Below are 172,961 nucleotides of genomic sequence, written 5' to 3'. Positions count from 1 at the left end.
GAAACCACTTCGCTGCGCCCCTGCCGTCTCTCCAGGCGTCCAAAGCCTAATAACGCAACAGGCCCACAGGGGGAGAAGGGAAGGCAGTCCCGGGGCTTTGACTGTACAATCACCACTGTACGAAGTACGAACGGCCAAGATTGTCAGGCTGGCACAGCGCCGACCTGAGCCAGTGCTCGCTGATGAGCGCAAACCAGAATTCCGAAAGAGTAACATGTCCAATTTCGAAGGTATCCTTCCTGCGCTGGCAGAGGCGCTGGAAAAACGCGGCTATTCCGAGCTGACGCCGGTGCAGAAGGCCGTGCTGGAACTTGGCGACGCCGATGCGCTGGTGTCGGCGCAGACCGGCTCCGGCAAGACCGTCGCCTTCGGCCTCGCTCTGGCGCCCACGCTGCTGGAAGGCGCCGAGCGCTTTGGCCAGGCTGGCATACCTTTGGCATTGGCCGTGGCGCCGACGCGCGAACTCGCCTTGCAGGTGATGCGCGAGCTGCAATGGCTGTACGCGCCAACCGGGGCGACGGTCGCCTCCTGTGTCGGCGGCATGGATATGCGCTCCGAGCGGCGCGTGCTGGAGCGCGGCGCGCATATCGTCGTCGGCACGCCCGGCCGCCTGCGCGACCACATCACCCGAAATTCGCTCAACATGTCGGCGCTTAGGGCCGTGGTGCTGGACGAGGCCGATGAGATGCTCGATCTCGGCTTTCGCGAGGACCTCGAATTCATCCTTGACGCCGCACCCGCCCAGCGCCGCACGCTGATGTTTTCGGCCACCGTGCCGCGCTCGATCGCCACGCTTGCGCAGGGCTACCAGCGCGACGCCGTGCGCATTTCGGCCGGCGGCGAGGAAAAGCAGCATCTCGACATCGAATACCGGGCGCTGAACGTTGCCTTCCCCGACCGCGAGAACGCCATCATCAATGTGCTGCGCTTCTACGAGGCGAAGAACGCGCTGGTATTCTGCAACACCCGCGCCGCCGTCAACCATCTCACGGCACGCTTCAACAACCGCAATTTTTCGGTCGTGGCGCTGTCAGGCGAACTCAGCCAGAACGAGCGCAGCCATGCGCTGCAGGCGATGCGCGACGGCCGCGCCAAGGTCTGCATCGCAACCGACGTTGCCGCGCGCGGCATCGACCTGCCCAATCTCGAACTGGTGATCCATGCCGATCTGCCGACCAATCCCGAAACGCTGCTGCACCGCAGTGGCCGGACGGGACGCGCCGGGCGCAAGGGCGTCAGCGCGCTGATCGTGCCGAACAGCGCCCGCCGGCGCACCGAGCGCCTGCTTCAAAGTGCCAAGCTGACGGCGACATGGGCGAGCCCGCCTTCGGCCGACGACGTCATCCGGCGCGACGACGAGCGCATCCTGGCCGATCCGACCTTCGACGAGCCGGTGGCCGATGACGAGCGCGGCTTCATCGATGCGCTTCTGGCCAAACACGGCGCCGAACAGGTGGCGGCCGCCTTCGTGCGCCAGTGCCGCGCCAGCCGCTCGGCGCCCGAAGATCTCATGGAGGTCGCCGCGTCCACGCCTTCGCGTGAAAAGGGCGAAAAGTTCGCCTCCCGCGATGAGGCGCCCAGCCGTCGCGACGATTTCGGCGCCAGCGTCTGGTTCTCGCTGTCGGTGGGGCGGCGGCAAAATGCCGAGCCGCGCTGGCTGATCCCGATGCTGTGCCGCACAGGCAATATCTCCAAGCGCGAGATCGGCTCCATCAAGATGCAGCCGGAGGAAACCTACGTGCAGATCGCGGCCGACTGGGCCGACCGTTTCCTCGCCGCCATTGGCCCCGACAAGAAATTGCAGGGCAACATTGCGGTGAAGCGCCTGGAGGGCACGCCCGATTTGTCGCGCGCCGGCTACCAGCCGCCGAAGCCGGACAAGAAGCCACATCGCGGCAAGCGGCCGTTCGAGGCACCGCAAGGGGCGCACAAGCCGAAATTCGAGAAGCGCCCCGCCGGCGATGCAAAGCCGTGGGCCGGCAAGCCAAAATTCGACAAGGCTGGACCGGGCAAGAACAAGAAGCAGAAGAAACGGCCGGCTTGAGGCGCTTATCGGCCAATTGCAGACGCGGGCGCCGCCCCTCATTGCCCTGCCGGGCATTTCTCCCCGTATAGCGACGGGGAGAAAGGGCTAGCCGCAGCCTTGGCGCCTTTCTTGCAAAGCTGGCGATTGGCGAAGTCGGCGATGACAGCGCCCTTCTCCCCGTCACTATACGGGGAGAAGATGGCGGCAGCCAGATGAGGGGCAGCGCCAAGGTGGTGCTAATGAGCAGGTGTCGAACGCTCCATTCACCATTTCGCTCCCACCTCTTGCGGTCCTCTCCAACTTTGAACAGTCTGTGCCAACACGGGGGTGAGGCGGATGCAGGGCGAAGTTCTTCATTATGACGAGGCCCAGGGCTTCGGTTTCATCACCGGGGCGGACGGCAACCGCTACACGTTCGCGCGCGAGGATCTGCGCCGCGGTGTGGTGATCGCCAAGGGCGCCGTGGTCGAGTTCCTGCCGGCAAGCGGCCAGGCGCGCGATGTTTTTTCGATCCGCGCCCAGGCCGCCGGTCCGGCGACCGCAGCTGCCGCTGCAAGCGCCGCGCCGCCCAAACCCGCCGCTTCGGCCGCGCCGCAGCCGCAGCATTTCGGTCGACTGGCCGAGGACGGCGCGGTTCACGACAGTGGACTGCCGGGTTATTTCTGGCGGGGCGTGACGCGCAATTACATCAACTTCGCCGAGCGCGCCCGCCGAAAGGAATTCTGGGCCTACTGCCTGTTCTGGACCGTCAGCTTCATCCTGGTCGGCCTTGTCGGCGCCCTCGCCGACCAGACGATCGGCAATTTCAATGACGGCAACGGGCCGATCGTGACCGTCGGCGTCTGGGGCCTGTTTGTGCTGGCGACGTTCCTGCCCTGGCTGGGACTGATTGTCCGCCGGCTGCACGATATCGGCCTCACCGGCTGGCTGGTCCTGCTGATTTTCGTGCCGACCTTCGGCACGCTGGCCATCATCGTGTTCGGGCTGATCCCGACCCAGGGCCACGAAAACCAGTGGGGTCCCGTGCCGCAGGGTGTCAGGGTTTAGCGAATTCTTCTCAGCGCTTCGCCCGAAAGCCTGAGAAACACCTTCTGGCCGTGCCGTTCGGCGCCGAGCCGATCGTAGAAACGCAACGCGTCCTCGTTCCAGCCCTCGGTGGTGAGATCGATGCGGCCGATGCCTTCCCTGAGGCAGTGGCCGGCGAGAAAGCCGAGCAGTGCCCGGCCGGTGGCGGCGTTGCGGGCATTCTCACGCACGAACAGGTCTTTCAGGAACATCAGCCGTTCGAGGTCGATGCCGGGATGCGCGATCGCCACCGAGGCCAGCCCCGCAACCTTGCCGCCGGCGAAGGCGAGCGCAAAATGCGGATAGGCCGGGCTTTCGTCGCCGAGCCATTTTCGTGCCGTGGCCGCAGCCCGGCCGTGATCGAGCGACGCCTGCCGATAGTGCGCCGCCATCTCGCAAAGCACAGTGGCAAGCGCTTCGGCGTCGTCGGTCGTCGCCCAGCGGACGTCGACCGCCTCCGGATCAGCCAAGGAACTTGGCGATGATGGCATCGCCCATCGCGACCGTGCCGACCTCGATCATGCCCTCGGAGAAAATGTCCTTGGTGCGCAGGCCGTCATCGAGCACTGCGGCGATTGCCGCTTCGAGTTTGTCGGCCTCATCGACCATGCCGAAGGAATAGCGCAGGCACATGGCGAAGGAGGCGATCATGGCGATCGGGTTGGCGATGCCCTGTCCCGCAATGTCGGGCGCCGAGCCATGCACCGGCTCATAGAGCGCCTTGCGCTTCTTGGTCTTCACATCGGGCGCGCCGAGCGAGGCCGACGGCAGCATGCCGATCGAGCCCGTCAGCATGGCGGCGATATCGGACAGCATGTCGCCGAACAAATTGTCGGTGACGATGACGTCGAACTGCTTTGGCCAGCGCACCAGCTGCATGCCGCCGGCATCGGCCAGCATGTGGTCGAGCTTGACGTCGGCATATCTGGCCTTCTGGGTCTGGGTGACAACCTCGTTCCACAGCACGCCCGACTTCATGACGTTGCGCTTTTCCATCGACGTGACGTGGTTCTTGCGGGTGCGTGCCAGCTCGAAGGCGACGCCCGAAATGCGCTCGATCTCGAACGTGTCGTAGACCTGGGTGTCGATGCCGCGCTTCTGGCCGTTGCCGAGATCGATGATCTGCTTCGGCTCGCCGAAATAGACGCCGCCGGTGAGCTCACGCACGATGAGGATGTCCAGCCCTTCGACCACCTCCTGCTTGAGCGAGGAGGAGGCGGCGAGCGCCGGGTAGCAGATGGCGGGCCTGAGATTGGCGAACAGCTCCATGTCCTTGCGCAGCCGCAAGAGACCCGCCTCGGGGCGCACCTCGTAAGGCACCTTGTCCCATTTCGGGCCGCCGACGGCGCCGAACAGCACGGCATCCGCCGCCATCGCCTTTTCCATGTCGGCATCCGAAATCGCCGCGCCATGCGCATCGTAGGCGCAGCCGCCGACCAGGCCCTCATCGGTGGCAAAGCCGCTGCCGAGTTTGGCGTTCATGGCCGCAATCAGCTTCTTCACCTCGGCCATCGACTCCGGGCCGATGCCGTCGCCGGCGAGCAGGAGAAGATTTTTCGAAGCCATCAGAACCGTCCCGATACTGTTTGGAGAAACCGCGGCCTTGCTAAACGCCAAGCGGGCGGCGCGCAAGCCTGGAAGCGCGGTCACCGATGCGAGAGAATATTCACCAATCTGCCGAACGGATCGCGCACATAGAAGCGCCTCACGCCCCAGGGCTCGTCGGCCGGACCGTATTCGATCGCGAAACCGGCGGCCTTCATGGCGTCGAGCAAGGCATCGACATCGTCGACTTCGATCGACAGATCCGGCACCGGCGTGCCGGAGCCGCCCTGGGCCATGAAGCTGACCTGCACCTGCATCCGCTCGTCGGATCCGTAGGTGACGATCCAGCCCTGATCCATCAGTATGTCTAGGCCGAGCACATCCTGGTAGAAGCGCTTCGCCGCTGCCGCGTCTGGTGTCCCGATATTGGCTACGATGCGCCGGACCGTCATGCCTTTGACCTCAGGCGGTGCGCCGCAGCGCCGTGACTTCGATCTCGATCTTCATTTCCGGCTTGTTGAGCTGGCAGACGATCATCGTCGCCGCCGGGCGTATCTCGCTGAAGGCTTCGCCGAGGATCGGGAAGACGACATCCACGAAAGCCTGGTCGGTGATGTAGTAATGCGCCCGTACCACATCGGCAATGTCGAAGCCGCCGTCCTGAAGCGCCTTGGCGATGGTGGCCAGGCAATTGCGCGTCTGCGCCTCGACCGTCTCCGGCATGGTCATGGTCGCATAGTCGTAGCCGGTAGTTCCCGAAACGAAACACCAATCGCCCTGCACCACCGCGCGCGAATAGCCGGCGGTTTTTTCGAAGGGCGAACCGGTGGAGATGAGTTTGCGCATGGGGCCTCGCTGATGGTTGCGGACACTTTGCAGGGAAAGGGCCGAGTAGGCCATGGGCCAACTCAGGTGCAAATCTTGGACGGCGGCGGGACAGCCCCCCTCTGGCCTGCCGGCCATCTCCCCCGCAAGGAGGGAGATTGGCAGCTTCTGCGCCGCAGCTATTCTTTGCGTGTTGATTGGCGAAGGCAGTCGTGACGGCTGATCTCCCCCCTTGCGGGGGAGATGCCCGGCAGGGCAGAGGGGGGGTGGGAAGGATCGTGGCGTAGCGGTCCTTCCGCTGCCAGTCGCGAAACCCTAGTTCCCCTGCGCCTTGTCCATCGCTTCCTTCACATCCGCCGGCCAGGTCTTCACGTCAGGCCAGGCCTGCGGCTCGTCATCGTCGCCGCGGCGGGCGAAATAGAGCGTGTGCTTGACCGGGTCGACCGCCATGAAGCCGTCATTGCTGCCGCAAGCGTGCGGTACGCAGCCGGTGGCGTAGAAGGCGCCGGACGCCGTCTTTTCGGTGCCGCCGCCGACCAGCAGGCTGGTCGCCATATCGGGCATGCTGTCGCCAAGCAGCGCCTTTGCCGCCTTGTAGACGGCCTCATTGTGGAAGGCGTCGATGATGTTCTGGTACTTGGACGGGTCGATGTCCTTCCAGTCGGTACCCGGCTCCGGCGCGTAGGTCAGATCGCCGGAAATCGTCAGCCCTTCGGTGGGAGACCATTGCAGCGCCTGCTTCGTATCGCCCGGCAAGAGATAGGGCACGAAATAGATGGCGTTGTCGGCGACCGCCGCCGGCGGCGCGCCGCACTCGTCCTGCTCGACCGTAAGGCTCTGGATCTCGCCCCCTTCCGGCTTCCAGACGATGACCGTGGCCGGGCCGCACTGGTTGCCGCCATCGCCGACATCGACCAGGGCCACGTTGACGCCACCGACCTTGACCACCTTGTCGAAAAACACGTCGTAATTGCTGGCCAGCTGCTTGCCGTCATAGGCTAGCACCTTCTCGCCATACTCTTCCTGCTGGGTGATGGTCAGCTGCCCACCTTCGAACGGAATAGGCGCCTGGCTGTCATCGTCGGGGGCCGCCGCATCATCGCTGCCGTGCGCGCCCTGGTCGGTCGCCCCCTGATCGGCCGCCGGCTGGTCTGTCGCCGGCTTCTGGGCGGTGGCGGCCGGCGTCTGCGTTTGCGCAAAGCCCGCCACCGGCATCAGCATCCACGCCAGCGCGCAGGCGCCGGCAAGAAGCGAACGTGTCATGACTGCCCCTCCGTTCAGCCGCCACGAGCCCGGCCTGCGAAAGCCGGGCTATCGTCTTAGATCGTACTTGTCAGGCCCAGGGGCGCTCAGCGGCGTTCTTCTTCTCGAACGAGTCGATGGCGCTGGCCTTTTCCATGGTCAGGCCGATGTCGTCGAGGCCGTTCAAGAGGCAGTGGCGCTTGAAGTCGTCGAGGTCGAACGTGACCACGCCGCCGTCCGGACCGCGGATTTCCTTGGCTTCGAGGTCGACCGACAGCGTCGCGTTCGAACCGCGCGAGGCGTCGTCCATCAGCTTGTCCAGATCGTCTGGGCTGACGGTGATCGGCAAGATGCCGTTCTTGAAGCAGTTGTTGTAGAAAATGTCGGCGAACGAGGTCGAGATTACGCAGCGAATGCCGAAGTCGAGCAGCGCCCATGGCGCGTGCTCGCGGCTCGAGCCGCAGCCGAAATTGTCGCCGGCGACCAGGATCTGCGCCTTGCGGTAGGCCGGCTTGTTGAGCACGAAGTCGGGGTTTTCCGAACCGTCATCCAAGTAGCGCATTTCGGCGAACAGGCCGCTGCCGAGCCCGGTGCGCTTGATCGTCTTGAGATAATCCTTCGGGATGATCATGTCGGTGTCGACATTGACGATCGGCATGGGAGCGGCGACGCCGGTGAGCTTGGTGAACTTGTCCATGGCTTTGCCCTGTGTCTTCGATGCAGAATATCTATTTCGTTGCGGGAGATTGCTGACGCACCGTTTACACAAAGCCGGCGGCAAATAAAAGGCAACTGTTCGCGCGCGACCTAGATCGTAAAAGATCGGCGCGGCAGCGTCTTTAAAACCGGCGACGGCTGGTGCACCCTTGTGCCCATGACCACACCCTCGAAAATCCTCTATGCCAGCGAGCCAAAGCTCGACGTCGCCGAATTCCGCCGCGTGCTGGTCGAATCCACGCTTGGCGAGACACGCCCCGTCGATGACGACGACCGGCTGCAGGCGATGCTTTCGGGCGCAAATCTTGTGCTGACCGCGCGGCTGGATCTTGAAGACAGGCCGCTGATCGGCGTTCTCAGAGCCATCACGGATTTTTCCTGGGTGTGCTACATCTCCGAGCTCGCCGTGTCGCAATCGGCGCAAGGCCTTGGCATCGGCAAGGGCCTGATGGATGAGGTGCGCCGGCAGCTCGGGCCATCGGTCGCCATCAGCCTGATCTCGATGCCCGACGCCGTCGGCTTCTACGAGCGTATCGGCATGACGCGCATGCCCGACGCATTCTGGTTCGGCCGCAAGGGGTGACGCCAGCCGAACCAAGCGCAACGGCAAGTCCACGACCGGCGGGCAGGGTCAGTGCCGCCGGTCGTGCCTTAGATAGGCCGGCTGCCATCGGATGCACTTTGAACTTCCGTCGACTGGCTGCAATCAATACCGGCAAAGGCGCTCGGTGTTCTTGGGCGATGCGGAACGGTGTTTAGGTCCCAGCGGAACAACCGAAGGGCGCCGCAGGATGTCATTGTCCTTTCCTGAATACGGTCTTGACCCGCGCCTCATCCTGCCCACATCTCCGGCATGGAGAACCGCCGATCTTTCATAGGCACGGCCGGCTGGGGAATTCCGACACGCTACAAGGATGCTTTTGCGCAATCCGGTTCGCATCTCGAGCGTTACGCAAAACGCTTTCCCGTCGTCGAGATCGACACCGCTTTCTACAAGCCGCACCGTCGTGAGACCTATGAGCGCTGGGCACGCTCGGTGCCGGAGCAGTTCCGCTTCGCCGTCAAGACGCCGAAAGCTATGACTCATGAGCACCGCCTCGCCGACTGCGAGACGCTGGCAGAGGACTTTCTCGAACAGGCAGGAGGTCTCGGCGCAAAACTGAGTGTGCTTTTGGTGCAGCTGCCGCCGAGCCTGCCTTTCGAGCCGGATGTCGTCGACAGTTTCTTCGACATGCTGGGCAAGCGCACCCGTGCGAGGCTGGTATGCGAGCCGCGCCATCCCAGCTGGTTCGGCGCCGAGGCGGACGCACTCTTGGCCGAAAGGCGGATTGCGCGTGTCGCCGCCGACCCGGCTCCCGTTCCGGAGGCGGCGGCGCCGGCCGGCTGGTCAGGGCTTGCCTATTTCCGCTGGCATGGCGCGCCGCGCATCTATTATTCGGACTACGATGCCGAAAGCCTCGCCCGGTTTGGCCGGCAGGTGGACGCAGCGGCCGCCTCCGGGGCGGAGGTCTGGGGCATTTTCGACAACACGGCAGCCGGGCATGCGCTGGGCAATGCGCACTCAGTAAGTGCCATGGTTGCGTAGACGCTTCTTCCTTCCCTCCCTGTGGGGGAAGGTGGATCGGCGCGAAGCGCCGAGACGGATGAGGGGTGTTCCAGCGGAGTGAGACGCTGGCATTCCCTGGAACACCCCTCATCCGTCGCCTTCGGCGACACCTTCTCCCACAGGGGGGAGAAGGAAAAAGAGGCGCTCAAATCACATTCAATTCCCGGAACGGCCGCCCCTCGGCCACGCGGCTGTAACCGAACGCCGAGCAGTCCACCGTCCGGTAACCGCCATGCACCAGCAACTCGGCCAGCGCCTTGCCGACCGCCGGCGCCTGCTGCAGGCCATGACCTGAAAACCCGTTGGCGAAGACGAAATTGCCGACCTCGGGATGCGGGCCGATGACGGCGTTCTGGTCGAGCGTGTTGTAGTCATAGTGGCCGGCCCAGGCGCGTGTCGACTTGATCGCCTCGAAGGCTGGGATGCGCGTTGCCAGTATCGGCCAGATCACCTCTTCGAACAGCGGCCAGTCGACATCGAAATCCCGGGGGTCGGCGGGGCCATCACCCTCTTCCGGCTCGGCGCCGCCGGTGAGATAGACCGAGCCTTCCGGCCGGACATAGATGCCGGAGGGATCGACCAGCAGCGGCATGTCGGCATATTTTTCCCGCGCCTCGAAGACGAAGACATTGCGCTTGCGCGGTTCGACCGGCAGCGCCAGCCCGGCAAGGGCGGCGACCTTGCCGGCGTTTGGGCCGGCGGCATTGACGACGATGCCGGCTTCGAGCCTTTCGCCATTGTCGAGGCTCACGCCGGTGACGCGGTTGCCCTGCCGCTCGATACCGGTGACATCGCCGGCGATGAAATCGATTTGTCTGTCGCGCAGCGCCTTGCGGAACAGCGTCAGCATCGCATGCGCGTCGAACCAGCCCTCGCCGGTGCGACCGAAGGCGCCGGCGCTGATGCCTTCCGTCGACAGCCAGGAAAAGCGCTTCGCCAACTGGTCGGCGTCCTCGAGCAGAATGTCGGCGCCCTCGGCGACCTGCGCTTCGTGGTTGGCTTTCAGGATCGGCAGCCCGGTGTCGCCGGCGAGGATCAGATAGCCGCCCTCGCGAAAACCGATATCGGCATCGGTGCCGAATTCCTCCTTCAGTCGTCGAAATAGCCCCAGGGTGAATTGCGACAGGCGGATGTTTTCCGGGATCGAGAATTGCTGACGGATCGAGGCCATCGACAGCGTCGTGGCCGCATGGGCGAATTGCGGATCGCGCTCGATCAGCGCGATCGATCCGGTGAATCCCTCCTCGCGCAGATAGTAGGCGACCGAGGAACCGACGATGGCTCCGCCGATGATGACGATGTCGTAGCGCACTCTGTTCTCCAATCCAGCGGCCTTTACGCGGCCGGCAAGGAAATCTCGAAGCGCGTGCCGCGTCCGGAGTCAACCAGCGCGATCGTGCCATCATGCGCTTTCAGGAGGGCCAGCACGATGCCGAGGCCCATGCCGGTGCCGCCGGATTCGCGCCGCGTGGTGAAGAATGGCTCGAAAATGCGAGCCCTGTTGCTCGGTGAAATGCCGGCGCCGTCGTCGCTGACCGCAATGGTTGCCTTGCCGTCGGCGCCGGCCGCCGTCAGCAAGACCTGCGTCGCGCCGTGCCTGGCCGAATTGTCGATCAAATTGGCAAGCACGATGGCCGCATTCTCGGCCGAGATGCGCAAGCCTAGGGCGCCGCCGGCCTCGACTTTGACCGCCAGCCGGCCGTCCACCGGCAGCAGCGCGAGCGCCCCATCGAGCGAGGTGCTTTCGCCGCTGGGTGCCAGGTTTTCGGCACGCGCAAGATCGAGCAGGCGCCGCACCAGCAGATTGAGGCGCCCGGCATCGTTGACGATGTTGCCGGAGAACCGCTTGCGCTCGGCGGCGTCCATCGCCTCGCCGGAATCGCGCAACAGCTCGGCTGCACCCTGGATCGCCGTCAGCGGCGATTTTAGCTCATGCGAGACATGGGTAGCAAAGGTCTGGATGCTGTCGGAGCGCGCCTGCAGCTTTTCGGCCATGTCGAGGAAGGCGGCGGACAGTTCGGCCATTTCGCGCGTGCCGTGATGGTCGAGCGGCCGGATCGCGTCGCGATCGCCGGCGGCGATGCGCCTGGTGCGCTCCATCAGCGCGTAGATCGGCCGGCTGACGGTGCGCAGGAAAACCAGCGCGATCAGCAGCGTGCCGCAAAGCATGGCGATGGCCGCGAGCGTCACCTTGCCGCGTTCGCCGTAGAGATGCTTGATGATGTTGTTCGGCGTTCGCGACAGATAGATCACCCCGGCGACGTGACCGTCGACCGCAATCGGCATGGCGACAAAGACGCGGACTTTTGTGCCGCGGCTGACCGAGTAGAGAGGCGGTGGCGGCTGGTCGGGGATCCTTTGCCTGAGCGCGCTGGCATAGCGGCCGGCAAGGGCCTCGCGCACCTCCTCGACGCCGCCGAGCGACATGCCGACCTCATCGCGCCCGGCAATGACGACGCCCTTGGGGTCGAGCAGCCGGAAGCCGGCCAGCGTGGTTTTCTGCGTTGCGTCGAGAATTCCAGACAGCCGCGCGCCGATCGCCGCAAAGGCTGGATCGGCGGCGGCAGCCACGCCGGCGGGCCGGGTCGGCAGCAGATAGTCGGAGGCGAGGTCGAGGCTAGGCTCGATCGGCTGGTAGGGTGAGTCGTCGCTGCGGCTGGCATCGTCGCTCTCTGCTTCAACCGGCGCACCGAGCTTGTCCGGGGAAATGCCGGCGTCGCGGACATCCTGTGCATAGATGGCAGCGATGACGGCGCCTTGAGCGATCAGCTCGCCCTCGGTCTGGCGGATCAGCTGGTTTTCATAAAGCCGGAAGAAGAACAGCCCGACCAGCGGCAGCGCCAGCACCATGATGAGGATGGCGAGAACCACCGTGGCCAGCCTTGGCCGCCATTTGGTGCCGATCCATTTGGCGTCGCTCAGGCGCCGCATCGGCCGAGCCGAAAACCGACACCATGCACGGTTTCGATGGCGTCGAGGCAGCCTGCCGCCGCGAGCTTGGCGCGGATGTTGCGGATATGGCTGTCGACGGTGCGGTCGGCGACGTGGATGTTGGCGGCATAGGCGCTGGCCACCACGAGGTCACGGCCCAGCACATGCGCCGGACGCGCCAGAAATCCCTTCAGGATCGAGAATTCGATCGCCGTCAGCGCCAGTGCCTTGCCGTCGAAACTGGCGCCGTGACTGGCCGGCACCAGGCTGAGCTTGCCATGCGCGAAGTTTCGGGCATCGGCCGGTTCCGGTACGGCGCGGGCGCGGCGCAGGATGACATTGACGCGCGCCACCAGTTCGCGCGGGCTGAACGGCTTGGTCACGTAGTCGTCGCCGCCCATTTCGAGCCCGAGGATGCGGTCGATCTCCTCGTCACGCGCCGACAGGAACAGCACCGGCACGTCGGACCGCTGCCTGAGCCGCCGGCAGACCTCCAGCCCATCCATCTCCGGCATGCCGATGTCGAGCACGACGAGGTCGGGCTCGCGGCGCTCGATCGCCTGCAGGGCGGCGGCGCCATCCGCGACTGCTTGCGTCTTCATGCCGGCCTTTTCCAGCGCAAAGCAGATGATTTCGCGAATGTGCGGATCGTCGTCGGCGACCAGGATTTGATGCGGCATGGGTCTAGCGGTCCGGCATGGAAGGTTGGGACGGTCGCGAAGGTTGCTGTGCCAGAGGAAGCACGAGCGGGCCTCTCTTGTCGAGAACCTGCACGAGCCGCCAGCCGCGAAAGCTCCAGGCGCGCCACTTCTTCTGCTCGGCGATATAGTCGTCGATCATCAGCTGGTCGGCCAGATAGGTGGTTTGGTTCCCGAATTTGTGCATGTAGTAGCGGTCCAGCGCCGGCATGGCGACAGCGCCGAACGAGCGTAGATATTCGGCATCGAGCGGCGTGCCGGAACCGGACATTTCCAGGGAGTGGTCGACATTGAAGTTTGCGATCACAGCTGCGAAGTTGATGAAGCAGCAGGCATAAAGCGTCGCCGATAGCGTCAGAAGATTGGCGGAGAGCAGCCATTCGTTGGATTTTCCGAGCGCGATGCGGGCTATGATCAGCGCAAGCCCTGATGCCACCAGCCCCATCCAGACGAAAGCCGCGATGCGCCAGTAGGTCAGCGCATAGACGCCGATATAGAGATCGAGCCGCAGGATCGACGAGATGACCAGCACTATGTTCTGCGCCACCCAGGCATAGACCAGCCGGCGGATCAGCGGATCGCCCGAGGTTTCGCTGCCCGGCCGCAGCGCCGCCAGCACGAAGCCGGCGGCAAGCAGCGCAGTGGCGATCAGCGGATAGGCGCCGCGATGCGCATAGGTAGCGTAGCTCATGCCGTCGGGAAGGGCGATCCCACCCCAGAGATAGGCCGCGTCGAGCCCGGTCTGCAGCGCAAACAGCGCGTTGAAGACGAGCAGCGCGCGCAGGATGGCGCCCTTGCCGAAGACGATGTCCTCGACGACATGCCGCTGCGCTTTGGTCGCTGGTCGGGTACCGGCAAGACCGTGGCCTGGCCGTCGGATACGAGGCAGGAAGCGTGGCACGCGCGGGCGCAGCAAAGCCCACACGCCGGCGAGCACGACCAGCCAGAAGACAATCCGCGCCAGTTGGATGAGATCGATGAGTTTCATCAGGTCGATCAGCGACAGCCAGTAATCGATGACCGGATTGGCGGCGCCGAACAGCGCCAGGAAGACCGCGCCCAGCGTCAGCGGCATGACCCAGACTGCGATGGAAGCAACCCGGATCCGGCGCCGGCCGAACCGCCGCGCCGTTTTGCGCCAGCGGATGAAATCGCTGATGAACCGCAGCGGCACAGCCAGGAGAAACAAGGTGATCTGGCGGGCAACGCCGGCGATGCGGCGCCGCAGCCGCCCGGCCAGCGACAGCGCAAACACCACCATGGCAACGAGCGCGATCGAGACCGACAGCGGGCTGACATTCTCGGCCAGCGGCAGCAGAGCGGCGAGCAGGCAGACCGGCTTGAGCCAGGGCCTGGGGGAATTCAGGGCGGAAGGATGCACGGCCACCACCGCGGTGGCAGTCGCGATGGCGAACACAAGGACGGTGATGCCAACTGGCTGGTCGTAAAAGAAAAAATCCGCCAGCGCGACGAGCAGGACGGCAATGCCGAAGCGGCTGCAAAAGCTGACGAACGATGTCATGCGCGGATCTTCCTGATGGGCTGGACGCGACCGACCGGCGGATGCCTGCGGATAAAAGGGAGCAGGCTTGCCTCAGGGCGATGGCTTGCCTCTGGCCGGGGCGGGTCGACCAACCACCAGCTTTCGCTGCGCAGCCTGTAGGGCAGACGGAGGGTGTTTTGCTTTTGCATGCCGCCCTTGTCGCTGGTCGCCAGGGAGACGACAGGGCGGAGCGGAGGAGGTTTTCCCCAGAGATGTGCAGTTTTTGTGCAGGCTCCTTTCCTCTCCCTCCGGAGGGGGGGAGAGGTGGCTCGGCGAAGCCGAGACGGAGTGGGGGAACCACCTTCGCCGCGAACGGACATAAGGGCGCTAGGCGCAAGCATCGCCTGACTTTGCACCCAAGGGTCGACCCCCACTCCGTCGAGCTTCGCTCGACACCTCTCCCCCGATCGACGGGGGAGAGGAAGGGCTCCCTTCCGCAACTGCTGAGGAGGACAGACAAGGTGAGGGCAGCGCCGACTTCGCCAATCACCAGCCGCACCCTTGCCTCACCCGTCCACAGCCGCCATAGATCACGCCATGACAAGCGAACCCTACCGCCCGCGCCGCTCGGTACTCTACGTCCCCGCCTCCAACGACAAGGCGCTGGCCAAGATCGCGGCGCTTACCTGCGATGCCGTGATCATCGACCTCGAAGACGCCGTCGCTCCCATCGACAAGGTCGCGGCGCGGGAAAAGCTGGCCGGCATTTTCGCCAACCGGCCGAAGCGGCGATGCGAGATGATCGTGCGTGTCAACGCGCTGTCCAGCGATTGGGGCAACGACGACCTGCTGGCCGCGGCAAGATTCGAGCCGGACGGCATCCTGTTGTCCAAGGTCGCCACGCCGCGCGACATCCTCGAAGTCGGCGACGTGCTCGACGACAATTTTGCCCCTGACGGTGTCAAACTCTGGGCGATGATCGAGACGCCCAAGGCCATGCTCAACATCGGCGCCATCGCCGAACTCGGCCGCGATCCGGCCTCGCGCCTTAATTGTTTCGTTGCCGGAACGAACGATTTGGTCAAGGAGACCGGCATTCTGGCGACGCCCGACCGGCGCTACCTCGTGCCGTGGCTGATGCAGATGGTGCTGGCCGCGCGGGCCGGCGGCATCGACATTCTCGACGGCGTATCCAATGATTTTCGCGACCTCGACGCGTTCGCGCGCGAATGCATGGAGGCCGCCGCCATGGGGTTCGACGGCAAGACGTTGATCCACCCGGCCCAGATCGACGCCGCCAACCGCGCCTTCGCACCCGCGCCCGAAGCCCTGGCCGAGGCGCGGGCGGTGAAGGAAGCCTTCGCCTTGCCGGAAAATACCGGCAAGGGCGTGATTGCGCTGGACGGCAGGATGGTCGAGCGGCTGCATTTGGCGCAGGCCGAAAAATTGCTGGCGAAGGCCGCCGCCATCGGCGCATGATTGCCTAAGCCGGCTTCAGAAGATCACACCGCAACAAGTACAGAATTCACGACAGGACCTGACCCATGAAACTCTATCGCTTTCTGTCCGCCCCGGACGATTCCAGCTTCTGCCACAAGGTGACGGCGGCGCTGAACAAGGGCTGGCACCTGTTCGGCTCACCTACCTACGCCTACGACAAGAAGACCAAGTCGATGCGCTGCGGCCAGGCGGTGGTGAAGGATGTCGACGGCCAGGAATACGGGCCGGATACGAAGCTCAGCGACTGGTAGGCTTTGCCAAAGCGCCGACGCAGGATGTGTCGAGATTCAGGTCAGGCAGAGTCGAAAATGGTGGCTCCGAGAACCGGAGCGGAGCGTACTTTAAGTACGTGAGCACCGGAAGCGCAGGAAGCTACCATTTGCAGGCCGGCCTCACCTGAAAATCGGCACGTCCTACTCCACCGCCTCTTCGATCTTCTCCATATCATCGTCCGACAGGCCGAAATGGTGGCCGATCTCGTGGATCAGCACGTGGGTGACGATGTCGCCCAGCGTTTCTTCGTTCTCGGCCCAGTAGTCGAGGATGGCGCGGCGGTACAGCGTGATGCGGTTCGGGCCTTCGCCGGTCTGCGGGTTCCAGCGCTCGGCGATGCCGCGGCCCTCGAACAGGCCGAGCAGGTCGAACGGCGTCTCCAGCGACAGATCGTCCATGATCTCGTCGGTCGGGAACTCGGCGATCACGATGACGATCTCGCCGGTCAGCTTGCGAAAATCGTCCGGCAGATGCGCATAGGCCTCCAGCGCCAGAAACTCCATCTCCTCGATCGAGGGCGAGAGTTCGTCGTGCCAGGTGCGGGTCTTGTAGATGCGGGCCATGCGTTAGTCCTTTGATCCCGGCATATAGGCTTTCCCTCCGGAATCGGCAAATGAACGCGGCGGCCGCCTATCCTCCCGGCTCGGAGACAGGAATAAATTCCCCATGACTCCGCTTGACTCTTCCGTCACCCTCTGGAATCTATAGGAACATAACAGGAACAATTGTGCGAGAAACTGACCGTCATGGCGACATCAGCCGTGGCGCGGGAGACTGTTTTTGCCCTGCGCCGCCAGATCGCGAAGATCGAGGGAACGCTGCCCGAGCGCCTGGCCGCGCCGGCTGGCGAGCGGCCTCGTGCGCGCGCTGACAGCGCTATCGGCGGTGCGCCCGAACCTAATGCCGATGTCACCATCATCCGGCGCGGCCTTGCCGTGGCTTCGCCGGATGCCTTCCTGCCCACCGGCGTCGAGCGCCTCGATGCAGCGCTGAGCGGCGGCCTGCCGAAAGCCGCCCTGACCGAAATCCACGGCCTCGAGACCCGCAATGCCGGGGCCGTCGCCGGCTTTGTGCTGTCGCTGGTCAGCCTGATCCTCAGGGGGCAGAACCTGCCCGCGCTGTGGATCGGCACGTCGGAGATTTTTCGCGAGGCCGGCTTTCCCTATGCCAGGGGATTGCAGGGCATGTTCGGCATCGCGCCGGAGCAATTGCTGTTTTCCGAGGCGCCGAAACTCACCGATGCGCTGTGGGTGGCCGAGGAGGCCGCGAAGATGACCGCGCTCGCCGCAATCATCCTCGAAATCCGCGGCAGCCCGCAGCGTCTCGACCTCACCGCGACGCGCCGGCTGCACGCCCGCGCCCAGAGCGCCGGCCGGCCGGTGTTCCTATTGCGCCAGGCCGGCGAGGCCGAACCAACCGCCGCCCCGGTGCGCCTCATCGTGTCGTCCGCAGCGGCTGCAAGCCGCCGGACCATCGCCGGGCCGCTCGCCGGCTCGATCGGCCGCCCCGCCTTCACCGTCAGCATCGGCAAGAGCCGCACCGCCCTGCCTGGACAATTCACACTAGAGTGGAACCCCGATGAACACCGTTTCGAAGAAAGACGGCCACGCAAGGAACAACCAGAGAATTCTGTCGCTGTGGTTCCCGCATCTCGGGGCGGAACGGATCCTGCGCCAGCGCCTGGGACGGTCGTGGCGTTCCCGGCCGTCGGATCATCTGCCACTGGTGATCAGCCATCGCGACCGCAACGCCCAGCGCATTTCGGCCCTCGACGAGCGGGCTGAGGCGCTGCACCTGAAGCGCGGCATGGGCATTGCCGACGCGCGCGCCATGCATCCCTCGATCGACATCGTCGAGGCCGACCCGGAGGCCGACCGCCGGCTGCTCGAAGGCCTCGCCGACTGGTGCGACCGTTACACGCCGCTGGTGGCGCTGGACGGCGCCGACGGGCTTTATCTCGACGTCACCGGCTGCACGCATCTGTTCGGCGGCGAACGCGCCATGCTGGACGACATCCTTGCGCGCTTTTTCCAGCAGGGTTTTGACGTCCGCGCCGGGCTTGCCGCAACGCCGGGCGCGGCCTGGGCGGCGGCGCGCTTCTGCGGCGACCGCATCGTTCCCTCAGGCGAGGAGGAAGCCCTGCTTGCCCCTTTGCCGCTGGCCGCTTTGCGCATCGAGCCTGATATCCGCGCCAGCCTGGAAAGTGTCGGCCTGCGCACCGCCGGCGCCGTCATGGCCGCACCGCGCGCGCCGCTTGCCCGCCGCTTCGGCGCGACCTTGCTGTTGCGTATCGACCAGGCGCTCGGCCGCCTCGACGAGGCGGTGTCGCCGCGCCTGCCGGTGGCGCCGCTTTCGGTCGAACGCCACCTCGCCGAGCCGATCGTGCTGACCGCCGAGATCGAACGGCTGGTGGAAATGCTGGCGGTGACGCTGAAGGTCGATCTCGAGCGCCGCGGCGAGGGCGCCCGGATGCTCGCGCTGCTTTTGTTTCGCGTCGACGGCGCTGTCAGCCGGCTCAGTGTCGGTACGTCACGGCCCTTGCGCGAACCGAAGCTGATCCAGCGCCTGTTCCACGAGCGGCTGACAGCGCTCGAGCAGGACATCGATGCCGGCTACGGTTTCGACCTGGTGCGGCTTTCGGTGCTGGCGGCGGCCGCCTTCGACATGCAGCAGGCCGATTTGACCGGAGAGACCGAGGATGACAGCGCCGACATCGCGATGTTTGCCGACCGCATCCGCGCCCGGCTCGGCGACACTGCTGTGCTGAAAGCGGTCGCTGTCGAGAGCCATCTGCCGGAACGCGCCGTCGCCACCATACCCTTTTCCGAGGCGCCGCAGCGGACCACGCCGCCGAAAAGGTCGGACCGGAAAGACGCGCCGCCCGCAACAATCTTCCCGCCGGAGCGGCCGATCCGGCTGTTCCGGTCGCCCGAGCCAATCGAGGTACCGGCGACGGAAATGCCGGAAGGCCCGCCGATGAACTTTCGCTGGCGGCGTGCGCTCTACCGGGTCGCCCGCGCCGAAGGGCCCGAACGCATCGCGCCGGAATGGTGGCAGAAGGGTGAGGAGGACGCACCGACCCGCGATTATTTCCGCATCGAGGATGCAGAGGGCCGACGCTATTGGCTCTACCGCCAGGGGCTCTACGGCGCCGGCCAGCCTTCGCCGCGCTGGTTCATGCACGGGGTGTTCGCATGAACGCGCTGACCGTCATCCCCTATGCCGAGTTCGGCATCCAGTCGAATTTCTCCTTCCTTCGCGGCGCCTCCAAGCCGGAGGAGTTGGTGGTCGCCGCCAAATTCCTCGGCTTTTCCTCGATCGGGCTTGCCGACCGCAACACCGTGGCCGGCGTCGTGCGCGCCTGGCAGCAGGCCAAGGTCGAGAAGCTCGCCTATCACCCCGGTTGCCGGCTGGTGTTCGGCGACGGCACGCCGGATATTCTCGCCTACCCGCAGAACCGCAAGGGCTGGGGCCATCTCTGCCGCATGCTGACGCAGGCCAATCTGCGCGACGAAAACGAGAAGGGCGCGACCCTTCTCCAGCGCAGCGACCTGCTCGAATGGGGCGCCCTGCTGTCGCTGGCGGTGCTGCCGGATCTCTCGGCGAATGCGGATGATCCCCTGGCATTGATCCGTCAGCTGAAGGACCGGTTCGGCGCAAACCTGCGGCTTGGCGTGGCACCGGATTATCGCGGCCATGACCGTTTCCGCATCGAACAGGCGGCCGCCATGGCCGACGCCGCCGGCGTGCCGCTGATGGCGACCAACGATGTGCTCTATCACAGCGCCGAACGACGCTCCTTGCAGGACGTGCTCACCGCCATCCGCCTCAATGTGCCGGTCGCCGAGGTCGGGCTGGAGCTGACGGCCAATGCCGAGCGCCATCTGAAGCCGCCGCTGGAAATGGCCCGTCTCTTCCGCCGTCATCCGCAGGCGCTGGCCGAGACGCTGCGCTTCGCCGGAGAGCTGACCTTCTCGCTTGGCGATCTCCAGTACAATTATCCCGACGAGCCGACGCAATCGGGCCTCGGGCCGCAGGCCGAGCTCGAGCGTCTGGCCAGGGAGGGGGCCGCCACGCGCTATCCGGCGGGCGTCCCCGCTTCCGTCTCGCAGCGCATCGATGAAGAGCTCGCTCTGATCGAGCGCCTAAACTATGCGCGCTATTTCCTGACCGTTTACGACATCGTCCAGTTCGCCCGCAACGAGGGCATTCTGTGCCAGGGCAGAGGCTCGGCCGCCAATTCGATCGTCTGCTTCTGCATCGGCATCACCGAGGTCGGCCCGGAGCGCATCGACACGCTGTTCGAGCGGTTCATTTCCGAGGAGCGCAACGAGCCGCCCGACATCGACGTCGACTTCGAGCATGAGCGGCGCGAAGAGGTGATCCAGTACATCTATTCGAAATACAGCGCCAAGCGCACAGCGCTGGCCGCCGCCGTCATCAGCTATCGCGGCCGCTCGGCGCTGCGCGAGGTGGCGAAGGCCATGAGCCTGTCAGACGATGTCCGCAGCGCGCTGTCCAGCTCGATCTGGGGCTGGTCGACCTCGGAGCTCGGCGAGAAGGAGGCGCATGCCGGCGGCCTCGACCGCAGCGAAACCTCGACCCGGCATGTGCTCGCCCACGCCAACGAGATCATGGGCTTTCCCCGGCATTTGTCGCAGCATGTCGGCGGCTTCGTCATCACCAGGGACCGGCTCGACGAGATCGTGCCCATCGTCAAGACGGCGATGGAGGCTCGCAAGATGGTCGAATGGGACAAGGACGATCTCGACGCGGTCAAGATTTTGAAGGTCGACGTGCTGGCGCTCGGCATGCTGACCTGCCTGAAACGCGCCTTCACCTTGCTCACAGAGCATTATCCGGATGCGCGCGATGAGTATGGCAGGCCCTACGTGCTGGGCAGCCTCCCGCCTGAGGACAGGCATGTCTACGACATGATCTGCCGAGCCGACACGCTCGGCGTCTTCCAGATCGAATCGCGCGCTCAGATGTCGATGCTGCCAAGGCTCAAGCCAAAGGACTTCTACGACCTTGTCATCGAGGTGGCGATCGTGCGGCCGGGCCCGATCCAGGGCGACATGGTTCATCCCTATCTGCGGCGCCGGCAAGGCAAGGAAAAGGCCGAGTATCAAAAGCCGGAGTTGGAGGCGATCCTCAAGAAGACGCTGGGCGTGCCGCTGTTTCAGGAACAGGCGATGAAGATCGCCATCGTCGCCGGCGGTTTCAAGCCGGGCGAAGCCGACGAATTGCGCCGCGCCATGGCCACCTTCAAGCGCACCGGCACCATCGGCAATTACCGCCAGCGCATGATCGACGGCATGGTCGGCAAGGGATACACCAAGGACTTCGCCGAGCGCTGCTTCAAGCAGATCGAAGGCTTCGGCGAATACGGCTTTCCCGAAAGCCATGCCGCCTCCTTCGCGCTGCTCGTCTATGCCTCCTGCTGGTTCAAGACCTTCTATCCCGACGTGTTCTGCGCCGCGATCCTGAACTCACAGCCTATGGGGTTCTACCAGCCGGCCCAGCTGGTTCGCGACGCGCGCGACCATGGCGTCGATATCCGCGACGCCGACGTCAATTTCTCAGGCTGGGACTGCACGCTGGAGGAAGACGACTTCGATCCCGGCCGGATCCTGCCACGCCATGCCGAGATGCGCGGTGTGATCGAGACAAGGCACGCCGTTCGGCTCGGCTTCAGGCAGATCAAGGGGCTTTCCAAGGAGCGCATGGAGGCTTTTGTGGCGCGACGCGGTGCCGGCTACTCAAGCGTGCGCGATGTCTGGCTGCGCTCGGGCCTCGATGTCGACGACATCGAAAGGCTGGCACAGGCCGACGCCTTCCGCTCGCTCGGCCTTGATCGTCGCGAAGCCTTGTGGGCGGTGCGCGCGCTGGACGGCAAGAGTGCGGCCGAAAGGCTGCCGCTGTTCGACCAGCCGGCGATCCGCCTGCGCGAGCTCGAGCCCGCGACGAAACTGCCGACAATGCCGCTCGGCGAACATGTCATCCACGATTACCGCGCGCTCGGCCTGTCCTTGAAGGCGCATCCGGTCGCCTTCCTGCGCGAGCGGCTCGACCGCGCCGGCGTCATCCCCAACGCCAACCTTGGCTTGGTTCGCGACGGCCGGCGGGTTTCCGTCGCCGGCCTGGTGCTGGTGCGCCAGCGGCCCGGCAAGGGCAATGCGATCTTCCTGACCCTGGAGGACGACAAGGCGGTCGCCAACGTCATTTTCTGGGAAAGGACGTTTACCCGCTTCCGCCCCATCGTCATGGGCGCCCGCTTCGTCAAGGTCACCGGCAAGCTGCAGTCGGAATCCGACGTCATCCACATCGTCGCCGAAAAGATCGAGGATTTGACCCCTTGGCTGACTGTGCTTCTGGAAGAGATGACGCCGGCTGTGCCCGCCCGTCCGGACATTGCGGCACTCTCCGACAAAGCAGAGAGCGTCATGCCAAAGGGCCGCAATTTCCAGTAGGGCTTTGCGGAGACGCCCATCGAAGGGAGGGGCGCTTTGCCCCGATCAGCGTCCAGCCTGCGCCGGCCCACTCAGCCGCGGCGGCGACAGCACGTCTTCGGCCGAAATGCTCCGCGCCTCCGAGGGCAGCATGATCGGGATGCCGTCGCGAACCGGATAGGCGAGCTTGGCCACTCGCGAGATCAGCTCGCCACGCTCGGGGTCCCAGGCCAGCGGCCCCTTGGTCAGCGGGCAAGCCAGCAGCTCCAGCAGCTTTGGATCGACATTGGCCGCCTTGCCCTCACGCCCGTCCGCAGCCATCAGATCCCCTTTCAGCCAAACCCGGCCAGCCCCTATTGGAGACTGGAGCCAAAATCCTCATTCTCGCGCGCCAGCGCCATTTCGGTGATGGCGATCAGCGTCTCGGCCCGCGCCCTTAGATCCGGCGCTTCCAACAGCGCCTGTTTCTCGGCCGGCCCGTAGGGCGCCATCATCGACAGCGCGTTGACCAGCATGGCGTTTTCGGCGCGGCTGACGCTTTCCCAGTCGGCTTCGAGATCGTTGGCCTGCAGATAGGCGCGAAACGCTTTGAGCAGCGCCGGCCGGTCGATCTCGTTTGCCGCCTGGTCTTCGCTAAGATCGGTGAGGAACGGTGCCAGCTTGCATTGCCGAAACGGCGTCTTCACCGGCAGCTCATGAGCGATGCGGAACCGGCATACGCCTTGCAGCGAAATCAGATAACGGCCGTCGCCGCTCTCGGCCATCGAGATGATGCGCCCGGCGCAGCCGACATTGCACAGTTCCGGCTCGCCATCGGCGCGCAGCGCACCATCGAGGCTGGGCTGGATGATGCCGATCAGCCGCGCGCCGGCGATCGCCTCATCCACCATCTCGAGATAGCGCGGCTCGAAAATATTGAGCGGCATGCGGCCGCCCGGCAGAAGCAGCGCGCCGGCAAGCGGAAACACCGGGATGGTTGACGGCAAATCCTTGCCGACCCGGTAATATGCGTTTCCGACCTGCACTTAAGTCCTCCGATCGCTTCGGCGGCATGCAGCCTGCGCAGCCCCGCATCGTCAGCATCGCCTTAATCTGGCGCAGCCGCCGCAGGCCGCAAGGCCCCCGAGCCGCTCCACGAACAATTTCGCCGGCGAATGGCTATTTGTTGGTGCATGATCTTTTCCGAAAACCGGTTCCCACTTTTCGGGATCATGCACTAGGAAAACAGCAGCGACGACAATTTGCGCCGCGCCGCCAGCGTCGCCTCGTCGGTCATGCCCCAGGCCTCGAACAGCTTCAACAGCTGCGCCCTGGCGCCGTCCTCGTTCCAGGTGCGGTCCGCCTTGATGATGGCCAGCAGATTGTCGGCCGCCGCGTGGCGATCGCCTCGCGCATTCTGGACCATGGCAAGATCGAAACGCGCCTGGTGGTCGCCGGGATTGGCGGCCAGGCGCTGCTCGAACTCGGCCGGATTGCCGAGCGCGGCCGCTTCCGCGGCCAGCGTCATCTTGGCGCGCAGCGCGGCAAGCGCGGGCGCATCCTTCTTGGCCTCCGGCGCCGTTGCCAGCAGCGCCTCGGCGCCCTCTCTGTCGCCGGCCTCGAACAGAAGCTCGCCCAGCCCGGCGATCGCCTCGATCGTCTCCGGCGCCTGCGCCAGTATGGCGTCATAGATGTCGGCAGCGGTCTGCGTATCGCCCGCCGCATGAGCCTCGGCTGCCGCGGCCAGCGCTTCGGCGACCGGCGGCGCGCCATCGCCCTTGCCGCCGACCTTGGTGATGAAGTCGCCGATCTGGCTCTCCGTGATGGCGCCCATGAAACCGTCGACCGGCTGGCCGTCCTTGAAGGCGATGACCGCCGGGATCGACTGGATGCCGAGCTGGCCGGCGATCGAGGGGTGGTCGTCAATGTTCATCTTGACCAGCTTGACCTTGCCGCCGGCGGCCTTGACCGCCTTTTCCAGCTGCGGCGTGAGCTGCTTGCAGGGCCCGCACCACGGAGCCCAGAAATCGACCAGAACCGGTTGTTTGCGCGATTCCTGGATGACGTCGGCGGCGAAGGTGGCCGTCGTGGTGTCCTTGATCAGGTCGCCACCGGCCGGAACGGTGCCGGCTGCCGCCTTGGCCGGCTCGGCGCCGCCATACTGCACCGAAGTGGTGTACTGGCCGGAATTGCCGCCGAATTGGCCGCCAAACGGATTGTTGTTGTCGCTCATGTCGTCGCCCTTCCGATCGCGCCCCTCGCCAGCGGAGCAGGCGCGACGTCCTCGCTAGAGCAATTCCAGGAAAAGTGTGAGACGGTTTTCCGCCCGGAATTGCGTTGAAACAAAAAGTCGGTTTTCGCCATCCATGTGGCGATCAAGCCGAGACTTTCAAGATAGCAGCATCATGTCCGGTTGCCTCGACGAATCTGATGAGGTCGGCCGAAGCGATCGACGTCGTCGCCTCATTGGTCAGCGGATGCGCATTGATGACGTCATGCGCCATCAAATCCTGGTCGAGCACCACCTTGACCCGTCTCTGGGTGTCGTTGATCAGCCCGAACAGGGTGACCGCGCCCGGAATGACGCCAAGCAGTTCCATCAACATCTCCGGCTTGCCGAACGACACCCGGCTGGCGGCGCCGATGACCGTGTGGATCTGCTTCAGGTCGACCACCGCATCCTCGCCGACGCTGACCAGGAAGAAATTGTCCTTCTTGTCCTTGAGGAACAGGTTTTTGGTGTGCCCCCCCGGAATCTCCCCGCGCAGCGACTGCGAATCGGCCACCGTATAGAGGGGCGGATGGCGCACGGTCGACACGTCTATGCCGAGATCGGCAAGAAAGGCGAAAAGCTCGGCTTCGGTCTTCGGCATTGATGATCTTCCCTTGTCTCGATGCGGGGCAAAGCCGTTTACGGCCAATGATGCCGCGGAGACAAGACCGTCGCGCGCAAAGTCGATGAACCGCCAGCCCGGTCGAGACGCTTGTGCCGCGCAATTTGCCGCGGCCAAAAAGCCCGTCATTTCCCTGTTGCAATCGCCGCGCTCTTCAGCCATATAGGCCCGGCTTGCGGCCAAGGGCCGTGTGAGCGGGTGTAGCTCAGGGGTAGAGCACAACCTTGCCAAGGTTGGGGTCGAGCGTTCGAATCGCTTCACCCGCTCCAATTTCCTCAAGGGGAATCAAGCATCGAAAAGCCGCGGTTCGCCGCGGCTTTTTCGCGTTCTGGGCAGTTTTAGATCGGGGCTATCGGAATACTGGAAAAGCTCGCGGTTACACGCGGGTTACCCAATTATCGGATTCGACTGACGGCCGCTTATCCGATGCTTAACGTGATCATGTTATCAAAAATAAATGATCGTTATTTCTGACGAAACAACACCGCCACAATCGGTCAACTGGGATACGATTTTCGCCGAGGTCAATTCCTGGCGCGGTGCCTGTATGCACCATCTCTCAATGGTCGAAACCGCCGTGACGGAGACATTGCTTGCGTTGAGCGCCATGGACCAAGGTGAGGTCGCAGTGCGTCTGCGCCATCTCATCGGCCAAAGATTCGAAGACTTGGCAGTGGCGATTGGCCCCGGGGGCCCATTCGAGGAAACAGGCCGGCGCGCCCTTGCTGAACTCTCAAAGTACCGCGAAAAGCATGAGGCGTTCCGTACGCTGCTATGTCATGGAATGATCAAGGTGACAGTAGACCATAACGGCCAATGGATGTTGCTCATTCGAACGCTGTCGATCCGCTCACGCCAACCGGATCGCACGATGGTGGTACTAGAGCAGTCCGAAACCGAAGCCAGACTGGCGGCCCTAAAACATGATGGGCAGAAACTCGCGTCGACCCTTGGCCAGCTTCGTAAGGTGGTGTCCACGATTTGAGCCCATCCGGCCGGAAGTGGGCGACAAGCCACACAAGCCCCTAATTTGCGGAGTCGACCCAGCCTGAAATCGCGGCTTCGCTCAGCTGAGCGACGTTCAAATCAACGAGCCTGTACCCGTTCCTCTGCTACGGGCATCACGTTCGCGGTCTTCACAAACTTCACGCCACATATCGTAGGTGGACGAGACCATGTTCTCCAGTTCGCCGAGGTCATACAGGTCGACGCCTTTATCAGTAAACAAGCGAACGACACGCTTGTCGCCTTCCGGGTCTCCGAAACGTAAGATGGCTAACTTTAATCCGGCGAAATCCTCATCTGCAGCTCTAATTCGCTCATGCATCATGGAGAAAGCGAACCGCCGGCCCTCGGCCGTTAACCCCCGCGTACGACGAGGCTCGACGAAAACAGCATGGGCTTGGTCTTCAATAGCGACCACCATCGGTAGCCAAAACGTGACTTTTCGTCCAATGCTCATTGCCAGCGGAAAGAATTCCTGCCTCCGACTCATAACGCGCATTTCGGAAGCGAACTCATATAAGCCTCGCGCTACTCGCTTGTTATGTTCCAGCTCGTCGTCGGACTTGCATTGCCGGATGAGTTCCTTTTTGGATTTTCGACCATTCCGTCCGGGCCGTTCCTCCAAACATCTCAGGCTGGAGGTTGAAGATATCTCCAAAGCAACTGCGGACAGGCTTGTAGGAGAACGGAGGTCGTCCCACCTTCATCGCCTCCAAGCTCTTACGCTTCATGTCGTCCGATTGCGGTGCTATCCGCGCTAGATCGATATCAGGCAAAGGGCGTATCATCACCAGGTTCTCCTGAGCGAGGTTCCGCACCTACGGATATTTTGTGGTGCCGGAATCGGTCCAAGATCACAGCATCTGAGATTCTAAACCCAAAAGCAACTTCCGTTCTCGCTTTGTCCGCGATATACGCCCAGGGAGAATCCTTGGCGTGAGAGAGGTCAACGAGACGCCCGGGCGACATACGGCCGTAGGAATTAAGCACCTGCTGTAACAGTGCGGTCAGACTGAGGTCGTCTAGTTTCTGGATGTCCTTCGGTTTTCCAGTTAAGGCGTCTTGGCCCGCGGCGCGAGAAGTGATTGGTGCAGAACCACAATCCTTGAAAGCCCGATACGCTGCTGGATGAACAGGCCCGTATTGCCAAGCCTCGAAATAACCTGAGACCAGCGGCTTCTTAGTCCGCATCAGGTGAATTGCGTGTGCGAAGTAAAGCAGCTTCTGAAGGGCAAGGTTTGTGATTTTGATCCCAAGCCGGTCCGCTTCGTCGAGCATGAGATTTGCAACCGCTCTCGGATCGTACTTATCGCTCATCGCCGCATGCCCAGCACCTCTATGTTCCTGCTTTGTTCGCACTATGCGCCGAGACAAATCATTTGACAAGGAATGCCCTAATTGCGTGCTGTTGCCAACGCCTCAATCATAGGCGTTTTTCCCGACATGCTACGTCGCCAACCCACTTACCTTACCCTACCCTACCAGGTGCAGTCCGCTCAGCTTGGCGACAGGGATCTCGATCATTTCGTGTTCGGCTGGCGGAAGCGGCTGAACAGAAACCGGCATACCGACGGAGTTTCTGGTCCGGTGGCCAGAGCCGGGGATACGGGACATTGTGCTTATTGCAGAGGGTGGAAGAGAGCAGTCAGCGGGGGGGCACTGCGCGGTTACCGCTACCGGATTTCGCAGCGGTTCCGCTTAATTCACAACGGAATACGCCAGTTCGTGAACGCCGAGCCCTTTGTATGGCCAGAAGCTTGTATTCTGGCGAATTTGCGTGTTATGCGGGATGCGCCACGATACTCCTCAGACGGCGCAATTTGTCGCTTGCCAAGGTTGGGGTCGAGCGTTCGAATCGCTTCACCCGCTCCAATTTCCTCAAGGGGGATCAAGCGATGAAGAGGCGCCTTTCGGGGCGCCTTTTGCTTATATGGCTTTCTAAACCGGCAATGTACGCTCATTGTAAGCGCGTTGCGGGACTCTCGTTCCACCTTGTAACCAGGCGCGGGTAAGACGGCGTGGCGCACAACCCCTTGGTTTCAAGTTCGGCGAACGGCGGCACGGCTTCCGAAGCGTCCGCTTGGCTGGCGTTGCGGAACGCCGCGTCGGAGTGCGGCTCCGGCTCGCGCTCGATCGACCCACAGGCCCTGCGCGCGCTCCCGGCGGGACGCAAGTGGGCGCGTGAGATCGCCAGGGTGATCGTCGATGGCCTTATGGCGGGAAGCCTGTCGGTGCCGGGGCAACTGGCTGCCCGGTGGGACAGGTTCGGCGGCGCCATCACCGAGTTGATAGTCGGACTCGGCAAGCTCTGGGACAATCCCGGCGCGGCTCGCCGAATCCAGTATCAGCTTGAGCAAATGCTTCTCGACGCCGACGATCTTGCCGCGCCGCGCAGGCTGGCGCGGACACTTGGAATTCGCGTCGACGCCCGGTATCCAACCGCGACCGAACTGCCGGAAGGCATCGATCAGATTTATGCCCATCTGATGATGGATGGCCGGATCGAGGCTGTCGTGCAGTTCGGCGTACTCGGGACGGTGACAAGGGATCATTGGATCGAATTGATCCTGGATGTCGTGCCCGCCGAGCGGCTTGCGAGAGGATCGCCTGTGCCGCGAAAGGGCGTCGCGGCCGACACGTCAAACATGATTGCAGCCGAGGCGTCATTGATCATGGCGGGAGGCCGGTCCGATCCGGACAGCCACTTTGGCAAACTCGCGCAATTGGCCGCGCAAGCGCAGGAGCTGGTCCGCTCGAGCGCCGAACCGACGGAGCCTGTTGGGCCGCCGCGTCGCGCTCGGGTCGCGGACAAGCACGACAAGGATCGCACGGCGTTCTGGAATCGCCATTTCGCGACCGAGGATCCGTGGAACTACGGTTCGTCCTATGAGCAGGAAAAATATGAGCGGCAGCTCGAAATTCTGCCCACCGGTCCCATTGGACGGGCGCTTGAGCTGGCCTGCGCGGAGGGCCATTTCACACGGCAGCTGGCACCGCGCGTGGGCCATCTAACTGCAACCGACATCTCCGCCATAGCCGTCGAACGCGCCCGTGCGCGATGCAGCGATCAGCCGAACATTGAGTTCGGCGTCCTCGATTTCGCTGCCGACACGCTGCCGGGTGGGATGGATCTGATCTTCTGTTCGGAAGTGCTCTACTACCTCGATGACCTCGCCGAGTTGCGGCGCATCGCCAAGAAATTCGCCGAGGCGTTGGCGCCCGGCGGCAGTTTCATCAGTGCACACGCATTCGTTCTGCGTGACAATGTCGAAAAGACGGGCTTCGACTGGAACACATTCGGCGCACAAGCGATCTCGGAGACGCTGGCGGCGACCGAAGGCCTCGTGCTGGAACAATCGATCCAGACCGAGCTCTATCGCATAGACCGCTTCCGCCGCCTGTCACCGGACGATGTGGCGACGGAACCTAGGATCGATCATGTGCCGATCCGCGCGCCCCTCGAAATCGGGGTCGCGCGAAATATTGTCCGGGGCGGCGCGCGGGCCCTGCGCCGCGACGTCGCGCGCAGCGAGCGGCGCCGGCGTATCCCTGTCCTCATGTATCACGGCGTTGCCGATGAAGGTCCGGCCGCGCTCGCCCGTTTTCGGCTCGCGCCCGCCGCCTTCGCCAGCCAGATGGCATGGCTGCGCGCCAATGGCTTTCACGCCATTGGGTCCGGGCAGCTGGAAGCGTCGATCGCCAACCGGCAGCCTTTCATAGGCCGCCCGGTTGTCATCACCTTCGATGACGGCTTCCAGAACTTTGCCGACCATGCCTGGCCGATCTTGCGCGCCAACGACCTGACCGCGGAAGTGTTCCTGGTGACGGATCTGGTGGGTGAAACTGCACAATGGGACGCTTACAGCGGTCCGCCGGCGCCGCTCATGGGCGCCGGGACGGTGCGACGCCTCGCGGCCGAAGGTGCATTCTTCGGCAGCCATATGGCGACGCATCGCGCGATCGATGCTCTGTCGACCTCTGAGCTGGCCGCCGAGCTCCTGCGCTCTCGCATGTTCATAGAACGCTGGACTGGTCGGCCAACCACGGCGTTCGCGGCACCCTTCTCTGTCACCGACCGGCGGCTTGGCCGGCTGGCCAGGGAGTGCGGCTATCGAGTAGGCTTCGGCCGCAAACACGGGCCGGCGGACCTCGATGGCGATCCCATCGACCTGCCGCGCATCGAGATACGCGGGGACCGCTCGCTCGACGACTTCGTTGCCACCGTCGAGGCCGTGCTCGATGAACGTTGAGCGTGTCAGCTCATTATTGGGCGACTTGGGACACGGCTGACATCAGCTCCTTCGGGTTTGGCGCCCCAAACATGTATCGCCCGCCCCCTGGAACCTCGGTGAAGCTCCAGCGGACGATCCCCTGCCGGTCCAACAGGAACTGACCGACCAATTGCCCGTGTCCCGTTGCCATCATCTGCTGGTCGGCGTCGGTCATTTCGTAATGGTCCTTCTTGTCGAGGATTTCGCCGGCCGCCATAGGATTCATAGGACCGGGCAACTCGCCCGGTATGTCGACCCGCATATCCATTACCGATGCGATCGAGACTTTGTACGGCCAGTTCGTCTCGTCTTGGGTGAATTCGAGATTGGGCAGTCCAAAGGCACGATGTGAAGCGCGCTCAGGGTCGGAGGCTGCAAGCAGGTTCGGCATCGGATGGTAGCGGAAATAGAGACGCGCCCGTTCGATCGGCGTGTTGACCACCGTCAGGCTCTCCACGCCCTTTTCACGCAGCTCCGGATCGAGACGCGCCTGGGCGGCGATATGGCGCCGGCAAAACGCACAATGCAGACCTCTAAACAGGCCGACCAGCACGGGTTTTTGTCCGCGAAAGTCGTCAAGCGCGATCTTGCCTTCCTGGGTAATGGCATCGAGGATCAGGTTCGGCGCAACGTCGCCTGGTTGAAGCGGTAACAAGTCACTACGCGCGGACATTTCCAACCTCCCGCCCGGCTAGTCGAGAAAAGGCAGCACCACAAGCGCTTCCGGGTCGAGCCCGTGCTGGGCGCATATACCCTGCGCCAGGGAAAAATAGCGTTCGGCCTCGGCCAGATTGTCGAGGTCGAGATTAAGCGTTGCAAGACCATCATAGCACGGAAACAGCAATTGGGGCTCGCCCGTTTCGCGGGCTACGTCCAGTGCTTCGTGGAACAAGCCGACCGCCAGTTCCGGATGGCCGTTGCACTGGTGGATCTGCCCAAGCACGATCAACGGCACCGGCAGGTGCTCGCGCTGGTCGAGCGCCCGGTCGATCTCGATGGCCTTCTCGGCAGCAGGCACGCCCTCCGTTGGACAGCGATCCGTGAAAGTACAGCAAGCCACCGCCAGATTGGCGAGGAGGCGCGCCTGGAAGCCCAGATCACCAATACGCTGTGCCACTTCAAGACCGCGCCGACAGACTTCCATCGCCCGGGCCGGATCGATGGTCGTGTAAAGCACGCCGAGATTGGTGTAACCGCGGCAGGCCGCACCCAGCAGACCGGCGGCTTCGGCCAGTTCAATGCTGCGCTCAACCTCACGCACGGCGTCATTGTTTCGCCCAAGGCGAGCCAGCGCAACAGCCTTGGTATTGAGGGCCTCGGCGGTCACAAGAGTGGCATCCTCGCAGACCTGCCCGGTCGGCAGAGTGCGTACGCAATCCAGCGCCGCGTCCGCCCATTTTGCCGCGAGCGCATGATCTCCGCTACGGAACGCCTGTCGGCCACGTTCTTGCCAGAGATGCGCCTGCTCGATCGGGGCATCCGCTCCATCGAGGAGCGCTGCCGCTTCGGCATAGCGGGATTCGGCGTTGTCCCGCTTGCCCACGTCCCAGAGCAGCCGACCGATCTTGCGCAAAACGCGCGCCGACGCGACACGATCGGCCGACTCCCGGTAGGCCTGCAACACCGCCTCGTAGTGGCGGTGCGCGATCTCGCGGCGGCCTGCCGCGCCGCTCAAATCGGCAATGCGCTCTGCTATTGCCAGTTTGAGCGGTGTTTGCTTGCTCGCGCCCAACGCGGCCAGTGCTCGCTCGTAGAAACGAAGGGCGTCGTCATTGGCGTAGATCGTGCGAGCGCGATCCCCCGCCGCCTGCAGGTAATGCGCGCCCCTCTCCCGCTCGGCGCTCTGTGCGAAATGATGACCGAGCGCGGCCAGATCCTCGAACCGTTCCGGCTTGTCGCCGCACAGTTGCTCCAGGGCAGCACCGACCCGGCCGTGGATGTCGGTCCGGCGTTGCAGGAGCAGGTTCTGGTAGATCACGTCCTGCAGCAATGTTTGCGTAAAGCGGTAGCCTTGCGACGAGACAGAGCCTGATCCCGCAACTTCCTCGATGATTTCCGCATCGCAAAGCAGCTCGCAGCCGGCTTCCAGCCGGCGGGGGTCGGCTGTCACGGCTTTCAGAAGCGTGGCATCGAAGCGCGGCCCGATGACCGCGGCTTCCTGGGCCAGCCGGCGCACCTCCTGCGGCAGCCGGTCGACGCGGGCAAGCAACATTGCCTGGATAGTAGCAGGGATGCCGGTTGCGACTTCGCCTGCCGCGGTCCGCCATTGCTGGCCTTCGCGCGTCAACACACCGCGATCGATAAGGCCGCGAACGATCTCCTCGATAAAAAGCGGGTTGCCGCCCGCGCGCTCGAGGATCTGGTCGAGAAGGCCTCCCGCGGAGTTTACCCAGCTCTCGCCGAAAAGCGCCGCCACCAGGCTGCGTCCGTCATCCCTGTTGAGCGGTGAAAGCCTGAGCGCGGTGTGACTGACCCGACTTGAATCGAGCTGGTCGTTGTCCGGCGCCGGACGATGCGTGACCAGCAACATCAGCCGCGTGCGTTCCAGCCTGTCCATCACGAAACGCAGTGCTTCGAGCGAAACGGCGTCGGCCCAGTGCAGATCTTCGACGACAATCAACAGCGGCGACAACGCAAGCCGCCGTTCGATGATGGTGCGAACCGCATAGAGGATTTGCCGCCGCAGCTGCTCTGGCTCGACATGCTGCAAGGTGGCATCGGGGTCGCCAAGGCCGAGCACATGGTAGAGCAAAGGCATCAGCCGCTTCGCCTCCTCGCCCTGCAGGCCGAGATCGCCAAGCAAGGCTGCGAGCTTGCCCCGCATTTCGTCACCACTGTCGTTTTGCATCATCCCGGCGGCGCTGCGCACCACTGCGCCCAGGGCGCCAAACGATTGTTCGCCCAGCGGTGAGCACGTGGCCTGCCGCACGGCGACATTGCGAAATCGATCCTCGTCGCCCACGCGGGCAACGAACTCCTTCACCAGTCGCGATTTCCCGATACCGGCTTCTCCGACGAGGCGGACAAGCTGGGCCGAGCCGCCGCACGCCTGGTCAAGGCTCGCCAGCATTCTGTTGAACTCAGCATCACGGCCTATTAGCGGCGCACTGAGGCCGAGCACCTCAAGCCCACGCGCTGCACGCGGCGCCGCAAGCGGCGCATCCAGTCGATGGACGAGCACACTGCCGGCCTTGCCGCGGAAGACGACATCGCCCAGCGACTCGTAAGAGAAGGCATGCCGGGTCAGCCTGTGCGTGAGCTCGCCTACCAGCACCTCACCCGGCGCGGCCAGCGATTGCAGGCGTTGCGCCGTGTTCACTGTGTCGCCGGTCACTGAATAGGATTTGGCGGTGCCGATGCCCAATCCGCCGGTAACGACCGGACCCGTGTTTATGCCGATGTGGAGCAACAGAGGCGTGCCGGAGTGGGGGGTGCTTTCACCGAGCCGCGCCGTCCGGGCGATCATGTCGAGAGCGGCGCGAAGCGCACGTTCCGGATCGTCCTCATGCGCGACCGGCGCACCGAACAAGGCAAGCAGGGCATCGCCGATGAATTTGTCGACGAAACCACCAAAGTTCTGCACGGCCGCCGTCAATTCCTTGAACAGTTCGTTCTGCAGCGCTTGCATTACCTCGGGGTCGAGCTGCTCGCTGAGTGTCGTGAAGCCGCAGAGATCGGCGAACAGGACCGTTACCGTCCGTCGATCGGCGTCGGAGACGGGATGCGGCCCTTCTTCGCTTTCGATGTTCCGCGACGGAGTTCGAGAGGGCTGCGCAGTGGTCCGGCTTGGTGTCGGAGCAGGCCGCTCCGCGGCTTTTGCGGTCGCGCCGACGCTTGCTCCGCATTTCGGGCAGAACTCGAAATCAGGTGCGCAGACATAGCCGCAACTGGCGCATGGCACGGGCTGGCGCCGGCCACACTTCGGACAGAAGGCGTAGCCGCCCTCAATCTCGAAACCGCAGCCCGAGCAGTCCATGGACACCTCTCTTGGGCCATAACGCGTGATCTGCCACGCTCGTTATCGCCAGGGTATTCACAAGGATGAACCGATGGCCGTCATCCGGCAAGCGGTAGTGCAAATTGGCAACCGTATGGGCTCGGCGGCAAAGCGCTGCCGATACGGGCGGCTGCGCGGCCGTCATTTGCGAAAATTTCCTCCTCCCCCGTCTTCCTGCTATCGTGGAGATGAGGAGGCGGACGCATGAATGAGAACCGCAAGCTGGCCGCAATCCTGGCTGCAGATGTGGTCGGATACAGCCGGCTCGCGAGCGCGGACGAAGATCGTACTTTGGCGAGGTTGCGAGCACTGCGCAGCGACCTGATCGATCCCACCATCACAGTGCACAACGGGCGAGTGATCAAGCGCACCGGGGATGGGGCGCTGGTTGAGTTCCGCAGCGTGGTGGATGCCGTGCGCTGTGCCGTTGAGATTCAGAACGGCATGCTCGAGCGCAATGCCGGCGTGCCGCAGGACCGCCGCATCGAGTTCAGGATCGGCATCCATCTGGGGGATGTGGTCGAGGAGAGCGACGGCGACCTGATGGGCGACGGCGTCAACATCGCCTCGCGCCTGGAGGGCGTCGCGTCACCCGGCGCGATCTGCCTGTCCGAGGATGCCTATCGCCAGGTCAAGGCCAGGCTCGACCTCTCGGTCAGCGATCTCGGCAGCACGCAGCTCAAGAACATCGCCGAGCCGATCCGGGTCTATTCGCTGCAAGTTGGCGCCGGGACCAAGGCGGCCGCGACCCCGGAACCAGCGGCGAGCCTGCCGGCCGCGGCAGCGCCGCCGAAGCTGTCGATCGCCGTCCTGCCGTTCGCCAACATGAGCGGTGACGCCGAGCAGGACTATTTCGCCGACGGCATCTCCGAGGACATCATCACGGCGCTGTCCAAGCTGTCGCAGCTCTTCGTCATCGCACGCAATTCGTCGTTCACCTTCAAGGGTCAGAACGTCCATGTGCAGGAGGTCGGCGCGAAGCTCGGCGTGCGGCATGTGCTTGAGGGCAGCGTCCGCAAGTCGGGGAACAGGGTGCGCATCACCGCGCAGCTCATCGATGCAATTTCGGGCGGCCATCTTTGGGCGGAGCGGTTCGACCGCGAACTGACCGACATATTCGCCGTGCAGGACGACGTGACGCAGCAGATCGTCGGTGCGCTTGCGCTCAATCTGACCGAGGGTGACCGTCAGCGGCTGGCGCCCGAGCATCCGCGCAACGCGGAGGCGTATGACTGTTTCCTGCGGGGCCGGGAGCTGTGGCACCGGCTGACGAAGGAGACCAACGTCGCAGCCCGCGACGTCTTGCAACGTGCCATCGACCTGGACCCGAACTTTGCCTCTGCCCACGCTTTCCTCGCCCTCACGCACGGGCTCGATTACCTCAACAGGTGGAGTGCCTCTCCGCCGGAATCGATGGCGCAAGCGGAAGAGGTCGCAACGCGAGCGGTAACGCTGGATGGCAGCGATCCCTGGGCGCACTGGGCGCTGGCTATAGCCAAGCTGTACACACGACGGCACGATGGGGCCGTCGACGAGGCCGAGCGCGCGATCGTCCTCAATCCGAACTTCGCGGAAGGGCACGTCAGCCTCGGCGAGGCGCTGTACTATTCGGGCAGACCCGAGGAGGCCCTCGAGAGTTTCGCCCGGGCGAAGACCTTGAATCCATACTTTCCAGATGTGCTTCTGCATTTCCAGGCTTTGGCAGCGTTCCAACTGGGAAGGTACGAAGAAGCCGTTGACCTCTTGCTCCAACGGCTGGCTCGCAACGCTGTCACCGACGTCTCGCGCGCGCTCCTGGCCGCCTGCTACGGCCATCTGGGCCGTTTGGAGGAGGCCCACGCGGCATGGCAGGAGCTGCTTCGCGTCAATCCCGACTATTCGCTGGAATATCGTCGCAAAGTCTTGCCTTACAAGAATCCTGCCGATTTCGACCTCATGGTCGACGGGCTCCGCAAGGCCGGTGTGGTGCAATGACGGGGTGACGGCCGGATCAGGCGCCGAAGGCCCGGCCGATCTTGCGCCATCGGGCGTTTTCGCGAACCAGTTTCAGGTCCTCGGTCGTCTCGGCAAATGTCCGCGATCGATACTCCCGGAGCAGGTCCGGGAAGAGGGCCCCCTCCGGCAGGCCGGCAAGCTGCTCGCGGACCGAGATCTTTTCATCGATGACCCGCATGCCCCAAGCATTTTCCCGAACCTGCAGCTCCGCAGCCAGATCGCGCTCGTCCGGCGCGTTTTCATCCAGCGCAGCCAGCAGGATCGAGTGGAAAAGCGCGACATAGCCAATCTGTCTCAGGCCGCCCACAACCCGCACGCGCGGCAATATGGCAAGGACGAGGAACATCAGGAACAGGTTCGGCAGCAGCACGCCGTCCAGCAGCGCCTGCCTGAGTTGCGGCCGCTCGAACGGGATCGAAAGACCATGCGGCCTGTCAGGCTCGATCAGGTTCCCGCCCTCAAGGACGAGCTTGCGCACGCGCTGCTCGCGGATGCCCCAGAAATAGGCTGTGGCATTGGGCAGGAATCTGCCAAATGGACCCGATTCGGCCTCTTGCAAGGCACATTCGAGACGCTGGCGCCTTGCGGGCTCCATGAGCAGCCTGGAAAGAAGACTGCCGTCATGGTCCAGATGCCGCGCCACGGCAGACGCGGCGAGCCGATCGTCGATGAAAACCGGCCGGGCCATGCCGGAACGATCCCAACTAGCGACCAGATCCTCGTTGAGTTCTGTCAGCGCATCGGCGGCGGTTGCAAACACCTTGTCCTGGCTGGCGAGCAGTGTGCCTAGCCAGCTTCTGGCGTCCGTTTCGTCGCCCACCGCTTCGAGTGCGCGTTTGTTGAGGGTGACGGGACCGGCCGCGCAGGCGCTTTTGCGGCACAGTTTGTGGCGTCCCATGCCAAACAAATTGACCTTGTCGTCGCCGACATCGAGCCATCCCGGCCCCTCCCGGCCAATCGTTTCCATGGTCATCGTCGCCCCCATGAAGCCGAAGAAGGCCGACAGCCCGTTTTCGACCGCGCCGAGCCAGGCAAGCAGGAGAGCATCGAAGGTGATCCGGTCCATCAGAAGCAGGCAGTGCAGGCCGGACTGGATCACCGGTCTGTGCTCGAATTCGTCGAGCGCCTTGCCGACCTCTTCGGGCTGCATCATCACACCAAGCCGCTGATGCAGAACGTCTCGCAGGATCGCGCGGGCAGCGATCGCCGGCCCCGATGCAGGCCTTGCCACCGGCCGCCACAGATGGCGCGCGTATTCGGAAACCGGTGCATTCCACTTCTGTTCGATGTCACGCACGACTTCCGGGCAGAGCAGCGATACCACGGCCAGAATTTCCACCGGAGGCGTGGGCGCTGGATCAAAGGTGGCGGTCATCAGAACCGCAGCCGGGCCATGGTCAGGAGGTCGTGGTACTGCCCGTCGGTAAAACCGGCCTTCACATGCCGGCCTTCGACCTCGAAGCCGTGACTGGTGTAGAGGCGGATGGCCGGTTCGTTGTCGGCATAGACGCTCAATTCGACCCGCTTCAGGGCGCGCCAGTTGTCGGCCACGTCAAGCAGCGCGCCAAGTATGGCAGAGCCGATGCCTTTGCCGACAAAGCCATCGTCAAGGCCGATATTGATCTCGCCTATGTGCGAACGGCGCGGCGAACTTTGCACGACCAGGCTGCCATGTCCGACGACCTTGCCGTCCATCTCGGCAACGATCCAGGTGGTTTCCTGGCCGGACTTGGCGATGCGCCGCTCCACCTGCTCCACCATCTCGAAAGGCATCCTGAGCGTGCCCCAGCGGAAGCCCGGCATGTTGAAGATAGCGCAGAGCGCCTCCGCATCGCTTGGCCGGACGGCGCGGAGCTGCGGCTGGATTTTCTCGGTAGAGGTCGTGCTGGTCATGGCGTCCCTGGCTAGAGCAATTCCAGGAAAAGTGTGAGCGGTTTTCCGCCCGGAATTGCGACAGAACAAAGAGATAGAGCAGTTCGCCGTTTTCTTGAAACGGTGAAACGCTCTAACGCAATCGGCCGGCACGATGCACCGGACGTCGCCTGAAAATCCAGTTATCTCTGCAACCTATGCCGATTGCACGCCGAAATACCGGGAGGCGGTGTAGAGTTTGAAGGCGCCGCTGATGCCGATCCAGCCGAAAAGAGCGAGCCAGCACAATGTCCTGGTCGCCGTCCAGCCGATCTTGTGCACCGCGGCGTCGCTAATGATGAGGCCAAGGATGGCAAGCAGGCCAACCAGGAACTGCGCCAGGCCGAGCACCAGCAGTTCCTCGCGCGGCGCGCCTTTCCAGACGAGATATGCGCCGCCTGCGCCGGCGAGGAAGATGGCGCTGTAGACCTGGGCGTGAAAGGGATCGACCGGCCATGGCCAGGTGCTGCTGACCATCAGAGGAAACAGCAACATGCCGATGCCATAGAGCCCAAGGATCGCCGTTTCCGCCACCATGTAGCTGCGCCATGCGGGGCTCAGGGTCAGGCCTTTTGCTGACGGACGGGTCCTTGCCCGCCACAGGAACAGCCCGGATACCGCGGCCGACGCAAGATAGACCAGGAACCAGAGCCAGGCCGCTTTGCGCCCGAAGTTGAAATAGCCGAGATTGATCAACGAAACCGCCGACACGATAACGGTGAAGATGAAGGCCATGACCAGCACGAGCCTGCCGGGCGACCAGCGATTCCAGAACAAGAGCGCCGCCATCACTGCCATTTCGGCGGTGTAGAAGCCGCCGAGGAAACGGGCACTGAATGGCGTCACGGGCCAGGGCCAGCGCGGCTTGACCAGCTCAGGCGCGAAAAACAGGCCGGCGCCGACGATCAGGACGATGATGACCCCAGCGGAGAAAAGGCGCAGGGCCGCGGGAAATGGCGGGTTGTCGGGTGTCGGCACGGGAGAAAGCCCCAAAGATGAATGCCCCAAGCACCCATCATAGTGCCGCTTGCGGCCGGTGAAAATCCGCCGAATGGAAATTGACCTGTCACCAGGCTTGTCCATTCGCATGGCCGTACGGCCCGTTTCGGCGTAAAGTGGCGAAGTCGGACCAAGGAGCGGTCCGGCCAACCCGCCTCGGGCGGGGCATTTTCGGAGCCTGCACGATGAACGAAGCTCAGGACCTGTTCTCGCTTCTGCGGCAATCGACCGATGTCGATCCGCAGGCAATCGACGCGATCCGGCGAACCGTCGCGGAGGGCAAGGACCGTGAGCTTTGCCGCATCAACGCGCTCGCCTTCGCCAGCAAGAATGGCCTCGACGAGGAACGTGCTATCAGTGCCTTTCTCCATGCGGCGCGGGTGGGCATCTTCGACATTTCCTGGAATGTCCTGTGCCCCGGCTGTGGCGGCGTGCTCGACACCAACGGCACGCTGAAAACGATGCAGAAGGACGAATACACCTGCGCGCTGTGCTCCCAGGGCTATTCGCCGACCCTCGATGAGATGGTGGAGGTGACATTCACAGTCAGTCCCCGCGTGCGCAGGATTGCCGCCCACAATCCACACGAACTGCCGTTGGTGGAATATTACCGCCAGATCTACTGGGCGTCCGGCGCCGATCTGCCGGATGAGGATTTGGCGAAACAGATGGAAGCGTTCTCGCTGGAGGATATCGAGCTTGCGCCCGGTGAAAAGGCGGTTCTGCACATACAGCTTCCGTCCCAATTCATCATCGTCTTCGAGCCGGTCACCCATTCGGCGCAATTCATCGACGTAAAGGGCGAACCGGCAACAGAGCGCCGAAGCCTCTCTCTGGTCTTCGACCGCGACCATGTCCAGAGCCAGACGCTGGAGATGCAACCCGGCCCGTTGCGCATTTCGCTGGAAAACAGGACCGACACCCGCGTGCTGCCTGCGGTCTTCATCGCCGGCCCGGCATTGCATGATTTCATCGGCAAGCGCCGGCCCTTCGTGACCGCCAAACGCCTGCTCACCAACCAGACGTTCCGCGATCTCTATCGCACGGATACGCTCGACATCGACCAGCGCCTGAAGATCACCAGCCTGACCTTCCTGTTCACCGACCTGCGCGGATCGACCGAGCTTTACGAGCGGGTGGGCGATCTTTCAGCCTTCGATCTCGTACGCGAGCATTTCCAGGTTCTGCACGAGATCGTCGCGGCGGAGGCTGGCGCGGTGGTGAAGACGATCGGTGATGCGGTCATGGCGACCTTCGCCACGCCTGATCGAGCGATTGCCGCGGCCCTCAGGATGCGCGATGCCATGCGTGACCTCAATGAGAAAAGCGGCCGCGAGGATCTCCTGCTCAAGATCGGTGTTCACGCCGGCCCCTGCATCGCCGTGTCCATGAATGAGCGGCAGGACTATTTCGGCCAGACGGTCAACATTGCTTCGCGGGTCCAGAACCTTGCCGACGCTCAGGCGATCTTCGCTACGCGTGCGGTGGTCGACGACAATCTCACCGCCGATCTGTTGCACAGGAATGCGCTGACGCCCGTGCCTCATGAGGTCTCGCTGCGCGGCATCGAGCGGGAGATAGCAGTCTATACGATCCCCTGAAGGGAAGGCTTAATGCATGTCGCGCAAAAGTGACCTCGGTTTGCGATAACGACATGCATCAAACAATGACCTAAAGCGCGTCGTGTGAATCTGTTTTCACGCGACGCGCTTTGGGCCCCTGAAGATTTGGCCGTCTCCGCCTTCACACGCGCCTGCAGAGGAAATAACGATCGGCGGGCTCCGAAGTCGGCGGCGGGAGGCGCAGCAGCAGCGGGTGATCGAGCGGCGTGCCACTGACCGCGAAGCCGCCGACGCGAAGCATGCGCGCAATCAGATCGGGAAGCCAGGTAGAAGTCACTGCATCGCGATCGTCATAGCCGGTGCCGATGTCGGCATGAACAAGAGCGGCGTCGATGCCAATGAACTTGCGGGCCGTCTCGCGTATTTCGCCGAGCACGAGGTTTTCAGCTTCGGGAATTGAGCTGGTGTGTGCGCCAACTTCGCGGTCGAACACCACGATGCGGCGCCCGGGCAGAAGCTCTCGCAGATGGTGGAACGTCCGGCCATTGCCGAGCCCGAGCTCGAGTACAAGCCCCTCCATCTTCGCCACCTCGGGGCAGATTTGATTGAGAATGTCGCGCTGTGCGGTCATCCTGCTGATGAAATTGTCGAGGCGACTCATATGCGATTGTATGTCCTGAACCAGCAGCCCCGATCGAGGCTTGCCGCATATAGAGGCGAACGACGAACCTTGCAATAATGCAACCGGCCGCTGACAAGCGTCATACCGGGTGGGGTCGTCGGCAGGCCGCGCTGCGGAATAGCGATCTCACTTGTAGGGGTCCGCGGCGTCCCGCAAGCCGTCGCCGAGGAAGTTGAACGCCATGATGACGAGGATGACGGGCAGCATCGGCAAAAGCAGCCATGGATAGAACGCGATCACGCTGACGCTGCGCGCCTCGGTGAGCAGGATGCCCCAGCTGGTTATCGGCGCCCTCAGGCCGAGCCCGAGGAAGCTCAGCGCCGTCTCGCCCAGGATCATGCCGGGTATGGAGAGTGTCGCCGTCGCGATCAGGTGCGACATGAAGCCGGGAATGAGATGCCGCCTGATGATGCGGCTGCTCCCGGCGCCCATCAACTGCGCGGCCAGAACGTAATCCTCCTCGCGCAAGGCCAGAAGCTTTGAGCGCACCGCCCGCGCCAGCCCGGTCCAGTCGAGCAGCCCGAGGATGACGGTGATGCCGAAATAGATCAGGATCGGACTCCAGGTTATCGGCATGATCGCCGCCAGGGCCAGCCACAGCGGAATGCTGGGAATCGATTGCAGAACTTCAATTATTCGTTGAACGATCAGGTCGAAGACACCGCCGTGATAGCCGGCCAGTCCACCGATGACGATGCCGAGCAGGAAGCTGAAACTGATGCCGACGAGGCCGATTGTCAGTGAAATGCGTGCGCCATAGATCATGCGCGAGAGCACGTCGCGCCCCAGCCTGTCCGTGCCGGCCAGAAAGAGCTGGCCGTGTTCGGCAGGGCAGACAAAATGCCTGTCACCTTCGATCAGGCCCCAGAACTGGTAACTGTCGCCCTTGCAGAAGAAATGGAGTCGCTGAACATCGTCGTGGTTCTCGATGTAGTTCCGCTTGAGCGTGTCCATATCCAGCGTCATGTGGCGGCCATAGACGAACGGCCCGACGAACTCGCCATTGTGGAACAGGTGCACCTGCTGCGGCGGCGAATAGATGTAGTCCATGTTGCGTGTGTGCAGATTGTAGGGCGCGAGGAACTCGGAGATCAGTATCCCGAAATACAGCACTGCCAGGAATATGCCGGATATAAGCGCAAGCCGGTGCTTGCGGAATTTCCACCACATCAGCCGCAACTGCGACGCCTGAAAAACCTTCGACTGCTCCGGCGTCATCGCCTCGACCGACTGCAGGTCAAAGGGCGCGCTGGAAATGTAGTGTTGCAGTGGAGCACCCGGAGCGGGCAGCGGCGAATCCTGCTTCATTTGGTGCTGCCGCCCTGCAAACGAATTCGTGGATCAAGCAGCGCCAGCGCCAGGTCTGAAATCAGCACGCCGATGACAGTCAGGAAGGCGAGGAACATAAGGAACGACCCAGCCAGATACATGTCCTGACTTTGCAGTGCCTTGATCAGCATCGGCCCGGTCGTTTCCAAAGACAGCACGATCGCCGTGATTTCGGCGCCGGAGATGATGGCCGGCAGGATGGAGCCGATGTCGGAAATGAAGAAATTGAGCGCCATGCGCATCGGATATTTGACCAGCGCCTTGAACGGATGAAGGCCTTTGGCACGCGCCGTCACGACATATTGCTTGTGCAGCTCATCGAGCAGATTGGCGCGCAGCCGCCGGATCATGCTTGCCGTGCCCCCGGTGCCGATGATCAAGACCGGGATCCAGAGATGGGCGAGGATCGACTTCGCCTTGGCCCAGCTCATTGGCTCGCCGAGATATTGCTGGTCCATGAGATGGCCGATGGACGTGCCGAACCAGATGTTGGCGAAGTACATCAGGATCAGCGCCAGCATGAAATTCGGAATCGCAAGGCCGAGAAGGCCCATGAAAGTCAGGCCATAGTCGCCCCAGCTGTATTGATGCGTGGCGGAGTACATGCCGATCGGAAAGGCGATAAGCCAGGTGAACATGATCGTGACGAAGGAAACCAGCACGGTCAGCCACATTCGGTCACCAACGACGTCGCGAACCGGCAACTCATACTCGAAGGAATAGCCGAAATCGCCGTGCAGCATCCCGCCGACCCAGTAGAAGTAGCGAATGACCGGCGGCTGGTCGAAACCATATTCCTTGCGCATCATCTCGATGCGATCGGAATCCACCGCTTCGCCCTGGGCCCGAAGCTCGGCGACATAGCTGTCGAAATAGTCGCCCGGCGGGAGTTCGATGATGGTGAACACCAGCGCCGATATGACCAGCAGCGTTGGAACCATGACGGCGATGCGCCACACAAGATATCGAAGCACGCTCAGGAGCCTCCAAGCCAGAATGTATCCGGCATGTAGACACCGAAATAGGAGGTCGGGTCGTAGCCGTAGAGTGCCTTGTCAGGCAGATTACGCAGCCGCGAGGACACCAGAACCGGCTGATGCGTTGCGTTCACGGTGCCGATCGAAAACACCTGATCGGTGTAGATCGACAGCATCGAATTCCAGATTTCGGCACGCTCCTTGGTTGCGGTCGATGCGTTCCAGCGCTTGAGCAACGCCATCAACTCGACCACTTCAGGCAGATCGGGCGCCTCACCCATCTTGCCATGAGACAGATAGTGAGCCCCCCAGAGCGGCCATTGCAGCTGGTCGTCGATGGTGGGGGCCAGCTGGTAGGGGTTCATGTCGGCGGTCGCCACGCCATTGTCGATGCCTGACCACATCGACATCATGATCTGGCCGCCAAGCGCGCGGCTGCGGAAGATATCGCGCTGCGAAGTCCGGATGAACAAAGCGATGCCGATCTTGCGCCAGTGATCGGTGATGAGTTCGAGCGCATCGGTTTCCAGCGTGCTTTCACCGGCCGTTTCCACGATGACCTGCGCGGAGCGTCCGTCGGGAAGCATTCGCAGGCCGTCATCGTCACGTGCCTGAAGACCAGCCTCGTCGAGCAGGGCATTGGCCTGGTCGGGATCATGGGCGACCCAGGCTTTCGCGAATTCCGGCCGGTAGAGCGGGCTCTCCGGCAAGACCGTATCGGCACTTTCCTTCGCCAATCCGTAGAACACGGCCAAATTGATCTCGCGCCTGTCCACGGCGAGCGAAAAGGCGCGGCGCACGCGCACGTCACGAAGAAGGCCACGCCACACCTGGTCGGCACAATTCAGATTGGGCAGCAGCGCCAGCCGCGAACCCTGTGTGCGTTTCCACAGATGCATCTTCACCGGGTAGCGCTTCTCTGCGTCTTTCAGGAAGGCGTAGTCGCTGAAATCAATTCCCATGCCTTGCAGGTCGCTCTCGCCCGCACCGGTCTTGGCGGAAATGATCGCCGACGAGCTAACATTCAGGACAAACTGGTCAACATAGGGCAGTTGCCGGCCATTCTCGTCTATTCGATGGAAGAACGGGTTGCGTTCGAAGATGAACTGCTCGGCCGGCGGTTTGGTCCGGTTCTGCCAGGGATCGAGCGTCGGCAGATCAGGGTTCTCCGGGCGATACTGCCGCGACATTCGGATATGCAGGAGCGTCCATTTCTTGGCCCGGTTCTCCTTCATCAGGCCGGCCAGCCGGAATGGATCCTGGTATTTCTTGTGGAACTGCTTGAGATAGGCGGCCGGCAGAACAAGCGATAGCGGCGCAGCGGCAGCGAGCTTGGGCAGGAAGTCGGGATTGGGCGCATCCCAACTGTAGCGCACCGTCAACGGATCGACGATCTCGAAGCGTGGCGGTTTGTCATCCGCCATCAGGGCCGGGGCGAGCCCACCCTGCGTAAGCTCATCGTTCAGCCAGACATCTTCCCAGCAATAGCGGAAATCCTCCGGCGTAAGCAGGCTGCCGTCCGACCATTTGTGTCCTTCGCGTATCTTGAAGGTGAAGACGCGATCGTCCGCGACGTCGAAACTTTCGAGAATGTCGGCTTGCAGGTTAAGTTTTTCGTCATAGCCGACCAGCCGGGAATATCCGTAGATCGTCATCATCCGGATATCTTTCTGGCTGCCGATGATCGTCCGCAGCGTGCCGCCATACTGGCCGGGCTGCCGGCCCATCGCAGCGAGATTCACCGCGCGCGGGCTCTTGGGCAAGCGCTCGGCGAGTGCCGGCAGCGCCTTGGCCGCCAGCTGCGGCTGAAGAAAATCCGGCTCCAGATCGCCAGCGCGCGACGTGCCCGGCACGAGTGCCGAAGCCATGAGGCCAAGGAGGGTGCGACGGCTGATCAATGGCGCAACTCGCTGACATCGGCGGAACGTCGGGCCAGCACGAGATGGCCGCCGCCAAGATCGAGCGGCGACAGTGTATTCTCTTCGCCCTCGTCGCGGAATTGCGGTCCCCATGCGCTGGTGTCGGAAGCGCCGCCGAGCTTCAGCGTCTTGAAATCCATCGGCCGGTCGAGATCGGGGAAAGGGACTGCGGCGAGCAGTGAGCGCGTGTAGGGGTGGATCGGTTTCCTGAGCAGAATTTCGCGCGGCGCAAGCTCGACGATACGCCCGCCGCACATCACCGCGATACGATCCGCCATGTAGTCCACCACCGCCAGATTGTGGGATATGAACAGGTAGGTCAGACCCAGTTCCTTCTGCAGGTCCTTCAGAAGGTTCAGGATTTGCGCCTGGACAGAGACATCGAGCGCCGAAACCGGCTCGTCGCAGATCAGGAGTTCGGGCCCCAGCGCCAACGCGCGCGCGATGCCGATACGCTGACGCTGCCCGCCCGAGAAACTGTGGGGATAACGCTGGATGAAGCGCGGATCGAGCCCGATTGCCTGCATCAGGCTCTTCACCGTGGCGAGCCGGGACGCGGAATTGCCCCGCTGATGGATTTCCAGCGGCTCGCTCAAGATGTTCTCCACCGTCATGCGCGGCGAGAGCGACGAAACCGGATCCTGGAAGACCATCTGGATTTTCGCGCGCAGCAAACGCAGGGCGTCTCCCTCGGCGTCCAGGACGTCGATCGGTCCTTCGCGGCCGTTGAAGACCACCGAGCCGCCACTAGGGGTGACAGCCCGCATCAGGATCTTGCTGACGGTGGTTTTGCCGCAGCCGCTTTCGCCGACCAGGCCCAGGCACTCACCCCGCCTGATGTCGAAGCTCACGCCGTCCACGGCGCGAACAGAGGTTTGATGGCTCCCGCCGAACCATGCGGACTTGCGGGTGGTGTAGACCTTTTTCAGATCCCTGACCGACAGCAGGATGTCGTCCGGCCCCTTCGAGGCCGCCGCCGTCTGCTTGCCCAGCAGGTTCTCGACATTCACCGGCACCTCGCGGAGCGCCTTCAGCCTTTCGCCAGGCTTCAGGTCGAAATGCGGAACGGCTGCCATCAGGCCCTTCAGGTAAGGGTGACCCGGCCGGCGGAATATCGCCTCCACAGGTCCCGCTTCCATGATCTCGCCATGGTACATGACCACGACCTCGTCGGCGACATTGGCGACCACGCCGAGGTCGTGTGTGATCAGCAGCATCGCCATGTTCAGCTTGGTCTGCAGCCCGCGCAGCAATTGCAGGATTTGCGCCTGGATGGTGACGTCCAACGCAGTTGTCGGCTCGTCGGCGATCAACAGAGCGGGCCGGCAGATAAGAGCCATGGCGATCATGGCGCGTTGCCGCAATCCGCCCGAAAGTTCAAACGGATACATGTCATAGGCGCGCTTGGGATTGGGAAAGCCGACAAGGCCGAGCATTTCCTCGGTCCGCGCCTTGCGCTCCGCTCGAGCCATGGGCGTATGAATCTGCAGGGATTCGCTGACCTGATTGCCGATCGTGTGCAGCGGCGACAGTGATGTCATCGGCTCCTGAAAGATCTTGCCGATGCGGCTGCCTCTCAACGCCCGGATTTCGGGGCCATCACGCGGCATCGTCAGGATGTCCTGCGTCGTGCCGGGCCTTTCAGGATCGGAAAACAGGATACGGCCGCGAACATGGGCAGTGTTCGGCAAAATGCCCATCACCGCCTGGCTGAGGACCGATTTTCCGGAACCGGACTCACCCACAAGCGCGGTGACCTTGCCCGGCAGGACGCGAAGATTTGCGCGCCTGACGGCATGCAACGGTCCCCCGACAATGGCAAAAGAGATGCCAACGTCCTCGATCCGCAGCAGATCCACGTCTGAATTCATTCTCACCCCAGCCCCACCCTGGCGGCCCTGCCGGCCGGCAGGCCCTGAGCAAGACTAGCGCATTGCCAGCCTAGAGCAACTTGGATTCTAAACGAATTCTCCGGCGGAGCCGCCGACCGTACTTACCAAAGGCGTTCGGACCATCGTGGTGGTTACTGGAGCTTCCTCCGGTCGCCCGCCAACAGCCGCGCGGCATCGCGATGAAGCAGCATGACCTGCTCGGCGTCCGATATCCGGTCGTGAAACGGCTCCAGCGCAGCGTCTTCATCGAATGCGAGAGCACCCGACAGGTCGGGTGAAAGCACCGTCAGCTTCTGCTTGATGCCCGCCAGTTCCTCCTTTCCGAGCGTCAGCCAGCTGCTGTCGCCGCAGTAGCCGGCGAACTCCTTGCTGGCGAGAACGCTGTGCGGATATTTCTTGGTCAGGGTCTGGAGGCGCTGGACCTCGTTTACAGCCGAGCCGAAGACGGAGAATGTGAGCCGGTCAGTAAGCCCGACATTACCGAACATCACATTGCCGACATGCAGGCCGATGCCAAATTTTATGTCGTCCAACCCCTTCTCTTTCCTGCGCAGATTGAGCTCCATCATGCGCGCGCTGGCCTTGTGCGCAGCCGCAAGAGCAGCCTGGCATGCGATCTCGGACTGGGCGCGATGCCTTTCGCAGGGGTAGACGGCAATGAAGCCATCCCCCAGGAAACTCATGATCTGCCCGCCTTTGCGATTGAAAGGTGCAGCAATGGCATCGAAAAACTGGTTCAGCGTATCGATATAGATTTCGCGGCCGGAGGTTTCGGCTAGCCTCGTCGACCCGCGCATATCGCCCATGACCAGTGCGGCCCGGATTGTGTCGCCTTCGCCGCGCTTGATCTGGCCGTCCAGCACGCGTCTGCCGGCGTCGCCGCCGAGATAAGTGGTCATCATGTTGTCGGCGAGCTTGGTGAGCACCGCCATCTTGGTTGCGATGGCGAGATGGTTCTGGAGCCGCAGCAGCGCCGAAATCATGCTGTCGCTGAAGCCTGAAGCACTATCGGTCGACCAGGACCCCATCATGCCCTGACTGGTATCGCCGTTGAAGGGATGGACGAAAGCCATGTAATCGGTGACGCCCATGAGCCTGAGGTCGTCGAAAACGGGAAATTCCGACGGCACCGACGGGTCGAGCCGACGCCGCAAATGGTCAAGCTTGTGGTTGAGCAGATGATAGTATGGGCTGGTCAGGAATCTGTCGGAGTGAACGCCGTTCTCACTGCGAAAGCCTTCCACTTCCATGCCCTGGCCGCGAAGCCAGGTGAAGCCAAGCGCGTCATAAAGCGGATGAAGCATGGAAAAGCTCAGATGCACCCGCTTCAGCGGCAGGCCGGCAGCAGCCAGCCGTTCACAAAAGCCCTTCACCAATGCTTCCAGGTCGTCGCCCGCCAGCGCCGACTGGGTCAGCCAATCGGCAACCTTATCCGTGAGAATGGTGGAAATTTCTGCTTGCGCTGTGCTCATGCTATCTCGAAACCCGTCGAAGACGAGCATCTCCTTTGATCTGCCAAATCCTTGAAGTCAATGAAGCCGGCTTCGGGGGCAAAAGCCGGTAAAGAATTTCCCTGATGGCTGTCCTCGCAGGAACGAAGCAGGCATAACCTGCATCTATCACCTCAACATTATGTGGCGAGGCTGCCGGCAGAGTGCAATCCCCATCCTGACATCGGGCCAAAAATTCGCCGGCTCAGACGCCGTCAGGCCTTCACCACGGTCTCCCGGGCGAGCCCGAGGCGGCCAAAAACATTGCGTGTGTCGACAATCAAGAGTGCGTGATGGGCGATCGCCTGATAGTCGATCGCGTCGTGGTCGGTTGCAACGACGACCGCATCGAACGCCTTCAAGGCCGCCTCGGTCAGTTCGACCGAGCGGCGCCCCTTGATCGCCATATGCTCGCGTGTGGTCGGGATCTCGGTGACATGCGGATCGTGGAATTCCGCCTTGCCGCCCCATTCCTCGATGAGCTCGATAAGCCGCAATGAGGGGCTTTCGCGGATGTCGGGCACGTTCTTCTTATAGGCGAGCCCGATGATGAGAATGCGCGAGCGGCTGAGCGCCTTGCCGCAGCGCCGGTCCAGCGCCTTCGCCAGTTCATCGACCACATGACGCGGCATGGCCGTGTTGATTTCCGCCGCCAGCTCGATGAAGCGGGTCGGCAGTTCGTATTCGCGCGCCTTCCACGTCAGGTAGAAGGGATCGATCGGGACGCAGTGCCCGCCAAGTCCTGGGCCAGGATAGAAAGGCATGTAACCGAAGGGCTTGCTCTTTGCCGCCTCGATCACCTCCCAGATATCGATGCCCATCGCACCGAGCACCATCTTCAACTCGTTGACGAGGGCTATGTTGACCGAGCGGAAGATGTTTTCCGTCAGCTTGACCGCCTCGGCGGTCGCCGTACTGGAAACCGGAACGACGGTCTCGACCACGCTTTGGTAGAATGCCTGCACCAGCGTCGCTGCTTCGACGCCGTCGCCTGCCACCACCTTGGGGATCGTCGCGACTTCAAAACTGCGATTGCCGGGATCCTCGCGTTCGGGCGAGAAGCCGAGGAAGAAGTCCGTCATCGACTGCAAGCCGGTTTCTTCCAGTATGGGCTTGATCACATCGTCGGTGGTGCCGGGATAGGTGGTCGATTCCAGCACGATCAACTGGCCGAGACGAAGATGCCTGGCGATGGTGACTGCCGTGTTCCTGACAAAGGAGAGGTCAGGCTCACGGTGCTTCGTCAGCGGTGTCGGAACGCAGATGATGATGACATCGCAGACGGCCAGTTCGGCAAAATCCGCGGTGGCGCGGAACCGTCCGCTCGCCACATGGCCGGCAAGGGCTGTCGACGTCACTGCCTCGATGTAGGATTGGCCGTTGTTCAGGCTCTCGACCTTCCCGGCTTCGATGTCGAAACCGGAAACCGGGAAGCCGGCGCGTGCGATCGCAATCGACAGCGGCAACCCGACATAGCCCAGTCCGATCACACCGACTTGCGCGGCGCGCGTCGAAATCCGGTTGAGAAGACCGTCATATGTCGATCGTGAGGCGTCCAAAAATCTGCTTTCCCGTCAATTCGGACAGACTACCCGCGCCCATGGCGAGGCTCACCGGGTCCCGAGAACCATGGCCGAGGCATATTGCCGAAAATCTATTTCCGCAAGCCGTCATCAGACCGGCGCCTTCGCCTTCAGGCTTGCGGCAGCCATCGCATAGCCGCCGTCGGCGCCATCGATGAAATGAACGTGATCGGGTTGCAGCGGCGAGATGACGAGGCATGTCATCAAGGCCGACTGCTGGCGATGCAGGCCATAGCTGCAGATACCCGCCTCTTCCGCCTGTTTCAGCCGGCTCTCGATCCGTTGCAACACATCCGCGTCAACGTCGATGGTCATCTTCAAGCCATCATCGAATTTCCGGAAATCCGAGTTGCTGGCCACCTCGCGTTTGTAGACCTTCGGATCGAAACGGCCGATCGTCCAGCCAAATCTGTCGGTGACGGCCGTAAGCGTCATCAGGAAGATCACCCACAGCTTCTTCAGCCACCGCCGCCCAGGCTGTGCGGTGGCCCGTGCCTCGACATCGAGGCCGGCGGGCAGAAGGCTGTAGGCGGGCCCGTCTACCGGCACCGGGTGGCCATCGCGTTCCTGCCTGCTGGCAAGGGCGATGATGTCGGAAGCCAGGAACTGAAACCCGCGCAAGTCCCGCGATGCCCCCGGTATGGCTATGATCGAGACGATTTCGCCGTGCCGAGCTTCGATCGGGTTCCAGCGGCAGGAGAGGCCGGTCAGATCCGGCCGCGCGCCGGCCGGCGCGGGGTCGATGCGGTAGCGCCCCGCTTTCATCTCGGCTTCCGCCCAACTGCCGCCACCGCCGGCGAACATGGCATAGAAGGCCGCTTCGGAGGCCTGGAACCTCGCCACGCGAACGTCGAGGCCGTGCGCCCTTATGTCCTTTATCGGCACGATTGCCGCACGCAAGGTCAGATCCAGTTCGTCCGCCACCCATCTCTGGACAGCAGCCAGCGCGTTACGGGCGATCTCCAGCGCCGGGCCGGGAAACGCCACCAGTGCGCCGTCGCCGCCGAAGACAAAGGGAAGATCTTGCCGACCCAACGCATTGAGCAGCGCCGAAATGACGCTGGCGCCGGCCATATTCACGGTTTTATAGCGCCCGGCCTCGATCGCCTTGGTCGAGCCGACGATGTCGGCGGTGGCCAGCGCCCAACCATCGGGGAGAGGCCGATAGTTGTCGATATCGGCAACGCTTTCGAACTTTGCGAAGACCGGTAAAGAAGCGACAAACGGGTCGGACGCGACAGTTGTTTCCATGAGCATCAGATAGCACATTCCAGCGCTTGAAGGTGAAGTCGATCATGCGTCGAAATTGACTTGGCACAGCTTTGCGATGATAGGATCGCGCAATGCGAATTGCCTTCTACGCGCCGCTGAAGTCGCCCAATCATCCCGTTGTCTCCGGCGACCGCCAGATGGCACGGATGCTGGTCCAGGCGCTGCAGCATGGCGGGCATAGCGTCGAACTGGCATCGGAGTTGCGCTTCTATCTACGCCAGCCGGAGCCGAAAAGTTTCGATGCGCTCAAGATCGAGGCCCGGGACGAAGCCGCGCGGCTGACAAGGCTTTGGGACCGTGACGGCAAGCCCGATCTCTGGTTCTCCTATCATCCCTATTACAAAGCGCCCGACCTGATCGGGCCTGAGCTGGCGTCGGCCTTTGCTGTCCCCTATGTGACGGCGGAAGCCTCCTATTCCAGGCGCCGCAACGCCGGTCTGTGGGCCGATAGCCAGGCGTTGGTGGCGCGAGCCATCGAGCAGGCAGCGCTGAACATCTGCTTCACGCAAAGGGATCGGCAGGGACTGTCGGATGCAATTCCCGACGCCGCCCTCGGCATGCTTTCGCCCTTCATTGACACATCGGCTTTCCGGGAAATGCCGGCACGGGGTTGTCCGACGCGCCTCGTCACCGTTGCCATGATGCGCCCGGGCGACAAAGTCGAAAGCTATCGCATGCTGGCGCAGGCGCTCGGTTCGATCGGCCACCTGCCCTGGACCATGTCGGTCGTCGGCGACGGACCTGCCCGCGACGAGGTCAAAGCGCAATTCGCCGGCTTGCCCGCCGACCGTATCGAATGGCTTGGCGCCATCGAGCCGGCCGCCGTGCCGGATATCCTCTACACCGGGGGAATTTACGCCTGGCCGGGTTACGGCGAGGCCTATGGCGTTGCCTATCTTGAAGCGCAGGCCGCCGGCCTTGCGGTGGTGGCTCAGGACATTGCCGGTGTGCCGGAGGTCGTGCGGGATGGCCAGACCGGGTTTCTCACCCCGCCTGGCGATGTGGCGGCGTTCGCTTCCGCCATTGAAAGGCTTCTGATCCGTAACGACGAAAGAACCAGCATGGCCGCAGAAGCCAGGCGTTTCGTCCTCGAAGAACGCTCCCTCGGTGGTGCAGCGACGCGTCTGGCAGAACTTCTCAGGAAGATTCCGGTGTCATGACATCCGATCCGATCTGGCAGCCCCTGGTGGAAGAGCTGGCGCGCCTGCAACGCGCGGGCCGCAAGGCGGAGTTCTGGCTGCGCGACGACGATGCCGTGGATCCGACGCCTGCGCTTGATCGGCTGCTCGACCTCACCGGTGAATTCGCGGTTCCGGTCACTCTGGCCGTCATTCCGGCCCAGACCGACGGGAAGCTTGTCGTCCGGCTTGACGAGGCGCCGAACGCCACGGTCGCCGTCCATGGCTGGGCGCACCGAAATCATGCGCCAGAGGACCAGAAAAAGCAGGAGCTCGGCGCGCATCGGCCACGCAGGGCGGTGCTCGATGACCTGGCTCACGGGCTGTCGCACGTAACCGGCCTGCATGGCGCACGTGCCGTTCCCATGCTGGTGCCGCCCTGGAACAGGATCGACCCCGGCCTGATATCCGACCTTGGATCGATAGGATTTACGGCATTGTCGGTCTTCGGGCCGCCGAAGCCGGCTCCCCTGGCGGTCATCAACAGCAATGTCGACATCATGGATTGGCATGGCACCCGCGGCTGCCGCGATCATGGCCTGTTGGTTCAGGCCATCATCGCGCAATTGCAGCATGCATCCGACCACGGCGAACCGGTCGGCCTGCTCACCCACCATCTCGCCCACGATGGATCGGCCTGGCTTTTCCTCGGACGGCTGTTCGCAGTTACTGCCAGGACCGAAGCCTGCGCATGGCTCCCGATCAGGACATTGATCGAGCGCAGCGCCGGAAAATAGCTCAGCGCTTTTTGTGCGATAAGACCGGGAATTGGAGCGTCTGGCCATCGCGCGCGGCAAAAGCGCCGGCAAACCTGTCCTTGGCCAGTTTCTCCATCTCGTCCAGTTGCTCGTCGGTGCGTGTCGGATCGTGGTGAAACAGCGCGAGTCCCCGCGCACCGGCCGCCTCGCACAGCTTGACGCCCTGTTGCCAGGTCGAGTGCCCGTTGCCGCGGTAGCGCTCCATTTCCTCCTCGGTGTAGGTGCAATCGTAGATGACAAGGTCGGCACCCTCGATCAGCTGAAGCACCGCCTGATCGAGTTTGCCCGGCTCGTGCTCGGTGTCCGTGATCACCGCCACGACGCGGCCGCCCCATTCGACGCGGTAGCCGATGCAGCCGCCCGGATGGGTAAGACTGCCGGTTCGCAGCACAACACCTTCGCGCGGCCGAAGCACGTCTCCGGATACGAAATCGCGGTAGTCTAGGCTTGCCTTGCAGATATCCAGTTTTACCGGAAACCACGGCGGCCGAATGAACTCGTCGATCATCTGGCGGGTCGTCATGTGTCCAGCGAGATGCCCGGACCAAAGCGTGAGCTTGATGCCCCGTTCATACATCGGCTTGAAAGCTGGCAGCCCGATGATGTGATCGTAGTGGCAATGGGTGAAAAACAGGTCGAAATCGGTGACGCCCGACGCCCGAAGCGCCTTGCCGGCAGGCCTCAGGCCGGAGCCCGCATCGAACAGAATCGTATGCTTGCCGCATCGCATTTCAATGCAGATCGTGTTGCCGCCATAGCGAGCGAATTCTGGCCCGGATACCGCAATGCTGCCGCGCACGCCCCAAAACCTGACCAGGAAAAAATCGTCGTCCATGCTACCTTTTGCCTATCGTAGCTTCAGGCGTTTCGTGCATCGATCAGATCCGCGGTCGTATGGCTTAGCCGATCGGCAAGAACCCGCACCATCTCGATGGTCATTTCCGGAAACTCCCTCATAAGCCTCAGGAAATGATCCTTGCGTATTCTCAAGACTTCCAGCGAAGTTGCCGCCCTGACGGTGGCGGTGCGGGAGCTGTTGCACAATATGGCGATCTCGCCAACGATCGAATTTGGCAGCAGTTCGGCAACTTTTATCGGCCCGCTGTCGGAATCGACCAGAATATCCGCCTTGCCTGAAAGGATGACATAGGCGGCGTCTCCCTCGTCGCCCTGCCGGAAAAGAATCTCGCCGGCGCTGTAGTTCACGCGGTCGGATGTGAACGCTAGCAGCTTGAGCTTTGCCGGCTCAATGCCAGAGAACAACGGAACGCGTTGCAGCATTCCAACTTCATCCTTGAGCAGCATTGTCGCAAACCTTCCTAAATTCGCGTCTGCCAGATTATGACAGAAGTTCCTTGAAGATACCGTTCCCTGCCAAAAGTGTCTCGTGCGTACCGTCTTCCACCAATTGGCCTGAGTCAAAGACGATAACGCGGTCGAACATCATCGCCATTGCCGGACTCGTCACGACCCACACGACTGCCGGCGAATGGCCGTCGCGTCTGGCTTCCTCGAGCACGTTTCGCAGCACCTTGTCCTGAATGCGCTGGTCGAGCGCCGATAGCGGCCGGTTGAGAATGAGAAAATCGGGACGCTTGAGCAGGGCGCGGGCGACATCGAGCTTCTGGCGCTGTCCACCAGTCAGCCGCCTGCCGCCGGCGCCGACGTTGAAGTCCAGGCCGACATCCAGAAGCTCGGCATAAAGCCCCAGCTCGTCAAGAATGTCATAGACGATGGAGCGTATGCGGTCCGGCGCGTCGGGATGGTTGGTGCCCACACGCCCGAACAGGACATTGTCCATGACGGTAGCCGCGGCAATGTATTTGTCAGGATCATACCGTTCGATCGCGTTTTGCAACTCGGGCGGCAGATTTTCGTAGAACTGGTTGCGCGCGGCGACGATCTTGCCCATCAGCTCGTCGGTCAGCAGGCCGAAGCGGTGCCGGGGCTCGATATAGGCAAAGCTCAAGGTGATGATCATGGCGCGGTCGGCCTCCGAAACCGCCTCGTAGGGACGGTTCTTGAGCCGCTGCAGCAAGGTCTCGTAGGCGGGTATCTCCTCGGCGCTCATGAAGGCGAGCTGCTGGAAGAACTGGTGATCGGGCGGCAGGTCGGCAAACAGCTCGATCGCCTGTTCGGCGATCTCCATGCCCATTTCGTAGAGCGTGCGGTCGAGGCCGGCCTGCTTCAACACGGAAGCAAAATAGGGATTGGCCGCCAAAGCCTTGTCGGCCAGCTCGGGGCCGGCGGCGGCGCCGAAAAGCAGGTTCTGGCCGATCGTCGCTTCCGTGTTGTACGCGCCCGGCTCGAAAGCAACGACCAGTTCGCGCAGCCCTTCCTGTTCCAGCCGGGTTCGCAGCGCTGCACGCAGTTCGACGATCCTCCCGGCAAGCTTTGTGTGACGCGTGAGGTCAGCCGAAGAGCGCAAGCCAAGATCCAGAATGTCGCGCGACAGAAGAACCGCGTCGAGTACCCGGCGCACGGCTTCAAAGAGGTCATGCGGGCCGGTAGCACCGGCGGAAACATAGTCGATCCAGTCGCTGTGGATATCGAAATCCGGATTGCCCGACCGGCGTGCCTCGTCGATGTTCCAGCGCTGCTTGTCTGCCGCGGCGCCATCATAAGTCACCGGTGTCAGCGGCGCATGCTTCAAACCGTAGAGCAGGTTATCGCGCAGGCTTGCCTGGAACAGGAAAACATCCGACGAGGCGTAGGACATGCGCCGGCCGGTCACCGCTTCGGGGAGTTCAAGCAGGTCGTCGGCGCCCGAAGCGACCTTTCCACTTTCCGGCCAGTTCAGCCGTGCGAAGGCTTCTGCCAGCGCCTCCGCTCCACCCGTCGAGGTGCTGACCAGCGCCACCGTCTCGCCCGGCTTGACCTGCATGGAGATACGGTTGAGGAGCATTGCGCCGCCATCGTCTGCTATGGACAGACCGACCGCCGACAGCGGGTTTGTCATCCGACCGGGATCGTCGATCGTCAATGCCCCGATATCAGGCGCAATGATATCCTCAACGCTGAACTGTTCGACGACCTGCTGATATTTGACCTGGACGTCCTGCCGATCCTGATCCCAGTCGATCAGTTCCTTCATCGGTCCGGGCAGGTCCTTGTAGGCGCCGATCACGGCCACCAGCTGGCCGACGTCGAGCCGGCCCGCGATGACCAGATAGCCGCCGATCATGTAGAACAGAAACGGCGTGAGCTGCGCGAGAAAATTGTTGATGAACTTTACCATGAATTTCCATTGGTAAAGATCGAAGCGGATCTTGAAAATGAGCCCTAGCCGGGCAGCTATGTCGGCGCGCTCGTAGTTCGACGTGTCGTGGACGTGAACCGCGCCGATGCCGTCGACGATTTCGCCAACCCGGCCCGAAAGCGCGCGCGCCGTCAATTGCCGTTGGCGCCCGAGCACGAGCAGCCGCCGCCGCATTCGCGGGATGAGCACGATCTGGATCACCACGATCACGACCGCGATCATGCCGAGCCAGACGTTCTGGACCATGATGAACAGCATGGCCGTGAGCGCCTGGCCACCGAGCAGCACCGGCTGCAGGAAGGCGTCGCCGATGAAGCCGCCCAGCGGCTCCACCTCGTCCTTCACCATGGTCGCCACTTCGGCGGATTTCACCCGCTTGAAGTAAATCGGCGGAAAACGCAGCACACGATCGATCAGATCGAAGCGGATACGCCGCAGCATGCGTTCGCCGAGGCGGCCCTTGTAGGTGTTGATGTAGAGTTTGAACAGGCCGTTGATCACGACCAGCAAGAGGAACACAAGGCTCAGGGCAAGCAGCGTCGCCTCGCGGTCGAGCTGAAAACCGGAGAAGAACTGGACCTCGCCAATGAACGGCAGGTTATAGTGCAGCCTCATGAAGGGCAGGGTCGCGCCGGGTTGCTCGAAGCCCTTGCCCTGGATCGGGCCGTTGACGATCAGCTTCGGCAGGTCGAAGGACATGAAATACGGGATCATCGAAAGCAGGACGATCATCAATATCCAGATCTGCTGCTTCCTGGTGTGCTTCCAGATATAGCGGGCTAGGCTGGGTTCCATATGCGACTGTCAGTCCTTCAATTGGCAGGATGCAGGATGCAAAAGCATCTGCCGGCGAAGGGCGTATCGGCAATGTCTTCATCGCCAACGACAAACTCGAAGCCGCAATGCATGCAGGACACCAACGGTCCGGACAGATGCAACCGGCACTCTCCTGCACCGGGCAATGGCGAAACCGCCTGCGGCATGGATACGTCCGCAAGTCGAATAGGCTTGCGTGAGGCAAGATTGCGTTGTGTCGCCCGAAATCCCAACATAGAAGACGAATATGATGGATGTCACGCAACCACGCAATGCCGGCATGGACGGGCACGAGCAAGCCCTGGACCTCACGCGGGGAATTGCTACCTATGTCGACCACCCTCTCGTGGCCGGGCTGGCGCGCGTCCTCGCCAAGCATCCGCAGGCCGATATCGCCAACGCCTTCAATCACAAGCAGGTCGCCTGCAAGATGTGGGCGCTCGACAAGCTGTTCGAAAGCTTTGGCGGCCGGTTCGGGCGCATATGGGTTCTGGGTGGGTGGTACGGCGTATTGCCGGCAATGCTTTTCAACGACGCCCGTTTCGACATCGCGGCGATCGACAGCATCGACATCGATCCCGAAGTCGGCGCGGTCGCCCGGACACTCAACCGGGAAGCCGGCGACCGGTTTCAAGCGCTGACGGCAGACATGTACGCACTCGACTATGCGGCCGGGCGGCCCGACCTGGTTGTCAATACGAGCTGCGAACACATAGCCGACCTGGGCGCCTGGCTTGCCCTGCTTCCGCGGGGCACCAATGTGCTGCTGCAATCGAACGATTATTTCAGCGAGCCGACGCATATCAACTGCGTCGCTTCGCTTGCAGCCTTCGAGGAAATGGCGGCGTTGCGGGAGGTCAGGTTCTCCGGCGAACTGCCGACAAAAAAATATACGCGCTTCATGCTGATCGGAACTGTTTGAAGCGCGTTTGCGCGAATCTATCCAGACGCGAACCGTTCTAGGATTTCGGGGACCAGTTTAAATACCGCTCGCGCAGGATTTGCGCCGAGCGGTGCGCGCCTTCCAGATCGAGGCGATGCGCGGCTGGCGTCGGTCCCGCAAGCGCCTGCTCGATCGCTTGCGCCAGACCTTCAGGCGTAAGGTCGTTTTCCGTCAGCACCGTTGCCAGACCGAGTTCTTCGAGCATCAGGGCGCGAACCGTCTGTTCGGTTTCCCCGCCGGCTGCAAAGGGAACGAGCAGGGAGCGGCAACCCGCGCGCAAGACATCGCAGACCGTGTTGTAACCCGCCTGCGAGACCGACAGCCGGGCGCCGGTCAGCAGGCTGGCGAAATCCTCGCGGAACCGGAAGATGGACAGACCCGGCGTGGCATCGCGTGAAATCGCGTCAAACTCGTCATTCGGCAGGTTTGGGCCGGTGATCAAACACCATGTCCAACCCTTGTCGGCATTGCGCGCCGCTGCGATTGTGGACCTGACAAGGCTCTTTCCCGCGGCCCCGCCGCCAACCGATACCACAACGTCGAAGCGCTCGGAGGCCGCGGGCGCCGGCGGCGCGGCAACGAGCCCTGTGTAGGCGACTTTGGCCCCTATCGCCCCGGCCAGTGGAAATGTCTTGTCGATGGTTGCGAAAGCCGGATCGCCGTGGACCATGACAAGGTCGAAATGGCTGTTGACGAGATCGACCGTTTCCTCGTTTCGGCTCGGCTTGACGCGTTCCTGCAGGATATCGCGCACGGACGTCGCCAGCAGCGGTCTGGGCGACGTCGCGTCGATGGCCTCGATCAGCGGCAAGAGTTCGAAACGCATCTGCCGGCGTCCAAAGGGAAACGCCTCGACAATGACGATGTCCGGCCGGCAATCCCTAAACGCCTGCAGCAGCATCTCGCAACGCGATTTCTTGAAATCATCGTCGATGGGTTTGCCCTGCAGGTCGACAAGTCCGGAAAATCCTTCGTCGCCGGAGGTGACGGGTGGCAGGGTAACGGATTTTACGCCCGGTCCCGGAAAGCCCGCGACCGGCGTTCCACCGGTCACGACGGTTACGTCGAACCCGTCATCGGCCAGGGCCGCTGCGATGCGGCTGGCGCGCGCGAGATGACCGATGCCGAGCAGGTGCTGGACATAGAAGAATGCGCGCAGCCGCTTCATTCGGCGGCCCGCCACTCCCGCTCGAACAGGTCCTTGAGCTGCACGATGCTTGCCACATGATCGAAATTGCCGCGCACGCGCCGCTCTGCGGCGTCGCCGAGGCGGGCACGCAGCGCGGGATCACGGATCAGGCGTTCCAGCGCCTGTGCCAGGGCGGTTGGGTTTTCCGAGGGAACCAGCAGCCCGGTTTCATCCGACGATAAAAGCTCCGGCACGCCGGAAATATCGGTCGACACGCAGGCAAGCCGCTGGCTGGCCGCCTCCACCAGAACATTCGGCAGACCGTCCCGGTCGCCATCCGCGGTGATCCTGCAGGCGAGCGCGAAGATGTCGGCGCTGCGATAGTGCTCAAGCACTTCCTTCTGCGCCAGCGCGCCTTTCCAGGAGACGCGATCCTCCAGTCCGAGCTTTCGCGCCAGCGCCTTGAGCCGTTCCAGTTCCTCGCCGCCGCCGATATGCTCGAAATGCCAGGCCAGATCGCCAGGCAGGAGGGCAAGAGCCTCCAGCAAGGTGTCGTAACCTTTCTTTGCAACGGCGCGCCCGACACTCAGGATGAGGACCGGTTCGTCCGGCGCCGAGCCGTCATGCTGCTTTCGCGCCTCGCCGAAACTGCCGAAGCGATCGAGGTCGAGCCCATGATAGCTCAGATGCACGGACGAGCTTCCGTTGGCGAGTTTCTTCAGGCGGTCGAAGCCGGTTTGCGTGCAGGTGACCGTCCAGCGCGCCGAGGAAAGCTTGCCGGCCAGATCCCAGTCCGCCGACGTCCAGATGTCCTTCGCATGGGCCGAGCAGCTCCAGGGTTGGCCACGAAGCTGGCTGGCATAGCGCGTCACCGATGCCGGTGTGTGCACGAAATGGGCGTGCAGCCAGCCCGCATCTTGCGGCCACTCGGCTGCCAGCACCAGCGCCTGCCCGAAGCGCCGCACGCGGTTGCGCGTAAAGTCGCGGCGGATGTCGGCAGCCAGCGATTTGAGCGCGCGCCAGAAGCCCGGCCGCGGCAGAGACGCAAACAGCGAGCGAAGCACGCGCAGCGGCTCCTGATGCAGATATTCCGGCAGATAATGGACTGGCGCCTTGATCTCGTCATGCACGGGATGGCGCTTTGTGTCGGTCGGCCGCCGGAGCGCAAAGAGTATCAGCTCGAACCCCGCACGCTCCAGGCCAAGCAATTCCTGCGCGATGAAGGTTTCCGACAGCCGCGGATAGCCTTTCAGAACCACAACGATCTTGCGGTTTTGCAACTCAGTTCATGCCTTCGATGACCGAAAGGTGATGGCCAGCCCGCCGCTCGAGCAGTTCCGCGACGATTTCGGAGATATGAGGCAGCCCCTCCAGCGTCAGATGCGGATTGCTTTGCGACGGGCGGGGCCGATTCGGCAACATTTCCAATGCATCGGCAAACCGCCGGGAATCCTCGGCTTCCTCCGGCAAAAGCATCTCGATGAGGCCGAGTTCGGCTGCGCGCCGTGCGCGGATAAGTTGTTCCTCGCGGGGCGTGACGCGCGGCACGATCAGCGCCGGCTTGTCGAACGACAATATCTCGCAATAGGTGTTGTAACCGCCCATCGCCACCACCGCCTTGGCGCCGGCAATCAGCTCTTCCATGCGGTTGTCGAACTCGATGATCTTCACATAGGGGATCTTGGCCCCCTTCCTGACCAGCTTGTTGCGCTTGCGCGCCGGCATGTAGGGTCCAAGCACGATCAGCGCCCTGTGCTGCAATTGCGGGTCCTGCTGATAGGCATCGATGACGTTGTGGATCAGGTCGCCGCCGTCACCGCCGCCACCGGTGGTAACCAGTATATAGTCGCCCTCGGGCCGGTGGCCTGGCAACTCGTTCTGCTGCAGGCTCCGTTGCAGGAAACCGACGAACTTCATCTTTGCCCTGACCGCCGGCGGCACGTCCAGGCCGATCAACGGGTCGTAGAAATCCGGCGGGCCATAGACCCAGACCTTGTCGTAGAACAGGCCTATCTTGCGCATCACATCCCTTCGCGCCCACTCTGCTTCGAGCAGATGCGGCGCATCCATCACCTCGCGCAGACCAAGCACGAGCGTGGTGCCCCGCGTCTTGAGATAGGACAGCGTGTCCTCGATCTCACCGCGCAGGCCGAGCGGTTCCTTGTCGACGATGAAGATATCCGGCCGGAAGCTCTCCGCTGTGTGGCGGATGATCGCCTGACGCATCCTGAGCGTCTCATGCAGGTCGATATCCTTTTCCAGCGAGGTGTATTCGCCGTTGCGCAGCTTGATGACGCTGGGGATCTTCACGAAGTCGACACGGGCGCGGTAATCGAAGGCGCCGGCGATGGTTGCGCCGGAAATGATAAGCACCTGCAGTCCGCGGAAATCCCCGACCAGCGAATGCGCGATCGTTCGGCACCGCTGCAGGTGGCCGAGCCCGAACGTGTCGTGGCTGTACATGAGAATTCGAGCGTCTTTTACGTGCTGTGTCATTTTTGAACGTCTTCTAGAATTCTCGCCGGGCCGTCGGCAACCCCGCAGGCTTTCATCTTCGCGGCCCTATCGACCTGTTTTGAAACATGGGGGCGTAAGGTGCGCAACGGCATTCTTCACCTGGCCACGAACGCCAAGGGGCACGCGGCGCCCTGTCTCCGCAGACGATATACGACCCGAGCACAAATCTCTGTCATGAGGCTTGACCCCGTGGAATTACAGGCCTGTGGCCTGAGGCAGGCAGAGCGCATACAGCGAAAAGTTACGGGCGACCAGAGGAAACGAGGTTGCCGCACATTGTGAGGAGAACCCCGCACCTTGGGAAAATGCTTCAAAATCCATAGGAACGCAACGACCGCCAGAGGCCGCTCGTTGCGGCCTTTTATCCTGCCATCACCCTCGGCCGGTAGCAAGCCTCCCTGACGTGGAGGATTCCCGATAGCGCCCGCCGCACCTGGGCCCAAGCCCAACAGTTGGGCGCGGATGATCCGCCCGGTCGGTCAACGCAGATTTCGGTGACGCGGATTGCCGCAGGTTGCAACCTGTCACAGCCCAAGATTTTCGTACCTTTGACGCCTGCGCAGAACAAGTCGTAGTTCTGAGACAAAAGCATCAGGTCGCCGTTGAAAGAAAACCGGGATGCGGTAGTATCGCATCAGATGTTTGCGACTGCTTGACCGGGGGGTGCAGTGGATTCGTCTTCTTTCAAGCGCTGGCCGGCAAAATGGGAGGCGCGCGATACTGCGGCCTTTCAGATCGCGTTGCGCCATATCCTGAGGGATTTGCCATGACAGCCAATGCCTATGGCGATCAGCTTAACAGGGATGGCGTGGAGGCGATCGTCGCGGCTGTCACGGCGCGGGTCACGGACCGCGAGGCGCTGATCTGGCTGTGGCCGCAGCTCGAAAAGCAGCTGACGTCCTATGACGGCCATCTGCAGACGACATTGTTTCCCGGGTTCGAGGCGCCGGCCGTGACGGCGTTGCCGCAGGCGCTCGACCGGCGCGAACTGGCCGCCACGCTACGGCTGGCGCTGCTGACGGCGCTGGACCGGATCAGCCCTCTCGAGGCCGCCTCGTCCGCAAGTGCCGCCGACATACTGGCGGAATGGAACAAGCTCTCGGCCTTCGTCAGAAGAAACATCAGCGATGGCTTTTCCGGATTTCAGAATATTCGCACCCGGCTCTATGCGAAGTTCGGCGCGCCCGGCGATCCGGCCAAGGCGATCGACCAGGTCAACGCCTATTACAACCAGATGCTGGGCGGCGGTTTTCCCAAAGCGAGTTTCAAGTCGCCGGTGCATCCCGTCCTAAAGGAGAGGCTCGCCAACACCGTCGCGCTGCTTGCCGCCAGGAAGGCGCTGGCAGCACTGGACCCGATCAAGAGTGGCGGCGGCTTCAACATAAGGCCCAATGTCAACTCGCCGACGCAGCTCAGCAATCATTCCTTCGGCTGGGCGGTGGACATCGATCCGGCGATCAATCCAAACGTCAAGAAGACCGTCTTGCCGCTGACCATCATCGCCGCCTTCACCGGTGTCGACCTCTACGGCGCCGAGAGCGCCACGCTGCGCGCCGGCGGCCCCTATGACACGCTGCTGCCGGCGGCTGTTGTGCTGTCGAAGGCCAACGCCGCTGTTGTTGCCGCATTCGCCAATGCCGATGGCCTCAAGGCCGCCATGGGCAACGCCATAAAACGGCTGGCCGGGGTGACACTGCCGGCGGCGAAACTGGCCACGGCCCATGCATTGGCAACCGCCGTGCCGGCCAAGCAGACCGATCTCGCCGCGCTGCTGCAAGGCGCCGGCGCCACGCCGGCCAAGGCCAAGTCGACCGCGAAGCTGCTGGCCGATGCCGCCGACCTCTCCCGCCGCGCCGCCAAGGTCGGCTCACCCAAGATCATCGGCACCGACGCTTCGGTTGCCCGTTTCGGCTTCTTCAATCTGGCGCCGCAAGCTGCGGCCGGATTGGCCGCCAGCGACGGCGGCGGCCTGCGCTGGCTGGGCGGCGCCACCGGCACCAAGGATTACATGCATTTCGAGCTTGCGGCAGCCGATCAGCCAAAGCTGTTCTGACCAACGCCGCATTCCGGCTCGATAATTTGCATGCGCTGACAAGAGGAGCGCCAATGAGATTCGCGGCCATGCAGGATCCATGTGACCAATGGATAGTCTACGATTTGATTTCAGCTCTGCCGGCAGAGATAGAAGGCAGACTGCTGACGGGGCTGACGCGTAGCGAAGCCGAGCAGATTGCTGAACGGGAAAATACAATCTTCATCAGGCAGCCGACCCGTCCGCCGGTTCCGCGCCCAAGGTTCGCGTGAGCAGGCCGGCCTGACTAAGCCAACCGCGCCCTTGTCGTCCGCGGCGTCGCCAGCAGCAGGCTGGTCTCGCTGCCCGTTATACCCGGGATCAGCCTGATGCGGCGCAGCACCGCATCGAAATCGGTGAGCGAGGCGGTGCCGAGTTCGACCACCAGGTCCCAGCGGCCATTGGTGGTGTGGATGGTCGAAACCTCGGCCAGACCGCCGAGCGCCCGGACCACGCGGTCCGCGGCGTGACCTTCGATCTCGATCATCATCACGCCGCGTATCCTCTGGTCGACGGCGTCGGCGCGCAGCACCACGGTGTAGCCGATGATCTCACCCGATTTTTCCAGCCGCTCCATGCGCGCCCTGACCGTGGCGCGCGAGACGCCGAGATCGACGGCGAGATCGGAGATGCTGCGCCGCGCATCGTGCCTGAGCAGCGTGACCAGCCTTTCGTCGAGCGCGTCCATGAATGCTGTCCACTTTGATCAATCTTACTGCCCGGAATGATAAATCAATCTTTCCGAAATGCCAATTTCACCTGTTCAAACCGCCGGGCCAGGATGGTTCATTCCACGCATCAATCGCGAGGACAAAAGAATCATGCGCTGCAGGATCGTTGGCGCGCCGGTGCAGGACGGCGCGGGCAGGATGGGATGCGAGATGGGGCCGAGCGCGCTGCGCACGGCAGGTCTTGTCTCGGTCCTCTCCGAACTCGGCCATGAGGTCGAGGACTGGGGCGCGGTGCAACCGGCTCCGGCACGCACTATCGTCCACGGCAATCTTGCGCTGAAGGCGTTGCCGGAGATTTCCGCCTGGACGACGGCGATCGCCGAAACCGCCTACACAGCTTCGAAAGACGCCATGCCGATCTTCCTTGGCGGCGACCACGCTATATCCGCCGGCACGGTGTCGGGCATAGCCCGCCGGGCGGCCGAGCGCGGCCGGCCGCTCTTCGTGCTGTGGCTCGACGCGCATCCCGATTTCCACACGCTCGACACCACCGTCAGCGGCAACCTGCACGGCGTGCCGCTTGCCTATGCCAGCGGCCGGCCGGGCTTCAACGGCTATTTCCCGGATCTGCCCGTCGCCGTAGATCCCGCCCGCATCTGCGTCATGGGCCTGCGCAGCGTCGATCCGGCCGAGCGCCGGGCGCTGAACGAAGCGGGCGTGACCGTGCACGACATGCGCACCATCGACGAGCACGGCATCGCGCCTTTGCTGCGCGCTTTCCTGGCCCTGGTCGAAGAGGCCGACGGCCTGCTGCATGTCAGCCTCGACGTCGACTTCCTCGACCCTTCGATCGCGCCGGCCGTCGGCACCACCGTGCCCGGCGGCGCCACCTTCCGCGAGGCGCACCTGTTGATGGAGATGCTGTCCGACAGCGGCCTGGTCTCCAGCCTCGACCTGGTCGAGCTGAATCCGTTCCTCGACGAGCGCGGCCGCACCGCGACCCTCATGGTCGACCTCGCCGCCAGCCTTATGGGCCGCCGCATCATGGACCGCCCGACCCGCAGCCATTCCGGAAGCATTGCATGACCCAGCCTTCCCGCCTTGCCATCGTTCCCTTCGTCAGCGTCGACCGCATGATGAAGCTGGTGCTGACCATCGGCGTCGAGCGGTTCCTGACCGAACTCGCCGCCTATATCGAGGAGGATTTCCGCCGCTGGGAGCTGTTCGACAAGACGCCGCGCATCGCCTCGCACAGCCATGACGGCGTCATCGAGCTGATGCCGACCAGCGACGGCCGGCTCTACGGCTTCAAATATGTCAACGGCCACCCGAAGAACATGCGCGAGGGCCGCCAGACCGTCACCGCCTTCGGTGTGCTCGCCGATGTCGGATCCGGCTATCCGATGCTGCTCACCGAAATGACGATCCTGACGGCGCTGCGCACGGCGGCCACCTCCGCTGTCGCAGCCAAATACCTGGCGCCCAGGGGCGCGCGCTCGATGGCCATCATCGGTAACGGCGCCCAGTCCGAATTCCAGGCCGTGGCCTTCAAGGCACTGCTCGGCGTCGACCGGCTGCGGCTCTACGACATCGACCGCTCCGCTTCGGAAAAATGCGCCCGCAACCTGGCCGGCCAGGGCTTCGACATCACCATCTGCACGACCGGGCAGGATGCGGTGGAAGGGGTCGATATCATCACCACGGTGACCGCCGACAAGCAGTACGCCACCATTCTGACCGACAACATGGTCGGCTCCGGCGTTCACATCAACGCCGTCGGCGGCGACTGCCCCGGCAAGACCGAGCTGCACCGCGACATCCTGCTGCGGTCCGACATCTTCGTCGAGTTTCCGCCGCAGACGCGTATCGAGGGCGAGATCCAGCAGCTCGACGCCGACCATCCGGTGACCGAGCTGTGGCAGGTGATGACCGGCCAGGCAGAAGGCCGCAAGTCGGCGAAACAGATCACGCTGTTCGATTCCGTTGGCTTCGCCACCGAGGATTTCTCCGCACTCCGCTATGTCCGCGACCAGCTCCAGGCCACCGGCCTCTATGAAGAGCTCGACCTGCTCGCCGATCCCGACGAGCCGCGCGACCTGTTCGGCATGCTGCTGCGGGCAGCGCTGCAGCCGGCCGCCTGAGGTTTTAGGCATCGCGGCCTGATGCGATGCGCAACCAAGCCGCGAAATCCACGCATCCGGACGAGAGCTATCCGCGCAACGGCGCGCAGCTCTCCCTTTCGACGAGCACCGGCGTGAGCACTTCGCGGCGCGAATGCGCCGCCGGCTCGGCAACCCGCGCAAGCAGCAGGCTGACGGCGCGCGTGCCGATCTTCTCTACCGGTTGTGCGATCGTCGTCAGCGGCGGCCAGGTGGTGACGGCATAGGGAATGTCGTCGAAGCCGATCATCGACATGTCGTCGGGAACGCGCAGCCCGCGCCCGCGCAGCACCGTCAGCGCGCCCATGGCCATCAGATCGTTGCAGGCAAAAAGCGCCGTGATGCCAGGCGCCTGCGCCATCAGCCGTTCCATCGCCGCGCGGCCGCCGGCGAAGTGATAGTCGGAATCGACTACGGCATTCGCCAGCAGGTCGAGGCCGGCTTCCTGCAGCGCCCTGGCGAAACCGCGCAGGCGGGCCGGGCTGGAGCTGGAATCGCGCGGGCCGCCAATGACGCCGATCTTCTCGTGGCCGAGCCCGACCAGATGGCGGCCGGCGAGATAGCCGCCATGATCATGATCGACCAGTACGGAATCGACATTGACCGAATGGATTTCGCGATCGAGCAGCACCGCCGGCACGCCGGGCAGAACGCTGGCGAACACCCGCGCATGGTCGGACGAGCCGGCGAAGATCAGCCCGTCGATCTGCTTGGCCATCAGCACCTGGAGATAGCGCTCCTCCTTCTCGGCGCTGCCGTCGGAGTTGCACAGGATCACTGTATAGCCGGCAAGGAAGCCGGCATCCTCGATCTGGCGCGCCACGCTGGCGAAGAACGGGTTGGAATTGTCCGGCAGGAGCAGGCCAATGGTCTTGGTCTCGCCGCGCCTGAGGCTGCGCGCCAGCGTGTTCGGACGGTAGCGCAGAGCGGCGATGGCCGAATGCACGCGCTCGGCCGTCTCGGGCTCGACATGACGCGTGCGGTTCATCACATGCGAGACGGTTGCGACCGACACTCCGGCATGGCGCGCGACATCGGCAATCGTCGTCATCGTCCCTTGTCCCCTCAGCGGATGACCCGCAACAGCCGCTCCCGATATGCGTCTAGGATGACGGCAAGCACAATGACAAGACCTATCACGATCGGCTTGAAATTGTCGCCGACGCCAAGCAGCTGTAGCCCGGTCGACAGCACCTGCAGGATGCAGGCGCCGACCAGCGTGCCGATGATCGAGCCCTTGCCGCCGCTGAGGCTGGTGCCGCCGATGATGACGGCGGCAATCGCGTTGAGCTCGTAGCCGACGCCGGCGATCGGGCTGCCGATGTTGAGGCGCAGCAGATAGACCATGGCGGCGATGCCGGCGGTCAGGCCGCTGATGGTGAAGGCCGCGATCTTGTAGAAATCCGGATTATGGCCGGACAGCCGGACCGCCTCGTCATTGGTGCCGACGGCAAAGATCATGCGGCCGAACACGGTGAAGCGCAGCACGAACCAGCCGGCCGCGATCACCAGCACGGCGATCAGGAAGATCGACGGCAGGAAGCCGCCGATGATGAGATTGCCGAAATCGACAAAACCCTGCGGCAGGCCGGTAATGGTGGAATTGTCGCTGACCACGCGGGCCGCACCCGCCGCCATATTGAGCATGCCGAGCGTGACGATGAAGGACGGGATCTTCCAGCGCGTCGAGATCCAGCCATTGAGGAAGCCACAGACCGCACCCGTGGCCATGCAGGCCAGCAGCGCCAGCAGGATCGCCACCCCCGGCGACAGGCTCTCGTCGATCATGACGGTGGCGCCCACCACCGTGCACAGCGCCAGCACCGATCCGACCGAAAGGTCGATGCCACCGGTGAGAATGACGAAGGTCATGCCGGCGGCCAGCACCGTGTTGATGGCGATCTGTACGAAGATCTTCAACGCATTGCCGGATGTGGCGAAGTAGGGCGCCGTCGCCGAGAAGAACACGGTGATCAGCACCAGCGCCAACAGCACGCCGGCGTCGCGAACCAGAAAGCGCAGGAATTTCGCCCGGCCCGGGGAAACGGGCGCCGACACGGTTGTTTCGGACGTCTCGCTCATGGTCGCACATACTCCTGATAGGCGAGCGACAGGATGTGCTCCTGGTCGAACGCGGCGCGCGGCACGTCGCCGACGATCTTGTTTTTGGAAAAGACGATAATGCGGTGGCACATGCCCATCAGCTCGGGCAGGTCGGACGACACCATGATGATGCCCTTTTTCGCCGCAGCGAGCATCCAGAGCAGCTGGTAGATCTCGCGCCGCGCACCGATATCGACGCCGCGCGTCGGCTCGTCGAGGATCAGCGTCGAGGTGCCCCTGAACAGCCATTTGGCCAGCACCACCTTCTGCTGGTTGCCGCCCGAGAGATTGCGCACCGCCTGCTCGATCGAGCTCGCCTTGACCCTGAGCTGGCCGACGAGATCATTTGCTGCCGCACTCTCCGCCCGGCGGTTGATGAGGCCGTTGCGCGAGACTTTGCTCAGATCGGTGATGGTGATGTTCTTGTCTACGGCCAAGTCGAGCATCAGTCCCTGGCCCTTGCGGTCTTCGGTGAGCAGGCTCAAGCCGTGCCGCACCGCATCCTTGGGCGCGGTGATCGCGACCGGCCTGCCGTCGATCTCGACGACACCGTCAAGTTTCGGGTCGGCCCCAAACAGCGCTCGCATGGCTTCGGTGCGGCCGCTGCCGACCAGCCCGGCGACGCCCAGGATCTCGCCATGGTGGACGGCAAAGGAAATGGCGGGCGTCTCGGCGCTGCGCTTGAGGTTGGCAACGCTCAGCGCGACCGTGCCCGGCACGATCGAAGCGTCGAAGCCATACTCGTCGGCAATGTCGCGGCCGATCATCATGCGCACCAGGTCCGGCACGGTGAGGCCCTTGAGGTCGCGGGTCGCGACCAGCTTGCCGTTGCGCAACACCGTCACCCTGTCGCCGATCTCGAACACCTCGTGCAGCCGGTGCGAAATATAGATGATGGTGACGCCCTTGGCCTTCAGCCGCTTGATGATGGCAAACAGCCGCTCGATCTCCGGCGGCGTCAGCGTCGCCGTCGGTTCATCGAGGACCAGCAGCTTTGAGTCATTGCTCAGCGCCTTGGCGATCTCGACCAGCTGCATCTGTGCGACGCCAAGCGCCTGGACGCGGGTGCGCGGGTCTATGTCGAGGCCGACCTCCTTCAACAGCGCCACGGCGCGGCTGTTGAGCGCCTTGCCGTCGACGATGCCGAAAGCGCGGCGCGGCAGGTTCTCCAGCATCAGATTCTCGGCGATGCTGAGATAGGGCAAAAGGTTGAGTTCCTGATGCACGATGCGGATCCCCGAGAGCTGCGCATCGTGCGGCGTCTTCGGGCGGTAGGGCGCACCGTTGAAGGCGATCGAGCCTGAGTCAGGCTGGTAGATGCCGGCCAGGAGCTTGATCAGCGTCGACTTGCCGGCGCCGTTCTCGCCCAGGATGATGTGGGTTTCGCCGCGCGCGATCGACAGCGACACGTCGCCGAGCGCAACGGCGCCGGGAAAGATCTTCCCGACCCCTTCAAGGGAGAGAATCGCATCGTCCATGCAGCGGAATCCTGAATTGCGCTCTCGACAAAGCATTTACGAGCGCGTCGCCACCGCCGCCGACAGTCTGCCGGCGGCGGTGATGAGACAAGCGGAAAGGCCGGAGGGAGTACCGGCGCTATCGCTCGGCTCAGCCGGTGATCAGCTTGATGTCGGTCTTGACCCAGCCAGAGAATTTTTCACCGGCCATTTCGCGCAGGCCGTAATCGATGCCCATGGCGGCCATCTGCGCGCCATACTGCTCGACGGTGGCGAGCATCTTGCCCGCCTTGAGCAGCGGCCCGACGGCCGGAATGTTGTCGAAGCCGACGACCTTGATCTGGCCCGACTTGCCGGCCGCGTCGAGCGCCTTGACGACACCGAGCGCCATCGAATCATTGGCCGCCATCACGCCCTGTATGTCCTGATACTGGGTGAGGAAGTTGGTCATCAGCGTGTTGGCTTCCTCGGTCTCCCAATGCGCCGTCTTGGAGTCGAGCAGTTCGAGCCCGTTCTCCTTGATCGCGTCGTCGAAGCCGAGCTTGCGCTCCTTGGCGTTGTCGGCTTCCGGATTGCCTTCGAGGATGACGACCTTGCCGCCCTTGCCCAGCGCCTTGCCCAGCGCATCGCCGGCCAGCTTGGCGCCGCCGCGATTGTCCGGGCCGAAGAAGGCGAGGTCGATGCCGGCCTTCTTCTTGGCTTCGGTGTCGAGCGCGACGTCGATGTTGATGACCTTGATGCCGGCCTGCAGCGCCTTGGCGATCGGCGTCACCATGGCCTTCGAATCGGCCGGCGCGACGACGATGATGTTGTAGTTCTGGGTGATGAAATTCTCGATCGCGTCGACCTGCGCGGCGAAGTCGCGTTCGTCCTTCATGCCGACGGCGGCGAAATCGAACTTGTCCTTGTTCTTGGCGGCATACTCCTCGGCGCCGGCCTGCATCTGCTTGAAGAACTCGTTGGCGAGCGACTTCATGACCAGCCCGACCTTCGGCTTGTCGGCGGCGAAGACCGGTCCCAGCGGTAGCGCCAGCGCGCCGGCGGCCAGCGCGCCGGTCTTCAGGAACTGCCGGCGCGAGAACGGGCCGAGCCCATCCATGATTGTGTTCTTGCTCATGATTTCCTCCTCAGTGATCCACCCGTAATCGGTTACGTAACCGATTACGCCACAGGATAATGCGCGGCTTTGCCAAGTGTCAATATCGGTATCGGGTAGCGAAACTTCGCCCTGCACAGCGAATTGCGCAGAACATCGACGGCATGACCCGGACTTAGACACGCTTACGAGACTGAGAGAGAAATAGCGGCTGCCATCGCGGCCTCTCTGCCATCCGAAAAAAAGTCCAATTCAAGCAACAAGACAGGCCGGCTGGGCGGCATTCTAGAACGGACCAATGGCGGCGAAATCCGACAAGGGTCTGGCCAATGGACCGTTCAATGCGCCTTCTTCTCGTCGAGGATGACCCCAGGACCGCGGACTATGTCGTCAACGGCCTGACCCAGGCAGGCCATATCTGCGACCTCAAGCGCGACGGCCGCGACGGGCTGTTTGCCGCGACCCGCGACGCCTATGACGTCATCGTCGCCGACCGCATGCTGCCCGGCCTCGACGGCCTGTCGATGATCAGGGCGGTGCGGGCGGCGGGCGTGCGCACGCCGGCGATTTTTCTGACCTCGGTCGGCGGCGTCGACGACCGTGTCGAGGGGCTCGAGGCCGGTGGCGACGACTATCTCGTAAAACCTTTCGCTTTTTCCGAACTGCTTGCCCGCATCAACGCGCTTGGCCGCCGCCCGGCGGCGCAGGAACAGAAGACCACCCTGCGCATCGCCGATCTCGAAATGGACCTGATCCAGCGCCGCGTCACCAGGCAGGGCCAGGCGATCGACCTGCAGCCCCGTGAATTCAGCCTGCTCGAAGTGCTGATGCGCGGCGAGGGCCGCGTCATCACCCGCACAATGCTGCTGGAACGCGTCTGGGACTTTCATTTCGACCCCAAGACCAGTGTCGTCGAAACTCATATCAGCCGGCTGCGAGCCAAGATCGACCGGCCGTTCGAAACCGCGTTGATCCACACCGTGCGCAACACCGGCTACAGTGTGCATGATTGAAGCTCGCAGTGACTGAAACAAGCGCCAGCCTGCTGCGCAGCACGCCGTTCCGGCTGGCTCTGACCTTTGCCTTGCTGTTCGTGCTCGCCTTCATCCTGTCCGGCGCCGTCGTCTACCAGTTGATGAGCGCCGACCTTGCCGAACGGCTGGACGAGGGGATCAAGGAGACCTATTCGGTGGTCGCGGTCACCTATGCGCAAAGCGACAAGGAGGATCTGGTCCTGTCGGTCGACAGCCATGCCGCGCTCAGCCCCGAAAAGGAGCAACTGTTTTCACTGACCGACAGCAACGGCAATCGCCTGGCCGGCAATTTCATCGCCGCCGACCTTCCCGATGGCTTTTCGGATTTCGCCGCTTCCCTGCCGGGCGTGGCGCCCGGCACCATGTACCGCGCCTGGTCCGGTTCGGTCGGCCCCGACAGCCTGACGGTCGCCTTCTCACTGTCGGAAACCGAGGAACTGGAAAGCATCGTGCTGATGAGTTTTGGCTGGGCGACGCTGATTATAGTGGGCCTCGCGGTGGCCGGCGGCGCGCTTCTCGCCTCGCGCGTGCAGCGCCGGCTCGACGGAATCGCTGCCACCATGGACGACGTCTCCAATGGCCGGCTCGACGCCCGCATTCCGCTGCTTGGCAATGGCGACGACATCGATGGCGTTTCCGAGCAGGTCAACGCGGCGCTTGAGCGGCTGGCATCGCTTGTCGACGGCATGCGCCAGGTCAGCGCCGACATCGCGCATGATCTGAAGACGCCGCTCAACCGCCTGCAGATGATTCTGGAGGCGGTCGTCGAGAAGACGATGCGGGGCGAAGCCATTGCCGAAGATCTGGCGGAGGCACGCGGAGAAAGCCTGCAGATCAACGAGACTTTCGATGCGCTGTTGCGCATTGCCCAGATCGAGGCCGGCGCGCGCAAGGCGCGCTTTGTCGATCTCGATCTCAACGGCGTCGTCGAAAGCATCGCCGAAATCTATGCCGGCGTCGCCGAGGATGACGGCAAATCGCTGTCGGTGAACATGTCCCAAGACAGCCGATATCTGGTCCACGGCGATCGCGATTTGTTGACTCAGCTCTTCGCCAATCTGGTCGAAAACGCACTGCGCCATTGTCCGAGCGGTACAATCATCAAGCTGTCGGTAACCCGGCAAGGCGACCGCGTGGTCGCCGAGATCGGCGACAACGGCCCCGGCATCCCGGCGCAGGAGCGCGAGAAAGTATTCCAGCGGCTTTATCGGCTGGAGACCAGCCGCACCACGCCCGGCAGCGGGCTGGGCCTCAGCCTGGTGCGCGCGGTTGCCGATCTGCATGGCGCATCCATCGCGCTCGAGGACCGCCGCCCCGGCCTGGCGGTGATTGTCGAGTTTCCCGAGGCGAAGCCGGCGGCATGATCGCCGCTAATCCGAGGGCCGAGCGTACTACAAGGTGAGTATCTGGCGCCCGGGCAAACCCCGGCGAAAGTCCGACGGCGACATCCCGGCCAGTTTACGGAACGATTTGTTGAAGGCGCTGAGCGAGCCGAAGCCTGAATCCATGGCGACGCGCAGCACATTGGCGTCTTCATGCATCAGCAGCGCCTGCGCGTAGCTCAGCCGCAACAGGTTCATATACTCGTTGAGCGTCATGCCGGTCGACTTCTTGAAAATGCTCATGGCGTATTTCGGATGGATGTCAGCGGCCGCCGCGATGTCGACGCAGTCTATGTCGTAGAGAAAATTCTCAGCGATGAAGTCGCACATGCGCCCGACATTGCGCAGCGACTGCTGGTCGAACGGGCCGCCGGCTTCCTGGCTGGCGGTTTCCGGCACCAGCCGGTAGGGCTCGAACCGCACCCGCTCCAGCCGCAACAACAGCTCATTCACCGCGTGCTCGGTTATCGCCGGGTCGCCGGAGCGGAAATAGCGGTTCCAGCGCTCGAAATTGTGATGGTCCGCCGGGTCGGTGGCCGATGTCACCAGCGTGGCGCCCGTCATCAGCCGGTGGCGGATGTCCGTCGGCAGATGCAGGCGGAAGAAATGCACCAGCGGCAGATGCGCGCCCGCATAGATGGCGTCGTCGGAAAGATCGTCCATCTGGTGCGGCAGGCCGCCCCAGAACAGGCACATCTCGCCCGCCGAGAGTGCGATTTCGTGTTCGGCCATGCGGTAGTGCACGCTGCCGCGGACGATGAAATTGACCTCGACCTGGGCATGCCAATGCGGTTTCAGCATCACCAGCGGATGGTTGTGAAACATCTGCAAGGCCATCGGCAGGCCTTCGACGCTGCTGGCGCCAGGCTGGTAAAACGGCCGTTCAGGCATCTTACTTTCCGCCCATCTTATATTCCCGTTGTCGGGGACAAGCCTTCCGCGCCGCCTAGTCTAGCCATGCTCGCGAACAGAGAGCAAATGAAATGGGAGGATTTCAATGCGCACGACACTCACCTGTGCCGCGCTGGCGCTTGCCCTGGGCTCAGCCCCGGCCTTTGCGCAGTCCGGCGAAATCACGATCTGGAGCTGGAACATCGCCGCTTCGTCGCTGAAGGCCACGATAGCCGGTTTCAACAAGCAATACCCCGACGTCAAGGTCACCGTTCAGGATCTCGGCAACCAGCCGACCTATGACAAGTCGATCGCCGGCTGTGCGGCCGGCGGCGTCGGCCTGCCGGATATCGTCTCCGTCGAGAACGGCGAGGCCGAGAACTACTGGAGCCAGTTCCCCGACTGTTTCGTCGATTTGCATACGCTGGGCTACAGCGCCGACGACCAGAAGAAATTCCCCGATTTCAAGCGCACCGAACTGGAAGTGGGCGACAAGGCCTATGCCATGCCATGGGATTCCGGCCCGGTCGCCGCCTTCTACCGCCGCGACTTCTACGAGAAGGCGGGCGTCGATCCGGCCTCGATCAAGACCTGGGACGATTTCATTGCCGCCGGCAAGAAGATCCAGGCCGCCAATCCCGGCGTCACCATGACCAACGCCGATTTCAACGGCGACACCGAATTCTTCCGCATGATCGCCAACGAGCAGGGCTGCGGTTATTTCGCCGAGGACGGGCAGTCGATCACCGTCAACCAGCCGAAATGCGTCGATACGCTGACCAAGATCAAGGAGATGAAGGACGCCGGCATCATGTCGTCGGCCGACTGGGGCACCAAGATCACCAACAACACCGCCGGCACCGTCGCCACCCAGGTCTATGGCGGTTGGTATGAGGGCACCATCCGCACCGAATCGGCCGGCGAAAACGGCAAATGGGGCGTCTATCTGATGCCGAGCCTGACCGCCGACGGCCCACGCGCCGCCAATCTCGGTGGCTCGTCGCTGGCCATCACTTCGGCCTCGAAGAACAAGGAAGCCGCCTACGCCTATCTGAAATACACGCTGGAGACCAACGAAGGCCAGATCACCATGCTGAAGGAGTTCGGCCTGGTGCCGTCGCTGATCTCGGCGCTCGACGATCCCTACGTTTCGCAAGGCCTTCCCTATTGGGGCGGCCAGGCGGTGTGGAAGGACATTCTCGCCACCCTGCCCAAAGTGGTGCCGAGCCGCGGCACGCCGTTCCAGAGCGATGCCGAAATCATCATGCGCGCGGTGCAGACCAAATATCTCGGCGGCGGTTACCCCGACGCCAAGGCCGCCCTCGACGACGCCGCCAGCCAGATCGCCTCGGCGACCGGCCTTCCGATCAAGTAAGCGCATCTTACCTTCTCCCCTTGTGGGGTGAGCGGCTGGTTCGCCGAAGGCGAATTCATCGTGCCAGTGGCACGATGAAAGGCCGGCGAACGCTGGGACGCTGCGAAGCAGCGGGGACCCGGCAGGGTGGATCGCTACCACACGCCCGGCCCTTCGCAGGCTCAGGGCGTTCGAAACTCGAAAAGCCAAGCAATTGGCTTTTCGTTCGCTGCGCGAACCTCTTCTCACCCCACAAGGGGAGAAGGGAAGAAAGAAAGGGAGGAGGAACCATGCGCACCCAGAACGCCACGGCCTATCGCTTCCTCACGCCCTATCTCCTGATCTTCGCCATCTTCTGGATGTGGCCGATCATCTCCTCGTTCATGATCTCGTTCCAGGCGACCCGCACCGTGCCGTGGCGCTTTGCGCCGACCTTCAACTGGGGCCGGCTGATCGGCGACCCCGCTTTCTTCAATGCGCTGAAGAACACGCTGCTCATCCTGATCATCCAGGTGCCGGTGATGATCTCGCTGGCCATCGTCATGGCGGTGCTGCTGAACTCGCCGCTGCTTAAAGCCCGCGGCCTCTACCGCTTTGCCTTCTTCGCCCCGGTCGTCGTCGGCGAAGTCGCCTATTCCGCGGTGTTCCGGCTGATGTTCAACCTCGATTTCGGCATCATCAACAAGCTGCTGGCCAGCGTCGGCCTGGCCAAGATCGACTGGTTCTCCAACGTCACCCCGGCCATGGCGCTGATCATGATCGCGGTGACCTGGCGCTGGGCCGGCTACAACGCCATCATCCTGCTCGCCGGCCTCCAGTCGATCCCAGAGGATGTCTATGAGGCGGCGACGCTCGACCGCGTCAGCAAGGTCAAACAGTTCTTCTACATCACGCTGCCGCTGCTCAAGCCGGTCATCGTCTTTTGCGCCGTGCTGTCGATCATCGGCACCATGCAATTGTTCACCGAGCCGTTCCTGATCACCGAACGCGGCGGGCCTGGCGGCGGAACCGAGACGCTCGGCCTGCTGCTTTACCGCCAGGGGTTCCGCTCGCTCAATTTCGGCTACGCCTCGGCCGTCGCCTACACCATGGCGGCGCTCGCCATTTCCATCACGCTGGTGCAGCTGTGGCTGACAAGAGAGCCGAAATGACAGGGGAGCCGAAAATGAGTTCGCTCTCGCAACGCCGGCTCGGCCGCAGCCTGCTGCTGCATTTGTTCCTGACGCCGCTGGCGGTGATCTGGCTGTTTCCGCTGTGGATGATGATCGTTTTCTCGACCATGCCCGACAACGGCATCTTCAGCCCCGGCATCGAGCTCTTGCCGCACGACAATTTCCTCGCAAACTTCCACAATCTGCAGCGCGACACCGACTTTGTCGGCGCCATCGGCATCTCGGTCTCGGTGGCAGTGACCTACACCGTGCTGTCGGTGCTGCTGACCTCGATGGCCGGCTGGGCGCTGGCACGCTACCATTTCGTCGGCAAAGGTTTTGTCGTCGCCATCATCCTCGGCACCATCACACTGCCTTACGCGGTGGTGCTGATCCCGCAATTCATCATGGTGGCGCGCGACTTCCAGCTCGCCAACACCTGGGTGGCGCTGATCGTGCCGCCGCTGTTCAATTCGCTCGGCGTCCTGTTCATGCGCCAGGCCTTCACGATGATGCCGCACGATCTGTTCGACGCCGCCAGGGTCGAAGGCGTCAAGGAATGGCGCATCTTCCTGTTCGTCGCGTTGCCTTTGGCACGGCCGATGCTGGCGGCACTGGCCATCATCCTGTTCCTCGCCTCGTGGAACAATTATCTCTGGCCGCTGCTGATCAACAGCCAGCCCGGCGCGATGACGGCACCGGTGGCGCTCGGCACGCTGATCGGCCTGACCAAGGTCTCCTGGGGCGGCCTGATGGTCGGCGCCGTCATGCTGACCGTGCCGATGCTCGTCGTCTTCGTGCTGCTGCAGCGCCATTTCATCGCCGGCATCGCCGCCGGCGCTGTCAAATAGGGACAACAACAACATGGCGGCAGTCACCCTCACCAACGTCATCAAGCGCTTCGGCGTCTATGAGATCATCCATGGCGCCAACATCGATATCGCCGACGGTGAGTTCGTCGTCTTTGTCGGGCCGTCCGGCTGCGGAAAATCGACGCTGCTGCGCATGATCGCCGGGCTGGAGGACATCAGCGGCGGCGAGATCGCCATTGGCGGCAAGGTGATGAACGATGTCGAGCCGGCCGATCGCGGCATCGCCATGGTGTTCCAGTCCTACGCGCTCTACCCGCACATGACGGTGGGGCAGAATCTGAGCTTTGGCCTCAGAATGACAGGCAATCCCAAGGAGGACACCGATCGGCGGGTGAAGCGGGCTTCCGAAATCCTGCGCATCAGCGAGCTGATGGCACGTCGGCCCAAGCAACTCTCCGGCGGCCAGCGCCAGCGTGTCGCCATCGGCCGCGCCATCGTGCGCGAACCGCAAGTGTTCCTGTTCGACGAGCCGCTGAGCAATCTCGACGCTGAGCTCAGGGTCCAGATGCGGGTCGAGATCTCGCGCCTGCACAAGGAACTCGGCACGACGATGATCTATGTCACTCACGACCAGACCGAAGCGATGACCTTGGCCGACAGGATCGTCGTGCTGCGCGGCGGCCATGTCGAACAGATCGGCCGGCCGCTCGATCTCTACGACAATCCCGACAACCAGTTCGTCGCCGGCTTCGTCGGTTCGCCGAAGATGAACTTCATCAAGGGTCGCGTCGTCGGTCGCGATACGGGAAGCGTCACCGTCGAGCTGGTGGGCGAGGAAAAGGCCCGCATCGTGCAGCCGCTGGCCGGCGCTGTGCCGGAAACTGGAGCCAAGGTCATCGTCGGCGTGCGGCCGGAGCATTTCGGCAGTGCCGGCGAGGGCGATGCCGACCTCACCGTCGGCATCGACGTGGTCGAGCATCTCGGCGGCACCAGCTTCATCTATGCCAGGACCGCCCATGGCGAAGACCTGGTTATCCAGCGCGACGCGGCAAAGGTCCCCGACACTTCTGAGATCACCGTGTCCATCCGCAAATCCTATCTGTTCGACGAAAACGGCCAGCGGCTGCGCTGACCCCTTCCAGCCTTTCCAAGGAGAATGACATGAGTTCAACCGCGCCCATCCGCTGGGGAATCCTCGGGCCGGGCGACATCGCCAAGGCCTTTGCCGGCGGCGTCGCAGGATCGCGTACCGGCACGATCGTTGCACTCGGTGCCCGCAATCCCGGCAAGGAGGGTTTAGCCCAGACATTTCCAGGCGCCCGCATCCTCGACGGCTATGACGCGCTGCTCGCCGATCCGGACGTCGACGCCGTCTATATCGCGATCCCGCATCCCGGCCACGCCGAATGGGCGATCAAGGCGGCCGAGGCCGGCAAGCATGTGCTGTGCGAAAAGCCGCTGGCGCTCACCGCCTTCGAGGCCGACGCCATGATCCATGCCGCGCGCAAGGCCGGCACCTTTCTCGGTGAAGCCTTCATGTACCGGTTGCACCCGCAGACGCTGAAGTTGGTGGAACTGATCCAGTCCGGCACCATCGGCGATGTCAGGATGATCAAGTCGAGCTTCGGCTTCGCCATGCCTCGATTCATGCCGGAGCACCGTCTCTACGCCAACGACCTCGCCGGCGGCGGCATTCTCGATGTCGGCGGCTATCCCGTCTCGATGGCGCGGCTGCTTGCCGGCGCCGCAACCGGAAAACCCTTCGCCGAACCCGACAAGGTCGTCGGTACTGCTCATCTCGGACAGTCCGGCGTCGACGAATGGGCCTCGGCGCTGCTGCATTTTGCCGGTGGCGTCGTCGCCCAGGTGTCCTGCAGCATTTCGCTGAACCAGGAGAATGTGCTGAGCATCCTCGGCACCAAGGGCCGCATCGAAGTGCCGGATTTCTGGTTCGCCGGCGGAAACCGTGATGTCGGCCCCGGCAAGATCGATGTGATCAGCTCGGACGGCAAGCGCGAGACCGTCAGCGTCAACGAGACCCGCCATCTCTATTCCTTCGAGGTCGACGCTGCCGGCGACGCGATCCTGGCCGGCAAGCAGGAGTTCGCCTGGCCGGGTATGTCCTGGGCCGATAGTCTCGGCACGCTGCGCGTGCTCGACAGATGGCGCGCGGCCGTCGGCCTTGAATACGACATCGAGAAGCCGGCTAAGCGCATCAACACCATCTCCGGCCGGCCGCTGCGCACCGATTGCACCGCCATCGGCAAGCGCACCATTCCGGGCCTGTCGAAGCCGGCTTCCGTGGTGGCGCTCGGCTTTGAGGATTTCCGCACCTTCTCCTCTGGCTCGATCCTGCTCGACGGCTTCTTCGAGGCCGGCGGCAATCTGTTCGACACCGGCTATGTCTATGGCGGCGGCTATACCGAGACGCTGCTCGGCCAGTGGCTGAGAAACCGCGGCGTGCGCGAGCAGTCGGCCATCATCGCCAAGGGCGCGCACTCGCCGCTCTGCTACCCCGATGTCATCGGCAAGCAGCTCGCCCAGTCGCTCGACCGGCTGCAGACCGACCATGTCGACATCTATTTCATGCATCGCGACAATCCGGATGTACCGGTCGGCGAGTTCGTCGATGCTATGGACGCCGAGGCCAAGGCCGGCCGCATCAGAGGTCCGTTCGGCGGCTCGAACTGGACCATGGCGCGCATGGACGAGGCGATTGCCTATGCCGAAAAGAACGGCAAACAGAAGCCCGGCGCGCTCTCCAACAATTTCTCGCTGGCCGAGATGCTGGAGCCGATCTGGGCTGGATGCATCACCTCGTCCACCGACGAGTGGAAAGCCTGGCTGACATCCAGGCAGATGCCGAACTTCGCCTGGTCGAGCCAGGGCCGCGGCTTCTTCACCGACCGCGCCGGCCGCGACAAGCAGGACAACGAGGAGCTGGTGCGTGTCTGGTACTCCGAGAAAAATTTTGGCCGCCGCGATCGCGCCATCGAGCTGGCGCAACGACTGGGCAAAAGCCCGATCCACGTCGCGCTTGCCTATGTCCTGGCGCAGCCCTTCCCGTCCGTGCCTTTGATCGGCCCGCGCACGCTGGACGAGCTGGAGGACAGTTTGCGGGCGCTGGATATCAAACTGTCGGCTGAGGATCTGGCGTGGCTGGATGGTGGGGCGGAAAGGCGGCGGGCGTGAAGCTGCCAATCTCCCCCCTTGCGGGGGAGATGCCTGGCAAGGCAGAGGGGGGTGCTGTCCCGCCAACCTGTCCATCTTCGCAGCATCTAAAACCTAACGAGAGGCTGGCGTTCCTTCACACCCCCCTCTGGCCTGCCGGCCATCTCCCCCGCAAGGGGGGAGATCACTCCTCACCGTCGGCCCCTACCGATCGATTCGCGTCGACAAAATAATCGACGACGACGTCCGCTCGACCCCGTCCATCGCCCCGATCTCGTCCAGCAGCGCGTCGAGATCCCTGATCGACGGCGCGTCGACGATGACGATCATGTCGAAATTGCCGCTCACCGAATGCAGCGTCCTCACTGGCGGCAGCGCCTGCAGCGCGCGCACCACCTTGTCGGCGAGTTTCGGCGTGACGGTGAGCAGCACGTGCGCCCGCACCAGCCCCTGCTCATAGTCGGGCGCCAGCCGCACGCCATAACCGGTGATGATGCCGCGCTGTTCCAGCCGTTCGATCCGGCTCTGCACGGTGGTGCGCGACACGCCGAGCTGGCGTGCCAGTTCGGCGGTTGATGCCCGGGCATTGGCGCGCAGCAGGGAAAGCAGTTTTTGTTCGGCATCGCTGAGCATTTCGACGAACCTTATCGGCATATCGTTCAGTCGGTGGGTTCGTTTCGAACAATTCCACGCTTCCTTTCGACAGGCAAGCTGCGATTCTTGGCATCATGGTGCTCCGACCGCGCAGCGGTTCGGGCCAAAGGCTTTTATGAGGGACAGGTCATGAAGAAAATCATCGTCGTCGGCGCCGGCAAGATCGGCTCCACCATCGCAGGCATGCTCGCCGACACCGGCGACTACCATGTCACCGTCGTCGACCGTGCCGCCGCACAGCTGGCGGCCGCCGAACTTCCCGCCGGCGTTGAGGCGCTGGAGCTCGACATCACCGCTCCCGGCGCGCTCGAAGCCGCGCTTGCCGGCGCCTTCGCCGTGCTCAGCGCCGCTCCCTTCCATTTGACCACGCGCATCGCCGAAGCGGCCGCTGCCACCGGCGTCCACTATCTCGACCTGACCGAAGACGTCGTTTCGACCCGCCGCGTCAAGGAACTGGCCAGGTCGGGCAAAAGCGCCTTCATTCCGCAATGCGGCCTGGCGCCGGGCTTCATCTCCATCGTCGCCAACGATCTCGCCAGCCGCTTCGACACGCTGGAAAGCGTGCGCATGCGCGTCGGCGCGCTCCCGCAATACCCGTCCAATGCGCTGAACTACAATCTGACCTGGAGCACCGACGGCGTCATCAACGAGTATTGCGAGCCCTGCGAGGCCATCGTCGAGGGCGAGCTCATCGAAGTGCCGCCGCTGGAGGAGCGCGAGGAATTCTCGCTCGACGGAGTCACCTATGAAGCCTTCAACACCTCCGGCGGGCTCGGCACCCTGGCCGAGACGCTGAAGGGCAAGGTGCGCACACTGAACTACCGCACCATCCGCTATCCCGGCCACGCCGCGATCATGAAGGCGCTGCTCAACGACCTCGGCCTGCGCCATCGCCGCGACGTGCTGAAGGACATTTTCGAGAGCGCCTTGCCGGCAACGCTGCAGGACGTGGTCATCGTCTTCGTCACCGTGTCGGGCCGCCGCAACGGCCGCCTGCTGCAGGAGACCTACGCCAACAAGATCTATTCGCAGCGCGTCGGCAACCAGGTGCGCAGCGCCATCCAGATCACCACCGCGTCCGGCATCTGCGCCGTGCTCGACATGCTGGCCGACGGCACCTTGCCGGCCACCGGTTTCGTCAAGCAGGAAGACATCGCGCTCGACGCATTCCTGGCCAACCGTTTTGGCCGCGCCTATGCCCAGCACGAGATGGTAAGCCGGCTCGCGAGCTGAGAAGTCCTGGGTTCGCACCTTTCCTCTCCCCCGTCGATCGGGGGAGAGGTGTCGAGCGAAGCTCGACGGAGTGGGGGTCGACCTGGCTTCGGCTTTCTTATTTGAGGCCGAGGCGAAGCTTGGCGCTGATAGAAGCTCCGTAGTGAGTTGTCAGCGGCGGCGCATTTGAGGACCGGTTTCCCCCACTCCGTCGCTGCTTCGCAGCGCCACCTCTCCCCCCTCCGGAGGGAGAGGAAAGGAACCTGGCGGAAGAAGCGCCTCTCCCTACTTCCGCAGTAGCATCGGCCGCCCGAGCAGAAACCGGATGAAATTGTCCAAGGTTCGCGGCGCCATGCTGGCCCGCGCCGCCTGTCGCGGCACGCTTTCCCTTCGCGCAGCCGCCTTGGTTTCGGGCCCCGGCCGGCCGACGGTGAAAGACGGCTCCGCGACCGGCTTTCCCTTCAACACATTGGCGGCATTGTTGTCATGAATGACGATGCACCATTGCGCGCCCTTCGAGGCCGCCACGACGGTGTTGTGGATCGTCGCCATCTTCGCATGGTGCGCGCCGTAGATGCCGCTCATCGCCGGCGATCTCTTTTCGACCAGCGTGCCGAAAGCCGACGTCACATAGTCGTGGTCCGTATACCAATTGGTCGCCACGTGGAAATTGTGTCCGTGCGGAAAGGCAATGTACAAAGGTTGCAGATCCACCGTGCCTTTGGCGATCTCCGTGCGCGCGTAGTGGTCGGCCCGCTCCATGAAGGTCGGCGCCAGCGCGTCATCGCTGTCGAGCCGCGTGAGCGAAACATACTCGGCATCGGTATCGGCCTGGACGAACGCATTGAAGCGATCATTGTGATCCTCGCCGGCCTCGACAAGGATCGGCCTAACGTCGACGCCGGCCACACAATTGCACACCGTCCTGACGTAATTCTCGTGCGTGTCGGCATCGAACGCGACCAGGACGGTAAAATCCCTAAGCGATTGGCCTTCAAGGGATGGCGCGCAATAGGTGTCGAACAAGGCCAACCGCTCGACCAGCCACACCGGGTCGAGATTGGCGCGACCCTTTCCATCCCACTGGCTCGGCTTGAAGCGAGCGGCGATGTTGTAACGTATGGCGATGTATTTCTTCAGTCCGGTGCCCATCGACAGACACTTAATACATTCTGCTGATCTGCGACAAACCTCTAAATATGCAGCGCGTGGCCAAGCGCTTTCAGCGCCGCTTCCTGGAATCCCTCGCCCTGCGTCGGATGCGCATGGATCGTGCCGGCGATATCCTCCAGCCGCGCGCCCATTTCCAGCGCGAGGCCAAACGAAGCCGCCAGTTCCGACACGCCTTGCCCGACCGCCTGGATACCCAGCACCAGATGATTGTCCGCGCGCGCCACGACGCGCACGAACCCGTCCTCGCCGAGTTTCGTCATCGCCCGGCCGTTGGCGGCGAAGGGGAACTGGCCGATCTTGATCTCGCCCAGCCCCTTCGCCTCTTCAGGCGTCAGCCCAGCCGTGACCAGTTCCGGATCGGTGAAGCAGACGGCCGGTATCGAGCGCTTGTCCCAGCTGCGCTTGTGGCCGGCGACGATCTCGGCCACCATTTCGCCTTGTGCCATCGCCCGGTGCGCCAGCATCGGCTCGCCGGTGACGTCGCCGATGGCATAGACGCCGCGCATCGAGGTGCGGCATTGGTCGTCGATCTTGATAAATTTTCCCGCCATGTCGAGGTCGATCTGGTCGAGGCCCCAGCCCTCGGTCACCGGCTTGCGGCCGACCGTGACCAGGATCTTGTCCGCGGCGACTTTCGCGCTCTTGCCGTCCGATGTCTCGACCAGCAGCGTATCGCCCTTGACCCCTTTGGCCTTGGCGCCCGTCATGACTTCGACGCCGAGCTGGGCCAGCCGTTTCACCACGGGCCTTGTCAGTTCCGCATCATACTGCGCCAGCACGCGCGGCAAGGCTTCGACCACGGTCACCGCGGCGCCCATTTTGGCAAAAGCCATGCCGAGCTCCAGTCCGATATAGCCGCCACCGACCACGGCGAGTTTCTTTGGCACCTCGCTGAGCGCCAGCGCCTCGGTCGACGAAATCACCGGCCCGCCAAACGGCAGGAACGGCAGCTCTACCGACGCCGAACCGGTGGCGATCACCACTATTTCGGCGCGGATGATCTGCGTGCCGGTCTCGGTCTCGACCACGACCGTCTTGCCGTCGCGAAATGTCGCCCAACCATAGACGCTCTTGACCTTGGCCTTCTTGAGTAGGGCGGCGACACCGCTGGTCAGCCGGCTAACAATACCGTCCTTCCAGGCGACGGTCTTGCCGAGATCAAGTACGGGTGCTGCCACCGAAATGCCGAGCGGGCTGGTGCCGCCGGCCATGTGCGAGACCGCCTCGAACTCTTCCGCCGCATGGATCATAGCCTTGGACGGGATGCAGCCGACATTGAGGCAGGTGCCGCCCGGTTTGCCGGCTTCGACGAGGACCGTGTCGACACCGAGCTGACCGGCGCGGATGGCGCAGACATAGCCGCCAGGCCCGGCGCCGATGACCAGCAGCTTGCAGGAGATTTCTTTCATGACTGCTTCCTTTCGGCGAAGGCCGCAACGCGCTTTCTCCTTCTCCCCCTGTGGGAGAAGGTGGATCGGCGCGACAGCGCCGAGACGGATGAGGGGTGTTCCAGGGAACGCCAACGTCTCACTCCGCTGGAACACCCCTCATCCGTCGCCTTCGGCTCCCCCTTCTCCCACAAGGGGAGAAGGGGGAGCCTTAATCCCGACGCCTCGTTCTTTTCGGTCCGCCGCATCCCACTAATCCACGAAAATCAGCGCCGGCGTCTCCAACAGCGCCTTGATGCGCTGCACAAACACCGCCGCATCCCAGCCATCGACGACCCGATGGTCGAAGCTCGATGACAGGTTCATCATCTTGCGCGGGATGAACTGGGTGCCGTCCCAGACCGGCCGCACCATCATCTTGTTGACGCCGACGATCGCCACTTCCGGGTGATTGATAACCGGCGTCGTCGCCACACCGCCCATGGCGCCGAGCGAGGTGATGGTGATGGTCGATCCCGACAGTTCGTCACGGCTCGCCGTGCCTGACTTCGCCGCCTCGGCAAGGCGATTGAGTTCGATGGCGCAATCCCAGAGATCGCGCGCCTCGGCATGCTTGACCACCGGCACCACGAGTCCCGACGGCGTCTGCGCGGCGATGCCTATATGGACGCCGCCATGCTGGTGGACGATGCCGGCCTCGTCGTCGAACAGCGCGTTGATGTTGGGCTGGTCGGCGATCGCCTTGACCATCGCTCGCATCAGGAACGGCAGCAGCGTCAGCTTCGGCCGCTCGACGCCCTTGCGCGTCTCCTTGTTCAGCGCGGCGCGCAGCTCTTCCAGTGCCGTGACGTCGATCTCCTCGACATAGGTGATGTGCGGGATGCGCGACTTCGCCAGCGACATTTTTTCGGCGATCTTGCGCCTGAGCCCGATGACCTTGATGTCCTCGACGCTGTCGTTGCGGGCAAGCCCCGACGCCTTCGCGACCTGCGGACCGCGCGCCAGAAACGCCTCGATGTCCTCATGGCTGATGCGGCCGGCAGGACCGCTACCCGACACCTGGCGCAGATCGATGCCGGCCTCTTTTGCCCTGAGCCGGATGGCCGGCGACGCCAGGGGCCTTTCGCCCTCCGGGCGCGGCGCGCCGGAGGGCCGCTCCACATTTTTGGGCGCGGGCGTTGGTGCGGCTTTCGTCACAGGCTCCGCCGGCTTCGGCTTCGCCACGGGAGCTGCTTCTGCCTTGGCTTCAGCCGATTTCGCCGGCGCTTCGGCCTTCGCCGTCTGCCCGGCGGCATCGGGCTTCACATTGCCCTCACCGGCCACCTTCAGCCGCACGATCGGCGAGCCGATCGCCACCGTGTCGCCGATCTCCGCACCCAGCCACAGGATCTCGCCGTCGACCGGCGAGGGGATCTCCACCGTCGCCTTGTCGGTCATCACGGCGGCAAGCACGGAGTCCTCGCGCACGAGATCGCCGACCTTGACGTGCCATTCCACAAGTTCGGCCTCGGCGACACCTTCGCCGACATCGGGCAGCTTGATGATATGTTCACCCATCTTGAGCTCCCCCAATTCTTACGCTTGCAATGTCTCGATGAGCGCGCGGCCGACACGGGCCGGCCCCGGGAAATACTCCCATTCCTGCGCATGCGGGTATGGCGTGTCCCAACCGGTGACGCGCGCCACCGGCGCTTCGAGGTGGTAGAAACAATTCTCCTGCACCAGCGCCGAAAGCTCGGCGCCGAAGCCGGAGGTCAGCGTTGCCTCATGCACCACCACGCAGCGCCCGGTCTTCTTCACCGAGGCGACAATGGTGTCGAGGTCGAGCGGCAGCAGCGTCCTCAGATCGATGATCTCGGCATCGATGCCGGTTTCTTCGACCGCGGCCTGCGCAACATAGACCATGGTGCCGTAGGCCAGCACGGTTACGGCGGAGCCCTGCCGGCGGATCGCCGCCTTGCCGAGCGGCACGGTGTAGTGGCCATCGGCAACTTCGCCGAGTTCATGCTTCGACCATGGCGTCACCGGCCGGTCGTGATGGCCGTCAAACGGGCCGTTGTAGAGCCGCTTCGGCTCCAAAAAAATCACCGGATCCGGGTCCTCGATCGCCGCAATCAGCAAACCCTTGGCGTCATGCGGGTTGGACGGCACCACCGTCTTCAGTCCGGACACATGGGTGAACAACGCTTCCGGGCTCTGGCTGTGCGTCTGGCCGCCGAAAATGCCGCCGCCGGTCGGCATCCGCACAACGATCGGGCAGGTGAAGTCACCGTTCGAGCGGTAGCGTAGCCGCGCCGCTTCCTGGGTCAGCTGGTCGTAGGCCGGATACATGTAGTCGGCAAACTGGATTTCCACGCACGGCTTCAGCCCGTAGGCGGCCATTCCGATGGCCGAGCCGACAATGCCGGATTCGTTGATCGGCGCATCGAAACAGCGGCTCCTGCCGTATTTGGCCTGCAGGCCTTGCGTGGCGCGGAAGACGCCGCCGAAGAAGCCGACATCCTCGCCATAGACGATGACGCTTTGGTCGCGCTCCATGGACACGTCCATGGCGTCGCGGATCGCCTCGATCATGGTCTTCCTCGGCATGGTCAGACCCCCGCCTGCTGGCGCTGGCGCCTGAGATGCGGCGGCATCTCGGCATAGAGCCCTTCGAACATGTCGCGCGTCGACGGCTTGCCGCCGGCATGGAGTGTGCCGTGGCTTTCGGCCTGCTTCTGTGCCGCGATCACCGTCTCCAGGATTTCGGCTTCCGCCTGGGTATGGCGCTCCTCCGACCAAGCGCCTTTTTGGATGAGGTGGTTCTTCAGCCGGATAACCGGATCACCGAGCGGCCAGGCGTCGGATTCCGCCTTCGGCCGGTAGGCCGACGGATCGTCCGAGCTCGAATGCGCGCCGGCGCGGTAGGTGACGTATTCGACCAGCGTCGGCCCGAGATTCTTCCGCGCCCGTTCGGCCGCCCATTTGGCCACGGCATGCACCGCGAGGTAGTCGTTGCCGTCGACGCGCAGCGCCGGAATGCCGAAGCCGAGGCCGCGCGCGGCAAAGGTGCCCGAGCCGCCGCGGGCGATGCCTTGAAACGTCGAGATCGCCCACTGGTTGTTGACGACGTTCAGGATCACCGGCGCCTTGTAGGTCGAGGCGAAAACAAGCGCGGAATGGAAATCGGACTCGGCGGTCGAGCCATCGCCGATCCACGCCGCGGCAATGCGCGTGTCGTTCGAGATCGCCGAGGCCATCGCCCAGCCGACCGCCTGGATATACTGCGTCGCCAGATTGCCGGAGATCGAGAAGAAGCCGTGCTCCTTCGACGAATACATGATCGGCAATTGCCGGCCTTTCAGCGGATCGGCCTCGTTGGAATAGATCTGGTTCATCATCGTGACCATCGGATAGTCGTCGGCGATCAAAAGCCCGGCTTGCCGATAGGTCGGGAAATTCATGTCGCCCGGGGCGAGCGCTTTGCGGAAGGCGCAGCTGACCGCCTCTTCGCCGAGATGCTGCATGTAGAAGGAGGTCTTGCCCTGGCGCTGCGCCATCTGCATGCGCGCATCGAAGGTCCTGAGCGTCATCATATGGCGCAGACCTTCGAGCAGCTCCGCGTCGGTCAGCAGCCCGGCCCATGGCCCGACCGCCTCGCCGTCGCGGTTCAGCACGCGGATGATCGAGAACGCCATGTCGCGGATGGTGCGCGGATCGACATCGATCTCGGGGCGCGCCGCCGAGCCGGCCTTGGGGATGGGCACATTGGAGAAGTCGGGTGTCCCGCCCGGCCGCACCTCCGGCTCCGGCACATGAAACCGCAACATCCCAGCATCGGTCATGACCATGGTCCTCCCATTTGCCTGGCGCCGATCTTTGCACATCCGCGCCGCCGGCACAGCGCCAATTCGGTGAGCTCTGCGTGCGGCCGCTCCTCCGGATCGCCGGCCGTTGAAAGCCGACTTATGGCACCCGGCGCCAAGATGCAGATATGGCGACGAAATTTCTTGTCGATGTTTTGGGGCAGCGCGCAATTAGGGACAAGATTACGCAGGGTTTTCCGCCACATAAGGCATTGAGCGGTAGGACGGCTCGCGCGGCCTTGCCTTCTCCCCTTGAGGGAGAAGGTGGATTGCCGCGAAGCGGCAAGACGCCCGCTTCTCCGTTCACTCCGCCCTCCCCACGTGCTAACCACCCTCCATGGCGCAGAAAAAAGGATACGAAGTCGATTCGTGGCTGGCGAAGCCGGACGCGCGCTTCGCCATCGTCCTGCTTTACGGCCCCGACCGCGGCCTCGTCGCCGAGCGGGCAAAAGCCTTTGCCGAAAAGACCGGCCTGCCGCTCGACGATCCCTTCTCGGTGGTGAGGCTCGACGGCGCGGAGGTCGACCGCGACCAGGGCCGGCTGCTTGACGAAGCGCGCACCGTGCCGATGTTTTCCGACCGCCGGCTGTTGTGGGTGCGCAATGCCAGCGGCCAGAAAGCGCTGGCCGACGACGTCAAGGCGCTGACGGCGGAGCCCGCGCGCGACGCCATCATCCTCATCGAGGCCGGTGACCTCAAAAAGGGCATCGGGCTGCGCGCCATTGTCGAAGCCGCCGACAACGCCATGGCGCTGCCCTGCTATGCCGACGAGGCCCGCGACATCGACACCGTCATCGACGATGAGTTGCGCAAGGCCGGCATGTCGATGACGCTCGACGCCCGCCAGGCGCTGCGCCGTAATCTCGGCGGCGACCGGCTGGCCTCGCGCGGCGAGATCGACAAGCTGCTGCTCTACGCCCACGGCCAGAAGGAAATCGGCCTCGACGACGTCAGGGCAATGTCCGGCGATGTCTCGGGCGCCTCCTTCGACGACGCCGTCGATGCCGTGCTCGAAGGCAAGATCGGCGACTTCGACATTGCCTACACCCGGCACTGCCAGTCCGGCGGTCACCCCTTCCTGGTATTGTCATCCGCCATGCGGCAATTGCAGCAGATCCAGGTCATGCGCGGCCAGATGGACTCCGCCGGCCGCAACGCTGCCTCGGCGGTCGCCAGCGCCCGTCCCCCGGTTTTCTTCTCGCGGCGCAAGCTCGTGGAGAAGGCACTCGAACGCTGGAACGTCGACGCGCTCAGTCGCGCACTGAACCGATTGCAGACGGCCGTGCTGCAGACTCGCAAACGGCCGGACCTGTCCGAAGCGCTGGCAAGGCAGGCACTGCTTGGCATTGCGGTGGAGAGCGCGAGGCTGGCGCAGCGGTAGGCGATTGGCCAATCTCCCCACTTGTGGGGGAGATGTCCGGCAGGATTGAGGGGGGCGCCGTCCCGCCGACCTCTCAGTTCGCCATGGAGACGCTCACCGGGTTCGAGGCTCTGGGCGTAAGCAAGCCCTTCTTTCGCGCGGTGCCGACCCTTTCCGTTGTCTATCACCGATATATCAGCGGGAAACCCTAATCTTAAGCCGGAACTTCATTCGCCGGCTAAATACCCAGCAGCCTCAACTGCCTACCGCTCGTCCTTCAACCGCCGGCACAACTCATCGAGCTGTTCCAGCGAGCGATAGGCGATGCGCAGCGTGCCGCCCTTGCCCTTGTGGTCGACATTCACGATCATGCCGATCGTATCCGTCATCAGCTTTTCCAGCGCCAGAGTATCAGCATCCTTGTCCGATGCGCCTTGCGCCGGCTTGGCCTTGGGCGGCGCGCCGGCCGCCGGCATCTGCGCCAGCGCTTCGGCCTGGCGTACCGAAAGCCCCTCTTCGACGATCTGCTTGGCAAGCCCGGCCGGGTCCTGCGCCGTCACCAGCGTGCGGGCGTGACCGGCGGACAGCGCGCCGTCGACCAGCATGTCGCGGATCACGTCGGGCAGCTTGAGCAGCCTGAGCGTGTTGGCGACATGGCTGCGGCTCTTGCCAATGACATTGCCGAGATCGGCCTGGGTGTAGCCATGATCGTCGATCAGCTGCTGGTAACCCAGCGCTTCCTCGACCGGATTGAGGTCCGTGCGCTGGACGTTCTCGATGATCGCCAGTTCGAGCGCCGTGCGGTCATTGACGTCGCGCACGATAATCGGGATTTCGGTCAGACCGGCGCGCTGCGCCGCGCGCCAGCGCCGTTCGCCGGCGATGATCTCGTAGCGGCCGGCCTGGGTCGGCGATGGCCGCGCCACCACCGGCTGCACCACGCCATGCTCGCGGATCGACTGGGCGAGGTCGGTCAGGTCGGAATCGCCAAAGTGCCGTCGCGGGTTTTTCGGGTTCGGGCTCAGGAACTCGATCGGCACCTTGCCGTCGGCGTTTGCGGACGGCTTTTCCGGCGCCACGGGGCGATCGATCTCGCCGATCAGCGCCGCGAGGCCGCGGCCCAGTCTCTTTCTCGAAAGGTCTTCGCTCATTCTTGATTCCAGGGCTTTGAATCGTTTCGGTATCGAATCGGCTTGGTACTTCAGCCAAGCCTAATCAAGCGGCGCGCAATTTGCGCTCGCGGCGGATCACTTCGGATGCCAGTTGCAGATAGGCCTGGCTGCCTGAGCATTTGAGATCGTAGAGGATCGCCGGCTTGCCGTAGGACGGCGCCTCCGACACCCGAACATTGCGCGGGATGATGGTCTCGTAGACCTTGTCGCCCATATGCGCCCGCACATCCTGCACCACCTGGTTGGCGAGGTTGTTGCGGCCGTCATACATGGTCAGGACGATGCCCTGGATGATCAGCTCAGGATTGATCGTACGGCGCACCTGCTCGACCGTTTCCAGCAATTGGCTGAGACCTTCCAGGGCGAAGAACTCGCATTGCAGCGGCACAAGAACAGAATCGGCTGCCGCCATTGAATTCAAAGTCAAAAGGTTGAGCGATGGCGGGCAGTCGATCAGCACATAACCGAAGGGTGCACCGCGTTCGGTCGCGGCGCGCAGCGCATTGCGCAGTTTGAGCACCCGGTCGGGCGCCGATGCGATCTCCATCTCGATGCCGAGCAGATCGAGCGTCGACGGCACGATCGAGAGGCCAGGCACCGCCGTCGGTATCGCCGCCGCTTCCAGGCCTAGCTCGCCGGTCAGCACGTCATAGGACGATACGGTGCGGTCCTTGCGGTCGATGCCGAGACCCGTCGAGGCATTGCCTTGCGGATCGAGATCGACGATCAGCACCTTTTCGCCGATGGCGGCCAGCGCCGTGGCCAGATTGATGGCGGTGGTGGTCTTGCCGACGCCGCCCTTCTGGTTGGCGACGGTGATGATGCGGGGTCCGGTTTTCATGGGTCTATGCCAAATATTCATTCGCGGGTCGCCAAAAGGGTCGTCAAAGCGGTTGCGAAGGGAAGCTTACGCAGCCCGCAGATCGGTCACTTCGAGGATGACGCCATGGGCGTCGGTCATGCTCGGATGTTCTACCAGATCGAAGGCCCAGCGGTGAGTGCTTTCTTCCACTTCGGCACGGTAATCCCGGCCTTTGTGGAACAGCGCGCGCGAGCCCTTGGTTAGCCATGGCGCCGACAGATCGAGCAGCGCGGGTAACGCGGCGAGTGCTCTCGCGGTGACGATTTCCGGTGCGGAAACAAGCGCATAGCTGTCGTCGATGCGCCGCGCAACGACCCGAGCCGGCAAACCGAACTGGCCGATGACAGCTTGCAGGAACGACGCTTTCTTGCGGTTGCTCTCGACCAGGTCGATCGACGCCCCGTCACGCTCGGCCAGCAGGAAAGCCAGCACCAGGCCGGGGAAACCACCGCCTGAGCCGAGATCGGCCCAGCGTTTTGCCTCGGGAGCGATTCGCGCCAGCTGGGCGCTGTCCAGAATATGACGGCCCCAGACATCGTCCAGCGTCGACGGTGCGGCCAGGTTGATGCTGCGGTTCCATTTCAGGAACAGCTGTTCGAACGCCACCAGGCGCTCGAATGTTTCACGTGAAACCGGTCCCGCGGCCTCTTGCAGGCTCGTCCACGAGGCTACGCTCACGCAACGGCCCTTTGCGCCGCCGCTTCGGCATTGCGGACATGCGTGATGATGATCGCCAGCGCCGCCGGCGTCATGCCTTCCATGCGCTGGGCATCGGCAATCGAGCGCGGCTGGCGTGTCCGCATCTTCTGCTTCAGCTCATTGGAGAGGCCAGGAACATCGGCAAAATTGACCGAGGCCGGGATCAACCGACTTTCCCCATGGCGGATCTGGGCGACATCGGCCTGCTGCCGATCTAGATAAACCGAATATTTCGCTTCCGTTTCGAGCCGTTCCGCAGTCTTGGCGTCGATCGCGCCAAATGCCGGCGCGACCCGCGTCAGCCAGGCGACATCGACGCCGGGATAGGCCAGCAACTCATAGGCGGACCGGCGCACGCCATCCCTGTTGACCTCCAGCCCATGCCGCGCCGCTTCATTCGGCGTCATCGTCGTGGCAATCGCCAGCTCGCGCGCCTTATCAAGATCCTCAGTAACTTGGTTGAACCGCCGCGTCCGCTCAAGCGAGGCTATCCCCAGCCGTGCCGCCAGCGGCGTCAGCCGCTCGTCGGCATTGTCCGCTCGCAAGGACAGCCGGAACTCGGCCCGCGACGTAAACATGCGGTAAGGCTCAGTGATACCGCGGCTGGTGAGGTCATCGACCATCACGCCGATATAAGCCTCGGTCCGGCTAAGCACGATTTGCTCGCCGGCCGACGCCTTGCGCGCGGCATTCAGCCCGGCGAGCAGACCTTGCGCGCCGGCTTCTTCATAACCGGTGGTGCCGTTGATCTGCCCGGCCAGGAAAAGGCCTGCGATGCGCCTGGTTTCCAGCGTCGGCTCGAGTTCGCGCGGATCGACGTGGTCGTATTCGATGGCATAGCCCGGCTGCAGCATGGTCGCGCGCTCAAGGCCCGGGATTGTCTTCAGAATGTCGAGTTGCACATCCTCGGGCAGGGAGGTCGAAATACCATTGGGGTAGACGGTGTCGTCGTCGAGGCCTTCCGGCTCGAGAAAGATCTGATGGCCCTCGCGATCCCCGAACTTGACGATCTTGTCCTCGATCGATGGGCAATAGCGCGGCCCGACGCCTTCGATAGAGCCGGAATACATGGCCGAGCGGCCGAGATTGGCGCGGATCAGCGCGTGCGTCGCCGGCGTCGTGCGTGTGATGCCGCATTGGATCTGCGGATTCTTGATCGTGTCGGTTAGCAGCGAAAATGGAACCGGATCCTCATCCGCAGCCTGACTTTCCAGCGACGCCCAGTCGATGGTGCGGCCATCGAGCCGCGGCGGCGTCCCGGTCTTCAGTCGTCCCAATGAAAAGCCGGCGCGGCTCATCGTTGCCGAGAGACCGAGGCTCGCCTGTTCGTTCATGCGCCCGGCGACGATCTTCTTCTCGCCAATATGGATGAGCCCGCGCAAAAAGGTGCCGGTGGTCAGCACGACGGCGCCACAGGCCAGTCGGCGGCCGTCGGCCAGGAGCACGGCGGCGATCCGTCCTTCTTCGATCTCGAAGTCCAGGACCTCGCCCTCGACAACATCAAGATCGTTCTGCTGCCGAATCGCTTCCTGCATGGCCAGCCGATAAAGCTTGCGATCAGCCTGCGTGCGCGGCCCGCGCACGGCGGGACCCTTGCGGCGATTGAGCAGGCGGAACTGGATGCCTGCCCCGTCGGCGACCCGGCCCATCAGCCCGTCCATGGCGTCGATCTCGCGCACCAGATGGCCTTTGCCGAGCCCGCCGATCGCCGGATTGCAGGACATGACGCCGATCGTGTCGAAGCGCAGCGTGACCAGCGCCGTCCTGGCGCCGGCGCGCGCGGCAGCGCTCGCCGCCTCGCACCCGGCATGGCCGCCGCCCACCACAACCACATCATAGTGATCGATCATTTTGTGTTCCAGATTCAGAGATTGCCCGACACATGTCCCCGGCAGCCCGGCACTGTCAAGGATGGAAGGCGATTCGTTTCACGTGGGACTGATGGAGATTGCCCGGTAGTTTCACGTGAATCATTTGGCAGCGGCAGCGCCGCGCTGTGGCCGACCCATCCCGGTCCGTTTCACGTGAAACAAGGATCGGTCCGTGTTTCAGGTGGGTCCAGTCCACCGCTGCAGCGTTTCACGTGAGTCACTTCCCAATGCAAAACTGCGAGAAGATCACGTCGAGCAAGTCCTCAACATCGACGGCGCCGACGATGCGACCCAGTCGGTCCGCCGCAAGGCGTAGTTCCTCCGCCCGCAGTTCCTGACCGCTCCCCACCCCCGACAAGGCCGATGCCAGGTAAACCTTCGTCTCGTTCAGCAGCTCCACATGCCGCAGCCGTGACGGCAGGATGTCTCCGGCATCGCCGATCGCGGCAGCGGCGCGCCCGCCAATTTCGGCCAGCAGTTCAGCCAGCCCGGTGCCTTCCACCGTCGATATCAACGCATCATAGCTGCCCCACGGCCGTTGACCCCTCAGCAGATCAACCTTGGTGCCAATCCGCAAAGCGGGGATGTCGGCCGGAATCTCGCCGATAGCGGTCGGGCTCGCCAGGTCCTCCAGCAGCAACATCAGGTCCGCCGTATGCGCCTTGGCCCGCGCCTTCTCGATGCCAATCGCCTCGACCTTTCCCGGCGCCTCGCGCAGCCCGGCCGTGTCGGTGATCCGGACTCGCACGCCGTCAAGGTCCAGCATCACCTCGAGCAGATCGCGCGTCGTGCCGGGTTCATCGGTGACGATCGCCGCCTCGCGCCGCGCCAGCGCGTTGAACAGGCTGGACTTGCCGGCATTCGGCGCCCCGAGAATCACGACCTCGAAACCGTCACGGATGATCTCGGCGGCACGGAATCCGTCGATATGCCGACCGATCTCGCCGATCATCGCTTTGACATCCGACCAGACCGTGTCCGAAACCGAACCCGGCACGTCGTCCTCGTCGGCAAAGTCGATTTCCGCCTCGATCATCGCCCGCGCATGGATCAGTCGCCGACGCCAGCCAAGATAGAGCGTGCTCTGCACACCCTCCGCATTCTGCACCGCAAAGCGGCGCTGCGCCTCGGTTTCGGCATTGACCAAATCGGCCAGCGCCTCGGTCTCGACCAAATCCAGCTTCCCGTTGAGAAAGGCGCGCCGCGTGAATTCGCCCGGCGCGGCATGGCGCACACCATCAAAGGCGGCGATCGTCTCCAGCATCTTGCCGGCAACGGCGCGGCCGCCATGGACGTGGAATTCGGCGACATCGTCACCGGTAAAACTGTTCGGCCCCGGAAAAAACAGCACCAGGCCGTTGTCGATCAGCGATCCGTCGGCAGCCCGAAGCCTGCGCAAGGTGGCAGCACGGTTCTTAACCATGCTTCCGGCAATCGTTTCGACTACGAATCGAGTCTTCGGCCCGGAAATACGGATGACGGCGATGCCGGCGGGCAGCCGGCCACTGGACAGCGCTACAATCGAATCGCCTGAAATCATTTGCCCGCTCTTCTGAACAGCCCTAGCTTGAAAACATCACCCGCCAAACCGAGCTTGCCCACAGTGACCTTGCCTGCGCAAAACCTGCTTGCCGACGAAGCCAGCCCCTATCTGCAGCAGCACAGCGGCAATCCGGTGCATTGGCGGGCCTGGTCGCCGGCGGCATTGGCCGAAGCCAAGGCGTTGCAGCGGCCGATCCTGCTTTCGGTCGGCTATGCCGCCTGCCACTGGTGTCATGTCATGGCGCATGAAAGCTTTGAAAACGACAACGTCGCCGCCGTCATGAACCGGCTGTTCGTCAATATCAAGGTCGATCGTGAGGAGAGGCCGGACATCGACCAGATCTACATGGCGGCCTTGTCGTCGATGGGCGAGCAGGGCGGCTGGCCGCTGACCATGTTCCTCAACCCCGACGGCAAACCGTTCTGGGGCGGAACCTATTTTCCACGCGAGGCGCGTTATGGCCGCCCTGGCTTCATCCAGGTAATGGAAGCCGTCGACAAGGCATGGCGCGACAAGCGGGAAAGTCTCGACCAGAGTGCCGACGGCCTGACCAGTCATGTCGAGGCGCGGCTGGCCGGCGTCCACGCCAAGGCCGCGCTCGACAAGGAGACGCTCAGCGATCTCGCCGCCCGCATCGACGGCATGATCGACAGGGATCTCGGCGGCCTGCGCGGCGCACCGAAGTTTCCGAACGCGCCCTTCATGTCCACGCTGTGGCTGTCCTGGCTGCGCGACGGCGTCCCGTCGCATCGCGACGCCGTTCTCGTCAGCCTGGAAAAGATGCTGGGCGGCGGCATTTACGACCATGTCGGTGGCGGGCTCAGCCGCTATTCCACCGATGCCGAATGGCTGGTGCCGCATTTCGAAAAGATGCTCTATGACAATGCGCAGCTCATCCGCCTGTGCAACTGGGCCTATGCCGCTACCGGCAATGATTTGTTCCGGGTACGAATCGAAGACACGGTCGCCTGGCTGCTGCGCGAAATGCGCGTCGACGGCGATGCCTTCGCCGCCAGCCTCGATGCCGACAGCGACGGCGAGGAGGGGCTGTTCTACACCTGGAGCAAGGCAGAGATCGAAACCGTGCTCGGTGATGATTCGGCCTTGTTTTTCAAATACTTCACGCTTTCCGCGCCGCATGGCTGGGAAGGCAAGCCGATCATCCATCAGACCGACGCGCAGCAAAGCCAAAGTGTGACTGATCGGGAGGTACTGCTCCCGCTGAGGGCAAAGCTGCTGGCGGCACGAGAGCAGCGCGTCCGCCCGGGTAGGGACGGCAAGGCGCTGACCGACTGGAACGGGTTGATGATCGCGGCCCTTGCCGAGGCCGGCCGGTCACTGAACCGGCGCGACTGGATCGATGCAGCAGCAAAGGCTTTCGCCCACATCGCCGGAGCCGGTCACGACGGACGCCTGCCGCACTCCATGCTCGGCGCCAAGAAACTGTTTCCGGCACTGTCCAGCGACTATGCCGCGATGACCAATGCGGCGATTGCGCTGTTCGAAGCCAAGGGCGATTCGGGCTACATCGAGCAGGCAACTGAATTCATCGACCAGCTGGATCGCTGGCATCGGGATAGCGACGGCACCGGCTACTATCTGACGTCATCGGACAGCACCGACGTGCCGATCCGCATCCGCGGCGATGTCGACGAGGCGATTTCTTCCGCCAGCAGCCAGATCATCGAAGCGCTCGTTCGGTTGGCTTCGGTCACCGGCGATCTCGATCTGCAGGAGAGAGCATGGCGGGTCGCCGAACACGCCATGGGTCGGGCAGGGCACCAGTCCTATGGCCAAGCCGGCATCGTCAACGCCTGTGCCCTAACGCTGGAACCATTGAAGCTGGTGCTCGTCGTTTCGCTAGAGAGTCCAAGCCTCGTTCCGGTTGCGAATCGGAATCCCGACCCGCGCCGCGTCGACATTGTCGTGGCAATCGGAACGGAAGCGAATCGACCGACATTGCCGGGTGGGGTCCTGCCGCCGACCGACAGACCGGGCGCCTGGTTGTGCACCGGCCAGGCCTGTCTGCCGGTGGTGACCGATCCGCAGGAACTCGAACTGCTGCTGCGACGCCAATAGCTCAGCCAGTCTTTCAGTCCGAGGCCGAAGGCAGCGGCATCGCGTCACTAGCGGGCGACTGAGGCTTGAGCAGCAAATCCTTGGCTGCGATCACCGCTCCGACCGTGATCAGGATGCAGGCCACGGCGACTGACCAATGAAACACGCCAAAGCCTGCTAGCAGAAGCACGATCACTGAAAACAACGGCGCGGCATAGGAGAGGGCACCAAGGATCATGATGTCCCCGTGCTTGCAGCCATAATCCCAGGCATAGAAGCCGGCGCCGAGCGGTATGGCGCCCAGAATGACGATGGCGCTCCACTGCATAGACGTCTGTGGCCAGACGGTTGTCTCGAGCGTCAGGTGCAACACCAAGGCAACCGCCGCAGTGATGAAGCAGTAGCCGGCGACGACATCGGTCGGTACCTCGCCGAAACGGCGCGACAGAACCGAATAGCCGGCCCAGATGAAAGCACAGAACAGCGCGATGACATGGCCCTTCATCACGCCATTGGCCAAGCCGACGTTGCCGCCCTTGGTGATCACCACGATGGCACCAGCCAGACCAAGGACGACCCCGACAATATGATGAAGTCTGAGCTTTTCTCCCGGCAGGAAGGCGGCGAAGACGACAATCAGCAGCGGCCAGAGATAAGCGATCAGACTGACTTCAACCGGCGGCGCCGACTGAATGGCGAAGAAATAGGCGCAGTGGTAGATGCACAGCCCCGCCGTACCAAGCGCCCAGACCTGCCATGGCTGGCGCAACGACCGGATCGCTGCCGGGCGCACAAGCCAGCTCGACGCGCCGACCATCCCGCCAAGCAGGAACGTCATCGCTGCCAGTTGAAAGGGCGGAATCGGTCCCGCCGCGGTCGAAAGCAGCGCCAGGAACGACCATGTCAAAATGGCCGAAAACCCGATCAGAGTGGGGATGGTCTTCTTCACGTCGCCCGTTCCAGCCTCGAAGGGCCGAGTGTTCGCACAAAGAGTATGCTGCGCGCTGCCGCGAACGGTCATCCGATATCGGGAAAGCGACCCGTCCAGCAAAAAGCCCCATCCCGGTTTCCCGGAACGGGGCTTTAACACATGGACCGATTGGATCCGACAAACCGGTTAGGTGTTCATCGAATCGAAGAAGTCCGCATTCGTCTTGGTCTGCTTCAGCTTGTCGATGAGGAACTCGATCGCGTCGGTGGTTCCCATCGGCGCCAGGATGCGGCGCAGCACGAAGATCTTCTGCAGATCCTGCTTGGAGACCAGAAGGTCTTCCTTGCGGGTGCCGGACTTCAAGATGTCCATGGCCGGATAGATGCGCTTGTCAGCCACCTTGCGGTCGAGCTGGATTTCGCAGTTGCCGGTACCCTTGAACTCTTCGAAGATGACTTCGTCCATGCGGCTGCCGGTGTCGATCAGCGCGGTGGCGATGATGGTCAGCGAGCCGCCTTCCTCGATGTTGCGGGCGGCACCGAAGAAGCGCTTCGGCCGCTGCAGCGCATTGGCGTCGACACCGCCGGTCAGCACCTTGCCGGATGACGGCACAACGGTGTTGTAGGCGCGGCCGAGGCGGGTGATCGAATCGAGCAGGATGACGACGTCGCGGCCATGCTCGACAAGGCGCTTGGCCTTCTCGATGACCATTTCGGCGACCTGGACGTGACGCACCGCCGGCTCGTCGAAAGTCGAGGAGATAACCTCGCCCTTCACCGAGCGCTGCATGTCGGTCACTTCCTCCGGCCGTTCGTCAATCAACAGCACGATCAGATAGCATTCCGGATGATTGGCCGTGATCGAATGCGCGATGTTCTGCATCAGCACGGTTTTACCGGTGCGCGGCTGCGCGTTGATCAGCGCGCGCTGTCCCTTGCCGATGGGCGCCACCAGGTCGATCACGCGCGGCGAGATGTCCTTCGAGGTCGGATTGTCGATCTCCATCTTCAGCCGCTTGGTCGGATAGAGCGGCGTCAGATTGTCGAAGTGGATCTTGTGACGGATCTTTTCGGGATCGTCGAAATTGATGGTGTTGACCTTGAGCAGCGCGAAATAGCGCTCGCCCTCTTTCGGGCTGCGGATCGGCCCTTCGACCGTATCGCCGGTCTTCAGCGAGAAGCGGCGGATCTGCGAGGGCGATATGTAGATATCGTCGGGACCTGGCAGGTAGTTGGCATTAGCGGATCGCAGGAAACCGAAACCGTCCTGCAGCACTTCGACCACACCGTCACCGATGATCTCGATTTCCTGGGCGGCCAATTTCTTCAGGATGGCGAACATCAGCTCCTGCTTGCGCATGACGCTGGCGTTTTCCACCTCGAGCGATTCGGCATAAGCGATCAGCTCTGGCGGTTTCTTGTTCTTGAACTCTGCGAGTTTCATTTCTTGCATAGACGGACTCTGAGTAGGCTTTTTGAGGGAAATATCGGCTGGATGCGACAAATGCCGGGCGCGGCCGAAAAGCGAAATGGGCGGCGCATGACGGGAAGGAAGACCCGTCTTGTATCGTCGGTGGGTTGAAAGAGCAAGCCGCCTTTTGCGGAGGACCTTCCGGCCTCCGCATCGTGCTTTTTTAGGAAACCAGTTCTGGTTTCAGGTCGGTGCGCGAAGCCTCAAAACGGCTTGACGATGACCAGCACGACAATGACGATCATCAGCAATGTGGGGATCTCGTTGACGATCCGCCAGTGCCTTGCCGGCTTTTCGTTGCGATCCTCGGCAAATTTCCTCACCGCGCCAGCCAGATAGCCATGAACGGCCGACAGGCCAAGCACCGCCGCGATCTTGGCGTGCAGCCAGCCGCCCTGGAAACCAAAGCCTTTCCAGGCGAGCCACAGGCCGAACACCCAGGTGATGACCATGGCCGGATTGATGATGCCGCGCAGCAGCCGGCGCTCCATCACCTTGAACGTCTCCGACTGCGCCGAGCCCTTCTCGGCATCGGCGTGGTAGACCAGCAGCCGCGGCATATAGAGCATGCCCGCCATCCAGGACATGACGGCGATGACATGGACCGCCTTCGCCCAGGGGTAGAAATCCTCAGGTCCGACCAAGAACACCAGCCCGGCCAGCACCAGGAACATGGCTATCGCGATCGCCGCGCGGCGCATGGCGGCGCCGCTCTGATCTTTGCCCATCATGGTCATGACGCGCTCCGCACCTGCTTCACCATTGCTTCGACATGCGCCACCGGCGTCTCCGGTGTGATACCGTGGCCAAGATTGAAAATCAGCGGCCCGTCACCCAACGCCCTCAGGATCGCATCGACGCCATCGGACAGGGCTTTGCCGCCGGCCACCAGCCGCAAGGGATCGAGATTGCCCTGCACGGCGCCACCGGCCTGCATTACCTTCGCTGACGTCAGCGGCACGGTCCAGTCGATCCCCAGCCCCGTCACACCGGTCTTCTCGCGATAGCTCTCATAGTGGGAGCCGGCACCTTTGGGAAAACCGATGATCGGAACATCAGGGTGGACGGCACGAACCTGCCGGACGATCTCCGCCACGGGCTGCACGCAGAACAGGTCGAACGACGCATCGTCGAGCACGCCGGACCAGGAATCGAAAATCTGCACCACATCAGCGCCGGCTTCGATCTGACGGATCAAATAGGCCGCTGAATGATCAGCCAAAACTTTCAAGAGCTGTTGGAACGCGGCCGGCTCGCGATAGGCAAACAATCTGGCCGGCGCCTGATCCGGCGTGCCGTGGCCAGCGATCATGTAGGTCGCCACCGTCCACGGCGCACCGCAAAAGCCGATCAGCGTCGTCTGCTCAGGCAGTTTTGCCCGCAACCGCCGAACCGTCTCGTAGACCGGCTCGAGATTCACGTGAAACGTTTCGCTGTCGAGAGCCGAAATCTCGGTCGCCGTGATCGGCGTCAGCAGCGGTCCGCGGCCCTCCTCGAAGCGCACGTCACGGCCCAGCGCATGCGGCACGACGAGGATATCCGAAAACAGGATCGAGGCATCGAAGCCGAAGCGCTCGATCGGCTGCAGCGTCACTTCGACGGCAAGGTCCGGATTGTAGCAGAGATCGAGGAAGGAACCGGCGCGCTTCCGGGTCTCGCGGTATTCCGGCAGATAGCGCCCGGCCTGACGCATCATCCAGAGTGGCGGCGGAAACGCTGCCTTGCCCTTCAATACGTCCAGCATGATCCGTCGCATGGGGCGCTCGCCTCTCCCAGCCCTCTTTCTAAATCAAATATCTTATTTCTAAGAATCTTCTGATTCTAAGAGTCTGTTGGTTGTGGTGGTTGTCTCCTGTCCCGCTTTGCCCCGGAAAAGACCAGCCAGCATATTGTCGCGCACTTCCCATCCGGGATTGTAGGAGAGTGTGGAGGACCGGGATTCACTGACTGGAGTCAAGGGCTTGACGTCAGGATCGCAAAACGGGCTCTGTGGATGAAGCGCTGGCAAAAATGCCCGTCCCCAGATTTGTCCCCAGCCCTCCGACGAAGCCGACAGCACATCGAATTGTGGACAACCCGCCTTCTGATACAGTCGCCTTCGGCCGGTCGCGTTTCCGGTCCCTGTTTATCCACACGAGCCCACAGCCCCAGGTGCCCCCTGTGAACAAACCCCAGAGCTTCTTCCACCTGCACCTGATTTCCGACGCCACCGGCGAAACGCTGCTGGCAGCCGGCCGGGCGGCTTCGGCGCAATACAAGGATGCGCGCGCCATCGAGCACATCTACCCGCTCATCCGCACCGAAAAGCAGGTGGCGAAAGTGTTCGAGGATATCGAGGAGGAGCCGGGCATCATCCTCTACACCGTCGTCGACCAGAAGCTGGCGCGCGGTATTGACGAGCGCTGCGCCGCCATGGGTCTGCCTTGCGTCTCGGTGCTGGAGCCGGTGCTGACCGTGTTCCAGTCCTATCTCGGCACGCCGGCCGGCCGCCGCGTCGGCGCCCAGCATGTGCTCGACGCCGACTATTTCCACCGCATCGATGCGCTCAACTTCACCATGGAGCACGATGACGGCCAGCTGCCGGCCAATATGGACGATGCCGACATCGTGCTGATCGGCATTTCCAGGACATCGAAGACGCCGACCAGCATCTATCTCGCCAACCGCGGCATCAAGACCGCCAACATTCCGATCGTGCTCGGCGTACCGGTGCCTGAAAGCCTGGTCGCCGCCAGCAAGCCGCTGATCGTCGGCCTGATCGCCACCGCCGAGCGCATCTCGCATGTCCGCCAGAACCGTATCCTGGGCAACAGCAGCACCTATGAAGCGACGGATTATGTCGACCGCGCCATGATCACCGAAGAGCTCGCCTATGCCCGCCAGATCTGCACCCGCCACAACTGGCCAATGATCGACGTCAGCCGCCGCTCGATCGAGGAGACCGCGGCGGCCATCGTTGCGCTACGGGGGAAGAATCGCTAGGGCGTCGATATTCAGGTGATGCCGGCCTGCAAATGGGCGGCTTCCTGCGCTTCCGGTGCTCACGTACTTAAAGTACGCTCCGCTCCGGTTCTCGGAAGCCACCATTTTCGGCGCGGCCTGACCTGAATCTCAACACCCTAGTCGGTGCCAGAAAACCAGGCGTAAAAAACCATGACCGAAAAAATCATTCTTGCCTCCGGCAGCCCATTCCGAAAAGCCATGCTCGTCAATGCCGGGCTCGACATCGAGGCGGTCCCGGCCGAGGTCGACGAGCGTGCGCTCGAGGCGCCGTTGCAGGACAGCGGCGTGTCGCCGGAAGATGTCGCCCTCATCCTCGCCGAGGCCAAGGCCACCGAGGTCAGCGATCGCAGGCCGGGGGCACTGGTGCTCGGCTGCGACCAGACGCTGTCGCTTGGCGACGAGGTGTTCCACAAGCCGGCCGACATGGAAGGTGCCCGCCGCCATCTGTTGGCGCTGTCGGGCAAGACACATCAGCTGAACAGTGCCGCAGTACTGTGCCGTAACTGCAAGGTGCTGTGGCGTCATGTCGGCGTCGCCAGTCTCACCATGCGCAAGCTCGATCCTGCTTTCATCGGCCGTCATCTCGCCCGCATCGGCGCCAAGGCGCTGGCCAGTGTCGGCGCCTACCAGATCGAAGGCGAAGGCATCCAGCTTTTCGAAAAGATCGAAGGCGATTATTTCACCATTGTCGGCCTGCCGCTGTTGCCGGTGCTGAAGGAATTGCGGGCGCTCGGAGCCATCGATGGTTGAGAAAAGAGCTTTCGTCACCGGCCATCCGATCGCGCATTCGCGCTCGCCGAAGATCCATGGCTATTGGCTGAAGAAATACGGCATTGACGGCAGCTACCGCGCCATCGATGTCGCGCCCGCCGATTTTCCCGCATTCCTCACATCGCTGCAGGCCAATGACTACCAGGGCGGCAACGTCACCATCCCGCACAAGGAGGTGGCCTTTGCCCGGGTCGAGCGCCGCGACGAAGCGGCGGAGATGATCGGCGCGGTCAACATGCTGTGGCTGGAAGACAGCCTGCTGTGGGGCGGCAATTCGGACTGGATCGGCTTTGCCGGCAATCTCGACGAGCATGCGCCGGGCTGGGACAAGAACGGCCCGGCCGTGGTGCTCGGCGCCGGCGGCGCTTCCCGCGCGGTCATCCAAGCGCTGAAGGTCCGTGGCGTGAGGGATATCCGCATCGTCAACCGTACCCTGGCGCGGGCGCAGGAACTGGCCGACCGCTTCGGCGCCGGCGTCTCGGCGCATGGCGCGGTGGGCGATTTGCTCGGCGATGCCGGCCTGCTCGTCAACACCACGGCGCTCGGCATGCATGGCGACGCCACGCTGGCCGCCGATCCTGCCGGCCTGCCGGGCTACGCCATTGTCGCCGATATTGTCTATGTGCCGCTGGAAACACCGCTGCTCGCCGCGGCGCGGGCACGCAATTTGAAGACGGTCGACGGTCTCGGCATGCTGCTGCATCAGGCCGTGCCCGGCTTCGAACGCTGGTTCGGCAAGAAGCCGGAGGTCACTGCCGAATTGCGGCAGATGATCGTCGCCGATATCGTCGCCAAATGATGGACGTCAAATGATGATCGTGCTCGGCCTCACCGGATCGATCGGCATGGGCAAGTCGACGACGGCGAAGATGTTCAGCGCCGCCGGCGTGCCGGTGCATGATTCCGACGAGGCCGTGCATCGCCTCTATGCCGGCAAGGCGGCGCCTCTGGTCGAGGTGGCTTTTCCCGGCACGACTGTTTCAGGTGTGGTTGACCGCACAAAACTGGGCGCGCGGGTGCTGGGCGACGCGGTCGCGCTGAAAACATTGGAAACGATCATTCACCCGTTGGTGCGGGCCGATGCCGACGACTTCCTGGCCAAACACCGCGCCGCCGGCGCGCCGCTGGCCGTGCTCGACATTCCACTGCTGTTCGAGACCGGCGGGCGCAACCGCATCGACAAAGTTGTCGTCGTCACCGCGCCGGCCGACATCCAGCGCGCCCGTGTGCTGGCGCGGCCCGGCATGAGCGAGGAAAAGCTTGCGGCGATCCTGGCCAAGCAGGTGCCCGACGCCGAAAAACGCCGCCAGGCAGATTTCGTCATCGACACCGGGCAGGGGATGGATGCAGCCCGTGGCGCAGTGAATGCGATTATCGAGGCGTTGACCGGGGCCGGCAAGGCAGGCGGTTGAAAGGGCAGGGCGCGCGCGGCAGCGCCGGACGCGCCGTGGTTTTCGCGTCAGGATAGAAGTCGCGCGGTCGTTCCCTGCTCCGTCAAGAGCTCGAAGGCGTGTTTGTCGAACGAGACGAAGGTTTCTCCGCCCAACCAATTGCCCTCGTAAGCCATAATGCCGTCCGCGAAATCGCCGCCGGCTTCAAGGATTGCAAGTCCTGCCTCAACCGCAGGTCGGTTCATCACGACATTCCCAGCACCCAGGAGATCACGGATCGTTACGGCAACCTCTTCCTTTGCCAGCTTGGCGCCCCTGCGCAGTATCCACGCCAATTCGCATAAGCAGGGCAAGGAAATCGCGATCAGCGACGCTTCCCTCAGCAGTTTGCTGGCGGCATCTCCTTGCTCCGGATCGTCCTGCAGAACCGCGCGAGCCAGGACATTCGTATCGACAGAAATCTTCACTCTTCACCCGCCCATCCGGAAGCGGCTATCTCGTTCATTTCTTCGATTGTCATCGGCTTTTTGACCTTACCGGCATGCCGGCCGATGAAATTGTCAATGGTGCCGGTTGGCCGCGCGGCCCTGACCCGAAGCTCGCCGCCCGGCAGCTTGTCGAAGTCAATCCGTTCGCCAGGCTTGATGCCCAGATGTTGAAGCAGATCCCGCTTTAGTGTGACCTGCCCTTTCTTTGTGACTGCCAGCGCCGTCATCGGTGATCCTTTCTGTGGGGGCAGCTCATAGTAATTGAAATTCTAATTACCGTAAATGGGCTTCAAACGGAAGAACTTGGCAGGCCTTGGTATGCTTCTCCTCGCCGGAGAGAGCCGTACAGCGTCGATCGCCTCGCGGATGGCTTGGCTTTTCGAACGACGAACGTCCGGCGGGACAATGAAGGGGAGCGCAAACCTGTGCAGTTGGCCTGGTCTCCCCCCTTTTTCATTGCCATTTTGTTCCGGTGTATGATTCTGCTCTCTCAGGAGCATCTGATTCTATGCGTGAGATTATTTTCGATACGGAAACCACCGGCCTCGACATGCGCGACGACCGCATCATCGAGCTCGGCGGCGTCGAACTGGTCAACCGCTTCCCGACCGGCCGTACCTTCCACAAGTTCATCAATCCGCAAGGGCGCGCGGTCCACCACGAGGCGCAAGCCGTGCACGGCATCAGCGCCGCCGACCTGGTCGGCAAGCCGACCTTCGCTGAAATCGCCGAGGAATGGCTGTCCTTCACCGACGGCGCCAAGCTCGTCGCCCACAACGCCAATTTCGACATCGGCTTCCTCAACACTGAATTCGGCCGGCTCGGCCAGCCGGTCATCGACACGGGGCGTGTCGTCGATACGTTGGCTCTGGCTCGACGCAAGCACCCGATGGGTCCCAATTCGCTCGATGCGCTCTGCCGCCGCTACGGCATCGACAACGGCCACCGGACCAAGCACGGCGCGCTGCTCGATTCCGAACTGCTGGCCGAAGTCTATATCGAGCTCATCGGCGGCAAGCAGGCGGCGCTGATCCTCGAAACGGTGGCGGTGCAGGTCAATGCCAATGGTGACGTCGCCGACATCGACATCTCGATTACCGCCAGGCCGATCACCCTGCCTTCGCGGCTGACCGAGGTCGAGCGCGCCGCCCATGCCGGGCTGGTTGCGACGCTGGGCGAAAAGGCGCTGTGGCTGAAGGTGGCGGCGGGTTGAGGGTAGAGCGCCCAAGCGCAAACAGTCGAGATTAGCCAAAGGCTCCACGCCTTCGTCATCCTAGGGCGGAGCAAGGAGCGAAGCGACGCGGCGCAGACCCTAGGATCCATGCCGTGACGGTGGTCGTAGAGTGCAACGGGTCAGAATAGCGCTTGTGCGCGCACCGACCCTCGTTACCCTGAAACCATGACCGGCTATGTCTACATGACCGCAAGCCAGAAGCGCGGAACGATCTACATCGGTGTCACCAACGATCTCGGCCGCCGCATGCCGGAGCACAAATCCGGCCAGGGCACAGGGTTCACAAGCCGCTACGGTGTGCAACGGCTGGTCTGGTACGAGGAATTCTTTGATATTACCGATGCCATCCAGCGCGAGAAGTCGCTGAAGCGCTGGCCGAGACAGTGGAAGATAGATCTGATCGAAAAGGCCAATCCCGAGTGGTTCGAGCTCTTCCGTGGAACAGGCTGGTAGCCACCCGGTTTCTTGCACCGCTGGAGCACTGCATGACGGTCACGGCATGGATCCTAGGGTCTGCGCCGCGTCGCTTCGCTCCTTGCTCCGCCCTAGGATGACGAAGTCGCAAGGGCTTTGGCTACTCTTCCAAGGCGGCGCTGTCCCGCCAACGCCTCCAACAAAAAGCCCGGCACGAAGCCGGGCTCTTCAAACGCTACCGTGACAGCCTTCTCAGCTCACCTTGACCTTCGACGCCGCCTGGTCTTCAGCCAGCTTCTGCTGGAACATCTGGGCGAAATCGATCGGATCGAGCATCAGCGGCGGGAAGCCGCCATTGCGGGTGGCTTCGGCGATGATCTGGCGGGCGAACGGGAACAAGAGCCGCGGGCATTCGATGAACAGGATCGGCAGCATGTGCTCCTGCGGGAAGCCGGAGATGGCGAAGACGCCACCATAGACCAGCTCGACATTGAACAGCACTTCCTGGTCGAAGGACGCCTTGGCGTTCAACGTCAAATTGACATCGAATTGCTTGTCGGACAGCGGATTGGCGTTGACATTGACGTTGATGGCGATGCCGGGGGCCTTGTCGCGGCCACGCAGCGAGTTCGGCGCGCCGGGGCTTTCGAAGGACAGGTCCTTCACATACTGGGCCAGTACGTTGAGCGACGGCTGCGCCGTTTCGCCGTTGCCGTTGGCGGCGCCCGCCGGCGCGTCATCTTTGCTGGCCATGAGCCTTGATCCTTTTGCCTGGGCAGCAGTGCTGACCGAATTGAAATCGGGCGTTGGCTAGCATGGTCGGCATGACAAGACAAGGTTTGCCGCCTTTGCGGCGGAAGGGATCAAGACACAGTCTCAATCGTCCTCAAGGCGCGACGCCAGTCGTCCTTCCCAAGGCGACCTTAGTCGTCCTTCCCAAGGCGACCTTAGTCGTCCTTCCCAAGGCGACCTTAGTCGTCCTTCAGGCGCCGCCAGGGCGAATTGTGGTCGGGGCCGCGCTTGAAATCGTCCTCGCGCGAATAGTCGCCGTCGTCGAGATCGATGACCTTGTCGCGCGACCTGCCCCGAAAACCGCCGGCGGTGAAATCGGTGGCGACGACGATACGGCCCTTGAGCCTGCGCCAGGCAAGGTCGCGCACCGGCGGCAGGAACAGAAGCAGGCCGATGATGTCGGTGATGAAGCCGGGGATGATCAAAAGGATCGCGGCAACCACGATCATGGCGCCGTGCGCGAGCTGGCGGCTGGGGTCGCCGCCGCCGGCCATCTCGGCGCGCACCCGCGCCATGACGCCGAAGCCCTGGTGCCGGAGCAGAAGCACGCCCGCAATGCTGGAAGCCAGCACCAGGCCGACCGTCGCCAGCGCCCCGACCTCGCGCCCGACGATGACGAAACCGGCGATTTCCAGCAGCGGCAGCGCAAGCAGGAACAGAGGGAAAAAGGAAATGCGCAAGTCTTGACCGATCGTTTCCATGTTTTGCCGAGCGGCGTACAATCGCCGCTGGCACTGAGGCCGTTAGATAGGTATGCCTGCCTTTGATTTGAATGATTGCGCCATGCGTTCTATATGCTTTGCATGTTGAACGCTATGCGACCGCGGCCCGGATTGGCCGGCGGTCCCGGCCGGGTCAGGGATTGATTGGCGAAAGATATGGGTTTCTTCGACTTCGGCACCATTTTCTTTCTGATTGCCGCGGTGGTGATCTTTTTCCAGCTGCGCAACGTGCTCGGCCGCCGCACGGGCAGCGAACGCCCGCCCTTCGATCCCTATACGGCCAGCCGCAGCGATAAGGATGCGACCCAAAAACCCGAAAATGTGGTTTCGCTACCGCGCAAGCGCCTGCCGGGCGAAACGGCTGCCGAAACCTATGCGGCCATCGATGCCTTCGCCAAGCCCGATACCGATCTGAACAAAGGCCTGCGCACGATCAAGGACAATGATCCGTCCTTCGACCCCAAGGGTTTCGTCGACGGCGCCAAGATGGCCTATGAGATGATTGTCATGGCCTATGCCGATGGCGACCGCAAAACGCTGAAGAACCTTTTGTCGCGTGAGGTTTTTGATGGTTTCGTCGCCGCCATAGGCGATCGCGAGGCGAAAGCCGAAAAGATCCAGTCCTCCTTCGTCGGCATCGACAAGGCCGACATCGTCTCGGCCGAGATGAAGGGCGGCGAGGCGCACATCACGCTGCGCATCGTCAGCGAGCTGATCTCGGCGACCCGCGACAAGGCGGGTGCCGTCATCGACGGCGATCCCGAGACGGTGGCCGAGGTCAAGGATGTCTGGACCTTTGCCCGCGACACACGCTCGCGCGATCCGAACTGGAAGCTGGTCGCCACCGAGGAAGAAGACTGAATCTTTGCATGTCGCCCAAAAGTGGGCAGCGGTTTTTGGGATATCGACATGCAGGCAAACATGGCCAGTGGCGGGGCCGCGGTGTCGCTATCGTCCCTTTTCGTCGAGAAATCCTTTGATGAGCTTCCCGGCTGGGGCGCGGACGATCATCTGCCCGCATTCGAAGCCTTCCGCCGTTCGGCCTTCCATGTCCTGAAGAAGCCTTATCGCACCGGAGCGCTTGGTGTCCGGTTCGACGCCTTCGCCGGCGCCTATGACGAGGCGCGCTCCGTTTCGCCGGCGAATCGGAACGACGCTCGCGCCTTCTTCGAGCGCCATTTCGTTCCGGTCCGGATTCAGTCTGAAAACCCCGGCCTTGTTACCGGCTTCTACGAGCCGGAGGTCGAGGCCTCGCCGGTGCGCACGGATGAATTCACGGTGCCGCTGCTGGCGCGGCCGGGCGATCTCGTCGACATCGGAGATGCCAACCGTCCAGAAGGCATGGACGAGTATCTGGCCTTCGCCCGTGAGACGCCGCACGGGCCGTTAGAGTATTTCGACCGCGGCCAGATCGAGCGCGGCGCGCTCACCGGGAGAGGCCTTGAAATCGCCTGGCTTGCGGAAAAGGTCGATGCCTTCTTCGTCCATGTGCAAGGCGCCGCCAGGCTGAAGATGACCGACGGCCGGCTCTGCCGCGTCACCTATGCCGCCAAATCCGGCCAGCGTTTTACCGGTCCGGGCAAGATTCTCGCCGATCTCGGCGAGATCCCGTTGGAAAAAGTGACGATGCAGTCGATCCGCGCCTGGTTCAGGGCACATCCTGACCGCATCGACGAGATCCTCTGGCAGAACCGCTCCTACATCTTCTTTCGCGAAGCAGCGGTCGATGACGCAGCGCTCGGTCCGATCGCCGCCGCCAAGGTGCCGCTCACACCGGGGCGTTCGCTTGCCGTCGACCGGCTGCTGCACACATTCGGCACGCCCTTCTACATCGACGCGCCGACGCTGACCGCCTTCGAGCAAAAACCGTTCCGGCGGCTGATGATTGCGCAGGACACCGGCTCGGCCATCACCGGGCCCGCGCGCGGCGATCTGTTCGCCGGTTCGGGCGATGCCGCCGGCGAGATCGCCGGGGTTGTTCGCAACAAGGCAGACTTCTACGTCTTGCTTCCACGCGTCGTTTCGGGGGCGGCACGATGAGCCGGCGCCCCGATAAGCTCAGTGAAGACGACCGGGTGTTGTGGAACCTGGTGGCGCGCACGGCGCGGCCTTTGAAGGGCAGGATGGCGGTCGACATTCCCGACATCGCCGACCCCAAACCGGCACAGACGCCGGTCGCTGTCGGCCCGGTCGTTGCCGCCAAACCGAAGGTGCAACAGGTTTCGCAGGCACTGGACGAGCCGACGCTGGACAAGCTGAAGAAGGGCCGGCTGCCGATCGAAGGCCGTGTGGATCTGCATGGCATGACCCAGGACGAGGCCTATTCGCTGTTGTTCTCGTTCCTGCATCGGGCGCATGCCGGCGGCATCCGCTATGTCCTGATCATTACCGGAAAGGGCTCGTCGTCGGGCGGCGACGGCGTCTTGCGGCGCGCTGTGCCTGCCTGGCTGTCGACGCCGGCCTTCAGGCCGCTGGTCTCCAGCCACGACCACGCCGCCCGCAACCATGGCGGTTCGGGCGCGCTCTATGTCCGGCTCAGGCGGCTGCGCTGATGGGGTCGGTCCGATGACGCCATTTGGCGAAAAACTGCGGGCGCTTCGCGCCGAGCGCGGGGTCCGCCAGAAAGACATGGCGCAGGCGATCGGCGTCAGCGCCGCCTATCTGTCGGCACTGGAACATGGCCGCCGCGGCGCGCCGACCTGGACGCTGATCCAGAAGATCATCGGCTATTTCAACATCATCTGGGACGATGCCGAAGAGCTGGCGCGGCTGGCCGAGGCATCGCACCCGCGCGTAAAGCTCGACACGTCCGGGCTCAGCCCCGCCGCGACCGAACTTGCCAATCTGCTGGCCGAAAACATCGAGAAACTGGACGAAGCCGAGCTTCGCCGCATCACCGCGTCGATCCGTGCCGCACTTGGACGCACTGGATAGGATGGCATGAGGCGCTTGCCGGCGTTCGCCTCAATTGCAGACGCGATCGCCGGCGAGGCATTGCATCACTTCTTGCCGGCAGTGCTACCCCGGCCGCCATTGTCGTGGTGGTCGTGGCCATGGCCCTCGTGGCCAAGGCAATCCGCAGTGCCGGCGCTGCAGCAACGGCCAGCCCACCAGTCGTTGACCTTGGTGTCGGAGCAGGTGATGGTCTGATCGGCCAAGGCCGACCCGGCCAGGGACGACGCCGCGACGGCGGCAAGGAAAGCAGTGCGCAGGAAAGAAGTCATTGGAAGTCTCCGTGATTGGGTTCTGGTTACGGCTATGTGTCGCCGGCACAGACGGTTTGGTTCATGGAGACTGAAAAGAATTTTTGGGAGGCGGTTCGGAGGCCTGCCTTTCGTCATCCACGGGCGAAGCGGACGCGCAGACCCAAGGACCCATGCTGCGAACGACGAGCGCCCCGACGGCGCGATAATCCGGCAATGCGGGGGATCAAGATGACGGCGCTTGCTCCTGCACCGTTGCGTCTATCCCAATGTCACGGCAATGCATCCCAAGGTCTCCGCGACGGAGCTTTGCTCCTGCTCGCCCTGGGATGACGAGGCCGCCTTAGCCCGGTTCGCTACTGGACCGCGCCCACCAGCACCTGCTGGCCACCGCGGATCGAGACCCAGCGGCCGGTGTTGTCGATCGCCTGCCGCTTGAGGAAGCGGTAGCCGGTGGCGTCCCAGATCTTCACCCTGTCGGTCAGGTTGTCGAGGACGTAGTCGCCCTTGTCGGTGCGCACCGTCAGCACGGCATGGCCTTCGCCGTCCGGCTTGCGCACGACGGTGATCAGGAGATCGGCCAGCGACACGCCCGAGCGGAAGAGTTGGCGGCGCTTTTCCAGCACATAGTCCTCGCAGTCGCCGACGCCCTTGTCGGGATAGGCCCAGACTTCGTCCTTGCCGTAAATGTCGTAGTCGCTCATCGGCTTGACGGCGGCGTTGACCCTTGATGTCACGTTGATCAGCTTGCGCATGAACGCGTCGGTCATCGCGGCGGGGTTGAGATTGCTTGGCCGGATCGAGCATTCGCCTGGATGCGACTTGCAGAAATCATAGTGGCCGATCGGCTGCGAGGTCATGCCGCCGGTCGCCATGGCGCCGCCCGCCGATGCCGGCGCCGCCCAGCATCCCAAAACCGCAAGCCCTGTTGCCGCACACAAGCGCAGCGTCCGTGCCATCGCTGAGGAAGTCATTGTCCCCGTTCACCCTTGTTGTTAACGAAAGGTTAAAGGGGATTTACAGTCCGTGTCAATTATGGGGGGAGGTAGATTCTCCGGCATGGTTACCCGCGCCCGCCCGACAGCGTCTATTGTGCAACAGAACGCCTCTGGCGTGCGAAATCGCCCCGCTTCTGCAGGCAACGCACGCCACAGCCGTATCGAGCCTCAACCCTTGGCGGAGCGGACCAGCCTCGGTCTCACAGCAACGCGGTTCTGGCGGCCATAGCTGGTGATGAAATCGACGATGCGCGGCACGATTTCCGAGCGGAACCGCGAGCCGTTGAAGACGCCGTAATGGCCGACGGCCGGCTGCATGTAGTGGGCATGCCGTTCGGCCGGAATGTTGGGGCAGAGGTCATGCGCGGCCTGGGTCTGGCCGAGTCCGGAAATGTCGTCGTTCTCGCCTTCGACGGTGAACAGCGCAACGTTGCGGATCGCCTTGGTGTCGACGATTTCGCCGCGATGCATCATCTCGCCCTTGGGCAGCGCATGGCGCACGAACACCGTGTCGACGGTCTGCAGATAGAACTCCGCCGTCAGGTCCATCACCGCCAGATATTCGTCGTAGAAGTCGCGGTGCTTCTCGGCATTGTCGCCGTCATGCTTGACCAGGTGCATGAAGAAGTCTTTGTGAGCGATGATGTGGCGGTCGAGGTTCATGCTCATGAAGCCCGACAGCTGCAGGAAGCCCGGATAGACCTCGCGGCCGAAGCCCGGCACCGGCCAGGGCGCGTTCATGATGACGTTGTCGCGGAACCAGTCTATGCCCTTTTCCTTGGCCAGAAGGTTGACCGCGGTCGGGTTGCGGCGAGTGTCGATCGGCCCGCCCATCAGCGTCATCGTCGAGGGCACGAAGGGATCGCCGCGCTTTTCCATCAGCGCCACCGCCGCCAGCACCGGCACCGAAGGTTGGCACACCGCCATCACATGGGTGTCCGGCCCCAGCGCATGCAGCATGTCGATGATGTAGTCGATGTAGTCGTCAAGGTCGAAATGGCCGTCGGTCAGCGGCACCATGCGGGCATCGACCCAGTCGGTAATATGCACGTCGGCATAGGGCAGCATCGCCTCGACCGTGCCGCGCAGCAGCGTCGCATAATGGCCCGACATCGGCGCCACGATCAGAAGCTTGGGGTCGGCCTTGCGCCCGGCAGGCACCGATCGTTCGAAGCGGGTGAGGTTGCAGAAGGGCCGCGACCACACCGTCTTTTCGTTGACCTCGACGCTCTTCCAGTCGACCACGGTCTTGGTCAGGTCGAAATGCGGCTTGCTGTAGCGGCGCGTCGTGCGCTCGAACAATTCGGCGGCCGCAGCCACCGAGCGGCCCCATGGCGTGTGCGAAAACGGGTTGAGCGGGTTGGTGTAGAACAACCGCACCGCATCGGCGTAGAGCCGCGCGGGCTGCAGGGCGGCATGGTTCATTTCGTAGAGCTGGTAGAACATCAGGTACTCCGCAGCTGCCGTGACCGAAGGGACGACGAGCAGCGCCGATCCTTGAATGTCTCGCGCGGAGGTTAACAAGATATTGCTGCGACGCAATACGTCACGTGGCGTGACATATGCAATTCTTTGGTCCAAGGCCTTGAGAATCCGCTTCGAACGGGGCCAGCCGGCTCACTGTGCAGCTGCGAAAGCGCGGCCGTCGGATATAGGGAGCAGGATGCGTCCGGCCCGAATGGGCCGGACTTGGAAGATCAGACGCGCGCCATGCAGACGGAGGTATGACCGGAGCCGATGAAGCCGAGCTGGCCGGCGGCGCCCTTCGACAGGTCGAGCATCCGGCCCTTGATGAACGGGCCGCGGTCGTTGATGCGCACGACGACGCTGCGGCCATTGTTCTGGTTGGTCACCTTCAGCCTGGTGCCGAAGGGCAGGCTGCGATGCGCGGCGGTCATTGCCGACGGGTTCATGCGCTCGCCATTGGCGGTCCGGGAGTGCAGCGCGTACCAGGAAGCACGGCCGCATTGGCCGGCGGCGGAGGAGGCGGATGCGCCGACCATCAGGCCAGCCGCGATCGTTACCGCGACAAGCGCGGTCTGGTTTATTGTCTTCATGTGTGGGGTTGGCTCCGTTCTTTGGACAGACCCCAGCCGTTAAGTGTCGAATAAGGCAGGAAATGCGGCAGGTATCTGGCGGTTCCGTGGCACTGGCACACGTTTGGAGTCACTGGGAAACAGTCTGTTAGGGATATTACGTACCCGACTGCCGGTATCGCTCGTGATATTTCGAGCCTCACTGCAGATGCCTTGAGCAAGACAAGACGTTATAGTGCAAGTAAAGGCACACGCGATTGGACACCGTCCTTTCGCTCTTTCATCACGGCCGTTGCGCAGCGGACAATCGACTTGGGGGAAGGAATTCGGGCGATGAGACTGTTCAGGTATTTGCTCGCACTGATCGTCCTGGCCATGGGCCTGCTGTGGTCGCTGCAAGGCCTGGGCGTGGTCGGCGGCAGCTTCATGACCGGCCAGTCGCAATGGCTCTATATCGGCATCGTCACCATGCTGGTTGGCCTGGTCGGGATGGTGTGGGCGAGCCGGTCGCGCAGCTGAGCGGGCGTGGAACGACCGCCGACGGTCTTCAGCTTGATCGTTGGCGATTGTCGAAAACGTTCATACGAAGCTGGGAGGCTCCCGACAGCATTCGCCAAGACCTTTGCGCCGCGTGAACTAGCCGAACAGATTGTCCAGGATCCTGCCTTCGAGGCGGGCGAGCTCGACAGAGCCGCGCCGGCGCGGTCGCGCCACGGGGACGTCGACGTCGAGCGCGATCTTGCCGGCGCTGATCACCACCACCCGGTCGGCAAGCGCCACCGCTTCGGCCACGTCATGCGTGACCAGCACGGCGGTGAATTTCTGTTCGAGCCAGATGCGTTCCAGAAGCTGCTGCATTTCGATCCGGGTCAGCGCGTCGAGCGCGCCGAGCGGCTCGTCGAGCGCCAGGATCTGCGGCTGGCCGATCAGCGCGCGCGCCAGCGCCACGCGCTGTTTCTGGCCGCCCGACAGCACGGACGGCCATTCGTCGGCCCGATCGGCAAGGCCAACCGCGCCCAGTATGTCGAACGCGCGCCGCCTGGCTTCGGCGCCGGCGGCAATGCCGGTCAGTCCGACCTCGACGTTTTTCACCACGCTGGCCCAGGGCAGCAGCCGCGGTTCCTGAAACATGAAGCGCGTGCGGCTATGTCCCTGTTCTTCCGCGCCGAATGTCAGGGCACCGGCGGTTGGCCGGTCGAGCCCGGCGAGCAGCCGCAAGAGCGTGCTCTTGCCGCAGCCGCTTTTGCCGATGACGGCAACGAACTGTCCGACCGGCACGTCGAGATCGATGCCGTCGAGCACGATCTTGTCGCCGAAGCGCTTTGCCACGTTCTTGAACCCAAAGGCGCGCTGCCTTTCGAGGGGCTCCTCCGGCCGTGGCGGCGGCGCGGCGACGAAGGAGCGGACGGCGGCAAGACTGGCGGCGGGCATCAAGACCTCTCAAGCGTTCTGGAAGGCGGGATGCCAGCCGAGCGACAGCCGCTCGAGCAGGCGGGCGAGGCTGTCGGCGAGCTTGCCGAGCAGCGCGTAGATCAGGATCGACAGCACGACGACATCGATCAGAAGGAACTCGCGGGCCTGCATGGCCATGTAGCCGAGGCCGGAACTGGCCGAAATGGTTTCGGCCACGATCAGCGTCAGCCACATGATGCCGAGCGCATAGCGCAGGCCGACGAAGATCGCCGGCAGCGCGCCTGGCAGGATGACCCGAAAGAACAGCGCGCGGCGATCCATGCCGTAGACCCGGCCCATCTCGACCAATTGCGGGTCGACGCTCTGGATGCCGAGCAGCGTGTTGACGTAAATCGGGAAGAACACGCCGAGCGCCACAAGGAACAGCTTGGCTTCTTCGTCGATGCCGAACCACAGGATGACCAGCGGGATCAGCGCCAGATGCGGAATGTTGCGGATCATCTGCAGCGTCGTGTCGGTCAGCCCGCGACTAAGCGTCGAGAGACCGTTGGCAAGGCCGAGCGCGAAGCCGATCGAGCCGCCGACGGCAAAGCCGGCCAGCGCGCGTGCCGTGCTGACGCCGACGTTTTCGATCAGTTCGCCCGAAAGCGTCAGCCGCCAGAATGCCTCTGCCACCGCGCTTGGCGCCGGCAGCACGTTTGCCGGCATGATGCCGGCGCGGCTGGCGGCCTCCCAGCCGACGAGAACCAGCGCCGGCAGCAGCCAGCCGACGCCGTTTTGGCCGATGCGCTGCGCCAGGCTCATGACGAGGCCTGCAGGCGGTTGGCGCCATGGAAGCCGACCGTGAATTCGTTGGCGATGTTCTCATGCGCCCGCTGCCGCCTGGTGCCGAGCCCAAGCCGCGGGAACAGAAGCTCGGCGACCCGGTAGGCCTCTTCCAGATGCGGGTAGCCGGAGCCGATGATGGTGTCGATGCCGATCGCCTGGTATTCGCGGATGCGCTCGACGATCTGCTCCGGCGAGCCAACCAGCGCCGTGCCGGCGCCGCCGCGCACCAGGCCGACGCCGGCCCACAGATTGGGCGAAACCACGAGCCTGTCGCGGCGGCCGCCATGCAGTTCAGCCATGCGCCGCTGGCCGACGGAGTCCATCTCCTTGGTGAAGCGCGCCTGGGCGTTTTCGATCTGGACGTCGGTGACATGGCTGATCAGCCGGTCGGCCGCGCGCCAGGCCTCTTCCTCGGTCTCGCGCACGATGAAATGCAGCCTGATGCCGAAACGCAGTTTTCGGCCGCGCCGTTCGGCCTTCTTGCGCGCGGCGCTGAGCTTCTCGGCAACCTGCGCCGGCGGCTCGCCCCAGGTCAGGTACATGTCGACCAGGTCGCCAGCGAGTTCCTGCCCGGCATCCGACGATCCGCCGAAATAGAGCGGCGGCCGCTCCTGGCTCGGCAGAAGATCGAGCCGGCCATTCTCGACGCGGTAATATTTGCCGTTGAAATTGACACGCTCGCCCGACACCAGCGCCCGCCAGATGGTCAAAAATTCATGCGCCTGGGTGTAGCGCTCGTCATGCGGCAGGAAGACGCCGTCGCCGGCAAGCTCCGTCGGATTGCCTCCGACCACGACATTGAGCAGCAGCCGGCCATTGCTCAGGCGGTCGAGCGCCGCCGTCTGGCGCGCCGCGAAGGTCGGCAGCGTCACGCCGGGCCGCAGCGCGACCAGGAATTTGAGCTTTTCGGTCAGCGTCGCAAGGCCTGTCGCGGTGATCCAGGAATCCTCGCAGTTCTGCCCGGTCGGCAACAGCACACCGGGAAAACCGAGCCGGTCGACGGCCTGGGCGATCTCCTTGAAATAGGCGAACTCCGGCGGCCGTTGCTGTTGCTCGGAGCCGAGATAGGATCCATCGCCATGCGTCGGGATGAACCAGAAGAAATCGAGCGGTCTGGTAGGCGCGGTCATGGCGAGCTCCGGAAAAAACTGCGGGAACGGCGAACGGCGCCGGGCGTTTCCACCCGGCGCCGCCGCGCAAAGATCAGTTGCCCGGTGCGGTCCACACCGCGTCGGAGATGCGGACCGCTTTCGGGATGAGCCCGAGCTTAAAGAAGCGGTCGGCGGTCGACTGCTGCCCGGCGATGATCTCGTCGGTGATCGGGAAGATGCCGAATTTGGCGCGCTTGGCGGCGATCGTCTGCGCGTCGAGCGGCACGCCGGTCACCTCGTGCAGCGCCGCTGCCACCTTGTCGCGGTTCTGGTCGGCCCATTTCGCTGCTTCGCCGAGCGCCGCTATCGTCGTGGTGACGACTTCGGGATGCGCCTTGGCGAAATCCTTGTTGGCGAGGAAGTAGGTGTTCACCTTGAGCACGTCGCTGGAGCGGACGAGCACGCGCGGCTGGTAACGCGTCTCGGCGATGGCGAAGAACGGATCCCACACCGCCCAGGCATCGATCTGGTCGCTGGCGAAGGCTGCCGCCGCGTCGGCCGGGCTGAGATAGACCGGCGTGATCTGGTCGAAGCCGATGCCGGCCTTTTCGAGCGCGGCAACAAGCAGATTGTGTGCGCTGGTGCCCTTGCCGACGCCGATGCGCTTGCCCTTGAGGTCGGCGAGCGACTGGACCGGTGAGGCCGGCTTGACGAAGATCGCCTCGCCTTGGCCATTGGACGGAAGTGCCGCGGCATAGACGATATTGGCGCCGGCCGACTGACCGAAGATCGGCGGCGCGTCGCCGGTCCAGCCGACATCGATGGCTCCGACATTCAAGGCCTCGACCAGCGGCGGGCCCGCGGTGAACTCGACCCATTTCACGGCGACGCCCTTGTCGCTCAGCGCCTTCTCGATCAGCTGCTGCTGCCTGGCGATGACCGGCAGGCCGGTCTTCTGGTAGCCAATGTTGAACTGCTTGAGCTCTTGCGCCGAGGCGCCGAACGAGGCGGCAACGCCCGCCGCCAACAGGCCAATGCCGAATAAACGTCTGGTCAGGCTGAACATGATCCCTCTCCTTGCTGCGACAGGCGCCCGGAAAACCGCGGCCGGTTGGAAGATGGATCGAGGCTAGGTAGTTCTATAAATTTAGTAGAGGAATGATTTTGCGAGTTGGGTCTCCGTGGCGGAATTACTTTTCCGCGCCGGGCGCTGAACGGCTGTCAATATCGCCGGCTTCGCGCCAAACGGGTCACCATCATCACTGCGACCAATATTGCCAGGCCCAGTAAAACCCTTCGTCGCGTGGCGGCAGGCGGTCGCGCTCGGCGTCCAGCTGCACCGGCGCCGGCGACCTGGCCTCGTCCTGAACCGGCCGGCTCTCTTTGGTCCAGGCGAGCAACCAGTTGCCGAAATGGGCGAACAGCACGGCGGTGGAATGGGTCATCGTCATTCCTTCTTCTCCCGGTCAATCCTTTCCCGCCCACGGAACCAGCTGACGCTCGATCCGGCGGATGATGAATTCCAGCACGAAGGCTATTGTCGCGATCACCAATATGCCCATCACCACGACATCGGTGACCAGGAACTGGGCGGCCGACTGGATCATGAAGCCAAGGCCGCGCGTCGCCGCCACCAGCTCGGCCGCGACCAGCGTCGACCAGCCGGCGCCGAGCGCGATGCGCAGGCCGGTCAGAATCGACGGCAGCGCGCTGGGCAGGATGACGTGGCGCACGACCTGACGCTGCGTCGCGCCGAGCGACCGCGCCGCGTTGACACGCTCCTGCGAAACGCCGCGCACGCCCGAAGCCGTCGACAGCGCCACCGGCGCCAGCATTGCAATGGCTATCACCAGGATTTTCGATGGCTCGCCAATTCCGAACCATATGATGACCAGCGGCAGATAGGCGAGCGGCGGAATCGGGCGCAGGAATTCGAGCAGCGGATCGAAGATGCCGCGCCCGACCGTCGAAATGCCGATGGCCAAGCCGACCGGCACGCCAATGACGATGGCGGCGAGCAGCGCCGCGAAGACGCGGCCGAGGCTGGCAACGACGTGCTGAAGCAGCGTGGCATCGACGAAGCCGTCATTGATCACGACAATGAACTTGGTCCACACTGCGGCGGGCGATGGCAAAAACACCGGCGATACCAGCTGCAAACGGGCCGACAGCGCCCATGCGGCCAGCACGACCAGAATGGTGGCGGCGCTGACCGCGCGGGAAGAGATCCAGCTGCGTATAGGACGTGGCCGCGACCACGGCACCGAGATGGCATCGGTCTCGCCGGTCCCAGTGGTCGGCCGTTCGCCGTAGGAGGTGACGCTCATGCCGCTTCTCCTTCGAAGATCGCGTCGGTCACCTCGCCGCGGGCTGCGGCAAAGGCTGGATCAGCCTTGATGCTGCGAATGGCTTCGCCGCCCGCATAGCGCCGGCTGAAGCCGGTTTCGAATGTCCGCACCACATGTCCGGGTCCCGGCGCCAGCACAACGATGCGTGTGGCCAGCACCAGCGCCTCCTCGATGCCATGCGTGACCATCAGCACGCCCACCTTGGCCGCCGTCCACAGATCGAGCAGCGTCGTCTGCATGCGCTCGCGCGTCAGCGCATCGAGCGCGCCGAGCGGTTCGCCGAGCAGCAGGAATTCGGGTTCGGCGGCGAGCGCCCGGGCGAGGCCGACACGCTGGCGCATGCCGCCGGACAATTCCCAGATGCGCTTGTCGCCGACGCCATCGAGCTTCACCAGCGCCAGCAACTCGTCGGCGCGGCGTCCTCGCTCCGCCTGCGGCACGCCGCGCAGCCGAAGCGCAAAGGCGACGTTTTCACGCGCCGTCAGCCAGGGAAACAAAGCATCGTTCTGAAATACAACGGCCCGGTCGGAGCCTGGGCCGGTGATCGGCCTGCCACCGATCGTGGCGATGCCGCGCGCGGGTTCGACCAGGCCGGCGGCGACGTTGAGCAGCGAGGTCTTGCCGCAGCCGGAGCGACCGACCAGCACGACGAAATCGCCCTTGGCGACATCGATGGAAACGCGTTCGACGGCCGGCGCAGCCTGGCCGTCATAGTGAACCGAGACTTTGTCCAATACGAGATGCGGGTCCAGGACGAGGTGCGGCATGAAAATTGGCTCCGAAAGAAATCCGCCTGCCCCGGAAACCGCTCCTCGTTAGGCGGATCCGGGACAGGCAACACGCGGCGTCAGGGAAGAAGAAACCGCGTGTGTCACGAGAGCGCCGCGTGGCCGCCAGGGGCACACAAATGACGCCCTAAAACTCAGGTGTCAGTTCGAGGCCAGCGCCTCGGTCACATATTTCGACGACACGTATTTCGAATAGTCGGGCAGCACGGCGTCGATCTTGCCCTGCTCCTTGAGGAAGGCCGAAGCCGCCTCGATCGCCTTGACCGTGCCGCCGCCGAGGAATTTTTCCGACGCCTGCTCTTCCAGCGTCGGGAAGACGTAGCCTTTGAGCAGCTGCGGCACTTCTTCCAGCTTGGCGCCGGTGATCTTGGCGATCTTTGCAGCCTCCGGCGACGACACCGACCAGGCGTCGGGCTTGGCCAGGAACTGAGCGTAGGACTCGCCCGTCACCTTGACGAAGTCGCGCACGGCTTCGGGGTTCTTCTCGGCAAAGTCGGTGCGCACGATCCAGGCGTCGAAGGTCGGCGCGCCCCAGGCGGCAACCTGGGAAGAGTCCAACACCACCTTGCCTGTCGTCTTGATCTGGCCGAGCGCCGGATCCCAGACATAGGCTGCGTCGATGTCGCCACGCGCGAAGGCGGCGGCAATTTCCGGCGGCTTGAGATTGAGGATCTCGACCGACTTCGGATCGACGTTTTCATGCTTCAGCGCCGCGAGCAGGCTGTAGTGCGTGGTCGAGACGAACGGCACCGCCACCTTCTTGCCGGCGAGGTCGGCGATCTTTTCGATGCCGGAGCCGTTGCGGGCGACCAGCGCTTCGGATTCGCCAATCAACCCGACGACGAAGATGGTCTGGATCGGCAGGTCGCGGCTTGCGGCAGCCGCCAGCGGGCTCGAGCCGACATAGCCGATATCGACCGAGCCGGAGGCAACGGCGGCGATGACATCGGCGCCGGAATCGAATTTGCGCCAGTCGATCGTCGCCTTGGTCGCCTTTTCATAGGCGCCGTCGGCCTGCGCCACTTTCGAAGGTTCGACCACCGTCTGGTAGCCGATGGTAATCTTGAGGTCCTGCGCCTGGGCCGGGCCGAGGAAGGCCGCACCCGCCAGGGCTGCCGACGACAGGAGGACAATGCGTCGTGAAATGCTGGACATGAAAGGCTCCATGAAAGAGAGAAAACCGGATGCCTGTTCATAGTCAGCTAATTCTATCGTTCTTGTAGAGTTAAATCCTTCCAAGCAGAGCGGGCTTGTTAGAAAAAAACCACCGGCTGATGCCGGCGGGGAGAGGGGCACATGTCGAGTGCGCCGAATTTCCGCCCGCAGGCCGCCATCATTGCGCTTCGACGGATAATCATCGACGAGCGGTAGTCACTTTCACGCGATGGTGTAAGGGGATTGCCGGGACCAGGTCGCCTCGACCTGCCTCCAGGAGACAGTCTTATCATGCTGGTACGCCTGACCATGATCTGCAGCGGCGCAACGCCCGCCACGCGCAAGGGGTCGTTTCCCCTCGACGAGGCGCTGGAGCCGCGATCCCTGGCGCTGGCGGCAACGATGACCCTGCGCCGCGCTGATCGGGTCTGGACAAGTCCGGCGTTGCGCGCCCGCCAGACCGCCGAGGCGATGGCGGTCAAGCCCTCCGTCGAGCCCCTGCTGGCCGAGCAGGATTTTAGCCATTGGGCCGGCAGGAATTTCGAGGAGGTGCAGGCGCTTGAGCCGGAGGGCATCGTCGGCTGGCTCAGCGATGCCGAGGCCGCTCCGCATGGCGGCGAGTCGCTGGCCGATGTGGCGAAGCGTGTCTCCAGTTTCATGGGCCGCCTGATCCGGACCAGCGGCCACACCGTCGCGGTCACACACGCCAGTGTCATCCGCGCGGCCATCGTCCTCGTTCTCGGCGCACCGCTTTCGGCTTGCCGCAGGATCGATGTCGAGCCGTTGAGCCTCACTGATTTCCGCAGCGACGGCCACCGCTGGATGCTGCGTTCGACCGGCGTGCCGATGGCCAAGCCTGCCAAGGCCGACCGGTTGCAACGCGACGGCGCCCAATCCTGAGCGGAGGGTTGGGCATTCGTCCCCGCCATACCGATCTTGGATGCCGGCAGCGAACGAGATTGCGCACAGTGCCGTGGTCGAGCAAATCCATGCTGCAAACAGCCGCTGATTTGAAAACACGTTCCGCCGCTTCGAGGGTAAGTATAGTAATCTTATCGACATTAAGGATGGAGGAGACGATGCGCGGCCACTCTGCGTCCATGGATCGCTCGCGGCGTCCACCTGCCTTGCGGCCCAGTCTGTGACCTTAACGGCACAAAGTCCTGCTAAAGTGGCCTCTCGGGCGTGAAAACGAAGCAAAATCAAGGTTCCTCGGCTTGTACATCATGTCACTAGAATTTATGTGTCAAAGCAGCTTGCACGCGGCGGGGAGGCACGTCAGGCGTTTCGCAACCGATGGTTCTGAACCATCGCCTGACAGGGAAACGTTCGCGCTATGCTCACCAAAAAAGGCAAGTACGGCCTCAAGGCGCTGGTCCATCTGGCGCAGTTGCCGGTCGGGCAGCTCGCCTTCGTCGGCGATATCGCCAGCGGCAACAACATCCCGAAGAAGTTTCTCGACGCCATTCTGGGCGAATTGCGCAATGCCGGATTCGTCCAGAGCCGCAAGGGCAAGGAAGGCGGCTATCGCCTCGCGCGCCCGGCCGACGAGATCAAGGTCGGCCATGTCGTGCGTGTGCTCGACGGGCCGCTCGCGCCCATCCCATGCGCAAGCCGCACCCAGTATCAGCGCTGTGAAGACTGCAATGAGGCGACATGCCAAGTCCGACATCTGATGCTCGAGGTCCGGCAGGCAATCGCCGAGGTGCTCGACCAGCGCTCGCTTGCGGAAATGCGCGACATCGCCCTCGACGACCTTACGGTCGCGAAGGACATCGACGATTTGGCGCCGGCGCAAAAGGTCCTCGCCTGATCCTCAGCGTGCTCGCATGAGTGTCGCGCGCACCAACTCCATCATTATCGTCGGCGGCGGCGCCAGCGGCGTCGTTCTCGCCGCGCATCTCCTCAAATCGCCCAATCCGGATCTGCGCGTCACGTTGATCGAGAAGCGTCCGCATTTCGGCCAAGGCATCGCCTATTCGACGCTGTTGTCGGCGCATGTGCTGAATGTCAGCGCCGCCGGGATGAGCGCCTATGCCGACGATCCCGGCAATTTCTGGCGCTGGCTGCAGGCCCGCGGCCTGGTGAGCCAGGAGCAGACGCCGCAGACACCCTTCTATGCGCCGCGCAGTGTCTATGCCCGCTATCTCAAGGAACTGCTGGACGATCTAGAGGCACGGGAAAAGGAAACCGGCCGTCTCAGGCTGATCCGCGAGGAAAGCCTGTCGATCTCGCCGACCTCTTCCGGGGTTGAAGTCACGCTGGCAAACGGCACCAGCGTGGTTGCGCATTTGGCGGTGCTCGCCACCGGCCATGACGAACAGCCCGGCGCCGGCCAGGGCCATGCCATCCGCATGGGGACCGAGGCCGATACCGCGCTCGACCCTGAAGCCCGTGTGCTGGTGCTGGGCACCGGGTTGAGCATGGTCGATGCGTTCCTGTCGCTCGAGCAGCGCGGCCACAAAGGCGAGATCGTCGCTGTATCCAGGCGCGGCCTGCTGCCGTCGCCGCACCGCAAGGGCAACCCGATCAAGCTCGATGTCGCCGACATTCCGCTCGGCACTCAGCTGTCCTATTTCGTAGGCTGGTTTCGCGACCTGATCCGCGAAAACCAGAAAGCCGGCATCGACTGGCGCGATGTCGTCGATGGTCTCAGACCCTTCAACCAGAAGATCTGGCAGAACTGGCCGTCCTCGGCCAAGCGCCGTTTCGTCGAACACACCAAAGCCTGGTGGGACATCCACCGCCATCGCCTGGCGCCGGAGGTGCATGCCCGCGTCACCGAGGCGGTGCGCACCGGCCGCATCCGGCCCGTCGCCGGCCGTGTCGTCGGCATCGAGGCGGGCGATGGCTTCGCCGTCGACATCCAGTCCCGCCACACCCAGGCGCTGGAAACGCTGAAGGTCGCCCGCATCTACGATTGCACCGGCATCGCCAGGGACATCTCGACAACGTCGAACAGCGTCGTGCGCTCGCTGGTCGACCGCGGCCTGGCGCGGCCGGACCCGCTGCGGCTCGGTCTCGATGTCTCGTCCAAATGCGAGATCATCGCCGGCGACGGCACCGCTTCAGCCAAGATTCTCGCCGTCGGCCCGCTGACCCGCGGCACGTTCTTCGAGATCGACGCCATCCCGGATATTCGCGTCCAATGCGCGCGGCTGAGCAAGCAATTACTGGGCTAGGGCAATTCCGGAGCGACCATAAATTTGACAGACCCGTTGCGGCGACAATCGCGCATCCGATTTCAGGCTGGCCATGCGCCACCTGGCGGGAGGCAAAAGAATGGCCGGTGCAGGGGATGCTTGGGTTGAAAGCGCTCCGCACCGGCCATTGCGGGATTAAGCTTGGATTTGGGATCGTCGCCCCGCACTGGCCAGGTTACACAAATATTAGCCATAGCTCAATTAAGACTGAAGTCCCTCCCGCAAGGGAACGTCCGGACACCGTTCCGGAGAAAGTGTGAGCGCTTTCCCCGGGCAAAGCGCGCAGCGCCTACCCAGGAAAGTGCGTCAAAACCAAAGAGAGAGCGTTCACCCGCCCAATGCCTCACACACCAGGCGCGCGGTTTCGGCGCCGGAAAAATTCTGCTGGCCGGTGATCAGATTGCCGTCGCGCACGGCAAAGCCGCGCCACAGCCCGGCCTGGACATAGTTGGCGCCGACCGCCCTCAACTCGTCCTCGATGCGCCACGGCATCAGATGCCTGCCGCGTTCCAGCGCACCCATCGCCCAGGTCGCCTCGTCGGCAAAATCCTCCTCGGCATTGGCAAAGCCGGTCACCGTCTTGCCGGCGACAAGCAGCGTTCCGTCGGCGCGCCGGGCATAGCGCAGCAGCGCCGTGCCGTGGCACAGCGCCGCCACCACCTTGCCGGCGTCGTGGAAGGCGACGAAAATCTGTTGCAGCGTTTGCGCGCGATCATAGCTGAACATCGGCGCCTGGCCGCCGGCCACCACGATGGCGTCGAAGCGCTCGACATCGATCTCCGCTACCGGCCGTGTCGTGTCGACCAGCGCAGCCAGGTTCGGGCTCGCGATAAAGCCGAGTGAAATCAGGTCAGTCTCCGAATAGCCGGAGGGGTCGCGCGGGTCGCTCAGTGCATCGGCCTCGCATTTGCCGCCATCGGGCGAAAAGATCTCGACGGCATAGCCGCGCTCGGTGAAGGCGAACCAGGGGTGGGTGAGCTCGCTCCACCAGAAGCCCACCGGCCAGCCGGTCGTGGTCGACACAGCCGGATTGGCGATGACGATCGCCACGCGTTTCGGGCTCTTGGCATTAACCGGATTGGGGTCCCGAACGCTCATTGCTGCTCCTCCTGATAATCCTTTGCCGATAAAGCCCGACGCCACAACCCAGCCAGATGGCCGGGCAAATTCCGCTTCCGTCTCGGCGGCGCCTTGCCTAAAATCGGCGCATGACCCAACGCGGAAGACTTTATGGCTGCCCGGTCGAGTTCGCGCTCGACGCGCTCGGCGGCAAGTGGAAGACGGTGATCATCGCGCGCATCAAGCAAGGGCCGCTGCGCTATTCCGACCTGCGTCGCCTGATCCCCTCGCTGTCCGACAAGATGCTGACGCAGCGCCTGGCCGATCTTGTCGAGATCGGCTTCGTCGTGCTCGAGACATCGCCCGACGGCAAGGCGCGCTATGCCTTGACCAAGCGCGGCCACGATCTCGCCGGCGCCCTCCAGGCCCTCTACGACTGGGGCAGCGTGCATGGCCGCGCCGAAGGCGTGCGCTTCCGCACCGATATCGACGCGGCCGCCTGACATCGACCTATCTCCCGTCGGCTTTGAGCGCACCGCAAAAGCCGGCGACGTCGGTGATGACGGCCTCGCCGAGGAAGCGAAGCGTCGCCATCGAGCGATCGCGGGCTTCGCTGTTGCCGAAACCGCAGGCATCCTCGATCACTATCGCCGCGAAGCCATTGTCGGTGGCTTGGCGCACGGTCGGCTCGATGCCGATCTCCATGGCGATGCCGGCAATGGCGAAGGCACCCACGCCGCAATCGTTCAGCGCAAAGCCGAGCGCGGTGGAATCGAGGGCCGACATGGCCAGCTTGTCGAACACCGCCTCGTCGGCGCGGGGCGCAAGTTCAGGAACAATCTGCGTCGCCTCGGCGTCGCGCAGAAACCACGGCTCGACGGCGTCGGGATTATCACGTCGCTGCCAGGCCATGGCGGTGCGCAGCTGGGTGGCGCCCATCCATTTCAGTGGCAGTGACAGATGGCGGGTGAACGCCACCCGCATGCCGGCCGAGCGGGCGGCCTCGAGCACAATGCCGGTGCGCTCGACGATATCAGCCGCGCCGGCCACCTGGCGGCAGATGCCGACCTGCATGTCGTAGACCACCAGCGCCATGCGCCTGGGGTCGCACCATTCCGCCAGGCTGGTGGGGATCTCGATGCCTTCGCGCGACCGGATCATGCCGCGGTCCGGTCCCACGGGGTGGCGATGTCGACGGTCGGATCGAACAGATATTCGAGCGGCAGGGGTGCGGAATCGAAGGCCAAAAAACCCCATTCCAGCAGCCCGGCCTTGGACAGCGGAAAATCGTCGGTGTAGCGCCGGGCTTCCTCGACGCTGTCGAGCTCGAAGACGATGATGACGCCGCCGACATCGGCGCGCGCATAATTCTCCCGCACGATGCCGGCCTTCCACAGCCGCCAGACATTCGACACCTCGTCGCGCAGATAGGGTTTCAGATCGTCAAGCGTGACGCCGGGCTTGAAATTGTCATAGGCGATGATCTTCATCGAGCTTTCCCTTGCGTTTGCCCCGCGGGCCAATCGGCTAGCATGCCGGAATCGGCGGCGGCAACGAACAAGATGGTGCGTTGAAAAGCTCCCACGTCTGTTCGACCGGACGCGACCTTTGTGCGACAGATGGAGGTTAGCGCTTCACGCGCGGCGACCCCCTCTGTCGCCTTCGGCGACATCTCCACCTCGAGGGGGAGATTGGCGCTCGTGGAATTTCATTCCGCATCTGGCCGGTCGATTGGGACGATCTATCTTCTTTCCGTCTGTAAAGGGCTGGAAAAGGAGCTACGTTGCCGCTCTGCCGGCTGAATCAAAGAAGTAGAGCATGATGTCGTCCGAAAACCGCTCCGCACTTTGCTCTTGGCGGTTGCTTGATCAGGGAGCTTCGATATGAGCGAGCGCAAGATCTCGGACGGCACAACCTCGGACGGCCAATCCCGCCTGCGTCCACCCTACGCCTCCGTGCTCGACCTCATCGGCCAGACGCCTGTCGTCGAGCTGACCAAATTCGACACCGGAAAATGCCGGCTCTTCATCAAGCTGGAGAGCCAGAATCCCGGCGGCTCGATCAAGGACCGCATCGCGCTGTCGATGATCGCCACGGCCGAGAAACAGGGCAGGCTGAAACGCGGCGGCACCATCGTCGAGGCGACCGCCGGCAACACCGGCCTCGGCCTTGCCCAGGTCGGCATCCCCAAGGGCTACCGCATCATCCTTGTCGTGCCCGACAAGATGTCGCGCGAAAAGATCCAGCATCTGCGCGCGCTGGGTGCGGAAGTACGCATGACCCGCTCCGATGTCGGCAAGGGTCATCCCGAATACTATCAGGACATGGCCGAGAAGATCGCGGCGGAAACGCCCGGCGCCTTTTATGCCAACCAGTTCGCCAACCCGGCAAACCCGCTGGCGCATGAGACCACCACCGGTCCGGAAATCTTTACCCAGCTCGACGGCAATGTCGACGCCGTGGTCGTCGGCGTCGGCTCCGGCGGCACGCTGACCGGGCTTGGGCGCTACTTCGCCAAAGTGTCGCCCAAGACCGAGATGGTGCTGGCCGATCCCGTTGGATCGGTGCTGGCGCCGCTGATCAAGACCGGCAAGATGGAGGAAGCCGGCAGCTGGACCGTCGAGGGCATAGGCGAAGATTTCGTGCCGCCCAATGCCGATTTGTCGCTGGTCAGGAAAGCCTATTCCATCCCCGACAAGCAGAGCATGCTGGCCGTGCGCGACCTGCTTTCGAAGGAAGGCATCCTGGCCGGTTCTTCCTCGGGCACGCTGCTGTCGGCGGCGCTGCGCTATTGCCGTGAGCAGACTGTTGCGAAGCGCGTCGTCACCTTCGTCTGCGACAGCGGCAACAAGTATCTGTCGAAGGTCTTCGACGATATCTGGCTGGCCGAACAAGGGCTCGCCGACCATGAACAGCACGGCGATTTGCGCGATCTCGTTACCCGGTCGCCGCGCACCGGCGACATTGTCTATGTCGGCCCGGACGAAAGCCTGCTCAACGCCTATGGCCGTATGCGCCGCTCCGATGTCTCGCAACTGCCGGTGCTCGACAATGGCAAGCTCGTCGGCATCGTCGACGAGAGCGACATACTGGCCAAGGTCGACGGTCCCTATGACGGCCGCTGGGACCGTTTCAACGGTCCGGTGCGCACGGCGATGACCTCCAACCTGCACACGCTGCAGGCCAGCCAGACGCTGGACGCCCTGCTGCCGGTATTCGACCGCAACGAGGTCGCCATCATCTTCGATGGCGACGAGTTCGTCGGCCTGATAACCCGTATCGACCTGATCAATCATTTGAGGCGCCGCGCAAAATGACCAGCAATGCAGGCAAGAACCGCCTGGCCTTTTCCACCCGCACCATCCATGGCGGCCAGAGCCACGACCCGCTGACCGGCGCGGTCATGGTGCCGATCTACGCGACGTCGACCTATGGCCAGCAGTCGCCCGGCGTTCACAAGGGGTTTGAGTACGCCCGCAGCCAGAACCCGACGCGCTTTGCCTTCGAGCGCGCGGTGGCCGATCTCGAAAGCGGCTCGGCCGCCTTCGCCTTCGCCTCCGGCTTGGCGGCGATCTCGACCGTGCTGGAACTGCTCGACAGCGGCGCCCATATCGTTGCCACCGACGACATCTATGGCGGCTCGTTCCGTCTGATGGAGCGGGTGCGCAAGCGCTCGGCCAATCTGCAGGTGAGCTTTGTTGATTTCACCGATCTGGCCGCCGTCGAAGCTGCGATCCGGCCGGACACAAAACTGCTCTGGGTTGAGACGCCCACCAACCCGCTGCTGCGCATCGTCGACCTCGAAGGGGTTGCCGCGCTGGCCAAGCGCAAGGGCGTCCTTACGGTCGCCGACAACACGTTCTGCAGCCCTTACATCCAGCGCCCGCTGGAGCTCGGCGTCGACATCGTCGTCCATTCGACGACCAAATATCTCAACGGCCATTCCGACATGGTCGGCGGCGTCGCCATCGTCGGCGACAACAAGGATCTCGCCGCCCAGCTGAAATTCCTGCAGAATGCCATCGGCGCCATTTCAGGCCCGTTCGACAGTTTTCTGGCGCTGCGCGGCATCAAGACGCTGGCGCTCAGGATGGAGCGGCATTCGACGAATGGCCTTAAGATCGCGCAGTGGCTGGAAGCGCGCAGCGACGTGCGCCGTGTCGTCTATCCCGGACTCGCCAGCCATCCGCAGCACGCTATCGCCAAAAAGCAGATGCATGCCTTCGGCGGCATGATCTCGGTCGACCTCGACCGCGACCTCGCCGGCACCAAACGCTTCCTCGAACGCACGCAATTGTTCACGCTGGCCGAAAGCCTCGGTGGCGTCGAAAGCCTGATCGAGCACCCGGCGCTGATGACGCATGGCTCCATCCCGGCGGAAAAGCGCTCAGCTATCGGCATCTCGGATTCGCTGGTGCGGTTGTCGGCGGGCATCGAGGATGGCGACGATCTGATCGCCGATCTGGAGCAGGCGCTTAGGGGATAAGTGGGCAGGTTGCGCAACGATGGTCACCGCGACGCCTTACACTCAAAACACGCCGGTTAACACAATCGGAAGCCTTTGCTTAACCCTTCGCCGCTATGTCCCTCCCGGGAGGCGTGACAGAGTGAGTGTGATGGACAACAGCCCGGAAAAGCGCAGCGAATGGCGCGCTATTTTTTATGTGCAGGCCCGCGTGGCCATCCTGTTTGTCCCAATCATCGTCAGTCTGCTCATCATCGGTGCGCTCGCCGGCAATGACCGCGATCCCTCCGCCATCGACCGCACCGTCACTGGCTCGGTGAAGTAACGGCGTAGCCTTAGGCTCGGGCGACTCCCCGCGCCCCCTCAGAAAAACTTCGGGATGGGGCCGTTCTGGGGCGTCACGTCGCCGTCGAGGTCGATGAACATCTCGTCGACAAAGCACCAGGCCCAACCCTCGGGCGGGTCATAGCCTTCAATGACCGGGTGCTTGGTGGCGTGGAAATGCTTGGTGGCGTGGCGGTTGGGCGAGTCGTCGCAGCAGCCGACATGGCCGCAGGTGCGGCAGAGCCTGAGATGCACCCACATCGAGCCGCTCGTCAGGCATTCCTCGCAGCCGAGCGCGCTCGGCGTCACTTTTTTGATGCCTGTCGTGTGTTTACATTCGTCCATCATGCTCTCCTGGCCAGTTCTGATGTCGCGGCGTTGGGTCGCGCGAGATAGGCGTGCAAAGCCGCCACCACCTGGGCGCCTTCGCCGACGGCGGCGGCGACCCGCTTGACCGAGCCGGAGCGCACATCGCCGATGGCGAACACGCCGCTGCGGCTCGTCTCCATCAACCCAGCCGCCACGTCGGCGCCGGTGCGCACGAAACCCCTGGCGTCCAGCGCCACATTGCACTCAGCCAGCCAGTCGGTGTTGGGGTCGGCGCCGATGAACAGGAAGAGATGCTGGATCGACCGCGTCTCGACGTCGCCGGCCCCGTTGCGCCAGCGCAACCGGGTGAGATTGCCGCCTTCGCCTTCCAGCGCCTCGATCTCGGTCTCGGCCAGCACCTCGATGTTGGGCTGCGCCTCGATGCGCTCGACCAGATAGCGCGACATGGTTTCCCTGAGGCCGCGGCGCACCAGCATCGTCACTTTCCGCACCTGGCTGGCGAGATAGACCGCAGCCTGCCCCGCCGAATTGCCGGCGCCGACCAGCGCCACCTCCTGGCCGGCGCACAGCCGCGCCTCGATCGGCGAGGCCCAGTAATGCACCGACGTGCCTTCGAATTCGGCCAGATTGGCGATGTCGAGGCGGCGGTAGCGCGCACCGCTGGCGATCACCACCGTGCGCGCCTTGACGCTCTCGCCGTCGCCGACCGCCAGCGAGTAGCCCACGCTCGCTGCGCCGAGCAGCTTCGCTTCGTCGGGGATGACCATTTCGACGCCGAATTTCTGCGCCTGGTTGTAGGCGCGCGCCATCAGCGCCATGCCGGAGATCCCGGTGGGGAAACCCAGATAGTTTTCGATGCGCGAGGAGGCGCCCGCCTGGCCGCCGAAGGCGCGGCAATCGAGTACGATGGTCGAAAGCCCTTCCGACGCCGCATAGACCGCCGCCGCCAGCCCCGCCGGCCCGGCGCCGACAATTGCGACGTCATAAACCATGTCGCTGTCGATGGGCCGCAGCAGGCCGATGCAGCGGGCGAGCTCTGTTTCGCCGGGATTGTGCATCAGCTTGCCATTGGGACAGAGCACGATCGGCAGTTGGTGCTGGTCGACACGGAAATGCTCGATCAGTGTTTTCGCGCACGGATCGCTGTCGGAATCGAGCGCCCGGTGCGGCTGGCCGCTGCGGCGCAGAAACCCCTGTAGCCGCAGCGTATCGCCATTGGCTGCCGGGCCGATGACGATCGGCCCGCTGCTGCCGCTTTCGAGCAACCCGACGCGGCGCAGGATAAGCGCCCGCATGATCCGCTCGCCGAGACTTGCCTCCTGCACCATCAGGTCGCGCAGACGCTGCGAGGGGATGACGAAGGCCTCGACCGGCTCCTTGGCCTCGGCATTGACCAGCGACGGCCGGCTCGAAAGCTGCGCCAGCTCGCCGATAAAATTGCCGGGACCATGGGTGACGATGGTCTCGCGCCGGCCAAGCCCGACATCCTGGGTGATGTCGGCCGAACCCGACAGGATGACGACCAGCCCCGGCGCCACGGAGCCGGCGGTGACGATGTGCTCGCCGGCGGCATAGGAACTCGCCTCGCCGAAGCGGCGCATGCGCTCGATATCGGCGTCGGCCAGGATGGGAAACATCTGGTCGCGGCGGGTGACGGTGATGGGCTGGGCGGAAGGGGCCATGATTGGAGCGTAGCGTCATGGGCGCCGGGTTTGAAGGGGTTTGTTGAGTGCCTGACCAGGAGGGGAGGTTGTCCGCCCACGGATTGGCATTCGTCGTTTCTCCTGCCGCGACGAAGGACAAGGGAGCAGAAGCCGCTGCAATCGCTGATCATAGATCGTCAGACCGAAGTCCTACGCCAATACGACTGAAGACCCTGAGCAGGAACAAAGGCTTACGGCTGCCGTTGCCTTCTCAGGAAACTTCAAGGAGGACGAAATGGCTGACGGACCAACTGTCGTGAATGCAGGAGGGGGCGCGGGAACGGCGATAGCAATTGTTGTTGCAGTCGTCGCAATTCTTGCCCTGCTTTTCGTTACCGGCGTCATCGATCTCAGTGGCGGTGGTGGAAAAGACATCAACGTGAAAGTTGATGTGCCCAAGGTCGAGGCTCCGGCCTCAACGCCAAAGCCGGCAGCTCCAGCTCCAGCCCCGGCTCCCGCCAACGGCGGTTGAGCCGATCGGCTGCGGCTCCAGCGCGGGAGGAGCGCTGGAGCCAGCTTTCACCAAGGGAACAAGACAATGGATGACCCACACAACAGCGTATTGGAAGCCCGGTGGCTTCTTGCCGTGCCGGTTTCCGTGCTCTTCGCGGTCTTGTTGGCCGGCCTGATACTGACCTGAAACAATTTTCAACGCTGATTGGCGCGCCCTGCCTGTTCGGAATGCCAAGCGCTGCCTCCACTGCCAACTCGAAACAAGTCTGCGCCTTGCCCGAATCCAAAAATTGTTATGCTTTTTGCTGCACATACCCGGCAGACGCTTGGTTGCAGCGGCTCATTAAGTGCCGATGCTGCCGACAGTCATGAGATAAAGCACAACGATCGCTGCCACCCACACTGCAGCCTTGGCAAACGTCCTGGCGGTTGGCCGGAACTTTCGCTGCAGTCGAGGGGACCCTGGCATGTGTCAGCCCCGAAATTCGCGGATGCGGACCGCGACTGGAAGGATACGTCTCATCGTCGATCGCATTTATGGTGCGCGATGGTTTCGCGCCTCACCGTGTCCGGACATTTTCGTCCGGCACGAAGGCTCGTGCTGGAACCGACATGAGGGATTGTCTCGTCGCCGGCTTTTCAGTGAGGTAAAGGGCGCCGCCCAGAACGCCGAAAAGGATCCCGATAGCCGCCAAGCCAACCATCAGGACGGCAATCGCAGTTCCGGGCCCATAGCCCGTCTTGACGATGAAATGCTTGTGCATTTGCCATCCCTCCAGTCAGTGCTCTTTCAGTCCATTCGATGAACGCCCGCTCGACACCGGTGTTCCTCTCATCGGGCCTTAGAAGCGCAGGGTTGGACTTTTGATCGGCGTCTCTTCGGACTTTGGTCTGACAAGAGCCGCCCCCGCGGGCGAACCCATGGCGGCCGCTAGCTGATGCGGATGCGCCGCATCGCCCCGCGCTGCAAGGCAAACAGAGCGCCGACCAGCGCGACGTTTGTCAGGGCGAGTGCGAGCAGTACGGCCAGCAATCCGCGCTCACCCGTATGTTGCAGGAGCAGCGCACCGACGGACGGCGCCGCGGCTTGGGCGATCAGGCTCGGCATGGCGAGCCGACCCATCAGCTTCGCATAGCCGGGGGCGCCAAACAGGGCGAGCGGCAGCGTGCCGCGCGCGATCGATTCCAGGCCGATGCCGGCGCCGTAAAACATCAGAGCCACCGGCAGAACCGGCAGGCCGGTCCAGAGCGTCGCCACACCTATGACCACAAAAATCACCGAGGCGAGTTTGGTCCAGATCGGATGGTGGTAGCGGGCGATGACCATCTCGACGGCGCGGGCGCCGACCTGGAAAGGACCGACCAGGGCGCCGAGGCCGACGGCCGCGCCCAGCGCCAGGCCGGTGGATTGCAGCACGCTCAGCAGATGCACAGACAAGGTCGAGGATATGACCGCCGACAGCGTGATGCTTGCGGCCAGCGTGGCCATCAGGGGCAGGCTGCGCGGCGCCAGGCCCGTTTCCGGCGCAGCAGCCGTCTGGGCAGACGCTTCGGGAGCGCCGCGCGGCAGGACAAGCAGATAGGCGGGCAATGCCACCAGAAGCTGGATTGCCGCGTAGACCAGGCACACGCCGCGCCAGCCGAACGCGTCGAGCAGAAAGGCCGAAATCGGCCAGCAGATGGTGCTGGCGAAACCGCCAAACAGCGTCAGGCTGGTGATGGTCGAACGGGCGCTGCGCCCATACAGCCTTCCGAGCGTGCCGAAGGCGGCGTCATAAAGGCCGGCGCCCATGCCGAAACCCATGATCAGCCAGCCGGCGATGAAGATGGAAAGGGTCGGCGACGTCGCTACCACCGCCTGGCCGATGCCGAGGCAAATGGCGCTGAAGGCCAGCGTCATGCGGCCGCCATGGCGTTCGATCGCGGCCCCGACATGCGGCGATATCAGGCCCGCGACCAAAAGCCCGAGCGACAGGCTGCCGATCACCCAGGGAAACGGCCAGCCGGTCTGAGCCGACACGGCAGGGCCAATGACGGCCGGCAGATAGTAGGAGGAACCCCACGCCATGATTTGCGTCAGGCCGAGCGTTGTGACGATGACAGGTCGACTTGGGATTGAAGCCACTCAGGCATGCCCCCGGGAAGCGGGTGGAGCGGCTGTCATCGATGCCTTCACGCGCCCTTCAAAGCCCGCTATTTCTGACCCCTCAAAAGGAAAGATCCGATGCGCATCGCCGTGTTTGATGAGAATGAGGCGAGGCTTCATGTACGAGCCCTTGCCGAGATGCTGGCCCAGAGCGTCGAAGACGGCGCGCTCGTTGGCTTCGTGCTGCCTTTCGATGAGCCCCAGGCGCTGGCACATTGGGAGGATGTTTTCCGTTCGGTGAGTGAAGGCGAACGGCTCCTCATCTGCGCCGATATCGACGGCCGCGTCGTCGGCACGGTTCAACTTTATCTTTCGCCGGAGCCGAACGCGCCGCACCGGGCCGAAGTTTACAAACTCCTCGTTCATCGCGACTTCCAGCGGCAGGGCATAGGCCTCGCTCTGATGCAGGCTGTCGAGCGTGAGGCCACCAGCAGAAAACGGTCTCTGCTCCTCCTCGATACGGTCGAGGGCGGGGCCAGCGAGCGACTGTACAGGCGGCTCGACTGGCACGAAGTCGGCTCTGTCCCGCATCACTTTGTCGACCCGCATGGCCAGCCGAAAGTCTCCATCTATTTCATGAAGCATCTGTCGCTTTAGGCCGATAGGCGACCTTCTCGCCGTCTTCCTTCACGAAATCCCGAACAGGGTGGTCGAGCAAATCCAGCACCAGCTCGGATGGCCGGCAAAGCCGCGTTCCGCGCGGGGTTTCGACAATCGGCCGATTGATGAGGATGGGGTGGGCGAGCATCTGGTCAATCAGATCCTCCTCGCTCCATTTCGCGTCGGCCAGGCCAAGCTCGGTATAGGGCGTGCCCTTTTCGCGCAACAGTGCCCGCGCGGACATCCCCATGGCCTTGAGCAGGCCGACCAAGCGAGATCGCGAGGGGGGATTTTTCAGATACTCGACAACGACAGGTGTTTCGCCACTCGCCACGATGAGAGCAAGCGTGTTGCGCGACGTCCCGCAATCGGGGTTGTGATAGATGGTGACGGTCACGGCCCTGCCCTTTCGGTCTGTGGTCTGGTGTCGGCGGGAATGAGCAACCAGCCCATCACGGCGGCGGCGATAAGTGCGCCGGCAATCTCGGCAAGGATGAAGCCGGGAAGGTCGGCCGGCCGGATGCCGGAAAAGCTATTGGTCAGCGAGCGGGCGACAGCCACGGCCAGGTTGGCAAAGGAAGTCGAAGCCGTGAACCAGTACGCGGCCGTGATGTAGAGGCCGACCAGCCATGGAATGGCGCTCCGCTCGAAGCGCAAGCCGGCCAGGATGACGGCGGCCAGGCCGAAGCTGGCAATCCCTTCTGAGAGCCACTGCGCCGCGCCGGTGCGTATGTGCGTTGAGGCCTGCACGAGCGACTGGCCGAACATGGCGTGCGCCGTCATCGTACCGGCAATGCCGCCGAGGGGCTGGGCCACGATGTACAGCCCGGCCAAGCGCATCGGCAGCTGCCGCAAAACCGTGAAGACCAGCGTGACAGCCGGGTTGAAATGAGCCCCGGAAATTGGCCCAAGAATGGTGATGAGCACGACGAGAATGGCGCCTGTCGGCAGCGTGTTGCCGAGCAGCGCCACAGCTTTGTCCGCAGTCAGCGTCTCGGCCATGATGCCGGAGCCGACCACGGTGGCGACGAGGAAAGCAGTGCCGAGCGCCTCGGCCGCGACACGGCGCGGCACACTGTAGTCAGGCATCGGCACGGCTTCCCTTGTTCGGGACGCAGCAGGTCGGATTGAGCGCCGGCGAACAGATCTCCGGCCGGCCCGAGCAGCAATCCTCCATCAGGAACCGGATCAGGCCGGTCAGCGCGTCATATTCGGCGCTGTAGACAATCGACCGGGAGTCGCGCCGGGTGGAGACCAGGCCCGCCCGCTCCAGCTCCTTCAGGTGAAAGCTGACGTTGGAGGCCGAGACCTCCACCTGCTCGGCCAGCGCGCCGGCGGCGATGCCGTCGGGGCCGGCAACAACCAGCAGCCGCAGCAGCTTCAACCGCGTTTCCTGGGACAGGGCCCCGAAGGCGGAAAGGGCTTGACGCTCATCCATATTTCAATAATCCTAAAAATATCGAAATGAGGATTATCGCAAATGCTCGCCGCTGACAACACCGAATTTGACCGTGCCGCGATACCAGATCCCGCCGACATCACCATTGACAGCCTGTTGGGGTTCCTGGCGGCACACAGGGAAAAGCCTTTGGTGTTTTTCTATGACGGCCGCGCCGTTCAGCCTGGCTATCACGTCACCGAGGTAAAGGCCGGCCAGTTCGCGGCGCTGGATTGCGGCGCCAACCCGGAATCCTGGTCGGAAATCTTTGTGCAGCTATGGGACGTGACCGAAGACCGCACGCATATGCCGGCCGCCAAATTCTCGGCCATCATCCGCAAGGTCACCGAGCATGTCGGGCTCGACCATTTGGCCAAGCTGACCTTCGAGGTTAGTGACGGCGTGCGGCCGATGCAGCTCTACCGTGCAGCCCTGCCCGAGATCGTTGCGGGTGCCGTGCATGTCGAGCTGTCGCCACGCCCGGCGAGCTGCAAGCCGCGCGACCGCTGGCTCGAGGCGCAACAGAAGGCCAGCGCCTCATGCTGCGAACCGGCAAGTGAGGGCAAACCCTGCTGCAGCTGAATTTGAGCAACAAAAAAGCCCGGACGAACCGGGCTTTTTGACTGTCCTCCTTCGCCAAGGCTTCGGAGGACACCCTTCGCTCTTGGAGCTCCGGATGGCCTGCCACCCGAAGCTCGAAGAGCGAAGAGTGGTGCCCAGAAGAGGACTCGAACCTCCACTCCTTGCGGAACACGGACCTGAACCGTGCGCGTCTACCAATTCCGCCATCTGGGCTGGTGCGGGCTCATGTAAGCGGGCAAGCGACGGGTGTCAACGCGCTTTTTTGACCGGTTGCCGCTCGCCGGCTTAGTTCCGGCGTTGGCGCTGCCCCTCACCTGCCTGCCGGCATCCTCTCCCCGTATAGTCAGCCTTCCAGCACGTCCTTCGACGCCACGGTCGAATCGGCGTTGAGCTTGTAGATCACCGGCACGCCGGTGCCGAGCTCGAGCTTGACGATCTCCTCGCCGCTCTTGCCGTCCAGCGCCATGATCAGCGCGCGCAGCGAATTGCCGTGCGCGGCGACCAGCACCGTGCCGCCCCTCAGCACATGCGACTGCATGTCGTGCAGATAATAGGGCCAGACGCGGGCGCCGGTGTCCTTCAGGCTTTCGCCGCCGGGCGGCGGCACATCGTAGGAGCGGCGCCAGATATGCACCTGGTCCTCGCCCCATTTCTTGCGCGCGTCGTCCTTGTTGAGGCCGGAGAGGTCGCCATAGTCACGCTCGTTCAGCGCCTGGTCGCGGATCGTCTCCAGATCGCTCTGGCCGACGGCATCGAGAATGTGCTGGCAGGTCTTCTGCGCCCGGATCAGCGCCGAGGTAAAGGCGATGTCGAATTTCAGGCCGCGCGCCTTGAGCTTCTGGCCGGCCTCCTTGGCCTCCTGGTGACCCTGTTCGGTCAGGTCGACATCGCGCCAGCCGGTAAACAGGTTCTTCAGGTTCCATTCGCTCTGGCCGTGGCGCACGAGCACGAGAGTTCCCGACATGTTTGCTCCTTCAGGGATGGGTTGGATTTGAGCAATTCCAGGAAAAGTGTGTAGCGGTTTTAAGTCCGGAATTGCGTAAGAAAATAGACGCCTCAGCTCAGGCCGAGCACGTCCCGCATGGAATACAGTCCGGGCTTTTTACGGCGCGCCCAAAGCGCTGCCTTGACCGCGCCGCGGGCAAAGATTGCGCGGTCTTCGGCATGGTGCGCCAGCGTGATGCGCTCGCCGGTGCCGGCCAGGATCACGCTGTGGTCGCCGACCACCGAGCCGCCGCGCAAGCTGGCGAAGCCGATCGTTCCAGGCTTGCGCACGCCGGTATGGCCTTCGCGTGAGCGCACATCGTTGCCGGCAAGCGCAATGCCGCGTCCCCCCGCCGCCGCTTCGCCGAGAAGCAATGCGGTGCCCGACGGCGCGTCGACCTTGTGCTTGTGGTGCATTTCGAGGATCTCGATGTCGTAATCGTCGGCGTCGAGCGCGCGCGCCGCCTGTTCCACCAGCACCGCCAGCAGATTGACGCCGAGGCTCATATTGCCGGATTTGACGATCGTCGCATGGCGCGCCGCCGCTTCTATCCTGGCGTTGTCGTCCGCCGAGCAGCCGGTGGTACCGATGACATGGGCAATGCGCGCCTGCGCGGCATAGCCGGCGAATTCCACGGTGGCTGCCGGGGCGGTGAAATCGAGCACGCCGTCGGCCTTGGCGAAGACCGGCAGCGGATCGTCCGATATCGGCACGTTGATGATGCCGATGCCGGCCAGTTCGCCCGCATCCTTGCCGAGATAGGGCGATCCGGCACGCTCGACCGCGCCGGCAACGCGCACGCCCGGCATCGAATGGATGGCGCGGACCAGCGTCTGGCCCATGCGGCCGGCCGCCCCCACCACCACCAGGCCCATATCACCGTTTTCGCTCATGCGTTCCTCACCACCTTCTTTGCGCGCGCACGCGGCAGTGGAGTTTGAATGGGCTTGGCGTCGTCGACAAGCCCCAGTCCCCTCTTGCCCTGCACCCGATGGAAGCGGGCATAGACGCTGTGCGGATCGGCCATAAGCGAGGCGTGCGTGCCTTGCTCAACCAGCCGGCCCTGCTCCATGACGATGATGTGGTCGGCATTGACCACGGTCGACAGACGGTGCGCGATGACGATGGTGGTGCGGCCGGCCATGACGTGGGTGAGCGCTTCCTGGACGCGGGCTTCGGCCTCGTTGTCGAGCGCCGAGGTCGCTTCGTCGAGCAGCAGGATCGGCGCATTGCGCACGATGGCGCGGGCGATCGAGACGCGCTGGCGCTGGCCGCCCGACAGCGTCGAGCCGCCTTCGCCGACCGGCGTGTCGTAGCCTTCAGGCTGCTGGCGGATGAAGTCGTCGGCTGCGGCCAGGATCGCCGCCTGTTCGATCTCGGTGTCGGTGGCCGAAAGCCGGCCATACCTGATGTTGTCGCGGATGGTGCCTTCGAACAGATAGGGCGACTGCGAGACATAGGCGATCGAGCCGCGCAGCGAGTGTTTGGTAACTTTGGAAATGTCCTGGCCGTCGATTTCGATCGTCCCTGCATCGACATCGTAGAAACGCTGCAGCAGCGCCACCAGCGTCGTCTTGCCGGCGCCCGAGGCGCCGACGATGGCCGTCATCTTGCCGGCGGCGGCGTGGAAGCTCAGATCCTGCAGCACCGGCACTTCCTCGACATAGCGGAAAGATACGTTGTTGAACCGCACGGCGCCGGTGGTGAAATGGGCCTCTGCGGCGCCTGGCGCGTCGCCCTGCTTCGGCTCGCGGTCGAGCAGCTCGTAGATCATGCGCGCATTGACCAGTGCCCGCTCCATCGAGACCTGCATGCGGGCCAGACGTCGCGCCGGGTCATAGGCCAGGATCAGCGCGGTGATGAACGAAAACACCGCACCCGGCGGCTGGCCGAGGACCAGGGCCCGATAGCCGGAATAACCGATGACCGCGGTGACCGCTAGGCCAGCCAGCATGTCGGAAATCGGCGACAGCCGTTCCGAGACGCGGGCGATCTTGTTGCTGCGCTGTTCGGCGCTGGCGGCGAGGTCGCCGATGCGGCGCGACAGCTCCTCCTCCATGGTGAAGGCCTTGACGATGGCGATGCCTTGCGTGGCCTCCTGCACTGCTCCGATCAGCCGGGAATTGATCAGCACCGATTCCCGGTTGATCTTGCGTACCCGCCGCGTGATGTAGACGACGGCCCAGATCAGCGGCGGTCCGATCAGCAGCGAACTCAGCGACAGCACCGGATCCTGGTAGATCATGACGCCGACAAGACCGACCAGCGTGACGGCGTCGCGGGTGATCGAGACCAGCGTCAGCGACAGCAGGTCGCGAATGCCGCCGACATTCTCGTTGACCTGTGCCGCCAGCCGGCCCGAACGCGTGTCGTTGAAGAAGTCGACGCCGAGCTTCATCAGATGATCGAAGATGCGTCTCTGGTAGCGCGCCACCAGATTGTTGCCGATCTTGGCCAGCGCCACCGCCTGGCCGTAACCGGCGAAGCCACGGATCATGAAGGCGCCCATGAAACCGGCGCAGATCCACACGACGGCGCCGCCCTGCCGTTCGTAGAATATCTGGTTGACCATTGGCGCCATGATCCAGGCGCTGAAGGCTGTGGTGCCCGAAACCAGCAGCGAGCAGATGATGGCGACGGCATAGGATGAGCGATAGTCGCGACTGTTTTCAGCCAGGATGCGGCGCAGCACCGCCGTAACCTCGGCCGGCCTCACCTTGGCTCTGTTTGGGCTTTGAAATGTCAAATCTGCAGCACTTCGTCGGTTTCCGCGTCGTAGGGCGGGCTGGAATTCGGCCTCCTCTTAACGCTCCGGCCGTGGCTTGCCTATGGCCAAGGCGGCGAAACTTCGTCGCGGCTCAGTTCACGATTTGGAGTTGATCGCCACTTTTTGCAGTGCGGATCATGCCCGCCAACGCCGGCCCTGCGTCTGGACGCCGAACAGCGACGGGTTTCTGGCATAGGCGGCAAGGCCGGAAAGGGCCGCCAGGGGGTGGGTGATGACATAGACTGGCATCGAGGCCATCAGCGCGCTGTGCGGTGCCTTGTCCTCGAAGGCGGCGCGGAAATTGCCCTGCTTCAGCGCCGGCACGATCTTTTGCGCAATGCCGCCGGTCAAAAACACGCCGCCACGGCTCATGAACACCAGCGCCAGGTCGCCGGCGGTGCGGCCGAGGCAGGTGACGAACAGCGCCAGCGCTTCCTCGGCGACCGGGTCGGTCTTGGCCAACGCCGCGCCGGTGATTTCGGCCGGCGTGGTGAATGGCGTCGGCTTGCCGTCCGCCTTGGCGACAGCGCGATAGACATTGACCAGGCCGCGTCCGCACAGGATTTGCTCGCCCGAAATGCGGCCTTCCAGCTTCTCGATATGTGGGAACACCTCGAAATCGCGCTGAGAGCGCGGGCCGATGTCCATGTGGCCGCCCTCGCCGGGCACCGGTATCCAGTGGTTGAGGGCATGGACCAGCCCGGCGACGCCAAGGCCGGTGCCGGGGCCGAGCACGACGCGTCCGGCATTGGGCTCCGGCGTGCCGCCGCCGATCTTTTCCATATGCTCTTCGCCGAGCGCCACGACGGCCAGCGCCTGCGCCTCGAAATCGTTGAGCACGACGATGTCGCTCAGGCCCAGATTGGAAAACATCTGCTTGGGTTTCACCACCCAGGGACAGTTGGTGAGAGGGATCTCGTCGCCATCGACCGGCCCGGCGATCGCCAGCACCGCCGAATTCGGCCGGATGGACGAGCGGTCGAGCACCGCCGCCTGGATTGCCTCGTCTATGGTGTTGAAATTGGCCGTCTGCACGATATGCGGCTCGCCGCCGTCCGAATTCGCGTCGAGCACGATCGAAAAGCGCGCATTCGTTCCGCCGATGTCGCCGATCAACACTGGAAACCGCAACGCTGCGTCGTCGTCGCCTGCCATGCCTTGGTCGTCCCCTTTGCGATGCCGTTGCGCCGTTTCAATCGATTGACTAGCGCATGGGTTTGAAAAGGGAAACGCTTTTCGAGCCCGGCGGCGCACTGAGGTCGACTCTGCGGCCAAACGGCCACGATCTCGCCGCTAGGCGGACGCTTTGTGCTCCTCGCGGGCCGCAGACCAGACTTCGCGAGCCGCATCGACATTCATGGCCGCAATTCCCAGGCCGACAATCAGGTCGGGCCACGCAGAATGCCAGATCACAGCAGTGACAAGGCCGGCGCCGATAATGGCTACGTTGGCAAAGGCGTCGTTGCGCGCGGAAAGGAACGCCGCCTTTGTCAGGCTGCCGCTGGACCGGCGGAAGGGTGCCAACATGAACGCGCAAGACAGGTTCACGGCCAAAGCGCCGGCGCCTGTCAGGGACAGCGGCAACGGCGCCGGCGCGACCGGCAGGCTGAACTTGGCCCAAGCCGTCCAGAGCGTTGCCAACCCAGGCACCAGAAGAATGGCCGCCAGGGCCATGCCAACCTTCGCACGGCCAGGTGCGGCCCAGCTCAGGGCAACCAGAATAAGAAAATTGACCGAGGTATCTTCCAGGAAATCAACACTGTCCGCGAACAGCGACACGGAGCCGATCGCAGATGCCACGGCGAACTCGACGACGAAGTATCCCAGATTGAGAAGAGCTACCCGCCGGACGACGCGGAGAAGGCCGGTATCCTCCGTCTGCAATGCCGTACCTCCTGCCCGCGCTATGGCAGGATCATTGCACCTTGAGTGACCGGCGGTAAAGCGCCGGTTGTCAGACGTGAAGCAGCGGTCAGCCTCACGGCCGTGGTCTCGGCAAAGGCACGCCGATCTCCGGCGTCTCGGCAAAAGCGTTGACGGCGCTTGGCAGTGCGGCCGCGTTGCTCACGGCGGGCGGCGAAGGCGTGTCGGGTTCGGGCGCCCTGGCGGCGATCGGAACGCCGCCGCCGCTGCGATAGGTGACGGCTTCGGCCGAATCCGCGTCAGGCTGGTCGAGCACGAACTGGCACTGTTTCGGCAGGTTCGCCATCGTCATCACGTCGCGCGCCTTGGGCGCGTCCGGGTTCTTGTTGGGACGCCACGGCTCCTCGGTGAACCACCAGGCCAGGGGCTTGCCGCAGCCATCATCGTCGGGCGTCGCTTCCTGTCCCTTGCAGTTGGGCGAACCCGGCTGGCAGCCGATGCGAATGTGGAAATGGTAGTCATGGCCCCAGAACGGCCGGATCTTGCGCAGCCATGAGCGGTCGCCGGTGACGGTGTCGCAAAGCTTCTTCTTGATGCCGGGATTGACCAGGATGCGCTCGACCTCCGGATAGCTCGCCGCCCGCTTCAGCAGCTGCGTATGCATCGGCTTCCAGAGCCGGTCCTTCACCAGATGCGTCTTGTCGTCGACCATCAGCGTGGCGCTGATGTTTTCGCGCTCCTGGGTCGTGAGCTTGCGGTCGGGCATCGGCGTCAGCCAGATGTCGGCGTCGAGGCCGATCTGGTGCGAGGCATGCCCGGTCAGCATCGGCCCGCCGCGCGGTTGCGAGATGTCGCCGATCAGAAGCCCCGGCCAGCCGTCGGCGGCGGCATCGCGCGACAGTTTCTCGATCAGTGCGATCATCGTCGGATGGCCCCAGCGGCGGTTGCGCGACGGACGCATCACTTCCCAGTTCTGGCCGTCCATCGGAATGGCGACGCCGCCGGTGAAGCAGCCCTTGGAATAGAAGCCGAACGATTGCGCAGCCGCCACCGCCGGCAGCTTCTTGGCCCCAAACAGGTCTTTTGCCCGCGGCTCGGCCGTGATTGCACCCGCCACCAGCCCTGCCAAGGCGACGATCGCCAGCGTCGCCGTCAGGAACGGGCGTCTGCCGGGCAAGGATCGCATCGAAATCGTCATGAGCCCCCTCTGCAACAAGCCGCGCTATTGGGCGAATCATACCACGCCCGCCGCTTGGTTTCGATCACGGCCGCTTCATAGGGCTGCGCGGCTCGCCGTCGCGCCAGGTTCCGTCGGCCCACATCCGGTCGAATGCCTGGCGGTAGTCCGGAAAGCGGAACCGATAGCCCTCGGCCTTGATCGCGGTGTTGGCGACGCGTTTGTTCTCGCCATAGAAGGACCGCGCCATGGGCGAAAGTTGGGCGGTCTCGAAAGGAATTTCCGGTGGCGGCTCGACGCCCATCAGCGATGCGGCATAGGTGACGACATCCTGCGGTGGCGCCGGCTCGTCATCGGTAATGTTGAAAATGCCGCCTGTGTTGCCGGCGATGAGATGCCACAGCGCGCCGGCAATGTCGTCGCAATGGATGCGGTTGAAGACCTGGTCCGGCTTGACCAGCCGTCTAGCTGAGCCGTTTTCCAGATTGACCAGGGCATTGCGCCCCGGCCCGTAAATCCCGGAAAGCCGTAGGACTGCGACGGGGACACCTGCGTTTCGGCCGAGCTCCACCCAATTCTCTTCGGCAGCGACGCGCAGGACAGAGCGCTTCGAAACCGGCCGGCATTCGGCGGCCTCATCGACCCACGCGCCGCCATGGTCGCCATAGACTCCTACGGTGGAGAGATAGCCGATCCATTCGAGCTTTTGAGCCCATTGTTCGATCGGCTCGCCGTAGTGAAGGCCCGGATCACGACCGGTCTCATCGGGTGGGATAGAGACAATCAGATGTGTTACATCGCGAATTTCGTCGCAAATGTTGGTGGTGTCACTGAATTCGATCGGCTTGATGCCGGCCTGCAGCAGCCTTTCGAATTTATCTGGAGACCTCGTGGTCCCAAGAATCTCCGTGGCTGGATCCTTTTTAGCGCGTGCGAACGCTAGGGCGGAATAGCCGGCGCCGAATATCAGAACTTTTTTACCCGTCATGCATGCGCCTCTGTTGGCAATGCGGACAGCCATTCGTCGCGCACTGTCGTGTCGGTTTCGGTTTTCGAGCCGGTGGCGGCCAGCTCGCTGAATTCGGTATCCGGCACCAGCCGCGCCAGCGCCCACACCGCCGCACCGCGCACCAGCGGCGAGGCATCGCCGAGCAAGGCGCGGACCGGGCCGGCCAGCGAAGCATCGCCGGAATTGCCGGCGGCGGTCAGCACGTTGCGGACAAAGCGGTCGCGGCCGATGCGTTTTATGGGCGAGCCCGAAAATAAAGTGCGGAAGGCCGCGTCATCCAGCTGCAACAGGTCCGAAAGCTTCGGCTCACGCAATTCGGCGCGCGCGGCAAGCTTTGCTTCCGAGGCGGCGCGGGCGAACTTGTTCCACGGGCAGGCGGCAAGGCAATCGTCGCAGCCATAGATGCGGTTGCCGATCTTGTCGCGGAATTCGCGCGGGATCGGTCCCTTGTTCTCGATTGTGAGGTAGGAAATGCAGCGCCTGGCATCGAGCCGGTAGGGCGCTGGAAAGGCATCGGTCGGGCAGGCATCGAGGCAGGCGCGGCAGGAGCCGCAATGGTCTATCTCGGCTGCATCGGGTGCCAATTCCGCCGTGGTGAAGATGGTGCCGAGGAACAGCCACGAGCTGTGCTCGCGGCTGACCAGATTGGTATGCTTGCCTTGCCAGCCGAGCCCGGCGGCCTCGGCCAGCGGCTTTTCCATCACCGGTGCGGTGTCGACAAAAACCTTCACGTCGCCGCCGGCCCGCGCCACGATCTTGCCGGCGATTTCCTTCAGCCGGCCCTTTATAATGTCGTGATAGTCGCGGTTTTGCGCATAGACCGAGATCGCGCCGCGATCGCGTCTTGCCTGTAGCGCGCGCGGATCGTGGTCCGGGCCGTAATTCATCGCCAGCACGATGATCGAGCGCACATCGGGCCACAGCGTCGAGGGTTCGCTGCGGCGCTCGAGCGTCTCGGCAATCCACGCCATCGAGCCATGAAAGCCGTCGGCGACGAATTCGGCCAGACGTGCGGGCGCCAGCGGGATTGCATCGGGGGTGGTGACGGCGATCGCATCGAAGCCGGCGCGCCGCGCCTCGGCGTCGATCAGCGCGCGCAAGGTTTGGCTTTTAGAAGTCGAGGTCCGCATAGTGCGACACCGGCGACAGGCCGCGCACCCGGTCCGAAAGCAGCGGCCGAAACGACGGCCGCGATTTCACCCGCGTGTACCATTCGCGCGCGGCGGCATGCTCGCGCCAGTCGATCTCGCCGAGATAGTCGAGCACCGACAGCGTCGCCGCTGCCGCGAGATCGGCATAGGTAACCTTGCTGCCGGCGAGCCAGTGGCGGGTGCCGGCCAGCCAGTTGGTGTATTTCATATGCTGGCGGATGTTGGCGCGGGCAGCACGGATCGCCGCCGAATCGGGCGAGCCGCCGCCCGCCGTTTCCGGCATGACTGGCTTCAGCACGCGTTCGCGCACCAGATGCCGGGTCACTTCGCTCTCGGCCTTGTTGAGATACCAGTCGGTCAGCCGGCGGATTTCGGCGCGCTGCATCGGGTCCTCGGCAAACAACCTCTTGTCTCGCTTCAAGACGCCGCGCGTCTCGTCGAGATATTCCGATATCACCACGGCGCCGACGATCGGCACGTCGCCTTCGGCAAGCAGGATAGGCAAGGTGCCGGCCGGGTTCAGCGCCAGAAACTCCTTGCGCCGCGTCCACGGCTTTTCCTCGATCAGCGCCAGCTCCTCGCCATACTCGCCAAAGGCGAGGCGAACGAAGCGGCAGGTGGCGAACATCGGATGATGGAAAAGCGTCAGCATGGTTCCGCGATAATTAAGCGCACTGGCGAATCGCAGGGCGCACCGGTAAGTCTTGGCGGCCCGTCATGCGACCGTCACGGTGTTGCGACCTATAGGGGGACTTCCGCGCCGTGACAAGCAAGCCCTTTGCTAGTCGTTTCCTTCCGTCACTTGAATGCCGAGGTTGCCATGGATAGCCACACCATCGTCGAAGCCCTGCTGCTCGGCCTGCTCGAGGGGCTGACCGAGTTCATCCCGGTCTCCTCGACAGGCCATATCCTGCTCGCCGGCCATTTCCTCGGCTTCCATTCCACCGGCAAGGCCTTCGAGATCCTGATCCAGCTCGGCGCCATCCTGGCGATCCTCAGTGTCTATTTCCGCCGCCTGTGGCAGATGCTGCTCGACCTGCCGCATGACCGGCTGACGCGGCATTTCGTCCTCGGCATCCTGATCGCCTTCCTGCCGGCGGCCATCATCGGCGCGCTGGCGCATGATTTCATCAAGACCGTGCTGTTCGAATCGCCAAGGCTGATCTGCATCATGCTGATCATCGGCGGCGTCGTGCTGCTGGTCGTCGACCGCATGAAGCTGCAGCCGATCTACCGCGACGTCGAGCGCTTCCCGACAAGGCTTTATCTGCAGATCGGCCTGTTCCAGTGCCTGTCGCTGATCCCCGGGACGTCGCGCTCCGGCTCGACCATCGTCGGCGCGCTGCTTCTGGGCGTCGACAAGCGGGCAGCGGCGGAATTCTCCTTCTTCCTCGCCATCCCGACCATGGTCGGCGCCTTCGCCTTCGACCTATTCAAGAACCGCAACGTCTTGACCACGGCCGACCTGCCGATCATCGCCATCGGCTTCGTCGCCGCCTTCGTCACCGCGCTGTTTGTCGTGCGCTTCCTGCTCGATTACGTCTCGCGCAACGGCTACGCGCTGTTCGGCTGGTGGCGCCTGGTGGTGGGCGGCGTCGGGCTGGTGGCGTTGATGGTTTGGGGGTGAGGAGCGGTCCGCGTAGCGGACGGAAAGCCAACTGGTTGGCTTCCGAGCGACGAACGCCCTGAGGCAGCGAAGGGCGAGCAACGCTTGTCAGTAAGCCGCCCTCAATTCCGTCCATAAAACGCATTCGGCACATGCACCGGCCAGCGCCAGGGCAGCACGGCGACCATGTCGAAGCGCATCGACAGCCTGCCATAGTCCGGCTGGCGCGACAGCCAGATGTCGGCCGTGCCCTCGATGCGGCGCTCCGATTCGTGGCCGATCGCCTCCATGGCCTCGATCAGCGTGCGGCGCGCCTTGACCTCGACGAACAGCACCAGATCGCCGCGGCGGGCGATCAGGTCGATCTCGCCGAAGCGGGTGCGATGGCGGCGGGCCAGGATCCGGTAACCCTTCAGCATCAGCGCGGCAGCCGCCAGCCATTCGCCGCGATGGCCGCGCCGGTAGGCCTTTTGACGGCTGGCGCTCGGGCGCTCAACCATCGTCGCTTTCTCTAAGTTCGAGCAGCCGCCGATAGAGCGCCTGCTTCTGGCCGCCGGTCATTTTCGCGGCTTCCGCCGCCGCCTTGGAGGCCGGCATTTCAGCGGCGAGCGACAAAAGCAGGCGGTCGATGTCTTCCGGTTCGTCGGCCTTCGCCTCGGCGGGACCGATGCAGACGACGATCTCGCCCTTCGGTGTGTCCGCCGCCGCGTAATGATCGGCAAGCGTCCGCAGCGTGCCGGTGCGGATTTCCTCGAAAGTCTTGGTCAATTCCCGGCCGATGGCGGCTTTGCGTTCGCCGCCCAGCGCCTCGACCATGGCGCCGAGCGATTCGGCCAGCCGACGCGGCGATTCGAAGAAGATCAGAGTCGCCGGCACCGCCTTGAAGGTTTCCAGCCTGGTCAGCCGCTGCCCTGATTTCACCGGCAGAAAGCCGGCGAACAGGAAGGCGTCCGACGGCAGGCCAGACGCCGTCAGCGCCGCCAGCGGCGCCGATGGTCCGGGAATCGGCACGACGCGCAGGCCGCGCTCCTGCGCCTCGCCGACCAGCCTGTAGCCGGGATCGGAGATCAGCGGCGTCCCGGCATCCGAAATCAGCGCCACACTCTGTCCGGCCTCGAGCGCTGCGATCAGCTTCGGCCCGGCCTCGCCGGCATTGTGTTCGTGATAGGCAGTGGTACGGCGGCGGATGCCGTAGCGGTCGAGCAGCACGCGCGAGACGCGGGTGTCCTCGCAAGCGACAATGTCGGCGGCGGCCAGCGTTTCCAGCGCGCGCAGCGTGATGTCGGCGAGATTGCCGATCGGCGTCGCCACCAGATAGAGCGCTGGCTCGAGCGGCCGGACCGGCATTTCGGTCTGGCCGATCACATAGCTGCGTTTTTCGCCGGTCACCGCTCACATCTCCGTTCAGCCCTGTTTGGCATGGCGCAGGCGCGGTTGCAAAACGCCCAGCGTCCGGGCCTGAACCTCACGTCGATGTAATCCGGCCGCCATGTCTTTGCCATAGTAGGGAACGAAACCGTGGCCGGCGGATTGAATACCTGAGTCTCTTGAGGAGGAGGACAGGATGGACAGCCTGAAATTGCAGGACGTTTTCGAGCCCTACTATGCCGGGCGCAAGCGTTTCGCCGCGCCTCGCGCCAAAAGCCAATCCGCCGAAGCCCGGGACGAAGCTATCCGCAGGGAAGCCGGCAAGCGGCTCCTGCGCCGCGTGCTCGCCGAGGCCCGCAACGAAATCGAGACCGACACCGAAAGCACGACGGAGCACTGACCGGACGATGCCCAATCGCTTCGATATCTTCATCACCCGTCTTGAAACCAAGAGCGCCAGAGAAGGCGTGCAGCCGCATCCTATGAACGACCAGCACAGCGTCCGCCGCGACAAGGGCGACGCCAAGCCGGCCCGACCCGGCGGCGCTCATGCCGAAAAGGACCGCGGCAAGCGCCGCTTCAAGCACGACGCTTGATCGCACAGAAACGCGCACCATCAGAAGCGCAATCTGCAACGCTTGGCGATTGGCTTCGCCATCCGCGCCCTTCGTCATCCTAGGGTCTGCGCGACGGAGCTTCGCTCCTGCTCCGCCCTAGGATGACGACCGCGTGGTTGATACGCCACCTGGAAGAAACCCACTAACCCAGGAATCGCGTTACCCTCACTTCGAGCAATCGCACCAGTTCCGGATCCATGAATTCATAGTCGTCCGGAATGTCGAGGCAGATCACCCGCGCCTTCTTCAGGCTTGCCTTGAACTTCTTCTGCAATTTGGTGCGGTGCGCCTTTTCCATGACGAAGATGATGTCGGCCCAGGCCACCAGTTCATGCGTCAGCGGCGTGTCGGCATCGTGATTGGTCCCGGCCGAGGCCACTTCGATATCCTCGCGCTTGGAAAACATCTGTTCAGCGGTCGGGCTGCGCAAGCGGTTCTGGCTGCAGACGAACAGGACGTTTTTCAAGGCCTGTCAGCACCGATTCGAGAGCGGCGATTATTCATCCCATATGTCTCGGATCGTCTTGGTCAGGGGTATGTACTGATCGAGGGTAAGGCCGTTTAGGTCGAATTCAACGGCGTCGTTCTTTGCTGCTGCCCTAAGATTTATCCCGATATACGTCATAAAGCCGCGCACCACGTCGAACTCGGAGAGTCCCGGAATCTTGTGGGTTCTTTCTTTTCCATTTTTACGGAACACGGCCTCGGCTTCGTAAAGATCGGCGTGTTCCTGAGACTTGGAAACCTCGCCCAATCCAAACTCGAAAATGTCATTCGAGTTCAACGTCCGAAGTGTCTCGTGGATTAGGAACTTCATAGCAGATCCTATGGATGTATCCCAACAGGGGCTCGGTCATATGGTCCGTTTGCCGCAATTCCTACCTTGCCAGATCCGCCACCACGGCGTCGAGCACGATCATGCCGGCCGGCGTGGCGCGCAGGCGGGCGTTGCCGATCGGCGCCACCAGCCCTTCATCCTGCAGCACGGTCAGCCGCGCGCTCGACAGGCCGCGCCCGGAAAACGCCTCGTAGCGCGAAAGGTCGATGCCTTCGGCCAGTCGCAATCCCATCAGCAGGAACTCGTCGGCCTCTTCTGAGCGCGTCAAAACCTCGCCGCCGGTGACGCCATGGCCCTTGGCCTCGACCAGATTGGCCCAGGTTTCCGGCATTCGCTCGGCGATGGTGACGGTGCGGTGGCCGTTCTCGATGAAACGGCCATGTGCTCCCGGTCCGACGCCGACATATTCGCCATAGCGCCAGTAGGTCAGATTGTGCCGGCTCTCGGCGCCCGGCCTGGCGTGATTGGAAATTTCATATGCCGGCAAACCATGTGCCGCTGTGACCTCTTGCGTCAGCGCATAGAGATCGGCCGCCCGGTCGTTGTCGGGGATGGTGAATTTGTGCGCCGCATGCAGCGCATGGAACGGCGTGCCTTCCTCGATGGTCAGCTGGTAGAGCGACAGATGGTCGGCAGCGTGGCCGATTGCCTGCTCGAGCTCCGCCTGCCATGCGTCGAGCGTCTGGCCGGGGCGCGCGTAGATCAGGTCGAAGGAAAGGCGCGGAAAAATCTCGCGCGCCAGCCCAATGGCATGCAACGCTTCGTCGACATTGTGCAGCCGGCCGAGGAAACGCAGATCCTTGTCATTCAGCGCCTGCACGCCGAGCGACACACGGTTGACGCCGGCGGCGCGATAGCCGCGAAAGCGCTCGGCCTCGACCGAGGACGGGTTGGCTTCCAGCGTCACCTCGATGCCATCAGGGACCGTCCAGTTCTTCGCCACGGCGTCCAGCACCGCCGCCACCGTCTGCGGCTGCATCAGCGACGGCGTGCCGCCGCCGAGAAAGATACTGGTCACGTCGTGTGGCCCGGTGCGCGCCCGCATGGTCGCAAGCTCGGTTTCGAAGGCGCGGGCAAAGCGTTCCTGGTCGACCGGCTGGTGGCGGACATGGCTGTTGAAGTCGCAATACGGGCATTTGGCCGCGCAGAACGGCCAATGGATATAGACGCCGAAGCCCGGGCTGCGATCCAGCGGCATCTCAGACCGAGCCAAGTCGCGCGCGGGCGAATTTCTGGAAGGCGCGGGCCCGGTGCGACAGCGCGGTCAGTTGGCCGGGCTTCCAGCCATGTTTTTCCTCGGCGCTCATCTCGCCAAAAGTCTTGTCGAAACCATCGGGCAAAAACACCGGGTCGTAGCCGAAACCGAGTTCGCCGCGCGGCGGCCAGACCAGCGTGCCTTCCGCCTCGCCGCGATAATATTCGGCCTCGCCATCGGGAAAGGCGAGGCAGATGACGGCGACGAAGCGGCCCTTGCGCTGCGCCGGCTGGGCGGCGCCAACCTCCTGCAAGGCAACTTCCGTGCGCTGCATGGCCATGCCGAAATCGCGCGTGCCTTCCGGGGTTTCGGCCCAGTTGGCGGTGTAGACGCCGGGCGCACCGTCGAGCGCATCGACACAGAGGCCCGAATCGTCCGACAGCGCCGGCAGGCCGGTGGCTTTAGCCGCCGCAAAAGCCTTGATGTAGGCGTTTTCCTCGAAAGTTGTGCCGGTCTCGTCCGGCTCTGGCAGACCGAAGTCCTTGGCCGACTTCGCCTCGAAGCCGAACGGACCCATCAAATCGGCAAATTCACGCAGCTTGCCTGCATTGTGGCTGGCGACGACAATCTTTTTTCCATCGAGAGAATGCATCAAAGGCCCCAGATCCGTGGCTCGGCGAATTCGATCGAATTGCCCGAGGGGTCGCGTATGTAGATCGAACGTCCGCCTTGCGGCCATTCGAATTCGCTTTCGATGGCGATGCTTTTCGCCGCAAGCTGCGCCTTCCAGCGGGCGAGCTCATCAGCGCTGGCGGCAAAGCAAAGATGGCCCTCACCGACCGTGCCGTGCGGCGGCACCTTCAGCCGCGCATCAGGCGCCGGCGGGATTTTTGTCGCTTCGGCGTTGAAGAGGAGGAGAACGCCGGCGCCGCAGCGGAAGAAGACGTGACGGTTCTCGACCTTGCCGAGGGGTTCGAGGCCGAGGATGTCGTGGTAGAAGGTTTCGGCAGCGGCGAGATCGGTGACGTAGAGGGCCGATTCAAGAACAGCGGAGGGCTGCATCAGGCACCCCCCTCTGGCCTGCCGGCCATCTCCCCCGCGAGGGGGGAGATTGGCAGTTCCGCTGACAGCCCTTCAACGTTAATGATTGGCGAAACCCAAGGCGACATCCGATCTCCCCCTTTGCGGGGGAGATGCCCGGTAGGGCAGAGGGGGGTGTGCAGGATCGCCAACGTCATCTCATTCAATGTCAGGCAACCGCCATCTGCTGCAAGCTGACCAGTCGCTGAATGCCCTTCTTCGCGAGCCCCATCAGCTCCGCGAACTGCCCCTCGGAGAAAGGCTCGCCCTCGGCGGTGCCCTGGATCTCGACGATCCCACCCTTGCCGGTCATGACGAAATTGGCGTCGGTGCCGGCGGACGAATCCTCGATATAGTCGAGGTCGATGACCGGCTGGCCGTCATGGATACCACAGGAAATCGCCGCGACATGGTCCTTCAGCACCTTGGCAACGCTGGCCATCTGCCGCGCTTCCATCCAGCGCAGGCAATCGTAAAGCGCTACCCAGCCGCCGGTGATCGACGCCGTGCGGGTGCCGCCATCGGCCTGGATGACATCGCAGTCGACGGTGATCTGCTGTTCGCCCAGCGCCTGCAAATCGACGACGGCGCGTAAGCTGCGGCCAATCAGCCGCTGGATTTCCAGCGTGCGGCCGCCTTGCTTGCCGGCCGAAGCCTCGCGGCGCATGCGTTCGCCGGTCGAGCGCGGCAGCATGCCGTATTCGGCGGTCACCCAGCCCTTGCCGGAATTGCGCATCCAGCCCGGTACTTTTTCCTCCAGGCTCGCCGTGCACAGGACGTGCGTGTCGCCGAATTTCACCAGGCACGACCCTTCGGCGTGTTTGGACACGCCGCGCTCGAAGGAGATGGCGCGCATTTCGTCGGATTGGCGTTTGGAGGGGCGCATCGAGGCCTCTTTCTGTTCTTTTTGCGTTTGCGTCGGCGGCTTGTAGACGCATGCAGGCCAGGGCGCAAAGGAAAATGGCCGCAAACGCGGCGCCGTGACCGCAAGTGCGGCACCGGGCGATCGCAAGAGCGACACCGGGTTGCGCGGGGGTGATGGAAGTCTATATCCTTGGGGCGGAGGTTTTTGGCCCGAATGACCAAGGCAGTCACCGAATCCAGTCTGCTGGCGCCCGCGCTGCAGTCGCTCGACATGCGCTCGCGCGACATCTTCCGGCGCATCGTCGAGTCCTATCTGAAGGACGGTGAACCTGTGGGATCGCGCAGCCTGTCGCGCATCCTGCCGTCGTCTTTGTCGCCGGCCACGATCCGCAACGTGATGAGCGACCTCGAACATCTCGGCCTGATCTATGCACCGCACATCTCGGCCGGACGCCTGCCGACACAGACCGGCCTGCGCTTCTTCGTCGACGCCTTCATGGAGCTCGGCGACCTCTCCGACGAGGAACGCCGTGTCATCGAGGCGCAGGTGCGCGCCTCCGGCTCGGGCGCCACGCTGGAGCACATGCTGACCGAGGCCAGCCAGATGCTGTCGGGCATGTCGCGCGGCGCCGGCCTGGTGCTGGCCACCAAGAACGAGGTGGCGCTGAAGCACATCGAGTTCATACAGCTCGAGCCGACCAAGGCGCTGGCCGTGATGGTGTCGCAGAACGGCGACGTCGAGAACCGCGTCGTGGACCTGCCGGCCGGCATCACCGTCTCGCAGCTGCACGAGGCCTCGAATTTCCTCAACGCCCATATCAGGGGCCGCACGCTGGCCGAGGCGCGCGTCGAGATCGCCCGCATCAAGGACGAGACCAGGGCAGCCCTCGACACGCTGTCGCAGGATCTGGTCGAGAAAGGCCTGGCGGTGTGGGCCGGCGCCGACAGCGGCCTGCCGGCGCGCCTCATCGTGCGCGGCCGCGCCAATCTGCTCGAAAACGTCACCGCCCAGGCCGACATCGAATTGCTCAGGCACCTGTTCGAGGATCTGGAGACGCAGGACGGGCTGATCCAGCTGCTCGACCTCGCCGAAGAGGGGCCGGGCGTGCGCATCTTCATCGGCTCGGAAAACAAGCTGTTTTCGCTGTCCGGCTCGTCGCTGGTGGTGGCGCCCTACCGCGACAAGGACGCCCGCGTTGTCGGCGCGCTCGGCGTCATCGGGCCGACCAGGCTGAATTATGCCCGCATCGTGCCGATGGTCGACTACACTGCCCAATTGATTACCCGGATGCTGAGATAATTCCAAAGCCGGGATCACCGCAAAGGAGGGCGCAGAATGGCGCTTGAATCGTTCAAGGCCCAGATCAGCCTGCTGCTCGAGGAAATGGTCAACCAGCCCGAGGACGAGCACGAAATCCAGGAGCAACTGCGCGAGAAGCTGCGCGAAATGCGTGCCATGGGTCTGCCTCTGCCCGACGATCTCGTGAAGCTGGAAAAGCGTCTCGATGACGACCTGGACGTCGAAGAGGAAAGTTGAGCGGTTCTACCTTGAATCTGTGCGCGCACGCTTCTCATTTGCGGCACACGCACGATATCTCCTCGGTCAATGACGCGCCGACCGGCGTGAATTCGAGGAGGACAGCATGATCCGGATTGTCGGCTTGGCGGGCCTTGCCTTGTTTCTGGCCACCAGCGCCTTCGCCCAGGAGCAGCCATTGCTGACCGGCAAGGACGCTTTCGGCGATTGGAAGGCCGACAGACCCGGCGTGCGCCGCCTGATCAAGCCGGATGATCTGCAAAAGCCCTATCTCACCGAATCCGCCTCCAACGGCGCCGGCCTCGGCGATCGGCCGGACGGCGCCAAGCCCGTCCTGCCGCCCGGCTTTTCGGCCGAATTGATCGCCTCCGGCATCGCCAATCCGCGCGTCGTGCGCGTGGCGCCGAATGGTGATTTGTTCGTCGCCGACAGCGATGCCAACCAGGTCCGCGTCTATCGGCTGGCCAAGGGCAGTGCGAAGCCGGCCGAGGACAGCATTTTCGCCGGCGATCTCAACCAGCCCTACGGCATCGCCTTCTATCCGCCGGGCGACAAGCCGCAATGGGTCTATGTCGCCAACACCGACAGCGTGGTGCGTTTTGCCTATCGCGACGGCGACCTGAAAGCCTCAGGCGAAGCGGAGACAATCGTCTCCCAGATCCCCTCGGGCGGCCACTGGACTCGCGACATCGCCTTCTCGCCCGACGGCAAGACGCTGTATGTCTCGGTCGGTTCTAAATCGAACGTCGCCGAGGGCATGGGGAAGGAACCGCGTGGCGGCCTCGACGCCTGGGCCAAATCCATGCCTCCAGGCGCAGCCTGGGGCCGTGAGGGCGGCCGTGCCGACGTGCTGGCCTTCGACGCTGACGGCAAGAATGGCCGCATCGTCGCCACCGGCCTGCGCAACTGTTCGGGCATGACCGTTCAGCCGGCAACCGGTGCGCTCTGGTGCGTCGTCAACGAGCGCGATGGGCTGGGCGACAATGTGCCCTTCGAATACGCCACCTCGGTCAAGGACGGCGCCTTCTATGGCTGGCCCTGGTACTATATCGGCGCCAATGAGGATCCACGCCACAAGGGCGCGCGGCCTGACCTCGCCGGCTCGGTGACCATGCCCGACGTTCTCATGCAGGCGCATTCGGCGCCGCTCAACATCGCCTTCTATGCTGGCGGCAACTTTCCGGCGGAGTATAAGGGCGATGCCTTCGTCGCCCTGCACGGCTCCTGGAACCGTGGTGTGCGCACCGGCTACAAGGTGGTGCGGCTGAGATTCAGCGACGGCAAGCCGACCGGCGAGTACCAGGATTTCATCACCGGCTTCGTCCTCTCCGATGATGCGGTCTGGGGCCGGCCGGTCGGCGTGGCGGTAGCCAGGGACGGCGCGCTCATCCTCACCGAGGACGCAAACGGCACCATCTGGCGCATCACTCATGTCGACGGGCCGTCCTGAGCCGATTGATTTGGCAAAGCGCTGCCCCAGTGCGCGTCCCGATGTATCTCCTTGGGATAAGTATGGATGACCTCCGCCGCCGAAGCGCGGTCATCGAAGCCGGTGTCCCTGAGATTGAAGAGGCCGGCCGAGCCGAAGGACTTCTTCGCTCCTTGCGCGAAGCGGCTGTCGCTGAAGTCGTGTTCGTACAGCGTCACCGTGGCGTGGCCATCCTTGAGCTTCGGCACGTAAACACTGCTGATCGTGTCGTTGGCGACGCCAAGCTGGTTGACGTTGAAGCGATAGACGTCCTGCACCATGCGCCGCGCCGCGTTGCCGTTGATCATCCAGTACTCGCGGCGCGATGCGCGGTTCGGGTCGATGAGTTTGAGCGGCGCCTTGCGGCCAAGCCCGAGCCAGTGCTCGAACACCATCACATTGGCGCCCCAGGGATAGGGATAATTTGACTTGTCGATGATGCGTGGCGGGCCGTCGTCGGCAATCTCGTTGGTATCGACATAGTCCAGCCATTGCAGTTGAAACGACGCTTCGACGTTGAGATCGGTGTTGCGCGGGTCGGAAGCAATGATGCGCCAGTCGGAAACCGGCGGATATTTGGTGTCGAGGTCGATGGTGAATTCGCCCTTGGCGGTGTCGTCAGGGCTCGGAGAGTCGCGCCCCAACGCCACCAGCCGCACCTTGAAGCGGTTGTTGACGACCAGCGGATAGATCATCGGACGAACGGGATGGACGCCGGGCTTCCGGCAATCGGTGAAGTAGCCGGACGCAGGCACGATATCGCTGGCGCCCTTGTCGAACAGGCTGAAAGCCTGCCGCCCCTCGAACCACAGGTACCATTCCAGATCGTGGACGTGACCGCGCGCTTCGGAATAGTTATTGGGTATCCATTGCATGAGCTGGATGTGAAGTCGTTTCGCTAGCATGGTGGCTCCTGCCGGTGTAGCCGCGCAAGAGCGCAGCTATTAGGATTGCAACGTGCGGTGGGGCGGATGGGGGGATAGCCGCTCTTCCCAGTTGCGTAAGTGAACCATCTCTCGTTGTCGGCCGTGCCCGGACGACGGTCCGACCCTGCTGGCGCAATCGAATCCGTTTTGCCCCCGGCGGCTTTCATGGCATCAGGGGTCCGTTCACGGGGAGCAACCGTCCATGACCCTCACCGGCTTTCTCGCCTATAGCGCCGCACTTGGCATCGCCGCCGCCATTCCCGGCCCTGGCGTCACCGCGCTTGTGGCGCGGGCGCTGGGCTCCGGCTTTCGCTCGTCGCTGGCCATGTCCTTCGGCCTGATGCTCGGCGACCTCACCTACCTCACCGCCGTGGTGCTCGGCCTTGCCTTCGTCGCGCAGACATTCGGCATGGTCTTCCTCGCCATCAAATGGCTGGGGGTCGCCTATCTCGCCTTCCTCGGCTGGCGTTTCTGGACCGCCGGGATCACGCCAGAGACCGTCGAAGCCAGGAAAGGCAAGGGCGGCCTGGTGTCGAGCTTCCTTGCCGGTCTCACCGTCACGCTGGGCAATCCGAAGACGATGATCTTCTACCTCGCCATCACGCCGACCATCGTCGACCTGAAGACCATCACGCTTGCCGACTACGGCATCCTGGTCATGCTCACCGTAATCGTGCTCTTCGTGGTGCTGGTGCCCTATCTGGCGCTGGCGGCCAAGGCGCGCTGGTTCCTGAAATCGCCGCGCGCGCTGAAGACGCTGAACCGCACCGCCGCCGGCTTCATGGTTGGAGCCGCGGCAGCCATTGCCGCCCGGCAATAGGTCGGCTTCGGCCAATCCATTCCGCCAATCGGGCCATCCGGAAAATGCGTTTCCGGAGGGCAAGCGTTTTCAGCAAGCGCCCCACTCGATATTTTCGGCCGGCAGCCTATCTTGCGCGGTCGAAAGCCCTATTCTGTCCGCCGATGCCAATTGCCTGATCTGGGAGCGAAACCAATGAACAAGCCCGTCTCTTCGCCGCGCGTGCCCGGCCGCGGCCGCGTCTACAATTCGATCACCGAGACGATCGGCGACACGCCGTTGGTGCGGCTCGACAAATTCGCCAGGGAGAAAGGCGTCGTTGCCAACCTTCTGGCCAAACTCGAATTCTTCAACCCGATCGCCTCGGTCAAGGACCGTATCGGCGTTTCGATGATCGAGGCGCTGGAAGCGTCGGGCCGCATCAAGCCCGGCAAGACGACGTTGATCGAGCCGACCTCCGGCAACACCGGCATCGCGCTCGCCTTCGCCGCGGCCGCCAAGGGCTACAAGCTGATCCTGACCATGCCCGAAACCATGTCGGTGGAGCGCCGCAAGATGTTGGCGCTGCTCGGCGCCGAACTGGTGCTGACCGAAGGCCCGAAAGGCATGAAGGGCGCCATCGCCAAGGCCGACGAACTGGCCGCCACCTTGCCCGACGCCGTCATTCCGCAGCAGTTCGAGAATCCGGCCAATCCGGAGATCCATCGCCGCACCACGGCCGAGGAGATCTGGAACGACACCGATGGCGGCGTCGACATCTTCGTCGCCGGGATCGGCACCGGCGGCACCATCACCGGCGTCGGCCAGGTGCTGAAGCAGCGCAAGCCTTCGGTGCATGTCGTCGCCGTCGAGCCGGAGGCCTCGCCCGTGCTGTCGGGCGGCCAGCCCGGCCCGCACAAGATCCAGGGCATCGGCGCCGGCTTTGCGCCAAAAATCCTCGACACCTCGATCTATGACGAGATCGTCAAGGTCTCCAATGAGGATTCGGTCGCCAATGCCCGCCTCGTCGCCCGCCTCGAAGGCGTGCCGGTCGGCATCTCGTCGGGCGCCGCGCTGCAGGCGGCCATCGTCGTCGGCTCGCGGCCGGAGAACAAGGGCAAGAACCTGGTGGTGATCATCCCGTCCTTCGCCGAGCGCTATCTCTCGACCATCCTGTTCGACGGGTTGGGGGCTTAGGCCTCGCGTCTGCGAACGACCGTCCCCGCTGGACAGCCGAAAAACCGCTGGTGGCTTCAGCCACCGGCTTGAGCGGAGGACGGCTTCCGGGTCAAATCACCCCGGCCTGCTTCGTGCGGCCAGGGGAGGATTTTGATGTACAGACTTTATACGCGCCCGGGCAGCGGCGGCTTCGTGGTCGAGGCGGCTCTGGCGCTGGCAAACGCGCCATTCGAGCAGATCGACGTCCCCAAGACTGACCGGCCCGATCCAGCGTTTCTCGACATCAGCCCGATGAACCAGGTTCCGGTGCTGACCTTGCCCAACGGTCAGTCGATAACCGAATCCGCGGCGATCTGCATCCTGCTTGCCGAGCGTCACCCGGAAGCGGGTCTGGCGCCGGCTATAGGTTCGCCGGACCGCGCCGACTTCCTGCGCTGGATGGCGTTCATGTCGTCGGCGCTCTACCCGGCCATCCTGCGCCTGTATTATGCTCATCGCTACACCACCGATGCCGATGGCAAGAAAGCCGTCAAGCAGGCGGCCATTGCCGAGATGGACCGAGGCTTCACCATTGTCGATGCCGCACTTGAGGGACGAGACTGGCTGGTCGGCGGCGGGATGTCGCTGGTCGACATCTATCTCGTCATGCTGGTGGCCTGGCACCCCGATATCGACAAGGCCCGCACGGGCTGGCCGAACATTGAACGCCTGTGGTCGGTGTTGCGGGCGCATCCGCTGATGACGCGGCTCAACACGGCGCATGAGATGTGGCCGGCCTGAGCCGGCGCGGCGAAGCTCAATTTCGCAGGATCGCCCGTTTCGCCTGCAGGAAGCGGCGCACGGCCGGGTCGCGTTCGAGGCCGATCGCCCGGTCGTAGGCTTCGACCGCCTGTGCCGCATTGCCGAGCCTGGCCAGCAGTCCGGCGCGGGCCGCCCAGTAGGGTTGATAGTCGGCGAGCCGCTTGTCGTCGCCAAGCACGTAGAGCGCAGCCAGCCCGGCCGTCGCCCCATCGGCCTCAGCGATCGCCACGGCGCGGTTGATCGCCACCACCGGCGAGCCTGATATCACCGACAGCGCATCATAGAAATTGCGGATCGCCGCCCAGTCGGTCTGGCCGGTCCGCCGCCGCGTCGCGTGCACCGACTGCACGGCGGCCTCGAGCTGGTAGCGGCCGATGATCCCCTTGGTCGCGGCATGGCCGAGCAGCGCTTCGGCCTCATCGATCAGGGGGTGATCCCAAAGCCGGCAATCCTGATCGGCCAGCGGCACATAGTTGCCGTCGTCATTGCGCCGCGCCGCGCGCCGCGCCTCCGCAAACAGCATCAGCGCCAGCAGGCCGAGCGCTTCCGGCTCGTCCGGCATCAGCGACGCCACCAGCCGTCCGAGCCAGATGCCTTCCGTCGCCAGGTTGCGTGTCCGGGTCTCCGTGCCGGCGGGGTCGGTCCAGCCTTCGGCGAAAGCGGCGTAGATCGCTTCCAGCACCGTATCCAGCCGCTCGCCGAGTTCGGCCCGCTCCGGTACGCGAAACGGAATGCCGATCTCGCGGATGCGGATCTTGGCGCGCACCAGGCGCTGGCCCATCGTCGCCGGCGAAACCAGGAAGGCCGAGGCGATGGTCGCCGCGTCGAAACCCAGAACCGTCTGCAGGATCAGCGGCGCCCGCACGCTGGCTTCGATCGCCGGATGCGCGCAGGCAAACATCAGCCTGAGACGCTCGTCGGGAAGGTCTTCGTCTTTCACGCTCGCCTCCATCTCCTCGGCCATCAGCTTGAGATGGTCGCGGCTCGCCTCGCTGGTCAGCCGACGGCGCACCGCATCGACACCACGGCGGCGCGCGACGGCCAGCAGCCATGCCTCAGGCTTCTCGGGCACGCCGGTCTGCGGCCAGCGCTCCAGCGCCGCCGCGAAGGCATCGGCCAACGCATCCTCCGCCCCCGCCACGTCGCGGGTGCGCGCCGCGAGCCAGGCGACCAGTTTGCCGTAGCTTTGCCGGGCGGCCGCCTCGGCCGCCGCCCGCACGATCTCCGGGCGACTGTCCGTCACGGGGTCACTTCTCGGATATGTACTCGGTCATTTCCCAGATCGGCCGCACCTCGATCGTGCCGGCGCTGGCGCCGGGACAGCGTGCCGCCCACGCGATTGCCGCATCGGCGTCGCCAGCCTCGATCATGTAGAAGCCGGCAAGCTGCTCCTTGGTGTCGGCATAGGGGCCGTCGAGCACATTGGTCTTGCCGTTGGCCGTCCGCACCGCAGTGGCAGACTGGGTCGGCTTCAGCCGGTCACCGGCGAGCCACGCTCCGGATTTCTTCAATGCTTCGGTGTAGGCGCCATAGGCGGCGCTGATCTCATAGGTCTTGTCGCTCGGCGCGGCCGCCATCGCGGCTTCGTTCGCGTAAATCAAAAGCATGTATCGCATCGTCTTCTCCCGTTTTCTCGAGGGCCGCTCCGTTGCGGGCCGAACGTATGTCGTGCGGCCATGCCCGATTTCGACAGGCTCCTGAAAAACTTTCGCCTTCGCCACGAGGTTTCGCAAGGGTCGTCTGCTGGACAACGACTAGCAGCAGACTGGCAGACGTTTTGCGCGGCACTATCCTCTGGCGTTGGCAAGGGGGCATGTCGTTTCCCCAAAGCGAGGTCACTTTTGGGCGGCATGCATCATCCGATCATGCGCGCACGCATCGCGGCGGACGGGATGGCGCAACTGTCCTTGCGGCCGAAGATGGCGTAGCGGTTTTTGGCGATGCGTTCGTAGAGCCAGTCGCGCAAAGGGCGCGGCAACAGCAGCAGGGCTTTCGCCGCGCGCCACGGCCAGCCCAGTTCGGCCATCACGGCAATGAAACTGTCCAGCCGCATGAAAGGAGCGCCGCCGATGAGGACCAGATTGGTCTCGTAACTGTCGGTGCGCAGTCCGTATTTGTGGAACAGCGCCTCGCCGAAGGGCGACTGCGCGGTGGCGAAGCGGAAACGGTTTTTGCGGTCGAGCCTGACCACGGTGCGCACAAAGCCCGAGCACAGCACGCAGACGCCGTCGAAAACGATCAAAGGCTGGCTGGCATCGAAGGGTTCAGGAGAAGAAGTCACGGGACATCCGGCGGCTCATGTCAGACGACACTAAGCCTGCCGGCAGCGGGATCAAAGTCGCGGCGTTGTCGCACGGCCTCTCGCGGCCAGCGCGGGGCGCTCGGCGCGGTAGGTGGTTGCGCGGTGGTCGGCGGCCGGCCTGCAGATCCGGCTGTCGTGACGGCTTTCGAACGTCATGATCAGTGCGCGCCGAGCGAACTGCCGCGACGGGCGCAGGCCGGGCCCGGGCCGCGCATGTAATAGCGCTCCGGCCGATAGGTCGGTGCGATGAATTCGCGGATGGCGGCGGCGTAGCCGGCGATGTGGCCCCAGAATTTCATTTTCTTAAGTCCCTGTCCCGATTTTCGGATGTCCCGTCCGATTGCGGGGATCATAGCGTCGAGGCGTGAATAGTCGGTGAACACGATGTTAATCTTCGGTCGAAAACCCGTCGCTTCGTGGCCGGAATGCGGCTGTTTCGGGGTTTTTCAGAGCCTTTTGAGCCCTTTCCGGCCAATGTGACTTTTGCATCACATATGTTTCGTCTGGATGTCGCTTGGGCGCGCTTCTGTTTCAATTCCGAAAGCCGCAGCGAAATTTCCGTGCGCGCGGCCTGCAAGCGCCTTTGGCAGCGTCCGGAACCGGAACGGGCCTTACCCGTTCTCGCTTAAACCGCATCGCGCAGGAGTTTCGCCATGGCACCCCGCCCAGCCTGGAAGGGCTATCTGAATCTGTCGCTGGTTACCTGCGCCGTCGAACTGACCAACGTCGTCACCCACACCGAAAAAGTCTCGTTCCGGGTGCTGAACCGCAAGACCGGCAACACGGTCAAGCGCATCTACGTCGATGCCGAAACCGGCAAGCCGCTCGACGAAGGCGACGAGATCAAGGGCTACGAACTCGACGACGGCGACTTCGTCCATATCGAGGAAGACGAGATCGCCGCGGTGCAGATCGAGTCCTCGCACACAATGGCGCTGGACGGCTTTGTCGACAAAGCCTCGATCCAGCAGATCTATCTCGACACGCCCTATTACGTCGCGCCGGCCGACAAGGTGTCGGAGGAGGCCTTTGCCGTCATCCGCGACGCCATGGCGGGCAAGAAGATGGCCGGGCAGGCGCGCATCGTGCTCTACGCCAGAGAACGTCCCGTCGTCATCGAACCGCTCGGCAAAGGCATGGTGCTGACCACTCTGCGCTACGACAACACGGTGCGGCAGCCCGACAGCGTCTTCGGCGACATCAAGGCGGTGAAGACCGACCAGGAGATGACCGATCTGGCCGAGCTCATCATCGACAAGAAGAAAGCCAAGTTCGATCCGTCGAAATTCGAGGACAAGTATGAGGACGCGCTGCTCGAACTGATCCGCGCCAAGAAGGCCGGCAAGAAGGCGCCGAAGCCACAGGCCGCGCCCAAGCCGTCCAACGTCGTCAACCTGTTCGACGCGCTGAAGAAGAGCCTGTCGGATGGCGACGCGGCGAAAGGCTCGGCCAAGAAAGCCAAGCCGGCGGCCAAAAGCACCAAGCCGAAAGCTGCAGCGCCGAAGCGCAAATCGGCGTGAACGTTATGGCCGGCCTCGAACAATATCAATCCAAGCGAGACTTCAAGAAGACGGCGGAGCCTGCCGGAAAGGTCACGCGCGGCAAGGCATCCGGCGGCATCTTCGTCATCCAGAAGCATGACGCCACCAGGCTGCATTACGATTTCCGCCTCGAGCATGACGGCGTCCTGTGGAGCTGGGCAGTGACACGCGGCCCAAGCCTCGATCCGCACGAAAAGCGGCTGGCCGTGCATGTCGAGGATCACCCGATCGACTATGCCGGCTTCGAGGGCACCATCCCCAAGGGCGAGTATGGCGGCGGCACGGTCATCGTCTGGGACGAAGGCACATGGACGCCCGAGATCGACCCCGCCAAGGCAATGAAGAAGGGCCACATCTCGTTCGAACTTAAAGGAAAGAAGCTGAACGGCCTGTGGCATCTGGTCAGGTTGAAACCCCGCGCCGGCGAAAAGCGTGACAACTGGCTGCTGATCAAATCCGACGATGCCGCCGCCCGCCCCGGCGAGGACATTCTGAAGGACAAGCCGAAATCGGTGAAGTCGGGCCTGACCATCGAGCAGGTCGCGGAAGGCAAGACCGCCGACGGCAAGAAGCCCAAAGTCTGGCACTCCAACAAGCCCGCGGCCTCCAGCAAGGCGAAAGCCGGCAAGCGCCTCGATTTTATCGAGCCGCAGTTGGCGACGCTGGAGCGCGACGCGCCGCCCGGCAAGGACTGGCTGCACGAAGTCAAATTCGACGGCTACCGCATGCAGGCGCAGATCGCCGGCACCGAAGTGCGGCTGCTGACCCGTACCGGCCTCGACTGGACGGAGAAATTCGGCCCCGAGATCGTCGCCGAGCTGGCGCAGCTGAAATGCAGCGACGCCCTCATCGACGGCGAGATCGTCGTGCTGGCCGACAGCGGCGTGTCTTCCTTCTCGCTGCTGCAGCAGGATCTCTCCGCCAATCGCACCAACCGCTTCACCTACTATGTGTTCGATCTGATGCGGCTCGACGGCAAGGATTTACGCCGCGAGCCGCTGGTGGAGCGCAAGCAGGCGCTGCAGGAGTTGCTCGGTGAGCCCGCCGAAAATGCCGCGGTAAGATTCAGCGATCATTTCGCCGAACCCGGCAAGATCATGCTGCAGCATGCCTGCCGCATGGGGCTCGAAGGCATCGTCTCCAAGCGCGCCGACGCACCCTACCGCAGCGGCCGTGGTCCCTCCTGGGTGAAGTCGAAATGCACGGCGCGCCAGGAATTCGTCATCGGCGGCTACCTGCGGTCGGAGAAGACCGGACGCGGATTGCGTTCCCTGCTGGTCGGCTACCACGAGGGCGGCAAGCTGCATTATGCCGGCCGCGTCGGCACCGGCTTCTCGGCCAAGGGCGCCACCGATCTGAAGAAAAAGCTCGATGCGCTGCAGGCGAAATCCTCGCCCTTCGCCGCCGCCGTGCCGAAGGGCAAGGGCCTGGTCTGGGTCAAGCCCGAACTTGTCGGCGAAGTGGAGTTCCGCAGCTGGACCTCCGACCGTATAATACGCCACGCGTCGTTCCAGGGATTGCGCGAGGACAAGCCGGCGGAGGAAGTCGTGCAGGAAAAGCCATCGAAGGCCGCCAGCAAGGCAACGCCCGCGGCAAGCAGCGCCGGCAAGGCTGCCGGGACCAAAGCTGGGGTAATGACCACCAGCGTAAAACTTTCCCATCCCGAAAAGCTGCTGTGGCCCGACGAGAAGATATCGAAGCAGGCCTTGCTTGAGCACTACGCGCTGGTCTGGCCGCGGATGGAGCAGTTCATCGTCAACCGGCCGCTCAGCCTGGTCAGGGCGCCGGACGGCATTGGCGGCCCGCGCTTTTTTCAGAAACACGCCTCGGCCGGCATGAGCGACAAGATCGCCCGGATGAAGGATCCGACGGACGGCGAGGAAATCCTGTTCATCCGCGATTTCGACGGCCTCGCCGCCCTGGTCCAATATGGCGTGGTCGAGGTCCATATCTGGGGCTGCACGATCGATGAACTGGAAAAGCCCGACCAGATCATCTTCGATCTCGATCCCGACGAGGGCGTCGACGTCAAGGCGGTGCGCGAGGCCGCGCTCGACATCCGAGGCAAGCTCGACGATCTGTCGCTGCCCAACTTCGTCAAACCATCAGGCGGCAAGGGCTATCACGTGCTGGTGCCGCTGAAGCCCGCGGCGGATTGGGAGGCGGTCAAAACCTTCTCGCATGATTTCGCCAAGGCACTGGAGCAGGGTGCGCCTGATCGCTACACGGCAACGCTGTCGAAGAAGGCGCGCACCGGAAAAATCTTCGTCGACTATTTGCGCAACGGCCGCGGTTCGACCACCGTCGCGCCCTACTCCTCGCGCGCCAAGAAAGGCGCGACGGTGTCGATCCCGGTGACGTGGGCGGAGGTGGAGAAGGGGCTGGCGCCGAATGCATTTCCGATCGGCGACAAGACGACGCTGAAGGAATTGGAGAAGCCCGATCCGTGGAAGGATTTCTTCAGCCAAGGGAAGGTGCTGAAGCGGGGGTGAAGGGGCCGACGTAGCGCTCCGTCACAAGGGGGGAGATTGGCAGCTTCAAAGCGTCGCTCTTCTTGGGAGGTCGGAGATTGGCGAAATCCAAGGCGCGCTTGATCTCCCTCCTTGCGGGGGAGATGGCCGGCAGGACAGAGGGGGGGTGCTGTCCCGCCGACGTCCTGTAGGGACAGCGCCGTCTAACTCACCCCAAAAACACCTTCTCAAACGCCTGTTTCCCCGGCGGTGAAAACACCACCGCGCGGCTGTCCTTCTCCCGCCTTGCCCATTTCTCGGTCAGGATCTTGTCCAGAATCGCCGCACCCAAAGTCCCGGCCAAATGCGAGCGCCGTACGCTCCAGTCGAGGCAGGCGCGGCACACCGGCCGGCGCGGCTTGGCGCCGACATCGATGCCGATGGCCGAAAAATGCGATGCCGCCGACGGGCTGAGCCGGATCTCCTTGTCGTCGCGCAAAAGAATGTCGCGCGCGACCAGCCGGTCGAGCATCGCCACGGCCTGCTCGCCGGCGAGGTGGTCGTAGCAGACACGGGCGACGCGCATCGCGCCGTCGCGCGGACCCGGCCGCACGCGCTTGGGGCCGACCGCCTCCGCAACGCCGGTGATCGCCTCGATCATCCCCGCCACCTGCGGTCCGGCGAGACCGTAATAGCGATGCCGGCCCTGGCTGGCCAAAGTCAAAAGCCCGCCCTCCATCAGCTTCGACAGATGCGAGGATGCCGTCGGCAGCGATACGCCGGCCTCCAGCGCCAGTTCGCTCGCCGTCAAGGCCGTGCCGCCCATCAGCGCATTCAGCATGTTTGCCCGCGCCGGATCGCCGACCAGGCTGGCGATGCGGGCAATGTCCGGTCCTTCACGCATAGTTAGGTCTCCATCGAAGCATTCTTGTCAGCCAATCACTATTGTCGGGCGAGATCAAGGAGAACGCCGATGCCAACCGCTTCCGCCCCGCTCGCCGGCCGCCGGCCGTTTCCGTTCGTGACCTGGCTGCACCGGCGGCTGCTCGCCCGCTGGTATGACCGCCATCTGCAGCGGCTCGACCTCGCGGAGGTCGACGATCATTTGCTGCGCGACCTCGGCCTGACCCGCGAGGATGTGCGCCGCGAATGCGCAAAATCCTTCTGGCAGGCCTGAGCGCCAGCGCTTTTGCCTAGCAGACCCCGCGGCACAACGTTTCGACGCCGCTCGAACTATTGACGCAGAAAATCCTAGGAGATCCACATGACCATTACCTGCTTCATCCGCTATGAGATCGATCCGTTCGGCAAGGCGGCCTTCGAGCAATACGCCAAGGCCTGGGGCCAGGCGATCCCGCGCTGCGGCGCCGATCTGATCGGCTACTACGCGCCGCATGAGGGGTCGGCCACCACCGCCTACGCCGCCTACAACATCGACAGCCTCGCCGCCTACGAGGCCTATCGCGCCCGGCTCGCCGCCGATCCGGCGGGCAAGGCCAATTACGAATTCGCGCGCCGGGAAAAGTTCATCTTGAAAGAAGACCGCATCTTCCTGAAGCTGGTGTCCGGACCCCATGGACCGCGACAGCTGTTCCAGACCGCGGTCAAGGAGGAAGCATGATCGCTGTTATCTTCGAGGTGCAACCGGCTGAGGGAAAACGCGATGCCTATCTGGGCATCGCCGCAGAACTGCGGCCGCTGCTCGACGGCATCGACGGCTTCATCTCGATCGAGCGCTTCCAGAGCCTGGTCGACCCCAACCGCGTCCTGTCGCTGTCCTTCTGGCGCGACGAGGAAGCGGTCAAGGCCTGGCGCAACACGGAGGAGCATCGGCAGGCGCAGCAGGCCGGCCGCGGTGGAATCTTTGCCGGCTATCGGTTGCGCATCGCGCATGTGGTGCGGGACTATGGGCTGACGGAGCGGGATGAGGCGCCGGCGGATAGCCGGGCTGTGAATGGGTAGCCTCTTCCTTCCCCCCTTGTGGGGGAAGGTGGCCTCGCGAAGCGAGGTCGGATGAGGGGTGTTCCAGAAGGCACCAACGCCTCACTCCGCTGGAACACCCCTCATCCGTCTCGGCGCTAACGCGCCGATCCACCTTCTCCCACAAGGGGACTGTTGCAAAATTGGGTGGATATGATTCCCTGTTTTGAAACGGGGATTTTGCGATGACG

170 protein-coding genes and 2 tRNA genes are annotated in these 172,961 nt (G+C 63.5%); 65 read left to right on the top strand and 107 right to left on the bottom strand.

Translation table 11 applies throughout. The features are described 5' to 3' along the window. The first annotated feature begins 214 nt into the window (after positions 1 to 214). Together ACWTU9_RS23860 and ACWTU9_RS23855 are read left to right on the top strand one after the other, a co-directional pair. Entirely contained in the window at positions 215 to 2,044 is a 1,830-nt protein-coding gene (locus ACWTU9_RS23860) for a DEAD/DEAH box helicase (protein ID WP_455860433.1), read from the top strand. A gap of 318 nt (positions 2,045 to 2,362) precedes the next feature. After that, positions 2,363 to 3,073 (top strand): DUF805 domain-containing protein, encoded by a 711-nt coding sequence (locus ACWTU9_RS23855; RefSeq protein WP_455860432.1) that lies wholly within the window; start codon positions 2,363 to 2,365, stop codon positions 3,071 to 3,073. Here ACWTU9_RS23855 and ACWTU9_RS23850 read toward each other — a convergent pair. The 6 genes from ACWTU9_RS23850 to leuD form a co-directional block, all read right to left on the bottom strand. After that, positions 3,070 to 3,561 (bottom strand): N-acetyltransferase family protein, encoded by a 492-nt coding sequence (locus ACWTU9_RS23850; RefSeq protein ID WP_455860431.1) that lies wholly within the window; start codon positions 3,559 to 3,561, stop codon positions 3,070 to 3,072. The two genes, ACWTU9_RS23855 and ACWTU9_RS23850, sit on opposite strands and share 4 nt — an antisense overlap. Next, positions 3,554 to 4,657 carry a 3-isopropylmalate dehydrogenase gene (leuB, locus tag ACWTU9_RS23845; RefSeq protein WP_455860430.1) on the bottom strand — a complete coding sequence of 368 codons (1,104 nt, stop codon included), beginning with the start codon at positions 4,655 to 4,657 and terminating at the stop codon, positions 3,554 to 3,556. The genes ACWTU9_RS23850 and leuB overlap by 8 nt, the downstream gene beginning before the upstream one ends. An 80-nt stretch (positions 4,658 to 4,737) precedes the next feature. Further along, entirely contained in the window at positions 4,738 to 5,088 is a 351-nt protein-coding gene (locus ACWTU9_RS23840; protein WP_455860429.1) for a VOC family protein, read from the bottom strand. 10 nt (positions 5,089 to 5,098) lie between these two features. After that, positions 5,099 to 5,482, bottom strand: a complete 384-nt coding sequence (locus ACWTU9_RS23835) for a RidA family protein (protein ID WP_455860428.1) — start codon at positions 5,480 to 5,482, stop codon at positions 5,099 to 5,101. A gap of 294 nt (positions 5,483 to 5,776) precedes the next feature. Beyond that, positions 5,777 to 6,724 carry a hypothetical protein gene (locus ACWTU9_RS23830; RefSeq protein ID WP_455860427.1) on the bottom strand — a complete coding sequence of 316 codons (948 nt, stop codon included), beginning with the start codon at positions 6,722 to 6,724 and terminating at the stop codon, positions 5,777 to 5,779. A 70-nt stretch (positions 6,725 to 6,794) separates the two neighbouring features. After that, a complete protein-coding gene (gene leuD, locus ACWTU9_RS23825) occupies positions 6,795 to 7,400 on the bottom strand; it encodes a 3-isopropylmalate dehydratase small subunit (protein ID WP_455860426.1) in 606 nt (201 codons plus the stop codon). 177 nt (positions 7,401 to 7,577) lie between these two features. On the opposite strand from leuD, the gene ACWTU9_RS23820 reads away from it, so the two are divergent. Both ACWTU9_RS23820 and ACWTU9_RS23815 read left to right on the top strand, forming a co-directional pair. Next, complete coding sequence (locus ACWTU9_RS23820; RefSeq protein ID WP_455860425.1) at positions 7,578 to 8,003, top strand: GNAT family N-acetyltransferase; 426 nt, start codon at positions 7,578 to 7,580, stop codon at positions 8,001 to 8,003. 270 nt (positions 8,004 to 8,273) lie between these two features. After that, complete coding sequence (locus tag ACWTU9_RS23815) at positions 8,274 to 9,005, top strand: DUF72 domain-containing protein (protein ID WP_455860424.1); 732 nt, start codon at positions 8,274 to 8,276, stop codon at positions 9,003 to 9,005. Between the two features lie 166 nt (positions 9,006 to 9,171). Here ACWTU9_RS23815 and ACWTU9_RS23810 read toward each other — a convergent pair whose 3' ends face one another. Genes ACWTU9_RS23810 through ACWTU9_RS23795 form a run of 4 tightly spaced genes read right to left on the bottom strand, consistent with a single transcriptional unit; the run spans position 9,172 to position 14,177 of the window. Next, the gene (locus tag ACWTU9_RS23810; protein ID WP_455860423.1) at positions 9,172 to 10,338 is read right to left on the bottom strand and encodes an NAD(P)/FAD-dependent oxidoreductase; all 1,167 of its coding nucleotides are present in this window, start codon (positions 10,336 to 10,338) and stop codon (positions 9,172 to 9,174) included. A 23-nt stretch (positions 10,339 to 10,361) separates the two neighbouring features. Continuing rightward, positions 10,362 to 11,957, bottom strand: coding sequence for an ATP-binding protein (locus ACWTU9_RS23805; RefSeq protein ID WP_455860422.1), 1,596 nt, complete (start codon positions 11,955 to 11,957; stop codon positions 10,362 to 10,364). Further along, the gene (locus ACWTU9_RS23800; protein WP_455860421.1) at positions 11,945 to 12,637 is read right to left on the bottom strand and encodes a response regulator; all 693 of its coding nucleotides are present in this window, start codon (positions 12,635 to 12,637) and stop codon (positions 11,945 to 11,947) included. The genes ACWTU9_RS23805 and ACWTU9_RS23800 overlap by 13 nt, the downstream gene beginning before the upstream one ends. Before the next feature lie 4 nt (positions 12,638 to 12,641). Continuing rightward, a complete protein-coding gene (locus ACWTU9_RS23795) occupies positions 12,642 to 14,177 on the bottom strand; it encodes a DUF4153 domain-containing protein (RefSeq protein WP_455860420.1) in 1,536 nt (511 codons plus the stop codon). Positions 14,178 to 14,735: 558 nt separating this feature from the next. On the opposite strand from ACWTU9_RS23795, the gene ACWTU9_RS23790 reads away from it, so the two are divergent. After that, positions 14,736 to 15,617: an HpcH/HpaI aldolase/citrate lyase family protein gene (locus tag ACWTU9_RS23790; RefSeq protein ID WP_455860419.1), complete on the top strand. Its 882-nt coding sequence runs from the start codon at positions 14,736 to 14,738 to the stop codon at positions 15,615 to 15,617. 65 nt (positions 15,618 to 15,682) lie between these two features. Further along, positions 15,683 to 15,889, top strand: coding sequence for a DUF1737 domain-containing protein (locus ACWTU9_RS23785; protein WP_454575642.1), 207 nt, complete (start codon positions 15,683 to 15,685; stop codon positions 15,887 to 15,889). A 162-nt stretch (positions 15,890 to 16,051) separates the two neighbouring features. Here the strand turns inward: ACWTU9_RS23785 and ACWTU9_RS23780 are convergent, their stop codons facing one another. Further along, positions 16,052 to 16,474: a metallopeptidase family protein gene (locus ACWTU9_RS23780; protein ID WP_455860418.1), complete on the bottom strand. Its 423-nt coding sequence runs from the start codon at positions 16,472 to 16,474 to the stop codon at positions 16,052 to 16,054. Between the two features lie 183 nt (positions 16,475 to 16,657). Here ACWTU9_RS23780 and ACWTU9_RS23775 point away from each other — a divergent pair, with 183 nt between their 5' ends. From ACWTU9_RS23775 to ACWTU9_RS23765, 3 genes are read left to right on the top strand one after another with little or no spacing between them, the layout of a single operon-like run. Then, positions 16,658 to 17,695, top strand: coding sequence for an ImuA family protein (locus ACWTU9_RS23775; RefSeq protein WP_455860417.1), 1,038 nt, complete (start codon positions 16,658 to 16,660; stop codon positions 17,693 to 17,695). Then, a complete protein-coding gene (locus ACWTU9_RS23770) occupies positions 17,637 to 19,109 on the top strand; it encodes a DUF6504 family protein (protein WP_455860416.1) in 1,473 nt (490 codons plus the stop codon). The genes ACWTU9_RS23775 and ACWTU9_RS23770 overlap by 59 nt, the downstream gene beginning before the upstream one ends. Then, positions 19,106 to 22,384, top strand: coding sequence for an error-prone DNA polymerase (locus ACWTU9_RS23765; protein ID WP_455860415.1), 3,279 nt, complete (start codon positions 19,106 to 19,108; stop codon positions 22,382 to 22,384). The genes ACWTU9_RS23770 and ACWTU9_RS23765 overlap by 4 nt, the downstream gene beginning before the upstream one ends. Positions 22,385 to 22,429: 45 nt before the next feature. Here the strand turns inward: ACWTU9_RS23765 and ACWTU9_RS23760 are convergent, their stop codons facing one another. The 4 genes from ACWTU9_RS23760 to ACWTU9_RS23745 all read right to left on the bottom strand — a co-directional run bounded on the left by ACWTU9_RS23760 (position 22,430) and on the right by ACWTU9_RS23745 (position 25,215). Continuing rightward, the gene (locus ACWTU9_RS23760; protein ID WP_455860414.1) at positions 22,430 to 22,684 is read right to left on the bottom strand and encodes a Trm112 family protein; all 255 of its coding nucleotides are present in this window, start codon (positions 22,682 to 22,684) and stop codon (positions 22,430 to 22,432) included. A gap of 32 nt (positions 22,685 to 22,716) precedes the next feature. After that, a complete protein-coding gene (locus ACWTU9_RS23755) occupies positions 22,717 to 23,388 on the bottom strand; it encodes an LON peptidase substrate-binding domain-containing protein (protein WP_455860413.1) in 672 nt (223 codons plus the stop codon). Between the two features lie 191 nt (positions 23,389 to 23,579). Beyond that, positions 23,580 to 24,575, bottom strand: coding sequence for a thioredoxin (gene trxA, locus ACWTU9_RS23750; RefSeq protein WP_455860412.1), 996 nt, complete (start codon positions 24,573 to 24,575; stop codon positions 23,580 to 23,582). A gap of 142 nt (positions 24,576 to 24,717) precedes the next feature. Next, a complete protein-coding gene (locus ACWTU9_RS23745) occupies positions 24,718 to 25,215 on the bottom strand; it encodes a prolyl-tRNA synthetase associated domain-containing protein (RefSeq protein WP_455860411.1) in 498 nt (165 codons plus the stop codon). Positions 25,216 to 25,430: 215 nt separating this feature from the next. Between ACWTU9_RS23745 and ACWTU9_RS23740 the strand changes: the two genes are divergently transcribed. After that, positions 25,431 to 25,505 (top strand) — tRNA-Gly (locus tag ACWTU9_RS23740). Positions 25,506 to 25,693: 188 nt separating this feature from the next. Then, positions 25,694 to 26,221 (top strand): hypothetical protein, encoded by a 528-nt coding sequence (locus ACWTU9_RS23735; protein WP_455860410.1) that lies wholly within the window; start codon positions 25,694 to 25,696, stop codon positions 26,219 to 26,221. A gap of 96 nt (positions 26,222 to 26,317) precedes the next feature. Here ACWTU9_RS23735 and ACWTU9_RS23730 read toward each other — a convergent pair whose 3' ends face one another. Together ACWTU9_RS23730 and socA are read right to left on the bottom strand one after the other, a co-directional pair. After that, the gene (locus ACWTU9_RS23730; protein ID WP_455860409.1) at positions 26,318 to 26,698 is read right to left on the bottom strand and encodes a hypothetical protein; all 381 of its coding nucleotides are present in this window, start codon (positions 26,696 to 26,698) and stop codon (positions 26,318 to 26,320) included. A gap of 311 nt (positions 26,699 to 27,009) precedes the next feature. Continuing rightward, entirely contained in the window at positions 27,010 to 27,558 is a 549-nt protein-coding gene (socA, locus tag ACWTU9_RS23725; protein WP_455860408.1) for a type VI toxin-antitoxin system SocA family antitoxin, read from the bottom strand. Positions 27,559 to 28,259: 701 nt separating this feature from the next. On the opposite strand from socA, the gene ACWTU9_RS23720 reads away from it, so the two are divergent. Continuing rightward, positions 28,260 to 30,491: an SAM-dependent methyltransferase gene (locus tag ACWTU9_RS23720; protein WP_455860407.1), complete on the top strand. Its 2,232-nt coding sequence runs from the start codon at positions 28,260 to 28,262 to the stop codon at positions 30,489 to 30,491. A gap of 13 nt (positions 30,492 to 30,504) precedes the next feature. Here ACWTU9_RS23720 and ACWTU9_RS23715 read toward each other — a convergent pair whose 3' ends face one another. Both ACWTU9_RS23715 and ACWTU9_RS23710 read right to left on the bottom strand, forming a co-directional pair. Further along, positions 30,505 to 31,185 (bottom strand): redoxin domain-containing protein, encoded by a 681-nt coding sequence (locus tag ACWTU9_RS23715; RefSeq protein ID WP_455860438.1) that lies wholly within the window; start codon positions 31,183 to 31,185, stop codon positions 30,505 to 30,507. Between the two features lie 18 nt (positions 31,186 to 31,203). Next, the gene (locus ACWTU9_RS23710) at positions 31,204 to 34,488 is read right to left on the bottom strand and encodes an adenylate/guanylate cyclase domain-containing protein (RefSeq protein WP_455860406.1); all 3,285 of its coding nucleotides are present in this window, start codon (positions 34,486 to 34,488) and stop codon (positions 31,204 to 31,206) included. Positions 34,489 to 34,713: 225 nt separating this feature from the next. Between ACWTU9_RS23710 and ACWTU9_RS23705 the strand changes: the two genes are divergently transcribed. Next, a complete protein-coding gene (locus ACWTU9_RS23705; RefSeq protein WP_455860405.1) occupies positions 34,714 to 36,483 on the top strand; it encodes an adenylate/guanylate cyclase domain-containing protein in 1,770 nt (589 codons plus the stop codon). Between the two features lie 16 nt (positions 36,484 to 36,499). On the opposite strand, the gene ACWTU9_RS23700 is transcribed toward ACWTU9_RS23705, so the two are convergent. From ACWTU9_RS23700 to ACWTU9_RS23690, 3 genes are all read right to left on the bottom strand, one after another. Further along, the gene (locus ACWTU9_RS23700; RefSeq protein ID WP_455860404.1) at positions 36,500 to 37,879 is read right to left on the bottom strand and encodes a hypothetical protein; all 1,380 of its coding nucleotides are present in this window, start codon (positions 37,877 to 37,879) and stop codon (positions 36,500 to 36,502) included. Continuing rightward, a complete protein-coding gene (locus ACWTU9_RS23695; protein WP_455860403.1) occupies positions 37,879 to 38,397 on the bottom strand; it encodes a GNAT family N-acetyltransferase in 519 nt (172 codons plus the stop codon). The genes ACWTU9_RS23700 and ACWTU9_RS23695 overlap by 1 nt, the downstream gene beginning before the upstream one ends. Positions 38,398 to 38,571: 174 nt before the next feature. Beyond that, positions 38,572 to 39,393, bottom strand: a complete 822-nt coding sequence (locus ACWTU9_RS23690) for a hypothetical protein (protein WP_455860402.1) — start codon at positions 39,391 to 39,393, stop codon at positions 38,572 to 38,574. Positions 39,394 to 39,599: 206 nt separating this feature from the next. On the opposite strand from ACWTU9_RS23690, the gene ACWTU9_RS23685 reads away from it, so the two are divergent. Beyond that, positions 39,600 to 41,015 (top strand): DUF5939 domain-containing protein, encoded by a 1,416-nt coding sequence (locus ACWTU9_RS23685; protein WP_455860401.1) that lies wholly within the window; start codon positions 39,600 to 39,602, stop codon positions 41,013 to 41,015. Between the two features lie 142 nt (positions 41,016 to 41,157). On the opposite strand, the gene ACWTU9_RS23680 is transcribed toward ACWTU9_RS23685, so the two are convergent. From ACWTU9_RS23680 to ACWTU9_RS23645, 8 genes are all read right to left on the bottom strand, one after another. After that, complete coding sequence (locus ACWTU9_RS23680; RefSeq protein ID WP_455860400.1) at positions 41,158 to 41,637, bottom strand: class I SAM-dependent methyltransferase; 480 nt, start codon at positions 41,635 to 41,637, stop codon at positions 41,158 to 41,160. 147 nt (positions 41,638 to 41,784) lie between these two features. After that, positions 41,785 to 42,966: an ABC transporter permease gene (locus ACWTU9_RS23675; RefSeq protein WP_455860399.1), complete on the bottom strand. Its 1,182-nt coding sequence runs from the start codon at positions 42,964 to 42,966 to the stop codon at positions 41,785 to 41,787. Beyond that, complete coding sequence (locus ACWTU9_RS23670; protein ID WP_454588877.1) at positions 42,963 to 43,961, bottom strand: ABC transporter permease; 999 nt, start codon at positions 43,959 to 43,961, stop codon at positions 42,963 to 42,965. Before ACWTU9_RS23670 ends, ACWTU9_RS23675 begins: the two co-directional genes overlap by 4 nt. Before the next feature lie 2 nt (positions 43,962 to 43,963). Continuing rightward, positions 43,964 to 45,862, bottom strand: a complete 1,899-nt coding sequence (locus ACWTU9_RS23665; protein WP_455860398.1) for an ABC transporter substrate-binding protein — start codon at positions 45,860 to 45,862, stop codon at positions 43,964 to 43,966. Further along, complete coding sequence (locus tag ACWTU9_RS23660; protein ID WP_455860397.1) at positions 45,859 to 47,754, bottom strand: ABC transporter ATP-binding protein; 1,896 nt, start codon at positions 47,752 to 47,754, stop codon at positions 45,859 to 45,861. Before ACWTU9_RS23660 ends, ACWTU9_RS23665 begins: the two co-directional genes overlap by 4 nt. Positions 47,755 to 47,906: 152 nt before the next feature. Then, the gene (locus tag ACWTU9_RS23655) at positions 47,907 to 49,247 is read right to left on the bottom strand and encodes an adenylate/guanylate cyclase domain-containing protein (protein WP_455860396.1); all 1,341 of its coding nucleotides are present in this window, start codon (positions 49,245 to 49,247) and stop codon (positions 47,907 to 47,909) included. 233 nt (positions 49,248 to 49,480) lie between these two features. Beyond that, complete coding sequence (locus ACWTU9_RS23650) at positions 49,481 to 50,824, bottom strand: nucleotide sugar dehydrogenase (RefSeq protein ID WP_455860395.1); 1,344 nt, start codon at positions 50,822 to 50,824, stop codon at positions 49,481 to 49,483. 114 nt (positions 50,825 to 50,938) lie between these two features. After that, the gene (locus tag ACWTU9_RS23645) at positions 50,939 to 52,117 is read right to left on the bottom strand and encodes a DUF3095 domain-containing protein (RefSeq protein WP_455860394.1); all 1,179 of its coding nucleotides are present in this window, start codon (positions 52,115 to 52,117) and stop codon (positions 50,939 to 50,941) included. A gap of 74 nt (positions 52,118 to 52,191) precedes the next feature. Here ACWTU9_RS23645 and ACWTU9_RS23640 point away from each other — a divergent pair, with 74 nt between their 5' ends. Then, positions 52,192 to 53,280 carry a glycosyltransferase family 4 protein gene (locus tag ACWTU9_RS23640; protein WP_455860393.1) on the top strand — a complete coding sequence of 363 codons (1,089 nt, stop codon included), beginning with the start codon at positions 52,192 to 52,194 and terminating at the stop codon, positions 53,278 to 53,280. Then, complete coding sequence (locus ACWTU9_RS23635; RefSeq protein WP_455860392.1) at positions 53,277 to 54,035, top strand: polysaccharide deacetylase family protein; 759 nt, start codon at positions 53,277 to 53,279, stop codon at positions 54,033 to 54,035. Before ACWTU9_RS23640 ends, ACWTU9_RS23635 begins: the two co-directional genes overlap by 4 nt. 1 nt (position 54,036) lies before the next feature. Here ACWTU9_RS23635 and ACWTU9_RS23630 read toward each other — a convergent pair whose 3' ends face one another. The 3 genes from ACWTU9_RS23630 to ACWTU9_RS23620 are packed head-to-tail and all read right to left on the bottom strand — an operon-like array spanning position 54,037 to position 58,110. After that, positions 54,037 to 54,891: an MBL fold metallo-hydrolase gene (locus tag ACWTU9_RS23630; protein ID WP_455860391.1), complete on the bottom strand. Its 855-nt coding sequence runs from the start codon at positions 54,889 to 54,891 to the stop codon at positions 54,037 to 54,039. A gap of 23 nt (positions 54,892 to 54,914) precedes the next feature. Further along, positions 54,915 to 55,361 (bottom strand): cyclic nucleotide-binding domain-containing protein, encoded by a 447-nt coding sequence (locus ACWTU9_RS23625; RefSeq protein WP_454575676.1) that lies wholly within the window; start codon positions 55,359 to 55,361, stop codon positions 54,915 to 54,917. Between the two features lie 34 nt (positions 55,362 to 55,395). After that, entirely contained in the window at positions 55,396 to 58,110 is a 2,715-nt protein-coding gene (locus tag ACWTU9_RS23620; RefSeq protein WP_455860390.1) for an ABC transporter transmembrane domain-containing protein, read from the bottom strand. 268 nt (positions 58,111 to 58,378) lie between these two features. Here ACWTU9_RS23620 and ACWTU9_RS23615 point away from each other — a divergent pair, with 268 nt between their 5' ends. Further along, positions 58,379 to 59,053, top strand: coding sequence for a class I SAM-dependent methyltransferase (locus tag ACWTU9_RS23615; protein ID WP_455860389.1), 675 nt, complete (start codon positions 58,379 to 58,381; stop codon positions 59,051 to 59,053). Positions 59,054 to 59,090: 37 nt separating this feature from the next. Here ACWTU9_RS23615 and ACWTU9_RS23610 read toward each other — a convergent pair whose 3' ends face one another. From ACWTU9_RS23610 to ACWTU9_RS23600, 3 genes are read right to left on the bottom strand one after another with little or no spacing between them, the layout of a single operon-like run. Beyond that, a complete protein-coding gene (locus ACWTU9_RS23610; RefSeq protein WP_455860388.1) occupies positions 59,091 to 60,242 on the bottom strand; it encodes a glycosyltransferase family protein in 1,152 nt (383 codons plus the stop codon). Further along, on the bottom strand, positions 60,239 to 61,483 hold the full coding sequence (locus ACWTU9_RS23605) for a glycosyltransferase family 4 protein (RefSeq protein WP_455860387.1): 1,245 nt from the start codon (positions 61,481 to 61,483) through the stop codon (positions 60,239 to 60,241). Before ACWTU9_RS23605 ends, ACWTU9_RS23610 begins: the two co-directional genes overlap by 4 nt. 1 nt (position 61,484) lies before the next feature. Then, entirely contained in the window at positions 61,485 to 62,699 is a 1,215-nt protein-coding gene (locus ACWTU9_RS23600; protein ID WP_455860386.1) for a glycosyltransferase family protein, read from the bottom strand. A 787-nt stretch (positions 62,700 to 63,486) separates the two neighbouring features. Here ACWTU9_RS23600 and ACWTU9_RS23595 point away from each other — a divergent pair. Then, complete coding sequence (locus ACWTU9_RS23595; RefSeq protein ID WP_455860385.1) at positions 63,487 to 64,773, top strand: M15 family metallopeptidase; 1,287 nt, start codon at positions 63,487 to 63,489, stop codon at positions 64,771 to 64,773. A 265-nt stretch (positions 64,774 to 65,038) separates the two neighbouring features. Here the strand turns inward: ACWTU9_RS23595 and ACWTU9_RS23590 are convergent, their stop codons facing one another. Further along, on the bottom strand, positions 65,039 to 65,479 hold the full coding sequence (locus tag ACWTU9_RS23590; protein ID WP_112560188.1) for an Lrp/AsnC family transcriptional regulator: 441 nt from the start codon (positions 65,477 to 65,479) through the stop codon (positions 65,039 to 65,041). Positions 65,480 to 65,612: 133 nt separating this feature from the next. Here ACWTU9_RS23590 and rocF point away from each other — a divergent pair, with 133 nt between their 5' ends. Beyond that, on the top strand, positions 65,613 to 66,548 hold the full coding sequence (rocF, locus tag ACWTU9_RS23585) for an arginase (RefSeq protein WP_455860384.1): 936 nt from the start codon (positions 65,613 to 65,615) through the stop codon (positions 66,546 to 66,548). After that, positions 66,545 to 67,603 (top strand): ornithine cyclodeaminase, encoded by a 1,059-nt coding sequence (locus ACWTU9_RS23580; protein WP_455860383.1) that lies wholly within the window; start codon positions 66,545 to 66,547, stop codon positions 67,601 to 67,603. The genes rocF and ACWTU9_RS23580 overlap by 4 nt, the downstream gene beginning before the upstream one ends. Before the next feature lie 67 nt (positions 67,604 to 67,670). On the opposite strand, the gene ACWTU9_RS23575 is transcribed toward ACWTU9_RS23580, so the two are convergent. The 4 genes from ACWTU9_RS23575 to ACWTU9_RS23560 all read right to left on the bottom strand — a co-directional run bounded on the left by ACWTU9_RS23575 (position 67,671) and on the right by ACWTU9_RS23560 (position 72,298). Beyond that, a complete protein-coding gene (locus ACWTU9_RS23575) occupies positions 67,671 to 68,672 on the bottom strand; it encodes a LacI family DNA-binding transcriptional regulator (RefSeq protein WP_455860382.1) in 1,002 nt (333 codons plus the stop codon). A 14-nt stretch (positions 68,673 to 68,686) separates the two neighbouring features. Further along, positions 68,687 to 69,703: an ABC transporter permease gene (locus tag ACWTU9_RS23570; RefSeq protein ID WP_455860381.1), complete on the bottom strand. Its 1,017-nt coding sequence runs from the start codon at positions 69,701 to 69,703 to the stop codon at positions 68,687 to 68,689. Further along, positions 69,700 to 71,202 (bottom strand): sugar ABC transporter ATP-binding protein, encoded by a 1,503-nt coding sequence (locus ACWTU9_RS23565; protein ID WP_455860380.1) that lies wholly within the window; start codon positions 71,200 to 71,202, stop codon positions 69,700 to 69,702. Before ACWTU9_RS23565 ends, ACWTU9_RS23570 begins: the two co-directional genes overlap by 4 nt. 130 nt (positions 71,203 to 71,332) lie before the next feature. Continuing rightward, positions 71,333 to 72,298 (bottom strand): substrate-binding domain-containing protein, encoded by a 966-nt coding sequence (locus ACWTU9_RS23560; protein WP_454575688.1) that lies wholly within the window; start codon positions 72,296 to 72,298, stop codon positions 71,333 to 71,335. A gap of 320 nt (positions 72,299 to 72,618) precedes the next feature. On the opposite strand from ACWTU9_RS23560, the gene ACWTU9_RS23555 reads away from it, so the two are divergent. Then, positions 72,619 to 73,290, top strand: coding sequence for a winged helix-turn-helix domain-containing protein (locus ACWTU9_RS23555; protein WP_455860379.1), 672 nt, complete (start codon positions 72,619 to 72,621; stop codon positions 73,288 to 73,290). An 8-nt stretch (positions 73,291 to 73,298) separates the two neighbouring features. Continuing rightward, on the top strand, positions 73,299 to 74,675 hold the full coding sequence (locus ACWTU9_RS23550; protein ID WP_455860378.1) for an ATP-binding protein: 1,377 nt from the start codon (positions 73,299 to 73,301) through the stop codon (positions 74,673 to 74,675). Positions 74,676 to 74,702: 27 nt separating this feature from the next. Here ACWTU9_RS23550 and ACWTU9_RS23545 read toward each other — a convergent pair whose 3' ends face one another. Beyond that, positions 74,703 to 75,584, bottom strand: a complete 882-nt coding sequence (locus tag ACWTU9_RS23545; protein WP_455860377.1) for a helix-turn-helix domain-containing protein — start codon at positions 75,582 to 75,584, stop codon at positions 74,703 to 74,705. Between the two features lie 106 nt (positions 75,585 to 75,690). Between ACWTU9_RS23545 and ACWTU9_RS23540 the strand changes: the two genes are divergently transcribed. The 5 genes from ACWTU9_RS23540 (at position 75,691) to ACWTU9_RS23520 (ending at position 82,093) form a co-directional block, all read left to right on the top strand. Then, on the top strand, positions 75,691 to 76,959 hold the full coding sequence (locus ACWTU9_RS23540) for an extracellular solute-binding protein (protein WP_455860376.1): 1,269 nt from the start codon (positions 75,691 to 75,693) through the stop codon (positions 76,957 to 76,959). 269 nt (positions 76,960 to 77,228) lie between these two features. Next, a complete protein-coding gene (locus ACWTU9_RS23535) occupies positions 77,229 to 78,089 on the top strand; it encodes a carbohydrate ABC transporter permease (RefSeq protein ID WP_455860375.1) in 861 nt (286 codons plus the stop codon). Between the two features lie 14 nt (positions 78,090 to 78,103). After that, a complete protein-coding gene (locus ACWTU9_RS23530; protein ID WP_455860374.1) occupies positions 78,104 to 78,940 on the top strand; it encodes a carbohydrate ABC transporter permease in 837 nt (278 codons plus the stop codon). 13 nt (positions 78,941 to 78,953) lie between these two features. Then, positions 78,954 to 80,033: an ABC transporter ATP-binding protein gene (locus ACWTU9_RS23525; protein ID WP_455860373.1), complete on the top strand. Its 1,080-nt coding sequence runs from the start codon at positions 78,954 to 78,956 to the stop codon at positions 80,031 to 80,033. 29 nt (positions 80,034 to 80,062) lie between these two features. After that, the gene (locus ACWTU9_RS23520; RefSeq protein ID WP_455860372.1) at positions 80,063 to 82,093 is read left to right on the top strand and encodes an aldo/keto reductase; all 2,031 of its coding nucleotides are present in this window, start codon (positions 80,063 to 80,065) and stop codon (positions 82,091 to 82,093) included. A 183-nt stretch (positions 82,094 to 82,276) separates the two neighbouring features. Here ACWTU9_RS23520 and ACWTU9_RS23515 read toward each other — a convergent pair whose 3' ends face one another. Beyond that, positions 82,277 to 82,705: an Lrp/AsnC family transcriptional regulator gene (locus tag ACWTU9_RS23515; protein ID WP_112560245.1), complete on the bottom strand. Its 429-nt coding sequence runs from the start codon at positions 82,703 to 82,705 to the stop codon at positions 82,277 to 82,279. Between the two features lie 150 nt (positions 82,706 to 82,855). Between ACWTU9_RS23515 and ACWTU9_RS23510 the strand changes: the two genes are divergently transcribed. Beyond that, entirely contained in the window at positions 82,856 to 83,959 is a 1,104-nt protein-coding gene (locus ACWTU9_RS23510; protein WP_455860371.1) for a saccharopine dehydrogenase C-terminal domain-containing protein, read from the top strand. A gap of 264 nt (positions 83,960 to 84,223) precedes the next feature. Here the strand turns inward: ACWTU9_RS23510 and ACWTU9_RS23505 are convergent, their stop codons facing one another. The 5 genes from ACWTU9_RS23505 to ACWTU9_RS23485 form a co-directional block, all read right to left on the bottom strand. Then, entirely contained in the window at positions 84,224 to 85,090 is an 867-nt protein-coding gene (locus ACWTU9_RS23505; RefSeq protein ID WP_455860370.1) for a glycosyltransferase, read from the bottom strand. Positions 85,091 to 85,131: 41 nt separating this feature from the next. Beyond that, entirely contained in the window at positions 85,132 to 86,520 is a 1,389-nt protein-coding gene (gene lpdA, locus ACWTU9_RS23500; protein WP_455860369.1) for a dihydrolipoyl dehydrogenase, read from the bottom strand. A 231-nt stretch (positions 86,521 to 86,751) separates the two neighbouring features. Continuing rightward, on the bottom strand, positions 86,752 to 88,056 hold the full coding sequence (locus ACWTU9_RS23495; protein WP_455860368.1) for a dihydrolipoamide acetyltransferase family protein: 1,305 nt from the start codon (positions 88,054 to 88,056) through the stop codon (positions 86,752 to 86,754). Between the two features lie 18 nt (positions 88,057 to 88,074). Continuing rightward, positions 88,075 to 89,088 (bottom strand): alpha-ketoacid dehydrogenase subunit beta, encoded by a 1,014-nt coding sequence (locus ACWTU9_RS23490; protein ID WP_455860367.1) that lies wholly within the window; start codon positions 89,086 to 89,088, stop codon positions 88,075 to 88,077. 2 nt (positions 89,089 to 89,090) lie between these two features. Beyond that, positions 89,091 to 90,323 carry a thiamine pyrophosphate-dependent enzyme gene (locus ACWTU9_RS23485; protein ID WP_455860366.1) on the bottom strand — a complete coding sequence of 411 codons (1,233 nt, stop codon included), beginning with the start codon at positions 90,321 to 90,323 and terminating at the stop codon, positions 89,091 to 89,093. A 358-nt stretch (positions 90,324 to 90,681) separates the two neighbouring features. Between ACWTU9_RS23485 and holA the strand changes: the two genes are divergently transcribed. Next, positions 90,682 to 91,725, top strand: coding sequence for a DNA polymerase III subunit delta (gene holA / locus ACWTU9_RS23480; protein WP_455860365.1), 1,044 nt, complete (start codon positions 90,682 to 90,684; stop codon positions 91,723 to 91,725). A 242-nt stretch (positions 91,726 to 91,967) separates the two neighbouring features. On the opposite strand, the gene ACWTU9_RS23475 is transcribed toward holA, so the two are convergent. The 5 genes from ACWTU9_RS23475 to mnmE form a co-directional block, all read right to left on the bottom strand. Beyond that, complete coding sequence (locus tag ACWTU9_RS23475; RefSeq protein ID WP_455860364.1) at positions 91,968 to 92,855, bottom strand: ParB/RepB/Spo0J family partition protein; 888 nt, start codon at positions 92,853 to 92,855, stop codon at positions 91,968 to 91,970. A gap of 64 nt (positions 92,856 to 92,919) precedes the next feature. Continuing rightward, positions 92,920 to 93,717 (bottom strand): ParA family protein, encoded by a 798-nt coding sequence (locus ACWTU9_RS23470; RefSeq protein WP_454575706.1) that lies wholly within the window; start codon positions 93,715 to 93,717, stop codon positions 92,920 to 92,922. 66 nt (positions 93,718 to 93,783) lie between these two features. Further along, a complete protein-coding gene (rsmG, locus tag ACWTU9_RS23465; protein ID WP_455860363.1) occupies positions 93,784 to 94,416 on the bottom strand; it encodes a 16S rRNA (guanine(527)-N(7))-methyltransferase RsmG in 633 nt (210 codons plus the stop codon). Then, complete coding sequence (mnmG, locus tag ACWTU9_RS23460; protein WP_455860362.1) at positions 94,413 to 96,287, bottom strand: tRNA uridine-5-carboxymethylaminomethyl(34) synthesis enzyme MnmG; 1,875 nt, start codon at positions 96,285 to 96,287, stop codon at positions 94,413 to 94,415. The genes rsmG and mnmG overlap by 4 nt, the downstream gene beginning before the upstream one ends. Before the next feature lie 238 nt (positions 96,288 to 96,525). After that, on the bottom strand, positions 96,526 to 97,848 hold the full coding sequence (gene mnmE / locus ACWTU9_RS23455; protein WP_455860361.1) for a tRNA uridine-5-carboxymethylaminomethyl(34) synthesis GTPase MnmE: 1,323 nt from the start codon (positions 97,846 to 97,848) through the stop codon (positions 96,526 to 96,528). 63 nt (positions 97,849 to 97,911) lie between these two features. Between mnmE and ACWTU9_RS23450 the strand changes: the two genes are divergently transcribed. Beyond that, positions 97,912 to 99,930 carry a thioredoxin domain-containing protein gene (locus tag ACWTU9_RS23450; protein WP_455860360.1) on the top strand — a complete coding sequence of 673 codons (2,019 nt, stop codon included), beginning with the start codon at positions 97,912 to 97,914 and terminating at the stop codon, positions 99,928 to 99,930. Between the two features lie 13 nt (positions 99,931 to 99,943). Here the strand turns inward: ACWTU9_RS23450 and yddG are convergent, their stop codons facing one another. The 4 genes from yddG to hemE form a co-directional block, all read right to left on the bottom strand. Continuing rightward, entirely contained in the window at positions 99,944 to 100,858 is a 915-nt protein-coding gene (yddG, locus tag ACWTU9_RS23445; RefSeq protein ID WP_455860359.1) for an aromatic amino acid exporter YddG, read from the bottom strand. 168 nt (positions 100,859 to 101,026) lie between these two features. Further along, on the bottom strand, positions 101,027 to 102,292 hold the full coding sequence (gene rho / locus ACWTU9_RS23440; protein WP_112560220.1) for a transcription termination factor Rho: 1,266 nt from the start codon (positions 102,290 to 102,292) through the stop codon (positions 101,027 to 101,029). 221 nt (positions 102,293 to 102,513) lie between these two features. Next, entirely contained in the window at positions 102,514 to 103,047 is a 534-nt protein-coding gene (gene hemJ / locus ACWTU9_RS23435) for a protoporphyrinogen oxidase HemJ (protein WP_455860358.1), read from the bottom strand. Beyond that, on the bottom strand, positions 103,044 to 104,066 hold the full coding sequence (gene hemE / locus ACWTU9_RS23430) for a uroporphyrinogen decarboxylase (protein WP_455860357.1): 1,023 nt from the start codon (positions 104,064 to 104,066) through the stop codon (positions 103,044 to 103,046). The genes hemJ and hemE overlap by 4 nt, the downstream gene beginning before the upstream one ends. A gap of 311 nt (positions 104,067 to 104,377) precedes the next feature. Here hemE and ACWTU9_RS23425 point away from each other — a divergent pair, with 311 nt between their 5' ends. The 4 genes from ACWTU9_RS23425 to coaE all read left to right on the top strand — a co-directional run bounded on the left by ACWTU9_RS23425 (position 104,378) and on the right by coaE (position 107,496). Further along, the gene (locus ACWTU9_RS23425) at positions 104,378 to 105,292 is read left to right on the top strand and encodes a pyruvate, water dikinase regulatory protein (RefSeq protein ID WP_455860356.1); all 915 of its coding nucleotides are present in this window, start codon (positions 104,378 to 104,380) and stop codon (positions 105,290 to 105,292) included. Between the two features lie 171 nt (positions 105,293 to 105,463). After that, a complete protein-coding gene (locus ACWTU9_RS23420) occupies positions 105,464 to 106,063 on the top strand; it encodes a Maf-like protein (RefSeq protein ID WP_455860355.1) in 600 nt (199 codons plus the stop codon). After that, positions 106,056 to 106,883, top strand: coding sequence for a shikimate dehydrogenase (locus tag ACWTU9_RS23415; protein WP_455860354.1), 828 nt, complete (start codon positions 106,056 to 106,058; stop codon positions 106,881 to 106,883). The genes ACWTU9_RS23420 and ACWTU9_RS23415 overlap by 8 nt, the downstream gene beginning before the upstream one ends. Before the next feature lie 13 nt (positions 106,884 to 106,896). Next, positions 106,897 to 107,496 (top strand): dephospho-CoA kinase, encoded by a 600-nt coding sequence (coaE, locus tag ACWTU9_RS23410; RefSeq protein ID WP_455860437.1) that lies wholly within the window; start codon positions 106,897 to 106,899, stop codon positions 107,494 to 107,496. Positions 107,497 to 107,543: 47 nt separating this feature from the next. Here the strand turns inward: coaE and ACWTU9_RS23405 are convergent, their stop codons facing one another. After that, positions 107,544 to 107,942: a type II toxin-antitoxin system VapC family toxin gene (locus ACWTU9_RS23405; RefSeq protein WP_455860353.1), complete on the bottom strand. Its 399-nt coding sequence runs from the start codon at positions 107,940 to 107,942 to the stop codon at positions 107,544 to 107,546. Continuing rightward, the gene (locus ACWTU9_RS23400; protein ID WP_454590134.1) at positions 107,939 to 108,190 is read right to left on the bottom strand and encodes an AbrB/MazE/SpoVT family DNA-binding domain-containing protein; all 252 of its coding nucleotides are present in this window, start codon (positions 108,188 to 108,190) and stop codon (positions 107,939 to 107,941) included. The genes ACWTU9_RS23405 and ACWTU9_RS23400 overlap by 4 nt, the downstream gene beginning before the upstream one ends. A 281-nt stretch (positions 108,191 to 108,471) precedes the next feature. Between ACWTU9_RS23400 and dnaQ the strand changes: the two genes are divergently transcribed. Next, complete coding sequence (gene dnaQ, locus ACWTU9_RS23395) at positions 108,472 to 109,176, top strand: DNA polymerase III subunit epsilon (RefSeq protein ID WP_455860352.1); 705 nt, start codon at positions 108,472 to 108,474, stop codon at positions 109,174 to 109,176. A gap of 186 nt (positions 109,177 to 109,362) precedes the next feature. Next, a complete protein-coding gene (locus tag ACWTU9_RS23390) occupies positions 109,363 to 109,650 on the top strand; it encodes a GIY-YIG nuclease family protein (RefSeq protein ID WP_455860351.1) in 288 nt (95 codons plus the stop codon). Positions 109,651 to 109,863: 213 nt separating this feature from the next. Here the strand turns inward: ACWTU9_RS23390 and secB are convergent, their stop codons facing one another. Then, positions 109,864 to 110,364 carry a protein-export chaperone SecB gene (secB, locus tag ACWTU9_RS23385; protein WP_455860350.1) on the bottom strand — a complete coding sequence of 167 codons (501 nt, stop codon included), beginning with the start codon at positions 110,362 to 110,364 and terminating at the stop codon, positions 109,864 to 109,866. A 218-nt stretch (positions 110,365 to 110,582) separates the two neighbouring features. After that, complete coding sequence (locus ACWTU9_RS23380; RefSeq protein WP_454575719.1) at positions 110,583 to 111,083, bottom strand: FxsA family protein; 501 nt, start codon at positions 111,081 to 111,083, stop codon at positions 110,583 to 110,585. 198 nt (positions 111,084 to 111,281) lie between these two features. On the opposite strand from ACWTU9_RS23380, the gene ACWTU9_RS23375 reads away from it, so the two are divergent. The 4 genes from ACWTU9_RS23375 to ACWTU9_RS23360 all read left to right on the top strand — a co-directional run bounded on the left by ACWTU9_RS23375 (position 111,282) and on the right by ACWTU9_RS23360 (position 114,059). Continuing rightward, a complete protein-coding gene (locus ACWTU9_RS23375; RefSeq protein WP_454590132.1) occupies positions 111,282 to 111,986 on the top strand; it encodes a Tim44/TimA family putative adaptor protein in 705 nt (234 codons plus the stop codon). A gap of 81 nt (positions 111,987 to 112,067) precedes the next feature. Beyond that, entirely contained in the window at positions 112,068 to 113,165 is a 1,098-nt protein-coding gene (gene mltA / locus ACWTU9_RS23370) for a murein transglycosylase A (protein WP_455860436.1), read from the top strand. Then, complete coding sequence (locus ACWTU9_RS23365; protein WP_455860349.1) at positions 113,162 to 113,677, top strand: Smr/MutS family protein; 516 nt, start codon at positions 113,162 to 113,164, stop codon at positions 113,675 to 113,677. Before mltA ends, ACWTU9_RS23365 begins: the two co-directional genes overlap by 4 nt. A gap of 13 nt (positions 113,678 to 113,690) precedes the next feature. After that, on the top strand, positions 113,691 to 114,059 hold the full coding sequence (locus ACWTU9_RS23360) for a helix-turn-helix domain-containing protein (RefSeq protein ID WP_454590130.1): 369 nt from the start codon (positions 113,691 to 113,693) through the stop codon (positions 114,057 to 114,059). 65 nt (positions 114,060 to 114,124) lie between these two features. Here the strand turns inward: ACWTU9_RS23360 and ACWTU9_RS23355 are convergent, their stop codons facing one another. The 4 genes from ACWTU9_RS23355 to ACWTU9_RS23340 all read right to left on the bottom strand — a co-directional run bounded on the left by ACWTU9_RS23355 (position 114,125) and on the right by ACWTU9_RS23340 (position 117,383). After that, a complete protein-coding gene (locus ACWTU9_RS23355; protein ID WP_455860348.1) occupies positions 114,125 to 114,349 on the bottom strand; it encodes a hypothetical protein in 225 nt (74 codons plus the stop codon). Between the two features lie 335 nt (positions 114,350 to 114,684). Continuing rightward, entirely contained in the window at positions 114,685 to 115,302 is a 618-nt protein-coding gene (locus ACWTU9_RS23350; protein WP_454575724.1) for a transglutaminase-like cysteine peptidase, read from the bottom strand. 192 nt (positions 115,303 to 115,494) lie between these two features. Further along, positions 115,495 to 116,772, bottom strand: a complete 1,278-nt coding sequence (locus tag ACWTU9_RS23345) for a polyhydroxyalkanoate depolymerase (RefSeq protein ID WP_455860347.1) — start codon at positions 116,770 to 116,772, stop codon at positions 115,495 to 115,497. A gap of 251 nt (positions 116,773 to 117,023) precedes the next feature. Further along, positions 117,024 to 117,383: a septal ring lytic transglycosylase RlpA family protein gene (locus ACWTU9_RS23340; protein WP_455860346.1), complete on the bottom strand. Its 360-nt coding sequence runs from the start codon at positions 117,381 to 117,383 to the stop codon at positions 117,024 to 117,026. Positions 117,384 to 117,695: 312 nt separating this feature from the next. Between ACWTU9_RS23340 and ACWTU9_RS23335 the strand changes: the two genes are divergently transcribed. Beyond that, positions 117,696 to 117,881, top strand: a complete 186-nt coding sequence (locus tag ACWTU9_RS23335) for a hypothetical protein (RefSeq protein WP_455860345.1) — start codon at positions 117,696 to 117,698, stop codon at positions 117,879 to 117,881. A gap of 117 nt (positions 117,882 to 117,998) precedes the next feature. On the opposite strand, the gene ACWTU9_RS23330 is transcribed toward ACWTU9_RS23335, so the two are convergent. The 8 genes from ACWTU9_RS23330 to tauA all read right to left on the bottom strand — a co-directional run bounded on the left by ACWTU9_RS23330 (position 117,999) and on the right by tauA (position 124,985). Next, positions 117,999 to 118,793, bottom strand: a complete 795-nt coding sequence (locus ACWTU9_RS23330) for an ATP-binding cassette domain-containing protein (RefSeq protein ID WP_455860344.1) — start codon at positions 118,791 to 118,793, stop codon at positions 117,999 to 118,001. 9 nt (positions 118,794 to 118,802) lie between these two features. Next, the gene (locus tag ACWTU9_RS23325) at positions 118,803 to 119,579 is read right to left on the bottom strand and encodes an ABC transporter permease subunit (protein WP_455860343.1); all 777 of its coding nucleotides are present in this window, start codon (positions 119,577 to 119,579) and stop codon (positions 118,803 to 118,805) included. After that, positions 119,576 to 120,733 carry an FMNH2-dependent alkanesulfonate monooxygenase gene (gene ssuD, locus ACWTU9_RS23320; RefSeq protein ID WP_455860342.1) on the bottom strand — a complete coding sequence of 386 codons (1,158 nt, stop codon included), beginning with the start codon at positions 120,731 to 120,733 and terminating at the stop codon, positions 119,576 to 119,578. Before ssuD ends, ACWTU9_RS23325 begins: the two co-directional genes overlap by 4 nt. A 73-nt stretch (positions 120,734 to 120,806) precedes the next feature. Next, a complete protein-coding gene (locus ACWTU9_RS23315; protein ID WP_455860341.1) occupies positions 120,807 to 121,760 on the bottom strand; it encodes a sulfonate ABC transporter substrate-binding protein in 954 nt (317 codons plus the stop codon). Between the two features lie 193 nt (positions 121,761 to 121,953). Next, positions 121,954 to 122,145, bottom strand: coding sequence for a hypothetical protein (locus tag ACWTU9_RS23310; RefSeq protein WP_455860340.1), 192 nt, complete (start codon positions 122,143 to 122,145; stop codon positions 121,954 to 121,956). A gap of 15 nt (positions 122,146 to 122,160) precedes the next feature. Continuing rightward, on the bottom strand, positions 122,161 to 123,021 hold the full coding sequence (locus ACWTU9_RS23305; protein WP_455860339.1) for an ABC transporter permease subunit: 861 nt from the start codon (positions 123,019 to 123,021) through the stop codon (positions 122,161 to 122,163). Next, positions 123,018 to 123,809: a taurine ABC transporter ATP-binding protein gene (locus tag ACWTU9_RS23300; protein WP_455860338.1), complete on the bottom strand. Its 792-nt coding sequence runs from the start codon at positions 123,807 to 123,809 to the stop codon at positions 123,018 to 123,020. Before ACWTU9_RS23300 ends, ACWTU9_RS23305 begins: the two co-directional genes overlap by 4 nt. A 162-nt stretch (positions 123,810 to 123,971) precedes the next feature. Beyond that, positions 123,972 to 124,985, bottom strand: coding sequence for a taurine ABC transporter substrate-binding protein (gene tauA / locus ACWTU9_RS23295; protein WP_455860337.1), 1,014 nt, complete (start codon positions 124,983 to 124,985; stop codon positions 123,972 to 123,974). Positions 124,986 to 125,276: 291 nt separating this feature from the next. On the opposite strand from tauA, the gene ACWTU9_RS23290 reads away from it, so the two are divergent. From ACWTU9_RS23290 to ACWTU9_RS23280, 3 genes are all read left to right on the top strand, one after another. Next, positions 125,277 to 125,885 carry a histidine phosphatase family protein gene (locus tag ACWTU9_RS23290; RefSeq protein ID WP_455860336.1) on the top strand — a complete coding sequence of 203 codons (609 nt, stop codon included), beginning with the start codon at positions 125,277 to 125,279 and terminating at the stop codon, positions 125,883 to 125,885. A gap of 436 nt (positions 125,886 to 126,321) precedes the next feature. Continuing rightward, positions 126,322 to 126,798 (top strand): RrF2 family transcriptional regulator, encoded by a 477-nt coding sequence (locus ACWTU9_RS23285; protein WP_455860335.1) that lies wholly within the window; start codon positions 126,322 to 126,324, stop codon positions 126,796 to 126,798. A 16-nt stretch (positions 126,799 to 126,814) separates the two neighbouring features. Then, the gene (locus ACWTU9_RS23280; RefSeq protein ID WP_455860334.1) at positions 126,815 to 128,167 is read left to right on the top strand and encodes an FAD/NAD(P)-binding protein; all 1,353 of its coding nucleotides are present in this window, start codon (positions 126,815 to 126,817) and stop codon (positions 128,165 to 128,167) included. A gap of 348 nt (positions 128,168 to 128,515) precedes the next feature. Here ACWTU9_RS23280 and ACWTU9_RS23275 read toward each other — a convergent pair whose 3' ends face one another. Continuing rightward, complete coding sequence (locus ACWTU9_RS23275) at positions 128,516 to 129,286, bottom strand: type 1 glutamine amidotransferase domain-containing protein (protein WP_455860333.1); 771 nt, start codon at positions 129,284 to 129,286, stop codon at positions 128,516 to 128,518. 110 nt (positions 129,287 to 129,396) lie between these two features. Between ACWTU9_RS23275 and ACWTU9_RS23270 the strand changes: the two genes are divergently transcribed. Further along, positions 129,397 to 129,750, top strand: a complete 354-nt coding sequence (locus tag ACWTU9_RS23270; RefSeq protein ID WP_455860332.1) for a winged helix-turn-helix transcriptional regulator — start codon at positions 129,397 to 129,399, stop codon at positions 129,748 to 129,750. A gap of 7 nt (positions 129,751 to 129,757) precedes the next feature. On the opposite strand, the gene ACWTU9_RS23265 is transcribed toward ACWTU9_RS23270, so the two are convergent. Together ACWTU9_RS23265 and ACWTU9_RS23260 are read right to left on the bottom strand one after the other, a co-directional pair. Then, complete coding sequence (locus tag ACWTU9_RS23265; protein WP_455860331.1) at positions 129,758 to 130,408, bottom strand: cysteine hydrolase; 651 nt, start codon at positions 130,406 to 130,408, stop codon at positions 129,758 to 129,760. Then, entirely contained in the window at positions 130,405 to 130,737 is a 333-nt protein-coding gene (locus ACWTU9_RS23260) for a hypothetical protein (RefSeq protein ID WP_454575733.1), read from the bottom strand. Before ACWTU9_RS23260 ends, ACWTU9_RS23265 begins: the two co-directional genes overlap by 4 nt. A gap of 393 nt (positions 130,738 to 131,130) precedes the next feature. Between ACWTU9_RS23260 and ACWTU9_RS23255 the strand changes: the two genes are divergently transcribed. The 3 genes from ACWTU9_RS23255 (at position 131,131) to ACWTU9_RS23245 (ending at position 134,037) form a co-directional block, all read left to right on the top strand. Next, on the top strand, positions 131,131 to 132,564 hold the full coding sequence (locus ACWTU9_RS23255; protein WP_455860330.1) for a pyridoxal-phosphate dependent enzyme: 1,434 nt from the start codon (positions 131,131 to 131,133) through the stop codon (positions 132,562 to 132,564). Next, positions 132,561 to 133,733 (top strand): cystathionine gamma-synthase, encoded by a 1,173-nt coding sequence (locus ACWTU9_RS23250; RefSeq protein WP_455860329.1) that lies wholly within the window; start codon positions 132,561 to 132,563, stop codon positions 133,731 to 133,733. The genes ACWTU9_RS23255 and ACWTU9_RS23250 overlap by 4 nt, the downstream gene beginning before the upstream one ends. Positions 133,734 to 133,863: 130 nt before the next feature. Beyond that, entirely contained in the window at positions 133,864 to 134,037 is a 174-nt protein-coding gene (locus ACWTU9_RS23245) for a hypothetical protein (protein ID WP_455860328.1), read from the top strand. A gap of 38 nt (positions 134,038 to 134,075) precedes the next feature. On the opposite strand, the gene ACWTU9_RS23240 is transcribed toward ACWTU9_RS23245, so the two are convergent. Beyond that, entirely contained in the window at positions 134,076 to 134,384 is a 309-nt protein-coding gene (locus tag ACWTU9_RS23240; RefSeq protein WP_455860327.1) for a UBP-type zinc finger domain-containing protein, read from the bottom strand. After that, positions 134,381 to 136,048, bottom strand: coding sequence for an FAD-dependent oxidoreductase (locus ACWTU9_RS23235; protein ID WP_455860326.1), 1,668 nt, complete (start codon positions 136,046 to 136,048; stop codon positions 134,381 to 134,383). The genes ACWTU9_RS23240 and ACWTU9_RS23235 overlap by 4 nt, the downstream gene beginning before the upstream one ends. Before the next feature lie 256 nt (positions 136,049 to 136,304). On the opposite strand from ACWTU9_RS23235, the gene ACWTU9_RS23230 reads away from it, so the two are divergent. Further along, a complete protein-coding gene (locus ACWTU9_RS23230; RefSeq protein ID WP_454590114.1) occupies positions 136,305 to 136,541 on the top strand; it encodes a hypothetical protein in 237 nt (78 codons plus the stop codon). A gap of 541 nt (positions 136,542 to 137,082) precedes the next feature. Here ACWTU9_RS23230 and ACWTU9_RS23225 read toward each other — a convergent pair. Together ACWTU9_RS23225 and ACWTU9_RS23220 are read right to left on the bottom strand one after the other, a co-directional pair. Then, complete coding sequence (locus ACWTU9_RS23225; RefSeq protein WP_454575739.1) at positions 137,083 to 137,286, bottom strand: hypothetical protein; 204 nt, start codon at positions 137,284 to 137,286, stop codon at positions 137,083 to 137,085. 167 nt (positions 137,287 to 137,453) lie between these two features. Next, positions 137,454 to 138,590 (bottom strand): MFS transporter, encoded by a 1,137-nt coding sequence (locus ACWTU9_RS23220; protein ID WP_455860435.1) that lies wholly within the window; start codon positions 138,588 to 138,590, stop codon positions 137,454 to 137,456. 156 nt (positions 138,591 to 138,746) lie between these two features. Between ACWTU9_RS23220 and ACWTU9_RS23215 the strand changes: the two genes are divergently transcribed. Beyond that, positions 138,747 to 139,265 (top strand): N-acetyltransferase family protein, encoded by a 519-nt coding sequence (locus tag ACWTU9_RS23215; RefSeq protein WP_455860325.1) that lies wholly within the window; start codon positions 138,747 to 138,749, stop codon positions 139,263 to 139,265. Here the strand turns inward: ACWTU9_RS23215 and arsC are convergent. From arsC to ACWTU9_RS23200, 3 genes are read right to left on the bottom strand one after another with little or no spacing between them, the layout of a single operon-like run. Continuing rightward, positions 139,243 to 139,665, bottom strand: coding sequence for an arsenate reductase (glutaredoxin) (arsC, locus tag ACWTU9_RS23210; RefSeq protein WP_455860324.1), 423 nt, complete (start codon positions 139,663 to 139,665; stop codon positions 139,243 to 139,245). The genes ACWTU9_RS23215 and arsC overlap by 23 nt on opposite strands. Further along, positions 139,662 to 140,357: an aquaporin gene (locus tag ACWTU9_RS23205; RefSeq protein WP_455860323.1), complete on the bottom strand. Its 696-nt coding sequence runs from the start codon at positions 140,355 to 140,357 to the stop codon at positions 139,662 to 139,664. Before ACWTU9_RS23205 ends, arsC begins: the two co-directional genes overlap by 4 nt. Further along, entirely contained in the window at positions 140,350 to 140,706 is a 357-nt protein-coding gene (locus tag ACWTU9_RS23200; RefSeq protein ID WP_455860322.1) for an ArsR/SmtB family transcription factor, read from the bottom strand. The genes ACWTU9_RS23205 and ACWTU9_RS23200 overlap by 8 nt, the downstream gene beginning before the upstream one ends. A gap of 42 nt (positions 140,707 to 140,748) precedes the next feature. On the opposite strand from ACWTU9_RS23200, the gene ACWTU9_RS23195 reads away from it, so the two are divergent. Then, a complete protein-coding gene (locus ACWTU9_RS23195) occupies positions 140,749 to 141,288 on the top strand; it encodes a DUF6428 family protein (protein WP_455860321.1) in 540 nt (179 codons plus the stop codon). Positions 141,289 to 141,416: 128 nt separating this feature from the next. Here the strand turns inward: ACWTU9_RS23195 and ACWTU9_RS23190 are convergent. The 10 genes from ACWTU9_RS23190 to ACWTU9_RS23145 form a co-directional block, all read right to left on the bottom strand. Further along, positions 141,417 to 141,501: transfer RNA gene (locus tag ACWTU9_RS23190), tRNA-Leu, on the bottom strand. A 130-nt stretch (positions 141,502 to 141,631) separates the two neighbouring features. Then, positions 141,632 to 142,252, bottom strand: coding sequence for a 2,3-bisphosphoglycerate-dependent phosphoglycerate mutase (locus ACWTU9_RS23185; RefSeq protein ID WP_455860320.1), 621 nt, complete (start codon positions 142,250 to 142,252; stop codon positions 141,632 to 141,634). A gap of 92 nt (positions 142,253 to 142,344) precedes the next feature. Next, positions 142,345 to 143,166 (bottom strand): 4-hydroxy-tetrahydrodipicolinate reductase, encoded by an 822-nt coding sequence (gene dapB, locus ACWTU9_RS23180; protein WP_455860319.1) that lies wholly within the window; start codon positions 143,164 to 143,166, stop codon positions 142,345 to 142,347. Further along, a complete protein-coding gene (locus ACWTU9_RS23175; RefSeq protein WP_455860318.1) occupies positions 143,163 to 145,019 on the bottom strand; it encodes an ABC transporter ATP-binding protein in 1,857 nt (618 codons plus the stop codon). Before ACWTU9_RS23175 ends, dapB begins: the two co-directional genes overlap by 4 nt. A gap of 156 nt (positions 145,020 to 145,175) precedes the next feature. Next, entirely contained in the window at positions 145,176 to 146,195 is a 1,020-nt protein-coding gene (locus ACWTU9_RS23170) for a glucokinase (protein WP_455860317.1), read from the bottom strand. A 138-nt stretch (positions 146,196 to 146,333) separates the two neighbouring features. Continuing rightward, complete coding sequence (locus ACWTU9_RS23165; protein ID WP_455860316.1) at positions 146,334 to 146,924, bottom strand: cation transporter; 591 nt, start codon at positions 146,922 to 146,924, stop codon at positions 146,334 to 146,336. A 94-nt stretch (positions 146,925 to 147,018) separates the two neighbouring features. Next, positions 147,019 to 148,101, bottom strand: coding sequence for a penicillin-insensitive murein endopeptidase (mepA, locus tag ACWTU9_RS23160; RefSeq protein WP_454575751.1), 1,083 nt, complete (start codon positions 148,099 to 148,101; stop codon positions 147,019 to 147,021). Between the two features lie 64 nt (positions 148,102 to 148,165). Then, entirely contained in the window at positions 148,166 to 149,068 is a 903-nt protein-coding gene (locus tag ACWTU9_RS23155; RefSeq protein WP_455860315.1) for an SDR family oxidoreductase, read from the bottom strand. Next, a complete protein-coding gene (gene queG / locus ACWTU9_RS23150; protein ID WP_455860314.1) occupies positions 149,065 to 150,219 on the bottom strand; it encodes a tRNA epoxyqueuosine(34) reductase QueG in 1,155 nt (384 codons plus the stop codon). The genes ACWTU9_RS23155 and queG overlap by 4 nt, the downstream gene beginning before the upstream one ends. Next, positions 150,200 to 150,892, bottom strand: a complete 693-nt coding sequence (locus ACWTU9_RS23145; RefSeq protein WP_455860313.1) for a glutathione S-transferase family protein — start codon at positions 150,890 to 150,892, stop codon at positions 150,200 to 150,202. The genes queG and ACWTU9_RS23145 overlap by 20 nt, the downstream gene beginning before the upstream one ends. Before the next feature lie 168 nt (positions 150,893 to 151,060). On the opposite strand from ACWTU9_RS23145, the gene ACWTU9_RS23140 reads away from it, so the two are divergent. Further along, on the top strand, positions 151,061 to 151,867 hold the full coding sequence (locus ACWTU9_RS23140; protein ID WP_455860312.1) for an undecaprenyl-diphosphate phosphatase: 807 nt from the start codon (positions 151,061 to 151,063) through the stop codon (positions 151,865 to 151,867). 101 nt (positions 151,868 to 151,968) lie between these two features. Here the strand turns inward: ACWTU9_RS23140 and ACWTU9_RS23135 are convergent, their stop codons facing one another. Further along, on the bottom strand, positions 151,969 to 152,346 hold the full coding sequence (locus tag ACWTU9_RS23135; protein ID WP_455860311.1) for a YraN family protein: 378 nt from the start codon (positions 152,344 to 152,346) through the stop codon (positions 151,969 to 151,971). Continuing rightward, positions 152,339 to 153,235, bottom strand: coding sequence for a 16S rRNA (cytidine(1402)-2'-O)-methyltransferase (rsmI, locus tag ACWTU9_RS23130; RefSeq protein ID WP_455860310.1), 897 nt, complete (start codon positions 153,233 to 153,235; stop codon positions 152,339 to 152,341). The genes ACWTU9_RS23135 and rsmI overlap by 8 nt, the downstream gene beginning before the upstream one ends. Before the next feature lie 175 nt (positions 153,236 to 153,410). On the opposite strand from rsmI, the gene ACWTU9_RS23125 reads away from it, so the two are divergent. Both ACWTU9_RS23125 and ACWTU9_RS23120 read left to right on the top strand, forming a co-directional pair. After that, a complete protein-coding gene (locus ACWTU9_RS23125) occupies positions 153,411 to 153,614 on the top strand; it encodes a hypothetical protein (RefSeq protein WP_454590095.1) in 204 nt (67 codons plus the stop codon). 7 nt (positions 153,615 to 153,621) lie between these two features. Next, positions 153,622 to 153,810, top strand: a complete 189-nt coding sequence (locus tag ACWTU9_RS23120) for a hypothetical protein (protein WP_455860309.1) — start codon at positions 153,622 to 153,624, stop codon at positions 153,808 to 153,810. A gap of 163 nt (positions 153,811 to 153,973) precedes the next feature. Here the strand turns inward: ACWTU9_RS23120 and ACWTU9_RS23115 are convergent, their stop codons facing one another. From ACWTU9_RS23115 to rph, 6 genes are all read right to left on the bottom strand, one after another. After that, complete coding sequence (locus ACWTU9_RS23115; protein WP_455860308.1) at positions 153,974 to 154,297, bottom strand: low molecular weight protein tyrosine phosphatase family protein; 324 nt, start codon at positions 154,295 to 154,297, stop codon at positions 153,974 to 153,976. A 30-nt stretch (positions 154,298 to 154,327) separates the two neighbouring features. Continuing rightward, on the bottom strand, positions 154,328 to 154,648 hold the full coding sequence (locus tag ACWTU9_RS23110) for a hypothetical protein (protein WP_455860307.1): 321 nt from the start codon (positions 154,646 to 154,648) through the stop codon (positions 154,328 to 154,330). A 61-nt stretch (positions 154,649 to 154,709) separates the two neighbouring features. After that, complete coding sequence (gene hemW / locus ACWTU9_RS23105) at positions 154,710 to 155,867, bottom strand: radical SAM family heme chaperone HemW (protein WP_455860306.1); 1,158 nt, start codon at positions 155,865 to 155,867, stop codon at positions 154,710 to 154,712. A gap of 1 nt (position 155,868) precedes the next feature. Beyond that, positions 155,869 to 156,516 carry an RdgB/HAM1 family non-canonical purine NTP pyrophosphatase gene (rdgB, locus tag ACWTU9_RS23100; RefSeq protein WP_455860305.1) on the bottom strand — a complete coding sequence of 216 codons (648 nt, stop codon included), beginning with the start codon at positions 156,514 to 156,516 and terminating at the stop codon, positions 155,869 to 155,871. Beyond that, positions 156,516 to 156,926 (bottom strand): VOC family protein, encoded by a 411-nt coding sequence (locus ACWTU9_RS23095; RefSeq protein WP_455860304.1) that lies wholly within the window; start codon positions 156,924 to 156,926, stop codon positions 156,516 to 156,518. The genes rdgB and ACWTU9_RS23095 overlap by 1 nt, the downstream gene beginning before the upstream one ends. A 187-nt stretch (positions 156,927 to 157,113) precedes the next feature. Beyond that, a complete protein-coding gene (gene rph / locus ACWTU9_RS23090; protein ID WP_455860303.1) occupies positions 157,114 to 157,830 on the bottom strand; it encodes a ribonuclease PH in 717 nt (238 codons plus the stop codon). A gap of 192 nt (positions 157,831 to 158,022) precedes the next feature. On the opposite strand from rph, the gene hrcA reads away from it, so the two are divergent. From hrcA to ACWTU9_RS23075, 3 genes are all read left to right on the top strand, one after another. Next, a complete protein-coding gene (gene hrcA / locus ACWTU9_RS23085; RefSeq protein ID WP_454590089.1) occupies positions 158,023 to 159,108 on the top strand; it encodes a heat-inducible transcriptional repressor HrcA in 1,086 nt (361 codons plus the stop codon). Positions 159,109 to 159,144: 36 nt separating this feature from the next. Further along, on the top strand, positions 159,145 to 159,345 hold the full coding sequence (locus tag ACWTU9_RS23080) for a hypothetical protein (protein ID WP_455860302.1): 201 nt from the start codon (positions 159,145 to 159,147) through the stop codon (positions 159,343 to 159,345). Positions 159,346 to 159,451: 106 nt separating this feature from the next. Then, positions 159,452 to 160,795 carry a PQQ-dependent sugar dehydrogenase gene (locus ACWTU9_RS23075; RefSeq protein ID WP_455860301.1) on the top strand — a complete coding sequence of 448 codons (1,344 nt, stop codon included), beginning with the start codon at positions 159,452 to 159,454 and terminating at the stop codon, positions 160,793 to 160,795. Here the strand turns inward: ACWTU9_RS23075 and ACWTU9_RS23070 are convergent. Beyond that, a complete protein-coding gene (locus ACWTU9_RS23070) occupies positions 160,774 to 161,718 on the bottom strand; it encodes a hypothetical protein (protein ID WP_455860300.1) in 945 nt (314 codons plus the stop codon). The genes ACWTU9_RS23075 and ACWTU9_RS23070 overlap by 22 nt on opposite strands. Before the next feature lie 223 nt (positions 161,719 to 161,941). On the opposite strand from ACWTU9_RS23070, the gene ACWTU9_RS23065 reads away from it, so the two are divergent. The 3 genes from ACWTU9_RS23065 to ACWTU9_RS23055 all read left to right on the top strand — a co-directional run bounded on the left by ACWTU9_RS23065 (position 161,942) and on the right by ACWTU9_RS23055 (position 164,476). Next, positions 161,942 to 162,559 carry a LysE family translocator gene (locus ACWTU9_RS23065; RefSeq protein WP_455860299.1) on the top strand — a complete coding sequence of 206 codons (618 nt, stop codon included), beginning with the start codon at positions 161,942 to 161,944 and terminating at the stop codon, positions 162,557 to 162,559. 174 nt (positions 162,560 to 162,733) lie between these two features. Then, positions 162,734 to 163,714, top strand: a complete 981-nt coding sequence (cysK, locus tag ACWTU9_RS23060; RefSeq protein ID WP_352674863.1) for a cysteine synthase A — start codon at positions 162,734 to 162,736, stop codon at positions 163,712 to 163,714. 135 nt (positions 163,715 to 163,849) lie between these two features. Continuing rightward, the gene (locus tag ACWTU9_RS23055) at positions 163,850 to 164,476 is read left to right on the top strand and encodes a glutathione S-transferase family protein (protein ID WP_455860298.1); all 627 of its coding nucleotides are present in this window, start codon (positions 163,850 to 163,852) and stop codon (positions 164,474 to 164,476) included. Positions 164,477 to 164,492: 16 nt separating this feature from the next. Here ACWTU9_RS23055 and ACWTU9_RS23050 read toward each other — a convergent pair whose 3' ends face one another. The 4 genes from ACWTU9_RS23050 to ACWTU9_RS23035 all read right to left on the bottom strand — a co-directional run bounded on the left by ACWTU9_RS23050 (position 164,493) and on the right by ACWTU9_RS23035 (position 167,098). After that, positions 164,493 to 165,740, bottom strand: coding sequence for an RNA polymerase sigma factor (locus ACWTU9_RS23050; protein ID WP_455860297.1), 1,248 nt, complete (start codon positions 165,738 to 165,740; stop codon positions 164,493 to 164,495). 4 nt (positions 165,741 to 165,744) lie between these two features. Next, a complete protein-coding gene (locus tag ACWTU9_RS23045; protein WP_455860296.1) occupies positions 165,745 to 166,113 on the bottom strand; it encodes a YciI family protein in 369 nt (122 codons plus the stop codon). 239 nt (positions 166,114 to 166,352) lie between these two features. Then, entirely contained in the window at positions 166,353 to 166,778 is a 426-nt protein-coding gene (locus ACWTU9_RS23040) for a thiol-disulfide oxidoreductase DCC family protein (RefSeq protein ID WP_455860295.1), read from the bottom strand. A 179-nt stretch (positions 166,779 to 166,957) separates the two neighbouring features. Then, positions 166,958 to 167,098, bottom strand: coding sequence for a hypothetical protein (locus ACWTU9_RS23035; RefSeq protein WP_023672040.1), 141 nt, complete (start codon positions 167,096 to 167,098; stop codon positions 166,958 to 166,960). A gap of 354 nt (positions 167,099 to 167,452) precedes the next feature. Between ACWTU9_RS23035 and ku the strand changes: the two genes are divergently transcribed. Both ku and ligD read left to right on the top strand, forming a co-directional pair. Further along, positions 167,453 to 168,319, top strand: coding sequence for a non-homologous end joining protein Ku (gene ku, locus ACWTU9_RS23030; RefSeq protein WP_455860294.1), 867 nt, complete (start codon positions 167,453 to 167,455; stop codon positions 168,317 to 168,319). A 5-nt stretch (positions 168,320 to 168,324) separates the two neighbouring features. Beyond that, positions 168,325 to 170,832: a DNA ligase D gene (ligD, locus tag ACWTU9_RS23025; RefSeq protein WP_455860434.1), complete on the top strand. Its 2,508-nt coding sequence runs from the start codon at positions 168,325 to 168,327 to the stop codon at positions 170,830 to 170,832. Positions 170,833 to 171,019: 187 nt separating this feature from the next. Here ligD and ACWTU9_RS23020 read toward each other — a convergent pair whose 3' ends face one another. Next, positions 171,020 to 171,694: an ArsR/SmtB family transcription factor gene (locus tag ACWTU9_RS23020; RefSeq protein ID WP_455860293.1), complete on the bottom strand. Its 675-nt coding sequence runs from the start codon at positions 171,692 to 171,694 to the stop codon at positions 171,020 to 171,022. 69 nt (positions 171,695 to 171,763) lie between these two features. On the opposite strand from ACWTU9_RS23020, the gene ACWTU9_RS23015 reads away from it, so the two are divergent. From ACWTU9_RS23015 to ACWTU9_RS23005, 3 genes are all read left to right on the top strand, one after another. Then, positions 171,764 to 171,967, top strand: a complete 204-nt coding sequence (locus ACWTU9_RS23015; protein WP_455860292.1) for a DUF1127 domain-containing protein — start codon at positions 171,764 to 171,766, stop codon at positions 171,965 to 171,967. A gap of 87 nt (positions 171,968 to 172,054) precedes the next feature. Continuing rightward, a complete protein-coding gene (locus tag ACWTU9_RS23010; protein ID WP_455860291.1) occupies positions 172,055 to 172,411 on the top strand; it encodes an NIPSNAP family protein in 357 nt (118 codons plus the stop codon). After that, the gene (locus tag ACWTU9_RS23005; protein ID WP_455860290.1) at positions 172,408 to 172,752 is read left to right on the top strand and encodes an antibiotic biosynthesis monooxygenase family protein; all 345 of its coding nucleotides are present in this window, start codon (positions 172,408 to 172,410) and stop codon (positions 172,750 to 172,752) included. Before ACWTU9_RS23010 ends, ACWTU9_RS23005 begins: the two co-directional genes overlap by 4 nt. The last annotated feature ends 209 nt before the right edge of the window (positions 172,753 to 172,961 follow it).

It is taken from the genome of Mesorhizobium sp. 128a (assembly GCF_053848025.1).
This window is presented reverse-complemented; position numbering and strand designations above follow the sequence as displayed.

Coding starts and splice junctions, on each gene's coding strand:
- ACWTU9_RS23860 (WP_455860433.1), top strand. CDS start 215: ATGTCCAATTTCGAAGGTATCCTTCCTGCGCTGGCAGAGGCGCTGGAA.
- ACWTU9_RS23855 (WP_455860432.1), top strand. CDS start 2,363: ATGCAGGGCGAAGTTCTTCATTATGACGAGGCCCAGGGCTTCGGTTTC.
- leuB (WP_455860430.1), bottom strand. CDS start 4,657: ATGGCTTCGAAAAATCTTCTCCTGCTCGCCGGCGACGGCATCGGCCCG.
- ACWTU9_RS23840 (WP_455860429.1), bottom strand. CDS start 5,088: ATGACGGTCCGGCGCATCGTAGCCAATATCGGGACACCAGACGCGGCA.
- ACWTU9_RS23835 (WP_455860428.1), bottom strand. CDS start 5,482: ATGCGCAAACTCATCTCCACCGGTTCGCCCTTCGAAAAAACCGCCGGC.
- ACWTU9_RS23830 (WP_455860427.1), bottom strand. CDS start 6,724: ATGACACGTTCGCTTCTTGCCGGCGCCTGCGCGCTGGCGTGGATGCTG.
- leuD (WP_455860426.1), bottom strand. CDS start 7,400: ATGGACAAGTTCACCAAGCTCACCGGCGTCGCCGCTCCCATGCCGATC.
- ACWTU9_RS23820 (WP_455860425.1), top strand. CDS start 7,578: ATGACCACACCCTCGAAAATCCTCTATGCCAGCGAGCCAAAGCTCGAC.
- ACWTU9_RS23815 (WP_455860424.1), top strand. CDS start 8,274: ATGGAGAACCGCCGATCTTTCATAGGCACGGCCGGCTGGGGAATTCCG.
- ACWTU9_RS23805 (WP_455860422.1), bottom strand. CDS start 11,957: ATGCGGCGCCTGAGCGACGCCAAATGGATCGGCACCAAATGGCGGCCA.
- ACWTU9_RS23800 (WP_455860421.1), bottom strand. CDS start 12,637: ATGCCGCATCAAATCCTGGTCGCCGACGACGATCCGCACATTCGCGAA.
- ACWTU9_RS23795 (WP_455860420.1), bottom strand. CDS start 14,177: ATGACATCGTTCGTCAGCTTTTGCAGCCGCTTCGGCATTGCCGTCCTG.
- ACWTU9_RS23790 (WP_455860419.1), top strand. CDS start 14,736: ATGACAAGCGAACCCTACCGCCCGCGCCGCTCGGTACTCTACGTCCCC.
- ACWTU9_RS23785 (WP_454575642.1), top strand. CDS start 15,683: ATGAAACTCTATCGCTTTCTGTCCGCCCCGGACGATTCCAGCTTCTGC.
- ACWTU9_RS23780 (WP_455860418.1), bottom strand. CDS start 16,474: ATGGCCCGCATCTACAAGACCCGCACCTGGCACGACGAACTCTCGCCC.
- ACWTU9_RS23775 (WP_455860417.1), top strand. CDS start 16,658: ATGGCGACATCAGCCGTGGCGCGGGAGACTGTTTTTGCCCTGCGCCGC.
- ACWTU9_RS23765 (WP_455860415.1), top strand. CDS start 19,106: ATGAACGCGCTGACCGTCATCCCCTATGCCGAGTTCGGCATCCAGTCG.
- ACWTU9_RS23760 (WP_455860414.1), bottom strand. CDS start 22,684: ATGGCTGCGGACGGGCGTGAGGGCAAGGCGGCCAATGTCGATCCAAAG.
- trxA (WP_455860412.1), bottom strand. CDS start 24,575: ATGAGCGACAACAACAATCCGTTTGGCGGCCAATTCGGCGGCAATTCC.
- ACWTU9_RS23745 (WP_455860411.1), bottom strand. CDS start 25,215: ATGCCGAAGACCGAAGCCGAGCTTTTCGCCTTTCTTGCCGATCTCGGC.
- ACWTU9_RS23735 (WP_455860410.1), top strand. CDS start 25,694: ATGATCGTTATTTCTGACGAAACAACACCGCCACAATCGGTCAACTGG.
- ACWTU9_RS23730 (WP_455860409.1), bottom strand. CDS start 26,698: ATGAGCATTGGACGAAAAGTCACGTTTTGGCTACCGATGGTGGTCGCT.
- socA (WP_455860408.1), bottom strand. CDS start 27,558: ATGAGCGATAAGTACGATCCGAGAGCGGTTGCAAATCTCATGCTCGAC.
- ACWTU9_RS23715 (WP_455860438.1), bottom strand. CDS start 31,185: ATGTCCGCGCGTAGTGACTTGTTACCGCTTCAACCAGGCGACGTTGCG.
- ACWTU9_RS23710 (WP_455860406.1), bottom strand. CDS start 34,488: ATGGACTGCTCGGGCTGCGGTTTCGAGATTGAGGGCGGCTACGCCTTC.
- ACWTU9_RS23705 (WP_455860405.1), top strand. CDS start 34,714: ATGAATGAGAACCGCAAGCTGGCCGCAATCCTGGCTGCAGATGTGGTC.
- ACWTU9_RS23700 (WP_455860404.1), bottom strand. CDS start 37,879: ATGACCGCCACCTTTGATCCAGCGCCCACGCCTCCGGTGGAAATTCTG.
- ACWTU9_RS23695 (WP_455860403.1), bottom strand. CDS start 38,397: ATGACCAGCACGACCTCTACCGAGAAAATCCAGCCGCAGCTCCGCGCC.
- ACWTU9_RS23685 (WP_455860401.1), top strand. CDS start 39,600: ATGAACGAAGCTCAGGACCTGTTCTCGCTTCTGCGGCAATCGACCGAT.
- ACWTU9_RS23680 (WP_455860400.1), bottom strand. CDS start 41,637: ATGAGTCGCCTCGACAATTTCATCAGCAGGATGACCGCACAGCGCGAC.
- ACWTU9_RS23675 (WP_455860399.1), bottom strand. CDS start 42,966: ATGAAGCAGGATTCGCCGCTGCCCGCTCCGGGTGCTCCACTGCAACAC.
- ACWTU9_RS23660 (WP_455860397.1), bottom strand. CDS start 47,754: ATGAATTCAGACGTGGATCTGCTGCGGATCGAGGACGTTGGCATCTCT.
- ACWTU9_RS23655 (WP_455860396.1), bottom strand. CDS start 49,247: ATGAGCACAGCGCAAGCAGAAATTTCCACCATTCTCACGGATAAGGTT.
- ACWTU9_RS23645 (WP_455860394.1), bottom strand. CDS start 52,117: ATGTGCTATCTGATGCTCATGGAAACAACTGTCGCGTCCGACCCGTTT.
- ACWTU9_RS23640 (WP_455860393.1), top strand. CDS start 52,192: ATGCGAATTGCCTTCTACGCGCCGCTGAAGTCGCCCAATCATCCCGTT.
- ACWTU9_RS23635 (WP_455860392.1), top strand. CDS start 53,277: ATGACATCCGATCCGATCTGGCAGCCCCTGGTGGAAGAGCTGGCGCGC.
- ACWTU9_RS23630 (WP_455860391.1), bottom strand. CDS start 54,891: ATGGACGACGATTTTTTCCTGGTCAGGTTTTGGGGCGTGCGCGGCAGC.
- ACWTU9_RS23625 (WP_454575676.1), bottom strand. CDS start 55,361: ATGCTGCTCAAGGATGAAGTTGGAATGCTGCAACGCGTTCCGTTGTTC.
- ACWTU9_RS23620 (WP_455860390.1), bottom strand. CDS start 58,110: ATGGAACCCAGCCTAGCCCGCTATATCTGGAAGCACACCAGGAAGCAG.
- ACWTU9_RS23615 (WP_455860389.1), top strand. CDS start 58,379: ATGATGGATGTCACGCAACCACGCAATGCCGGCATGGACGGGCACGAG.
- ACWTU9_RS23610 (WP_455860388.1), bottom strand. CDS start 60,242: ATGAAGCGGCTGCGCGCATTCTTCTATGTCCAGCACCTGCTCGGCATC.
- ACWTU9_RS23600 (WP_455860386.1), bottom strand. CDS start 62,699: ATGACACAGCACGTAAAAGACGCTCGAATTCTCATGTACAGCCACGAC.
- ACWTU9_RS23595 (WP_455860385.1), top strand. CDS start 63,487: ATGACAGCCAATGCCTATGGCGATCAGCTTAACAGGGATGGCGTGGAG.
- ACWTU9_RS23590 (WP_112560188.1), bottom strand. CDS start 65,479: ATGGACGCGCTCGACGAAAGGCTGGTCACGCTGCTCAGGCACGATGCG.
- rocF (WP_455860384.1), top strand. CDS start 65,613: ATGCGCTGCAGGATCGTTGGCGCGCCGGTGCAGGACGGCGCGGGCAGG.
- ACWTU9_RS23580 (WP_455860383.1), top strand. CDS start 66,545: ATGACCCAGCCTTCCCGCCTTGCCATCGTTCCCTTCGTCAGCGTCGAC.
- ACWTU9_RS23575 (WP_455860382.1), bottom strand. CDS start 68,672: ATGACGACGATTGCCGATGTCGCGCGCCATGCCGGAGTGTCGGTCGCA.
- ACWTU9_RS23570 (WP_455860381.1), bottom strand. CDS start 69,703: ATGAGCGAGACGTCCGAAACAACCGTGTCGGCGCCCGTTTCCCCGGGC.
- ACWTU9_RS23565 (WP_455860380.1), bottom strand. CDS start 71,202: ATGGACGATGCGATTCTCTCCCTTGAAGGGGTCGGGAAGATCTTTCCC.
- ACWTU9_RS23560 (WP_454575688.1), bottom strand. CDS start 72,298: ATGAGCAAGAACACAATCATGGATGGGCTCGGCCCGTTCTCGCGCCGG.
- ACWTU9_RS23555 (WP_455860379.1), top strand. CDS start 72,619: ATGCGCCTTCTTCTCGTCGAGGATGACCCCAGGACCGCGGACTATGTC.
- ACWTU9_RS23545 (WP_455860377.1), bottom strand. CDS start 75,584: ATGCCTGAACGGCCGTTTTACCAGCCTGGCGCCAGCAGCGTCGAAGGC.
- ACWTU9_RS23540 (WP_455860376.1), top strand. CDS start 75,691: ATGCGCACGACACTCACCTGTGCCGCGCTGGCGCTTGCCCTGGGCTCA.
- ACWTU9_RS23535 (WP_455860375.1), top strand. CDS start 77,229: ATGCGCACCCAGAACGCCACGGCCTATCGCTTCCTCACGCCCTATCTC.
- ACWTU9_RS23530 (WP_455860374.1), top strand. CDS start 78,104: ATGAGTTCGCTCTCGCAACGCCGGCTCGGCCGCAGCCTGCTGCTGCAT.
- ACWTU9_RS23525 (WP_455860373.1), top strand. CDS start 78,954: ATGGCGGCAGTCACCCTCACCAACGTCATCAAGCGCTTCGGCGTCTAT.
- ACWTU9_RS23520 (WP_455860372.1), top strand. CDS start 80,063: ATGAGTTCAACCGCGCCCATCCGCTGGGGAATCCTCGGGCCGGGCGAC.
- ACWTU9_RS23515 (WP_112560245.1), bottom strand. CDS start 82,705: ATGCTCAGCGATGCCGAACAAAAACTGCTTTCCCTGCTGCGCGCCAAT.
- ACWTU9_RS23510 (WP_455860371.1), top strand. CDS start 82,856: ATGAAGAAAATCATCGTCGTCGGCGCCGGCAAGATCGGCTCCACCATC.
- ACWTU9_RS23505 (WP_455860370.1), bottom strand. CDS start 85,090: ATGGGCACCGGACTGAAGAAATACATCGCCATACGTTACAACATCGCC.
- lpdA (WP_455860369.1), bottom strand. CDS start 86,520: ATGAAAGAAATCTCCTGCAAGCTGCTGGTCATCGGCGCCGGGCCTGGC.
- ACWTU9_RS23495 (WP_455860368.1), bottom strand. CDS start 88,056: ATGGGTGAACATATCATCAAGCTGCCCGATGTCGGCGAAGGTGTCGCC.
- ACWTU9_RS23490 (WP_455860367.1), bottom strand. CDS start 89,088: ATGCCGAGGAAGACCATGATCGAGGCGATCCGCGACGCCATGGACGTG.
- ACWTU9_RS23485 (WP_455860366.1), bottom strand. CDS start 90,323: ATGACCGATGCTGGGATGTTGCGGTTTCATGTGCCGGAGCCGGAGGTG.
- holA (WP_455860365.1), top strand. CDS start 90,682: ATGGCGCAGAAAAAAGGATACGAAGTCGATTCGTGGCTGGCGAAGCCG.
- ACWTU9_RS23475 (WP_455860364.1), bottom strand. CDS start 92,855: ATGAGCGAAGACCTTTCGAGAAAGAGACTGGGCCGCGGCCTCGCGGCG.
- ACWTU9_RS23470 (WP_454575706.1), bottom strand. CDS start 93,717: ATGAAAACCGGACCCCGCATCATCACCGTCGCCAACCAGAAGGGCGGC.
- mnmG (WP_455860362.1), bottom strand. CDS start 96,287: ATGATCGATCACTATGATGTGGTTGTGGTGGGCGGCGGCCATGCCGGG.
- mnmE (WP_455860361.1), bottom strand. CDS start 97,848: ATGATTTCAGGCGATTCGATTGTAGCGCTGTCCAGTGGCCGGCTGCCC.
- rho (WP_112560220.1), bottom strand. CDS start 102,292: ATGCAAGAAATGAAACTCGCAGAGTTCAAGAACAAGAAACCGCCAGAG.
- hemJ (WP_455860358.1), bottom strand. CDS start 103,047: ATGACCATGATGGGCAAAGATCAGAGCGGCGCCGCCATGCGCCGCGCG.
- hemE (WP_455860357.1), bottom strand. CDS start 104,066: ATGCGACGGATCATGCTGGACGTATTGAAGGGCAAGGCAGCGTTTCCG.
- ACWTU9_RS23420 (WP_455860355.1), top strand. CDS start 105,464: ATGACCGAAAAAATCATTCTTGCCTCCGGCAGCCCATTCCGAAAAGCC.
- ACWTU9_RS23415 (WP_455860354.1), top strand. CDS start 106,056: ATGGTTGAGAAAAGAGCTTTCGTCACCGGCCATCCGATCGCGCATTCG.
- coaE (WP_455860437.1), top strand. CDS start 106,897: ATGATCGTGCTCGGCCTCACCGGATCGATCGGCATGGGCAAGTCGACG.
- ACWTU9_RS23400 (WP_454590134.1), bottom strand. CDS start 108,190: ATGACGGCGCTGGCAGTCACAAAGAAAGGGCAGGTCACACTAAAGCGG.
- dnaQ (WP_455860352.1), top strand. CDS start 108,472: ATGCGTGAGATTATTTTCGATACGGAAACCACCGGCCTCGACATGCGC.
- ACWTU9_RS23390 (WP_455860351.1), top strand. CDS start 109,363: ATGACCGGCTATGTCTACATGACCGCAAGCCAGAAGCGCGGAACGATC.
- secB (WP_455860350.1), bottom strand. CDS start 110,364: ATGGCCAGCAAAGATGACGCGCCGGCGGGCGCCGCCAACGGCAACGGC.
- ACWTU9_RS23375 (WP_454590132.1), top strand. CDS start 111,282: ATGGGTTTCTTCGACTTCGGCACCATTTTCTTTCTGATTGCCGCGGTG.
- ACWTU9_RS23365 (WP_455860349.1), top strand. CDS start 113,162: ATGAGCCGGCGCCCCGATAAGCTCAGTGAAGACGACCGGGTGTTGTGG.
- ACWTU9_RS23360 (WP_454590130.1), top strand. CDS start 113,691: ATGACGCCATTTGGCGAAAAACTGCGGGCGCTTCGCGCCGAGCGCGGG.
- ACWTU9_RS23355 (WP_455860348.1), bottom strand. CDS start 114,349: ATGACTTCTTTCCTGCGCACTGCTTTCCTTGCCGCCGTCGCGGCGTCG.
- ACWTU9_RS23350 (WP_454575724.1), bottom strand. CDS start 115,302: ATGACTTCCTCAGCGATGGCACGGACGCTGCGCTTGTGTGCGGCAACA.
- ACWTU9_RS23345 (WP_455860347.1), bottom strand. CDS start 116,772: ATGTTCTACCAGCTCTACGAAATGAACCATGCCGCCCTGCAGCCCGCG.
- ACWTU9_RS23340 (WP_455860346.1), bottom strand. CDS start 117,383: ATGAAGACAATAAACCAGACCGCGCTTGTCGCGGTAACGATCGCGGCT.
- ACWTU9_RS23335 (WP_455860345.1), top strand. CDS start 117,696: ATGAGACTGTTCAGGTATTTGCTCGCACTGATCGTCCTGGCCATGGGC.
- ACWTU9_RS23330 (WP_455860344.1), bottom strand. CDS start 118,793: ATGCCCGCCGCCAGTCTTGCCGCCGTCCGCTCCTTCGTCGCCGCGCCG.
- ACWTU9_RS23325 (WP_455860343.1), bottom strand. CDS start 119,579: ATGAGCCTGGCGCAGCGCATCGGCCAAAACGGCGTCGGCTGGCTGCTG.
- ssuD (WP_455860342.1), bottom strand. CDS start 120,733: ATGACCGCGCCTACCAGACCGCTCGATTTCTTCTGGTTCATCCCGACG.
- ACWTU9_RS23315 (WP_455860341.1), bottom strand. CDS start 121,760: ATGTTCAGCCTGACCAGACGTTTATTCGGCATTGGCCTGTTGGCGGCG.
- ACWTU9_RS23310 (WP_455860340.1), bottom strand. CDS start 122,145: ATGACGATGACCCATTCCACCGCCGTGCTGTTCGCCCATTTCGGCAAC.
- ACWTU9_RS23305 (WP_455860339.1), bottom strand. CDS start 123,021: ATGAGCGTCACCTCCTACGGCGAACGGCCGACCACTGGGACCGGCGAG.
- ACWTU9_RS23300 (WP_455860338.1), bottom strand. CDS start 123,809: ATGCCGCACCTCGTCCTGGACCCGCATCTCGTATTGGACAAAGTCTCG.
- tauA (WP_455860337.1), bottom strand. CDS start 124,985: ATGTCCAGCATTTCACGACGCATTGTCCTCCTGTCGTCGGCAGCCCTG.
- ACWTU9_RS23290 (WP_455860336.1), top strand. CDS start 125,277: ATGCTGGTACGCCTGACCATGATCTGCAGCGGCGCAACGCCCGCCACG.
- ACWTU9_RS23285 (WP_455860335.1), top strand. CDS start 126,322: ATGCTCACCAAAAAAGGCAAGTACGGCCTCAAGGCGCTGGTCCATCTG.
- ACWTU9_RS23280 (WP_455860334.1), top strand. CDS start 126,815: ATGAGTGTCGCGCGCACCAACTCCATCATTATCGTCGGCGGCGGCGCC.
- ACWTU9_RS23275 (WP_455860333.1), bottom strand. CDS start 129,286: ATGAGCGTTCGGGACCCCAATCCGGTTAATGCCAAGAGCCCGAAACGC.
- ACWTU9_RS23270 (WP_455860332.1), top strand. CDS start 129,397: ATGACCCAACGCGGAAGACTTTATGGCTGCCCGGTCGAGTTCGCGCTC.
- ACWTU9_RS23265 (WP_455860331.1), bottom strand. CDS start 130,408: ATGATCCGGTCGCGCGAAGGCATCGAGATCCCCACCAGCCTGGCGGAA.
- ACWTU9_RS23260 (WP_454575733.1), bottom strand. CDS start 130,737: ATGAAGATCATCGCCTATGACAATTTCAAGCCCGGCGTCACGCTTGAC.
- ACWTU9_RS23255 (WP_455860330.1), top strand. CDS start 131,131: ATGAGCGAGCGCAAGATCTCGGACGGCACAACCTCGGACGGCCAATCC.
- ACWTU9_RS23250 (WP_455860329.1), top strand. CDS start 132,561: ATGACCAGCAATGCAGGCAAGAACCGCCTGGCCTTTTCCACCCGCACC.
- ACWTU9_RS23245 (WP_455860328.1), top strand. CDS start 133,864: ATGGACAACAGCCCGGAAAAGCGCAGCGAATGGCGCGCTATTTTTTAT.
- ACWTU9_RS23240 (WP_455860327.1), bottom strand. CDS start 134,384: ATGATGGACGAATGTAAACACACGACAGGCATCAAAAAAGTGACGCCG.
- ACWTU9_RS23235 (WP_455860326.1), bottom strand. CDS start 136,048: ATGGCCCCTTCCGCCCAGCCCATCACCGTCACCCGCCGCGACCAGATG.
- ACWTU9_RS23230 (WP_454590114.1), top strand. CDS start 136,305: ATGGCTGACGGACCAACTGTCGTGAATGCAGGAGGGGGCGCGGGAACG.
- ACWTU9_RS23225 (WP_454575739.1), bottom strand. CDS start 137,286: ATGCACAAGCATTTCATCGTCAAGACGGGCTATGGGCCCGGAACTGCG.
- ACWTU9_RS23220 (WP_455860435.1), bottom strand. CDS start 138,590: ATGGCGTGGGGTTCCTCCTACTATCTGCCGGCCGTCATTGGCCCTGCC.
- ACWTU9_RS23215 (WP_455860325.1), top strand. CDS start 138,747: ATGCGCATCGCCGTGTTTGATGAGAATGAGGCGAGGCTTCATGTACGA.
- ACWTU9_RS23205 (WP_455860323.1), bottom strand. CDS start 140,357: ATGCCTGACTACAGTGTGCCGCGCCGTGTCGCGGCCGAGGCGCTCGGC.
- ACWTU9_RS23200 (WP_455860322.1), bottom strand. CDS start 140,706: ATGGATGAGCGTCAAGCCCTTTCCGCCTTCGGGGCCCTGTCCCAGGAA.
- ACWTU9_RS23195 (WP_455860321.1), top strand. CDS start 140,749: ATGCTCGCCGCTGACAACACCGAATTTGACCGTGCCGCGATACCAGAT.
- ACWTU9_RS23185 (WP_455860320.1), bottom strand. CDS start 142,252: ATGTCGGGAACTCTCGTGCTCGTGCGCCACGGCCAGAGCGAATGGAAC.
- dapB (WP_455860319.1), bottom strand. CDS start 143,166: ATGAGCGAAAACGGTGATATGGGCCTGGTGGTGGTGGGGGCGGCCGGC.
- ACWTU9_RS23170 (WP_455860317.1), bottom strand. CDS start 146,195: ATGGCAGGCGACGACGACGCAGCGTTGCGGTTTCCAGTGTTGATCGGC.
- mepA (WP_454575751.1), bottom strand. CDS start 148,101: ATGACGATTTCGATGCGATCCTTGCCCGGCAGACGCCCGTTCCTGACG.
- ACWTU9_RS23155 (WP_455860315.1), bottom strand. CDS start 149,068: ATGACGGGTAAAAAAGTTCTGATATTCGGCGCCGGCTATTCCGCCCTA.
- queG (WP_455860314.1), bottom strand. CDS start 150,219: ATGCGGACCTCGACTTCTAAAAGCCAAACCTTGCGCGCGCTGATCGAC.
- ACWTU9_RS23145 (WP_455860313.1), bottom strand. CDS start 150,892: ATGCTGACGCTTTTCCATCATCCGATGTTCGCCACCTGCCGCTTCGTT.
- ACWTU9_RS23140 (WP_455860312.1), top strand. CDS start 151,061: ATGGATAGCCACACCATCGTCGAAGCCCTGCTGCTCGGCCTGCTCGAG.
- ACWTU9_RS23135 (WP_455860311.1), bottom strand. CDS start 152,346: ATGGTTGAGCGCCCGAGCGCCAGCCGTCAAAAGGCCTACCGGCGCGGC.
- ACWTU9_RS23125 (WP_454590095.1), top strand. CDS start 153,411: ATGGACAGCCTGAAATTGCAGGACGTTTTCGAGCCCTACTATGCCGGG.
- ACWTU9_RS23120 (WP_455860309.1), top strand. CDS start 153,622: ATGCCCAATCGCTTCGATATCTTCATCACCCGTCTTGAAACCAAGAGC.
- ACWTU9_RS23110 (WP_455860307.1), bottom strand. CDS start 154,648: ATGAAGTTCCTAATCCACGAGACACTTCGGACGTTGAACTCGAATGAC.
- hemW (WP_455860306.1), bottom strand. CDS start 155,867: ATGCCGCTGGATCGCAGCCCGGGCTTCGGCGTCTATATCCATTGGCCG.
- rdgB (WP_455860305.1), bottom strand. CDS start 156,516: ATGCATTCTCTCGATGGAAAAAAGATTGTCGTCGCCAGCCACAATGCA.
- ACWTU9_RS23095 (WP_455860304.1), bottom strand. CDS start 156,926: ATGCAGCCCTCCGCTGTTCTTGAATCGGCCCTCTACGTCACCGATCTC.
- rph (WP_455860303.1), bottom strand. CDS start 157,830: ATGCGCCCCTCCAAACGCCAATCCGACGAAATGCGCGCCATCTCCTTC.
- hrcA (WP_454590089.1), top strand. CDS start 158,023: ATGACCAAGGCAGTCACCGAATCCAGTCTGCTGGCGCCCGCGCTGCAG.
- ACWTU9_RS23080 (WP_455860302.1), top strand. CDS start 159,145: ATGGCGCTTGAATCGTTCAAGGCCCAGATCAGCCTGCTGCTCGAGGAA.
- ACWTU9_RS23075 (WP_455860301.1), top strand. CDS start 159,452: ATGATCCGGATTGTCGGCTTGGCGGGCCTTGCCTTGTTTCTGGCCACC.
- ACWTU9_RS23070 (WP_455860300.1), bottom strand. CDS start 161,718: ATGCTAGCGAAACGACTTCACATCCAGCTCATGCAATGGATACCCAAT.
- ACWTU9_RS23065 (WP_455860299.1), top strand. CDS start 161,942: ATGACCCTCACCGGCTTTCTCGCCTATAGCGCCGCACTTGGCATCGCC.
- cysK (WP_352674863.1), top strand. CDS start 162,734: ATGAACAAGCCCGTCTCTTCGCCGCGCGTGCCCGGCCGCGGCCGCGTC.
- ACWTU9_RS23055 (WP_455860298.1), top strand. CDS start 163,850: ATGTACAGACTTTATACGCGCCCGGGCAGCGGCGGCTTCGTGGTCGAG.
- ACWTU9_RS23045 (WP_455860296.1), bottom strand. CDS start 166,113: ATGCGATACATGCTTTTGATTTACGCGAACGAAGCCGCGATGGCGGCC.
- ACWTU9_RS23035 (WP_023672040.1), bottom strand. CDS start 167,098: ATGAAATTCTGGGGCCACATCGCCGGCTACGCCGCCGCCATCCGCGAA.
- ku (WP_455860294.1), top strand. CDS start 167,453: ATGGCACCCCGCCCAGCCTGGAAGGGCTATCTGAATCTGTCGCTGGTT.
- ligD (WP_455860434.1), top strand. CDS start 168,325: ATGGCCGGCCTCGAACAATATCAATCCAAGCGAGACTTCAAGAAGACG.
- ACWTU9_RS23020 (WP_455860293.1), bottom strand. CDS start 171,694: ATGCGTGAAGGACCGGACATTGCCCGCATCGCCAGCCTGGTCGGCGAT.
- ACWTU9_RS23015 (WP_455860292.1), top strand. CDS start 171,764: ATGCCAACCGCTTCCGCCCCGCTCGCCGGCCGCCGGCCGTTTCCGTTC.
- ACWTU9_RS23010 (WP_455860291.1), top strand. CDS start 172,055: ATGACCATTACCTGCTTCATCCGCTATGAGATCGATCCGTTCGGCAAG.
- ACWTU9_RS23005 (WP_455860290.1), top strand. CDS start 172,408: ATGATCGCTGTTATCTTCGAGGTGCAACCGGCTGAGGGAAAACGCGAT.